The following is a 182907-nucleotide window of genomic DNA, read 5'->3' as shown; positions in this document are numbered from 1 at the left end:
GGTGATAAAATGAGATTTCCAGATGGGAAACTGCTAGATATAGACTTGACTAATGGAGAAATAAAGAAAAAAGTTATACCAGGAGAAGTATATAGATTATACCCTGGAGGTTCAGCATTAGGATTATATATTTTACTCAATGATATGGACCCAAAGGTAGACCCTTTATCTCCTGATAATATTTTAGTCCTTTCCGTGTCCCCTTTGGTAGGCTTTCCTATTAGCGGAGCCAATAGGATGACAGCTACTACTAAGAGCCCTCTAACCAATACCATAGGAGATAGCCAAGCAGGAGGCTTTTTTCCAGCTTATCTAAAAGGAAATGGTTGGGACGGAATAATAATTAGAGGCAAAGCTCAAAAACCAGTATATGTATATATAGATGGAGAAGATGTGTCAATAAAAGATGGTAGCAATGTATGGGGCAAAGTGACAGGAGAAGCAGAAGAAACAATAAGACAGGAATTAGGAATAGATAATATCGATATAGCTCAAATAGGTCCAGCAGGGGAAAATCTAGTTAAATATGCCTGCATAATAAATATGTGTAACAGAGCCAATGGTAGAAACGGAACAGGAGCGGTAATGGGTTCAAAGAATTTAAAGGCAATAGCAGTCAAGAAGATAACGAGGAGAGAGCCAGTAGATAAGGAAGGGTTTAAAGATTTAGCAAAAAGCGTTATAGAAAAACTTGAAAACAATCCAGGCGTACAAGGAATGGGAGAGCACGGAACAGATATAGACCTTGAAGGATTCAGCGAAGAAGGATTTCTACCAACTAAAAATTGGACAACAGGATGGTTTCCAGAGGGAGCCAATAATATAACGGGAATTACAATGACTAATACCATATTGAAGAAAAGGGATACTTGTTATGCTTGCGCTGTAAGATGTAAAAGGGTAGTTGAAGTACCAGGAAAGGTAGATCCTCTATATGGAGGGCCAGAATACGAAACTTGTGCTGCCCTTGGTTCCTATTGTGGCATAACGAATTTAGAAACTGTAGCATTAGGCAATCAACTATGCAATATGTATGGATTAGACACTATTTCTACAGGAGCAACCATAGCCTTTGCAATGGAGTGTTATGAAAAAGGCTTAATAAACAAATCTCATACAGATGGATTAGAATTAACCTTTGGAAATGACGAAGCGATACCAATCCTAATTGAGAAAATAGCAAGAAGAGAAGGAATTGGAGACTTGCTTGCAGAAGGAAGCTATAGAGCAGCTAAAAAAATAGGTGGACAAGCTCATAAATACAGCATCTCAGTAAAGGGACAAGAACTTCCTGCACATATGCCTGAGATGAAACCTACCCTTGGTGTTATCTATGCTGTAAATCCCTTTGGAGCAGATCACCAATCCCATGAACACGACCCAGTATTAGCACTACCAGAGGATAGCAAAGAAAGAATTAATTTAAGTCACCTAGGTGTTTGGAAAGGCTATGAAAATATAAGGGAGTTAGATGATGAAAAAGTAAGATTTGCATTTAACACCCAATGCTTCTATTCATTGATGGATATACTTTGTTTATGCCAATTTGTATGGGGGCCTTCTTGGGAACTATATGGGCCTAAAGATGTAGTTGAATTAGCAAAAGTAGCCATAGGTTGGGATACATCAATACATGAACTAATGTTAATTGGAGAAAGAAGAATAAACATGATGAGGTACTTCAATTTTAAAGCTGGTTTTGACAAAGAAGACGATTATCTACCAGAAAGGATATTTGAACCATTTAAAGATGGACCATCAAAAGGAGTAGCATTAGATAAGGAAAAATTTGAGAAAGCATTAACCACATATTACAAAATAGCTGGATGGGATTTAGAAACAGGAAACCCAACAGAGGGGACATTAAAAAAACTATCTCTAGGGTGGTTGTTAGAAAAATGATAGTAAACGGGAAGAAAAGGGATTTTCCTTCAGGAATCACTGTTTATGAATTAGTCGAAAGAATGGGGTTTTCTATAAATATTGTAATGGTAAAAGTTGATGGCAAGAAAATAGCCATGAAAGACTATGATAAAACAAAACTTAGTGAAAACAGCAATGTAGAGATATTTAGTCTTCTTGGTGGAGGCTAAAAATCTAAATATATAAACCTCCATTATGCAAATATTAATTTGTATAATGGAGGTTTTATTATTAAAGGAGGTTTTGCCATAGAATATGGCATCATAAGGTTCTAGGATGGGTCTTTGTTAGATTGTGGCACTATATCTTCAATTCCATTTACTATTCTCTTGAACCTACTTAAAGGCGTATGAGGAGATATATTGAATCTTGGTAATTCGTATTTATCCGATTCTTTAGTTATATATCCTGGTTTGATTGTAAAGGCCATTTCGTATCCAGTTTCCTTTAAATATTCTATGGTATTTTCATCATACTTACCAAAGGGATAGGCAAAATATTTAGCATTTAATAATTCCTTGCTCTTTTTTAAGTCTTCAAGGATTAGGTTTTTATCTGATGATATGAGCAATTTGCCTCCATTTTCATCTTCATCATGAAGGGCGTAGGTATGGCTCTCGTAATCGAATACATCCTCATATTTATAGGCTTCGTATATGCTGATAGATTGGGTAGTACTGGGGTCAAAAGGAGCTTGAACATCATTGACCCTATATCCTAACATAAAGATGGTTCCTCTGAAATTATAATTTTTTAGAATTGGATAAGCGTACAAAGCATTGCTTAAATAACCATCATCGAAGGTAATAACTACAGTTTTTTCTGGCAGAGTAATTTCTCCATCTAAAAAGGACCTAAGTTCATCTAAGGTTGCAGTATAAAAATCATTTTCGTACAGATAATCCATTTGTTCTTGAAAGGCTTCTACTGATATTATATTAGTATTATTAGACCAATTGTATTTTTCTATATCCTCTTGTTTCAATAGATGGTGATACATGAGGACTGGTATTTTTATCGCTTTTCTTTTACTTAATTGGTTCCTTAACCTGAGTATTTCCTTTCTTAATCTTAAATTTTCTTCCTTAAGTAATAGATACTTTTCTTCTTCTATGGATAGCTCTACCTCTTCTCCGTAGGCTATAGGGGTAATATTTCCTATTAGTATAATTGCTATTAATAGTGAAAACATAAATCTTTTCATGTATATGCTCCTTCCTACTTCGATAATACATATATTATATATTTTAAAGAATTACTTGTAAACTTAAAGAATATAATATTATATTAAGAAAATTTTACATTAAAAAACCTCCATTATACAAATTGATTTGCATAATGGAGGTTCAATTAATAATCAACTAAAATAACTTGTATGCCCATTTTTTCTAACTTTTCTACAAAGGCTCTATCTGCGTCTCTGTCGGTTATTAACATGGATATAGTTGAAATTTCTCCAGATACAAAAGTTTCGTTACGGCCCAGTTTGCTGCTGTCTGTTACTACTATGGCACCTTCCGACACTCTAGTAAGCATGAGCTGGTTTACAGCTACTTCATCCAAATAGAAGGAAGTTAACCCCATTTCAAAACTTAAACCACTTACACCAATTATGGATCTAGTTGCTGTAACCTTGGATAAGTTGCTTATGGCAAATTCTCCTGATAATGCTGCTTTAGGGAATTTAATATCTCCACCGGTTAATACCAAAGATATTTTACTGTCTATATCTAAACCTAAAGCTTTACCATTATTGGTAATAACGGTAACCCTTTTATCTTTTAAATGTTGTAAAGTTAAAAGGGCTGTTGAGGAAGAATTTATAAATATAGTTTCATTATCGTTGATAAACTCTGCGGCTTTTTTAGCAATGGCATTTTTCTTTTGGCTTAAAATCATATTTTCCTTATCGATGGGTTCTTCTACTAGATTTGCTCCTCCATGAAATCTTTCAATTAGGCCAAGTTTTGCCAAGTATTCTAAATCCCTTCTTATAGTCAAAGGAGATACTTCAAGAATTTCCGATAGATCTGCAACTTTAATGGATCTCTCTGTTTTAAGAATGTTCATTATCTTCTCGCGTCTGGAATTGACAATATTCATATTGTTTTTCATAGAATTCTCCTAACTTTATTGGTTAATAATTGTAACCGGTATAAAAATCAATAGTCGCGGCTGGCATTAAATCATATAATGTGAATTTAAATATTTTAGAAGTCAAACCATTTTGTCTCAACATATTTATATATAATTATATCAAGTTTTTCTAAACAATCAAGATTTTAATAAAAGATTCGTTGAATTACCTTAAAAGTTCATTAAAAGAACGAAAATATCTACAAAAAACATAAAACGTTCAAAAAGCTCATAAAATATCTATCAAAAAATCCATAAACTTATTGAAAAGTGTAGGAAAAAGTAATATACTTTAATTAAAAGAAGCAGTGCATAATAAATTATGAAAACAGGCATGACTAATGAATTGGAGGGATATTATGAAGATGATAGATGAGATCACAAGGGAAAGTTGGATACTCGGAGCATTTCCTGAGTGGGGCACGTGGTTAAATGAAGAAATTGATGAGGAAATTGTAGAGCCTGGTACTTTTGCAATGTGGTGGATTGGCTGTACTGGTATCTGGATAAAGACTGAAAACAATACGAATATTGCTATTGACCTTTGGTTTGGAAATGGTAAGAGAACTAAAAAGGTTAAGGAAATGGCTCCTTTCCATCAAATGAGAAATATGACTGGTGGTAGGATGACTCAACCAAACTTAAGAGCTGCACCTATAGTACTTGACCCTTTTGCAGTTACCAAAGTTGATGCTGTATTATCAACCCATTATCACAATGATCATATTGATCCATTCTTTGCAGCAGCAGTTATTAAAAACTGTGATGAAAACGTTCCGTTTATTGGACCAAAGGAATCAGTTAAAAAATGGATAAGCTATGGAGTTCCGGAAGAAAGATGTAAGGTTGTAGTCCCAGGAGATGTGGTAAAGATAAATGATGTAGAAATTATAGTCTTAGATAGTTTTGATAGAACGTGTCTTGTAACTACTGATGAAGACATTAGGGGAGTTTGCCCAACGGATATGGATGAAAAGGCGGTTAACTTTTTAATTAAAACTCCTGCTGGAAGTGTATATCATAGTGGGGATTCACATTATTCAATTTACTATGCTAAGCATGGAAAAGATTATAACATTGATATTGCATTGGGATCTTATGGTGAGAATCCAGTAGGTTGTCAAGATAAGATGACATCAATAGACATATTAAGAATGGCGGAAGCTCTCCGCTGTAAGGTAGTTATTCCAATCCATTATGATGTATGGACGAATTTCAAGGCAGATCCGCTGGAAATACTGCTACTTTACAACTATAAGAAAGATGTGCTGCAATATAAATTTCATCCATTTATTTGGGATGTAGGCGGAAAGTATGTATGGCCTAGGGATAAAGATTTAATTCAGTATCATTATAGAAGAGGCTTCGAAGATTGCTTTACTGAAGAGCAAAATGTGCCATTTAGATCTATTTTATAGGAGGAAGTTAAATGTTAGGGCAGATTATAGAAAATAAACATTACACTTTTAAAATAGCCTTTGATTCGTGGGAGGATGCCATAAGGGCATCCTGCGAACCACTGATTAAGGATGGCTCTGTAGATCCTAGTTATGCTGATGAGATAATAGAATGTGTTAAAAAATATGGTCCATATATAGTAATAGCGCCGATGATAGCTTTGCCTCATGCTCAGGAAAATGCTCGGGGAGTCTATAAAACTGCAGTTTCTTTTATGAAGGTTGAAGAGGTAGTCAAGTTCGACGAAGAAGACAGGGAAAAGGATGCCAAATTGTTTTTTACAATTGCCTCGGAAAATCACGATAAACATCTTGAAAATCTAACAAAATTGGCGGAAATGTTATCTAACCAAGATATAGTTGATGAATTGCTAGATGCTAAGGGTTTAGAGGATTTGAAGGCAATTGTTTCAAAATACAATTTATAATATTCCAATGAGGAGGTAAGATTATGTTTATTTGGGACTTTTTTGTCAGCAATATTCTGACACAACCAGCATATTTTATTGGTTTGATGGTTTTAGTAGGGTATATATTATTGAGAAAGCCTTGGTATGAGTCTTTGGCAGGATTTATTAAAGCTACAGTAGGATACATGATTTTGCAAGTTGGTTCTGGTGGATTAGTATCTAACTTTAGACCAATACTAGTTGGACTAAAGGATAGATTTAACTTATCGGCAGTAGTAATAGATCCGTATTTTGGTCAAAATGCTGTTACAGCAGGAATGGAAAGAATGGGTAGAGCATTTACTCAAGTTATGATATTATTGCTTATCGCATTTATTTTCAATATTATACTAGTACGATTTAAGAAATATACAAAAATACGTTCATTATTTACAACAGGTCATGTGCAAATGCAGCAAGCTGCAACTGCTTTTTGGCTTATACTATTTTGCTTCCCTCAATTGGGTAATACTCAAATACTATTAATTATGTCAATAGTTCTTGGACTTTACTGGGCAGTTGGTTCCAATTTAACTGTAGAAATTAGTCAGGAATTGACTGGTGGAGCAGGTTTCTGTATAGCTCATCAACAGATGTTTGGACTTTATGTTTTCTCTAAATTAGCTGATAAGATTGGTAAAAAAGGTAGTAGTAAGAAATTAGAAGATGTAGAATTACCAGGATTTTTATCAATATTTAATGAAAATATGGTATCTACTTCAATACTAATGACCATTTTCTTTGGAGCTATTTTATTAGTATTAGGAAAACCTTACCTGGTAGAACAAGGATTTATGAATGAAGGAGCCAACTTCTTCTTCTACATTCTAACTACTTCACTTAACTTTGCTGTTTATCTGGCAATATTACAACTTGGAGTTAGAACATTCGTAGGAGAGTTAACTGAATCCTTCCAAGGTATTTCTTCAAGATTGCTACCAGGAGCTGTGCCTGGCATTGACTGTGCTGCAGCTTATGGTTTTGGGTCACAAAATGCTGTTACTATAGGATTCTTATTTGGAGCATTGGGACAATTCTTAGCCATAATAGCCTTAATAGCATTGAAGAGTCCTACAATAATAGTGGCAGGTTTCGTTCCTGTATTCTTTGATAATGCAACAATTGCAGTATTTGCTAATAACAAGGGTGGATATAAGGCAGCTATGATAGCACCATTTATAGCTGGTCTATGTCAAGTATTTGGTTCAGCATTTATTGCTGGAATGGTTGGATTATCACAATATGGTGGTTACCTTGGAATGTGGGACTGGGCAGTTGTATGGCCTACATTTACAGTAGTAATGAAAAATTTAAGCTACCTTGGTCTAGCATTGGTAGTAGCATTCCTAGTTGTTATACCACAAATTCAATATAGAAGAAATAAGGAGACATACTTCTTAGTTACTGATGACTATGAAGAATATAGCAAAATTGTAGCTAAAAATTAATATTAAGGAGGGTTAGTATGAGAATTTTAGTATCATGTGCTAATGGCGCAGGTACAAGTTTGATGATGAAGATGAAGGTTCAACAGGCCTTAAAGGAATTAGGAATAGAAATAAGGGAAATTCGTCATTGCTCAATTTCTGAAGGTAAATCAGCAGCAAAGAATTATGATGTAGTATTTTGTTCAGCAAATTTCGTAGATATGTTTAAGGACGCCGAGGCCAAAGGAGTTAAGATTATAGGCATGAAGAACATTCTATCAGTTGAAGAGGCTAAGGATAGATTAAAAGAAGCGGGATTGTGCTAGGAGGAAAAATTGACAAAGGATATTCGATTAGTTATTTGTGATTTAGATGGTACTCTTTTGAATTCTGAAAAGAAGATAACAGAAAGGTTAAAGAATAATGTAGATGAACTACATCAAAATGGAATACTTTTTAGCATATGTACTGGCAGAATTCCAGGCATGATGAGGTTGTATTCAAAGAAATTGAATATAAAAATTCCTACAATAGCCTCTAATGGAGCTTATATAACGGATATAAATTTTCAAAATACCATCTATAAAAAAGTCATGGATTTCTGCCAGGTTAAAGGAGTAATGGAATATTTAAGAAATAATAATATACAATTTGCCGTACTAACGGATTGCCAAGCTTATTTTACTGGCGAAGGAGATTTTCAGACAAACTTTATACTTTATAATAGGGATGCGGCTTCCTTTAATATGTCTATGGAAATTTTATATGTGCCTAAAGTGTTAGATGGTCTAAAGGATAAAGATATAACTAAACTATTGGTGTTTACACAGCATGATGAAGAGGCAGAAAAGGTTGAGGAATATATTAAGGTAAATACCAACTTCTACTGCACATCAAGCAGGAAAAATCTGCTGGATATTGGTCCGAATGGTGTGAATAAAGGAAAAGGCGTGGAGCTTCTAGCTAATGAGTTAGGAATAAGGCTTGAACAAGTCTGTGTTTTTGGAGATTATTATAATGATATTTCAATGTTTAATAAGGCTGGATTATCCATTGCCATGGGCAATGCAGTAGAGGAATTAAAGGGAGTTGCAGATTATATTACAGATGATAATGATAGCGAAGGCGTGTCTAAAGCTATCGAAAAAATATTATTGAAGAGGTAGATAGTAGCGATGAAAATAAGAAGGATGATACTAGATGAAATAGAAAGATGTTATAGTACAGGAGCCATATATGTAGATGGCCAGTTGAAATTAATCTTTGCAAGTGAAGCAATTGATGGTCCCTGTTATAGTTACAGTGGAGAGAATTTTGAAAAGAAAGAAGTAGTATGGGACAAGGGTGGTGGAACTATGTCTATAATTCCAATACCCGGAACCAATGGAGAATTTTTAGCCAGTCAAGGATTTTTCCCAGGTTTTAATGCAAAGGAATCTAAAATTGTTCATGGAAAATATGTAGATGGGAAATGGGAAATTAAAGATTTCATGTATTTACCTTACGTTCATAGATTTGATATATTGCAGGCTGGCGGACAAAATTATTTTGTTGGAGCAACTTTATGTACATCTAAAAAGGATAGAAATGATTGGTCTGATCCAGGAAAGATATTTGTAGGAAAGCTTCCGAAGGATTTGTCAGAAGCTGTAGAACTAGAAATCATTCAAGAAGGATTGACCAGAAATCATGGCTATTATAGAGGTAATTGGAAAGGTCTAGAATCAGGATTTATTACTGCAGATGAAGGAGTATTCGTTGTAACACCACCTCAAAAAGAAGGAGATAAGTGGGCTGTTGAAAACATTATAAAAAGGCCAATTAGCGATATAGCTCTATGCGATATAGATGGAGACGGCTTAGAAGAGTTAGCTACCATAGAGCCTTTTCATGGTACAGAATATAGAATAAATAAAGAGATTGATGGAGAATACCAGGTGGTTTATGAATACCCAAATGAAACGGAGTTTGTTCATGTCGTTTGGGGTGGTAAAATAAGGGGCAAAAGAACCTTTATAGGTGGTGCTAGAAGAAAGAATGCAGAACTATTCATGGTACAGTTTGTGGATGGGAAATATGAAATCATCACAATAGATGAAGGTAGAGGGCCAGCTAATGTCTATGTAATAAATGAAGAAGATAGGGATATTATTATGGCAGCAAACAATACTCTTCATGAGGCTTGTCTATATATAGTGGAGGATGATTAATATGCTGGAAGATTTAAAGAGGCAGGTTTATGAAGCCAATATCTTATTACCTAAATATGAACTTGTAACTTTTACTTGGGGTAATGTTTCGGCAATAGATGAAAGTCGAAGATATGTGGTAATAAAACCCTCTGGCGTAGAATATGACAAGATGACTATTGAGGATATGGTTGTATTAGACTTAGAGGGAAATGTAGTGGAAGGGAAATTAAACCCATCAAGTGATACTCCAACTCACTTAGAAGTATATAGAAATTATGATAATATCTGGGGTATTGTGCATACCCATTCAAAATGGGCTACTATAATGGCTCAAGGTAGAATGGATATTCCAGCTCTAGGAACTACTCATGGAGACTATTTCTATGGAGATATTCCATGTACAAGGCTTATGAGTAGAGAGGAAATAATGGGGAATTATGAATTAGAAACTGGGAAGTTAATAGTTGAAACTTTTAAAGAGAGAAACATTGACCCTATGGAAACACCTGCAATATTAGTAGCAGATCATGGCCCCTTTGCTTTCGGAAAATCAGCTCATGATGCTGTTTATAATGCAGTAGTGTTAGAGGAGGTCGCTTTTATGGCCTGGCATAATATAGTAATCCATAGAAGCGAAAGGATGCAGCAGGTTTTATTGGATAAACATTATTTAAGGAAACATGGGAAAAATGCATATTATGGTCAAGGAAAACGGGTGATAACTTGAGAATAAGTCTTGGGATATACGAGAAAGCTATGCCGAACTTTTTAAGCTTTAGAGAGAAGTTTAGATTAGCCAAGGAAGCTGGATTCGACTATATGGAAATTAGTATAGATGAAAGTGATGAAAAGCTACAGAGACTTGATTACACAAAAGAAGAAATTTCTGAAATCAAGAAGGCCATGGAGGAAGAGGATTTTTTCATAAGGACTATGTGTCTAAGTGGTCATAGGAAATATCCACTAGGTAGCCATGATGAAAATATAAGGAATAAAAGTTTAGAAATTATGGAAAAGGCTTTAAAACTAGCGGATGAATTAGGGATTAGAATTATACAATTGGCAGGATATGATGTATATTATGAAGAAGGAGACGAAGAAACTAGGGAGTACTTCCGAAACAATTTAAAAAAAGTAGTTAATATGGCAGCTTCCTATGGCGTAGTTCTGGGCTTTGAGACTATGGAAACTGAATTTATGGACACCATATCGAAGGCTATGGTCTATATTAATGAAATAAACTCACCTTATTTAGGGGTTTATCCTGATATAGGCAATTTAAAAAATGCTTGTGTTTTATACAAGAGGGATATAATTGAGGAAATAGACTCTGGAAAGGGACATATATTTGCTGCTCATTTAAAGGAAACCATTACAGGGGTATATAGAAATATGGATTTTGGGACAGGGCATACAGAGTATATTCCCTGCATTGCGGTCCTTTTAAAACAAGGAGTAAGAATCTTCACCGGAGAGTTTTGGTATCAAGGTGAAGAAAATTACAAGGAAAAAATAATAGGAGCTAATGGTTTCTTAAGAGAAAAAATAAAAAGGGCAATAGAGTTGGTAGAACCTAGTCAGCCTCATTAGGTTGACTAGGTTTAACTTTTTCAGAGTAAATGAGATTGACACGTCAAAATTTTTTATGTATAATGTACCTGAATATTCAATATAATCAAAATTAAGGGAATATTTCCATAAATATTTCAACAAGTAAAATTGAATTGCTTTCATCTTGTCAAATCACGTAATGAGTTTAAAGGAGCTTTTCAAGTCTATAAAAATCCAGTGAACTCCCTTTTTATTTAGTGGCGTATTTATAGTTTTAGGACCTATTAATAAAAGAATATTATAATTTTATAATGTTGCAAACTTAATTTATTTTTAAGTTTGCAGCATAAAAATTAATAAAAGGAGGTATTATATGCATAATTCCTTTGAAAGGAGAAGATTTACAGTAAGCGACTATTTAAAATTTATTGTGCCTTCAGTTATAGGTGTACTTCTTTTGATGTTCCCATTAAAAGTTGAAGGTCAAACTACTATACTAGTTGCTTTATTGGCAAGTACGCTGACGGGTTTGCTAGAACCTATTTTACCTACCATTATTTTAGTTATCATAGCTTTATCTGGAATTATGGCTGTCATTTACAGATTTTTTAAACCTGCATTTATTGAGAATAATGAGTTTTTAAAATCACTATTTAGCATATCGGACTTTTGGATTGCAGCTAGAGTAGTTGGAGTTATACTTACCTTTTTGGTGTATTTCAAGATAGGACCTGAATATATATGGTCTGAGGATACTGGAGGATTAATACTCTACGATTTGATTTTGGGGCTATTTTCCATATTTTTTTTTGCTGGATTCATATTACCCTTTTTAACAAATTTTGGACTATTGGAGTTTATTGGTGCGATGATAACTCCTGTAATGAGGCCAATATTCCAATTACCAGGACGTTCTGCTATAGACTGTATTGCTTCCTGGGTGGGGGATGGCACCATTGGTGTAGTTATAACCAATAAGCAGTATGAAGAGGGATATTATACTACTAAGGAAGCTTCCGTTATTGCTACTACCTTCTCTGCAGTATCCATTACTTTTTGTCTAGTAGTATTAAACCAGGTAGGTTTAGCCCACCTATTTGGTCCTTATTATTTGGCAGTAACCCTTGCTAGTGTAATTGCAGCCATTATCATACCAAGGGTTCCACCTTTATCTAGAAAAAAAGATGATTATTTTACGGGGCTTAAAAGGGATCTTGGAGAAGATATTCCTGATGGATTTACAACCATTTCATGGGGTACTCATTTAGCTATTAATAGGGCAGAACAAAGTATGAATGTTAAACATTTTGTTACAAATGGAATTACAACCGTTTTAGATATGTGGATGGGAGTGATGCCCGTAATAATGGCCTTTGGTACTATAGCACTTATAATTGCTGAAGCTACTCCTGTATTTGTGTGGTTGGGAAAGCCATTTATTCCATTGCTTAATCTATTAAGGGTGCCTTATGCAGTAGAGGCTTCCCAGACTATGGTAGTTGGTTTTGCAGACATGTTTCTGCCTTCAGTAATTGGAGCTACTATTCCAAATGAGATGACTCGCTTTGTTGTGGCGGCAGTATCCGTTACCCAATTAGTATATCTATCAGAGGTGGGAGCAGTAATATTAGGCTCAAAGATTCCAGTGTCTTTAGGGGAGCTATTTATAATATTTATTGAGAGGACCTTAATTACTTTGCCTATTGTAGCCATAATCGCTCATTTAATATTTTAATGATAAAAGCCATTCCCTTTTAGGAATGGCTTTATTACTTATAGTTTATTGATGACACTAGGGTTTACAATGAAGTCAGGTAATTCCCCGTTTATGATTTTTTTGACGCACTGTACCGTATTTGCAATTTGGTCTCTTGAAGCAGCAGTGGAGCTAAAGGCGGCATGGGGAGTTACGATGGCGTTAGGGTGTTCTATGATCTTTTTCTCCAACTCCATTGGAGGTTCGTTTTCGAGGACATCTAAGGCAACAAAGGATACCTTCCCATTGTGTAAGGCTTCATATAAATCTTCCAGCTTTATTATTTTTCCCCTTGAGGTATTTATAATGCATACCGAGTCTTTCATAATATTAAAGAGCTCTCTGTTAAATGTGTATTTAGTGCTCTCTAACAGGGGAGCGTGGATGGAAATATAATCCGATTCCCTTGCTAAGCTTTCTAAATCGACTATTTCAACATTTAAGCTTCTTGCCTTTTCTAAATTGGCAAAGGGGTCTGTTGCAATGACCTTGCAGCCGAAAACCTTTAAACATTCTGCCACCTTCTGCCCAATGGCTCCAAAACCATATAATCCTACTGTAGTCTCTGAAAATCTTTTTATTGGATCTCCAATACCGCTGTTCCAAATACCCCTCATGACGCTTTCATTCATCAATTTTAATTTCCTATTGCAGGCCAGTATTAGTGCTATTGTGTGGGTTGCAACTTCTTCTATACAGTAATTACCTGCATTTGTAACTATTACTTTATATTTTTCTGCCAGTTCCACATTGGCTCCATCATAACCTATGCTGGCAGCACAATAGGCTTTTAAATTCTTTAGTGAAGAATATATTTTTTCATCCATTATCTGGTCCCAGGTAATGATGATTTCCGCATCATGGCATCTTTGAATGAATTCCTCCGATGAAAGTACTTCTTCACCAAAAAAGGTGTAATTGATATTTGGAATTTCCTTTTTTAATTCCCTTTCCATATCCATTATCTGGCTTTGGCTCATTCCGGGAACGCCACCAAAATACACGTTATGTCTTTCCATTCTATTCCTCCTTATAAAATATTATCCCGTTATACCAAATAGGTTAGTTAGTAGTACGATGATTGGGAGGGAAATAATAGTTTTTTCTATGAAAATAGCTAATAGCCCTTTAAATCCTATGGGCATTTTAGAAGTCATAATGAGGGTGCCGACTTCAGTCATATAGATTATTTGAACTAATGATAGTATTCCTATTACGAATCGAGTCTTATAGGAAGCTATGTTTGCTGCTAATATGGCAGGTATGAACATATCTGCAAATCCAACGATTGTAGCAGGTGCTGCTTTAAAGGCTTCTTCCAGTCCTAATAATTTCAAGTAGTATCCAAAGGGCAAGGAAAGCCAGTCGAAAGCTGGAGTATAGGTGGCAAGGACTAGTGCTAATGTGCCAAAGGACATTACTATTGGAGTCAGGGAGAATACTATTCCTAACCAAGTCTCTACGCCGTTATAGAGTATTTGTTTTATGTTAAGGCCTTTTTCTGCCTTTTCTACAGCCAATTTTAAGCCCCATTGAGTTTTTTTAATTCCTTCTGGTTCTTCCTCCTGAATTTGTTTACCTACTAGTGGGTAATATTCATCTGGGTATCTGTTTAATGGAGGGATTCTAGTCATTATTACAACGCTTAATACTCCCGTTATGCATAAAATAGCATAGAAGGGTATAAACTTATCATCTACCCCTAACATAGCTGCAATTACAAGACAAAATGGCAATGATACAGCAGAAAAACAGGTAGCAATGGTAATGGCTTCCCTTGCCGTATAATAACCCTTTTCATACTGCTGGGATGTCAATACAACGCCTACGTTGCAGTTTCCAACCCAAGAAGCAAGCAAATCGATAGTAGCTCTGCCAGGAATTTTAAAAAGAGGTCTTGTAAAATCCCTAAGTATTGTACCAACCAATTCTAAAAGTCCATAGTCCATCAAAAATGGCATTAAAAAAGATGCTGCGAAGAACCAAGCCACTAAGGTTTCTAATAACCCCATCATGGTTCCTCCTGTATCTGGAGAAATGATTACTTCAGGACCAACTTGGAAGTAGCACATTATTGTCACTATTGAACCTAATATGCGAGTAATAATATAAGCTGGTGATGTAACAAATAGCTTTGATAGCAATTTATTATCCATAATAAATTTAGGTTTAAATAGATAGGTTATTAAACTAAAGAGTGCAGATATCGTAATTACTATCATCAATCCAAGAGAAGCCGCTGGCTTGATGAGGGCTGCAAAGAAATCAGAAATAACCCCTAAGGGAATGTTAACCGAATCTTTCCATGGAATGGGAAACAGAAAAAGGAATATTCCTATTGCTGAAGGGATTATAAATTTTAATAATTGTTTCTTTGTAGGTTTTGTATAGAGGTTTTCTTCCTTCATAAATACTACTCCTTTCATTTTACTATAGTTTATGCATGCTATGATTCCCTAAAAAAAATTATTATTCTAAGTATAATGAACTAAAATAAAAGTGTCAAGAAAAAGAGTTTGTCAATAATCAAATTATATTGTATGATAGTAAGAAAAACGGATTGCTTATTATAACCAGAGTAGGTAACATTAGTTTATATACAGAAAGGAGTAGATAAATGAAGCATAGATTTATATCTAAAAGGTATTGGAATTCAATTACCACACCAATGGGAGAAAGCGTAAGCCTTTTTGAAAAATTCGACGATATTATCAATTTTAGTTTGGGAGATCCAGATTTTAACACCCCTGAACCGATAATCGATTTAGCTATGGAAGATGCTAAAAAAGGCCATACCCATTATACTGATTCTTATGGGGACCCAGAGCTAAGGGATGAAATTACTAAATTCTATAAAGAGGAATATGGATTAGATATTAAGCGGGAAGAGATAATGGTTACTACCAGTGGATGTCATGCAATGTGGCTGGTTTTAGAAGCAATATTAGATGATGAAGATGAGGTAATAATTCCTGATCCCTATTTTACTCCCTATCCTCAGCAGATTAAATTGGCTAGAGGAAAGCCTGTATTTTTGCCAACCTATGAAGAAGAGATGTTTGAAATAAATGTGGAAAGGTTGGAACGGCTAATAACCAACAGGACTAAGGCTATAATAGTTAATACTCCTCATAATCCTACAGGTACATGCTATAATAGGAGGACTATGCAGGAAATTGCCATGATTGCAAAAAAATATGATTTGATAGTTATAGCTGATGATGTGTATACTGAATTTAGTTTTGAGGAACCTTTTATTCCAATGGTTTCCCTTGGAGGAATGAGGGAGAGGACTATTACCATTTCTTCTTTTTCAAAGAATTTTGCTATGACTGGATGGAGAATTGGGTATATATTGGCTCCTGATTTTATAGTCGATACCGTGAAGGATATTAACGAAAACAACGTCTTTACAGCTCCTTCTGTTTCTCAGAGAGCTGCTTTGCATGCCTTAAGGCTGAGAAAGAAGGTCTGTCCACCAATTATAAACGAAATCAAGAATAGGATGATGTATGCCTATGATAGGATAAAACGAATACCAAAACTCTCTACATTACCTCCTAGGGGAAGTATGTACATGTTTGTCAATATAAAGGAAACAGGATTAAACAGCACCGAGTTTTGCGATCTGCTATTGAAGGAAGCCCATATTTTGACCATACCAGGCATAGCCTTTGGGGAGTGCGGAGAAGGATTTATCAGGTTGGCATTAACTATTGGTGTTTCAGAAATGGAGGAAGCCTTTAATAGAGTTGAAAAGCTATCCATCTTAAATAGATAAAGGAATGTAGCTAAAAACTAGCTACATTCCTTTTCTTATTTAGCCTTTTCAGTTGTAGAAAATAAGAATCCAATATATCTCAAGAGTACATAGAGAACCATGACTACTGCTAAAATTTCTTCAAATTTTACTAAGTATTTTAGAATAGCTATTTCCCTTCCGGTATTTATTAAAAAGCCATTGGTCAATTTTATTGATATTCCGCTGATAACCAGTGGGAATGTAAAGGCGGAATAACTTGGATAAAAGGGGAGTTTTAATAATCTAGGAAGTTGAGTTAATACATATAATAAAGTAATTTGAGATAAAAATAATAACAACCAAACTAGGGATATATTCTTATCTTGGAATGAGTTCATATATCCTGCTAAACAAAGGCTAGCAGGTGCTGCCAAAATTACTATCGTAGGTGATGCTGGCTCTGGAATTTCCTTTACTTTAAGGACTCTATAAAAAATAATTGGTAGTAATATTAAATAGGATATAAAACCAAACCAGAATACCATTCTCCCTATATGTGCCATATCGAATGCTGGTGCAGTTACAGCTCCTACTACGATTCCAACATAGACGATGTACCAACTTGGAAATATTTTTTTAATATTGAAGTTAAGCAGAAACTTTTTGGAAAAATAAAGGATCAATATAATGTGTAAAATCAATCCTATAATCCATACAATAAAACCTAATGACGGTACTAATGGTTTAATGTAGGTGGCAATAAGCATAATACCCATGGAAAAGGCAGGAAAAACGCTAGCAATTACAGGGTTATCTAATTCTTCCCTAACCTTATTTGAATATTTTATAATCTTAATAAGTAATAAAATGAAGAAGATTCCTGCAATGATTCCAAATGTGTTCCTATAAGTATCACCATAGGATGCTACTAGGTTGCCTGTAGCTGCTAAAGCCAAGAACAAGGCCACTGCAGGCAATGGCAACTTTTTTAATATGCCTTCCATTAACATCTCTCCTTTCAAATTCCTATCCTAGTTTAGATTAGCATAGAACCAGCACCAAATCCAATAAAAATTATCAATACTAGATATTTCTTTATGAAAAAATGTTAATATGTAAAATAAAGGAACCAGCTATTAATGCTAGTTCCTTTTAAAGTATATACCATAGTAATAATCTTTAATACCAATGTGTCTCTTAATTCTAGCTGCTATAGTATCTTTATATCTTTCAAGCTCTATTACATCTTCATTTGTAGTAGGAAAATTACCATATTTATTCCTTACGAATATTCCCGTAATTTCCCTTATATCCTTTTCTGCAGTAAATAGATTGTAATTGTAGTGAAGCCTATTGGCGTATTCATAATGAGTTTCTCCGCTTTCCTGACTGCATCCCATTAAACCTGCTAGTCTAACTATTTCATCATAAAGGTAGATGACCCTCTCTTTATTCGGTAGTTTTTTTACTCTAGCATTTTTAATTTTAATCTTTAAATATCTTGTTATCAATTTCATAGTCATAGCAAATAGGATTAAACTCATTAGTATAGTTGGTAAATTCTTTATATGCTTATACCATCTATTTTTAGAAGTGTTGTTTTGGATTTTGCTTTCTTTTAAATCGCCATTTATTTCCCCTCGGGAGATTTCCAAGTTGACCCAAAGGCTTTTATCTAAAACGTCAAAGTCTTCCGGGAGTCTTTCCATTGTTTCGGTTTCTATTGCAGGACTAGTGTTAGTTCTATCTATTGGAGGATAAGCAGGTGTAGGGTCTAAGGTCATCCAGCCTATGGGTTCTATAAAGGCTTCTACCCAAGCGTGAGCATGGCTATTTTTAACTTGATAGATTCCTTTATCTATGGATTCATGGGCTAAATATCCTTCTACGTATCTAGTAGGAATTCCTTCAATTCTAAGCATTATGGCTAGGGCAGTGGCGAAATAGGTACAGTATCCTTCTTTACTTTCAAATAGGAAATGGTGTATGAATTCTTGGTTTATTGGAACTTCTTTTACTTCTAAATTGTAGTTATAATTATTCCTAAGATAGTCTTCTAAAGCTAAAGCCTTTTCTAAGTCTGTTTCCTTATCCTTTACTATTTCCTTTACCAACTCAACTGTTTCGGCTGTAATCTTGTCCTCTGGTATTTGTAGATAGAGGGATAGGTTTGGTAGGTTTTCTCTTTTTTCATCTATTCCTAAGTCGATTAAACTATTGTAATTAAGGGGCGTTAATACCTCTAATTTATAGCTTTCTTTCGAATAAACCCCTGGAGGGAAAAACAGTTCTCCATCGTAATCTACCTCTATATTATGGGCATTATCCTCAAAGTTTACAATATATCCTTTATAGGGACTGAATAGGGTCTGAGATGCAAAGGATTCATAGGTAATTTTTATAGAAGTACTGTTGAAGTATCTTTTCTTTATCTCCAGAGGAATTTTGCTGAAATCTTCACCTAATTTAAAACTTTCCTTAATATTCTGTACCTTTACCCAGGAATATCCTGTGTACATATGCTTTATATTTCCCCTTAAATAGAAGGGACCTTCCCCATAGATGGTCATTACTAAGGTGTTGTCTAAGACTACTGGACCTCCTAATCTTGAAGATTCCTTTTGGAATCCAGTTTTCGAAAAATCGAACAACCCAGCTTTGATATATTTTTTGCTTTGGGTGTTGGTTGAGCGTAAATTAATAATACCAGGGAAAAAGCTTTCTATCCTATTTTCCAACCAAGGCCAATGAATAGAATAGGAGCTCTTGGGAATTATTAGAGAAAGCATTACAATAATTATTCCATATTTTAAAGTGGTTTTAGACCAGAGGTTATAAAGTTTTTCGAAGTCTATATTATTTTTAAACTTAATTCCATTTATTTCTTTGAAGTATCTTTCCAATCCCAACAGGATTAAGAATAAAAAGAGAAACAAAGCCATCATCCAATAGGCCTGATCATAATACAAATACCAATAATATAGAAAACCGCCAATATAGAGGGGTAATAGGAAGGTTGTTTTTCTATTCTTTAGTATTATCATTCCAGTATATATTGATAGCAAAATTATGAGGATTCCCCAGAATGGGAGCCTATTTTCTGGGGCTATTACTTTTAAATCCCTTATGTGATAGTATATGTTGCTAAATAGATGGGTAGTCTTTTCTATAAAAACTTTCATACAGGAGGGAAAAAATCGACTCACTATTATTGTGGATATAAAGGTTAGGAAGATTAGAAAATAGATTGATAGTGGATTAAGTATGAAAAAGCTTACTAGGGTGCTTATTAAAGTCACCATAAGCAACTGGGAAAATATATTGAGTTTTATTCCAATAGGCATCCCAAATAGATAGGCTAAGGAGAAAACTATTAAGGAATATAGAAGGTTTTTTGCCAACTTTCGATTTAAAACGAGTTTGACCATATTATCCCTCCAGGGCTTCTTTTATATTGGTTCCATAGTCTATTATATAGACTGGAATTCCATCCTGCCTAAGACTTTTTTCTACAGAAGAATCTAAAAAACCGTTGTTATACTGTTGGTCCCAAGCCATAATAATCAGAGGTTTTAGGAATCTGCTCTTTAGGAAGATTCCAAGGCTACCAGTGGCTTTATCTAAATTTGGTGTAATTATTATAACTGTAGTTCCTTTTTTAAGGATATTGCTCCTATATTGAATAAAGGGATTAAGGTTTTTATAACCATTTCCTTTAAATTTAGCAAAGATAGTTAAAAAGGGTTTTAAATCAGTACTCTGCTGTCCTTCTATATCAACAATTTGATCTTCATATTGGGTGAGTAATTGGACGGGTATATTCCTATTTAAATAATAGTTTATTATGCTTAGACTAATATCTACCATTTTGTCTTCTAACCGTCTGTCTACATCATTTTCAAGATATTTTTTGTAATTGTTCATGAATATTACTACATTAGTATCGCCCTTGTTTTCATACTCCTTAGTAATAAGTTCACCTAATTTAGCCGATAACTTCCAGTGAATTGATTTTACCGAGTCCCCTTCCCTGTATTCCCTTACGGAAGAAATTCTGCTTTTATCCTGAAAAGCTAAGTCCTCTATCATCAGTTCTCCTAATTGTTCTACTTTAGTGCTTCTAAAGGCATCAAGGGATATTGGTTCTGGATATACTAAAAGGGATGTTTGGGAAAGAATATTTTTATTAAGGGTATAAAGGCCAAATCCATCTTTTATGAGAACTTTTATTTGTCCCAATTGATAATAGCCTCTTCTTTTCAAGGTTATAGTTTCCTTATGATAGAATTTTTCCTTTGGCTCTAAGGTGGTGATTATATTAGGAGCTTTTGAACCCGTTAGGTCTTTAAATATGGTATTTTCTATTTCTAAATATGGTACTATAAACCTGCTTTTATTATCTATCTCATAGCTTATGGTGATTTCATCTCCCACGTATATTGAATCTTTTGGGATTTTAACATAGCCTTTTAGCCTATGGAGGACCATCAGGTTGTGAATTAGGGGGACTAATAAGGTTAGTAGGAATATGTAAAACAAAAAATAAGGAATAGTTCCTCCAACTAGTAGCAAAAAAGCTATTAAGATTATGAAAATAAGCCAAACTTTTTTATTCTTAATAGTGCTTTTCATTGGCTATCACCGGTATATATATGGTATTTAATATATTTTTAAGTACTTCCTCTACGGTTTTTCTTTCTATTCTCGATTCTGGTGAAAGTATCAACCTATGGGTTAATACGGGTAATGCCATTTCCTTAACATCATCGGGTATAACGTAATCTCTACCTGATAAAAAAGCTTTACCCCTAGCTGCTCGAAGCAAATCTATGGAAGCTCTAGGGCTGGCACCTAGTTGTAATTCCTTTGAGCTTCTAGTAGCATTGGCTATATTTATTATGTACTCGAGAATATCCTCATGAACTGTTAAACCGTCCACCATATTTTGCATATCTAAAATATTCTCTTTAGTTACTACTGCTTCAATATCCTCTAATTTTTTAATGGATTGATGATTTTTAAGTATTTCTACTTCATAGTGTTTTTCTGGGTATCCTAGGGATATTCTTATTAGGAAACGATCTAGTTGGGCTTCTGGAAGGGGAAAGGTTCCTTGATATTCTAATGGATTTTGGGTGGCGATTACTATGAAAGGTTTTTCTAAAACGTAGTCCTTTTCTTCTGTAGAAACTTCTCCCTCCTCCATTGCTTGTAATAAACTTGATTGGGTTTTGGGGGAAGTTCGATTGATCTCATCAGCTAAAAATATATGGTTAAATATAGGACCCTTCTTAAAGGAAAAAGTTCCTAAGTCCTTATCGTAGATATTGATTCCTATAATATCTGAGGGCATTAAATCGGGCGTAAATTGAACCCTTTTATAGGATAGGTCCATACTTCTTGCTAAAGCCTTTGCTAAAGTGGTTTTACCTACCCCTGGAATATCCTCTATTAGAATATGGCCTCTAGCCAGTATGGCAATTAGAATCTTCTCGATTACATCATCCTTCCCTATGATAATCCTTTTAATATTCTCCAATATCTTTAAAGCTTTGCTATTATCCATGTTATCCTCCATTGTTCAGTTTTATAGTGTTTTAACTCATTTTATATTAATACCCTGTTAAACGGTTTACTAACATATAGAAACTAGATGTTCATAGAGAAATATAATATTGTGCTTTAATATATGGTTAAAATATAATAATTAATGAGGAGCAAATATATGATTTGGGGTTGATAATATGGATACAAAGGTTAAGCATTTATTAGAACAGTTTAAGGGATTTAAACTATTAGCAGGTGCTGGTGGATTGGATAGAAAGGTAAGTACTGTAACCGTAATGGATGCTCCTGATATATATAATTGGATGAAAGGAGGAGAATTCCTAATTACTACAGCCTATATAATGAAGGATAATCCGCTGGAGCTAGAGGACTTGATAATTAAACTAAACAAAAATGGCGCATCAGCTTTAGGAATTAAATTAGGTAGATTTATTGAAGATTTACCTAATGAGGTGAAGGATACTGCAGATGGGCTAAACTTTCCTATTATATATATACCAATCAATTATGCATTTAGCGATGTAATACATCCTGCCCTATCCAGAATAGTTAATGCTCAAGCAAAAAAATTGATGATGTCAGAAAGAATTCATAAGTCCTTTACCCAGATAGTTATTGAAGGTAGGGGAACTAATCATATAGTTGAAACTCTTTACGGAATATTAAATAGGAATGTTGTTTTTAAAGATTTAGTATTTAATAGAATTTATATAGTAAGTAAATCTAATAAATTTAAGGATGATATTGAAAATTTAAGCCTAGATAGTATGTTGGGTAAATATTTTAATTATCCCGTTCAAATTGGTAGTTCTATTTATGGGTATATAATAGTTGATGAAAGCAAAGATACTAACAGCTTAGAGGATTTAGATAAAATAACCATAGAACATGCCAGTACAGTTATTAAACTGAATATACAGAAAGAGATTTCCAATCGTCAAATTGAACAAAAATATAGGGATGAGTTTATTCAAGACTTATTATTGAATAATATTAGGACTATAGAGGAAGCAAACAACAGGGCAGCATTATATGGTTGGAAAATGGACAGAGGCCTTGTTTGTGTAATAGTGGATATAGATGATTATAAGAAGAGATTTTTATCCTTAGAAAAGACAAAAGGGTTAGAAGAAGAGAGGGATATTATATTTAGGCTCATTACAGCGAAGATGAAGAAGAAATTTTATAAATGTTTCTATACTACCTATAGTGATAGTATAGTATATCTAATAGAGCCAGATGTAAGTCCTATGAAGGATTTCTTTATAAAACTTGAGAGGGTTTCAGAAGAAATTAGAAAAGAAATTAGAGAAAATAGTCAATTTACAGCTACCATAGGAATAGGAAGTTATAAAGAATCGGTAATAGATATCTATATTAGTTTCATAGAGGCTCAAAAAGCGGTGAGGATAGGTAGAACCATCTATGGTGGGGATAATACTCATGTTTATGATGATTTAGGGGTCTATAGAATGCTTTTCGATATTTCCCAAGGAGAAGAAGCAAATAACTTTTGTAGCCAATACCTGGAGAAATTAATAGATTATGATAGAAAGAATAATTGTGAGTATATGGAAACTTTGAGGTGTTTAGTGGAAAACGATTGGAATCTAAAGAAAACAGCAGAGGACTTGTTTATCCACTATAATACTATGAAATATAGGTTTAATAAAATTAGTGAAATAATCAACTTGAATTTAAATAATAGAGAAGAAAAGTTTATGATAGAACTTTGTTTAAAACTACTGGATATAAGTAAACAATATTCATTGTACATGAAGACTAATATATAGTCTTCTTTTTTATATCTTAAGTACAATGACTATTATTTATAATAGTTGTAAAATGCTATTAAATAGAAAATTAACAAGGAGGTAATTGTATGTATAGTACAAAGGTAGGCATGCTTAGGGGTGTTTTGGCTTCCGTCAAAGAGGGACAATTATTAGACCCTGATAAGGCATTGGATAGGACTGGGAAAATTGTTTTAAAAAATGGACTAGTAGTAGATCCAAAAAACAAGATAGAGGAAGTACTGGATGTAGCTATATCAGGTGATGAAATAGTAGAAGTAGGAAAAGATATCTATGTAGAAAAGGGAGATATGGTAATAGATTGTGAAGGCTTGCTAGTTGTACCGGGGTTGTTAGATATGCATCTTCATCTAGGAGATTTATTTGAAGTAAGTACTGATCCAATCTATGGTGCAGCAGCTGATGGTGTAACTATGGCTCTTTCTCCTGGAGCGGGAAATACTTTTATGGCTCCATCATTACTAGGGGCAGAAGTGGATAGAGGAGTACCAATAAATTTAGGATTATACCAAGGAGCAGCTAGTGTTTTATCTACAATGTTATCTGTTGAAGAGTTAATCAAGCTATATAAAGGTGAACTTGAGGAAGAAATAGCCTCATCTAGGATGACAAGAAATGCAATCACAAATACTACAGCACCCTTAATAGTTGGTATAAAGGATCATATGGGGCATTTCTTAATGTCTAATGAAAACATAGATAAAATATTTGAAATAACTTCTAAAGCTAAATTAATCTATATGACTCATACCCAGGATCCCGAGCATGCTATAAGACTAATTGAATTGTCTAAGGGAAGACCAATTCATCTAGGCCATGCAACGGCTGCTGGGTGTGGTACCCACAAGGATGCAGTTGAGTCTATGAAGATTATAATAGATTTATGTAAAAAGGAAAATGTAACGGGAGAATTTGTAACCACTATGCTGAGAGAAGGCGGCGGAAGTAGAGAAGGACTCATAATGCCTAAGAAATCACAAGAGTTGGCCTATAGTGCATTAGAACAAGGAATAGTAGATGTGTTAATATCTGATGGGCAGAACGATGCGACTATGAAAGGTTTTGGAGATACAAGGGATAATATACCAGCCATATTAGAATTAGCAGAAATGGGTGTATTGAGCTTATCCAATTCAGTGGCTACTATGACTTCTAATCCAGCAAGACTCATAGCTGAAAGAACTGGAAATGGCTGGTGGATAGAAAAAGTTGGGCATTTAGGAAAGGGTGCATTAGCCAATGTAACTGTAATTAATAGGGAAGTAAAATCTGCTGCTTATACCATAGTAAATGGAGAGATTGTAGGTTTTGAAAGTAGGGCAGTAAGGCGAGGCAGTGGAGCAGGAGGATTTGTAAGCAAATTTGGTATGGTTAAGAGAATAGGAGTAGGGGATTTGGTAATGTTTTCATACAAAAGATAACAATAGATTTTGAAGGAGGAGTTTGAGTTGAAGGAGAGAACGGAGAATATTTTAAGAAAATTAGTCAGCATAAACACAACCAATCCACCTGGTAACGAAATGGATGCAATAAAAACTATTTTAGGCTTTTTCCCTGAAGATATAGCATATAAAATAGTAGAACATGGAGATAATAGAGGTTCTTTAATATTGGAGATTAAGGGAGAAGATGAAGAGAAAATAGGTTTCATAGGTCATTTAGATACGGTGCCAGTACCAGATGAATCTAATTGGGTTTATCCACCTTTTGATGGAGTAACTAAGGATGGATATATGTATGGAAGAGGTACTGCTGATATGAAGGGTGGAGTTACAGCAATGATATTGACAGCCCTACATTTCATAGAAAATAACATAACTCCTCCTCATACCCTTAAATTCGTTTTTACAGCTGACGAAGAATCAGGGGGTATAGGGGTACAAGCCTTAAGGGATAAAGACCTTTTAAAGGATTTATCCAAAGTATTTATTCCAGAACCAACGGATGAACAGATTGGTATATGCGAGAAAGGAGCATTATGGCTAAATATCTATGTAAAGGGTAGGGCTTCCCATGGTTCTAGGCCAGATTTGGGGATTAATGCCATAGAAAAGCTATATGAATTTGTTTGTAGGTTGAAAGGAAATATGGATTTAGAAAAAGAACATTTTTTATTGGGGAAATCTAGTTTTGCTATTACTTTGATTAGCGGAGGGGTAAAAACCAATATTATACCAGAAGAAGCAAAAGCATCTGTGGATATAAGGACAATACCTGGAATTGACCATGAAGAAATATTAAAGAAGGCCCATGAGATTTGCAAAACAATGGAGGAGGAAAAGCCTGGAATTTCCATAGAAATATTGGTAGTAAACAATAGGCCTCCATTAACCATAGATGAAGGAAATACTTTTATAAAGGAAATAATTAAAACATATGAAAAGTTGTCCTATCCAGTGAAATTTAAGGGATTAAACTTTTATACTGATGCATCCCAGCTTATACCGTTTCACCATATACCCTTTGTAATACTAGGACCTGGTGAGGAAAAAATGTGCCATCAGAGGAATGAAAGGATAAGTATAGAATCCGTTATGAGGATGGCAAAACTTTATATCTCTTATATTATTAACTCTTAGAAGGGAAGGATAGATATGGTAAATACCAAATCCAAAGTAAAAAAATATAGTAAGGGTTCAGTAACAGGGCTTATAATATCTGTCGGAATTGGTTTTATTATTTATTTTGTTTTGAATAATATTAATATTGCCAGCGGTTGGCTAGATTACAATATAATCGTAGCTAACGCAGGTAATAATCCACTGTATAAACTTATATGGTATATTATGAATTTTACAGAAGCCCAATTTTATGCAGGATTCTTTGCTTCCTTAGGAATAATAATAGGAGGATTTATAGCTTGGAGATTAGATGTTAAGAATTCTAAATTTAGAGGGTTTGATGTATCTTATGGTTCCAACTTGTGGCCTTGGGTATTGGCTTCCCAGTTACTTTCCTTATTTATTGCAGTATTCGTTTTAAACTATACTAGATTTTTTAATGTGGGGGAATATACTTGGTTGCCAACCTTCATAACAGTAGTAGGTGCTCCACCAGCAATAATGCTACTTTATGGCCCCAATATAAAAGCATTATTTACTAGCTCTATACTTGGAGGAATAATGGGATTTCCAGTAGCCATGTGGATTAGCAATTATATTATACCCGTACTAGATGTGCCAGGAGTAGTATCCAACGTATTTACAATGGCCATTACTGGACTGTTGATTTGTGCTATATGTAAAGCGTTACCATGGATGGAAAAGATGCCATCTAAACCTTATAATAGAAAGGAAAAATCTCAAGAAGAAGTTTTAAAAGAAATGGAAGGACCTCAATGGTTTGTAAGAAGGGTCTTAGCAGATTTTTCTGAAGCTCAATTTTATGGGAACGAAATAGCAGGGCTACTGGTCATAATAGGAGCTTCCTTGGATTGGATACTTAATATGAATCATGGTGCCTATGGGTCGGGAACAATACCAGCCATTATACTGTCCCAATTTATAGGATCAGCAGTAGGAGTATTTTTATACTTTGACAAATATGTGGAGAAAGGATGGTATGGTACCTATGTACCAGTGGTAAGCGTTGGGCCTGCTTGTGTTTTAATGTTTGGTTCATCAGTAGGGGTTGCTGCAATAGCAGGTATATTGGGAGGAATAATAGGGCCTCCTTTAGCAGAATATGTTTGTGATAAACTTCCAGATGGATATCATCCTACCATAGGAAATGTTACGTCCATGGGAGTTACAACCATAGTAGTATCGGTTATAATAAAGGTACTTCCTTGGTTTTAGAAAACCAGTCTTTTAGACTGGTTTTCTACTTTATATTAATGTTATGGTATAATATTTCTAAGTTTAAATAGGGAGGGATATATATATTGGGGAATAAGGGTTTTGATTTAGCGGCTATGATAAAGCCAAAGGGATTAAAGTTGGGAGCTACTCTGGGAGTGGTTGCACCTGCTAGTCCAACAACTAAAGAAAAGTTGGAATTAGCCTATAAAAAACTTAAACAATTGGGGTTTAATGTGGTTATGGGAGAAAGCTGCTACGAAAACTATGGTTATCTGGCTGGCTCTGATGAATTAAGGGCTAGGGACTTAAACAATATGTTTAAGAATGAAAAAATCCATGGCATCATATGTTTAAGAGGAGGTTATGGAACTCCTCGAATTCTAGACTTATTGGATTATGAAATGATTAGAAGAAATCCGAAAGTATTTATTGGATATAGCGATATAACTGCTTTACATATTGCTTTTAACCAATTGTCAAACTTAATAACCTTCCATGGCCCTATGGCTGCTTCTGATATGGTGGAAGGGTTTGGGGATTTTTCTAGAGAGAGCCTATTAAACTCCATATTAGATGGAGATTTTCAGCCTAATATAGTGAATCCAACGAAGGATATAAAAACTCTTAACGGAGGAGTGGCAGAAGGGAGAATAATAGGAGGCAATTTATCATTAATAGCTGCTACTATAGGAACTCCCTATGAGATAGATACTAGGGGAAAAATCCTATTGATTGAAGAAATAGGAGAAGAACCTTATTCAGTAGATAGAATGCTTACCCAGTTGATGCTTTCAAAAAAACTAGAGGAGGTTGCAGGAATTATTTTAGGAGATTTTAAAGATTGTGATACTAAAAGTTCTGAATATGACAATACCCTAAACTTAGAACAGGTAATAGATGATATAATAAAGCCCTTAAATAAACCAACCATAACCAATTTAGAAGCAGGCCATTGTGAACCTGTAATAACCATCCCCTTAGGAATAAGGGCAAGGTTGGATGCAGATAAGAAGGAATTGATATTGTTGGAACGGCCTATATTATAATTTAATGAAATATCGGATAATAGGTAAATATGACACCTGATCCGATATTTTATTTTGCTTAAAAAGGAAGGAAAAAAGAATTCTATGTCTAATATAATAGTAAAAGGAAAAGAGGTGGGGATATGCAAAGGGGAAGGTATAGAGTAAAAGTGCTAGTATTAGTAGGGTTAATACTAATGAACACCATATTCATTTCCGCTGAAAAAGCAGTGGAGGAGGATTCTATAGAGGATATTGAGGGTAAATTATTTGATATTTCCGAAGAGGAAAGGGAGATTTTAGGATTGCTATTTACCCAAGTTCAGGAAATTGAAGAATTGGAAAGGCAGAAGGAAAGCATTCAATTGGACATAGAAAATATGAAAAAAGTAATTGAAAACTTAGAGGATAGGATAGAGGAAGAAACTAAAAACTATGAAGATAAGTTGGATATTTTAAAAGAAGTGTTGAGATCCTATCAGAGGATGGGGCCTATTTCTTACATTCAAGTAATATTGGATGCAGATAATATAACCAGTTTACTTAGGAGGGTTAATATATTAAGGGATTTAACTAAGAACACTGGTGAATTATTGGATTTTATTCAACAGATTAGGGATGAGTTGACCGCAGAAAAAATGAATCTGGATGAAAAACTTAATCTTTTACAGGAGAAGGAAGGGGATTTAGCTAAAACCTTAGAGGAAAGAGAGAGCAAAATAAAAGAACTAGAAGCCCATCTGGCATCCTTAAATGAGAACAGACAGTACTATGAAGAACAGCTTGGTATTATATTGAAAATGATTGAAGACTTAACCCTGTTAATTCAAAATGCTACAAAGGAGTTTACTCATATTATAAGAGGTGGGAATTTACCAGAAGAGGAGCTAGAATTGAAACTTAACTTGGAGGGGATAAAGGCCATAATATATGAGGATACATTTAATAAAATACTCCAATCTAATGACAATTTACCCCATATAATAATCCATTTTCATCAAGATCTTATTGAGATGGAGTTTCCAGAGGAAAATTTACTCCTTAAGGGGAATTTTTTAATATTGGATGGACAAACCTTGCAGCTTCAAGTGGAGGAAGGAAATTTCTACGGGTTTTTGCTTAATAGGGGAACCATCGATAGATTCTTTGAAGAAGGATATTTTTTATTAGATATTAGCCCTATATTAGGGAAAAATGGTATAAAATCTATAAAGGTTATGGAGGGATATTTAGAATTGACTGTTGAAATAAATATGTTTTGATTTTGATAGGAGGGTTTCATATGATAGAAGCCAATAATGTGGATTTAGTTTATGGGGATGGGACTAGGGCTTTAAAAAATGTAAATTTACATATTGGAGCAGGGGAAATAGTTTATATTACCGGCCATAGCGGTTCGGGAAAGACCAGTTTATTAAAACTATTAATGGGCATGGAATATCCGACTAAAGGCCATTTAATGGTAATGGGACAAGCTATGAAAAAGGAGGAAAGGCATAATATAAGAAAGCTTAGGAGAAATATAGGACCTGTATTTCAAGAATTTAAACTAATAAGGGGAAGAACTGCCTTTGAAAATATAGTATTGGGAATGAGATTTTTAGATTTTACTCCCAAAGAGATGGAAGAAAACAGCAAGAGGGCTCTGGAAAAGGTTGGTTTAATACATAAAAGGGATTCGTTAGTGGACAACCTTTCTTGGGGAGAAGGTCAAAGGATTGCAATAGCGAGGGCCATTGCCAGAAGGCCCAAATTGATTTTGGCTGATGAACCTACAGGAAATTTAGATATTGACAATGCTTTAAATATTATGGATATTCTTACCTCCCTTAGAGATGAATCAACCACAGTAATAATTACCACCCATGCAACCCATTTAATAAAGGATAAAAAAGAAGGGATTTTTATTCAGATAGAGAGAGGAAATATTGAGTTGGAGAGACGGGAGGAACTGGGATATGAGTAAAAAAATTTATAATTTAGTGTATTTTTTGAAGGAATCCAAGACCTTATTTAAAATAGATTTCTTCTCCAACCTATTTTCTATAATAAGCATTGGATTAATATTTTTTATTCTATCATTAGTTCTTCTAGGGTGGAGGGTTAGCAATTATATTATTGAAATAGTGGAAAGTGAGGCAGAGATAAACGTCTATTTTGACCTTCAGTTAAAAGAGGATGAGATTAAATTTTTAATGGAGGATATTGAAAAAATAGATGGAGTTAGCCATGTAACATTAGTTAGCGAAAAGGAAGCCTATAATAGAATGGCAGAAATATTGGGGAAAGAAGCTCATATTTTAGAATTGTTTGATGAAAATCCTTTTACTCCTTTTATTGAGGTTAAGATCCATATTGAAGAGGTGGATTCCATTTTGGCTAAATTGGAGTTTATAAAAAATATAGATTATATCCGCGACAATAAGAATATTATAGATAGGTTACAGCGAATTTTAATTATATTGAAGGTAATTGGAGTATTGGCCATAGTTGCCATTGGAGTTTCCACTTTAATAGTAGTATCCCATATAATTAGACAAGGGATTTATAATAACAGGGACCAAATTAATACCTTAGAACTATTGGGGGCACCAGATACGTTTATTGGATTTCCCTTTTTATTGGAAGGCCTGTTTCTAACTTTGATAGGTGGGTTAATTGCTTGTCTGCTCCTTAGCTTGACGGTTAATTTGGGTTATTCAAAGCTTTCAACTACACTGACCTTTATGCCTTTACCAACTAAGGATAGACTAATCCTTCCAGTGGGAATATTTATTATAACTATAAGCGGAATTTTAGGAGTACTAGGAAGCTTATTTGGGCTAGCTAAGCATAATGAAAAAAATTAATATTTATTCCTAATAACCAACTAGAATGTAGTTGGTTATTTTTGTGGTATAATATTATAGGCAGGCTAATTTGAAAACATATTTTAAGGGGGCCAAAAAATGCGTTTAGAGATATTTGATTTTATTGATGATACCGTTACTATAGTTGATGGGATGAGAGATTTACTAGAGGATGGAAACAGGGAATTGGAGTATTTTTTTAAGGAGAAATTTTTGGACTTAGACAACATATTAAATGTTAGCTCAAGGGTCAAATCATCCATGAGCTTGAAGGAAAAGATATTTAGGAACAATTTTTATTTAAAATACCAATCGCCTGAGGAACTTGTAGAAAACTTGACGGATTTAATTGGAATTAGGATAGAGTGCAGATTTATTGAAGATGAGGAGCAAGTATATAATAAGCTGTTTAAAATATTTAATAAACTAGGGGAAGAAGGCTATTATTATAATGAGGAAAAGCCCAATATACTTCTCAGATTAGACGGAAAACAACCTAGGCTACAGAAAAACGGTTTTGGCATATATAAGATCGAGGGGAAATATATAAAGGAAAAAAGGACCATAAAATTCGAATTACAGATCAAATCTCTTGTAAACGTATTTTGGGGGGAAGTAGAGCATAAGGTATTATATAAGAACTACAAATATTTGATTACAGAGGAACTTTTTAAGGATATAATGCATTCTTTAAAGGAAAATTTAAGCATGATAGATAGACAGCTTATGATTCTGTATAATCATTTAAAGGATATAGATGAATATAATGTAGATAAAAGAAGGGAACAATTGGAATCTATCCTTTCTAAAATAATATATGAAATCTATTCAGAAAAGACCAAAGAGGAGTTTGGATTTGTTGTAGATTATAGGAAGTCCTGCGATGTAATAGTATCCTATGTTTTAAGGAAAAATGGCTTAAAGGAGGCCCCAGACAAAAGTTACGACGAAGAATTTTTAAAGGTTTTAGAAAGGCTCTATAAAATAAAGGAGAATGAAATATATATAGATAGACTCATAGAGTTTGAAAGGGATATTCAATATGAGGATAGCTTTTGCAAGAAGATTGGAGAAGCTATTTTAGAGATAATCAATAAGGATTTTAAGTGGAATTTATTTTTCAAGATAATATTCCAGCTAGGGGTAGGGAATAATGCAGAGGAGTTTGAAGGATTCCTGAAATTCTTAAGAAATCGCTTTTACAAGAATTTGGAAAATAACCAAACGTTGAACAGTAAGTTTACTAAGGAGGAAAGGGAAGAGATAATAGAATATATAATGGATTTGGTAGCAGATAGTTTCATTAAAAACAGGGAAATAGAGTTTATCAATGATGATAATATAGAATGTATGAATAGAAAGATCAATATTACATTAAATAAGATTATGAATTACGAGACATGGAAGGAAAATATCAAATATTTTACTGATGAGCTAGCTATGAAGTTTGACAATTATAAATAGGCCATGTGATACATGGCCTATTTATATTGTTTAATTAAAATATACAAATTATGGTCCTATTTTTTAAAAACAGGCAGGACTTTGTTAAAATATGTCGAAATATATTTAGGTTAGGAAAACTACTAAATATAATAGTTGACATGCAAAGGAGATGGTAAGTATGGGCAAAATATTTAAAAAAAGAACCAAGAAGATAGGTTTGCAATTTTTGAAAAAGAGGCCTAAGCAAAAACGCACTCGCAAACTTTTCAAATCTAGTAGCATAGGTAATAGGATAAGCATATCTACTATTATTGTTTTGGTATGCATAGTATTCATACAAACTAGCATATCATATATTATTTCAGAAAGGCGGTTAATAAAATCTGCAGAGAATTTACTACTCCATAAGGCTACTGATACGGCAACTATTGTAGATAATCAAATAAGAAGCTATAATAAGAACCTTGAAATTTTGGGTCATTTAAGCAGTATATCTAACCCAAATGTTCCTGTAGAAGAAAAGTTTGAAATATTAAAATCTGAGAAAGAGAGGCTTGGGTTAAGCAGTATTGGGTTGGTAGATTTAGAAGGTAACTTAGTATTAGACTCATTGGTTGAGAGTAATATTAAGGGAACTAAGTATTTTGAAAGGGCTAAACAAGGCGATACATATTTTTCTCAACCGATTAGAAATAGTTTCACTGGCAAAAATGAAGTAGTTATCTCATCGCCTTTAGTATATAATGGTGAAATTGTAGGCGTTATACTTGGTTACAAGAGTGCAGATGAGCTTTATGGCATTGTAGAAAATATAGTAATTGGTGAGACGGGCGTTGCTTATATACTAAACGAAGTAGTGGATATAATTGCTCATCCTACTATAATAGGTAGCAGCACTGAAAATGCAGACTATTACCATGCACCCATCAACTTTTCAGCTTTAGAACAACGGATAGATGAGTCTTCTAAAGTAGAAATAGATGAAATATATGGCAATATCCGTAAAGGTCAAAATGGAAGCGGAAAGTATGTTAGCGAAGGTAAATCAATTCATATAGGATATGCTCCAATTAAATCAAAAAATTGGACTTTAGTTGTTACCATTGATGAGGCTGAAGTTTTGAAGGAATTAGATTCTTTGAAAAATTTAACTGTAATTATATTGGCATTCGCTATTATATTGGGTTCTGTTTTCGCATTAATAATTAGTAAAAGTATTACGAAACCTATTAATTTGGTAACAGATTATTGTAATAAACTATCTGAGCTAGATTTAAGCTCTAATATAAGTGAAAAGGCTTTAAAACGTAAAGATGAATTAGGTAAAATGGCCTCCTCCATTCAAATTGTAGTAGATAATCTACGGAATATAGTTAAAGAGATAAGGGATTCTTCTATCCAGGTTGCATCATCTTCTGAAGAGTTGGCAGCTATATCTGAAGAATCTACTGCTGCTGCAACAAGTATTGCTGAAAATAGCAATGATATTGCTGAGAATTCTCAAAAGCAGTTAGAAGAGATATTAAACATTAGCTCCTCTATAAATGAAATATCAACGCAAATGAATTATGTATCCAATCAGATTCATGATGCAGAAAGCAATAGTAAGAATGTATTTGAAAAAACAAACTTAGGAAAAGAAAAAATAGATGATGTAATAACTCAGATGGCTAATATAGAAAATAGTACCCATAGCGTTAAAATATCATTGAACGATATTACATTGAGTTCTAGCAAGATGAACCAAATGTTAGAAATCATCGAAAGTATTGCTGAACAAACTAATTTATTAGCTCTAAATGCAGCTATAGAGGCAGCCCGTGCAGGGGAATATGGAAGAGGTTTTGCTGTAGTAGCTGATGAGATTAGAAAATTGGCGGAAGAAACTAGAAAGTCTACTGAAGAAATATATGGTATAATTGAAAGTAACAACCAATTAATAGAAGAGGCCAATAAGAAGATGGATTTAAATAGTGAAGAAGTTGAAGCTGGAGTAATAGGTGTTAATGAAGCTAAAAAAGCATTTGATGAAATAGCTAGTTCTATACTTCAAATAGCTGTTAGTATAAAAGAAGTTGCTGCAGCAGTTAGTAATGTAGAAGGGCACATGACGTCTTTGACAGAGTCTTCTGGTACTATAGAGAATATGAGTAAGAATATATCAGCTCAAATTCAAAATGCATCTGGAGCTTCTCAAGAACAGATGGCATCTATGGAAGAGATTGCATCTTCTACAGAAAACTTAGCTAGTCTAGCAGAAGGATTAGAAGCATTAGTTCAAAATATAAAATTATAGAAAGAAGAGTTCCCCTATCATTTCCAAGTATGGGGGAACTCTTTCATTTGTGCAAGTTCTACATATATTTTCTTCCAAGTCAGTATTATAATATAATAGAAAATTCTTGCTTTTCAATTTATAAGGGGTGATATAATGAGCTCAATTGCATTGAAAGGGGATATAGTTTTTACTCCAAATAAGGATGCCTTTAAAACCTATAAAGATCATTATCTTGTTGTAGAGGATGGTAAGGTAGTAGGTATATTTAAAGAATTGAAAGAAGAATATAAAAACTACCCTGTCAAAGAATATACGGATAAGTTGATTATACCGGGATTTGTGGATATACATCTTCATGCACCTCAATATCCTAATTTGGGCTTAGGCTTGGATAAGGAACTTATCCCTTGGTTAAATACCTATACATTCCCAGAAGAAGCCAAGTATAATGATTTAGAGTATGCAGAAAAAGTTTATAGAAGGCTTATTTATGATTTGTGGAGAAAGGGAACTACTAGCTCGATAGTATACAGCAGCATTCATAAGGAAGGTACTAAACTGTTAATGGACTTATTTATTGATTCAAATTTAAGGGCATATGTAGGAAAGGTCAATATGGATAGAAATACAATCCCCGAACTGTCTGAAGATACGGAAAAGTCATTGGAGGATACGGAGGAAATAATAAAGGAATATAATGATAAATCTTCCCTAGTAAAACCTATAATTACTCCCAGATTTGTGCCTAGTTGTACTGAAAAACTGATGAAAGGGTTAGGGGATTTAGCTATTAGGTACGATATTCCTGTTCAGTCCCATCTAAGCGAAAATACTGATGAGGTAGAATGGGTTAAAAGTTTACATCCAGAGTTTAAGGATTATGCTTCCGTTTACAATGCCTATAATCTATTTGGACAGACAAAGACAATAATGGCCCACTGTATATATAATACGGAGAATGAGTTGGATCTAATGGAAAAGAACCAAGTCTATGCTGCTCACTGTCCTCATTCTAACTACAATCTATCTAGTGGAATTATGCCTGTAAGAAAATTCTTGGATAAAGGGATACCTGTAGGTTTAGGTTCTGATGTTTCTGGTGGACATAGTTTAAGCATGCCAAGTGTTATGGTTGCAGCCATTCAAGCTTCTAAGATGAAATGGTTGGAAACCAATAAGGAATTAAAACCTCTTACTAGCTCTGAAGCCTTTTTCCTAGCTACTAAGGGTGGAGGTAGTTTCTTTGGTAAGGTTGGTAGTTTTGAGGAAGGTTATGCTCTGGATGCATTAGTGATTGATGATTCTGATCTTGGTCATATGGATGGACTATCTCTTGAAGATAGATTACAAAGATTCATTTATATAGGCGATGATAGAAATATTGTAGAAAGATATGTGGATGGAAAAAGGGTAGAAAAGCCTATGTAGACAGAGTATTCCTACTATGATATAATTTTTGAAAAGAATAGTAAAAGGTAGGTATACTATGTCTAGAAAAAATGGTATCAGTATAGAGGATATGCTGGGATTAGAGGTAATGAAAAATTGTAAGATGATTGCAGGGTTTAAGGGTATTAAAAATACCATAACTAGGGTTAATATTATGGCAGACCCAGATATATTCGATTGGGTACAGCCAGGTGAATTCTTATTAACTACAGCTTATTTTTTCAAAAAGGACGATATAAAAGCTCAGAAAAGATTGATTAAAGAAGCCTCCGATAAGAAATTAGCAGGTATAGGCATAAAAATTCTACCCTATCTAGATGCTCTTCCAAATGAAGTAATCAATTATGCAGAAAGACTAAACTTTCCTATAATAGATATTCACTATTCAATCCCCTTATCAGATGTAATGATGGAAATATTTAAGGAAATATTTAACAAACAAGCTTCCTTGCTGGAAAGGATAGAAAGGGTTCATGAACGATTTATGGAAGTAATGTTAGAAGGTCAGGGGATAGGTCAAGTAGTGCAAGTAGTTCATGAAAATGTTAGAAATCCGGTAGTTTTAAATTTAAAACATTCTAATGAGATTTTTACCCAATTCGATGATTTAGATGATGGGATTGTTGAAGAACTTCTAGAGGATATGAAAGGCTTTTATGGCTCCAAAGATGGTAGAAGTGAATTGAAAAAATTAGATGAGGATAGGATTTTAATAAGCGGTAAATTTGTCACTAGAATGGTGATGCCCATTGTACTTAAGAATAACGTTTATGGGCATATATTCACTTGGTCAATAAGCTCCCCTTTAGGGGGCTTTGACTTATCAATTATAGAATCTGCTTCTACCACTATAGCTTTGGCAGTATTACAGGAATTGTCCGTTAGAGAAGTGGAAATCAGATATAGGTCTGAATTTTTTGAGGATTTAATTTCTGCAGATTCTAAGAGAAAAAGGAAAGCCTTAGAGAGGGCTCACTATTTCAATTTGCTCCCTAATGATTACTATGTAACAGAGGTAATGAGCTTTAAATTACAATTTGATGATGAAGATGATGAATACTATTTTGAGTACTTAAAGGATTATGTTAATAGCGTAGTGATGATGGCAGAAGAGATAATGGATTATTTGAATTTAAAGGGAATAGTTTCTACTAAATTAAATGGAATTCAGATACTATTAGGTTTTAGCGAGTTATGCCATGTAGAGGAAAGAATTAAGAATTTTAATAAAAGACTCCATAATGCATTGAAGGAAAGATACAAGAATATGGAGATAAGAATAGGAGTAGGTAGAGCATATAAGGGCTTGGATAAGGTGAACAAAAGTTTTTCTGATGCACTGAAGGCTATAAGAACAGGGAAGGCCCTTACTAGTAAGGAGATTATTACATTTAATGAGCTGGGCATTTTCAAAATATTATGTCAGGATTTTTTAACGGATGAATTGGAGGATTTCTACAATACTACGCTGAAACCGCTTGTAGATTATGATGAAAAGAAATCTACCGAATTGGTAAAAACTCTTGAAGCCTATTTTAAGTTTAATGGTAACTTAACCCGCATGTCCGAATACCTTTACACCCATTACAATACCATATTATATAGGGTAAATAGAATAAAAGAAATTACAGGAATGGACTTAGAGGATCCAAGTGATAGGCTAAATTTGGAAATAGCCTTGAAGATTAGAGAATTACTATAGGCAATTCATAGTACACAATTCACGGTTGTTAGGGTCTAGTTATTGGGCCTTTATAGTGACCTTCGGTTGGCGAAGAGACCCAATAGCGAGACCCTTAATTAATGGTGCATTGAAAAAACTACTCTTCCACAAGTGCTACTGCTCTTATTGGCGAGCCAGAGCCGTCTCTTATTTTTAAAGGTAGTCCGAAGTATAAGAATCTTTTGTTTACAAGCTTATCTAGATTGCAAAGGTTTTCCGTATTCGTTATATTATATTCACCGCAAACTAAATGACCTGAGAATCTAATGTCGTCTGGAGTTAAATCTATGGCAGGAGCGTCTACTCCAATGTTTACTACACCTTTTTCTGCTAGCCATTTAGCTCCTTCATAGCTTAGGCCCGTATATTCCGTTTGGAATTTATCAGTTCCGAAGGTTCTGTCATGATGGCCTGTATAAAGTAGCACTATATCTCCCTTCATAATCTTTTGTCCCGACCTTCTTTCAGCTTCTTCTAAATCTTTTGGTTCTATGTAATTAGGATATCTTACGTGGCTTACATCGAGACATATAGCACTACCCCAAAAATATTCTAAGGGCATTTTGTCGATAGTAGGACCTCCAGGTTTAAATTCTGACACTCCATCGCTATGGGTTCCACAGTGTTCCGATATTAATAGGTTTCTAGCAGAAAAGCCTACTGTTGGGCTTCCAGTCATCTTCATATTTTCTTCATGGGTCATATTGGTCATTATAAAGGTTCTTTGGTGCATTGGAAATATGGACATGCCTTCATAGATTTCTTGGGATAGATCTATTAGTTTTAGACTCATATTTACTCTTTCCTCCTTCCATTCATTATAGTGTTATGTAAATTATATACTCTTATCGTAAAAAAATAATATATATAAAGTCCACAAAATTATTAAAAGTTATAACAAAATATAGGTTTGACTTATTAGTTTATAAATATTTTTTATAGGATATCTACAAGGTTTATTTTAAAATAATATGCTAACATACTTACAAAGAATTTAAAAATCATTGTAAAAAATGAATTTTGCAAATATTTACATAAGTAATAATAGTTGGTTGTATTTTATTTTATGATAAATAATGCGGACAACCTTTTAAATTTCACCTAGATTGTTTAATAATAAACAATCAAATATTTAACATTGCTATTACAGCATACCAGCAAACGTTCCCAACAATTTAGCTAAAATTGGTACAACTTCCCTTTTTATAGGTATAGACAATGCTTATAATAGGGAATCAAGCCAATTAAATATAAAAATCTATTTATCTTAGTTATTGGGCCTAATAACTAGTAAAGATTAGAGAAAGCAAGGGGTGATACTAATAGCTTGATTTATTTAACTACTGGATATGCAAGCTGGGAAATATAGATGAAAATATCATATTAGTGTTCAACCAAAAAATGAGAGGTGAAAATAATTGGAAAATAAAGTTGTTGATAAATCACAATTAGGGTTACTTTATGATGTGCATGATAAACCTGGGTTTTTTACTTCTATTATTTTAGGATTCCAAAATATTTTAACATCTTTTGGTGGTATTGTTGCAGTGCCTTTGATTATTGCAGGAATTGCAGGATGCAATGTTGTTGAGACAGCTTTTTTAATATCAGCAGGATTACTTGCATCTGGTATTACATCTATAATACAATCAGCAGGAATTGGACCAAAAAAATTCCGTATTGGTGTAGGACTTCCAACAGTTATGGGAACAGATTTTGGATTTGTGCCACCTGCTAATATAGTTATCAATACTATGGGAGGAGGATTACCAGCTTATTTTGGTGCAACAGTATTAGGAGCAATATTTGAATTTATCCTAAGCTTCTTTGTAAAACCTTTGATGAAAATATTTACACCAACAGTAACAGGTACTGTTATCTCACTTATGGGAATGTCTATGATGCCAGTAGCTTTTGACTGGGTTGCTGGTGGGGTAGGTAATCCAAACTATGGAGATGTGAAATATTTGCTAGTTGCTGTAATTGTATTTGTTCTAGTATTATTATTAAACCTTTATGGAAAAGGAATGATCAGTACAGCTGCTGTTTTAATTGGGATTGTAATAGGATATATAATTTGTATTCCGATGGGGCTTGTTGATTTCTCACAAGTAGCAGAAGCTGACTGGATTCAATTACCTAAAATACTGCCCTTTGGAATTAATTTTGAACTTAAATATGTTGTTCCATTCCTAGCAGGATATTTGGTTACAATTATAGAAACCGTAGGGGTTATGGAGACACTTGGTCAAGTTACAGGAACTAGTATGACAGATGAAGATATGGTTGCAGGTGTTAGAGCTGATGCAGTGGGTTCTTTCCTAAGTCCATTTATTGGTTCAGGTCCAGTGCAATCCTTTAGCCAAAATGTAGGGTTAATCCCACTTACTAAATGTGCATCAAAACATATAGGTATTGTTACGGGTTTATTACTAATTTTCATGAGTCTTTGCCCTAAATTTTCAACAATTATATCTATCATGCCTTCATGTGTTCTTGGTGGTGCTAGTATATTAATGTTTGGTACAATTACAGTTTCAGGTGTTAAAACTTTGTTACAAGTTGAACTTAATAATAGAAACATATTAATTATTGCAAGTGCTTTAGGAATAGGATTAGGGGTTACTTTTAGACCTGAAGTTGTTGAGCAACTTCCTGGAATTCTAGGTAGTTTATTTGGCTCAGGAATTTCAGCTGGTACAATTGTAGCTTTATTGCTTAGCTTGGTATTAAAAGAAAGTCCTCAACATACAGTAAGTGAAATTATAGATTAAGATACAAAACGGAACTTTTAGAACTTAACAAAGTGAAATGGTTTAAGAATTAGTTTATCTTGAAAGAAAATTTCTAAGTAGTTTGTGACAAGTTGAATACTTCATCTTTCTAGGGAAGCTATTTATTAGATGGATTGTGAATAAATTAATAATAGACTTAAAATAGATATCATTAAAAACTTACAAAAAATTAATTTAAATGTATAAATAGAAAATACATTTTTATCAAACATCAACAAGGTATATTTTTTTTCTCCATGATAATATATTACTGGGAAATAAAAAAATAATAGGAGGGATATATTGTGGTATATGATGTAATTATTAAAAATGCCAGGATTCCACAAGGAGATGATACCGTTATCACCAATATACTGGTAAAAGACGAAAAGATTGCTGGATTTTTAGACAATGTGGTTGGCATAGAAGCTAAAGAGGTCATAGATGCTAACGGTCACTTAACACTACCTGGTTGTATAGATTCTCATACTCATTTCATGTATCAGGGGTTCCCACATAGGGAGAATTTCCTAACTGGTTCGGCTGCAGCAGCAAGAGGCGGTATTACAACTGTTATAGATATGCCTTGTTGCTCCGTTCCATCGGCTAGAAGTGTTGAACAGTTGAAGTTGAAAATCGAATTAGTAGAACCTCAAGCCCTAGTAGATTATGCTATGTGGGGAGGAGTAACTGGAGAAGACGTAAGAGAAGGTTGGTTACACAATGTAAAAGAGCAGGCAGATTTTGGAGCCGTAGCTTTTAAAGTATATATGACACCTTCCGTTCCAACTTATCCGAGGGTTTCTGATCCGGAAATGTATGAAGCCTTTAAAGCTGTAGCAGAAACTGGGCTTCCAATAGGAATTCATGCTGAAAACTTTGCTATGTGTGACTATTTTGTAAAGAAATTCCAAAGGGAAGGTAGAATGGACGGACCTGCTTGGGCAGAAGCTAGAATGGAACTAGCGGAAAAGGTTGCCATTCAATTAGGTATTAGCTTTGCTGAGGATACAGGTGCTAGACTTCATATAGTCCACATGAGTACAGGAATTGGAGCTAAATTGGTAGGAGAAGCTAAAGCTAGAGGATTGAATGTAACTAGTGAAACTTGTCCTCATTATCTAACATTAAATTATCAAGAAGCTATGACTAAGTACGGTCCATTAGCTAAAATTGCTCCACCTTTAAGGGAAAAGAAGGATAACGAAATGCTATGGGAAGGCTTAAATAATGGAAGCGTAGATTTTATAGCTACTGACCATGCTCCTTATGAAATAGAAAGTGAAAAGCATAAGAAGGGCATGAACATCTGGACTGCTTTCCCCGGGATACCAGGAGTAGAAACTATGGTGCCAATTATAGTTAGTGAAGGATATAACAAGGGAAGAATTTCCTTGTCCAAGATGGTGGATATATTAAGTACTAATGCAGCTAAGCACTACGGATTATATCCAAAGAAGGGTGCAATGCATATTGGTTCAGATGCTGACTTTACCATCATAGATTTAGAAAAAAGATGGACTATCGACCTTAAAGACCAAGCTTCCATGTGTGGGTATACACCATTAGAAGGAATGGAGTTAAAAGGAAAGGTAGTTAAGACCATAGTTAGAGGTCATTTGGTATTTGAAGATGTGGAAGGCAGCACCTTGAAGGATTTAAGCGACGAAGAATTACAAAGAATTGTTCACAAGTATCCTGAAGGCGTAGAAGAAAGATATTCAGAAATATTTAAAGAGTTTCCAAATCTACACAGCCAAGAATATGAAAAGAGCTATAGGAAAGAACATCCTGAATTGATAGATCAACATATTAGAGGAATTAAAGGCATTAAGGTTAGACCAGGATTTGGGAAATTTGTTAAGAGACAAAGCATTCAAGTTCTACCAAGAACTATAACCTATTAATAAATAAAATTTGTAAATAATAAAGGAGGAAGAATTATGCCAAGACATGGTATACTAATAATTGATATGTTAAACGATTTTGCTCATCCAGATGGAGTATTATATTGCCCAACCAATAGGACTATAATTCCTACATTACAAAAGCTTATGAACTGGGTTAGGGAGAGAAATGCCCAAGGCAAGGATGACATACAACTAATTCACATACAAGAAGCTCATAGGGAAAATGATGCTGATTTTAAAGTTAGACCAGTTCATGCTGTAAAAGGGACTTGGGGTTCAGAATTTATAGATGAGCTTAAACCAGAAAAAGGTGAATATATAGTTCAAAAGAGAAGGCACAGCGCTTTTGCCCATACAGACTTAGACTTGTACCTAAGAGAGGAAAAGATAGATACAGTAGTAGTTACTGGAACCTGGACAAATGTATGCGTTAGAAGTTCTGCATCAGATGCTTTATACTATGCATATAAAGTTATTACTTTAAGCGATGCTTGTGCATCAAAAACTGAAGAAATGCACCAAGCTGGACTTAAAGACCTAAGCATATTCTCGAAGGTTATGACCGTAGACGAGTATATAGATGCTTGGGAAAAAGGCCTAGACCCATGGGAAGGCGGCGGCGATCCAGAGAATAAAGTAGAATAGTTTAGACAATGGATAATTGACAATTTTAGACAGTTGACAGTGTGAAACGGATAATTATTAAAGTTTAACTCTTTAGTCTAAAGAGTGATTTGAGGTTGCTGTAAAAATCCGAAAACTAGGGCTAGGTAATTGTCAACTGTCAATTGTCAATTGAAGAAAGGTTGTTTGATATGAAGAAGATAGTAGTTGGAATATCAGGTGGAAGCGGATCAATTTATGCAGTATCCCTATTAAAAGCCCTTCAACAATTGAATATAGAAACTCACTTGGTGGTAAGTACCATGGGGGAGTTCGTTACTCAGCATGAATGTGGAATAGATTTACATGAATTAAAGAAGATGGCTACCTATTTCCATGACAACAAGAATTTTGCTGCACCAATAGCTAGCGGTTCCTTTAAGGTAGATGGCATGGTAGTTGTGCCTTGTTCTATGAAAACCCTATCATCTATTGCTAATGGTTTTACAGACAGCCTCCTTACTAGAGCTTGTGATGTGATCATTAAGGAAAAAAGGAAACTGGTTTTAGTGCCAAGAGAGACCCCTTTAAGCCCTATTCATTTAGAAAACATGTTAAAGTTATCAAGAATAGGAGTTACCATATTTCCTCCTAGCCCTGGATTTTATAATCATCCGGAGACTATCGAGGATATTGTTATAAATATGACTGGAAGGATACTGGATTCATTAGGCATAGACAACAATCTGGTTAAGAGGTGGAAAGGACTGTAGAAGGGAGGGGATTTATTGGAAAGACAAATGCTCAGATATACCTTGGAAAGGCTAGATCAGATGGGAGAGATTCTAGTCTGTGAAAGGGAAGTAGACCCCATATATGAATTGGGCGGAGTTTTAAAGTATTTTAGGAATAAAAAGCCCATACTATTCCCCAAAATTAAAAATAGCACCGTCAGAGGAATAGGAGGCCTTTATGGAAATAGGGAAATAATGTATAAGCTATTACACATGGAACATGACAATAGGCTATTTAAATTCATGGAGGCCATAGCTAATCCTAAACCCTATAAGATAGTTGATAAAGGTCCTATAAAGGAGAATATAATTACAAGAAATATCGACTTATCAAGGCTGTTCCCTATACCTAAGTATCAGGAAAAAGACTCATCTAGTTTTATTACAGCGGGAGTAATGGTGGTAAAGGATCCAGAAACTAAAAAGTACTTTACTTCCATAAGGCGACTACAGGTAAATGGAGGCAATCAACTTTCTGCTTTAATAGCTTCTCCAAAGTTAACTAACGATTTCCTCCAACTGGAAAAGGAAAATAAGCCTTTGGAAGTGGCTATAGTTCTCGGATATGATGCCTTTTTCTTGATGGCTAGTCAGGTTAGTTCGGAAAGCTACGGAGTGGACAAATTTGAGATTGATAGTGCTTTAAGAGGAGAACCTTTAGAACTAGTGCATTGTGAGACAGTAGATTTATTGGTGCCAGCTCATTGTGAAATAGTACTTGAAGGGAAATTAGTACCAGGAAGAAGGGAATTGGAAGGTCCCTTTGGTGAACTAATGGGATATTATGGCGGGGTGGCTCCTCATCCAATCATTGAAATAACTGGAGTTATGTATAGAAATGATCCCATATTCCAAATTGCATTTCCATGTAGAGAGGAACACCTGTCTAATGGCCTTATAAGGGAAGTGGAATTATATAATTACTTGAAGAATCAGGTCGATGTAATAGATGTAAATGTTACAGAAGGAGGGGGCTATCGATTTAACGCTTTTGCCTCCATAAATAAGAAGAAAGATGGAGATGGGAAATCAGCAATTTTAGCAGCACTAGGCTCTAATAAAGACTTAAAACAGGTAGTAATAGTAGATGGAGATGTAGATATATTCGATTTACAAGATATAGAATGGGCTATTACTACAAGAGCACAAGCTAGTCAGGATTTTGTTATAGTGCCTGGAGCATTAGGTTCATCTTTAGAACCATCCCATGATTTAAGAGGTGTAACGGATAAAGTGGGAATTGACGCTACCAAGCCTTTAGGAGAAGTGGCTGAAAGATTTGAGAGAGCTAGAATTCCGGGTTATGAGGACATAGACATCAGAAAGTATTTTCCAAAATTGGTATAGAGAAGGTGAGTTAAAATGAAGGAAGCAATTGGAATGGTAGAAACCAGATCTTTAATTGGGGCCATCCAAGCAGCAGATGCTATGACGAAGGCTGCTAATGTAAAAATATTGGACTTCCATTTTGTAGGTTCTGGATTAGTGGCTGTTGTTGTAACAGGAGATGTAGCTGCGGTTAAGGCAGCCGTTGAAAGCGGAAAGGAAGAAGCAGCCAAAGTAGCTGAAGTGGTTTCCACAAACGTAATTCCTAGACCTCATGACGAAGTGGATAAAATATTTTAACATGGTGGTGAAATATTATGGTTAATCCATTAGCTAGGGTTGTTATGAGCAACCTTACTAAAAACAAGGAAGATTCAACACCTTATAGGGAACAGGGTAGTTTTGGGAATTTAAGTAGTAGAGAGGTTGAGTTATTGAAGGACCTTATTAAGGGAAATAAACAAGTTGAAAATTACACCGGTAAAGGAAATGTGGTTACTTTAGACCAGGCAGTAGATATGGTAAAGAAGAACCTTTAGTAAAGGGGGTTTTAAGAAATGCAAATGGCTGTAGGACTTATTGAAGCATTAGGACTTACTACTGCTGTTTCAGCCTTAGATGCGGCTAGCAAAGCTGCTGATGTAACCTTAATAGGGTTTGAGAAGGTAATCGGTGTAGGAAAAGCAGTAGGGGTAAATATACAAATTGCTGGAGAAGTAGCTGCTGTGAAAGCTGCCGTTGCTGCAGGGGTGGAAGCAGGAAACAGAGTAGGAACTGTAATTGCTAGCCATGTAATACCAAGGCCTCATGATGAGGTGGATAAGTTGCTGGAAAAGTTTTCCCGTAATTTAAAGGGAAACAATAAAGAAATAGAAAAGCAAGGAAAAGAGCAAAAAGAAAAGGACAAAAATAAAAATAAAAAATCAAATAAGGAGGAATAATTATGAGTCAAGCATTAGGTTTAATTGAAACAAAAGGTTTGGTGGGTTCCATTGAGGCAGCAGATGCAATGGTAAAGGCTGCTAATGTTACTTTAATAGCTTATGAGAAAATAGGTTTTGGACTTGTAACAGTAATGGTTAGAGGGGATGTAGGTGCTGTTAAAGCAGCAGTTGAAGCAGGAGCAGAAGCAGCTAGAGCTGTTGGAGAATTACATTCAGTTCATGTAATACCAAGACCCCATTCAGAAGTTGAAAGGGTTATATTGAAGCAATACGAATAATCCCATTGGGGTGTATTAAATGGTGAAAAACAAAATTACCTTAAATGTATTGGCGGACATTAGTAGAAGGATTGGCGGAGAAAGTTATGCTAAGAATAAGGAACAGGTATTAATAGTTTTTACTGGCTCCAATATTGATTTGGAAGGGAAAATCGAAGAATTAAAAAGGTTTAAAGAAAAAGGAATAGATTTTTCCTTGGCATTTTCCTTTATGGGTGAAAGGATTCTAGATGTGGATTATATCATAAATAATTTGAAGCCCATAAAGGTATATAGGGAAGAGGACATATTCCAATTGGAGGATATTGTAAACAGCCATTCTTCCGTAATTGGAGTCAACATTACCATGAACACCCTTTCCAAGGTAACTTTAGGCATGGTAGATAGCTTTATATCCAACGTTATATGGACTTTCCTATATAAAGAAAAGCCAGTATATTTAGATTTTACTTCCGTAAGAAGTTATCTTGGAAGCCCATCTAATAACAAGGTAATTAGGGATTTAATCGAGGAAAGAATAGATAAAATTAAAAGGATGGGAGCTGTAGAAATAAATACACAGGACCATGGGAAAAAATTACTTAATAAAAATTTATCCCAACCTGATTACAAAGTAGAAGATAAACAGTATAATAAAGTTATTACTGAAAAGGATTTGTTAAACCATAATTCCAAAGCTCCTTTAGTAATAAGAAAGGGTACCATAATAACCCCTTTAGCTAAAGATAAGGCTAAGGAATTGGGAATTAGATTAGAGATGGAAAAATAGAGGGAGGGTTATAAATGCATTTAGGAAAGGTTATAGGAACGGTGGTAGCAACAAGGAAGGATGAAAACTTAATAGGTACTAAGCTCATGATTACCCAACCTCTTAGTATGGACCTAAAACCAATAGGTGAACCCATAATTGCTGTAGATACGGTGGGGGCAGGGATAGGAGAGGTAGTTCTTTATGTAAAAGGCACTGCTTCGAGAATAGCGGCTAGAAAGATGGACTCCCCCATCGACTGTGCCATAGTAGGAATAGTAGATGATATTACAATTGACAATTGACAATGCACAGTTGACAATTATGGGCAACCTGCGGTTGCCTAAGTGGCGCAAAAGCTAAACCTAAATTATTGTCAATTGTCCATTGAAGAAAGAGGGGAGGTTTTAGATTGGATTCTAAGTATACGAAGATGGCAATGGAGTATAGGAATTTAATAGATGTACTAATGGGCGATAAAGATTATGCAGATATAGTCCTATACAATGGAAAGATAATAAATGTAATTACTAGAGAAATATACGAAGGAGACATTGCCATTAAAGGGAAATACATTCTTTTAGTAGGAGATTGTAAAAAGTTAATTGGACCTGATACTTTAGTTATAGATATGGAAGGCAAGTATTTATCACCTGGTTTCATAGATTCCCATATGCATTTTGAATCAAGCATGCTTACCATTACTGAATTTTCCAGGCTATCTATTCCATCAGGAACTACCACTTTAGTTGCAGATCCCCACGAAATAGGGAATGCCTTAGGTCCTGTAGGAATGAAGGCGATGGCCGATGAGATAGATTCGGTGCCAAATAAGGTTTATTTAGTGGTGCCAGCTTTAACTCCTGACTGTCCAGATTTAGAGACGGCAGGGTATGATACAAATTCTAAGGATATGGAAGATTTGCTTAACTATAAACACATAATTGGTATAGGAGAATTGCAAGGGTTTAGCAATGCAAAACATGTATATAGGAATACTCCAGAAATAATTACAGACCTATTGGCGTCAACCATGTATGCTAAATCTAAGAACATGGTAGTGGATGGGAATGCACCAGAATTATTTGGAGCGGAATTAGCCGCACATATAATTTCAACTGGAGGCAAGTGTTCCTGCCATGAAACAACAACAAAAGAAGAGGCGGTGGAAAAACTTCGCCAGGGAGTTTATCTATTCATGAGAGAAGGATCTACTCAGAGGAATATGGCCGAATGTATTAGAGCTGTTACGGAAGAAAATATGGATTCCAGAAGATGTATACTAGCTTCCGACGATATGGTGGCAGCAGATTTAGAAACTTCAGGTCATATGAATGATATAGTTAGAAGGACTATAAAAGAAGGAGTAAATCCAGTAGAGGCAATACAGATGGTTACCATAAATCCAGCTACTTACTTTGGATTGGAAGATATAGGTGTATTAGCCCCAGGCAAGATAGCAGACATAGCTGTTATAAGCGATTTAGAAGAAATGGTAGTAGATGCAGTATTTATAGATGGAAAGCTTGTAGCGTCAAAAGGGGAATTGCTAATAGACTTACCATCTTATACTTATCCTGATGAAGTTAAGAATTCAGTTAAAATTAAGCCTATATCTGAAAGAGATTTGGAAATAAGGGCAGAAGGTACTACTGCAAGAGTAAGGTGTATAGAGCTTATTCCAGATCAAAATTTAACTGGCAAAGCTGAAGAAACTGTAAGGGTTTACAATGGAGTGGCTCAACCAGATGTTACTACTGATACTTTAGAAATAGCTTGTATTGAGAGGTACGGTAGGACTGGCAATATTGGGAAGGCTTTTGTAAAGGGTTTTGGAATGAAGAGTGGGGCTTTTGCTGAATCTGTAGCTCATGATACCCATAATATCTTAGTAGTAGGTACAAATATTAGAGATATGACCTTAGCAGTAAACAGGGTTATAGAGCTGGGAGGAGGCATTGCTATAGCCAATAATGGAAGGATTTTGTCCGATATGAGGCTTCCAGTTGGTGGATTAATAACTGATGAATTAAGTGGTCATGAGGTGAGCCAAAAAATTGCTGAACTAGAAAGGATAGCAAGAGAGGATCTAGGATGTAAAGTCCATGCGCCATTTATGCATCTATCCTTCTTATCCCTATCCACATCACCTACATGGAAAATCACCGACAAAGGCCTTGTAGACGTAAATAACTTCAAAATCCTTTCGCCAACAATTTAGGCAATTCACAGTACACGATGCACAGTTTTAATCAATTCACAATTTGCGATGCACTTAAGTCTAGCTTTGGGGTTTCCATAGCGGTCTTTCGTAGTTTAAAAGTCCTAAGGGCTAGCCCCTAATAATCGTGAGTTGTGAGTTGAGAACTGTGCATTGTCAAACATTGTGAATTGTGCATTGGAAAAGGAAAGGAGGGTAGCGATTAGCAATTATATTATTAATAATTATATAAAGGGGGATTGTTATGTCAGACAAAACTCTAGGTAATGATGGTTTTTTAGAAAGAAAATTTAAGTTACGGGAAAACAATACTGATGCTAGAACAGAGATTTTAGCGGGTATTACCACCTTTATGACCATGGCTTATATATTAATGGTCAATCCAGGAATGTTATCAGAAACAGGAATGGATTGGGGAGGAGTATTTACAGCTACAGCTTTATCTGCAGCAATTGCAACTCTTATGATGGGACTACTTGCTAACTATCCATTTGCATTGGCTCCAGGTATGGGTCTTAACGCTTTCTTCACCTATACGGTAGTGAAGGGAATGGGTCATACTTGGCAATTTGCCTTAACAGCAGTATTTTTGGAAGGGATTATATTCATACTTTTATCATTTTTCCAAGTAAGAGAGGCCATATTTAATGCCATACCAATTAACCTGAAAAAAGGTGTATCGGTAGGTATAGGATTGTTTATTGCACTAATAGGTTTTGTTAATGCAGGTATAGTTCAAACTGGAGATGGAACTATTTTGGGATTAGGAAATCTTGTTTCAAGAGGTCCAATTTTAGCATTAATAGGCTTAATAATAATGGGAGTATTGTTAGCTAAGAATGTTAAGGGGGCATTATTGATAGGCATTATTGTTACTACCATAATAGGTATACCTCTTGGAATTACACCTATGCCTGAAGGATTTTTCACACTACCTCCTTCTGTAAGAAATGTAGCCTTCCAATTTGAATGGGCCAATATATTTTCAATGGACATGCTAGTAGTAATGTTTACCTTCCTGTTTGTAGACGTATTCGATACTGTAGGAACCTTAGTAGGAGTTGCATCCAAAGCTAATATGCTAGATGAAAAAGGGCAACTTCCAAGGGTTAGTCAAGCTTTACTTTCAGATGCTGTGGGTACAGTTGCAGGGTCTTGCTTAGGAACTAGTACAGTTACTACATATGTAGAATCAGCTTCTGGTGTTGCTGATGGAGGCAGAACCGGGTTAACTGCAGTGTCTACAGCAGTAATGTTCTTATTGGCATTATTCTTCTCACCACTTTTTGCTATAATACCAAGTCAAGCAACTGCTCCAGCATTAATTCTAGTAGGATTATTCATGATGAGCCCAATTAAGGAAATCGATTTAGATGACTTTACCGAAGCTATACCAGCCTTTTTAACTATTGTAATGATGCCTTTTGCTTACAGTATTGCTGAAGGTATCGTATTTGGTATGGTTTCCTATGTAGTATTAAAGCTTATAACCGGAAGATATAAGGATATATCTTTAATAATGTATATACTAGCAGCTTTATTCATATTGAAGTATATATTCCTATAATTAATATAAATGCTTAAAGCTGCCTCCCGCTGGAGGCGGCTTTTTTAAAAAAAGCTGGGAAGGAGGTTAAAGCATGTATGCACATAAAGGAAAATCCCTAGATGAAGTAATAAGGTTATTAGATCAGTATAAGGAAAAAGGCAAATTAATTGCAGGCGGTACCGACCTAATTATAGCTATGAGGGAAAGTAAGGTTAATGTTGATGCTTTGATAGATATATCTAGCATAGATGAGTTAAAAGGTGTTGAGGATATAGGTGAGTATATAAGGATAGGGGCAGCAACTACCTTTACTCAGCTTGTAGAAGACCCTTTATTTGAAGATAATTTATATGGATTGAAGAAAGCCTCGAGGGAAGTGGGTTCCCCTCAGATAAGAAATAAGGGGACTATAGGTGGAAATATTGCTAATGGTTCTCCTGCTGCTGATTCCGTTCCTCCCCTTCTATGTTTGGACAGCATCTTGATTTTAAGGAGCATAAGAGGAGAAAGGGAGATAAAACTTAAAGATTATTATGAGGGAAACTTTAAAATTGCAGACGATGAGCTTATAATTGCAATACAGTTTCAAAAGCCAAAATCATGCCAAGTTTTATCTTTCTCAAAACTAGGTCTTAGAAAGGCCTTAGCTATTTCCAGACTTTCTATAGCCACTTTATTGGAATTAGATGAGGATAATATGGTCAAAACCATAAGGATAGCCAGTGGTTCCTTAGGCAGATACCCTCTGAGGGAGCATAAGGTGGAAGAATTTTTAATAGGGAAGGAATTAAACGATGAGGTAATCGATGAAGCGATTTTAGTATTAAAAGAGGCCATGGATGAGAGATTAAAGGGAAGACCTACTTTGCCTTATAAGAGAAGGGCCGTAGAAAGGATATTTAAAGATGCAATAGGACAAGGAATAGCAAGGCTAAAGGGGGCAGAAACATGGTAAAAATAGATTTGGTGGTAAACGGAGTGGAACATAGCTTAGAAGTAAGGGAGGATATGAGATTAATCGATTTATTAAGGGAAGAGTTGGGATTAACAGGAGTTAAGGAAGGCTGCAGCGAAGGTGAATGTGGTGCATGTACCGTAATAATGGATGGGAAAACGGTAAATTCATGTTTGGTAATGGCTTTTCAAGCTCATGGTAGCAACATCATAACTATAGAAGGTCTGGAGGAGGAAGGAAAACTTCATCCATTACAAAAGGCCTTTATAGAGGTGGGTGCAGTCCAATGTGGATTCTGTACTCCAGGCATGATTTTATCAGCTAAAGCTCTATTAGATAAAAATCCTGACCCTACGGAGGAGGAAATTAGGGAAGGGATATCTGGAAACCTCTGTAGGTGTACCGGATATAATAAGATAGTCGAAGCCATAAATAGGGCTAAGGGGGTGTAGACATGAGCCTTAATGTTGTGGGTAAGAATATTATTCGTGTAGATGCTGAAAGCAAGGTTACTGGAAAGGCCTTATTTCCAGAGGATGTATATATGGAAAACATGGTTTATGGTAAAACATTGAGATCTAAGGTACCCCATGCTTATATAAAGGTGGATACTAGCAAAGCAGAAAGAATAGATGGAGTATTAAAAATATTTACTTACAAGGATGTGCCGAATAATGAACATGGGGTAGTATTTAAAGACCATGAGGTTTTTTGTAGTGAAAAAGTTCGACGCATTGGGGACCCAATAGCCTTTGTAGTAGCAAAAGACCAGAAGATCTGTGATTTGGCCTTAAAAAATATTATTGTAGAATATGAAGAAATAAAAGGCGTATTTGATCCGATAGAAGCAATGAAAGAGGATTGTCCCAAGGTGCATGGGGATTCCAACATATTATATCATTTCAAAATTAGAAAAGGGAATGTGGAAGAGGGTTTTAAAAATAGCCATGTGATAGTGGAAAATACCTATAAGACCCATATGGTAGACCATGCTTTTTTACAGCCAGAAGCGGGAGTATCCTTTATAGATGAGGAAGGCAGAATTACAGTGATAGTTGCTACTCAATATCCCCATTACGATAAAGAAGAAATAGCCTCTGCTCTAAAAATACCAGAGGACACTGTAAGGGTAATAAACGCCAATGTAGGAGGAGCCTTTGGTGGGAGAGAGGATATTAGCTTACAAATCCACTTGGCTCTGGCAGCTAAGGAGTTAAAAAGACCGGTAAAAACGGTATATTCCAGACCAGAATCTTTTATATCCCATTCTAAAAGGCATGCTATGGTTATGAAGTATAAAACTGGAGCAGATAAGGAAGGAAATTTGCTAGCTTTAGAGGCAGAGATAATAGGCGATTCAGGAGCCTATGCATCCTGGGCAATGAATGTTCTTAGAAAATCGGGAGTTCATGCAACAGGTCCTTATGTTATACCAAATGTGAAGGTGGACAGCATTGCAGTTTATACAAACAATCCTTTTACAGGAGCCATGAGAGGATTTGGAGCTACCCAAGTGCCTATAGCTTATGAACAGCAAATGGACATTTTAGCAGAGAAATTAGGGGTGGACCCTATAACCATTAGGCTTAAAAATATGTTTAAGAAGGGTTCCGTTACTGCCACAGGGCAAGTGTTAAAGGAAAGCGTACCTTTACAGGAGTGTTTGGAAAGGGTAATTGAAAGGATGGATTTTCCAATTAAAAGAGAGGAGGCCTATTGATGAAAAAAAGAGGAAGGGGAATAGGGCTATCCTTTTATGGCACAGGATATGGAAATGGCTTTCCTGATGTATCAAAGGCTAAAGTAAGATTGCTTGAGGATGGCAAAGTGGGCATTTATGTTGGGAGTACCGAAGTAGGTCAAGGTGCCAAAACGGTTCTCACTCAGATAGGGGCAGAAACATTGAAATTGCCTGTAGAGGAAATTGTATTTATTGCTGAGGACACCAGTTTGACTCCAGATGCAGGTACAGCCGCTGCCAGCCGTCAAACCTATAATACGGGAAATGCCATTAGGATAGCCTGTGAAAAATTTGTTGAAAGGCTAAAGGAGTTGGCCAAGGAACAGCTTAATTTAAATAGCGTATATGGATTAAAGGCGGAAGATGGGCATATATTCCTAGAAATTTTCCCACAAAAGAGGATTTCCTATAAGGAATTGTCCAAAATATATAAGGATAGTATTATAGAAGTTGAAGGCGAGTTCGTTGCTCAAACGGTGATGATGGATCCAGAAACTGGACAAGGAGCACCTTATTGGCCTTATACCTTTAATGCATGTGGGGTGGAATTAGAAGTAGATACCTTAACTGGGCAGGTAGAAATATTAAAGGCAGTATTTGCTCAAGACGTGGGAAGAGCAGTAAATCCACATTTGGTGGAAGGCCAAATGGATGGAGGATTTGCCATGGCTTTAGGTTATATATTGTTTGAGGATTTGAACATAAAAGAAGGTAAAATTTATAATGATAGATTCTCCAGATATTTAATTCCAACTGCTATGGATACATTAAAGGTTGAAAATATAATAGTGGAGGATCCAGAGTCTACTGCTCCTTATGGAGCTAAGGGAATAGGGGAACCAACTATGATTCCAGTAGGGCCTGCCATATTGAACGCTATTTATGATGCTATAGGAGTAAGGGTAACTGAATTACCAGTCACTCCAGAAAATCTAATCAAGCTAATTCAAGAGGACAATGAAAGGAAAGAGGAGATATGATGGAAAGGGTTATAAGCATATCAAAGGGCGAAGAAAAAGCTGAATTAGTATTAAAGAATGCCAACATTATAAATGTATTTACCAATGAAATCATAGAGGGAGATGTGGCTGTTTTTCAAGGGAAGATAGTGGGAATTGGAGAATACGAAGGAGAAGAAGAAATGGATTTAGAAGGGAAGTACCTGGCACCCGGTTTTGTAGATTCCCATGTTCATATTGAGTCTTCCATGGTAACGCCTGGTCAGTTTGCAAAGGCAGTAGTGCCAAGAGGGGTTACTACAGTTATAACCGATCCTCATGAAATAGCCAATGTAAAAGGGATAGATGGTATAAGGTATATGTTAGAGGAAAGCGAAGACCTTCCCTTAGATGTGTATGTAATGGCTTCTAGCTGTGTTCCTTCAACTCCTTTTGAAAATGCAGGAGCTGTTTTGGAAGCAGAGGACTTGAAAAAATTAAAGGATGATGAAAGGGTACTCGGGCTAGGGGAGATGATGAATTATCCAGGGGTCATAGGTAAGGATGAAAAGGTACTAAAGAAGCTGGAACTATTTAAGGATAAGATAATTGACGGACATGGCCCCCTTATTAGTGGAAAGGAATTAAACGCTTATGTGGCTGCAGGGGTAAAAACTGAACACGAATGCTCTACAAAGGAGGAAATGTTGGAAAGGTTAAGGCTTGGGATGTATATCCACATTAGAGAGGGTTCTGCAGCGAAGAATTTAAGAGAATTAATCCAGGTAGTAAATAAGGATAATTTGAGGCGATGCATCTTCTGTACTGATGATAAGCATCCAAGTGATTTATTAAAGGATGGAAGCATCGACCACAATATTAGATTGGCCATTAAGGAAGGGATAGACCCAATAGATTGTATAAAGATGGCTTCTCTAAATGCGGCTGAAGTCTACAGGTTAAGAGGAAAAGGGGCCATAGCTCCAGGTTATATTGCAGATATGGTGGTAATAGATAACCTTGATGATTTCAATATAGTAAAGGTATTTAAAGAAGGTAAATTGGTGGCAGAAAATAATAAGGCTCTATTCTCCGTTCCTAGCAGGGATAATGCTTCCATGAAAAATACGGTGAATATAAAGAAGGTTAAAATAGATGACTTAAAAATCTCCATTAAAGGGAATAAGCTAAATGTAATAAAATTACTTTCTCACAGCTTGATAACTGAAAGGGCAGTAAGGGATGTGAAGGATATAGTAGTGGAAGATGGATATTTTGTAAAAGGGGAAAATCTATTAAAGGTTGCAGTAATTGAACGCCATAATAAGACGGGAAATATAGGATTAGGTTTAGTAGAAGATTTTGGATTGGAAAATGGAGCTATTGCTTCTACGGTAGCTCACGATTCCCATAATCTCATAGTAATTGGTGATAATGATAAGGATATGATTCTGGCCATAGAGGAATTAGAAAGGGTTGGTGGAGGCTTGACTATTGTATCAGAAAGGAGGGTATTGGGCACTTTACCTTTGAGCATAGCTGGTCTCATGTCGGAAGAACCTTTGGAGGAAGTAGATGAAAAGCTTAATAAAATGCTTGATATGGCTTATGAGAAATTAAAGGTTAGTAGAAATATAGATCCCTTTATGACCCTATCCTTTATTGCACTGCCTGTTATACCAGAGATTAAATTGACGGATTTAGGGTTGTTCGATGTAGGAGAGTTTAAGTTTATTGAGTTAAATCAATAAGGTTCAAATATTTGATATAAGGGGTAGGTGATAACACTTGAATGTTAAGAGCAAGAATGGGATTGCCTTATTATTTATAACGATTTTCGTTACCATGGGGATTAGCTATTATTTAGCTTCTATTATAGATGAGCTTATTGGAGTTTTAGGTCTGTTTGCATTAATGGCCTTATTATCCAGTATTGTTCTGTATAAAGGCTTAACGAAAAGAGTTGTTAACCATATTAAAAGATATGTAAATATTTTTAAGAGTATGGATTTTACATCTGATGGTGTAAAATTCATACCTGAATATATGAAAAGGGAATTGGATGTATTAGCTGATAGTATCAGAAATAATCTGAAGACTCAAGTGGAGATATCCACCAGATTATTCGATATATGTGAAAAATTGAACTCGGTCTCCATGGACAGTTTAAATTCTGCAGCACTAATAGCTTCTTCTGTGGATATTGTGGATAAAAACACTCTTGAACAGTCCAATATGTTGATAGATGCCAGCAGCACTGCTACTGAAATAGTCCATTCTTTAGAGAAGATAGAAAAGGAAATAACCGATAAGAGCCAATTCATATCTGAATCCATTACCACAGCACAAGAAAGCATGAAAAATGCAAATATAATTGGAAAGAGAATAAGGCAATCAAAAGATATGACTGAAAAAACTTTGGAACAGATATTGAGATTGAACAGTTACTCAGATGAAATAGTAAACTTGATAGATTTAATCAATTCCATTTCTAAGGAAACTAGTATGCTTTCCTTAAATGCATCTATTGAAGCAGCTAGGGCTGGACAGGAGGGAAAAGGATTTGCCATAGTTGCAATGGAAATTGGAAAGCTGGCCGAGGAAACTAAAAAAGCTTCTTCTAGGATAGAAGAAGTAATTCAAAATTTAAAAGGACATATATCCTCTTCTAAGGGATTTATGGAGGATGTAATGGAGTATATGGAGGAAAATTGGGAAGTAATGTTGGATATCAGCAAGGAATTTGAATCCATTATAGAAAGGCTCAATAAAGGGAAGTATAGCTTAGAAGAGATTACTGACGTTATAGAAAGAAATAACTCGGCAATTATAAGGGTTTCGGAAAATATTGAGCAAGTATCTTCTTTTTCGCAGGAAATATCTTCTCAAATAGCGGAAACTGCCCTTGAAACCTCAGAACAGAATTCAAGAGCTGAGTTTTTGCGAAAAATGGCAGAAGACATTAAAAAACAGGTTTTCGATATGCAGCAATTTGTCGTTGGGAATGTAATGGAAGAGATAATGTTAAAACAAGCCCATTATATTAGAGAATATGCCCTTAATAAGGGTGATTTAAGTGAAAAGGACATAGAAGAATTGTTGATAAAGACCAAAATGGACGCCATATACATAACTAACTCATCGGGAACAGTAGAATTTACTAACGAGAAATCTGCTATAGGACTAAATCTCTATAAAGTGGATCAGAGCTTCCAAGCATTAAAGGAAGGAAAGGTAGAGTATGTGGTAACTCCCATTAAGATTAGGGTAGAGGATGGAAAACTATTTAAGTTCTTAACTATTGCAGATGACAAGAAAAGATTATATGAAGTGGGCTTATCCTTAGAATCCTTATTAAGTTAATAACACAGGTGATATTGATGTATTTATTTAAAAAATTAGGCTTAAAGAAAGAAGAGGTAATATCAATAGTTGGTGGTGGTGGAAAGACTACCACCCTTTTTATACTGGCTGATGAATTAAGGAATTTAAACAAAAGGGTGCTGGTTACCACTACTACTGCCATATTCAGTCCTAAGGAGGAAGAGTACGATTATTATTTTTTAGGCAAATTAGAATATTTTACACCAAAGGAAGGAAGCATCACCATATTTGGTAATAGGATAGAAGAAGGGAAGTTAAAGGGCCCTTCTTCCATTGAAATTGAAGAAATTGTTGAAAAAAATATATTCGATTTCATATTAATTGAAGCAGATGGTTCTAAAGGAAAACCCATTAAGGCTCCTAATGATTATGAACCTGTAATTCCAAAGTGCACAACTAAAACCATAGGAGTAATTGGATTAGATTCTTTTGAGAAAAGGATAGACCATATAGTCCATAGACCTGAGAAGTTTATTGAAATTACCAATTCTAATTATTCAGATACAATAGATGCTGACATTATTATAAAACTTATATTCCATCCTGAGGGTTTATTTAAGGAAGCTAGAGGGGAAAAAATCCTCCTGTTAAATAAGGCTTCTAATCAGTATTATTCCTTTAAAGGGAATGAAATCAGGAATAAGCTATTAGAAAAAGGATTTAAGGGCAGTGTACTGGTTTCAGATATTAAAACAAAAAAATTCTATTAGGAGAATGGATATGATTACCGGGATTATTATGGCTTCTGGATTTTCAAAAAGGATGGGAAAAGACAAATTATTGATGGAAATAGATGGGGTAAAAATGTTGGAAAGGGTTATTAGAAGCTGTACTCAATCCATCTTAGACAGAGTCATATTAGTGTATAGGAAAGAAGAAGTTAGAAGGATTGGAGAAAAATATGATATTCAAACCATATATAACCCTAATGCCCATCTAGGACAGTCGGAAAGCATGAAATTGGGAATTAGAGCATCTTTAGATAGCCAAGCTTATATGTTTTTAGTAGGGGATCAGCCTTTTATAAATAGTAAACTAATCAATAGATTGATTGAGGAGTATAAAAAAGGCGAATACTCCATTATTATACCCTGTTATAATGGTAGAAATGGCACTCCCACCATTTTTTCATCTCGACATAGGGATGAACTATTAAAGGTTGAAGGAGATAAGGGAGGCAGAGACATTATAAAAGCTAATATTGCTTCCGTTAAAAAGGTCTATATAGAAGATGAAAGGATAGGGTTTGATTTAGATGTATTAGAGGATTTTACAAAACAACTATTTTAAACTTTCGAACTTTTGTGAATAATAAACAATGTTTATAAACAAAGGTTGCGATATAATGATTTATAATCAGGCATGGAGGTGACAAAGTGGATATCATAATCATCAGGGGTGGTGGTGACTTAGCATCGGGTATTGCTTACAAGTTGTATAATGCGAGTTATAAGGTTGTTATATTGGAAATAGACAAGCCCTTAACTGTAAGAAGATCTGTAGCTTTTAGTGAAGCAGTTTATGAAGGGGAGACAAAAGTTGAAGGCATCAAGGGAGTTTTAGCAGGGTACCTAAAGGATATCTACAGGATATTGGAGATAGGACATATACCTGTTTGTGTCGATGCTAATGGAGAACTTATCGATAAAATTAAACCCTTAGCAGTAGTAGATGCAATAATGGCTAAGAGAAATATTGGTACTTATAGAGGAATGGCTCCCATTACTATAGGGGTAGGTCCTGGATTTGAAGCAGGAGTAGATGTTGATTGTGTAATAGAAAGTAATAGGGGGGCTAATTTAGGAAAGGTTATTTTTAAGGGTAGAGCTGAAAAGAATACAGGAATTCCTGCACCTGTAATGGGATATGCAGAGGAAAGAGTTCTTAGGGCCCCAACTTCTGGTATAGTAAAACCTTTTCACAATATAGGAGATTTGATAAGAAAAGGGGAAATTATTTGTGAAGTAGGAGATAAAGAGGTAGTAGCAAAGTTTGATGGTGTCCTTAGAGGTATGATAAAGGAAGGCATTATGGTAGAGGAAGGGCTTAAAATTGGAGATATAGACCCTAGGTGCAGAAGGGAATTGGCTTTTTCCATATCCGATAAGGCTAAGGTGATAGGAGATGGAACATTAAAGGCCTTAGAATGTATACGACTGAAAAGGGAGGCTTAGTATGATAGAGGATAGGAAGATTTTAGTAAGACTAAACAAATGCATAGAAAAAAACAGATCAGTTGCTACTGTAACCGTTGTAAAGGCTGAAGGTTCTACTCCTAGGGGAGTTGGAAGCACCATGTTGGTAGATGAGGAAGGCAATTTGATAGAAGGTACTATTGGCGGAGGTATTTTAGAGGAAAAGGCTAAAAGAGATGCTGTAGATTGCATAAGACATAAAAAATCCACTTTAATCGATTATGATTTGGACAGATCGTCTCGAAATGGAAATGTTCTACCTATGATATGTGGTGGAAAGGTGAGCCTCTTTATAAAGGTTTATATTTCTCAAGAGGAACTGATAGTAGCTGGTGCAGGGCATATAGCGGAAAAATTGTGCAAAATAGCTCATATACTAGGCTACTCTATTACCGTTTTAGATTCTAGGAAGGAAAGGCTGACTAAAGAGTTATTCCCCAATGTGGGAAATCTTATACATGGTGACATAGTGGATAATATAAATAATCTAGACATTAATAAGAATACCTATATAGTAATTGCTACTCATGGTCATAAATTTGACCAAGATGTATTGGAGGCAGTTGTAAGAAGTAATGCAAAATATATTGGGATGATAGGAAGCCTAAATAAAATTAAGACCTGTTTTAATAATTTAATGGAAAAGGGATTTACTGAGGAAGAACTATCAAAGGTCTATACTCCAATAGGTTTAGATTTAGGTGGAGAGAGTCCGGAGGAAATAGCTTTAGCTATTATGGCAGAGATTCAGGCAGTTAAATATGGCAAGGATGCTCCCTATCTTTATAAGAGTAGGTGAAAATCTTGAAATTGGAAAGCAGGTTTTGGATGACCATAGAGGGGGAAAAGGTTTTTGGTAGAGGACCTTATATGTTATTAAAAACAGTAGATAGGTTAGGAAGTTTAAATAAGGCTTGTAAGGAGTTAAACATGTCCTATAGTAAAGCTTGGGCTATTATCAATAGGGCTGAAAAACTATTGGGATATAATTTGTTGAACAGGGAAACTGGTGGAGTCGATGGAGGAGGCTCTTGTTTAACCGATAAGGCTAAGGATTTAATAAAGGCCTATGAGGATTTTACTAAAGAAGCAGAGGAAACGGTAGAAAAGATTTATGAAAAGTTCTTTAGAAACATCTAATTTTTTGTAGGCGTTATATGACTGAAAGAATAACGGGTAAGGAGAGGGCTATGAACTTTCTAAGAAAGAGAAAAAAGGAGTATTTGAGTATTTATCCGTTTGTAATGCTTTTTATAGGAATTTTTCTGCTATCCTTTGTCGTTGGCAGATATCCAGTAGATATCATAACCTTATTGAAGGTATTTTTGTCAAGGGTCTTGCCTATCGACAAAACCTGGTCTGATACTATTGAGGTTATAGTCTTTCAAGTAAGGCTACCAAGGATTATAGGGGCTATTTTGGTAGGAGCAGCTCTTTCTTTATCTGGGGCAGTTTACCAAGGAATGTTTAAAAATCCTTTAGTTTCCCCAGATATATTGGGAGTTTCAGCAGGTTCTGCTTTTGGAGCAGCTTTAGCCATATTTCTGTCCTTTAATACTACCGGTATTCAGTTATCTGCTTTTATATTTGGCATATTGGCAGTAGTTTTAGTATATCTTATTAGCCAAAGTATTAAAGCCGATCAATTAATGACCTTGGTGATTATTGGAGTATTAATAGGTTCCCTATTTAATTCACTTGTATCCTTGGTAAAGTATATGGCAGATTCGGAAGATAAATTACCTGCCATAACCTTTTGGCTTATGGGAAGCCTTTCGGGAATAATGCAAAGGGATATAAAGAATATTTCTATTCCAATACTATTAGGAATAATACCACTATATTTGTTAAGGTGGAAATTAAATATTATTTCCTTAAGTGAAGAAGAGGCTAAAAGCTTAGGATTGGATACTGGAAGGATTAGGGCTATAGTAATAATTTGCTCTACCCTAATGACTGCTTCTGCAGTTTCAGTCAGTGGCATAATTGGGTGGATAGGTCTGGTAATTCCCCATTTAGGAAGATTTTTAGTTGGACCAGATTATAGGTTATTGATTCCTACCACTATTTTATTAGGCAGTTCCTATCTGCTGTTAATAGATAATATTGCAAGAACTCTTACTACGGTAGAAATTCCCCTTGGCATACTTACATCGTTAATAGGAGCACCCTTTTTCATACTCCTATTATTAAACAGAGGAAGGAGTTAATAATATGTTGGAGGTTAGGAATCTAAGCTGTGGCTACGGGAATGAAAGGGTTTTAGAGAATGTAAATTTTATTGCCAAACCAGGAGATATAGTCTGTATAATGGGTTCCAATGGTTCAGGCAAGTCTACTTTGATAAAAACTATAATAGGATTGTTAAAACCTCATAAAGGAGATGTGCTAATAGATGGCAATTCCATTTTGGATTGGGCTTGGAGGAGGCGGGCTCAGGTAATTAGTTATATTCCCCAATCCTTTAATTCTACTTTTCAATATCGGGTTAAGGATATAATACTAATGGGAAGAACCTCCTATTTAAAATTTGCTTCATCTCCTTCTAAAGAAGATGAAAGAATTGCAGAAGAAGCTATGGAAACCCTTAAAATATCCCATTTGAGGAATAAAATATATTCCCAATTAAGTGGCGGTGAAAGGCAGTTGGTAAAAATAGCTCAAGCACTAGCCCAGCAATCGAAAATTATAGTAATGGATGAACCTACCAACAATTTAGATTTTGGGAATCAAATGGTAATGATTAAGCATTTAATTCAAAGCGCAGAGAGAGGAATTACCATTATAATGGCTACTCATTTGCCAGAACATACTTTTTTATATGGAACTAAGGCTCTATTAGTAAAGGATGGAAAAGTTGTAGTAGTCGATAAACCTGGTGTAAATTTGAAGAAGGAAGACCTGCAGAACCTATATGATGTAGAGTTAAAAGTTATCGAATTAAATTCTAGGGATAAGAATATTAAAATGTGTTTACCAGTAATATGAAAGGAGAGGTAATATGATTAAAAGATTTATTTCCTTTTCATTAATTCTAGTAATTATATTTTCCATATTGGTTGGTTGCAGTATAGGAGATACTGCTGTAGAAGATACACTAGAAGAAAATGAAGTAGAAGAAGTGAATACTGCAGAGGAAGTAGATGAAACCATAGAAGTAGTAGATATGGCTGGCAGAACTATTACATTGCCCAAACCAGCAAATAGAGTCTTTGCTACTAGGCCGACAGGAACCATTCTTTTATATACTTTAAACCCTGACAAGATGATAGGCTGGAATTATGATTTAAGAGATGGAGAAAAACAGTTTATACCAGAGAAATATCATAATCTGCCTAATTTAGGTGGTTCTGGTAAGAATGCTGTAAATATAGAAGAACTTTTGAAACTGGACCCTGATGTTTTAATAATAATGGAAGAGGTAATAGAAAAATCTTTATCGGATGCAGAGGAATTGGAGCAAAAGACAGGAAAGCCTACAATAATATTGGATTCAGATTTGCTTAAGTTAGATGAAGCTTACGAGATTTTAGGAAAGATAATAGGTGAAGAGGAAAGGGCCAAGGAGTTGGCAGATTACTGTAGAAAAGCTATTGAAGAAGTGCAGAATTTGGCTAAGGATATTTCCGATGATGAAAGAATAGGGGTGTATTATGCCCAAGGTCCTGATGGATTAGAAACAGAGCCTTCTGGTTCCTGGCATGCTGCAATAATTGACTTAGTAGGGGGAAGAAATGTAGCAGAAGTAGAAGCAAGGGCTGATACGGGAAAATCCTTAGTGTCCATAGAACAGCTATTAAACTGGAATCCAGACCTAATTATATCTTGGGATGATGAAAGGGGAGGCTATTATTCAAGAATATTTGAAGATTCTACATGGCAGAGTATAAAAGCAGTAGAAAATGAAGAAGTATACGAAATTCCAAATAGGCCCTTTAACTGGTTTGACAGACCTCCATCGGTTAACAGGATATTGGGGTTAAGGTGGTTAGGCAATTTAATATATCCAGAGGTATTCAATTATGATATATCGGAGGTAGTAACGGAATTTTATAGCAAGTTCTACCATTATGAGTTAAGTGATGATGAGTTGGTAGATTTACTCAAAAATTCAACAAGACATTAATCTATTATAGGTTCTCATTAGCATAAACTAATGGATAACCTATCTATTTATCATTTCTGTGAATTTTTATAGAAAATCTACAATGAAAAATATATTAAACTATGCTATTATGTTCGAGACTATATTAGAAAGGAGAATTCCTATGGGTGAAAAGAAATACATATTAGCAGTGCCTAACTTTAGTGAAGGAAGAAGAGAGGAAATTATTGAAGCTATTGTATCGGTATTTAAAGATAGAGAAGGCGTTACACTAGTAAGTGTTGAGCCGGAATACGATTTCAATAGAACAGTAGTAACTGCCATAGGAGAGCCTGAGCCTTTGAAGGAAGCTTTAATTGCTATGGCTGGCAAGTCTTATGAATTAATAGATATGAGGGAACAGGAAGGAACCCATCCAAGAATTGGAGCACAGGATACTATCCCCATATTTCCATTAAGGAACATTACACTAGAGGAATGTGTTCAATTAGCAGAAGAAATAGGTAAGGAATTGTTTGAGAAATATAAGGTACCTATATTCTTTTCAGGACAAAATGCAAGAACTGAAGATAAGAAGAGCATTTCCTTTATAAGAAAAGGACAATATGAAGGATTAAAGGCCTTGTTGGAGGATACTAACCATCCAGATTATGAAAAGAGAAAGCCAGATTTATCCGTTGATGGTAAATTAAGCGAAAAAGCTGGTGCAACCATAGTAAGCGCTGATATGGAAGGTCTGACTGCATATAACGTATTTTTAGCAACAGAAGATTTAAATATTGCAAAGGCGATAGCTAAAGCTGTTAGAGGACCTAGTGGTGGATTTTCTACTGTAAGAGCCGTTGGCATTAAGTTCCCTGAAAGGGATGGAGTAGTAGTTTCTATGAATATGTTCGATTGTGCCAATACTCCATTATATAGAGCCTTTGAATTGGTAAAACAAGAGGCAAAGAAATATGGGGTTGCTGTTACAGGCTCGGAAATAGTGGGTCCTGTTAAATTAGACTATCTACTAAACAATTTAGAGTATTATTTAGGTCTACAAGGGTTGAGAAAGGACCAAATATTAGAATATCATCTGATGAAGTAAGTTAGGCCGATTGTTTTAAGCAGCCATGAGTAAATCCGATTGACCTAAATTTTTATAAAGGTTGGCCTTAGGCCAACCTTTTATTATTATGGAATAAAGTTATTGATAATCATAATGAATAATGAACATAAAATGGTTATAATGTATATGTAAGTAAAATTTGTTTCAAGGTGGGTATAATAGGTTAAAGTATAATTTAACCTTAAAAATTCAAAAGGGGGTTATAAAGTGTATTCCAAAAGCAAAAGGCTGTTTAGCCTGATTCTATCATTTTTATTAGTTATAGGTATATTTAATATACCTGTAAAGGCTGAGAATGAGACGGTTCATTTAACCATCCTAGGGACTACGGATCTCCATGCCAATATCTACAATTGGTCTTATGAAGATGGGAAGGAAGTTGATGACCTAGGGATGACAAAAGTTTATTCTGTAATTAAGGCGGTCAGAGAGGAAAATCCTAATACCTTACTGTTGGACAATGGAGATACCATACAGGGAACAATCCTTTCAGATGATTTGTACAATAACAATTTAGACCTGTCTCATCCAGTAATTGATGTTATGAATTTTATGGGCTATGATGCTATGACTTTAGGCAATCATGAGTTTAACTTTGGCCTTGAATTAATCCATAAGATAGTAGACGAGGCTGAGTTTCCAATTTTAGGGGCTAATATAAGGTGGAAAGATGGTTCTAATTTTGCAGAGCCTTATATAATAAAGGAAGTTGCTGGTATTAAAATAGGTATTATAGGTTTGACCAATCCAAATATTCCAAGATGGGATGGACCAAAGGTAACAGAGCTAGAATTCGAGGCCATAAATGTAGCAACCAGAAAATATGTAGGGGAATTGAAGGATAAAGTTGATGTTTTAGTAGTACTAGCTCACTCTGGTCTAGATTCAGAATATGGAGATGCAGATTCGGTAAGGCTTGCTATTGAAGAAAATCCAGAAATAGATGTGGCTATAGTTGGTCATGCGCATATATCGGTAAGTGAAATGGTAGGTAATACTGTAGTTGGCGGAGCTAGAGATGCTGGAAAACAGGTTATAAGATTTGATTTAATATTGGAAAAAGAAGGGGATAATTGGGCAATAATCGATAAAAAGGTAGAATTAATAGATGTAGCGGCCTATGAGGCTTCAGAAGAATTAAAAGAATATGCAAAGGAGTATCATGAAGCCACTTTAGATTTCTTAGAAGAAGTAATAGGACAAGCGACAGAAGATTTTCATCCTGCTTCTGAAGTAAAGGGGATTCCTGAAGGGCAAATTAGGGATACTGCTGTAATGGACTTGATCAACGATGTGCAACTTAAGTATTCAGGGGCAGATATATCTGCAGCAGCCTTATTCCAACCTTCTTCAAATATCAGCAAAGGAGATATAACCTATAGCAGTATTTTCGATATATATAAATATCCAAATACCCTTGTAGGAGTAGAGGTTACAGGGAAGGAATTGAAAAATTATATGGAATGGTCAGCCTCCTATTATAATACCTATAAGCCTGGAGATGTGACTATAAGCTTTAACCCAAATATTAGAGGCTATAACTACGATATGTTCCAAGGGGTAGAGTATAAAATAGACATTTCAAAGCCTGCAGGAGAAAGAATTGTAGACCTAACTTTCAAAGGAAAGCCAGTTAAGGATGACGATGTTTTCAAATTGGCCATAAATAATTATAGGTTAAGCGGACTTCAAAGCATGGGAATCATCAACAATGAACCTTATTTTGATTCTGATCCTATATCTTTAAGGTCCTATATAGCCCAATATATAAGGGAATTAGGGACTATAGAGCCAAATGTAGACAATAACTGGGAAATTATAGGAGCCGATTTAGACCACCCACTGAGGGATTATATAATCGAGCAAGTTAACTTAGGGAATATAGCGATTCCTACATCGGAAGATGGAAGAACAGTTAATGTGAAATCATTGAATGTATATGAATTGATTGAAGAAGGATTAATACCGGATGAATTATTAACCGATATAGAAATAGAAGAAACGGTAACGGATTCTATAGTAGTAAAGGAGGCACCTACGGCTGAATATACATTTAGTAAATATGACGAATATGTAGTAAAACCAGGGGATGTATTATGGAAAATTGCTGAGAAGTTTAATACTACATGGCAAAGATTGGCAGAATTTAATAAGTTAAAAAATCCACATTTAATATTTCCGGGACAAAAGATAATTATTCCTCAAAATTAAGCATAATAATTTAATAGGTCTTACTATAGCCTACTGGCACTGTCAACTAATATCTATGCCAATTAGGGCTAAATAAACAGGGGCGCCAGTAGGCTATTTTAAAAATCTATTTCTGACATGAAATTAAGATGGTTTTACATATAGTCCTATTTATTTCCCGGGAAAAAATGAAAAGGTAGCAAAAAGAAGGAAATTTAATATTTCTGTAGAATATTATATGTAGCAAAAGGTAATCAGGGGGAATATTATGGGAAGAAAACCTAGAATTCAATATTATGGTGCTATTTACCACATAATCCAATCGGGGGGTAATGGAGTAGCTGTCTTTAAGGAAGATGAGGACAAGTTCCATTTACTAAAATTATTAAATGAGACAAAAGAACTTTATGATTTTAGGATATTTGCATATGTTTTAATGGATAATCACTGTCATTTTCTGATGAGAACCTTTAATATACCTATAAGTAGGATTATGCATAATATCAATACTAAATATGCCAAATACTATAATTCTAAGCGGAGTAATATAGGACCTGTGTTTTATAGAAGATATAAAAGCATATTAGTTCAAGATGAGAGCTATCTTCCCAATATTATTAAATACATACACAGTAAACCGGTAATTGCAAATATATGCAGTAATATGGAGGAATACAAATGGAGCAGCGATGTGTTTTATAGGCTAAATATAGGGAATATGGTGGATATTGACAGCTTATTAGACTCTTTTTCATTAGACAGAAAGGTTGCCATAGAAAAATATGTAGAATTGATGGATTCAAAAATTACTAATTATAAAGTATTAGAGGATTTCTATGAGAAAAAACCCATTATAGGCTCAAAGGCTTTTATAAGGAGGATGCAGGGGGCTTATGAATGGAGGAAAAAAACTTTAGATAAAATACTCAAAGACTGTTGCCCTACGGAAACTGAATATAATCTTATAAAATCTGGTTCTAGGAAGAGGTATCTTACAAAATACAAACTAAAATATATTAAGTTGGGAAAAGACCAAGGCTATACCTATAAGCAGATAGGGGAGAATATTGGTATTTCATCAACTTCTGTGAGGAAAATATTGAGGATATGACTTATGTTATTTGTTAATAATACCCAACTAAATGGGTATTTGAAAATAGAACATTAATTTAAAAGGGGGAATTTTTAGTGTTTAAATTTGGGAACAAAGGATTACTAAGCTTTTTCCTGTCCTTAGTATTGGTACTAGGTTTATTAATTGGACCAGTACATAACCTAGCCTTTGCTGAGGAAGGGGATGTAGTAAAACTTACCATCATTCATACTAATGACGTTCATAGCAGGGTTGTGGGTAGCGAGGATAGCTTGATTGGATATGCAAAATTGGCCACTCTAGTTAAGGAAATGAGAAAAGAAGGAAATGTATTATTGTTAGATGCAGGAGATACAACTCACGGACTACCTATTGCCACTATATCTAATGGCGAGTCCATAATAAAGCTTATGAACCAGATGGGCTATGATGCAATGGTACCAGGAAATCATGATTTTAATTATGGATATGATAGACTAATTGAATTAAATAGAATGGCTGACTTTCCAATACTGGCAGCAAATGTTATTAGAGAAGATGGCACTAGGGATTTAGAGGAATATACTATTATAGAAATAGATGGTATTAAAGTAGGCATATTTGGTTTGACTACCCAAGAAACCAAATTTAAATCCAATCCTAAAAATACTGAGGGAATTAATATTAACGATCCAGTAGCTGTGGCAGAGGAAATGGTTAAAAAACTAAAGGAAGAAGATGTAAAGTTAGTTATTGCATTGGCACACATAGGCATGGATGAGGAAAGTAATCCTAAAACTACAGATATAGCCAAAAAGGTCCAGGGGATAGATATTATCATAGATGGACATAGCCATACTATGTTGGAAGAAGGAGAAGTAATAGGAGATACGCTTATAGTTCAAACGGGAGAATATCTTAAAAATATAGGGGTAGTAAATGTTGAGCTTGCAGATGGCAAAATAAGCAAAAAAGAAGCTAAACTAATGACATTTGAAGATGCTTTAGCCTTAAAAGAGGATGAAGAGATATCTAATAAAATATCCGAGTTAGAAGAGGAAAATAATCAGGTACTATCAGTGACAATTGGCCAAAGCAATGTTGATTTAGTAGGAGAAAGGGAAGTAGTAAGGGCAGGAGAATCAAATCTAGGCAATTTAGCAACAGATGCTATGCTGGATATAACAGGAGCAGATGTAGCCCTTACCAATGGAGGGGGAATTAGAGCTTCCATCCCAGCTGGCCAAATATCTAAAGGAAATATACTTGAGGTATTCCCATTTGGTAACTATATAGTAGTACTAGAATTGACAGGGGAAGATATTATTAAGGCCCTAGAGCATGGTGTAGATACTTATCCTGAACCAGCAGGAAAGTTTCCTCATGTGGCAGGAATGACTTATAAGATAGATCCATCTAAAGAAGCTGGCAGTAGAATAGTGGAATTATTAATTGATGGAAAACCTGTAGAATTGAATAAAACCTATACCCTTGCGACTAATGATTTTCTAGCAGTTGGCGGAGATGGATATACGATGTTCGAAGACGCTCCGATAGTTGGAGAGTTTGAAGGTCTTGATGAGGCTTTAATTAAGTATATTGAAAAAATAGGAGTAATAGATTATCAAGCTGAAGGCAGGATTACAACTGTAGAGGAAGTAGTTGCTGAAACACCAGTTGAAAAACCAGAGGTAGTAGCTACTTATGTGGTAAAACCAGGCGATGTATTATGGAAGATAGCGAAAAAGTTTGGATTAACTTGGGAAAGACTAGCTGAATACAATAAGCTGAAAAATCCACATCTAATATTCCCAGGTCAGAAAATATTAATACCAGCCCAATAAAGCATATAAATCCTGCTAAGGACTTAAATCCTTAGCAGGATTATTTTAATCTATAAGATAAGTTTGATTATAGGCTGTTTTCCAGTCCTTTATAAAGGCTTCAACGCTAGAATCCGTTAATGGGTGATGTAATAAGTTTTCAAGTACTTCCAGCGGCAAGGTAACAGAATGTGCTCCTTCAAGACTTGACTTATGCACTTGTTCCACATTTTTGAAGCTAGCTGCTAATATTTTTGAATCTAAATTATAAGTATCAAACAATTTTTTGATTTGCCTAATTACCTTAACACCATCACCGGAGATGTTATCCAATCTATTTACATACGGTGCTACAAAATTGGCTCCAGCTAAAGCTGCCACTAGAGCTTGTTGTGGAGTGAATATAGCAGTTGCTGTAATCTTGAAATTTTCCTCTTTCAGCATTTTAATTGCTTTTATTCCTTCTCTAATAACTGGAATTTTTATATAGATATTCCCACCAATGGTATCTTTGATGAAATGGGCTTCTTTTATTATATTTTCAGCCTTAGTAGCTAAAACTTGAATATGGAACATTTTCTCCTCTCCTATGACCTTTCTAATATCTTTCAATAGATCTAGATAATCTCTATTTTCTTTTGCAATAATGGTAGGATTTGTTGTAACACCTGCTATTGGGTAATATTCTATTCCTTTTTTGATGCTATTAATATCTGCAGTATCCAAGAATATAAGCATTATGGAACCACCTTTCTAGTTATATTCTACTTAAACAGTTAAACATTTTATAGTATTTAATAAGGCATTCTTTTATAGCCGCTTCGGCGACTAGGTTAATATCTCCAAAATTATCGGCAGTTTTTAAAGATTCCTTTATGCCTTCTGTTGCTGCAACCATGAGATCTGTCCAAATATTAATTTTAATTATGCCTAACTTAATGCATTTTTTCAAGCTGTTTTTACTGGTACCTGAGCCACCATGTAAGACTGATGGGATGCTAACTTTTTTGGCTATTTTTTCAAATCTATCTATGTCCATGTTTGGTTTTCCTCCTAAAGATATACTTAGAAGGAGGTATAGCAAGGACATATATTCGTGGTCAAATATGTAAATAAAAGAATAGCTCCTTGAGATCAATATTGTGCATTAGCAGAATTTATATGCTGTACAATACTATAGATTTTTTGAATTGGAATAAAGATAGCTCTTATGTTAAAATGACTTGAGACTAAAAAAGAATTAAATAATAATTCTTAACATATTCCATTTAAAACCGATTATGCTTGTGACAGAGGGTATGCCGCATATAGTTCCCTCCCCGTTGACATATTACAGTAAAGGGGATCACAATAACTAACCTCCAATAAAAAACTATGGCGATACTCTCTGTTTATTTATTATGTATTAGCCAAAGTCATAATTGTGAGCAAGTGATAAAAACCACCCTTTATCTGGATAATCACTGGGATAGAGGGTGGTTTATTGATTTTTTATCAATTTTATTGTGAAATCTAGTCATGAGCTTATCTTTATCAATAGTCATTCTTTTACCATTCCTTTTAGAAAGCTACCATAAGACAATTTTAAAGTTATACCAAAATTTTTGTACAGTTTAAAAACTATTTCTTTGAAGCCTAATTGTTTTAAAAAATTGCTACAATAGAGGAGTTCACTTGCACAAACAACATTGTGTTGAAGGTTTAAAGGAGTCTTATTTAAATTAATAAGGTCTATATCATTAGTATTAAATATTTTATATAAAGGAACCAAAGATGTATAAAACAACTGTTCTACCGTCCTTAGATAAGTATGCTTTTAACTTCTCTTTCTTCCCTAATACTTATAAAAATATAATTCTCAACCAAAAATGTTGCAAACATTTTCAAAATATGATACAATTAATGTACAATATTCCGTACAATGAATATTATTGAAAGAGGAAGATGTAGATGCAGAGTTCTAAGAGAAAATTAATGTCCAAAAATGGTGAGGTTGCCATGCTCTTAGCAAGAGAGTTTATTAGTTATGATGTAGGGGATAGGATTAGAACTATAAGAGATTATGCAGAGATTTTTAACACTGGTAGAGGTACAGTTCAATCTGCAATAAAACTACTGGAGTCGGAGGGAGCCATAAGATTAGAGAGTAGAGGGCATCTAGGGACTTTTATATTATCCGTGGATTTCAATAGATTATGGAGTATTGCTGACTTTGGAGTAGTGATGGGGGTTATGCCCTTGCCATATTCAAAAAGGTATGAAGGATTGGCAACTGGATTATATAAAGCCTTTGAAAAGGCAAATATTCCTTTTAGTTTAGCTTTTATGAGAGGAGCAGAAAAGAGGATACAAGCATTAGATATGGGGAAATATGATTTTGCTATTACTTCAAAGTTAGCTGCTCTTCATGAAAAAGATAAATACGAATATATTGATGTAGTGCATATTTTTAATGAAGGAAGTTATGTAGGGGAACATATTATTATATTTAGGGATAATAATATTAATAGAATAGAAGATGGTATGAGGATAGGAATAGACCCAGCTTCACCTGACCAATTTTTGCTAACCCAATATGAATGTGAAGGGAAAAATGTAAAGTATATAGAAACTTCCTATAATCAAATAGTAGAAAAATTAAAGAATAAAGAAATAGATGCAGCAGTATGGAATGAAGATGAAATAAGGGAAAAGGGTTTAAAATTTAATATTAAAAAGTTAACAAATCAAAAGAGTTTAGAGGTGAATAAAAAGGACACTGCAGCAGCTATGGTAATAAACAACGAGAACTTGGAATTTAAAAAGATTATAAAAAAATATATAGATATGAATTATATAGAAGAGATTCAAGAAGAAGTATTAAAGGGGAATATAATTCCCATGTACTAATTTTTTTAAACTGAATATACAAAAAACTGTATAATCAACTCAGCTATAGGAGGGATAGTAATGGATGAGCAATTGATGATGAGATTGGATTTGTTATTAAATGCAGGAGCTATAGATGAGGAAATAATACAAATTATTAAGGAATTCATAGAGATTATAAAAAAGGAATTATCATTTACTATAACTGAAAAAAATGGGTCAATGTTAGTAAATCATATGGCAATGGCTTTAGCAAGGATTAAAAAAGGAGAAGAGATTTTACCTATGGAAGATGTTTTATTTGAAGAAGTGAAAACTTCTGCTATTTACTCAAGAGTGCCTTCAATAATTAATGAATTAGAGGAAAAGTTTAATATAGAAATACCTGAATCGGAATTTGGGTATATAGCCCTCCATTTATGTAACTTAAATAATTTACAAAATTAAGGTTTTTAATTTATTATTTATAGATTCAAAATAAATTTAGTGAAGAGGTGATCGTTTGTGGATGTATGAGTTAATGAATATATTAATAGAAAATAAAGGAGGTTGTTAGAATGGTGAATATTGTTGTTGGTGGACAAATGGATAAGCAATTAATAGGAAAGCTTATTGAAGAACATGGTAAAGGAAAAGTAAAAGCTAGTGCTAAAGGGGATATAGAAGCTGTACTTGATGTAAAAAATGGACAAGCAGATTATTACTTTGGCTCTTGTGCTACAGGGGCAGGAGGGGCTTTAGCTATGGCCATCGGATTAATCGGTGCGCAGAATTGTGTATCTGTAAGCATACCTGGAAAGATTTTAACAGAAGAAGAAATGAGAAAGGCAGTTCGAGAAGGAAAGAAAGCTTTTGGATTTGTAAACACTGACGCTGAGAAAGTTATACCTGTTTTAATTGATGAAATATTGAAAAAGGAGGAATAGGAAATGTTATTTGAAATAAATTTGCTCACCATTATTGTAATGGCAGCCTTGGGTGGTATTTGTGCCTATTTGGCAAACCAGAATATAGCTGTATTTCATGATGGCTTACGTCCCTTATATCCTCAATATTTTGATGGTATCATGGATCGAAAGACATTATTTGCTACAAGTTTTGCTTTATCATTTGGTTTAGTGATTGGCTTTGGTATACCTACATCGATTGCAGGAAAGATAATCATCGTTCATACTATTATGCTTGCTTGTGATATTATAGGGACTGCTTTTCCTGATAATGAAAAAGGCAAGTGGATATCAACATCTGTTGGAGCATTATTTGGAATTCTTTTGTTATTCGGTATGCAAGTAATCATGGATATTTTTTCGGTATTGCCTATAGATTTTACTAACGATCTTAGCACAGTAGGAAGTTTAATAATTGTATCATTCTCTGTATTTCCTGCTATTGCAGTTGGGTATCAAGCAGGAGTAATAAAAGGTGGAATTGTATTAATTTTAATTATGCTAATAAAACAAATTACGTCTTTATATGGACACTTTTCTATAAAAACAGTAGATGTAGTATTAAATGCCGATGGAATGGCATTACTATTTGGAATTGTTGCTATGGTTTTTGTTGCTGCAAGACATAATAGAAAATCAGACGGAGAGGCAGCAAGTACCTTTGCAGTATTTGGTAAAAATATTGAAAGAATTAAGAAAAACATAGTTATTTTAGCTATTAGTGGTGGAATTGTTGCATTATCAACAACCTTATTTCTTATTGCTGAAGGACCAGCTTCCTTAACTCTTACTGCAGAAGGTAGATATGCTGAAGCAGCAATGGTTGCATTAGGAAGAACTTTAGGCTTCATTCCTTTAGTGATGACTACTGCAATTATTTCAGGAGTATATTCACCTGCTGGTACTAAAGCTGTTCATGTTCCTGCAATCTTATTTATTAATATGGGAATTATGGGATTGGTCGGTTCTTTCTTCGTTGGAGCTTTAATAATGGCAATAGAAATATTATTATTGGGATTCATAGCTGCTGGAATGGATAAGTTCCCAGGGATGAAAGAATTAGGAGATAATGCGCGTACTGCAATGTCCAAAGTATTAGATACTGCATTGCTCGTTGGTGGTATGTTAGCAGCCAATGCAATTGCTCCTAATATAGGGTATATTTGGGTAATTGGTTTATTTTTCTTAAATCAAATTTCCAGCAAGCCTATTGCATCAATGGCGGTTGGGCCACTTGGTGCCATAACAATTGGTTTAATAGTAAACATTCTCCACCTACTAGGCTTATTCCCCATTGGATAAGGTAGAGCTCCTTTAAAGTTAAGGGAGAAATTTCTCCCTTAACTTTATCTAACTATTGTTTTATATAAGGCTGTTAATATTTTAATGGCATTTAAAGTATTAACAGAGTTATATAAATAATATTAAAAGATAAGGAGTAAGAAAATGATTAATACAGTTAGGGGAGAAGTGAAAAAGCTTGGCAAAACTTATATACACGAACATATTAAACTAGATTTATCAGGTCATAAGAAAGATCCTGATACAAATTATGATGATACAAATGAAGTGATGCTGGAATTAAAAGAAATTAAGGAAAAGGGGATTGATTCAATAGTTGAAGTTACGAATCGTGGTATGGGTAGAGATGTTTTGGCGATGGTAGAATTAGCAGAAAAAACAGGCTTAAACATAATAGCAAGTACTGGCTTTTATAAAGAACCTTTCTTCCCTGAATATTTTTATCAGTTAAGTGATAAAGAATTAATTCAAATGCTTATTAAAGATATTGAGGAAGGTATAGATGGGACTGGCATAAAGGCTCATGTATTAGGGGAAGTAGGAACTAGTTATAATGAGATTCATGCAGCGGAAAAAAGACTTTTTGACATTATAGGAGATGTACATTTAAATACTGGAAAGCCAATTTTTACTCATACAACTTTGGGAACAATGGCGTTAGAACAAATACAGATACTTGAAGAAAAAAAAGTTAACTTAGAAAAAGTATTAATAGGCCACATGGACTTGAATTATAATCTGGAATATCATCTAAGGGTTGCAGATAAGGGCTGTTATTTGGGATTTGATACAATAGGTAAAGTTAACTATCAACCTGATGAAAATAGAATTAACTTAATTAAGGAATTGGTTGCTAGAGGACATGAAAATCAGATTATTATATCCTTAGATTTAACCAGAAAGTCCCACTTAAAAAAATATAAGGGAATTGGATATTCTTACCTTATAGATACATTTGTACCTTTATTAATTAAATCTGGAATTAAAGAAGAGACAATTAATAAGTTTTTAGTCCAAAATCCAGAGAGATTACTTAGTATACCTTAAAGGAGGCTTATAATGAAAACTTATCCTATAGAAACCATCAATATAGAGGAAGCAAAAGGGTTTCAGTTTAAATTAGTAGATATTATCCATAGACATTTTAGAGGAGATGAATTCTTAGGTACTGGGGATTATGGAGTGGTACCAGGTATTGGTAGACCTATTTATACCAAAAAGGTAGAAGAAGTATTGGCAGAATTTTTTGATGCAGAAGCATGTATTTTAGTTAGAGGTGCTGGTACTGGTGCTATAAGGAACGTGATAAATGCTAGAGTTAAACCCGGTGATAAGATATTAATTCATGATGCTCCGACATATCCTACAACAAAGATAATTATAGAATCTATGGGATTAGAACCTGTTACAGTTGATTTTAATAGGATAGATTGTATAGGCGAGGATCTAATTAAGGATGTTGACTTTTGTCTTATCCAACATTCAAGACAAAAAATAGACGATAGATATGATTTGCAAGAAGTAATTGATAAGCTGAAGTTAATAAATAAAGAATTATACATCCTAGTAGATGATAATTATGTAGTAATGAAAGCGAGAAAAATAGGAGTACAAAGCGGAGGAGATTCCAGTGCCTTTTCATTATTTAAGCTATTGGGGCCAGAAGGTATAGGGTGTATAGCTGGTGATGAAGGAACTATTGATAGGATTAGAAAGATGAATTATTCTGGGGGAAGTCAGATACAAGGTTTTGAAGCCATGGACGCATTAAGGTCTTTGGTATATGCACCAGTAATGCTAGCCATACAAAAAGAAGTGGTAGATGAAGTTGTAAAGCAGATTAATGAAGGCAGAATAAGAGGTATTAAATCTGCATTTATCGCTAATGCTCAATCAAGAGTAATACTTGTAGAATTTGAGCAACCGATAGCAAAGAAGGTGTTGGAATATACCAATATTTTGGGAGGAGCTCCTTACCCCGTAGGAGCCGAGTCCAGATATGAAATTACAGGAATGTTTTATAGGGTGTCAGGAACCTTTTTAAAATCCAATCCTGAATTAGAAGATTACATGATTAGAATAAATCCAATGAGAGCAGGAGCAGAAACTATAATAAGAGTTTTGGACGAAGCTATAGCTAAAGTCTTGAAATGAGGTGGTTAAATGTTTTTGGATATAACTATTAGGCGAAATGTGGAATTAATAGATGCAGCAGTTTATTTTCATCAAAAAGGTGAAATTAAACCTAATACCTATGTACTGGATATTGATAATATAGTGGATAATGCAAAGAGAATAAAAGAAGAAGCTGATAGAAACAAGATAAAACTTTATATGATGACTAAACAGATAGGTAGAAATCCTGAAATTGCTAAGATGATATCTGAAATAGGTATTGATAAAGCAGTAGCGGTAGATCCTTGGGAAGCTATGACTTTAACAAGGAATGGAATCAAAATAGGGAATGTTGGGCATTTAGTCCAGATTCCATCGAATATGGTTAAATGTGTAGTAAGTTTGGATCCAGAGGTAATTACAGTATTTACTATTGAAAAAGCTAGGGAGATTTCCGAGGAGGCGGAAAGGCAGGGAAAAGTTCAAGATATACTACTAAAGGTGATAGGTAATGAGGATTTAATCTATGAAGGGCAAAATGGTGGATTTAAGATTAGTGAATTAGAAAAAACAGCTAAAGAAATAAAAAGATTAAAAGGGGTAAGAATAGTTGGGGTTACGGCTTTTCCTTGCTTTTTATATGATTCTAAGGGAAGGCAAATAATAAAAACACCTAATTCTAAGACTCTTATGGAAAGTGCAAGGATTTTAAGGGAAGAATTGAATCTAGAATTAAAGCAGATAAATGCTCCTAGCGCCAACTCTATAGCTTCCATTCCAATTCTAAAGGAGATAGGAGCGAACTACGGAGAGCCCGGTCATGCTTTTACGGGAACTATTCCAATTAATGCGGATATAGACCAACCAGAGGTTCCGGCCATAGTTTATGTCAGTGAAGTTTCCCATATATATGATGGAGTGGCTTATGCATATGGAGGTGGATTTTATAGAAGAGGCAATTTAAAAAAAGCTTTAGTAGGTAGAAATTTAGATGATAGTTTAAATAATATGTTGGATGTAATACCACTGTCTCCTACAAATATAGATTATTATGGAGGACTTAAAATAAAAGATAGAGAAGTAAGAGTTGGGGAAACGGTTATTTATGCTTTTAGAACCCAAATATTTGTAACTAGATCCGAGGTAGCCTTAGTAAAGGGAATTAAGGAAGGAAAACCGGAATTAATGGGAATATATGATAGTCTAGGGAACCGGCTCAAATAGAGGTGATGTGATGAAACGAGCTATTGTTGTAGTTGTAGATAGTTTAGGTGTAGGGCATATGGAAGATGTATATGAAACCCGACCTCAAGATGTAGGGGCGAATACCTTTATCCATTTGCTAGATAAGGCTAAAAAGATCAATATACCTAATTTTGAAAGATTGGGCATTAATAAGATACTTAAACATGAGAGATTAAATCAAGTAGACAATTTAGGAAGTTATGGAATACTAAATCTTGAGCATTATGGTGCAGATAGCTATGTAGGCCATCAGGAGATTATGGGAACTAAACCTAAGAAACCCTTATTAAAGCCTTTTAGTTATTTTAGAAACGAGGTAATAAAAAAGTTAGAAGCTGAAGGGCATAAGGTAACTTCTCCAGATAAAGATAAACCGTATATTTTAGTAGATGATTTAGTTGTTGTGGCAGACAATATAGAAACTGATTATGGGCAAATATATAACGTTACTGCACCTTTGGATTATATTACTTTTGAAGAGGTAATAGACATTGGTAGAAAGGTGAGGAACGTTGTAAAGGTAAATAGGGTAATAGCCCTTGGAGGCAAAGGGGTTACCATAGAAAAGATTTTAAATAGTATTGAAACAAGGGAAGATGGATTAACTGGAGTGAATTCACCTAAGTCGGGAGTATATAATAAAGGCTATTTAAGCCGACACTTAGGTTATGGAGTAGCCCCTGATAAACAGATAAGCAATATACTAGCTACAAAGGGTTATAAAGTAACCTTAATAGGAAAGATGCAAGATGTCATAGAATGTGAAAAAGCAAGGAGAATTCCTGTAGTAGATACGGAAAAAGTTATGCAACAAACCCTTGATTCCATGAATCATCTAAGTTCAGGAATTATTGCTGCTACTGTTCAGGAAACGGACTTAGCAGGACATGCTCAAGATGTAGAAAAGTATGCAGAGAAGTTGATGATTGTGGACAAATATATTGGCCATATTATGAATATAATGAGAGATGAAGATATATTATTTATTACTGCAGATCATGGTAATGATCCAACTATAGGTTTCAGCCAGCATACTAGAGAAAAAACATTCCTACTGGTATATGGGAAAAGAATAAAGAAAACGGATTTAGGAGAAAGAAGTACTTTATCCGATATTGCAGCAACCATATCGGACTACTTTAATGTTGATAGAACTGAAAATGGAATTAGTTTCTTGCCACTTTTAAAACTATGAGATCAGTACCCTCCTTAAAAAGGAGGGTATGTTTTTGAGATAATTCCTAATTTATAAGAGAGCTAATATATCCATGAAATTTTTAAAGAGGGATTAATTCAATGCATTTCTTTAGTATAATTATTACTGATAGACAAAAAGGAAGTTAAACTTTTTAATTAAAGTAATATTCTAAAAGGAGGTTTGGGTTATGGAAAAGAACAATAATATAAAGGAAATACCCTTTACAAATATTGATGGAATTAAAGTTGGACATGCCCAAGATATTGAAGCGGGCACAGGATGTACCGTTATTATCTGTGAAGAGGGAGCAACTGCTGGCGTTGATGTTAGGGGAGGTTCTCCTGGAACTAGGGAGACAGATTTATTAAATCCACAGAATTTAGTAGATAAAATCCATGCAGTAATGCTATCAGGGGGTTCTGCCTTTGGGCTGGATGCAGCTTCTGGAGTCATGAAGTATTTAGAGGAAAGGGGAATTGGATTTGATGTCCAGATAACTAAAGTACCTATAGTGTGCAGTGCAGTATTATTTGATTTAACAGTTGGAGACTATAGGGTAAGGCCAGATTTCAATATGGGATATGAGGCTTGCAAGAATGCAACGAATGAGGAGTGTCCTAATGGCAATGTGGGAGCTGGAACTGGTGCTACCATTGGGAAGTTTTTAGGAATGGAAAGGGCTATGAAAGGAGGATTAGGTTCATATGCTATTCAAATTGGCCATTTAAAGGTGGGTGCTATAGTAGCTGTAAATGCTTTAGGAGATATAATCGATCCAGACACTGGAAAGATATTAGCTGGTCTATTAGATGAAGAGGGCAAAAAATTAATAGGTACTGAAAATATAATGGCGGCAAAATATTCAGAAAAAAAGAATATTTTTAGTGGTAATACTACCATAGGAGTTATTGCCACCAACGGAATATTTACTAAATCGGAAGCTAATAAATTAGCCTCCATGGCACATAATGGATATGCAAGGACTATTAGGCCAGCCCATTCCATATTTGATGGGGATACTATATTTACTATTGCTACTGGTAAGGTAGAAGCAGATATTAATGTAGTAGGTTTTTTAGCTGCAAGAGCTGTGGAAAGGGCGGTAATAAATGCTATTAGATCAGCAGAATCGGCTTATGGGCTTAAGGCTTATAGGGACTTGTTTTAATAAGTTTTGCTTTTCATTGCCATACAATATACTATAACTGAGAATATATAAATTTGATAGCATTTAACCATTGTTTTTTATCCATTAATGGATTATAATGGGAATTGATCGAAAATAAAATTTATTAGGAGAGATAATATGTACATGAGAATTAAGAGAGATCTATTAAAGACCATAGTAAGTTTATCTATTATTTTTACGATTTTATTAACTTTTATTGTACCTATTTGGGCAATCGAATTTCCGACGCCTGATATAAGTCCTTGGGCTTTAATTACCCTAAATGAGGGAGAAAGGTATGGTATCTACACTACTGATTGGTATTATGACGGTTTTAGGGAGGAAATTTCGCAGGAAAGATTGGAACTATTGTTGGAAAACACAGCAAGCAAAATAGAAGCCTTAGAATTGAATAAAAATGAACATTTTACACCAATACCCTCAAAGGGTGATAGAACTCGAGAGGATGTACTAATAAGGTTGTATAATATATTAGCCCAATATGATATTCCAGTTGGTGATTCCCATATTGATTATATGCTGGAAAAAAATATATTACGGGGTACAGGGAGTGGATTAGACCTTAATAGCATATGCACTACAGAACAAGCAGTGGTTTTTGCTACTAGACTAATAGAAGATACTTACAATTTATTGGATGCAGGTGCTAAAGGGCTAGCATGGAAAGTAGAACACAACGGTAATACCGTCTATTTATTAGGTTCAATACATGCAGGCAACAGTCTTATCTATCCTATAAACGATAAATTAAAGGAAGCTTTTTATGAATCTGATGCACTACTTGTAGAAGCTAATATACTTAATATGGGGAATCAGTTAGAAGGTTTCATAGAACTAATTACATACCAGGATGGCACTACATTGAAAGACCATATTAGTGAAAAAACATACCAAAAGCTTTTACAAGTTAGTGAAATATACGGTATGCCGATAGAATTATTTGAAGAATTTAAACCCTGGAGTATAGGTATTACCTTAGAAACCCTATCTATGACCGATATAGACAATGTAGATGGAAATCTACCATCGGCTATCTTAGGAATAGATTTATATTTTATGTCCCATGCCCAAATAATTCAAATGCCTATTATTGAATTAGAAGGGTTAAGCCACCAATCCGATTTATTTGACAATTTGTCATCAGAATTTCAAGATCAATATTTAAATAAAGTTTTAGATAACATACTAAATCCATCTGATGATCATTTAGATTCAGTTGAGCTTTTAGAAGAATGGCTAAATCAGTGGAAAGATGGAGACATTGAAGGATTTACTGAAAGTTATTTAAAAAATGCTGTAGATACAGAAGATGAGATCTCCAATATGCTCTTTGGAGAAAGGGATAGGAATATGGCAGAAAAAATAATAGACTTGCTTGAATCGGAAGAAAAAGGTACTTATTTTGTTGTAGTAGGTGCAGGCCATTTTGTTGTTCCAGATACTATAATTTATCAATTAAAAGATAAAGGATATAATGTAGAGGTATTTAATTATTAGGCAATTTTAAAAAAATCAAAGGAAATTGGTTATATTCCTTAACTTTTTTAAACTTGCTCTATGGCTTTATGCCAAATTAAACCATTCCTTATTATGGGTATGACTTAGAAGGTGTGACTAGCAGATTAATTTCATCACTATATATTAAGTGAAAAACGTGTAGGTAGTATAGTAAAGTATATATTCAGTGAAGGAAGAAAGAAAAATTATATAAAATTGGTTAATATACTTTTCCTTTTTAATCTTTTTTTGGTATAATAGATTATGTATAAAACTACCCACACACTTGAGTGTTAACATTATTGTTAACCTCACCCCATAATAAAAATTAGCCCTTTTAAAAGGGCTAATTTTTTGTGTTCATTTCTAATTTTATATTATCCAGTAGCATTTGAAGTTCCTCTGCTAAAGATGCTAAACTTTCTGTGGAGGAGGATATTTCCTCCATAGAGGCCATTTGCTCTTCTGTAGCTGCAGAGGAGTTTTGGATCATTGAGGCTATGTCTTTGCTCATGTTTTCTATAGATATGGCTGCATTGGCTACAGAATCCACATTGTTATCTATGCTGTTGGTAGATTGTACTACTTTATTTATGCTTTCTGCAATATTTATAATCAAATTGGCAATTTCATTAAAACCTTCTTCAGCTTCTTTTACTCTTGTGATTCCTACTTCAACTTCCTTATTGGTGGTATCCATTTTTTCATTGACGTAATCTATTAAAGTATTGTTGTTTACTAATATAAGATAAATTTCTTCCGCCGATTTCTTAGTTTCTTCGGCTAATTTTCTTATTTCATCTGCTACTACTGCAAAGCCTCGGCCATATTCGCCAGCTCTTGCCGCTTCTATGGCAGCATTTAAGGCTAATAAATTAGTTTGCTCTGCTATTTCCTGAATTAAATCTAACATTTTATTCATTTCTTTAGAGCTAGTGTTGACGTTGTCCAAAGAGGATCTAACGGTTGAAGTACTATCCTTGATGTTTTCCATCTGTGAAATTACGTCTTCTATTTTTTCTCTTCCTATTTTAGTACTATCTATAACTCTTTTTCCTAAGGATTCAGCATTTTTTGTTTCTTTTGCCATTTGGTCTACCTGATTTGAAATTTCCTTAATAGATGAAGTAATATTTGATATTTCATTTAATTGAGCTTGAGAAGCCTCGGCAACTTCTCCTGAAATTTCTGCTATATTTGTAGCAGTAGCTGTAGATTCTTCTGAGATGGCAGCTAACTCTTCGGAAGAAGATGCTACTTGATGTGAGGATTCCAGGACTTCAGTTGCAAAGTTTCTCATATTATCCGTTATAAGCTGTAGGGATTGAGCCATTTTACCAATCTCATCTTTTCTTTTTATCAATTTAGATTCTATATCCAGGCTAAAATCTAATTGGGATAGAGCAACAGCATAATTTGTTATTTTAGCAATTGGTTTCGCAAGGCTTCTACCAAATGTTAATGAGAATATTATTCCAATAGCTAAGGCTAACCCCATGGTGGTAATTAAAGTCGTCTTTAGTGAATTAAGACCTTTTAGTATTTCCGCTTCATCTATGCTAACTATTAAAGTCCAGTTCTTAGAACTAATAGGAGAAAAACCAATGTGGGTAATTTTACCATCTTGCTCATATTTACCGATGCCTGGAATTCCATCCTTTATCATTTGCTCCATAGTAGCTACTTCTTCTACGCTACTAGAAGAAACTCTGTCCTTTAATCCACCGAAAGTGACTACCCTACTAGAGCCATTACTGACAGTTGCACTTCCTACTACAGTTGGATGAGCAATTATATCAGCAGTCTCATTTAGTATATATGCATGTCCCCCTTCTCCAAAAGTGATTTCACTGGCAACTTTATAAAGCTCTTGAGCTGATATGCTGGCTACTACTACGCCTACATGTACCTGTTCATATTTTAAAGGTGCTGCAATTATTATTTCAGCCTTATTTGTAGCAGGGTTTATCATAGGCTCGGAGAAGAAGGTTTTTCCAAGATAAGCTTTCATAAAGTATTCTTCTTCATATATATCCAGTTGCTTACCATCGGAAAGGTATAGATTGCCTTGCCTATCCGATATCCCAATAGTGGATAATTTAAGCCTTCCCTTTTCTAAATCCAAAGTTTTGAACTTTTCTTTCATTGGGATTTCAGGGTTTCCAAGGATATCTACATTTCCCAATGTTTCAATTGAATAGGTATAACTTTTAATTCGTTCATTTACTAAATTAGCAGAGTCTATGGCTTTGTTATAGAGCAACTCTTCATAGGAGGATATTAACTCCTTTTTGGATATTAAATAAGAAATTTGGCCTATTACTATAACGAATATTATTAGTGTTAAAGTGGTAAATGTAATCATTTTAGAACTTATACTATGAGTGCTTACCTTATTATTATTTTTCTTCTTAGTTTTCTTTTTTAAAAATTTTGTTTTCCCCTTTATTATCATATGATTCCAACCCCTTTGTAAAAATGATGAATATTTTCACATATGTAATTATTAGACAAAAAATTTCAAAATCCTTTATTTTTATGAAAATTTTAGTATTATTATCAATATTATAATCATTTTAAGTTAAGTAGTCTTTAAATTTACATAGGTACTTATACCTAATTATGATAATTTGTATCATGCATTTTAATGTAATTGAATTGTAATACTTTTGTAAATTGATATTTCTATATTGTAAATAGTGGAAATTTCCCTACAATTGTAACTATTATGTAACCAAATGAAATTATTATAATATTATAATAGATTTAAGGTTGGTTACATCTAGAAAGGGGGATAATGTGAAGAAAAAAGTTTTAATTTTTCTAGTTCTCATTTTAATATTTGCTTCACCTATCTATGCGGCTGCTAGCCTAGAAGAAAAATTAGGGAATCACTGGTCGAAAAATGAGATAGAAAGGGATTTTTTACTCTACTATTTCCCCTATTTGGCAAAAGATAATTTTAATAGGCTAAATTTGAAGGAAGCTTTTTATGAAGATGAATTCCTACTATCTTTTTCTTCATTATTGAAGGAGAAAGGTTATACTAGAATGGAGATAGGCTGGAAAGAGAAATTGACTAGAATCGACATGGTGAAGCTTTTAGCTGAAAAGCTATTAGAGATTGGAGCAATAGAACTTAATCAGGAGCCAGTTCCTTTTAAAGATTTAGAAGGGGTTCCTATAGAAAAGAAGGAAACTTTACAAGCACTATATCATGCTGGGCTTATCAATGGACAGTCTAATTTTAAGTTTAATCCATATGCACATGCTACCCAAGGAGAAGTAATAATATTATTGCAGAGGGTAGATAAACTTTTAGATGAAGTCAATAAAACAGAAAATGCTGAGGAAGATGAGATTATAAATATTCCCTTTACTCTGTCTGGAATAGTCCAATCCTATTCCGGAGTAGAGGGAATTAATTCAAAGATAGGAGAAGATAAAGTATATGTAACCATTACCAAAGAATTTCCCACTACAGGTTATTCTATGGGAGTAGATAAGATCTTAAAAGAAAAGGATGAATATAAAATATATTTAAATATTACTCCCCCAAGTAAGGATAGCGAACAGCTAATGGTTATTACATTTAAAACTATTACCATCGAAATTAATAAGCAGGATTTAGGCCTTCCCCCATACAAATTTGTATGGGTTTTTTTGTGTAAATTTTGTGGATAAATTGTAGTATAATATATACATATCTATGGAGTAATGCATGGAAGGAGAATATATATGTCGAATACTGGGAAGGTAGCAAAACATGCAGCTATGATTGGAATTTTTACTTTAATAAGTAAGGTTTTAGGGTTTTTAAGGGAAGTTTTAATTGCATCTAAATATGGTTCTGGATACGAGACGGATACCTATTTTGTTGCCATGACGGCTACTACTATTTTAATGACTACAATTGGTGCTTCATTGAATACAACCCTTATACCCATTTTCACAGAAATAGGGGAGAGAAGCGGGAGAAGGGGAAAACTAAGGTATTTGAATAATATACTAAATGTAATACTACTTATTACCATATTATTAGCTTTATTTGGATTTTTTCTTTCTCCCATAATAATTAAAATATTGGCCAAGGGATTTGAAGGAGAACAGTTTCAGCTAGCGGTGAAATTGAATAGGGTAGGCCTTCCTATTGTAATTTTTTTAGGTTTTACCTATGTTTTTTCAGGATACCTACATAGTAGCGAAATATTTGGTCCTCCTGCAATTATGGGACTTCCTTATAATTTTGTATTTCTGTTTTTCCTAATCTTTTTTGCAGACAAGGGAAATATTGAGGGGCTAATGTTAACCAGCGTTGTAGCAGCATCCACCCAATTTTTAATCCAGATACCAGCTATTAGGTACCAGGGTTATAGATATAAACTGGATGTCAATTTAAGTGACCCCTATTTAAAAAGGGCCTTAGTATTAGTATTGCCAGTAATGATGGGGTCGGCTGTACAACAGTTTAATACGGTGATTGATAGGACTTTAGCCTCTAGCTTAGTAGAAGGAAGTATTTCAGCTCTTACCTATGCTTCTAGGTTGAAGGACTTAATAATCTCTGTTTTTGTAGCTGCGGTTACAACAGTAGTATTTCCAATGCTGTCTAAAGCTTTTTCGCAGGAAGATATTAGGCAGGTTAAAAAGATATTAAACCAAGGAATCAATATTATACTGATTATTACGGTACCTGCTACCATGGGGATAATAGTATTATCAGAACCTATAGTAAGAATATTTTTCCAAAGAGGTGCCTTCGATTCTAATGCAACCATTATGACCTCCCAAGCCTTCATATTCTATTCTTTAGGATTGGTAGGTGCTTCATTAAGGTTAATGTTAAATAGGGTATTTTATGCTTTTCACGATACCAAAACACCCATGTTAAATGGGGCGTTTGCAGTAGGTTTAAATATCATATTAAATTTAATATTAATAAGATTTATGGCGCATAGCGGCCTAGCATTGGCTACTAGTATATCTGCTACTTTTACTACTTTACTCTTATTTTTAAGTTTGAGAAGAAAAATAGGTCCTATAGGGTTAAGAAACTATTTGAAATGCTTTTTAAAGGTATTATTTGCATCGATAGTTATGGGGATATTAGTATATTTTATTTATTTTGGATTAACGGCTAATCTTATTAGTTCTACAATAGGAGAATTTGTTATACTAATTATGTCCATAGGCATAGGGGCAAGCATATATTTTATTTTATGTTCTATATTGAGGGTGAAAGAGGTTAGATTATTGTTTAAGGGATTAATAAGAAAATAAGATAGAAGTTTCATGAAGCCTCTGGCTTATGTATGTTCATAACCATAATATTCCTAACATAATGCTTTATCAATAATAAATCAGGGATTTCTCCCTGATTTATTATTGATAAAATACATGTCCACCAATCCTAGTTACATAAGTTTTGTTACGTACAATCCAAGAACCTGCTGATTTACTAGGGTTAAAGAAATATGTTGCATTTCCAACTGGCCTAAATCCATTTATGGCATCTTTTGCTGCATTTATACTATCCTGGGATGGAGTGTTGTAAATCGTACCATCAGCAACAGGACTGAATTGAGGTATATTATCATAATATTCAAATATTACATTGTAGATGGTATTTGGAAAATCCCAAGAATTTACCCTATTTAAAACTACATTACCAACGGCCACCTTACCCAAATAAGGTTCTCCGCCAGCTTCTGCTTCTATGATACGGGCTAACCAATAGATATCATCGGAGGTGAATCTACCTAGGGCTTGTCCCCTTGAAGCTATAGGATAGCTATATAAAGCCCTTTGAGTTTCTGGTCCAGCAATACCATCGATTCTTAAACGATGGTCTATTTGAAAATTGATAACTGCCCTTTCAGTTATCAATCCATATATTCCATCAATATAGAAATTGTAATAACCTCTAGAATTTAATTCTCTTTGCAGCCTTAAAACATCATTACCACGATGGCCATAATATAAGGTTCTGGAATAGCCACTAGCCGATGCTGGAAGGGCTAGTAGGATTAACATTACCATAACTAATAATATTGTTTTTTTCTTCATTTTCAATGCACTCCTTCCTAAATCTAGTCCGAAGTTAGCATTCGGATGGGGATAAACCCCTTTGTTGGTTCCCTCGTACCTCAAATTTAGGATCAGTCATTGCTTGATTTACAACAAAGGTTATTATATAAGAAGAAAAAGATTATGTAAACACCATAGGAGTAGATACCAGATATTACATTTACTGAAAATAGCTATTATTGCTAAAGTTTGACAAAAGGCTAGAAATTGGGATATAGGTAGTCTTGAGGGCTAAATTGCAGAATAACATAAAACAATGTCGAAGTTGACTATTATATTGATACGCTATATAATAAATAAAAAATATTCATACAATTTGTTGCTTCCTAGAGATAAATTGAGAAAGGGGATTTGGGGTAAAAAATTAATTTCATAAGGAGGCATTTAATTGACTAGAAAAGAAAAGGTTTTCAATTGTTTACAAGCTCTTTGCGACCAGGTGACTTTAGACGATTTAGAAGGTGGTTTTTCCGGTTTTCAGGCATCGGAAGTTGGACAAAAGGCCGATATAAGTAGAAATAATGCTAGTGCAGAGCTTAATGCACTGACGGCAGAAAAGAGAATAGTTAAGATTAAAGGTAGGCCAGTCTACTTTTTTACTAGGGAGAGATTGGAGGAACTTCTTTCCATAAAACTGGAAGATAAGGTATTTGAAGTAGATTCAATCAATTATTTTATTGAAAGGAAGAACGATTCTAAGAATGCAATTAAAGTAGAGGAAAAATCCTTTGAAAAGTTAATAGGGGCTAATGGAAGCTTAGATCTTCCAATTAAACAGGCCAAGGCAGCAATATTATATCCACCTAGGGGACTTCATACCTTGTTAGTAGGCTCTACTGGAGTGGGAAAAACCACATTTGCAGAGATGATGTATAATTTTGCAGTGGAATCTGGTACCATAGACTCAGATGCGGAATTTGTAATTTTTAACTGTTCAGAATATGCCAACAATCCCCAATTATTATTATCCCAATTATTTGGTTATAAAAAGGGTGCCTTTACAGGAGCAGATACTGATAAAGCAGGTCTTGTGGAAAAGAGCAATGGAGGAGTACTATTATTAGATGAGATACACCGGCTTCCACCTGAAGGTCAGGAAATGCTTTTCTTGTTAATGGACAAGAATATCTATAGGCGTCTTGGAGAGACGGGAAATACTAGAAAGGCCAATGTGTTATTAATAGGAGCTACTACTGAAGATGTTAACTCCAGCCTATTGCAAACCTTTTTAAGAAGGATTCCAATGGTAATAAAATTACCGGATCTATCTGAAAAGCCTTTAATAGAAAGGCTTCAACTTATTAAACAGTTTTTCCTTGATGAGGCAAAATGTGTACAAGTACCCATTAGAGTCAGCAAAGACGTAATAAAAGCCTTCCTTCTATATGATTGTAATGGGAATATTGGGCAGTTAAAAAGCGATATACAATTGACCTGTGCTAGAGGTTTTTTGGATTATAGAACCTATGATAAGGATAGGATAGAAATACACACATCTTTATTACACGACTACATATATAAGGGACTATTAAAACGAGGATATAATAATCAGGAGATAATGGATCTTATTGGTAGAGATAATAGTAACTATTATGAATTTACGCCCTTTGATGAAGGGTTTACAATGTTAGGCGAATATGATATTTCTGAGGACTTATATAAAATTATCAAAGAAAAACATATAGAGTATTCCAAGCAAGGTTATTCCAAACAAAAAATTAATCAAATGCTAAACGTATATATAGAAGAGTATATTAAAAGACTTATAAAGAGATTCGATATTGTAAGGGGGATTCCAAAGGATGAAGAGTTGTTTAAGATAGTCAGTCCAAAAGTCTATTATGCTATGGAATTGGCTTTAAATCTTGTAGAGCAAAAATTCAAGAAAAGATATAACAAGAAGGTCCTTATTGGGCTCTGTATGCATATTTGCGCTTTGATGGAAAGGAGTTATGAGGGAAAGACTTTGGATTATCCTCAATTAAATGATATAGTGCTCAATAATCCCGTTGAATTAAATGCAGCAAGGTTAATTAAGGAGATACTTGAAGAGGAATTAGGTATAAGTATTCCTAAGGAAGAAATAGGAATTATAGCCATGTTCTTAAGTTCAGTTAATGCAGACTTAGGGGAGTCAGAAGGAGCAATAGGGGTAATTGTTTTAGCCCATGGTAAATCTACTGCTTCTAGTATAGCAGATACAGTAAATAGTTTACTAGGAACCAAACATTGTAAAGCTATAGATATGCCCTTAGACTGTAAAGTGGAGGAAGTCCTTGATAAAACAATAAATATGGTAAAATCTATCGTTCAAGGCAAAGGAGTACTTCTTATGGTGGATATGGGTTCATTAGTTGCTTTTGCAGAAATAGTAACAAAAAAGACTGGTATAGAAACTAAATCTGTGGAAATGGTTTCAACGCCTATGGTGTTAGAAGCGGTAAGAAAGGCTATGCTTCCAGAAATGACCCTTAACCAGCTTTGTGAAGATATTCAAAATGTAGGTCCTTATATTGGTAGAGTACTTACTAAGGATATAAAAAATAAAGTGCTAATTGATGAACCTAAGACAATTATTACCACCTGTTTAACAGGACAGGGAAGTGCCATAAAACTTGTTCAGTTTATAAATAATGCGCTACCTATAATCAAAGATTATAACGTTAATTTGGTGCCATTAAATTATGACCAGGATACTAAATTGAATGGGATAGAAACAAAAAACCTGATTGCAGTAGTGGGAACGGTAGATTTAAAGATTCCCGATGTGCCATATATTCCAATTGATGAAGTTATTATTGGAGATGGATTAAAGACACTTGAGAAATTGATAACAGGACAAGAATTAGGCAATTATAATAAGCCTTCAGAATATAGCATTATTGGTGTACTAGAAGAAACATTGGCATTTCTAAATCCAATCAAAGCTTATGAAATTATTAGAAATGTATTTATTAAGATAATTAATGAACTGGGATTGGTAAACAATGATCGTATGAGAATAGGGTTTTTGTTTCACACCTGTACCATGGTAGAGAGGGTATTAACAGGTGAAAGTTTAACGTATAATAATATTCAGAGGTTGATTCAAGCAAAACCTCAGTTATATAAGGTAATAAAAAATAATTTACAAGAAATTGAGGAGAAATTTGGCATTGAGATTCCTGATACAGAAATAGGATATATAATGGATTTTTTTGATGCACAATAAAGCAAATCAAATAATAGTGAAGCACATGATAATTTTGATCATGTGCTTTTTTATTTACATTTTATTAAAGTTTGATAATTTAAGGCTTTTCAAAGTTTTTCTGCGAAGTGAGACGTAAATTGGCACAATAGTTGCTCTAATAAGTGGCAGCAAAAATATTACTAATAAGTATTCAACTATCATTAAGCAAAAAGATACAAGAATAAGAAAGATTTCAATGGAAGCATAAAAAATTTAGAAAGGGAGCTGAAAATGATTGGAATATTAATTGTCACACATGGAAAATTTGGACATGAACTATTAAAAAGTGCTGAGCTCATAATAGGACAGCAAAAAAATGTTTTAACGTTAGGCCTTGAACATGGGGATAGTATTGAAGAATTACACCATCAAATTAAAACTTCAATAGAAAAATTGGATGAAGGAGATGGAGTCTTAGTCTTAACTGATTTATTTGGAGGAAGTCCTTCAAATGCAGCGGCAGCAAATATGGAGCATTTAAATTTTCATAGTCTTACGGGAGTGAATTTACCAATGCTTATAGAAGTTCTTAGCATGAGAGAATGTGTAGATATAGGAGAGTTGGTTGACTCTGCATTTAAAGCCGGATATGAAGGTATTAAAAACATTGGAGCAATATTAAATAATAATATATAAAATTGGAGGGGAAAAGATGGTAAACATTGTTTTAACTAGGATTGATGACAGATTAATTCATGGTCAGGTTATGACAGCCTGGGTAAAATCAACAGAAGGCAATAGGATAATCATTGTAGACGACGCAGTAGCACAGGACCAATTCCTTCAGAGAGTATTAAAAATGGCAGCACCTCCTGGCATAAAAGTTGAAGTATATGATGTAGGAGAAGGAGCTGAAGCATTAAAAGCAGAGGCCAAAGAAGGTGAAAGGGTAATTATTTTAGTTAAATATCCTCATACTATCGAAAAACTAGTGGATAAAGGGGTTAAAATTGAAAAATTAATAGTTGGAGGCATGGGAGCAGGCCCTGGAAGGAAGAAATTCTACAGAAATATTTCAGTATCAGAGGAGGAAAAGGCTATCTTTTCTCGATTATTAGATAAGGGGGTGGAAATCGATATCAGAATAGTACCTGATGACAAGCCTATTGAAATATCTACACTGTTATAACAAATGGTAGAAAAGGTTTTATAAAATTTAAAAGGTTTCTCGAAAAATGAAGGGAGGAAATGGAATTGGAAATTACCGCTTTTAAGGCATTTTTAATAGCTTTGGTATATTATCTGGGCAATTCCAGTTGGCTTTTTGGAGTTGGATATTACACATTATATAGACCTTTGGTTGCAGGACTTATAGTTGGAATTATACTTGGAGATCCAGTTCAAGGAACTATTATAGGTGCGACTATTAACCTTATGTATGTAGGATTTATATCTGCTGGAGGAGCATTACCTGGTGATCCAGCTTTGGCGGGAACTTTAGGTACAGCATTAGCCATAAGTTCAGGGCTAGAACCAGAAGCAGCTTTAGCATTGGCAGTACCATTGGGTTTGTTGGGAACTTTAATATGGTTTGGCAGGATGACATTGAATTCCTTTTTTGTTCACTGGGTTGATAAACGGGCAGAAGAAGGAGATGCTAGAGGAGTTTCATTATTAAACATGATACCAGCACAAGTTTTCCTATTTATAATAAGTTTTATACCAGTATTTTTAGCAGTATTATATGGTCCACAAGCAGTAGAATCTGCAATAGCTTTCCTTGGAGAAAACGTATTAAGTGCATTAATGGTAGTAGGAGGCATGATGCCTGCTCTAGGTATTGCAATGAACTTAAGAGCAATATTTAAAGGTGATAATCGTGCATACTTTTTCTTAGGGTTCTTTTTAAGCATTTATCTAAAATTAGATGTAATAGGAATAGCAATATTTGGAGCAATAGCGGCATTTATCCATATGACTTTCAAAAAGGATATTTTGGAATCGGAAAGCAATGTTTAATATCGATTAAAGAGAGGAGTTGGCTGGTTTGAGCGATAAGGTTAATAATAAAAAGTTGTCTAAAAAGGAATTAGTAAAATCGTGGTTTTTATGGCTTACTTTTTGTCAATCTACCTATAGTTATGAAAGGATGCAAGCTCCAGGTTTTGCACACTCTATGGCTCCAATAATTAATAAATTATACGACAAGAAAGAAGATAGAGCATCAGCATTACAAAGACATTTGGTGTTTTTCAATACCCAACCAACTATCGGATCAATCATACCTGGAATTACAGCAGCTATGGAAGAGGAAAAGGCTAATGGAGCACCTGTAAGCGATGAAGCCATAAATGCAATTAAAACAGGGTTAATGGGTCCTTTGGCAGGAATCGGAGATACTTTAATTCAAGGGGCTGTAGTTCCAATATTATTGGCTATTTGTATAGGTATATCTAGAGAGGGTAATGTATTAGGACCTGTATTATACTCCATTTTAGTTTCTGCTGTAGTAATGGGTGTTAGCTATATACTCTACATGCAAGGTTATAGGTTTGGTAGTAATGCTGTTGAAAATTTACTCCAAAGTGGAACTTTTAATAAGGTAATTATGGCAGCTGGAGTATTAGGATGTACAGTAATAGGAGCCCTAACTGCTCAATATGTAAGTTTATCCACACCTATTACAATGACTTTTGGTGAATCGAAAATAGCCTTACAGGCAGATATAATTGATAAAGTTTTCCCTGGTCTACTTCCTTTGCTATTGACCTTTGGTGTATATAAGTTGCTACAAAAAGGAGTAAGCCCAGCAAGGATAATGCTAATTATAATTGTAGCCGGAGTTGTAGGAAGTTTAATAGGAATATTCTAGTTTAGATTTCAAGCCAGAGATAAACCATTTAATCTCTGGCTAAGAAATCTATGTAAATTGCTTAGATTTGAAATTGATTTGGACAAAATGGGGGGTCTTAATATGAAGAGAAGATTAAATAATATTTTTAGAAAAGATGGAAAGTCAGTAGTATTAGCAATGGACCATGGTAATGGTTTAAATGTTTTACCAGAATTAAATGATACAGGCGAAATATTAAAAAAGTGTGTTGAAGGCGGTATTGATGCCATACTCACTACCTATGGAATAGCTACAACATTTCAAGAAGAATTAGGGAATATCGGATTAATACTAAGAATTGATGGAGGTACATCATATCTTGCCAAAACTTACGATAAAAGTATGGAAGTAATATATAGCATTGAAGATGCCATAAGAGTTGGTGCTGATGCAGTGCTCTGTATGGGATTTCCAGGTGCAAGTAATGAAGATGTAACCCTTAAAGGATTAGCTAGATTAGTAAGTGAAGCAACCCGATGGAATTTTGTAGTTGGTGCCGAAATGCTTCCAAGGGGATTTGAGGGAGATGATGATGCAAGAACTCCAGAAAATATAGCATCTGCATGCAGGATAGGTGTAGAATTAGGAGCAGATTTTATTAAGACAGATTATACAGGAGATATTGAAAGCTTTAAAAAGGTAGTTGAAGGCTGTTATAAACCTGTTTTAGTACTTGGCGGAGGAGCAACTAAGTCTGAAAAGGATTTGCTTCAGATGATAAAGGAAGCTATGACAGCAGGAGCAAAAGGTGTAATTATAGGTAGGAATATTTGGAGACATGAAACACCAGATAAATTAGTTAAAGCTATAGTGGCAATAGTCCATGAAGATGCAGATGTGGAAGAAGCATTAAAATTATTATAAAGCTTTTAAATAAAAATTAGAAGTTCAACCAAAGAAAAGTGTAATCCATAGTTTTTTAGTTATAGGAGGATAATTCTTTGAAAGATAAAAAATACCCTTCAATAGGCAGGGGAGAAGCTTGGGCCTTATTGGCTGCTTTTAGCTATGCATTAACAAATGTAGTTTTAAAATGGGCTCTTGCTGATGCTCCCCCTCTTTTTGGGGCAGCAATTAAAACCATGCCTATGTGGTTAATTTCAATTATAGTCTTTCTTGGTAAGGAATATTTGAAGAAGTTAAATCCTAGGTCTGAGGATTTTATTGGTATGGATAGTATTCTCATATTAGCTTTATTAGGATTTATAGTTTATGTTTTAGGGAATTGGGCCTTTTTTGAGGCCTTAAAAGTAGGTGCAGTTATATTGACTACACCTATTATGGGAACCCAGGCTATGTGGGCTACTTTGATTTCCTATATTTTTTTAAAGGAAAAGATGAATTTCCCCATGATCCTAGGAATGCTTATAAGTTTTTTAGGTGTCATACTATTAACAATAGGAAATTTGGGAGGAAATATAATGTTAGAAGGATGGCAAAAAGCTGTTCCTTTGACGCTTTTAGCCGCTTTATGTTATTCCTCCTCTGGAGTTATAAAACGGTATTTATTCACCAAGAAATCCTTAGATAGATGGACTGTAAGCTTTTTAGAAGTGACTACGGGAGAGATTTTACTTCATATAATTTTTTTGATCCAAGGTAACAATTACTATTCAATAATTCCATGTATTACTATTAGTAAGTTTATCTTTGCAGGCTTATTTGGTGCTCTTGCTATTATTTCTATTACAACGGCTACTTCATTAACCCAAGTTGCTAGCGCCACAACCATTAATTCTACCCAAACTGCAATAGCACCAATCTTAGCCATGATTTTATTAGGTGAAAAAGTAAATCTGGAAGTAGGATTAGGAATAATTTTGATTATGGCTGGAGTAATGATAGTCCAGTTGAAGAAACCAGTTACCGATTAGTGAGAGAAGAAATTAATTTAAATAGATAAAACTAAAAGGAGGAAATAAAAATGAGTGAAAAGATGAAGGCAGCAGTTATAACGGATGAAAGGAAGGTAGAGATATTAGAAATAGAAAAGCCAGTTCCAAGAGAAGGGGAAATACTGGTAAAGATTAAAGCATGTGCACTTTGTACATGGGAACAAAGAACTTTTCTAAAAATAACAAAGATGCCTCTACCATTTTTAGGAGGGCATGAAATGGCAGGGGTTATTGAGTCTGTTGGGGAAGGGGTGGATGAGGAAGAGTTCCCAATAGGTCAAAGGGTTGCAGTACGATCCTTTAATTCCTGTGGTAGATGTTATTACTGTAGACAGGGAAAAGAAAATCTATGTATTAATGCTCATAAACCTCAACCTGGTCCACGTAGGGAAATAGGTGGACCGGGGGGGTTGGGACAATATCTTGTTGTAAAACCACAAGACATATTTAAACTTCCTAACGACCTACCCTTTGAATACGGTGCATTTACTGAACCATTAGCCTGTGTAGTAAATAGTATGGAACAGGCTCAAGTGAAATTAGGAAATGATGTAGTAATAATCGGTGCAGGAATAATGGGATTATTACATGTAATGGTTAGTAAATTGAGAGGGGCAAGGGTTATAGTCAGTGAACCAGATCCAGTTAGGAGAGAAAAAGCTAAAGAAGCTGGTGCAGATATAACAATTAATCCATTAGAAGAAAATTTTGTAGAAAAAATTAAAAGTCTTACTGAAGGAAGGGGCGCAGATGTAATCTTTAACACTACTGCTATAGCAAAGATAGCTGAGGAAGCAGTTCAAGGCTTAGGGAAAACTGGTAGAGTTATAATGTATAGCTCCATCCATCCAGATGAACCCATTTCAGTAAGCCCCAACTGGATTCATAATACTCAAGTAGTAATTACAGGTGCAGTAAGTCCACCTGTAGAAGCATTCCATACATCATCCATATTGCTTTCTAAAGGATTAGTCGTACCTGATAAATTGATATCTGCTAAATTCCCGTTAGAAGAAGCCCAGAAAGCTTTCGAAGAAGCAATTAAGCCAGATACCTACAGAATAGTAGTTATGAATGAATAGTTGGTTTTTTTAACTAAAAATTAGATGGATAGTACTATCCATCTAATTTTTAGGATTATTTGTATTCATTTAAATAGACTATTAGGTTGAGGAGGCGAATTATGGCTAAGCTAAAAGCTGTTTATTATGTTAATCAATTCTATGCAGGTATAGGTGGAGAAGAAAAGGCTGATATGGGTCTAAAAGTATTGGATGATATAAAGGGGCCAGCTATTGCTATAGGAAGTTTTTGGGGAAACGAGATGGAAGTTGTAAAAGTAATTTCCTGTGGAGATAATTTTATCAATAATGATGAAAAGTATGAGAGCATATTGCCAGAAATAGATAGGATTATGGAAAAAATAAATCCAGATGTGTTTATTGCAGGTCCTGCATTTAATGCTGGTAGATATGGTGTTGCATGTGCTAAATTATGCGATTATGTAAAGAAGACTCACAATATACCAAGTGTTACAGCTATGTATTATGAGAATCCAGCAGTTCAGATGTATGTAAAGGATAACTATATTATAGAAAGTTCAGAAACATCGGCTGGTATGAAAGAAGTGCTTCCGATTCTAGGCAAATTTTCATTGAAATTAGCTAAGGGAGAAAAAATTGGTCCAGCTAGAATAGAAGGCTATTTACCTACAGGCCATAGATATAATGAATATCATGAAAAGACTGGTGCACAAAGGGTGGTGGAAATATTATTAAAGAAATTAAAAGGGGAGAAACATAAAACGGAAATCCCGCTAAGAGGTTTTGAAAAGGTTAGTCCTGCAGATCCAATTAAGGATTTAAAAGAAGCTCATGTAGCCTTAATTACGACAGGCGGATTGGTGCCTAAAGGTAATCCGGACAAATTGAAACAGGCTTTTTCTGTAACCTACGGTAAATACAATATTGCTGGATTAGATCTAATTCCTAAAGGGGATTTTATTTCAATTCATGGTGGATATGACACTACAATAGTGGATGAGGATCCAAATAGATTAGTTCCATTAGATGAGTTACGCATATTAGAAAGAGAAGGAAAAATAAATAAAGTTTACGACGAATTTTTTACTACATGTGGCATCGGAACCAATGTGGAAAGCAGTAAAAAAATAGGCAGAGGAATTGCTGGCGACTTGAAGACTAATAAAGTAAATGTGGCATTATTAACTTCTACCTGAGGGACATGTACTCGTTGCGTTGCAACTATTTCAAAGGAATTGGATAAAGAAGGCGTTCCAAATGCTGTTATTACAGCTTTCACATCTATAGCTTATAATGTCGGTGCTAATAGGATCGTCTTTGGCGGAGACTTTACTAATCCTGTAGGGAATCCTGAATTGCCATTGGAAAGAGAAAGGTTCTATAGGCGGAATATTCTTATGAAGGCATTAGAAGCTGTAAGTACTCCGGTATCCGAACCTACTATTTTTTATGTTGACGAAAGTAAGGAGGGGTAATGTGAAACTTAAAAGGCAGTATTTTGATGTGAAAGATGTGATTTTTTCCGATAAAACTCAATATAAGGATGGAGTATTATCTATTAATGAGGAAGAATTATTAGAAAAAATTAGGCCATTAATGAAAAGTGTTACTGATGTAGATTTTGAGCTTGTTAAACCTGGGGAAAGTGCAAGGATAGTCCATGTGTTAGACACAATACAGCCAATGTACAAAGTAGAAGGTATTGGGAAGCAATATTCTGGTTTTTTTGGCCATCCAAATGTAGTAGGTGAAGGGATAACAAATTTATTAAGAGGTTTCACTGTAATGGAAAGTGCCCCTCTACCATGGGATGAAAGCAGTGCTAGCAGTGGTCTATTATATCCAAGGGACGCAATTATAGATATGATTGGTCCAATTGCTGGATTTACTCCTTTTTCACAAACTATCAATCTAGTTATAACTTATAAGCTTTTAGAAGGAAAATCATCAGCAGAATATGATAATGATATTAGACTTTGTGGACTAAAGGTTTCGGAAATTTTGGCTGAGTTAACTGTAGGACAAGTCCCAAATGAAGTAGAAGAATTTTCCATATCCAATATAAACCCTGAACTACCCAATGTAGTATTGGTATGGCAATGTCAAAATCAAGGAGTTTATTCAAATACCTATTTATACGGTCATGATATATCTAATTTAGTGCCAACCTTATTGCACCCAAATGAGATGTTAGATGGTTGTATTGTAAGTGGGAATTATGTATGGCCAGCATTCAAAGTGCCAACCTATTTGCATGTAAATCATCCCATATTGTTAGAACTATATAGACTTCACAATAAGGAACTGAACTTTAGAGGTGTAATATTGAGCAGAAGTCATAATCCTACCAATTGGCATAAGGAACGTTCTGCTAATTTCTGTGTTAAGTTGGCTAAGTATTTAGGAGCGGATGGACTTATAATGGCTTGGGAAGGTGGAGGAAATGCAGCTGTAGATGGGATGTTAACAATCCAAGCCGCAGAAAAGAATGGAATAAAAGCTTCAACCATTACATTTGAATTTGGGGGAGTAGATGGAACGGAAGGAATACTTTTAGTAGATGATGTTCCAGAAGCGGATGCCATAATTAGTGGTGGCTCAATAGAAAAGCCTTACACACTGCCGAAGGTTGAAAGGGTAGTTGGTGGTGAAGTATTGAGACTTAATAAGGAATCAGGTGGATACTTCCCCCCAGCAAATAAGAGTATAACCTTTGATACGACTACTCATTTCTATTGTTCAGGAAATCAATCGGGGCATGGCAAACTATTTGCTGAAGCCTATTAGATTTACTTATAAGGGGGTAGTGACTTTGATGGATCCTTATAAATATGTTAAAGATGAACCCTATAAGCTTTATATAAATGGTGAGTTCCTTGAATCAGAATCAGGAGAAACTATGGATGTAATAAATCCTGTAAATAATCAGTCTTTTGCAAAAGTATATAAAGGTGGAGAAAATGATGTAAAAAAAGCAATAAAAGCTGCCAAAGATGCATTTGATAAGGGACCCTGGGGTAAGATGACTAATTTGGAAAGGAGTAAACTACTTTTAAAATTCAAAGATACATTGGCTAAAAAGCAGGAGGAATTTGCTTGTTTGGAAACACTGGATTGTGGGAAACTCTATCCCAGCGTACTATATTATGAATTGCCTCAAAGCTTAGATGCTTTTGAATACTACGCAGGGAAGGCTAGGTGCATAGAAGGGAAGGTAGTCCCTGTAGATGGTGGTGGAAACTATTTAAATTATGTAAATTGGGAACCCTATGGAGTTGTAGCTGAAATATTGCCTTGGAATGGCCCATTGATGATGGGTTGCCAGAAAATTGCTGCTATTTTGGCTGCAGGAAATACTGTAATTGTAAAACCTTCTTCTTGGGCATCTTTAAGTTGGTTGGCTTTAGCCTCTGTGTTTGAAGAGGCGGGATTCCCTAAAGGGGTAGTGAATATTGTAACAGGTCCAGGATCTTTGGTAGGAGAAGTTCTTGTCAAAGACAAGGATGTGGACATGATATCTATGACAGGAGGAACAGAAACGGGCAGAAAGGTATTTAATGCAGCTAGTTCTACTATAAAGGATTTAGCGTTAGAATTAGGAGGGAAAAGCCCTAATATCATTTTTGAAGATGTAGATATAGAAAATGCAGCCAAATGGGCATTACATGGATTTACATTAAATTCTGGACAAGTGTGTGTATCCGGTACCAGAATAATAGTTCAGGAGTCTATTTATGATAAATTTGTAGAAGCCTTATGCAGGTATAGTAATGAATTTAAACCAGGTGATGGATTTAATTATGAAAAAGGTGTGAATTTTGGTCCCCTAATTTCAAAAGAGCATTACAATAATGTGTGCAACTATATAGAGAAAGGGATTAAAGAAGGGGCAACTTTAATTAAAGATGGTAGATGTGTTGCAGAAGAATTGAAGGATGGTAATTTCATATTACCTACTATTTTTACTGATATAACTCCTGAAATGACAATTTTTCAGGAAGAAATATTTGGACCTGTAGTATGTGTAAGTAAATTTAAAACGGAGGAAGAAGCTATAAACTTAGCAAATTTAGTGGATTATGGATTAGCAGGAGCTGTATTTACAAAGGATGTGGCAAGAGCCCATAGGGTAGCAGCTAAGATTAAAGGTGGACAAATTTATATTAATACCTATTTCAGCAAAGGAATGGTAGAATCTCCCGGAGCAGGTTGGAAACAAAGTGGAATAGGAGTGGCAGGAATTCATAAATATATGCGTTCTAAAACAATCTTTGTAGAATTAGGAGATAATGTGAATCCTCCATTTTAAAAAGGTAGTAAATTCCATAATAAAGAAAGGGGAAGGCTATGATTGATAAAAGCCTTATAGTGAATTTTTTGGATGAAACTAAGAATACGTCAGAAAGGTGTAAATCAGTTCTAGTTGAAGATATAGTAAAACTAGCAGATTTGTTTGAAAAAACTTTTGAGAATGGGAATAAGATAATAGCATTTGGTAATGGAGGTTGCGCTGGAGTAGCCAACATAATGGCAGCATCATTTATAGGTAGGTTTAAATCTGGCAAAGAAGGTAGACCAGTATTGTCCTTATCTTCAAATGTAGACATAATAACTACCCTATCTAACGACTATGGATTTGAAAACATCTATAAAAAACAAGTAGAGGTATATGCTTCGCAAAACGACTTAGTTATCGGATTAAGCACCAGTGGAAATTCGTTAAATGTAATAAATGGAATAGAAAAGGCAAAAGTTAAAGGAGCCTATACAGTTGCCATAACTGGTGAAAGTGGGGGCAAATTAAAAGAAATTGTAGATTTCATCATAAAAATACCAAGTAGACAACCAACTCAGATAGAGAATGTAATGGCTGAAATTAATTCTATTCTCTGTAAAGTATTGAAATAAATTTTTATATAAAATAATAATTTAAGGAGGAGTTTAAATGCCATTAGTTACTACTAAAGAGATTTTAGTAAAGGCCAGAAAGGAAGGTTATGCTGTACCAGCTTTCAACGTAACCGACATGCAAAGTATTCAGACGGTGGTGAAGGTATGTGAGGAAGAAAATGCACCTTGTCTATTAGAGGCTACAGAAACCACTATAGATACTTATGGTGCAGAATATATAGCTGCGATAGTTAAGGTTGCTGCTAGTGAGGCAAAAGTACCTGTAGCTTTTCACTTGGACCATTCCTATAGGTATGCGACCTTCGTAAAGGCCATAAAAGCGGGATTTAGTTCCGTCATGATTGATGCATCCCAAAAGCCTTTTGATGAGAATGTAAGAATAACAAAGGAAATTGTAAAATTGGCTCATTCTGTTGGAGTAGCTGTAGAAGCTGAATTAGGTCATGTAGGACAAGGCTCTAGTGATGAAGAAGAGAATAAGAAGATGTATACAGATCCAGACGAAGCAGCTAAGTTTGTTGAATTAACCAATGTAGATTTTCTAGCTGTTGCAATTGGTACAGCTCATGGATTGTATAAGTATGAACCAAAGCTTGATTTAGATATACTTAAAAAGATAAGTGAAAAGGTGTCCATACCATTAGTATTACATGGAGGTTCTGGGACTCCAGGTATGGAAAAAACTCCACCATTAGGAATTTCAAAGGTTAATGTATTCACAGATTTGCAAATACCAATAAGGGAAAAAGCTAAGGAGATATTAACTACACAACCATTGGAGAAATTATATACTCCTACAATATGGAAACCAGCTAATGAAGCGGCTGTTCCAGTAATCAGGGAATACCTAGTTAAATTAGGTGCAAAAGGCAAAGCATAATACTGGAGGGATTTTATATGCTAAATTTCAATTATTCAATACCAACTAAAATATTCTTTGGTAAAGGTCAAGTGGATGTTTTAGAAGAACAGATAAAAGACTATGGAACAAAAGTACTTTTAACCTATGGGGGAGGAAGTATTAAGAAGAATGGTATATATGATAGGGTAACTGATATATTAAACCAAAATAATATAGAGTTTTATGAGTTATCAGGCATAGAACCTAATCCTGATATCAAAAGTGTAAGAGAAGGTGTGAAAATCTGCAAGGATAATAATGTAGATCTTATTTTAGCAATTGGAGGAGGCAGCACCATAGATTGTTCAAAGGCAATAGCTGCGGGATACTATTATGATGGAGACCCTTGGGATCTTGTATCCAAGAAGGCACCAGTAACTAATGCACTACCCCTTGGAGTTGTTCTTACAATGTCAGCAACTGGTTCAGAAATGAATTCAGGTGCAGTCATATCTAATAGGGAGACAAAACAAAAGCTGCATATAATGCATTCAAATTTAATGCCTAAATTCTCTATATTAGATCCAACTTATACTTTTACTCTTCCAAAGGAGCAAACAGCAGCAGGTATAGCTGATATAATGAGTCATACTTTTGAAAGTTATTTTACCTTAAATGATGGAGCTTACCTACAGGATAGGTTTGCAGAAGCAATACTAAAAACCTGTATAAAGTATGGTAAGATAGCCTATGATGAAGCGGAAAACTATGAAGCAAAAGCCAACATAATGTGGGCTGCTCCCAATGCAATAAATGGACTTGTTTTATGCGGTAAAAATGCCATCTGGAGTGTTCATGGTATAGCTCAAGAGTTGACAGCTTATTACGGGTTAACTCATGGTGTAGCCTTGGCAATCTTAACTCCAGTATGGATGGAGTACGTACTAGATGACGAAAGGGTAGACAAGTTCGCAGAATATGGAGTAAATGTATGGGGAATAGATCCCAATAAGGATAAGTATGAAATAGCTAAGGAGGCAATAGAAAAGACTAGCGAATTCTTTACTTCAATAGGATTGCCTAAATCATTAAGGGAAGTCGGAATAGGGGAAGAAAATCTAGAAAAAATGGCACAGGCCGCAATCGATGACAAAGGCGGGGTAATAGGCAATTTCAAACCATTATATTATGATGATGTTTTGGAAATATTAAGACGAGCCTTATAAGGGAAAAGGAGCAATAGAGTAAAGTAAACTCTATTGCTCCACTATTATTTTATAAGCTATATCGAACAAATTCTTTAGATTTTTCTTATTTGTAGTATAATAATATCTATTTTTTATACTAGGCTCAAAATTAAGTATTCCGAGATTTAAGAGAAGGTTTAAATGGTAGGATAGAGTTGCTGTTGATAGATTAAAATAATTGGCTAGTTCTCTGTTATACCAAGGACGCTTACTGGTCATTCTTATAATTTCTAATCTTGTTTCATCGGAAAGAGCTTTGAAGAGGTTCTTACATTGTTCATGATTTAATTTATGATTAAATTTGTGTTCTATTGAATGTCCAAATAATATTATAAAAGTATCATCAACGTAATAATGGAAAAGACCTAAATCTATGTAAAAGCTTTCAATCATTTTTAACTTTTTTTCATTAGTTATAAATTCAGTGTAATCTGCTAATCCTATGGTATTTAAAAATTCAATAGGATCCTTTTGAAATAATTCGTTATGTTTATCACGTTTTTCTTCCATAAATTCGTACACTTTTTCTTCAAAGGGTTGATAATATAAGCGATAAAAGGTTTCGTATACTTCTATAACCTTTTTTTTATATTCCTCAGGATGATTCTTTATTTGCATAAAAATCAAGGCTTTCTCTTCATCGTATGTATCCATTAAAGCATTTTTAATTAATACATCATCACTGTCAAAAGGTAGCTCTATATCGAATCTATTATACATGAGTCTAACCAATTCATTGGCTTCTATAGATTTAATATATTCTATGAGCATTAAGGGCTCCTTGAAATCCTTTTCAAGTATGATCTCAATGGAAGCATCCACCATATCTATGGTAGTGTTAGCAACAAATATTAAGTCATTCCTAAATATGGGAGATATATTGTCATCCACGTATTTTAACCAGTCTTTTACTTTTTTGCTTGGGGCGAAATCTAAAATATCATTTGTAAGATTTTCTTGAACGATATTCCTACCCCAATTAATTCTATGGTATCTATTAATGGTGTATTTAAACATGGATTCCACAAATTCTATGGCCTTATTATATTCAATCTTATACTCCATTTGTCCACCTCCTTTCGATATACTAAATAATACCACAAAGTATTTGATAAATAAAGAATAAAATATAAATAGAAAATTTTCTAACTATATAAGAAAATCATTGAATATTAAATATTTTTAATATATACTATATTAAAATCAAATTTATATTAGGCTTGGTCCTATATTTAATATTTATTGTTATAAAAGAAGGGGGATATTATGGAAAAAAGGAGATTTATAATTATCTATGTTATTTTAATCACAATTATGTTCGGGTTGATAGGCTGCTCTAATGACGATATTGCTATTACTGCAGAGGATGCTGAAGCCTATGGAATAATTGAAACTAATATGTCTACAGATGAAAAATTGGAAGATTTTGAGTATATGTATACACTTTTGAAAGAAAACTATCCTTTTTTCAAAGTAAATAAAAGATTACATAATGTAGATTGGCTAAAGAATAAAAGCAAATATGAAAAGATGATTAAAAATACAAAAAATGATGCTGAATTTTTCGTAGCCTTAGACAATATTTTGAGCGATTTAAATAATCCTCATACCCATATATTTAGTGGCGATGTATATAAGAGATATTATAAACATTTTTATCCATATGAACATCCGATATTGAATTATGAAAAATCCATGGAACGCTATGGTTTTGACGGAAATGTTGAGAATATAGACCTAGATCCAAATTCCGATTTTTTAATTATTGACGATGAAGTATTAAAAACTGACATATTGATTGAGGATGAGGTAGCTTATATGAAAATAGATTCTATGTCTTACAACCATATAAAGGAAGATTATGTAAAAGTGGAAGCATTTTTAAAGGAAGTAGAAGATTATGACAAATTAATTATTGATATTAGGGGTAATACAGGAGGTTTTGACGACTATTGGAAGAATATTGTAGGCTTCTTAATAGATGAGACATTAAAAGTTGAATATTATTCCTTTTACAGAGGTGACTACAGGGATAAGTATGATTTATATAAGGTTCCCTTTAGCAAACCCATAGAAGACTTAGATGAGGGAATACTGAATGAGTTTCCACCTGAAGTAAGGGAGGATTACGATTATTATTCTAAAAATGTAGTTATGGTTCAGCCTTGGAACGTATTGGATTTTAAGGGGAAGGTTTACTTGTTAGTTGATAGATATGTATTTTCATCTGCAGAGAAGTTTGCTTCCTTTGCAAAGGATTCTGGCTTTGCTACCTTGATAGGAGAACCTACTGGTGGGGATAGAGTTTTTCCAGAAATACCATTTGCGTATTTGCCAAATAGCGGATTTGTAATTCGATTCAGTGCTGAGTTAGGTATAAATAGTGATGGCACTATCAATATGGAAACTAAAACTATACCCCATATTCAAGTAGATGCTACTCCTAATGATGATTTTACTAAAGATATGTGTATCCAAGCAGCAATAGAAGATTAAAAGGCATGTTAGAAATTATTGACACGTGTTAGAAAATATTCTATACTTAAGGTAATAGTTAAACTATTAACTATATCTATATTGTAGTTAATAGTATTAGATTAGTTAATAATTAAATTAACAAAAATGGGAGGGATTTTAATGAAAATCAAGAAGTATTTGTCCTTGTTTCTTATACTAACTCTAATTTTGACAGGGTTAGTTGGATGTGGTGGAGATAGCAAGGAAACAGGACAAGCTGCACAAGAAGGAGAACAAGTTGAAAACAGTGAAATTGGTATTGATAGTGAACAGTATCTTAATGGATATCTTGTAGCAGAACCTAGTACTTTAGACCCATCAAAAGGTTCAGATTCTTATTCCAATACAGTATTAAACAATGTATTAGAACCTTTAACTAGATTGGAAGAAGACGAGAACTTAAATAATATATTGGCTCCGGCTGGTGCTGAAAGATGGGATGTTAATGAAGATGGCACAGTATGGACTTTCTATTTAAGGGATAACAAATGGTCTGATGGAGAGCCAGTAACAGCTCATGATTATGAATATGGTATTAAACGATCTTTAGACCCAAATACTGGTTCACCTTATGCTTATCTATTAACTCCAATAAAGAATGCAGCAGCAGTAAATAGTGGAGAGCTTCCAGTAGATGAGCTTGGCGTTAAAGCACTTGATGATAAGACCTTAGAAATAACATTAGAATATTCAACTCCATATTTTGTGCAGTTAACATATCAAAGAGTAATGTTACCGCAGAGAAAAGATATAGTAGAGAAATATGGTGATACTTATGGTACAGAGCCAGATACCATAGTATATAATGGACCATTTATTTTAACTGAATGGATACATAATAGTGAACTTAAATTTACTAAGAATTCAAACTACTGGGATGCGGAAAATGTTAAGTTTGAAAATGTAAGCATGAAGATAATATCTGATGAAAATGCTATATATAATTCATTGTCCAATAAATCCATCGATACAGCAAGCGTTGGGAGTCCAGAATGGATAGAGAAATTTAGTTCAGAAGATAGTTTACGACATATTGAGATTATTAATCCATCAACTTTCTATCTATTCTTCAATACTAAGGATGACGTATTTGAAAATGCCAATATAAGGAAAGCATTTTCACTTGCTATTGATAGACAAGAATTGTCAAATGTTATATTCCACGGAATACATGAGCCTGCCTATGGCTGGGTGCCACCAAGCATTTCATTAGGAGATCAGGAATACAGATCTGTAGTCGAAGGGCCACTAAAAAAACTTGCTGAAGAAAACCCAGATCCAAAAGCATTGCTTATTAAAGGATTGGAAGAATTGGGAATGGATACTAATCCAGAGAACTTAACTGTGAAAATTTCATTAGGTGGAACAGATCAGTGGTTTAGAACCTATGGAGAATATTTGCAACAGATGTATAATAGAAATCTTGGGGTTAACATAGAAATTGAGCAGTTAGAGTGGCCAATATTCAACTCAAATATTATGAAAGGCGAATTCCAGATAGGTTATATGGGATGGGGAGCAGAATATAATGACCCAGCATCAATGCTAAGCTTATTGAAATCCGACTCTACTGCCATAGCAACTGGTTGGACAAATGAAAGATATGATGAGTTGATTGACTTAGCAGCTGCAGAAATGGATGATCAAAAACGTTTAGAGTATTATAGGGAAGCTGAAAATATTCTATTATACGAAGAATCAGTAGTAGCTCCATCAGTTTATCCAAAATCAAATATATTTAGATATAAATATGTTCATGGATTAAGTGCTACACCATTTGGTACAGCTGGATGGAAATATGGTTATACTCAAGGAAGGTAATAGATAAAATTTGGATAGCAGTTTGTTGATTAACAAACTGCTATCTTAAAGTCTAAGGAAGGAGAATCACTAAATGGGCAGATACATAATAAAAAGAATAGGTTATATGTTTTTAACCCTCTTTATTATAACTACCATTACTTTTTTTCTGATGCACAGTATACCCGGTGATCCATTAGCCCATATGGCTAAAAATTTACCTGATCAGATAAAGGAGAATTATTATAGGAAATATGGGTTAGATCAGCCAGTAATAGTTCAGTATGGTAAGTTCATGAAGAACTTAATAACTGAAGGGGATCTAGGCCAATCATTAAGGTATCCTGGTAGATCAGTTACAGATACTATCTTAACACATTCAAAAGTATCGGGAAGACTAGGAATACAAGCAATTGCCATCGGGATAACCATTGGGATTGTATTAGGTATTATTGCAGCTTTATTTAGAAATAAATGGCCTGATTATCTGGTCATGTTTGTAGCTATTTTGGGTGTTACAGTTCCCATTTTTATAATAGCATCAATACTTCAGTATACTTTTTCTGTCAAATATCAGATACTTCCTACTACTGGTTGGGGAGAATTTAAACATACAATTATTCCTACTATTGCTTTGGCTTTTGGTTCAATAGCAACCTACGCTAGATATATGAGGTCAAATGTATTGGAGGTAATTAATCAGGATTATATTCTAACAGCTCAAGCAAAAGGAGTTGGCACTTTTAATATAATAGTAAATCATGTTTTAAGAAATGCCATTTTGCCTGCTATTACTATTATTGGCCCTCAGATAGCCGGAATATTTACAGGTTCCTTTGTAATAGAGCGTATTTTTGGAATTCCAGGCCTTGGTTCTTATTATGTAACTTCCATTAATGATAGGGACTATACTATGATCATTGGTACTACCGTTTTTTATGCGGCATTATTTGTAATAGCTCAGCTAGTTACAGATATATTATATGGAATAGTAGACCCAAGAATAAGGGTATCAGGTAAGGATAAATAGATAGGGGGTTTAATTATGGAAGCGATTCCAAAAGATAAATTTAAGAGGGTTCAAATAGATTCTAAGGAATCGGAAAAGATAGCTAGGCCACAGATAGGATACTGGCAAGATGCATGGAGAAGATTAAAGACCAATAAAGTTGCTACAATATCTTTAATTATATTAATTACTATTGCAATTATGACTATAATAGGTCCCGCATTAAGTGGATATGATTTTAAAGAGGTTGATTCTACTAAAATAAATCAAAGACCCAGTAAAGAGCATTGGTTTGGAACGGATGAATTGGGACGAGATATATTTGCACGAGTTTGGATAGCAGGTAGAGTATCTATAGTAATAGGTATTACAGGAGCACTTATTTCTGCAGTAGTTGGTACTATTTATGGAGGAATTTCAGCATATTTTGGTGGCAAGGTAGATACGATAATGATGAGAATAGTAGAAATACTTTTAAGTGTCCCATATTTATTAGTAGTAATACTTATTTCTATATTAACTGACTCAAGAAGCTTAGGAACAATGTTAATATCTTTGACCTTAACTGGCTGGTGTGGTACAGCTCGTATGGTTAGGGGCCAAATGCTACAGGTAAAATCCCAGGAGTATATATTAGCAGCTGAGGCATTAGGTGTAAGGCCATCGAAGATAATTGTAAGACATTTTATACCCAATGTGCTAAATGTATTGATAGTGTCTATTACATTTAACATTCCAGGTTATATATTCTCAGAATCTTTTCTGTCTTACATAGGACTTGGAATTCAGCCTCCCAACACTTCTTGGGGTGCATTAGCATCTGCTGCTCAACGTAATTTTATATTCTATCCCTATCAATTATTTTTTCCAGGCTTGATGATTGCTTTGACCATGTTGTCTTTTACCCTTTTAGGGGATGGTCTTAGAGATGCACTTGACCCAAGACTAAGAGAGTAAGGGAGGAAGAAAAATGGAGAAAATACTTGAAGTAAGGAATTTAAATGTTTCATTCCATACTTACGCTGGGGAAGTAAAAGCGGTAAGAGGTGTAAGTTTCGATTTAAATAGGGGTGAATCATTAGCAATTGTAGGAGAATCTGGCTGTGGTAAGACTGTTACAGCTAAATCTATCATGAGATTATTGAAAGAGCCTCCAACCGAGATAAAGGAAGGTTCCCAGATAATATTCAATGGAACAGAAGATGTAACAAGGATGAGCAAAAAGAGGCTAAAGTCCTTCAGAGGGGCAGATGTGAGTATGATATTCCAAGACCCAATGACATCCTTGAACCCTACAATGACAATTGGAAAACAGATTATGGAAGCACTGATAATCCATAAGGGAATGAAAAAAGATGAAGCTAAAAAGGAAGCAATAGAACTATTAAGAACTGTTAATATACCTAATCCAGAGGAAAGAATAAATAATTATCCCCATCAACTTTCTGGAGGAATGCGGCAAAGGGTTATGATAGCCATGGCTATTTCCTGTAATCCAAAGATTTTAATAGCGGATGAGCCTACAACTGCATTAGATGTGACAATACAAGCTCAAATAATGGACTTGTTAAACGAGTTAAAACATACATTCAATACAGCAATAATACTTATAACCCATGACTTGGGAGTTGTAGCTAATTTTGCTGATAAAGTACAGGTTATGTATGCAGGAGAAATAGTTGAAAGGGGTACAAGAGAAGAAATATTTTATAAGAGTATGCACCCCTATACTTGGGCGCTGTTAAATTCTGTGCCTCGCTTAGATACGGAAAGTAAGGAACAGCTATATGCTTTAGGTGGGACTCCGCCAGATTTAATTCTACCTTTACAAGGATGTGCTTTTAGTTCTAGGTGCGAATATGCAATGGAAATATGCTTGGAAAGAAAACCTATTGAAACTCAACTATCTACCACCCATAGTCTATCTTGTTGGCTACAACATCCTAATGCACCTAAAGTTAATCGATCAGAAGTAGTGCGAGGTGAAGTAAATGAGTAAGAAGAATCTAATAGAAGTAGTTAATTTGAAGAAGTACTTTAACGTTGGGAAAGACATGGTATTAAAGGCGGTAGATGATGTAAGCTTTAACATTAAAGAAGGAGAAACTTTAGGGTTGGTAGGAGAATCTGGTTGTGGTAAGACTACATGTGGAAGGACTATATTGGGTATTTATAATGCTACTGAAGGGCATGTGTATTTTGATGGACAAGATGTACATGCTATGAACCGAAGTGAAAAGCTTAAATTCAAAAAAAACGCCCAAATTATTTTTCAAGACCCTTATGCATCTCTAGATCCAAGGATGACCATAAGCGAGATAATTGCGGAGGGTATGGATGTACATTTTAAATTAACTCATAAGGAAAGGGAGAAGAGGATTAATGAATTACTAGAGATAGTTGGATTGAATCAGGAACATGCTTCCAGATTTCCTCATGAGCTTTCAGGTGGACAAAGGCAAAGGGTTGGAATAGCCAGGGCCTTGGCTGTAGAGCCTAAGTTTATAGTATGCGATGAACCTATATCAGCTCTAGATGTATCAATTCAAGCCCAGATAGTTAATCTTTTGGTAAAGCTACAAAAAGAAATGGGGCTTACTTATCTATTCATATCCCATGACCTATCTATGGTAAAGCATATATCAGATAGAGTAGGGGTTATGTATTTAGGTTCAATAGTAGAATTGGCACCAAGTTTTAACTTGTATGAGAAACCATTACATCCTTATACAAAGGCTCTGATATCTGCAATACCAATTCCGGATCCTAAGATAGAGGATGAAAGAAATAGGATTAAGCTGGAGGGAGAAGTACCAAGCCCTATAAATCCACCAGAAGGTTGTAAGTTTTACAAAAGGTGTGCTCGTGCAATGGATAAATGTAGAAACAGTCGTCCAGAATTAAAAGAAATTGAAAAAGACCATTTTGTAGCTTGTCATTTATATTAAAAGTTTGATAAAGTGGTTGACTTTTAAGGAGGAATTTAATGCTAGACAAGAATGTTATAGAAGATATTTTTAATGTAGCTATTTCTAACGGAGGAGATTTTGCAGAAATATTTTTAGAAGAAAATTATACTACGGAAATATCTACAATTGGTGGATATATTGAAAAGGGAATGAGTGGTAAAGATTTTGGCATAGGTATCAGGATATTTTGTGGTCTTAATAGCATTTACGTATATACTAATGATTTGTCTAAGGACAATTTGATAAATATGACTAAAAAAGCAGCTAAAATGTTTGGAGAAAGTGAAAGGGATATGGTTTTAAATTTTGATAAACCTTTAAGACCATATATTCATCAATTCGACATACTTCCTAGAAATGTCGAATTATCACGAAAAGTAGACTTGATGAAGAGGGCTACCCATGCAGCAAAAAATTATGGAGAGGAAATAACTCAAGTTACAATTAACTATATAGATCAGGAACAAAATGTATTAATTGCAAATACAGAAGGTATTTTTGTTGAAGATAAAAGGGTTAGGACCAGAATGTTAATAATGGCAGTGGCGGAACATGGAGGACAATTAGAAACAGGTTATGTTGGACCTGGTGCTCTAATGGGATTAGAATTTTACAATACCATAGATGTAGAGGAATATGCCAAAGAAGCAGCTAGAATGGCTAAGACTATGGTCTATGCTGACTATTCGCCAGTTGGAGTAATGCCAGTAGTAATAGATAATGGATTTGGTGGATTGATGTTTCATGAAGCGTGTGGTCATAGCCTAGAAGCATCCTCTGTTGCAAAAGGAGTATCTGTTTTTTCCAATAAATTAGGTCAGAAGATTGCATCGGATGTGGTAACTTTAATAGATGATGGTTCCATTCCAAATTACTGGGGTTCCTTAGGTGTTGATGATGAAGGTAAGAGGACCCAGAAAAATATTCTTATAGAAAAAGGAATCTTAAAATCCTACATGGTAGACAAATTGAATGGAAGAAGGATGGGATTGGAATCAACTGCTTCAGGTAGAAGACAATCCTATAGATTTGCTCCTACTTCAAGAATGACTAATACCTATATAGATAATGGGGATAGCACTAAGGAGGAAATAATATCAAACACTGAGAGAGGATTATTTGCTAAACAGATAAATGCTGGATCTGTAAACCCTGCAACTGGAGATTTTAACTTTTCCCTTTCCGAAGCCTATTTAATTGAGAATGGAAAAATTACTAAACCAGTAAGGGGAGCTACCCTTATTGGAAATGGCAGTAGGATATTGATGGATGTGGATATGGTAGCTAATAATTTGGAAATAGGCCAGGGCTACTGTTTTGCAAGTAGTGGTGCTATTTTCATAGGGGCTGGGCAGCCAACCATTAGAGTCAAATCTATGACAGTAGGGGGAAGGGAGGATTAACGATGGATATAGATAGATTGTTTAACAGGGGCAAAGAATTGGGGATAGAAGATATGGAAGTATATGTGGTAGAAAAGTCTTCTACTAAATTTAAAATATACAAGGGAGAGCTTGAAAATCAAAATATTTCCAAAGAAAAGGCCTTGTCCTTAAGAGGGGTTTACAATGGGAAGATGGGGTATTCATATACTGAAAAATTAACGGAGGATTCCATAGACGAATTAATATCTAATCTCATACAGTACGCCCAATGCAATGAAAGGGAATATGTGGAAAGATTATCAGGTCATGTTAAAATAGAAAGAAAGGATAGGGCCAATAGATTGAATCAATATGATGATGAAAAAAAGATATCCTTTTTAAAGTCTATAGAAAAAATGGCCTATTCTATGGATGAAAGGGTTTATCTGGTGCAAACTTGCAATTATGAGGAATATGAAAATACCGTTTATATAAAAAACACAAAGGGACTGGAATTAAAGGATAGCTATGGTGCAGCAATTATCAGTCTATTTGTAGTTGCTAAAGATAATGATGATACACAAACGGGTTATTCCCATAGAGTTATAGATGATTTATTAGAAGAAGATAAAACCGCTTTGGTAGATGAAGCCGTTAAAGATGCAGTAAATATGCTTGGTGCTAGTTCTATCCCTTCGGGAAATTATAAAGTAATTCTTAGAAATAATGTGGCAGCAGATCTATTTGGTACAATGGTTCCAGTGTTTTTAGCAAATATGGTTCAGGAGAATATGTCTTTGATGAAAGGGAAGATAGGAGAACAAGTAGGTTCTGATTTATTAAATATAGTCGAGGATCCATTCCTTAAGAGAGGAATAATAAATAGGATGTTTGATGATGAAGGGACTCCTACCTTTACTAAGCATATTATCAAAAATGGAATTTTAAAAACCATTCTTCATAATAATAAAACAGCAGAAAAAGATGGGATAAAGTCTACTGGTAATGGTTTTAGAACTTCTCATAAGTCTACTATAGGAGTAATGCCCACTAATATGTATATAGAAATGGGTAATAATACGTTAGAGGAGATGATTAGGTCTATAGATACAGGGGTGTTGATTACCGATATTCAAGGTTTACACGCAGGTATCAATACCGTTTCTGGAGAGATTTCCTTATCATCCAATGGATATTATATAGAAGATGGAAAGATAGTGAAACCCGTAAATCAGATTACTATCGCAGGTAATTTTTATGATATGATAAAAGGAATTGAAGCTTTAGGAGATGATATTGGTTTTTCTATATCAGGTAATTATTATTTTGTCTCCCCCTCAATGATTATAGATAGATTAACAGTATCAGGTAACTAAGCTAGTTTTAAACTAGCTTAGTTTTATTTTATAAAGAATTTTAAGATGCTTCTATTTGCATTTTAATTTTCACACATTAAAGTTAGAAGGACTTATATTTAATTAGACATTAATGTATTGTATAATGATGTTAAATAGGAAATAGGAGGAATTCGATGACTAAATATGGTGGGTACATGGGAAAGGTTTTGATAATAGATGTAAAAAATAGAACTACCAGCCTCTATCCTTGGTCGGATGGTGAAAGGGAAGATTATCTAGGTGGAAAGATAATGGCAGCTAAGATAATCAAAGATAATGTAGGGTCTAATGTCCAAGCCTTTGATGAAGAAAATATTTTGGTAATAAGTACAGGTCCATTGACTGGTACAAATGCTCCTGCTTCCAGTAGGTTTAATATATCCACTATTTCTCCTTTAACGGGATTACTTACTTCTTCAAATTGCGGTGGTAATTTTGGAATACATTTAAAAAGAGCAGGATATGATGCTTTGATAATAAAGAATAAATCTGAATCGCCTATATGGATAGAGATTACCGAGGATGAGGTTTTATTCCATGATGCAAAGGATTTATGGGGGAAGATGGTAGGGCAAACACAAGAAGCCTTAGATCCAAAGGCTGGAAAAGTAGTTATTGGCCCTGCAGGAGAGAATTTAATAAAGTATGCTAGCATATTCAGCGGGGAAAGGACTGCTGGTAGAGGCGGAATAGGAGCAGTTATGGGGGATAAGAATATCAAGGCCATAACTGCTAAGGGTAATTTAAAACCTAAGATTAATAACGTAGAAGGAACTAAAGAATTCTATAGGAAATGGATAGAACTATTAAAAAACCATCCCTTAACAGGAGAGCAATTACCCACCTTTGGTACAGCTGGATTAATTAGTTTGATGCAGCATAGAAATGTACTGACCACTAAGAACTTTAAATATGGGAACTACCATGACTTTGACAAAATATCTGGAGAAAGGCTGAGGAAGGATTTCTTAGTAAGAAACAGAGGTTGTATAACATGCCCAATACAATGCGGTCGTCAAGTAGAAGTTGACGGTAGGATAGTAAAAGGACCGGAACTGGAAACTCTAGCCCTTTTGGGTTCTAATCTATTGAATAATGATTTACAACTCATATTGAGGTGGAATTTAGAACTAGATGAGCTTGGAATGGATACCATAAGTACAGGAGGAACTATTGCTTTCGCTATGGAATTAAATGAAAAGGGACTATGGGAAAATGGTTTGGAGTTTGGGAAAACGGGGAATTTATCCGATATATTCAAAGATATAGCTTATAGAAGGGGAATAGGAAATGAATTAGCAGAAGGGACTAGGTATCTTTCCAATAAATATGGTGGTGCTGAATTTGCCATGCATTCTAAGGGAATGGAGCTTTCAGCTTATGAGCCTAGGTCTGCTGTAGGTCAAGGATTAGGGTATGCTGTATCCAATAGGGGAGGCTGTCATTTGAATGCTGGATATCTAGTCCTTTTTGAAGGATTAGGCCTTTCTATAGACCCCTATACCACTAAATCAAAAGCGGAGCTTACCGTTTTGACCCAGAATTTAATGGAGGCTATTTCTTCAGCAGGAAACTGTCTATTTACGCTTTATTCAATGTTGCCAAAATACCTAGTTAAAAATCCCAATAGCAGGATTACCAGATTAACAAATAGATTTTTGACTACCAGTTTAAGTGCAAATATAATAAAATTTGTTAATAAAGCGGATAAAAGGCTATTGCCTATTAAATATTCTCCTATACCTCAAATAAAGGCCATTGAGTTGGTAACGGGAATGAAGATGAGTCTTGGGAAATTACTAGATATAGGCGATAGAGGGTATAATTTGGAACGGATATATAATGTAGAGAGGGGAATAAGGTCAAAGGACGATTCATTGCCAGATAGGCTTACAAAAGTTAAACAGAAAGAAGATGAGACCAATAGTTATGTCCCATTAGATGAGTTAAAGGAAAGGTATTATAGGCTAAGGGGATGGGACCAAGATGGAATTCCTACACAATCTAAATTGGAAAAATTAAAGCTGATAGAATAAAGGATGATTTTAATGGCTAAAATTAAGTTGTTTGGTATCCTCAGTACTAAAGTAGCATTGGATGAATTGATAATAGAAGCGGATAATATCGAGGAATTATTGATTAAACTATCTGTAATGGAATCTAATTTAAATATGGAGGAATTGAAAAGGAGCCTGATTTTTGTAAACAATAAAAATATTATAGAGTTGAATATGTTTAAAACTAAGATAGGTCCTAACGATAACGTTAGCATTTTGTCGCCTATTGCTGGAGGATAAGCTCTATCTGGGGATACTTTAAGAAGATTACTCTTGGGTTGCTTACGCAGTTAATATTATGGTTACCAAAGAGTGGCCTTATTTGATTAGATTATATTATTTAGTGGTAAGTATATAATAAAGGTATGAATGTAGATTTAAGGAGTTGAAAATAATGTCAAATAAACTTACTGGGATACACCATATTACAGCTATAGTGGGATATCCTCAGGAAAATATAGACTTTTATACTGAAGTATTAGGCTTGAGGTTAATCAAAAAGACGGTAAACTTCGATGACCCATATACTTACCATTTTTATTATGGAGATAAGGAAGGAAAACCAGGAACAGCTATTACCTTTTTTCCCCATACCAATGGCAGGAAGGGTATATTAGGCGGTGGGCAGGTATCTACTACCTCTTATGCAGTTCCAACAGGTTCTATAGATTTCTGGGAAGAGAGACTTAAGAAATTTAACATAATCTATGTAAAGGGAGAGAAATTTGGTGAAGAATATGTTCAATTTGAAGACCCTCATGGCCTACAATTAGAGCTTGTTTTTACCGACAGTGGAGAAGAAAGCAAATGGGAATTTAACGGTATAGCCTCCCATTCGGCCATTAAGGGATTTGCTGGAGCAACTCTTCGGTCCTTATTTCCAGAAAAAACGAAGGATATAATGGAGAATGTTCTAAAATTTGAAAAGGTAGATGAGAGATTGGATGTAATCAGGTATAAATCTACAGCTTCTATTGGGAATATAATAGATTTAAAAACCACTCCCATGGGTTTGGGGAAAATGGGTATTGGAACGGTACACCATATTGCCCTAAGGGTTAAAGATGAGAATGAGCTGATAGAGTGGAGTAATATGTTGAAGGAAAGAGGATTTATAGTCAGCCCTGTTAGGGATAGGAAATATTTTAAATCCATATATTTTAGGGAGAAAGGCGGAAATCTATTTGAAATAGCTACTGATGGGCCAGGATTTACAGTAGATGAGCCAGTAGGGGAATTGGGGAAAAATTTAAAGCTGCCAAGCCAATACGAATCCATTAGGGATGAAATAGAGAAGAAGTTACCCCCTATTAATGTAAAGGAATTCTAAAAGAGTTCCTTCTCTTTTGCTTAAAAATCGTCCTTTATCAACTTTTCTAGGGTGTTTACATTATTGCCTGCCCTTAATGGTTTAACTGCAGGACCTTCAATTATTTCTCCTTCATAGGTAAATCTTGAACCGTGGCAGGGACAATCCCAAGATTTTTCTGCAGAGTTCCAGTTTAGTTCACAGCCCATGTGTGGACAGGTAGTATTTACTAAGTGAAGGGTTCCCTCTTCAGTTTTATAAGCTCCAATCCTTTCACCCTCTAATTTTAAAACCTTGCCTTCCCCGGGTTTAATATCTATATCATCAGTTAAAGGGGATAGTTTCCCACTTAATAAATAGGCTGCTACATTTAAGTTTTCTACCAGAAAGTTTTTGGCTGATGCAATAATATTTTTCCGAGATGGATTATAAACTTCTTGCCATTTGCTTTTTCCTTCTACTATTAAATCTCTAATAATCATTGCAGAAGCCACGCTATTGGTCATACCCCATTGTTGAAATCCGGTAGCAACATACATATTAGGGGTATCTGCTGTAAAATGTCCAATATAAGGCATTCCATCTAAAGTTATATAGTCTTGAGTAGACCATTTGTAAGGAATATCCTCTACTGTGAACGTATTATTGGCAAAATCTATTAATTCATCATAGTGCTTATCCGTATTTTCTTCTTGACCTGTAGTATGATTAGATCCAACTACTAAAATTAGTTCACCATCTTTCGTATTCTGACAGCGAAGGGAACGGGTGGGAGTCTCTGCATTGATATACATTCCCCAAGGATACTCTTCCTTAGCTTTAATTCCTACTATATAGGATCTAATGGGAAAAAGCCTAGCAAAGTACATACCTCGCTTATTATAAAAGGGATATTGGGATGCAATTATAACCCTTTTTGCCTTTACTCTATTTCCTTTTTCAGTAGTAATTATATATTTATCATTTTCTTCTATATTAACTGCTCTAGTTTTTTCATAAATGCTGACTCCTTTATTGTGAAGAATTTCAGTTAAGGCTAATACATATTTCCTTGGATGGAATTGAGCTTGGTCATCAAAGCGTATAGCAGCTTTAATGGGTATGGGAAAGGGTATTTTATCGATGAAAGAAGCTTTAATACCCAATTCCGATACAGTTTTTACCTCATCTTCAATCTTCTTTACATATTTTTCATCCTGCGTGAAAACAAAAGCAGGTTGGGATATAAAATCGCACTGAATATTGTTTTCTTCAATAATGCCTTTAATTTTATTTATTGCTCTTTCGTTGATTTCAGCATATTGGCGAGCTAATTCTATACCCATTTTGGTTTTGATTTTATTGTATATTAGTCCATGTTGGGATGTGATCTTAGCTGTAGTATGGGCTGTAGTCCCTTGGCAAATCCTATCGGATTCTAAAATTGCAATTTTAAACTTTTCCTTTTCCAAAAGATAGGCACAGGATATACCTGCTAATCCACCGCCTATAATGGCTATATCTACCTCTATATCCTCTTGCAAAGGAGGATATTCAGTGGTAGGGGTAGAGGCAAGCCAATAGGATTTTGGCAAGTCTTGAATGTTGTTTTGATTATTAATATCCATGAAAATCCCTCCAACAAATCAATATAAGTCTATTTTTACCATTATAGCTTAAAATATTCCAAGTATAGAGCTTTATAATTTTTTTTAAATATATTTAGAAAGTATAAACATAAATATCTGTAAAAGTGAGAATATAATATAAAATGTTTTTTAGGAGGGTGTTAAATGAATTTTGACAATATTATAGAAAGAAGGATGGTGGATGACGGAAAACATAATCTAGTTTTAGAAATTTCTGCAGATGAATATAAAAAGGATTATGATGAGTACAACAAAGATTACGCCTTGAATATTTTAGAAAGGCATTTAGAATATAGGGGAGATGATGGAAAACCTGTAGATGTAGACATTAGCTATGATGGAGAAAGTAATATTGTACGGATTTATGCAAAGGTTGAATATTTAGGAAATGACCATACCACCTATAGATTTCGTTGATTAAAGACATTCCTTGAGAGTGTCTTTTTTTAATGAAATTTTTTGATATGATATAATAGAGGATATATTGGGAAGAAAATATATAGGACTTTATAATAAAATTATTACAAAGGAAGGGATGAATATGGATTATAAGAGATTTGGAAGTAAATATGTACTTAGATTGGATAAAGGAGAAGAGATAGTAGAATCTATCAAGACTTTATGTAGCAAAGAGGGAATTAAACTTGCTTCTGTTACTGGTATTGGAGCTACAAATAGGGCAGTAGTAGGCTTGTTTGAAACTAGTACCAAGAAATATCACTCCAAGGAATTAACAGGAGACATGGAAATCACAAGCCTAACAGGTAATGTTAGCCAAATGGGAGGAGAGGTTTATCTGCATCTTCATGTTACCCTAGCTGATCCTAGTTATAATGCATATGGAGGCCACTTAACTTCAGCAGTAATTAGTGCTACAGGCGAAATAATAATAGATACAATAGACGGAGAAGTAGACAGGGAATTTAATGAAGAAGTGGGGTTAAATCTTTTTAAGTTTTAGTTTAATGATTAAATTAATAACTTGTAATTGATTACAGTATTTTAGCTGTAATCGATTACAAGTTTATATTTTTCAGCCCTTTTCGAGGGGTAGAAAATGGATAAACTTATATTATAATGTTTGTTAAGGGTATTATAATTTATAGAGGAGGTAGAATATGACAAAGAAAAATATTATCATAGATTGCGACCCAGGTCATGATGATGTGATGGCTATATTACTTGCTTTAGCAAATCAGGACAAGTTTAATATTTTGGGAGTTACCACTGTGGCTGGAAACCAAACCTTGGAAAGGGTAACTTTAAACCTTCGTAAGCTTTATACTTATTTGGGAATATCTACACCAGCAGCAAGTGGAGCAGCAAAACCTATTATTAGGGAATTAACAACAGGAAAAGAAGTTCATGGAGAAACTGGATTAGATGGTTGGGATTTTCCAGAACCTACCTTCCAACTAGACTCTACCAATGCAATGACCTTTATGTACGAAAAGATAATGAATTTGGAGGATAAGGTAATTTTAGTTCCAACAGGGCCTCTTACAAATATTGGCTTATTATTCTCTGCTTTTCCAGAGATAAAGGAAAAGGTGGAAGCAATATCCTTAATGGGGGGCTCTATATATTCTGGGAATTATACTCCTAATGCTGAATTTAACATATATGTAGACCCGGAAGCAGCTAAGATAGTATTCAATTCAGGCATTCCAATCATAATGAGTGGATTAGAAGTGACCCATAAAGCTGCTATTACCGATGAAGAAATTGAAAAATTGAGGGCTATGGATGGAAGGATATCTAAAATGTGCGGAGAACTTTTACATTTTTATACTAGATACCATCGTAGGGAAGGTTATTCTTCCTATCCATTACATGATGTTTGCAGCATAATGTATTTATTACATCCTGAAATATTTGAATACAAGGATTTACAAGTTTATATAGATACTTCAGACGGGCCTAGTAGGGGTAAGACTTTCGCTGATCTTAGGGAATGGGTAAAATACGAAAGGCCTAATGCAAGAGTTTTACTCAATATTGATAGAGAGAGATTTATTGATATACTTTTCGAGGGGTTTAAAAAGCTAGATGAAATATGTAAATAGCAGAAACAAGGGCTAAGTAAAATTATATTGAGGATTAGTATAGAAAGCCTAAAAAATATTTAGTACTTAAATGAAAGGAAAATGCCTATGTTTGATATTTTAGTTATAGGGAGTATAAATGCTGATTTGGTTTTTATATCTGATATAAGGCCAAAAGCAGGTGAAACTGTAATGGGTAAAGACTTTAAGGTTCTTCCAGGGGGCAAAGGAGCAAACCAAGCCATAGCTGCAGCAAGGCTAGGTAAAAAGGTGGGTTTTATTGGCTGTGTTGGAAATGATGATAATGGGAAGAAGTTGATAGAAAACTTGAGGGGGAATAACGTTGAAACCCAATATATTCAAATAGTAGATGATGTTCCTACCGGAGTGGCAAATATAGTGGTTGCTGAAGAAGATAATAGTATAATTGTAATACCTGGTGCAAATTATTCTATTTCAAAAGATATGATAGATAAAAATATGGATATATTATTAAATTCTAAACTTATACTGCTTCAAAATGAGATTCCCATGGAAGTTATTGAACACATTATAGATTTATGCTTTGGGAAAGATATTAAGGTCATTTTAAATCCAGCTCCTGCAGTTAAGCTTAAGGAAAGCATTGTGAACAAGATAGATTATTTAACGCCTAATGAACATGAATGTAAGATAGCCTTTGGTAACCCCAATACAGATGGGTTACTAACTAAGTATCCGAACAAATTGATTGTTACAGTGGGAGATAAAGGCGTTTTATACCACGATGGAAATAAAAAAGTTAATATACCAGCCTTTAAGGTAGATGTGGTAGATACAACTGGTGCAGGAGATTCTTTTAATGGTGCTTTTGCTGTAGCAATTGTAGAAGGTAATAGTTTATATGAAAGCTTGTTATTTGCAAATAAGGCAGCTGCCATATCGGTAACTAAAATTGGTGCACAAGAGGGAATGCCCTATTTAGAGGATTTGAAGGGACTGTAGTAAATATTTACATAAGGGAATTAATTAAAAGGAGAAGAACATGTTAGATTTAGCTTTATTGGGGACGGGAGGAAGTATGCCCATACCGGAAAGGTTTTTGTCCTCCTTATTAATAAAATATAAAGGGAGTAAGATTTTAGTTGATTGTGGAGAAGGGACGCAGGTCTCTCTCAGACTTTTAAAATGGGGTTTTAAATCTATTGATATGATATTGATAACCCATTGGCATGGAGACCATATATTAGGATTGCCAGGCCTTCTTACGACTATTGGGAATTCTGGAAGAAGGGCACCTATGATGATAATAGGACCACAGGGCATAAAGAAGATAATAGAAGGATTATTGGCTTCCCTTTCCTACCTTCCCTATTCCATCCATCTAGTAGAGGTTTCAGAGATTTCCATTGTGGTAAGTTTTAACAAGCATGGTTTGGAGATAAAAGAGGCAGATGAGTCTAGCCAATCCTATGGAGATCTAATAATTTCCACTTTAGAATTAGACCATTCATCACCCTGCATAGGCTACAGTTTCTATGTACCTAGGAGGCCTAAATTTAACCCTGAAAAAGCCATATCCAATGGGGTGCCTAAGAATCTGTGGAAAAGACTTCAGCAAGGGGAAACAGTGATATATGAAGGAATGACTATAAAGCCTTCCATGGTATTGGATGATAATAGAGAGGGAATTAAGTTGAGCTTTATTACGGATACAAGGCCCATAGATACAATACCAGATTTCATAGAGGGCAGCCAATTATTTATTTGCGAAGGGACCTATGGTGATGAACAAGATAGGGAACGGGCTATTAAAAATAAGCATATGCTGTTTTCTGAGGCAGCTAGACTAGCTTATGAGGGGAAAGTTAAGGAGCTTTTGTTAACCCATTTTAGTCCAGTTATGGAAGAGCCTGAAAAGCATATTGAAAATGCAAGGAGAGTTTTCCCCCAGACCACGATTGGTTACGATAGACTTACCATACAATTGAATTATCCCTAATGTATGGCAAGGGGTCAGACCCCTTGCCACTTTATAATTGAAAATATATCATTCACAATTTGCTGCATTTATGCTGCATAATTCTTTCTTCATATTATATAGAATATCTAAGGTTTCCTGAGCTAGTTCATCCCTCTTACCCTTGAGGGACTCTAGGAATTTTATTCGATAGTCTATACTGTTATTTAGCTTTTCTATATAATTTTCATCTTCCATATTTACTGGGAAACCTTCTATTTCAAGGTATTCTATATTTGAAAAGCTTCCCCATTGCTTGAATTCAGCTTTTCCTTCCACTATGAGCTCCAAAGCTTTTAATGTAACCTCTTTTGGTACCTTCTTGTCTAGGAAATGGCCTGTATTGAATATAAAGCAGTCTACATTTCTCTTTTCAAATAGCTCTTTAAACTTAGTATAATCATCCTTTAGCGGATAAGTGCGGAAGGGATTGGCATAGCATTCGATTACTAGGGCATCTTTATCCACATCACTAGTCAGCCTTTCTGCAGAGGTTCTTTTAGTTGCTAATGTAGCCCCCATTACAGCCGCTAAAGTCGGATTATTTATTTTTACTACAGGTGGCAGTGAAGGGTCTTTCATTAACCATACAATAGCATCTACTGGTTCTTCTATCTTGTCCACCCTATTATCAGCCCATAATTTTGATTTTATTGCACGACCATTGCCATTTCTAATATCTTCAGTTACTATTACACATTTACCATCTTCATCTAAAGTAGCCCCACAGTTTTGAACGGTGATGAGATACTTATTTGCTGAAGAATCCAAAGGATAATCCTGCGTCTTATCGAAATAGGAAGGTTCTAATGCAACGGAAGAACCGTTTTCTGTGGATATTATATAGGCGTCATCGTGTAATATGGTTATATCATATTTGCCATCATGTTTTTCATGGGTTATGGTAGACTTGCCAGAACCAGATAGGCCAAAGACTCCTACTGTATATTTATTCTTTCCATCTATATCGTACCTTTTTAATCCACCATGGCATGAGGCATAGCCATTTCTGTTGGCAATTCCCCAAGCTAAAGTGAGAGTTCCTTTTTTATGCTCACCGAAGTACTTCATACCTAATATACAAGCACAATTATGTTCAGGATCGAATATGGCTAGACCTAGCGGATGATTTACATCTTCCCAATCTGGTACAGATAATATGTAAATATCCCCTTCATCATTAAATTTAATGGATTCTTGATACATTTTGGCATATTTTTCATTTATATATTGAAAATTAAGCAGCCAGTTGTATAATGTATTTTCAAAGCCTTCAGGAATTAATAGATGGGATTTGACCATAAAATCCTTATCTAAACCTATTAAAGCTTCTGCATGGTACATCTTTCGAAATCTAGTGTTATAAACAGCCTCCCTAATTATTTCTGCATATTTAGAAGCATCGATATTAGGGTCTCCAATAATTCTTCTTGCTGCTGCAGTCCTACCAGTAACTCCACCATCATTGAATAGTAGAATTTTAGCATCTGCATCTAAACCTATTTCTTCAGGCCTATATACGGGCATATCGGTGACAATAGTGCCGGCAGAATCTTTAGCTAATTTATAGGCTTCTTTTAGGGTATTAATTTTTATCACATTATTTCCATAAAAAACAGTTTCCACAGTAGTTCTAATTGGAGAAAAGATGGGGTTATTTTTATTAATTTCTTTTCTTTTAAATTTTGAAATAGTTGCCATAGGAATACCTCCGTTATATAAAATTTATAATATTACACTTAAATATTCTAGCATAAATAATATTAAATACAAAGTATTAAATCAAATATACTTATATATTACATACAATATATTCTTTTCCTGCAGGGTTTTCATATTATGAATATTTTCATTCATTGAAAGTATAATTTCCATATGATATAATGGCAAAAATAAAAAAGTTTTTAAATTTTAATCGAATTTTAATCTTTTTTAAATTGTATTCAAAGCTTCTGTTGTTATAATGGAACCACATTAAATAACAGGAGGTTGTGTTTATGATTACTTTAGATCAAGTTGAAAAATTGAGAAAAAGAGCTAACGTTTCATATGATGAAGCAAAAAAGGCCTTGGAAGAAGCCAATGGAGACATACTTGAAGCACTAATTAATCTTGAAAAGCAAAACCGGGTGAAACCCCCTGAAGGTGGAGGTTATTACAGCTCAAAGGGCTCACAGGAGGACGGGAGTAAAGAGTATCAAACTAAAGGTGCTAAATCCAAAAATGAATATGGAGTTTCTTTTGGAGATTTAATAGGCAAATTTTTTAGATGGTGTGGTAATATAATAAATAGAGGGAATAGGAATCATTTTGAAGTAATCAAAGATGGCGAAAAGATTATGACCATACCTGTAACCGTGTTAGTAATCCTTGTAATGTTTACCTTCTGGATTACTATTCCAATCATCATACTAGGCCTATTCTTCGGGTATAGATATGTATTTACTGGTCCAGATTTAGGGAAAGAGAGTGTAAACCGTGCCATGAATTCAGTGGCTAATGCTGCTGAGAACCTTAAAAAGGAAGTAAAAGGTGAGGAATATAATGAGGAGAATTCTGATAATTGAGGATGAGGAGAAAATAGCACGTTTTATTGAATTAGAGCTTAAATACGAAGGCTATGAAGTGGAGAAGGCCTTCAATGGGAGAGATGGGCTGGAGATTGCAAAAAACCAGCCCTTTGATTTAATTCTATTAGATATAATGCTGCCGGGTATTAATGGAATTGAAGTTCTGAGGAGGATAAGGCAATTTTCCGATATACCAATAATACTACTTACAGCAAGAGATGCTGTTGTAGATAAAGTTACGGGATTAGACGGTGGTGCAGATGACTATATTACTAAGCCTTTTGCAATAGAGGAATTGTTGGCCAGAATTAGAGTTGCCCTTAGGAAAAGGAATCAAGTAAATCAATCCACCAATTCTACTCAACTGACAGTAGGGGATTTGCAACTGGATCCAATGAAAAGGGAGGTTTGGGTAAAAGGCAACTTAATACATTTAACTAAACGAGAATTTGACCTGTTGCATTATCTATTGAAAAATAAGAATATAGTATTGAGCAGAGAAAACATTCTGGAAGAGATATGGGGCTATGACTTTGCAGGAGATACCAATGCAGTGGATGTATATATAAGATATATTCGTGCCAAGATTGAAGAACCTTTTAGACTAAAGATAATACATACTGTACGGGGAGTGGGGTACGTAATTAAAGATGAGTAAAAGTAAATCTTCGACCAATTTAACTAATAAAATACGTTCATCGTTAGTTATTAAGCTAAATTTAGGAATGCTGGGAAGACTTTTTTCCGGATTTCTTGCAATTAATATACTGATTTTATTAATGGGTTTTATCATTACCTTATGGAAGGTAGAAGAGGGTGCTCAAGATATAATATATATTATTGAAGGGACTTCTGGTAATATAAAACAAATAAATCCTAGTAGTAACTATCAGGTAATATCAGGTGAAGAATTAAAAACAGGGATAAAGATTCCTGCCAGCCTGCAAAAACGATTACCTGGAGTAATAAAGGATGCAAAGCGAAGTATCCATATACCTGAAGCAAGTCAAGGACTGAATTTCCTTGAAAGAATGAGCTTAGTAAAATATATTATTGGATTGACCATAGATGGAGAACCTTATCAAATAGTTTATTCTTTAGGTCCTAGTTTAAAACTGTTCTTAATCCTATTCTCAGCGATACTGTCATTAGAGTTATTGATATTGATTGGAAATGTAGGAAAAGGCTTCAGGATGATAAGGAGGACTTTGAAGCCGTTAGAAGAGTTATCAGAAACGGCTAAGAGCCTTAATAAAGAAGTATCTTCCATGGGGAATGGAGCATATATTAAGGATTTGGCAGGGGTTATTAGTGAAATCGATGCAAATAAGTTGGATAGCCGTATATCTGTTGATAGTTCACAATCGGAGTTAAAGGATTTAGCTGCTGCAATAAACCAAATGTTAAATAGGATTCATGCTGCATATCAGTCACAAGTTAGGTTTGTTTCCGATGCTTCTCATGAATTAAGAACTCCTATATCCGTCATACAGGGGTATGCTAATCTTTTGGATAGATGGGGTAAAAAGGATGAAAAGACTTTGCAAGAGTCCATAGATGCAATTAAGACGGAAGCAGAAAATATGAAGGAATTAGTAGAAAAGCTGCTATTCCTTGCGAGAGGCGATAATGAAACTATCCAACTACACAAAGAAGTAATAGATGCCTCCGAACTAGTGGATGAAATAGTTAGAGAAGCCCAACTAATCGACAAAAGCCATGATTTTAAAATGGAACTAACTAGTCCTGCCTATATTAATGGGGATAGGCAGCTTCTAAAGCAAGCAATAAGAATATTGGTTGACAATAGCATGAAATATACTCCCAATGGAGAAAAAATAATGTTAAGGGTCTGTCCTAAGGATGGAAATATTCATATTACAGTACAGGATAATGGGATTGGAATTAATCCTGAAAACCTACCTCATATTTTTGACCGTTTTTATCGTTCTGACCAATCGAGGGCTAGGGAAACAGGTGGTTCTGGTTTAGGCCTGTCCATTGCTAAATGGATAGTAGAACGCCATGGTGCATATTTTGAAGTATTAAGTAGGGTTAACATAGGGACTAGAATAACCATCGTATTTCCGGCTGTTGAAGATGCTTCTAATAGTAGAAGCACTCACGAGCAAAACTAACCTCCTTTTAAGTTCCCTCTAAAACATATAGGCTAATGGGAGAGAATCAAAATTAATGACAAAAAATAAAGGAATTTTCATGTAATTGTCGAATTAGACATGGAACTAAATATTACTGGAGGGATAGAATGGATAAACTGTCTTTAGAAGCTAGAATTAATGCAGAGGTCTTTAATTTTAGCGGGAAACTTGGTTTTTATGCTAGTGATTTTAAGGGGAATATTATAGGGGTCAATTCTCAGGAAAAATTTGAGTCAGCCAGTTGCATCAAGGTATTTGTCCTAACAGAACTATATAGGCAAATACATGAAGGAAAGGTTAGCCGTAATGACCTATTAGAATATACTGAAGAGCATTTTGTAGTAGGAAGCGGAGTTTTAAGGGATTTAAGCTATGGTATTAAGTTGGATGCAAAGTCTATTGCTACCCTTATGATCATCGTCAGCGATAATGTGGCTACAAATATATTAATAGACCTGCTGGGAATTGATAATATAAATAATACCTGTCAGAATTTAGGATTTAAGGATACGGTTCTTCACAATAGAATCGACTTTAATAAGTACGATAAATTAGGAACTACCACTCCCAAAGATTATGGTTTATTCTTTGAAAAGCTGTATAAAAGGGAATTATGGAGCCAAGAGATTTCTCAGGAAATGATAGATATATTCAAAAGGCAGCATTACAATACCATCTTAACTAGAGAACTGCCTCAGTATTATTTGGATTCTGAAAACACTGGTGATGAAGAGCTTATCTCCATTGCTTCTAAGAGTGGAAGTATGGATGCTTGCAGAAATGACGGGGGCATAGTTTTTACTCCTTATGGTGGTTATGTAATATGTATATTTACAAAGGAGTTTAATGATAACCTTTATTACCAAGATCACGAATCCTATAGATTTGGGGCAAAAATAAGTAGACTGGTATTCGACCAGTATATTGGATTAAAGGGAAGATTTAGATAAAGACAAGGCAAGGGATTAACCCCTTGCCTTTCATATTATATTTGAATCTTATAGGAATGTTTGAATTTCATATTCTTCTAATTTTTCTTGCAACCAAGTATCATAAGTTTCTTGGAATCTTTCTTGGAATAATAGATCCTTTATTTCATCCTTGCTATTTTCAAAATCTGGTTCCTTTTCTTCCTTCCTATCTTCTACTTTAATGATATGGTAACCAAACTCAGTTTTTACAGGTTCACTGATTTCACCAATTCCCAAAGAAAAGGCTACTTCCTCAAATTCTTCTACCATCCTTCCTCTTCCGAAGAAGCCTAAGTCTCCACCTTGTTGACTATTGCTAAGATCTATTGAATAATCCTTTGCCAAGTCTTCAAACTTCTCTCCTTCATCTAGTTTTTTCTTTACTTCTAAAGCGGTTTCTTCACTATCTACTAATATATGGCGAGCCTTTACTTGTTCTTCCTGTCTAAAGGAATTCTTATTTTTTTCAAAGTATTGCTTCATTTCCTCTTCGGTTATAGGGATTCTGGACTCCAATAGCTTTTTAAGGTATAGATTCATCTCTATATCGTGTTCAAGTTCTTCTTCAGATATTCCATAGAGCTGAAGAGCTGATTTATAAGCTTCTTGCCCTCCCATGTTTTCAATCATCTTATTTTTTTGCTCATCGATTTCTTCCTTAGAAACTTTAATGTCTTCTTTTTCAGATTCTAAAAGGATGATTTTATTAATAATTAAAGCATCTAAGGCATTCTGACCATTAGCTTTTACTAAAAAATCGTATAATTCATCTTTAGTAATTTTTTCATCCCCGACTAGGGCAACCACATCATTATTATTAAAACTAAGTTTCAGAGTTACCAATACTCCTACCACCATTGCTAATGCTAAGAGTAATGCAATAATCTTTTTACTATTCATTTGTCCTTCCAATAGTCCTCCACCTTTCTAATTTCATCTCCTTAGATTATACCATATAGTTTTAATAAATAAATGATTTATTATCATTTTTTACATTTTCCCATGAACTGGATCAAAACTATTGACAGAAGATTCAAAAAGTGTTAGTATTAAATTAACATGTCTGATGACAGACAAGTTAAAGGAGTGAAAAGATTAATGCCTATTAAAGAGAGGTCCGTTTCCTTAAGCCAAAAAATCAAAAAAAAAATAATTGAATATATTTTGAAGGAAAATCTTCAACCTGATGATATTCTTCCTTCAGAAGCTGTATTAGTAGATATGTTTGGTGTCAGTAGGTACACAGTAAGGGAAGCATTAGCTCTCTTAGAACAGGATAAAATACTATATAAAATACATGGGAAAGGTACTTTTGTAAACAAGGTGCCCATTCAAGTTGAAAGTGGCTTGGAAAAGTTGGAGAGCATTACGGATATAATAGAAAGTTTTGGCTATAAGCCAGGCACCAAATGGGTCGATATAAAAGAGTCACTCCCCACTAGGGATATGATTCAAAAGATGAAGCTCAAACCTAAAGAAAAGGTTATAACATTTACCAGAATTAGAACTGCCGATGGAAAGATTGCGGCATATTGTGTAGACACAATTAAGAGGAGTAATATAGTTGGAGATATACCCAAAAATATTGATAAAGAGTCCATGTTTGAATATCTTGAGGAAAATTTTGGTATAATACCAGAATATGCTACTGCTGATATTATCCCTGTCCTTCCAACGGAGGAAATGAAAAAGCATATGGATATTAAAGAAAATCAATTGTTCCTATTATTGTACCAGGTTCACTATGATAAAGAAGGGCATCCTCAAATATATTCAATGGATTACTTTAATCCGGATATTTTTAAATTTAAGGTCAATAGATTAAGGCATTATTAAAGCTTAAAGGGGGTAGGTGGATGCGAGGATTGTATTTTGATGGAAAACTTCAATATAGAGAGGACATCCCCATGCCTAAAATGGAGAAGGATGAATCCTTAATTAAAATTTTATATGCTGGAATATGTAATACTGATAAGGAGATATTAAAGGGCTATAAGAAATTTACTGGGATATTAGGTCATGAATTTGTGGGAATAGTTGAGGATTCTACCGATAAAAACTTAATAGGAAAGAGGATAGTAGGGGAGATTAATATTGGCTGTTACCAATGTGAGTTTTGCAAAGAAGGTCTATATAATCACTGTTATGATAGAAAGGTTCTTGGGATGATTGGAAAAGATGGGGTCTTTGCTGACTACATCACTCTTCCTAATAATAATATTCATATAGTTCCCGAGGGGGTTTCCAACTTAGAAGCTGTGTTTGCTGAACCCTTGTCTGCAGCACTAGAGATAACGGAAATGTTTCATATCAAGCCTAAACATAGGGTAGCTATCATTGGAGATGGGAAATTGGGGCAGCTAATAGCTCAGGTTCTAAGTTTAACGGCTTGTGATCTTACCATAATAGGCAAACATTTGCAAAAATTGAATTTAGTTAAGGATAAAGGTAAAGTTGCCTTAATAGATGAGCTTAAAATTAATAAGTATTTTGATGTAGTGGTGGATTGTACTGGGAATGAACAGGGTTTAATTGTTGCAGGGGAAATAGTAAAGCCAAAAGGGACTATAATATTAAAGAGTACCTATAATTCCAATACAGTATTGAATCCTACAAATTGGGTGGTTAATGAAGTAAATATATTAGGGTCTAGATGTGGACCTATGGATGCTGCATTGAGGATTATGGAAAGAAAATTGTTTTCAGCAGATGGATTAATTGATGAAATTTGTTCCTTAAAGGATTATGAAAAAGCTTTTGATAGAAAGGCAGGTAAAGTAATATTCGACTTAAAAATGGACTAATTAGAAGGAGAGGGAAATTATGAAGGAAATAAAGACTATAGAATTCAAAGAAGATGCTCTGTACCTAATAGACCAGAGGAAATTGCCCGTTTCCTATGAAATATTTGAATGTAGAACCTATAAGGACGTATATTATGCTATTAAGGAAATGGTTGTCAGAGGAGCACCAGCTATAGGCGCTACAGCAGCCTATGGAGTAGTTTTAGCAGCCAAGGAATTTATTGATGGCGAAAAGAAAGAATTTTTGTCCAATATGAAAAAGGCCCTAAGTTTTCTTAATGAGTCTCGTCCCACAGCAGTAAATCTAATGTGGGCTATTGAAAGAATGAATAATCTCATTGAAAGAAATAGGGATTTATCAGTAGAGGATATTTATATGAAGTTAAAGGAGGAAGCAGATAGGATATTAAAGGAAGATATTGAAACCAACAAGAGAATAGGGGAAATTGGTAACCAGATCGTTGGACAAAAAGCAACAATTTTAACCCATTGTAATACGGGAGCTTTAGCTACAGCAGGCTTTGGCACAGCCTTAGGAGTGATCAGGGAAGCTTTCTACAGCGGAAAGGACATATTCGTCTATGCTGATGAAACTAGACCAAGATTACAAGGAGGAAGGCTTACAGCTTGGGAATTAGTACAAGAAGGCATACCAGCTAAGCTTATTGCAGATAGCGTAGCTGCCACATTAATAAGGGATAAAAAAGTCGATCTCATTTTGGTAGGGGCTGATAGAATTGCTTTAAATGGAGATACTGCCAATAAGATAGGTACTTTTATGTTATCCGTACTAGCTAAGGAGTATAATGTACCCTTCTATATAGTAGCACCAACTTCTACTATAGATTTCAGCATAGAAACTGGCGATGAAATAGTGATAGAGGAAAGAGATAGCAAAGAAGTAACCCATATTGAAAATATAAGAATAGCTCCTGAAGGGATAGATGTATATAATCCAGCATTTGATGTAACGCCCAATGAAAATATAACGGGTATTATTACAGAGAAGGGAATTATTAAACCTCCATTTAGGGATAACATAATAAAACTAAAATAAGGGGGAGCAATAATGGGAAAAGCTGTATCCATTGAAAACTTAACTTTTAGATATAAGGACCAAAAAAATGGCAATGCCATAGAGAATATAAATTTAGATATTGATGAAGGTCAGTTTGTGGTAATAATGGGTCCTAGTGGGGCAGGCAAATCTACCTTGGCAAATTGCTTAAATGGTTTGATACCGCATTTTATTAGGGGTGAGTACAGTGGACAAGTACTCATCAATGGAATGAATACTAAAGAATATCCTGTAAGTAAAATGGCAAAGGAAATAGGCTTGGTATTTCAGGATTTTGAATCCCAGCTATTTTCTACTAATACTAAATTGGAAATAGCCTTTGGCCCAGAAAATTTTAAGGTTGAGAGAGCAGAAATAGAGAAGAGAATTAAAGAAGTTTTAAAAACTGTCCAATTGGAGGGTTTTGAAGATAGACAACCTCCTACCTTGTCGGGAGGTCAGAAACAAAGGCTTGCTATTGGTTCAGTTTTAGCTTCCAAGCCAAAGATTATCTGCATGGATGAACCTACTACAGATTTAGATCCCATAGGCAAAATGGGTATTTTTACCATTGCTAAAGAATTACATCAAGAGGGCAGTCTTACATTAATAATAATAGAACATGAGACAGAAGAAGCCTTATATGCTGATAGGTTGATAATAATGGAAGAAGGGCATATATTGAGAGATGGGGATCCTGAGGAAATATTAAGAGATGTGGAATTGATGGATAGAATAGGAATAATGCCTTTACAAATACCTAAGTATTTTTCAAAAGTTTCATCTTTAGAAAGTCATGAGTTACCTTTAACTCCAGAGGAAGGATTAGAAAAGTTTAATAGCTTAAAACTTGAAATTGATGATAAGGAATATATCAATATAATCAATGAGGATTTGGAAAGAGAAAAAAACTATGGAGATGTATTAATCGAAGTAAAGGGTTTAGAACATACCTATCCCAATGGAAAAACTGCATTAAAGGGCGTGAATTTGACCATAAGAGAAGGAGAATTTCTTGCTATTTTAGGTCATAACGGCAGTGGAAAAACCACTTTGGTAAAACATTTCAATGGTCTATTATTGCCTACTAAGGGACAGGTTATTGTAGGTGGAAAGGATACTAAGGAATCAAGTATATTTGAAATTGGAAAGCTTGTAGGCTATGCCTTCCAAAATCCGGACCATCAGATATTTGCAGATACGGTATATGAAGAAGTGGCTTTTAGTCCTAAAATTAGAGGTTATTCGGAAACTGAGATTGAAGAAAGAGTAAGAGAGGCTTTGAAAGCAGTAGATATGGAAGGCTTTGAAAAAGAAGACCCCTTTTCATTAACTAAAGGTCAGAGGCAGAGGATAGCAGTGGCATCAATTCTGTCTGCTAGGCCAAAGGTAATCATTCTAGACGAACCAACAACAGGATTAGATTTTAAAGAACAAAGGCAAATGATGGAATTGATAAGGCAGTTAAATGAAAAGGGACATACTATAGTTATGATTACCCATACCATGTGGGTAGTGTCAGAATATGCCCATAAGGTAGCGGTAGTAAATGATGGGAAGGTAGTATTATATGGCAGTACTAGAGATGTGTTTAAAAAAGAGGAGGAGTTATTAAAAACTTATTTAAAAACACCTCATATAGTAAGCTTTAGTAATAAGCTAGGGAAAACCTTATTATCCGTAGATGAAATGATTAGATGTACTAAGGGGGTGTAGACGTATGGATATGTTCCTATATATTGATAAGGACACTTTTTTACATAGGCTGGATCCAAGAACTAAATTGGCAGTAATGTTTGGAAGTTTTGTAATTGCATTGTTGTTCGAATCCCTTCCAATATTATTAGCATTAGCAGTAATTATACTTCTATATGGCCATTCGGGGAAAGTGTTATCCAATTTAAAACGAATAAGGGTAATTCTATTCATGATTGGTCTTATGTCCATAGTCATATGGTCTATTACAAGGGGAGGCGAAACAAAATTATTAGGTCCCATTACCTTGGAAGGCATCATTTATGGCATAACGGTAGGTATTAAATTTAATGTAATGATAATTTCAGGAATGATATTTTTAAGCTCTACCACAATAGAGGGAATATCATTGGGTTTGGTAAAATTGAAAGTACCTTATAGAGGAGCCTTTGCATTTTCAACAGCTATAAGATTAGTTCCCATGATAGTTGCAACAAGCTATACCATTACTCAAGCTCAGAGGTCGAGGGGCTTAGACTTGGATTCAGGGTCTTTTATCCAAAGGATAAAAAAATATGTGCCACTAATAATACCAACCTTCGTTTCAGTAATAAGGAGTACCAATGTATTTTCCATGGCCTTAGAATCCAAAGGATTTGGCTACGATAAGGAAAGAACTTATTATATGGAATTAAGTTTTAGAAGTGTAGATTATGTGATACTCATAATTACACTGTTGTTAATATTAGTTTCCATATATGCAAAAATAACATTTAAATTATAGGAGGATAATGTCATGAGGAAAGCCATTATTGGAGGTACAGGAGTATATGATATAGGTGATGGTAGTTATTCAAAAACTATAGAAACCTCTTATGGGAAGGCAGAGGTAAACATAGTAAGGGTCCAAGGGGAAGAAATAGTGTTTTTAGCAAGACATGGAGTAAACCATTCAGTACCACCCCACCTAATAAATTATATGGCAAATATGATGGCTTTAAAGGAATTGGGAGTCAAATATGTCTATGCAACAGCAGCAGTAGGGTCTTGTAATGAGAATTATGCTCCTGGGGATATTGTGGTTATTAAGGATTTCATTGATTTTACTAAACAAAGGCCTTTAACCTTCTTTGAAGGTGGCAATGAACCAGTTAAGCATGTGGATATGAGTGACCCTTATTGTAAAAATCTTAGACAAAGATTTTATGAAGCTGCAAGAACTGAATCAATACATATTAAAGGGGATGCAGTATATGTTTGCACCGAAGGACCTAGGTTTGAAACTGCTAGTGAAATCAAAATGTATAAAAGATTTGGTGGCGATGTAGTAGGAATGACTAGCGTTCCTGAAGTGGTTTTGGCAAAGGAATTGGGAATTTGCTATGCAACGGTAGGAATAGTAACCAACTGGTGTACAGGGATGGAAGAAACCATGACCATAGATAATATGCACGAGTTATTATCACAGAATAAGGAAAAGATTACTAAAGTATTTTTAAAGGTTTTTATCGAGGGTTTGAATCAGGACAATTGCAATTGCAGTAATGCAATTGTTAAACTCTAATAAAAAAGGGGGATTTCATATGAAAGAAGTCATTAAAATGTGGAAATCCACAAAAATGGTGGTCTTAGTGGCCCTATGTGCAGGACTTTATGCAGCTTTATTAATTCCTTTTAAATCTTTAGTATTAATTCCTGGAATTACAGAAATTAGACCTGCTAGTGCATTACCAGTAGTATTTGGATTACTATTTGGACCAGCAGGCGCTTGGGGTTCTGCCATAGGAAATCTAATAGGGGATTTCTTTGGGTCATTAGGAATTGGTAGTGCTTTTGGTTTTGTTGGTAACTTTATGTTTGCCTATGTTCCATATAAAATATGGAATAATCTAGGAATAGTAGATTCCAATGACAGGGAACCCAACTTAAAATCCGGTAGGAAAATAGGGGCCTTTATCGTTGCAGCTATTGGAGGAGCTTTATCCTGTGCTCTCATTATAGGATGGGGATTGGAATTGCTTGGCATGGTTCCATTTGCCGCCTTAGGTGCTATAATATCCTTAAACAATTCAATACCATCACTTGTTTTAGGAATTCCTCTGCTAATGATATTATATCCTAGGATTAAGAAATGGGATTTGTTGTGGGAAGATATAATGCCAGAAGAAGATCTACCTAAAACAGGGCCTAGACAAAGATCAGGAGCTATAATTATGTTTATAGGAATATTAGTAGGTCTTATAGGTGGTTTAGCAGTAGCAGTAGGAGGAGGCCAAGAACTGTTCAATTTTGCTCAAGCTGGTGAAGGCGTAAGTATAGTATTGATAGCAGGACTTGGGGTATTAGCCACATTTGTTGGAAGCCTTATGCAATGATAGATCGGAGGATTATCCTCCGATTTATTAAATAAGAAAGGAGAAGAATATAAATGAAGAATGAAAAATGCAAATTCGAAACTATGGCAATCCATGCTGGAATGAAGGGAAAACATGCTAATAATGCCTTAAATCCTCCCATATACCAAACGTCTACTTTTGTATTCAATGATATTGAGCATGTAGAAAAGGTTATGTCTTTTGAAAGCGATGATTATGTCTATACAAGGGGCAACAATCCTACCTTGCGCCTTTTTGAAAATAGGATGGCAGCATTGGAGGAAGGAGAAGGGGCTGTAGCCTTTTCTTCAGGGATGGCTGCCATTAGCTCAGTACTATTTTCCTTATTAAAGCCAGGAAATAATTTAATAGTCCATAAAACCTTATATGGTTCAAGTTTCAACGTGGTAACCAACCTGTTACCCCAGTATAATGTAGAGTGTAAGATAGCTGATTTAAGGGATTTAGACGAGCTTAATAACTTAATGGACGATAATACTAAGGTAATCTATTTTGAAACCCCATCAAATCCTAATCTAACAATATTAGATATTAAAGGCATTTCTAAAATTGCAAGGGAAAGGGATGTAAAGGTGGTAATTGATAATACCTTTGCTACCCCTTATTTCCAAAGGCCTTTGACCTTAGGGGCAGATGTGGTGGTACACAGTGCTACTAAGTATATATGTGGGCATGGAGATGTAATAGGGGGAGTTGCTATCGCAAAGGATTTAGATTATGTCCATTATCTTAAATTCGATTATATGTGTGAATTTGGCGGAGTGATGAGTCCATTTAATGCTTGGCTTTTATTAAGAGGTTTAAAGACCCTAGGTATTAGGATGAGAGAGCATGAGAAAAATGCAAAAAAGGTGGCTGAATTTCTAAAAAATCATCCCAAGGTGAGGGAAGTTTACTATCCTGGATTAGAGGATTTTAAAGGACACGAATTGGCTAAGGACCAGATGAGTGGTTTTGGAGCCATGATAAGCTTTGAAATAGATGGCAGTTTAGATGATGCAAAAAAGGTAGTCAATTCCGTTAAATTAGCCCAATTGGCAGTGTCCTTAGGTGACTGTGAAACATTAATTGAACTACCAGCAGCTATGACCCACAGAGGTTATCCTGCAGAAGAGTTATCCAGATTTGGTTTAACGGAAACCATGATAAGAATATCAGTAGGTTTGGAACATCATGAAGATATAATTGAGGATTTGCATCAAGCTTTATCCCAGATAAAATAGGAGGGATAGGATGGAGCGACTTGATAAGGATTTGGCTTTCATGCTTAGGTATGAAAATATAGCCTGGTATGAGGATGGAAAGGTTAAAATATTGGACAGGCGAGTTTATCCTATTAAGGTAGAGTTTGTAATATGCGAAAATCATAAGGAAGTGGCAAAGGCTATTAAGGATATGGTTACCCAAAGTGGAGGTCCTTATATGGCAGCAGGAATGGGTATGGCCTTAGCTGCCTATGAAGTTAAAGATAGACCTAAAGTTGAAATAATGAATTATTTAAAGGAAGCAGCTTATACCCTATCCCATGCCAGGCCTACTACAGCAAAGAGAATGGAATTAATAGTAAATGAATGTTTAAAAGTAGCAGAAAAAGCAATAGAGTCTGGAGGGAAAATTGATGAGGCTATATTTAATCATACTTTACAAACGGTAAATGAAAGATATAAAAGAACGGATAAGATTGCTAAATCTCTTGTAGAACAGTTTCCAGATGAGGGTTGTATTATGACCCAATGCTTTGCAGAATCCGTTGTAGGTCTAATGCTTAGACAAGCTAAAATAAAGGGAAAAAATATAAAACTAATATGCCCGGAAACTAGACCCTATTTTCAAGGGGCTAGGCTTACTGCAAGTGTAGCCTATGAACAAGGTTTTGATGTTACCATAATAACAGATAATATGCCTGCATATGTGATGAAGAAAAAGGGAGTATCCCTCTTTACATCTGCTGCAGATGTTATTTCTTTAGATGGATATGTGGTAAATAAGATTGGAACCTTCCAAATAGCCATGGCTGCTCATTATTACGGTATTCCTTATTTTGTTACTGGAACTCCAGATAAGGGAGTAGAAAAGGTTTCGTCAGTGGAAATTGAGGAAAGGGATGGCAACTATGTGCTGGAGGTTCTAGGTAGAAGGATAGCAATGGATGGAGTTAAGGGATATTACCCTCTATTCGATATTACTCCTCCTGAGTTTGTAAGTGGAGTAGTAACGGATAAAGGTATTTACTCACCTTATGACCTAAAAAATTACTATAGAGAGGACTGATAATATGCTTATGGAAGAGGAAAGAAAATTGATCGTAGAATATGGGAAAAAGCTAATAACCTCTGGCTTGACTAAAGGAACTGGGGGGAATCTTAGTATCTATAATAGGGAAAAGGGTTTAATGGCCATAAGCCCTTCAGGAATTGATTATTTTGAAATCAAGCCCGAAAATGTAGCCATATTGAACATTAGAGGAGAACAGATTGATGGGGATAAAAAGCCATCTAGTGAAGTGGAACTCCACAGGATATTCTATGAAAGAAGGACTGATATTGATGCTATAATCCATACCCATACAATTTATGCCACAACTATAGCATGTTTAAATTGGAATCTGCCTCCTGTTCACTATATGGTGGCCTTAGCAGGGCTAGATGTAAGATGTGCAAAATATGCCACCTTTGGAACTAAGGAATTGGCGGAGAATGCTTTTGAAGCTATGAAGGACAGAAAGGCTGTATTATTAGCAAACCACGGAATGTTAGCAGGAGGAAAGGATTTAGGAGAAGCTTTTAATACAACTGAAGAAATAGAATATTGTGCAGAGCTATATTATAGGACTAAATCCATTGGAGAGCCAGTAATTCTTTCTGAAGAAGAGATGAGATTGATGCTTGAAAAATTCAAAACCTATGGACAATAACAATATTTTCCCAAATCGTAAATGGTTTGTAACTTTTATTGCCCCCATTTAAACTATAATATAGTTAAGAAAATTAACCTATTGGGTTAAGGAGAAGGGGGAATTTTAATGAGGAGAAAAATAGCTTTATTTTTGACTTTTGTATTAGCTTTAGGCGTTATTCCATTTAGCTCTTATGCAGAAGAAGCATATGATAAACAACTGGAAGAGGCCATTTTAAGGAGTAGAAAACTGTTTAACATTAGCAGTGAATACGATCAATTTGACTATAGTGTGGGTTCATGGAGTGGAACTACAGTATTCTATTTAAGCTGGTCTGATAGCAAGGGGAAGTTAGACAATGTACACGTTTCAATAGCGGTAGATGGAACCGTTTTAAGTTTTGGTAAGTGGAAACCAATTTATGAAGATCAAAGGCCTAAACTGCCAAAGATAAGCAAGGAAGAAGGTTTAAACATAGCAATGGATTTCATTAAAAAGGTTTCACCTAAGTTAGGAAATAGCATAAAACATATAGAAATTTCCCAACCCTTAAACATCAATTCCAATAGCTATGGATACTATTTTGTAAGGATAGAAAATGGAATTCCTTATTATAATAATAGAATTGATATTTCCGTCGATAGTTCCACTGGTGAAGTAACGGATTATTATGTAAATTGGGATAGGGATTTAAAATTTGCAGATGTAAAGAATCTAATTACTTTAGAAAAAGCTAAAGAATTATATAAGGAAAAGGTAGGCTTAAACTTAATTTATAAAACAAGTTATAAGGATGGCAAACCAAATGTATTTTTAACCTATAGCCCATTAAATACCAACTTAGCCATTAATGCAAAGGATGGAGAGGTAACTTCCATATACGATTTTTATCCTCTCTATGATAAGACTGCAGATATGGGAGCAGGAGGATATACTTCTAATGAAGAACTAAGTCCAGATGAGAAGGCAGCTGTGGAGGGTATTGCAGGGCTTATTTCCCAAGGAGAAGCTGAAAAGATTAGTAGGGAAATACTTGAACTAGATTCAGAATATAAATTAAATTATGTAAACCTTTATAAAAATTGGAGAGCAGAGGATAGCTATAATTGGCAATTGGATTTTACTAAAGGTTCAGATTCAAATGCTTACTATGTTAGTGTAAGCATCGATGCAAAGACTAGGGAATTGGTATCCTTCTATAGGTTTGGTCCTGAAGATTCAAATAAAAAGGTACAATATAACGAAGAAAAATCTTTAGAAATTGCTAAGGAATATATTAAGAAGATGAATCCAGATAAAATAGAATCAATTGAACTTAGAAAAAATTATGAAGGCTATAGACCCTTAGAAGAACAAAGACAGTACAGTTTCCAATTCATAAGAAAAATTGATGATGCCTATGTAGAACAAGATGGAATATGGGTTACAGTAGATGCGGTCAGCGGAAATATAAGGGAATACAGGATTGATTGGATTACAACGAAATTTCCACCACAGGAAAATGTAATATCTTTAGATAAAGCCTATGATATCCTATTTGGTGATATAGGTTTAGAACTGAAGTATTTTAGCCCTAACGCACATGGAGAAGATATAAAGGATAATAAAGAAGCCATATTAGTCTATGGTTTAAAGAGCGATAAGCCATCCATTATAGATGCCAGCACTGGAGCCTTATTAAACTATCTGGGAGAGCCATTTAAGGAACCGGAAATAATTAAATATAAAGATATAGAGAATAGTTATGCCAAGGATAAGATTAACATATTAGCTCAATATGGCATAGCATTATCCGGAGATAAGTTTAAGCCTAAGGAGAAGATGAAACAGGCAGATTTTCTATACTTATTAGCAAAGGCGCACAGCCCCTATGTGGAAATAGATCAATCAAGAGATAAATTATATACCTCTTTAGTAGGATTAGGGATTGTAAAAGAAGATGAGAAAGCACCAGAAAGGATAGTAACAAAGGAAGAAGCTGTAAAATATATTATAAGGGCCTTGAAATACGATAAAATTGCAGATTTAACTGAAATATATAAAGATATATTCAAGGATACAGGAGATATTTCACCAGGATTAAAAGGATATATTTCTATAGCCTATGGTCTAAAAATAGTTGAAGGATCCAATGGATATTTGAATCCTAAACAGGAGTTAAATAGAGAAGATGGAGCAAATCTAATATACAATTATTTATTCAATGAAATATAAAAAATAAGGTTTGTTATCAAAACTTAATTTCAAAAAACATCCAAAAACAGAAGAAAGAACATACTATATATAGTATGTTCTTTTTTTTCATATATCTTAAAATTTATTAGTAGACTTGATTGTAAACTTATTTTCTTCCATTTTACCAGTTTTCTATAACCTATTTTTTCATATAAATAGCAAAGGCCTTCTTCTTGAAGTATAGTGTCTAACTCCCATTTTTTAAAATTACTGCAATAATCCTTCAATAATTTAACAGTTTTTGAGCTATTCCTTTACCTTGTTCTGATGGAAGTATAAAAATAGGACTAATTCTATAACAACCATTTCCTTTACTAATGAGCCTTACTCTACCTACGATTTTGCCTCGGCTTTTAATTAGCCAATATGTAGTAAAATCCTGATTATATCTCCTTATTATTTGGTCTAATTTTTATTACCGGGATTAGTGGCCTAAAAGACTCTATTTGAATCTTATCAAGCAATGATAAATCATTTTAAGTGTGCTTTTATAATTTCTACATCCATAGTTAAAGCTCCTATTGATAATCACGTATGACTTTCCAAGTATCCGGTATCATATTATTATTATGTTATACCAACATTTTCCTTGAAGTGAAAATGGATTTTAAAAGTAAAAAATTAATGGTATAATTTTTAAAATGAGGAGCGAGATTTTATTAAGGAGGGATAGATTGTGATATTAGGAATATTAGGAGGTATGGGGCCTATGGCTACCTGCCAATTTTTTAAATATATTATAGAATTAACAAAAGCAGAGAAGGACCAAGAGCATTTGCATATTATAATCGACAACAACACAAATATTCCCGATAGGACAGCATATATACTGGGAAGGGGAGAGGACCCTAGATTAGAAATGATAAGGTCTGTAGTAAAGCTTGAATCCATGGGGGTAGATTATATAGCCATACCCTGTAATACAGCCCATTTTTTTTATGAGGATTTAATAAAATATACTAAGGTTCAAATTTTAAACATGATAGAGGAAACTGCTAGACACGTTGTAATAGATAAGGAGGAAAATGGAGATTGTTTTCTTTTATCTACGGAAGGAACCTATGAGTCCAAGATTTACCAAAGCACATTCAAATCTTTTGGTTTAAATATAATAGAGCCTAGCCAAAAGGATAAAAAGGTTATCATGCAATGGATATATAGAATAAAGTCTTCAGATTTTGATATAAGCCTAGAAGAGTTTGAAACCTTTGTTAATAGATATATTAAGGATGAGAATATTCCCATTATAGCTGGATGTACTGAACTGTCCCTTTTAGTTGATAGGTTAAAGCCAAAAAGAAAATACTACGATCCAATGGTCATATTGGCTAAGAGATGTGTTGAATTAAAGGAACAAGTCAAATAAAATAGAGACTGGACAAAAACCCAGTCTCTATTTTATCTAGTATAGTATTCATATCTATCGTATTCAACTATGTTGCCACTAGTATCCATTATATATTTTGGTTCCTTTGCCAATCTTATAATATATCCATCAGAGTTGAATTTTCCGTTTATTTTAATCCTTATGGTTTTTCCGTCAGAGTCTAATGAAGTTTCATACTCGGATTGATCAAGTATTCCTTCGCCTATGGACTCTATTATCAAATCGTTTCTAAATAGTTTTTCTATTTCCTTATCTAATTTTTCTGTAAAGGGCAAGTAGATTGTATTGCCGCTAGTGTCGAGCCAATCCCTTCTTGAATTAATAAGGGGCTTTACCTTATCCTTGACTTCTATGGAAGTGGCTTTGGCATTGGTTCCTAAAATGGTTTCTATTGAATTTCTATCCCTAATAGATAGTTTTCCATCAATAGTAGTTTGAGATCTATCCAGTAAGATTATAGAAACCTCTTTAGTGCCATCACATATAACTTCATAAATACTGTGTCCAGAAATTGAAAAATCCCTTTCAGATGCATAAAAGATTGGTTGATCAAATATTACTAGTATTTTATCTGGTTCAATAAGCTTAGCTTCTTGAACGATAGCTTGGCCTTGATTTTGTCCGTCGAATTTGAGCCTTGTTGGTTCCATTAATATTCCACTGCTAGATTTTAAACTTCTAATTTCCAATTCGGTGATATTTTTGTCTCTGCCTATGTTTATCCTTTTACCATCAATTCTTTCGGGTAATATGATTTTATATACTCTACCATCATTTATAGACATAAATTCAGTTTCTTCAGGAAGATAAGCATATTCATTATCAAATCGGATTAAATAATTTTCTCTATTTTCTACAGTGGATAAATCCATATCCTTGTTGAATATGATTATTATCTCATTTCCCTTTGCTGAATAGCTTTCAATTTTAGGGGCTTCCACATCTTCTATATATATAGTTTCTTCAAAAGGCACTATGGGATTTCTTAAAGGAGTGGTATCCCTTATTCCATCCATAGAAATGGTACTATACCCTATGGGCAAGTGATTAGTCAAATGTATCTTATATTCTCTACCAGATCCCTCTACGCTGCTAACAAATACTCTATTGCCTTTTTCATCTTTGATATTATAATAGTTTCTATTTCCTCCATCTACGTTTTTGCTAAAATATACAGTAATTGTCTTTCCATCCTGAGATATGGTTAATTTAACCACTTCAGGTTGACTATCATCTACCTCAGGTTTAACATTTATTTTCCAATTTCTCAACTTATTATCGGAGTAATCCGCCACATTATCTAAATACAACGTAATTTCGTAACTAGGTAGATTGTCTTTTGAATAATCTAAAATGACTTGATCTCCTGAAACTTTTACGCTGCTGGGATATTTTTTTCGTGAACCTGATTCCCAATAAAAGCTGTTCCTTGAGATGGAATCGGGGTCTATATCTTCATCGAATTGGATCACTACTTCATCCATTGTGGCATAAGCATTAATTACTTTAGGTGGATTTTCATCCTCTATAATATCAAAGGGAAAATTTTGGTCTAATCCCTCAAATCCTGCATAATCAATTAATCCCGATATGCTTAAAATATGTCTTCCTTCTTCTAAAGCATAGCGAGAGGAGTAAAATCTTAATATGATTATATCGTTTTCTGTTTCTACCTGAGCAGAAACAGCTTTGCCATCTATTTTAAAATTGGATGATTTGGGATTTTTAATTGGCTCTGACATATGGATTTTTATGCCCTTATTACCCAGTTGACTTACATCTAATATTTTCGGCATATCTTTATCAATTACAGTAAATTCCCTATCCTTTATACTTAATTCTTCGCCTTTTGCTGATTTAATCTTATTTATGGAGATTCTATATGTACTTTGATTTTTCATAGTTTCATTAAGAGTAAGTATTACAGTTGTATCGTTTTCGGCTAGCCTAACGGATTTTATAGTTCCTGCATTAGTAATGTATTTACTTGCAAATAGGCTGGAAGCCTTATCTACTGGTGCGGTAAAATTGATTTTTATCTCTTTTAAATTATCTGATTTTATATTATTTAGCTCAAAAGGGAGTTCTTCAATTGTAAAAGTTTGGACTTTAGTGTTTAATTCATTACTCAAAAATTTATATTCATATTTCCCAGGTTGTAAATTTTCTACTATATAAGAAAACCGCCCATCCTCTTCTAAAGGGATATTATAATATTCCTCGCCAGAAGTAATGCTTGAAGAAAGGGGCTTTAAATGGAGCTTTAAAACATTAGTCCCTTTTGCAACCCCCTCAAATTTTATATTGTTCTTGTCGAGCGTATGAATAGACGTTACCTCGAATACATCTGGTATGTTTAAGTTTAGCTCCTGGGCTAATGTATTAGAAGAACCTTTTGGATATTGCCTTAATGCATTGAGGGTCATAGCTGCCATTACCCCTCTTTTTAGATTAGCAGTAGGTTCAACTGAAATTCCTTCCATCAACTTCAACTCTTTGGCTATTTCTGGAACTTGAGTATAGTCTTTTGCCTCATCTGCACGACGAAGTACCCTTAAAAGTAATGTTTGAAATTGCTGGACTTTTATCGGTTGATTAAATCCAAATTTATTCTCTCCAATTCCTATGATTAGGCCCTTGTCCACTGCCCATGAGATAAAGGGTTTATAATAAGAACTTTTAACATCGGAAAAAGTATTCTTTACTGGATATTTTTTTGCAATATCTTCTTCATTATATAATCTGCTTATGAGGACTACCATATCCTCTCTTTTAAGATTTTGATCTAGCATTAGATCGCCTGTTTCCGAACCTTTCAACACTCCTATGCTTTTCAATATTTGTCCTGCTTGATTATAAAAAACCTCTTCATCATTTGTACTGTATATGAAAGAAACATTTGAAAATATCATAATTAATGCTAGAACTAGTGAGTATATTCTCTTCATCATTAACTCTCCCTTCATAGTTATTCTACTATACATTATACACCATTTAGATGGCTATAAATATTACATTATAATTACAATAGATTGGTGTATAATAGAAAATAGATTAATCAAGTAATTGACAGATTAGGTATGATGGTATAAAATACTATAGTTATAAAATTTGGGGAGGTTTTTGAAATGCCTACTAAGTATATATTCATTACGGGAGGAGTAGTGTCTTCCTTAGGTAAAGGAATTACTGCTGCTAGTTTAGGGCAATTGTTAAAAAGTAGAGGTCTTAAAGTAACCATTCAAAAATTTGATCCTTATATTAATGTAGACCCAGGTGAAATGAGTCCTTATCAACATGGTGAGGTATTTGTAACTGATGATGGAGCAGAAACGGATTTGGATTTAGGCCACTATGAAAGGTTCATCGACATCAACCTGAATAAATATAGCAATGTAACTACAGGAAAGATCTATTGGGCTGTTTTAAATAAGGAGAGAAAGGGAGAATACGACGGAAAAACTGTACAGGTCATCCCCCATATTACCAACGAAATCAAGGATAGGATAAAAAGGGTTACTAGAGATAGGGAAGTAGATGTGGTAATAACTGAAATAGGAGGTACTGTAGGAGATATTGAGTCTTTACCATTTTTAGAAGCCATTAGGCAGATAAAATATGATGTAGGAAAGGATAATGTAATGTATATTCATGTAACCTTAGTTCCTTACCTTTCTTCAGCAGGGGAGTTAAAGACCAAACCAACCCAACATAGCGTTAAGGAATTAAGGAGTATAGGTATACAGCCAGATGTTTTGATTTGTAGAACGGAACAACCTTTATCCCAAGATTTAAAGAGAAAAATTGCCCTCTTCTGCGATTTAGACCCCTCAGAAGTTATTGAAAATTTAGATGCGGAAACCCTATACGAGATACCATTAATGTTAGAAAAACAAGGACTTTCTCAATTGGTAATTGACCATCTTAATTTAAAATGTGGTGAGTTGGATTTAACCGAGTGGAATGATATAGTGAATAGGATCAAATCCTTAAAGGAAAAAGTAACCATAGCTTTGGTTGGTAAATATGTGGAGCTGAAGGACGCATATTTATCGGTAGCAGAATCCTTAAAACATGCGGGCATATTTAATGATGTAGATGTAGACATTAAATGGATACAGGCAGAAGATGTAAATGATAGCAATGTAAGGGAACTACTTGAAGGTGTTCATGGTATAATAGTTCCTGGAGGATTTGGTGATAGGGGAATAGATGGAAAGATTTCTACTGTTAAATATGCTAGGGAGAATAATATACCCTTCTTTGGATTAAGTTTGGGAATGCAATTGGCAGTAATTGAATTTGCTAGGAATGTAATTGGACTTAAAGATGCCCATTCGACTGAAATAGATCCAAATACCCCTTATCCAGTTATAGACCTAATGCCTGAGCAAAAAGATATAGAACTTACTAATGGCAGCATGAGATTGGGGTTATACCCATGTAAACTAGTTGAAGGTTCAAAAGTTAAGGAAATCTATCAAGAGGAAATAATATATGAGAGACATAGGCATAAATATGAATTTAATAACCTTTTTAGAGACAGATTAGAAGAAAAAGGACTAATAATAAGTGGAATTTCACCTGATGGAAGATTGGTTGAAATAGTGGAGTTAAAGGACCATCCTTGGTTTGTAGGAGTACAATTCCATCCAGAGTTTAAATCTAGGCCCACTCGATCCCATCCTCTATTCAAAGATTTTATAAGAGCTGCTAAAGAAAAGAAAAATAAATAAAGGAGATTAACAAAGTTTGTAGAATATTATAACTGGATGGCATTTTATATTGACAAAGGGGGAGGTATTTTGACAAGTCAAAAGTACCGAAGAATAACCATTTTGTTTGTTGTAATATTATTCAGTTTAAGTGTTTTTTCAGCTTATGGAGCTAGCATGTTTACTGATATGGTTGAAACCCATTGGGCTTATGAATATGTGGAAAAGTTGGTTGATATAGGTCTCATGGATGGCTATGAAGATGCTACCTTTAGGCCTAATCAGATAGTTAATACTGCCGATGCGCTGGTATATATAACAAGACTTTTTAATTTTACTGAAGAAGAAATTGAAAAGAAGCGGAATGAATATGCTCACGTATTGAATAGATTTGATCTATCCGAGGAAAGGGAAAATGCAATAGCCATTGCTTTATCTGAAGATTTGATAACGGAAGCCTATGTTAATAATAATCTATTTAGTAAAGGAGAATTAAGGGAAGCTACAAAGGCTGAGATATCTAAATACTTTGCCATAGCATTGGGAATGGAGGAAAGGGAAGAGGGGGTATATGCACTTTTATACAATGATACAGACCTTATCCCGGAAAGGACTAGGCCCTATATCAAGTTCTTAATTGATAAGGGCATATTAGATGCTAAAGGGGATGAAACTGGTAATTTTAATCCCAATCAGCCTGTTACTAGAGCTGTATTAGCTAAAATGCTATATTTATCTTATACTCAATTACATGAGAATTCTATAACTCCCCCAAAGGCTAATGAAAAGGAACCTGAGAGGGTAAATGCAGGGGAAATTATAGATGATAAAAAAGGATTAACTGGAATTATTACTGGAAAGATTGACAAATTTCTTATTATAGACCATGGACATAGAGTGGATTCTTACCAATTAGCTAAGGATGCTAAAATAATCATAGGCGGTAACGAAAGAAGTATTTATGATATAGAAGAGGGAATGACCGTTAGGGTTACAGTAGACGAGGGAAATATTATAAAATCCTTAACTGTAGATAAGGATTTAGACATTTTCACTGGAACTATAAGTAAAATAAACTTTGGAAGTTTTACCTCTTCCATTTTTGTGACCTCTGCGGAAGGCGTTACTAAGGCTTTTAATATCCTAGACAACACCCATATAAGATTAAATGGGAGGACAGCTTATTTATTTAGCATTAAAGAAGGCGATTGGGTAAAAGTTGAAGTTTTTGATAACATAGCTCTAACCGTCATTGGTGAAAGCAGAGATGGGAAAGTAGAAGGTATAATCAAAGACATTAATCTTGATGAGAATATAATATCGGTGGAAAGAGAAGATGGATCTGTCCATGAGTATTTGGCAGGAAAAGGTCTAATTATTAACAGGAATTTTAATGGAGTTTCTTTAGAGGATTTGAGAAGGGGAGATAGGGTGGTATTATCCATAGCTAATGAAGAATTAGAATCCATAGAAGCTGAATCCGTTCCGGGAACAGACGAAGGGTATATTAAGGAAGTATTTATTTCTCGAACCCCTAAATTAACCATATTGAACCATAAGGAAGAGATTAAAGATTATCATGTTTCTTCTAAGGTCCTAATAAAAAAGGACGGGGAAATAAGAACAATATACGATTTGAGATTAGAGGACTACGTGAAATTGAATTTAGAAAGCGATGAGATAATGATCATTGAAGTAGAAAACAAAAAATAAGACGGAATTCCGTCTTATTTTTTGTTTTTTTATTCTGTTCTTATAGCTTCCAAGGCTGAGAGGTTCATAGCCCGTCTAGCGGGATAATAGCCGGATATCAAACCGATTAAAGTGGAGAAGCCTAAGGCAGCAAATATTAACCATATGGGTATGATGCTTATATTGGTTTCTTCCATTAGCCCTAGGAAATTGCTAAATTGCATACTAAATCTGTTGACTATAAAGGATAGTAGAAAGCTAAATATTATTCCCATAGCTCCTCCCAATAAGCCTATAATGGCAGACTCAAATAGGAATAGCTTTTTAATATCCTTTAAGGAAGCTCCTATTACCTTCATTATTCCAATCTCCTTAGTCCTTTCATAGATGGACATGACCATGGTGTTTGTAATTCCTATGGCTGCAACAAGTAAAGATACTGCTCCAATACCTCCTAGAACTGCCTGAATTATTCCAGTAATTTTATTTAGTTCTTCTAGCATATCATTTAAGCTGTAGGCCTCATAACCTTCATTTTTTATTTTTCCCTGTATTTCTTCAACATATTTTATATCATCAACTCTAATCATGATCCTTTCATATTCCTGTTTTGCTTTTTTACCTTGTTTAGCATTGTTTTCAACCTTTTCTTTTTCTTTAACTAGCTTTTTAACCGTTTCGATTGGGAGGTAAATCCCCCAATCCGTTTCAAAATTTCCTTCCTCTAAAACTCCAACTGCCTTTATGTTATACTCCTTATTCTTAGTACGGTTACTGTTTCCATCAGGGAATGAAATATAGCCAGAGTCCGTATCGAAAGTCAGTACCATCCTATCATTCATAAGATCAATCTCTGGTTGTTTATATCTTCCTCTACTCATAGCTTTTTCATCATAAAAATTATATTTCATTCCTCCACCAAATACCACATGAAGATTGTCTCCTGGCTGCAAAAGTCGACCTTCTGCAGTTTTAAAATCGAAATATGCCATAGCTTCTGGGTCTATACCCTTAATGGAGGTATAGGCAGTGTATTTGCCACATTTTAATGTTCCATAGGTTTCTATTATAGGAGTTACTGCAGTTACATGGGGTATATTTTTGAAATTGGCAATGGCCTTATCGTCTAACTTACCTTCTTTTTTGTTTCTGTTAGAATCTGTTCCTCTAAAGTCAAAAGAATCCCTTTTATAAACGTTTATGGTATTTAAACTACCCATCCTAGCCAATTGCCCCTTAAAGGCTTCTTGCATACCAAATCCCAAAGACAGCATTACTACTATGGAGCTGGTACCGATGATAACTCCTAATATGGTGAGGAAGGTTCTTAGTTTTCTTCTCCAAAGGTTTTTAATTCCCATTCGGATTAAGTCTAAACTACTCATCTAAAGCCATACCTTTCTCTTTCTTTTTTTTGTAGAATATGAATCCACCAATGCTGGCTGCAATCAATATTAAAGCTATCCATATTCCCTTAAATCCTTTTGATTCTTCTTCAGGGGCCATATCTTCTAGGGATTCATCCATAGGCATAGCCTCCATTACGTTTAATGTAAACTCTTCTCTAATTTCAACAACTTCCCCGGAGCTGTCCTCATAAGTAAATACTAAATATCCGGTTAGTTCGCCTGTTTCTTCTGGAATTATGGTGCCTTCAAAATAATCAGAAGTACCCATTTCAAAATTACCTATATAATATCTGCTATCTTCTGTTTGAAAATTTCCTTCCAATTTTACCATCATATTATATAGAGTAACTTTTCCAGTATTGTAAAATTCAACGGAAATAGGAATTGCCTCTCCCACAAAAGCTTCAGATGGCAGAGATATCTCTCCAATTTCCAACTTGGATTGTTGGACTACAGGTACTCCAATTAGTTCAGTAGCTGTATATTGAGTACCATCACTATCTTCATACTCAAAATTAGCAGTAACGGTATGGGTTTTAGCCTTGGCATCCGGTACTGTAAACATGGTAATAACTTTTTCTACTCGTCCCTTAGGAGGGATGCTATCTATATAAAAGGTATTGCTGCTGCCGACAGGTGTAAATACATTTCCTCCACTACTTTGGCTATTTGGGTCTGTTTTTTCTTCGGCTGTTAAGAATATCTTTATATTGCGTACAGCTTTTTGACTATTGGTGTTGAAAAAGGATAAACTCATGGTAAAATTTTCTCCAGCTCTTACAAGATTAGGTTCAAAGCTATATTTATCTATTATAAGTTTTGGTGTGGTCTTTATATCATCCCCAGGTTTTACTATGTAAACTCCAACGTACTGGGTTAAGGTGTGTTTTTCTTGTCCTTCTGTTAAATCATCTTCATATTCTACTGTAATATTGATTGGATAATTTCTTGTTTCCCCATCCTTAGTAGTTAAGAATATAAAGCTTAATCTTTCAGATTGATTAGGGGCTAGAGATTCGATTTTCTTAATGCTTACAGTTTTTGGAACGATAGCAGCTTGATCAGAACTTTCTACTGAAACTTTAATATTTTTTGCATCCATTTTACCCACATTTTTTAGAGTAAATCCTATATTAACATCTTTATTATGCCCGACTGCTCCATCAGGATATATGAGATTTTCTATGATCAAGTTAGAGCCCCTTCCCTTATTAGAAGCTACATTGACGAAAAACTTACTAGAATCTTCATAACTCTGTCCAGTACCATCTTTATAGTTTAGAACTAAATCTAATCCGTGACTACCTCCTGGCAATTTAATTGAAGGGATTATTTCAAATTCAACATAGGCTGTTTTTCCACCGGATATTCTATCTATATACCTGCTATTTAAACCAGAAGCTATGGTAAAAGTATCGTTTCCTATGCCGCCTAAGGATATTTTAATATCCCTTGCTTCTAATGTACCGTTATTAATTAATTGAAATCCTACTTTGGTAGGTTTATCAGCTTCGGATACCTCTGGTTTTATATCTATTTTGTTAATGGATATTAAAGGCTTTTTATTCTTATTTTCGACTTTAATATAAACGGTATCTGAGCCAGTATAGGACTTTCCATCAGAGTTATAAAATTGAAAGTTGATTTTAATTGGGTAGGTTTTACTTTCTGCATATTCATCTATGTCTACCCTGAATTGAATATCTTCAGTTTTTCCTCCCCTTAAATAGTATATATCCTCGTGCCCTGATCCTCTAAGAGCTATAGGGGAGCCTCCTTCTATTTCAGCAGTTACAGTTATATTTCGAGCCCAGCTATCACTGGAGTTTTTAATCGTTATTGGCACATATAGGGATTCACCAGCTTGGCCGCTTATGGTTTTAGAGCTTACAATAGTTATATTAGGATCTCCTTCTGTTTTTTTATCCTCTTCCTTAGAAGGACTTATATTGGTAATGCTTATATAATCGGAAATAGACCTTGTTTTTCCGTTGAGATCATAAGATATGGTTATAGGTATGGTAGTATTATCACCACCGTTGTAGTAGATTTTATCGAAGGTTACGGTGTATATACTTTTATCAGGAACAGCTTTTTTTCTGGACCCTGTTCCTACTGGAGAAAAGGAATCGGACTTTTCTAGCTGAACGTATATAGGAATTTTTTCTGTTGTTTCTGGATAAACTTTTAAGGCGATTTTTAGCGTGAAAGTATTATTTGGACGAATTGTAGTTTCACCTGAGTCAACATCTGTTATTATTATACTTACATTACTGTCTTCTGGATTCTCTTCACTAGTAGTAATATCTTCTTCGTTGTTATCCTTGTTGTCATTGTTTCCATTGTTGTTGCCATTTTGATCATTAATATGAGTTTCAGTTGATATTTTGGTTGTTTGCTCCTTGCTTGAATTTCCTTCTGCTATTCCCCAAATAGGTGTTTGTATGAGCATCAATAAAATTAAAACTATACTAATTAATTTTCGCATTTGACTTGATCCCCCTTTAGTTGATTTTCAATTATTTTTTCAATTCTGCCATCCCTTAAATGGATTACTCGATGACCATATGGTGCAATTTCTACATCATGGGTAACTATTATTAAGGTTTGCTTATTTTCCTTTGCCATATTAGTCATTAAATCCATTACCTCTATGGTGGTTTTAGTATCTAAGTTGCCTGTAGGTTCATCGGCAAATACAATCTTAGGTTTTCCTACAAAGGCCCTAGCAATACTAACCCTTTGCTGTTGGCCTCCACTCATCTCTGACGGTTTGTGATTTAATCTATTACCTAATCCTACAGCCTCAAGCATATCCTTTGCCATCTTATCCCTAAGTTTTTTTGGAACTCCTCTGAAAGTAAGGCCTAGGCTTACATTTTCTAAAGCTGATAGAGTAGGAATTAAATTATAGGACTGGAATACGAAGCCAATATTTAATTGCCTAAACTTAGCTAATTCCTTCTCATTCATCTTTTCGATATGGTGCTTTCCTATTATTATCTCTCCTTTAGTAGGCTTTTCCAATCCTGCCATCATATTTAATAGGGTGCTTTTACCGGAGCCAGAAGTTCCCAATAAACATACAAACTCTTCCTTTTTTATTGTCAAATCTATACCCCTTAAAGCATAAATTTTTTCTTCACCCATTTTGTAGATTTTTATAAGGTTTTTTAGTACAATTAAATCCTCCAACTATTGATACACCCCCCTGAGCCAAGTTTAACAATATAATTCTACCATATATTTCTTTTATTAGGTAGTTACAATATAGTTAATTTTTAAATGGTTCTATGTAACTATAGTTATTTTTTGTAAATTGTAGAGATTAAGTATAAAATAAGGGGATAGCAGAACAAGTTATCAGAATATTAACAATCTATTGACAAATGAAAAAAATTGTGATATTACTATACAAACCCTTTTTATAAAGGATTATTAAATGGTGATAATGTTAACAAGTATTAGAAAGGAGGGAGAATATAACTATAGTAAGAGGCATAGGGGCAATAGTATGATGAGCATCAAATAATATGATTGTTAAAGGAGGGAAATTATGCAAGAACCTAAAGCTTCACACAGGGATCAATTTGTTTCAAAGATTGGCTTTATACTAGCTGCTACTGGATCTGCTGTAGGTTTGGGTAATATCTGGAGATTTCCATTTTTAGCAGGTAAAAATGGTGGAGGAGTCTTCGTGCTATTCTATTTAGTTTGTGTAGTAGTGTTAGGTTTTGGACTTATGCTTGCTGAGTTTATAATTGGTAGACATACTCAATTATCATCAGTAGACGCCTTCAAAGAATTGGATAAAAGATTTACCTTCGTTGGAGTAATGGGAGTACTAGCTGCTTTTATAATCATGGGATATTATCCTGTGGTAGGTGGATGGTCGGTAGCTTATGTGTTTAAAATAATATTAGGCGAGTTTTCCACCGATGCAGTAATAATGGGAGAGATATTCGATTCATTAACAAAGGGTGTTGGTTCTCCAATATTCTGGACTGCGGTTTATATGATTGTCAACATCGTGATTGTTGCAAAGGGAATAAGTACAGGTATTGAAAATGCTTCAAAAGTTATGTTGCCTATGCTTTTCGGACTATTAATTATACTGGTTATTCGTTCCTTAACATTACCTAATGCCATGGAAGGCTTAAAATATCTGTTTGTCCCTGATTTTTCTAAGATATCGGGAGAGGTAATGATGGCAGCATTAGGGCAAGCCTTTTTCTCCTTAAGCTTAGGTATGGGCTGTATGATTACGTACGCCAGCTATTTGGGTAAGAATGAAAATTTAGTTGAAAATGCAACTGTAGTGCCTATATTAGATACTTTGGTAGCATTATTAGCTGGAGTTGTTATAATCCCTGCTACCGTATCCTTCGGATTTGATTTAGGCTCAGGACCTGGGCTTGTGTTTGTAACCGTTCCTGCAATTTTTGCTACTATGGGGCCTGTAATTGGAAGGATATTTGGAATTATATTCTTTTCAATGGTTACACTGGCTGCTTTAACTTCTTCTATTTCTTTATTGGAAGTTGTGGTGTCTTATCTAATAGATAATAGGAACTGGGACAGGAAAAGAGCTGTTGTAATTACCAGCATAATATTGTTTGCAATTTGTATTGCATCTTCCCTATCCATGGGAATATGGTCAAAATATACCGTTAAAGGCATGAACATATTCAGTTTATTAGATTGGATTGCCAATAATGTATTGTTGCCGCTAGGTGGTATATTCATCACCTTATTTGTAGGTTGGTTCTGGGATAGGGATAAGGTGAAAACAGAGGTTACCAATAATGGTACAGTTAAATTTTCACTATTCAATGCGTGGATATTCTTGTGTAGATTTGTAATTCCTATAATCATAGCCTTAGTATTGCTTTCGGGAATTGGAATAATATAGGATATAGAGATGCTTTAAGATAAAAATTCTTGATAATAAACTACAAAAAAGTGCTTAGGATAAACTGTTTAATGGTAAATTCCTAGGCGCTTTTTGAATTACATATTACATTGAGTCATTAACAAGTACTATATTATATTTTATAATCATTCCTAACGACAGACTGGTCAGTCGAAAACATTCTTTAGAAAGAGGGGTTAATATACTGGCTAGGTTTAGAGTAAAAAGGCCATATACCATAAAGGACTAAAATAAAATTTATAGGGCTGCCTTCCCTAGTCAATAGGGAGGGCAGCATTTTTAACAAGAAGTTTAAATATTAAAATTTAATATGTTAAGACGAAAAGCCTTTTATGTTATAATTATAATTAGATAAAACTCAATAAGGAGAGATGACCTATGCACGATTTTGACCGAATAGTTGAGAGAAGAAATACCAATTCCGTTAAATGGGATGGTTTAGACCAGCTTTATGGAAGGGAAGATCTACTTCCACTTTGGGTGGCAGATATGGATTTTCCAGTAGCACCAGCTATTACAGAGGCTTTAAAAAAACGGTTAGAACATGGGGTTTATGGCTATAGCCTAATCTCTAACAGGTATTATGAAGCTGTAATTAAATGGATGGAAAAAAGACATAATTGGTCTATACAGAAGGAATGGATAGTCTTTACTCCAGGTGTGGTTCCTGCTTTGAGTTATGCGGTTAAGGCCTTTACAAAACCTGGAGATAAAGTAATATTACAAAGCCCTGTTTATCATCCCTTCTATAGCTCTATTACAGATAATGGACGTCATGTAGTTACCAATCCTTTAATCTATAGGGATGGAAAATACTATATGGATTATGAAGATTTGGAGAAGAAAATAGATTCTAAAACTAGACTATTATTCCTATGTAGCCCCCATAATCCAGTAGGTAGGGTTTGGAAAGAAGAAGAGCTGAGAAAGCTTGGGGAAATCTGTATAAAAAATGATATTATTGTAGTTTCCGATGAGATCCATTTTGACATAGTATTTAAAGGCCATAAGCATACGGTATTTGCCAATGTTTCCGAGGAAATAAAGGAGAACTCCATCATATGTACTGCTCCAAGCAAAACCTTTAATATAGCTGGTTTACAGGTATCGAATATAATTATTCCAAATAGAAGATTAAGGGAAAGATTTATAATTGAATTGGAAAAGGACCATATATTAAGTCCTAATATATTTGGGCAAGAAGCTTTAATTGCAGCTTATGAACAATCGGAAGATTGGTTGGAGCAATTGATCGACTACATAGAGGGAAACAAGGATTATTTTATGGATTTTGTAAAAGAGAACCTTCCCCAGTTAGATGTAATAGACTCAGAAGGCACATTTTTGCTTTGGGTTGACTGTTCACGCCTTAATATGGACTCTGAGGAATTAAAGGATTTCTTCATAAATAAATGCAGATTGGCTTTAAACCAAGGAGACATGTTTGGGGAAGAAGGCAAGCTATTTTATAGGTTTAATATAGGTTGTCCTAGAAAAATAATGGAAGAAGCTCTTATGAGAATAAAAGAGGGTGTTGAGTCCTTATAGAAATATCATAAAATTATTAAATAGGTCCTCATCTGAATATTTTATATCAGGTTGTGGACTTATTTTACGATATGGTATATATGGTATATGATAGAGTCTTATGTTATAATGGATTTGATTACATAAAAATGGAGGGTGGAATATGGAGAAGGCTATGATTAGGGTTAGAATGAGTGCAGGGGATGCCCATTATGGAGGAAATTTAGTAGATGGAGCTAAAATGCTCCAATTATTTGGCGATGTAGCTACAGAATTGCTTATCAGGCATGACGGAGATGAAGGCTTATTCGTAGCCTATGAGAGTGTGGAATTCTTAGCTCCCGTTTATGCTGGAGATTTCATAGAAGCTGAAGGGGAGATTATAAAAGTAGGCAATACTTCAAGGAAGATGAAATTTGAAGCAAGAAAGGTAATAATCCCAAGACCAGATATAAATGAATCTGCTTGTGATGTTTTAGATGAGCCTATAGTCGTATGTAGAGCAGTGGGAACTTGTGTAGTTCCAAAGGAAAAGATGAGGAAATAACTCACCAATGGATAATTTTGGCAGTACACAATTTTGGGGATATGGGGTCACGAGTCTTATCTTTATAAATATGCTTTTTAGCAATTTAAATATGGGACACTGAACCAGATTCTCTGTTCCAACTATGTGATAGGCAAAGAAATTTACAATTTACAATTTCTTATAAGGGGGTAATTGAATGGAAAAATTGATTATTACTGCTGCTATCTGTGGAGCGGAAGTTACAAAGAAGCATAATCCAAATGTACCTTATACAGTAGAAGAAATAGGAAGAGAGGCAGAAGCAGCTTATAACGCTGGAGCTAGTATTATTCATCTGCATGTAAGGTATGATGATGGTACTCCTACTCAAGACAAGGAAAGATTTAGGGTGTGCATAGAAGAAATAAAGAGAAGATGTCCCGATGTTATTATCCAGCCTTCAACAGGGGGAGCAGTAGGTATGTCCAATGATGAGAGGCTACAACCAATAGAACTCCTCCCAGAGATGGCTACTTTAGATTGTGGAACTCTAAACTTTGGAGGCGATGAAATATTTGTTAATACGGAAAATACTATAAAGTACTTCGGTGAAAAAATGATAGAAAAAGGGATTAAACCTGAGATAGAGGTATTCGATAAAGGAATGGTAGATTATGCAATTAGATTTGCTAGAGAAGGGTACATTTTAGAGCCCATGCATTTTGATTTTGTACTAGGAGTACAGATGGCTGCAACAGCTAGGGATTTAGCTTTTTTAGTGGATAGCATACCACCAGGATCGACTTGGACTGTAGCTGGAATAGGAAGATATGAAATGCCAATGGCTGCAATGGGTATTGCAATGGGAGGACATGTTAGAGTGGGCTTTGAAGATAATGTTTATCTGGAAAAGGGAGTTTTGGCTAAATCTAATGGTGAATTGGTAGAAAAGGTTGTAAGAATTGCTAGGGAGTTGGGAAGGGAGATAGCCACTCCTGATGAAGCTAGAAGAATATTAGGGATAAAGAAGAGATAATTTTGTTATAGTTCCTTTTGCATATTTTTGCAAAAGGAACTTTTTTATTTTCGACAATTAGGAGGATTTTATCGATTTATATAGAATTAGTAGTTAGGAGGTGAGTCCTATGGTAATAAATGGATGCAAGAGCCTAATTATTAGATGCCATTTCTGTACTAGATTGAAGGAATATAGTTTTAATTTATTCAATATGAAGACAGGAGAAAAGATTAAATATAGATGCGACTGCGGTGAGGAAAATATTATTATTTCGAGGGATAACAAGAGGCTAAAAATTTATATTAATTGTTTTATTTGTGGAAGTAAGCACTATTATAATCTACATATACATAATATTTTATTAAATGATAATTTAATAAATTGCGCTTATGGGCATGAGGTCCTGTTTTTAGGTGATAAACAAAGGGCTAATAATATGTTGTTGGAAAGGTCTTTGAATGTAGGTTCTAGCATTGGAGAAAACATTTCAAAAGAATGTTTTAGCAATTTTGAGATATTGGCTAAGGTGCTCACCATCATATATGATTTGAAGAGGAGGAGCAAAATAAAATGTAGTTGCGGTTTTTCTCAAATAAATATAGAATTGTTTTCAGATAGGGTAGAATTAAAATGTTTAAATTGCCATAGCGTGAAACTTATTTTTGCTGAAACGGAAGAGGACTTGAGTGTTTTAGAAAAAAAGGATAATATATTACTTGAAGAAAAAAATATATCATGTATCGATTCCATGAAGGAAAATGATAATGCAAAGAATAAGAGGAGGATTTAATATGTTAGTAACAGGTATAGAAATTCTACGACATGCACATGAAAACAACTATGCAGTAGGGGCTTTTAATGTAAACAATATGGAAATTGTTCAAGCCATAATCGAGGCAGCTGAAGAAACTAACTCTCCTGTAATCCTTCAAGCAAGTCAAGGAGGATTAAAATATGCAGGAGTTGAGTATATTGCTGCTTTAGGTAAATTGGCAGCCCATAAAGCTAAGGTTCCTGTAGCATTGCATTTAGACCATGGTACAAATTTTCAACAAATTATGTTATGTATAAGACATGGCTTTTCTTCTGTTATGATAGATGGTTCTAAGTATGGATTGGAAGAGAATATAGCCATTACTAAAAAGGTAATTGAGGTTGCTCATGCAGTAGGAGTTTCTGTGGAAGCAGAATTGGGTAAAATTGGTGGAACAGAAGACGATATAGTGGTAGACGAAAGGGAAGCAACTTTCACAGATCCAAAGGAAGCAAAAATATTTGTAGATGAAACAAATGTGGATTATTTAGCCGTAGCTGTTGGAACTGCTCATGGAGTATATAAAGGTGAACCAGAATTGGATTTTGATAGGATTAAGACTATAAAGGAAATGGTAAATATTCCTCTAGTATTGCATGGTTCTAGTGGCGTACCTGATGAATCAATAAAAAGAGCTGTATCTCTTGGAATAAATAAGATAAATATTGATACGGATTTAAGAATAGCCTTTGCAACAGCTATTAAGGATTTCTTAGCAGATAATCCTGATAACATCGACCCAAGGAAGATATTGGGACCAGCTAAAAAGGCTATGAAAGAAGTTATAAAGAAGAAGATGGAGCTATTCGGATCTGTTGGAAGGGCTTAAACTAATAGACTGGTAGCCTTTAGTATGAAGGGGGGATTACTTTGAAATTATTTATTGACACTGCTAATATAGATGAAATTAAAGAAGTCAATGAGTGGGGAGTTATATCAGGAGTTACTACTAACCCATCTCTAATTGCAAAAGAAGGTAGGGATTTTAAACAGGTTATAGAGGAAATTGCTAATATATTAGATGGTCCTATTAGCGCAGAAGTCATTTCCTTGGAAAAGGAAGGGATGTTAGAAGAAGCAAGGGAACTGGCAAAAATTCATCCGAATATCGTTATTAAAATCCCTATGACTAAAGAAGGACTAAAGGCAGTAAAGATTTTAACACAAGAAGGTATAAAGACCAATGTAACCTTGGTGTTTTCTGCTAATCAAGCTTTGTTAGCTGCAAAAGCAGGAGCTACTTTTGTAAGTCCTTTTTTGGGCAGATTAGACGATATAGGCAATAATGGGATGAATATAATAGAAGATATAGTTCAAATATTCGATATCCATGGCATAGATACTGAGGTTATTGCGGCCAGCATTAGAAATCCTATACATGTAATAGAAGCAGCAAAAGCTGGTGCCCATATAGCAACCATACCCTATAAGGTATTTATGCAGATGGTAAGTCATCCATTAACGGATATTGGAATTGAAAAGTTTTTAAAGGACTGGGAGCAGGTAAGCAATTGACAATTTTAGATAATGTGCAAAGGTAAAATTACAATTTTTGAGGCGGTTTTGACCGCCTTTTTTGTTTATAGTAAATTTTATTTTTATTATTTAATACCTTGGTTTATAATAAATATGATGCATATAGATTAAAGGAGTGATTGAGATGGACAGGGATTTGGCTTTATCTTTAGTGAGAGTAACTGAAATTGCAGCATTAGTTTCTGCTAGGTACATGGGTAGGGGCGATAAAACAAGTGCTGATCAGGCCGCAGTGGATGGTATGAGAGCTGCCTTCAATCTTGTAAATACAAAGGGGCAGGTAGTAATAGGTGAAGGTGAATTAGACGAGGCGCCTATGCTATATATTGGTGAAATAATAGGTAAGGGTATGGATGTAGAAGCGGATATTGCAGTAGACCCATTAGATGGTACTAGTCTTGTGGCAAAGGGTTTACCCAATGCTATTTCAGTAATAGCCATGGCTCCAAAAGGTTGCTTACTTAATGCACCAGATACATATATGAAAAAGATAGCGGTGGGACCGAAGGCTCGAGGGAAAATAAACATCGATGCGACCATTGAAGAGAACTTAAGCAATGTGGCTAAGGCTTTAAATAAGGATATTTCAGATTTAACCGTAATTATTCAGGATAGGGAAAGGCATAATGGGATTATAGAAGAAGTGAGAAGAGTGGGAGCTAGAATAAAGCTATTTGGAGAAGGGGATGTGGCCGCAGCAATTGCTACAGCTTTTGAAGATACTGGGGTAGATATAATGATTAGCATCGGTGGAGCACCAGAGGGAGTAATTACTGCTTGTGCATTGAAATGCATGGGAGGAGATTTTCAAGGGAAACTATATCCCATGAGCCAAGCTGAAAGGGATAGGTGTGAAGAATTTGGCTGGACAGAGGATAAGTTGGAGCAGGTTCTAACAATAGACGACTTAGCTAAAGGAGAAGATATATTTTTTGCAGCTACAGGCATTACCGATGGAGACCTTTTAAAAGGTGTAGTATACTATGGAGATAAATTAGCTAAAACCCATTCTATAGTCATGAGGTCTAGAAGTGGGACTATAAGGTTTATAGAAGCTCGCCATAGACTGGATAAGAACGAGATATTGAAAAATCTATTAAAAAAGCATCATTAAAAAATATATATATGGCATACTAATTGACATAAAAAGCCTAAATAAAATATACTATATAGTAAATAACAATTAATGGAGGCTTTTTTATGGATAGAAATTTAACCTTAAATTTAGTTAGGGTAACGGAAGCTGCAGCCCTACAATCCGCTCGTTATCTGGGAAGAGGGGATAAGATAAAGGCTGATGAAGCAGCGGTACGGGGCATGAGGAGAATGTTTGATACATTGACCATCGATGGAGTAGTAGTTATTGGTGAGGGAGAAATGGATGAAGCTCCTATGCTATATATAGGGGAGCAGATTGGAAAGGCAACGAAAGACTCAATAAAAGTCGATATAGCTGTAGATCCCTTAGATGGAACTACTGCTGTTGCAAAGGGATTATCCAATGCCATATCCGCAGTAGCAATTGCACCAAGAGGTTGTTTATTACATGCCCCCGATATGTATATGGAAAAAATAGCTGTAGGTCCAAAAGCGGCAGGAAAGGTAAGTTTAGATGAACCTGTGGAAACCAATTTAAAGAATCTTTCCAAAGCTTTAAATAAGGACATTTCCGATATAACTGTTACCATACTTGATAGACCTAGACATAAGGAGCTAATTGAAAGGGTTAGAAAGACAGGAGCAAGAATTAAACTATTCCAAGATGGAGATGTGGCTGCAGCAATTGCTACCTGCTTTGAGGATTTAGGAGTAGATATATTAATGGGAATTGGAGGAGCTCCAGAAGGGGTGCTTGCAGCCTGTGCTCTAAAATGTTTAGGAGGAGAGATTCAAGGCAGGCTTTATCCTATAAAGGATGAAGAAAAAGAAAGATGCAAAAAAATGGGATTAGGTAATGTAGACACCCTGTTAACTATGGACCATTTGGTAAGGGGAAATGAAATCATTTTTGCAGCTACAGGCGTGTCCAATGGAAAATTGTTAAAAGGGGTTGTTTATTACGAGCACAATAGGGCTAAAACCTATTCTGTAGTTATGAGAGGGGAAACAGGTACTATAAGATTCATCGAAGCTATACATAGGTTGGATAAAAAACCTGAATATGCAAAATAATTTAAATTGACTTATAAAAATTATAATGATATTATTATGCTAGAAATACTCATCTTATAGTCATTTCTTAAAGCATTCCATATTCAATTGATAACAAATTATAAGAATATAAAAAGCCGTCTAGGAATCTTGATTTTGGATTCCTAGCGGTAGTTTTTTTAATACTTTGGAGGTGTAGTGTTGGATTCTAGTATATTGCAGGAAAAAAGATTAGAGGATCTCCGGGTTATTGCAAAAACCCTAGGGATTAAAAGCGTTACTAAATACAGAAAAAATGAGCTAATAGACCTAATTTTAGAAAACACAGCTAATGCAAATCAGGATGAAATGGAAAAAGAGGAAAAAGAAAAAGAAGAAAAGGAAGAAATTCCTCAGGAAAAGACCTTTGAGGAAATAGATATTAATGACATCGACATGGAAGAGTTGCCTGAAAAGGTAACGGAAGAACTCGAACATATGGATATTATTGATGGAGCTGAAGGCATATTAGAAATCCATCAAGATGGATATGGATTCTTAAGATCTGATAACTATTTATCGGGAGATAATGATATATATGTATCTCCTTCCCAAATCAGGAGATTCAAACTTAAAACGGGAGATAAGGTTTTTGGTATAACTAGACCTGCAAAATCAGGAGAAAAGTATAAAGCTCTCCTATACGTAAAGAGTGTAAACGGTATGGAACCGGAAACTTGTCTTACTAGACCAGAATTTGATAGTTTAACTCCGATTTATCCAAGGGAAAGGATTACTCTGGAAACAAGTCCAACTAATCTTTCAACAAGAATTATCGATCTAATTGCCCCCATTGGAAAAGGGCAAAGAGGGATGATAGTTTCTCCACCAAAAGCCGGTAAAACCACCCTTTTAAAGGCTATAGCCAATGCTATTTCTCAAAATCACCCAGAAATTGAAATTATCGTTCTTTTAATAGATGAAAGACCTGAAGAGGTCACTGATATGAAAAGATCTGTGAAAGGTGATGTAGTATATTTTACTTTTGACGAACTTCCCAGCCATCATACTAAGGTGGCAGAAATAGTCCTTGAAAGGGCTAAGAGGTTAGTTGAGCATGGGAAGGATGTAGTGATTTTATTGGATAGTATAACTAGGTTAGCAAGAGCCTATAATCTTACTATACCGCCTACTGGTAGGACTTTGTCTGGTGGACTAGACCCTGGAGCTTTACATAAACCTAAAAGATTTTTTGGTGCTGCAAGAAATTTAGAAGAGGGTGGTAGTTTAACTATTTTAGCAACTGCTTTGGTGGAAACGGGAAGCAGAATGGATGATGTCATATTTGAGGAGTTTAAAGGTACAGGTAATATGGAGATTCATCTAGATAGGAAACTTTCTGAAAAGAGGATATTCCCTGCTTTGGATATTAATAAATCTGGAACTAGAAGGGAAGATTTGCTGTTAACCCAAAAGGAATTGGAAACTATTTGGACTATTAGGAAAGCTTTAGGAAATGCACCTACGCAAGAGATAACGGAAACACTGATAGATAACTTGATAAATACCAAAACTAATGAAGAGTTTATAGAAGAGATGAGAAATAAAATCTGGTTTTAGTTGAAATATTCTTAGGATTATGCTATAATTAACAGGTCAAATTATGAGAAAATGTATTTTATATACTGGCAATAAAGAGAGGTGAAAGCAATGAAAAAGGGAATACACCCAGAATATTATGAAGCTACAGTAAGATGTGCATGTGGAAATACATTTAAAACTGGATCAACAAAAGAGGAACTAAGAGTAGAAATCTGTTCAGAATGTCATCCATTCTTTACAGGACGTCAAAAATTCACAGAACGTGGTGGTCGTGTAGAAAAATTCAAGAAAAAATATGGTATTGATTAATTATTAAATTAAAACCAAATAGGTTAGTTGCCTAGCATCTAACCTTTATTTTTATTTAGATTAAAATTTAAAATATTGTTAATTTGGTATTAGCACTTTTTTACGTTGACATATTTGGGAAGATAAGCCTTGACTTATGAGAAAATTTACTATTTCACGAATCTTGAATGAGAGGGGTGTTCTTCCCAAGTATGTGAAACTATTAACTGTTAATTGTTAATTGAAAAAAGGGTGTTTTTATTATGAAAATAAAAGATATAAATAGATCCCCTAAGCACATAACCACCATTGGTGGGCAGGCTCTTATTGAGGGCATACTAATGCGAGGGCCAAAGGAACTGGCTATTGCTATAAGAAAGCCAGATGGAGAAATAATATTAAAGGAAGAAAAATTAAATACCTTGGGAATGCGATATAAATTTTTTAGACTCCCCATCATCAGAGGTGTAGTGGGATTAGTTGAATCGATGACCTTTGGTATAAGGGCTTTGATGTATTCTGCTGAATTTTTTGAAGAGGATGTAGATGAGGAAAAGAATAAGGAAAGCTTTTTCGATAGAATATTTAAGGACAAGAAAGAGGATGTTGAAATAGCTTTTACTATGTTGATTTCCTTTGCTTTTGCCATTTTACTTTTCCTACTGATTCCAAGCCTTATTACTAATTCTTTTAATAGGATGATAACTAAACCCTTTATATTAAACTTAATTGAGGGATTTATCCGCATTATAGCCTTTCTCACTTATGTAGTATTGGTATCCAAGATGGAAGATGTAGGGAGAGTGTTTGAGTACCACGGTGCAGAACATAAGGCTATCCATTGTTATGAAAATGGCGAGGAATTAAATGTGGAAAATATAAAAAAATATCCAATACTGCACTCAAGGTGCGGAACCAGCTTTCTCTTCATGGTAATGATCGTGAGTATTTTGGTATTATCAGCCTTTGGATGGCCTAATCCCTTACAGAGGCTTTTAATTAGAATAATTATGCTACCTATAATAGCTGGCATATCCTATGAGATCAATAGGATTATTGGCAAGAGTAATTCGAGATTAGCTTATATTATATCCTATCCTGGCCTATTTATTCAGAAGATAGCAACGGTTAAAGAGCCAGATGAAGGGCAAATAGAGGTTGCCATAGAAGCCTTAAAAGCGGTTCTAACAGATAAAAAGGAAGAGGATTTATGGAGATAAATCGATTGCTGCAAAAAGGAATAGATCTTATAAAGGATAGACCTTACACAAATCCCTCCCTAGAGGCAACATTACTCTTAAGCAGATTATTAAAAGTGGATAAAATCTATATATACACCCATGGTAAGGAAAAGGTATCGGAGCCAGTTGTAGAGAAATTCTTAGAGCTAATAGAGAAGAGAGCAAAAGGCTATCCAATCCAATATATTATAAATGAAAAAGAATTTATGGGGCTAGACTTCTATGTAGAAGAAGGAGTCTTAATCCCTAGATCTGATACGGAAATACTTGTGGACTATGTATTAGGCTATATTGATAATAAGTATAAGAATAAGTCTATAAACCTCTTAGACTTAGGTTTTGGAAGCGGAGCTATAGCTTTAAGCGTGGCTTATTATAGAAGTAGTGTTACCGTCTATGGGGTCGATATGTATGATGCTCCCATAAGGGTGGCAGAAATTAATAAGGAAAGGTTTAAGCTAACTAATGTCCATCTTTTTAAAGGGGATTTATTCCAAGGGATAAAGGATGTAAAGGAAAAATTCCATATAATAGCATCCAATCCTCCTTATATTCCCAGTGATGATATAGATAAACTTCAAGATGAGATAAAATATTATGAACCTAGGGAAGCTTTAGATGGAGGGTCGGATGGACTAAATTTTTATAGAAGGATAATCCCAGAAAGCAAGAAGTATTTAACTGATGAAGGCTTGTTAATATTTGAAATAGGGTATGATCAAGGCCAGTCAGTAAAAAATATGTTATTAGTTGAGGGCTTTGTTAATGTCAATATATTAAAGGATCTGCAGGGACTAGATAGGGTAGTTTTGGGAGTATTTAAGAAGGAGCTGAACATATGAACCTTTTAATTAAATTATTCATTTCTTTTTTTAAGATAGGATTGTTTAGCTTTGGTGGAGGCTATGCCATGTTACCCCTGATAAAGGAAGAGGTCATTGAAACTCGTGGTTGGCTGACTAATGCAGAATTTATTGATATAGTTGCTATATCTGAGATGACTCCTGGTCCTATTGCCATAAATTCAGCCACCTTTTTAGGTTATAGGGTATCTGGTTTCTTAGGTTCTGTTGTAGCTACTTTGGCAGTAGTTTTGCCTTCATTTATAATAATGAGCCTTATATTCCATTTTGTAAGCAGATTTAAGGACTCTCCCTATTCCGACTGGTTTTTTACAGGAATTAGGCCAATAGTGTTAGGGCTTATTGCTTCTGCAGCCGTTTCAGTAGCATTGGATGCTTTCATAGATATAAAATCCATATTCATAGCCTTGGGAATTTTTTATCTGGTAGCCTTTAAAAAGCTCAATCCAATAATTACCATTGTATTGGCAGGTATTGCTGGAGCAATTTTCTATTAAGGCAGGTGGAATAAATGCTTTTTAATATGTTTAGTACCTTTTTTAAGGTTGGAGCCTTTACCATTGGGGGAGGCTATGCAATGATTCCCATAATTCAAAGGGAAATAGTTGATAAGAAAAAATGGATAGAAGAGGAAGAATTTTTGGATGCCATTGCTATATCCCAAGGTTCTCCTGGACCCGTTGCTGTTAATTTAAGTATATTAGTTGGGTATAAGCTTAAAGGGTTAAAGGGGGCTTTAACCTGCTGCTTAGGAACTATTTTGCCATCATTTTTAATAATTCTTCTAATTGCAACGGTTTTTTCTCAGTTCAGGAATAATCCTATTATAGAAAAGGTATTTTTAGGTATAAGGCCAGCAGTAGTAGCTTTAATAGCATCTGCTGTATATCAGTTGACCAAAAGATCAAAACTTGGCTATAATAAATTACTCATATCCCTAGTTTCGATGGCAGCTATAGTTTTTTTTGGCATCAGTCCTATCTATTTAATATTGATAGGGGGCATTGGTTCCATATTATACTTTAAAGGAAAAAGGGATAGGGAAGTATAAAAATTGCAAAACGACTATATTAGATTATCAATAGATTGGATTTTTTAATATAGGTCATGGTATAATATATATGATTATAACTAGATTGGAATTCATTCAAATAATAGATTATTTAACAGCATTGAGAAAACTTATTCATGACTTATATGACAGGATATTTGGAAGGGAGGTATAATATGTTAGAGAAATTATCCTTTTTAGAGAATAAATACGAAGAGTTGAGCAAGAAGATAATAGATCCTGAGGTTATGAGCAATATTGAAGAATGGCAGAAGTTAGTGAAGGAACATGCTGAAATAGAGCCTATTGTAAATAAATATAGGGAATATAATAAGGTCAAAAGGACTTTGGAAGAAGATAAGGAGATGCTTAAAGAAAAAATAGATGATGAGATGAAGGAATTCTTGAAAGATGAAATATCTGAATATGAAGAAAAGATTGAGCAATTAGAAGAAGAATTAAAGATTCTCCTACTACCAAAGGATCCTAATGACCATAAGAATGTAATTGTTGAAATAAGAGCTGGCGCTGGTGGAGATGAAGCTGGATTATTTGCTGGAGACTTGTTTAGAATGTATAGCATGTATGCAGAAAGAAAAGGATGGAAGACTGAACTTATGAGTACCAATGAACAAGGAGTTGGAGGATTTAAGGAAGTAATATTCATGATTAAGGGTCAAGGAGCTTATAGCAGGTTAAAATATGAATCGGGAGTTCATAGGGTTCAAAGGGTGCCTACCACTGAATCTAGTGGCAGAATTCATACATCTACAGCTACCGTTGCCGTATTGCCAGAAGCGGAGGATATTGATATAGAAATCAATCCTAATGATATTAGAATAGACGTATTCCGTTCCTCTGGAAATGGTGGTCAAAGTGTTAATACTACCGATTCAGCTGTCAGAATTACCCATATTCCAACGGGCATGGTAGTATCCTGTCAGGATGAAAAGTCCCAGCATAAAAACAGAGAAAAAGCTATGAAAATTTTGAAATCCAGATTATACGATAAAATGATGAGGGAGCAGCATGCTGAAATAGCCGAGGAAAGGCGTTCCCAGGTAGGTACTGGAGATAGGTCAGAAAGAATTAGGACCTATAACTTTCCTCAAGGAAGGATTACGGACCACAGAATCAATATGACTATCTATAAGTTACAAGACTTCTTAGATGGAGATATTGATGAAATGATAGATAGCTTAATAACATCAGACCAAGCAGAAAAGTTAAAACAAGTCGGTTAATAAACTCGGATAGAATCTTCTATCCGAGTTTTCTATGTTATAATATATTAGAAGGAAATAGGACTAAAGGAGGAAGCAATATATGAAATTTGAATTTGACCCGCTAATCTACCACTATCCTTCTAGACGAAATGTAATATATGGTAAAAAGGGTATGGTGGTCACAGGAAATCCATTGGCAGCCAATGCTGGATTGGAGATTTTAAAAAAGGGTGGTAATGCCATTGATGCGGCCATAGCAACAGCAGCAGCCTTAACGGTAGTAGAGCCAACTGCCAATGGGATTGGTGGAGATGCTTTTGCAATAGTTTGGGCTAATGGGAAACTACATGGACTAAATGCCAGTGGACCTTCCCCTAAGAAGATAAGTATTAATGTTTTAAAGGAAAGAGGATTAAATGAAGTACCAACAACGGGAGTAGTACCAGTAAATGTTCCAGGAGCTCCTGCTGCTTGGGCTGAATTGTGGAAGAAATTCGGTTCTTCTTTGAAATTTAAGGAATTATTAGAGCCAGCCATCTCCTATGCAAAAGAAGGCTTTATAATCCAACCCGGTGTAGGCAGCGTTTGGGGAAGTGCTTACCGCAAATATTCTGAAGCTTTAAAGAAGGATAAGTCCATCCAAGGCTGGTTTGACACCTTTGCACCAGAGGGAAGATGTTTAAAAGCAGGCGATTTACTTCGTTTAGAGGATCATGGGAATACATTGGAAGAAATAGGGGATACTCTATCAGAAAGTTTTTATAGAGGAGATTTAGCAGAAAAGATTGCTAACTTCTTTAAGGTTCACGATGGGTTTTTAGAGTTATCAGATTTAGAGGAATACCATCCAGAATGGGTAGAGCCAATATCCACCAGCTATAAAGGTTATGATATCTATGAAATACCTCCAAACGGTCATGGAATTACTGTACTTATGGCATTAAATATTTTGAAAGAATTAGAATTAGGAGATATGAACTCTTTCCATAGCACCCACTATCAGATAGAAGCACTTAAATTGGCCTTTACAGATGTGAAAAAATATGTAGCTGACCCTAGAACAATGGAGATTACTATAGAAGAACTTTTATCTATGGATTATGCTAAGAACAGGGCTAAACTGATTAAGGATATGGCCATAGTGCCTGAAGCAGGAAAACCATCCCAAAGTGGTACAGTTTATTTAGCTACAGCTGACCAATATGGCAATATGGTTTCATATATACAGAGCAATTATATGGGGTTTGGCTCAGGAATAGTCATCCCGGGAACAGGTATTGCAATGCATAATAGGGGATGTAATTTTAGTTTAGACCCAGAATCAGCCAATTGCTTAGAAGGAGGCAAAAAATCCTACCACACTATAATTCCAGGATTTTTAATGAAGGATGGTAAGCCTGTAGGCCCCTTTGGAGTAATGGGAGGATTCATGCAGCCACAAGGGCACTTACAGGTCTTGATAAATACCATAGAGTATAGACTGAACCCACAAGATGCCTTAGACAGACCTAGATGGCAGTGGATTGGAGATAAGACCATAGAAATAGAGCAGTCCTTTGACAACAATCTGGCATTACAACTGAAAAGGGCTGGACATGATATTGTGGTTAAAGCAGATAGCACCGATTTTGGTAGAGGAGAGATCATCTGGAGAGATGATAATGGGATTCTATGTGGTGCCTGTGAGCCTCGGACTGATGGATATGTGGCAGTCTGGTAAACTAATAGTATAACAGTATCCCAATTATAAATCCTAGTACCATACCGATTGATGAAGCCCTCCCTGTGTGGAGGGTTTTAGCATTGGGGATTATTTCATCGGTGATTATATATAACATGGTTCCTCCTGCAAAAGCTAAACATAAGGAGATAAACATATTCGAAATCATGCCTATATAAGCTCCTAAAAAGGCTCCAATACCTGTAGGAATTCCTATTAAGAGGGTGTAGAGTACTATCCTTAATGGAGATTTTTTACCAACTTTTAGGGGTAATGCCATAGCCAAACCTTCTGGGATATTATGTAGTAACATGGCTAAGGAAAGAAGAGGTCCCAAATCTGATTGGACTAAAAAGCTTGAGCCTAAGGCTAAACCTTCTGGAAAATTATGTACCGCTATGCTAATTCCTAGTAATAAGCTACTTTTAAAAAAGGGGTTATCTGATTTAAGACTAATATTGCTTTCTACATATATGACTAGCAGTATTCCACATACAATGCCTATAATGGAAGGATAATAACCTCCAAGAATAAAGGATTCAGGTAGTAGATGGAAAGTAACTATAAAAAGCATAAATCCGCCAGTTAGGCCTAAAAGGAAAGATAATACCCTATCAGTATTCCAAATAAACAAGGAAGCTAAGCCACCAAGTCCAGTTCCAATTACTCCAACAAAAAAACCATATGCGGTTATGATCCATAAATCCAACATATTCTCACCCTTTCTATATATCATATTCAAAGGGTGAGATAATAGAACAGGATTTTGTATAAGAACAGATGTATTGATTATTTTCATGAAATATGTTAAGCTGTATTGTGATAATTACATATTCAAGTACAAGGGAGGATATGTTAATGAGTGTTAGTCAAGATGAATTGATGACAATACAAGAAGCTAGCCAATGGGCCAGCTCTTATTTAAATAGGGAAGTTACAGCCTCCAATATATCCTATTTGATACAATATGGAAGGATAAGAAAGATAGATGATAATGGCAATACTCGCGTTTTAAAGGGCGATTTAATTAAATACTATGATTCCTACTTAGGAAAAAGGGAAATAAACTGGAAAAAACAATTGGGATATGACTTGAATTGGGAGCTATCCTTTGATAATTTGAAGGAATCAGATACAACCAAACATGTCCACAGATTACATCCCTATAAGGGGAAATTTATACCCCAATTAGTGGAGTATTTCTTAGATGACCATATAGATGATTATAAGAAGGAGGTTTACTTTAGAAAAGGGGATATTGTACTTGACCCGTTTTGCGGCAGTGGAACTACATTAGTTCAGGCCAATGAGTTGGGGATTCATGCCATAGGAGTAGATGTATCAGAATTTAATGCCTTTATAAGCAATGCTAAAATAGGAAAGTATGATTTGCAAAGGATAAAAAGAGAGTCAGACAGGATATTAAAAATGTTGTCTCAAAGGGCTACTGCGTTAAAAATACTGGAGTTCGAAGAAGAACTATCCACAAGGTTATCGGAGTTTAATAGTGAATATTTCCCATCTCCTGAATTCAAGCGTAAAGTCAGAAATAAGGAAATAGATGCAAAAAAATATGGAAGGGAAAAAGAAGAAGTGTTTTTATCTGTTTATGAGGATTTAATTCATAAATATGATATTGAACTAAAACAGGACAAAGCTCAAACTTTTTTGGATAAATGGTATATCAAAAATATAAGGGAAGAAATAGATTTAGCCTTTAGTTTGATTAATGAAATTGAAGATTTAGGAACTAGAAGGATATTAGGGCTTATTCTTAGTAGGACTATGCGCTCCTGTAGAGCAACTACTCATTCTGATTTGGCAACATTGAAGGAACCCGTATTAACCCCCTACTATTGCCACAAGCACGGGAAAATCTGTAAACCCTTATTTACTCTAACTAACTGGTTTTGTAGGTATAGTGAGGATGCAGTTAACAGATTAGAGGAATTCCACAACATAAGAACCAATTCCTATCAAATATGTTTAACTGGTGATTCTAGGAGTATAGATATTTTTGCTGAAATAGAGAAAGAGAATAAAGAGTTTTATGAGCTACTGGTAAAAAACAAAATAAATGGCATTTTTACCAGTCCCCCTTATGTAGGATTAATTGATTATCATGAACAACACGCTTATGCCTATGAACTATTTGGTTTTAATAGAAGAGATGATTTGGAAATAGGTCCTCTTTATAAGGGGTAGGGATTGGAAGCTAGGAAAGAATATGTAAGGGAAATTTCAAAAGTTCTAATTAACTGTAAGAAGTATTTAGTAGATGATTTTGACATATTTTTAGTAGCTAATGATAGGTATAATCTATATCCTGAAATAGCCAAGAGATCAGGATTGAAAATAGTAAATCAATTTAAAAGGCCGGTACTGAATCGTACGGAAAGAGATAAAAGGGCCTATTCAGAGATCATATTCCATATGAAAAGGGGTAGCACATATGGAGATTTCAAAGGATAAATTAGAAAAACTATCTCATTTAGTGATAAATGTACTATTTAAACGATTTGAAAATTTCCCCGGTGATTCAATGAATAATAGAAACGCACCCTTTCATGAGGCTTTTTTGCAAGCTTTTTCTGATAAGTTTCAAGGCAAGGTAGTAGATATACCATTTTTCATAAGTCTTAGCAGTTGGCTACACGGACTAAATACCACATTAGGACAAACCTTTTTTGAAGGGGCTGCCCATATACTAGCAGACGGGGAAAAAGGGAATATACATCTAAGAAGTTAGGCAATTTGCAAATTTCAAAAGTCCAAAAGGCTAATATTAATAACATTATGACTGAGTTAAGCAATTCCACTAGAACGCCCAATGTAAAAGAGGAGAATAAAATTCTAATGGTTAGGGATTCATCAGAAAGGGAAAATGCCATAGACTTTTCTTGTGATGTTTTTATTGAAGATGAGGATAGCATAGTTGCCATAGAATTGAAATCTGTAAAGCCTAACTCTGGACAAATGTCAGAAGAAAAGAGAAAAATACTAGAAGGAAAGACTGCCTTATTCGAAAGTTTCCCCGGTAAAAGGATTAGCTTCTACATGGGTTTTCCCTTTGATCCAACAGCTGAAGAGCCTTTTGAAAAAGATAAGGATAGATTCATGGATTCGATTATCAACTGTAGGAAATATTTTGATGAAAAAGAAATTTTACTTGGAGATGAATTGTGGAATCTGTTATCTGGAATCAGTAATACAATGGAGAAAGTAATAGATATAATAAATAGGATTGCAACTCCTGATTTTTTAGATATTTATAATTTTATTAACGATAAATCAAAGAGACATTTAGCTAAGTATAGGCAGTATCTAGAAAGATGGAATTTATTCCGAGAGTTAGAATTATTGAATAAGGACCAAATGATTAAGGAAGAGATAAAAGGCAACAGTAGTCTAATCAGAATTTATAATCAGCAGGTATTTAAAAAGGAAAAATATAACTGGGAAAGATATTACGCTTTAAAGGAAGTAGTAAAATAAAAATTAAGCAGGAATTTGTTTCCCGCTTAATTTTTAATATTTACTATACTTTGTTTGTTCCTATTAAAACCCTATAATCGCAGCTCCTATGGCCCCTAAAAATTGGGATTCTTCCGTAGATATTATCTCTACTCCTAATTTTTCTTCCAATAGCTCCTTTAATTTATTGCTCTTAGAAACTCCACCAGAGAAAAATACCTTTTCCTCAATATCCATTTTGCTAACTAAGGAGTAGGTTTTATTGCAAACCGATTGAAGAAGGCCTGCTGCAATCTTTTCCTTAGGGGTTCCCTCTGCAATAAGGCTTACTACTTCTGATTCTGCAAAAACGGTACACATGGAGCTAATATTGACTGGTTCTGCCTTTGATGCTAGTGTGGATAATTCACTAATGTCAATTTGTAAGGCGTTAGCCATTACCTGAAGAAATCGTCCCGTACCTGCAGCACATTTGTCATTCATCAAAAAATCTACAACCATACCCGTATCGTCCAGTTTAATTACCTTGCTATCCTGTCCTCCAATATCTATTACAGTTCTAATTCTTGGGTTTATAAAATAAGCTCCTTTTCCATGACAGGTAATCTCCGTTACCTTCTTATCTACAAAGGGTAAAGAAACCCTTCCATAGCCTGTACCTACTATGGATTTAACTTGGCTCCTGGGGATGTTAATCTTTTTTAAAATATCCTTTAGAAGCTGTTCTCCTACTCCTTTTGGACTCCAGCCAGTAGGTAAGATTCCTGTAGCTATTATCTTTTCTCCATCGAAGGCAGCTATCTTTGCTGCAACAGAACCTACATCTATACCAATACTAATCAAGATATCACATCCTTGCAAATCTTTAAGCGTTGGCTTTAGTGTTTATAGTTTCTAAAAATGCTTCTACTCTAACCTTAATTTGGCCGATATCGGAATCGGAATAATCGGTTTCTACTTGTAAGAATGGTAGATTTAATTCGTCTTTAACGAAATTCTTTACGAAATAGGATTCAATATTGTAAGTATGGCAAGCTTGCCATGTTAAATCTACTACTCCATCAACGGAGTATTCTTCTACTAATCGTTTAATTAGGTCTAATCTTCTATTATTAGGAGTCATACAGGAACATGGAGTTGAAAGATATTTTTCTGCTAATGCAGTAATTGGATCCTTTTCTTCGTCTACCATTACATCAAGGCCTTTATAACCAGTACAATTTTCTAATGCTACTACAGAAGCTCCTGATTCCTCTAAAATCCTTATTATTTTTTCTGAACCGCTGCCTACTGGGCAACCAGTTAATAGGATTCTAGGAGCATTTTCATCGAAGGCAAATTTTCCTTCCTTAATTCTTTCTTCTACTTCTTCGATTAACCTTTCAATTAACTCTATACCTGCCTCCTTGTCCACATTAAACCCTTTCAACCATTGAGCTAACATCATGTCCATTCCAGATAATGGTGCAGGTTTATGTGCATTTAGCTTATGAAGCCTTTTCATAGCGTCCCTTTCTCTGTTCATTAGCTTAATAGCACTTTTAAGCTTTTCTTCTGTAATCTCTACATCAAATTGTTTTTCTAAAAAGTTTTTGAATTTGATAATTTCATTTTTCCAAAGCTCTAATGTTTCTTCCCCTTCAGCAGTTTGAGGGAGGTTCATCACATGCATAGGCTTTATTTTACTCATCAATTCATACATTTTTTTCTTGCCATCGCAAGTGGTTTCTGCTAACAACACATCGGAAAAATAGAAATAAGGACATTTATCGGTGATTGCGAATCCATAACTGGATTTAATGAGGGGACATAGGTTTCGTGGAAGGTGTTTTTCTGCTTCTTCAATTGGATCCTGAGTAGTTCCGCATAAAGTAACTGAAATGGCATCAGCCGCTAAAGCTATTTCCTGAGGTGAGAACACACAGTACATTCCCACTACTTTTTTTCCAGCTTCATGGGCTTCCTTGATCTTAACCGAATTTACACCTCTTAGGGCTTCTACTTCTTCCATTATTTTAGGTCTCATATTTATCTCTCCTTCGCTATATTAAATTCCCATATAAGTGTAACATTAAAAATAAAAGGCTTCCAATTAGGAATCTTTATTGATAACAGGTTTCAATAAATTCAGCTTATATTTGAAGCTTACAAGAAGAAATTAGATGAGGATTATAGGAATATTGCCAATATGAAATTAAAGAAAATTATTCAAATATGGACATAATAATGTATAATAGAATTTGAGAAAAGAAGAAAAGAAGGGACATTATGGGGAAAATTAACACAAGAATAGTAAAGATAAATGGAATAAATCCAGAAAAGGAGTTAATAGAGGAAGGGGCTAAATTCATAAGAGCAGGGAAATTGGTGGCTTTTCCAACTGAAACCGTTTATGGACTAGGGGCAAATGGTCTTGATGAAGCAGCGGTGGAGGAAATATTTATTGCCAAGGGAAGGCCACAGGATAATCCATTAATTCTCCACGTTTCTTCTTTAGAAGAAGTAAAACCTTTGGTAAAGGAAATATCTAAAGAAGCAGAAATCTTGATGAAGGAGTTTTGGCCAGGGCCTTTAACTTTACTGTTTAAAAAGAGTACTTTGGTTCCAATGATAATAACTGCTGGTCTTGATACGGTGGCAATTAGGATGCCCAATCATCCCATAGCTATTGAGCTAATAAAATCAAGTGGCGTGCCAATTGCTGCACCTTCTGCCAACACTTCAGGTAAACCCAGCCCTACTAGTGCAGAACATGTTATTGAGGACTTGTATGGGAAAATCCACATGATAATGGATGGAGGTACTACTGGGGTAGGTCTTGAGTCTACTGTATTGGATTTAACGGTTGAAACGCCTATAATACTTAGGCCTGGTGGAATAACTTTGGAGGATTTGAAGGAAATACTGCCAGATGTAGAACTGGATGCAGCTATGATTAAAGATGATAATAAATTAGTACCTAAATCCCCAGGACAAAAATATAGACATTATGCACCTAAAGCCGATATGTTCGTCTTTGTAGGCCAAGTGGAGGATATAGTGAAAGCTATTAAGGAGAGGGCAGGTCAACTTATTGAAGAAGGTAAAACTGTAGGAATTATGGCAACTGATGAAACTGAACATGAATATGAAAGAGGAGTCATCATGTCTGTAGGTAGCAGAAAGAATTTGGGGACTATTGGCCAAAATTTATTTAATGTTATTAGACGTTTTGATGAGAGAAAGGTAGATATAATTTTAGCAGAAGGTGTTGAATCATTTCACATTGGAACAGCCATTATGAATAGATTAAAAAAGGCTTCGGGAGGTAAAATAATAAAGGTATAAGGAGAGAGGAATGTGAAAATACTTTTCGTTTGTACGGGCAATACTTGTAGAAGTCCTATGGCTCAAGTTCTTCTTGAGAAAATTGCTAAGGATAAGGGTTTAAACATAGAGGTAAAATCTGCAGGAATATTTGCTCTAGATGGCCAGAAGGCTTCAGCAAATGCCATTGAAGTTATGAAACAGGAAGGAATAGATTTAGAAAACCACAGAGCAAGAATCATTCACAGGGATTTGCTTGAGGAGGCAGATCTAATCCTTACCATGTCTAAATCCCATAAGGAGGCTTTATTGTCAAAGTTTGATTTTGTAAAAGGAAAGGTCTATACTTTAAAGGAATATGCATATGGAAAGGAAGAAGACATAGAAGACCCCTTTGGAGGAGACATAAGGGATTATAGAAGAGCTAAAGAAGAGATAAAAGAAGCACTTAAGCAATTGACAACTTTAATTAATGGACAATTGACAGGTGATAATTGATAATTTTAAACAATGCACAATGTACAATTCACAATTGCTAGGGTCATTTTATGGCTAGGCTTAGGACTTAAAAGAAACCATCCTAACAAGAAGACCCAAGCACTAAACTAAAATAATCGTGGATTGTGAATTGGGAATTGTGAATCGAAAAAAGGAGTGATAAAATTGAAAGTTGGTATAGGCAGTGATCATGGCGGGTTTGAATTAAAGGAATATATTAAAGAATACCTTGAAAAGGAAAATATAGAATATGTAGATTATGGTACTTATTCACAGGATTCAGTTGATTACCCAGATTATGGAGAAAAATTATCAAAAGCCGTTGTCTCTGGAGAAGTGGACAAGGGGATTGCTATATGTGGAACTGGAATAGGCATATCTATAGCTTGCAATAAGGTAAAGGGAATTAGATGTGCTCTTTGTAGTGATACCTATTCAGCTAGAATGAGTGTGGAGCATAATAATGCCAATATACTAGCATTAGGAGGCAGGGTATTAGGAAAAGATTTAGCGTTAGAAATAGTGTCTGTTTGGCTAAAGGCAGAATTTCAAGGTGGCAGGCATGGAAGGAGGGTCAATAAAATATCTAGATTAGAGTCCAATTTATGATATAATTATATGGGCTTTCATACTATAGGAAAGGAGTTTTTTTATGGGAAAGGTTATCGTATTAGATCATCCTTTGATCAAACATAAACTTACATTCGTTAGGGATAAGAATACAGGACCTAAGGAATTTAGGGAATTGGTTAAGGAAATTTCAACTTTGATGGCTTATGAAGTTACCCGCGACTTACCTTTAGAAGAAGTTGAAATAGAAACACCTTTGGCTAAAACTAAGTCACAGGTTATCTCAGGGAAGAAATTGGGTTTAGTGCCTATTTTAAGGGCAGGACTGGGCATGGTTGAAGGAATGTTAGACCTGCTTCCAGCAGCAAAGGTAGGCCATATAGGTCTATATAGAGATCCACAGACTTTAAAACCTGTGGAATATTATTGTAAATTGCCAGAAGATGTCGGAGAAAGGGAATTAATAGTATTAGACCCTATGTTGGCGACAGGCGGTTCAGCAGATGCTGCAATAAACTTTCTTAAGAAAAAAGGAGCTCATTCCATAAAATTAGCTTGCCTGTTGGCAGCACCTCGGGGATTGGAATTAATACAAAGTAATCATCCAGATGTAGATGTGTACTTAGCAGCTATTGATGAGGGGTTAAACGATCATGCTTATATAGTTCCAGGAATTGGAGATGCTGGAGATAGATTGTTCGGAACAAAATAGTAAAAGCGAGCTAATTTTAGCTCGTTTTTTACTATATATTCGTAATAGGGATAAATGTGGAATGTTACAGCAATAACTGGTCAGGCAGTTCTACAAAACAAAAAGAAATCAAGT

Annotated in this window: 164 protein-coding genes and 1 pseudogene; 140 read left to right on the top strand and 25 right to left on the bottom strand. The window is 34.7% G+C overall.

Annotated features, from left to right (window positions below; translation table 11 throughout):
- On the top strand, positions 1 to 1902 hold a 1902-nt coding region (locus BLV68_RS02120), incomplete at its 5' end, for an aldehyde ferredoxin oxidoreductase family protein (RefSeq protein WP_234949805.1).
- Positions 1899 to 2093, top strand: coding sequence for a sulfur carrier protein ThiS (thiS, locus tag BLV68_RS02115; RefSeq protein ID WP_159428583.1), 195 nt, complete (start codon positions 1899 to 1901; stop codon positions 2091 to 2093). The genes BLV68_RS02120 and thiS, both read left to right, overlap by 4 nt.
- 101 nt (positions 2094 to 2194) lie before the next feature.
- On the opposite strand, the gene BLV68_RS02110 is transcribed toward thiS, so the two are convergent.
- Both BLV68_RS02110 and BLV68_RS02105 read right to left on the bottom strand, forming a co-directional pair.
- Entirely contained in the window at positions 2195 to 3127 is a 933-nt protein-coding gene (locus BLV68_RS02110) for a polysaccharide deacetylase family protein (protein ID WP_093750369.1), read from the bottom strand.
- A 146-nt stretch (positions 3128 to 3273) separates the two neighbouring features.
- Positions 3274 to 4038 (bottom strand): DeoR/GlpR family DNA-binding transcription regulator, encoded by a 765-nt coding sequence (locus BLV68_RS02105; RefSeq protein WP_093750367.1) that lies wholly within the window; start codon positions 4036 to 4038, stop codon positions 3274 to 3276.
- 380 nt (positions 4039 to 4418) lie between these two features.
- On the opposite strand from BLV68_RS02105, the gene ulaG reads away from it, so the two are divergent.
- The 9 genes from ulaG (at position 4419) to BLV68_RS02060 (ending at position 12870) form a co-directional block, all read left to right on the top strand.
- Positions 4419 to 5477: an L-ascorbate 6-phosphate lactonase gene (gene ulaG / locus BLV68_RS02100; RefSeq protein ID WP_093750365.1), complete on the top strand. Its 1059-nt coding sequence runs from the start codon at positions 4419 to 4421 to the stop codon at positions 5475 to 5477.
- Between the two features lie 11 nt (positions 5478 to 5488).
- The gene (locus BLV68_RS02095; RefSeq protein WP_093750363.1) at positions 5489 to 5944 is read left to right on the top strand and encodes a PTS sugar transporter subunit IIA; all 456 of its coding nucleotides are present in this window, start codon (positions 5489 to 5491) and stop codon (positions 5942 to 5944) included.
- Between the two features lie 23 nt (positions 5945 to 5967).
- On the top strand, positions 5968 to 7413 hold the full coding sequence (locus BLV68_RS02090) for a PTS ascorbate transporter subunit IIC (protein ID WP_093750361.1): 1446 nt from the start codon (positions 5968 to 5970) through the stop codon (positions 7411 to 7413).
- A 17-nt stretch (positions 7414 to 7430) separates the two neighbouring features.
- Positions 7431 to 7718 (top strand): PTS sugar transporter subunit IIB, encoded by a 288-nt coding sequence (locus BLV68_RS02085; protein WP_093750359.1) that lies wholly within the window; start codon positions 7431 to 7433, stop codon positions 7716 to 7718.
- 9 nt (positions 7719 to 7727) lie between these two features.
- Complete coding sequence (locus tag BLV68_RS02080; RefSeq protein ID WP_093750357.1) at positions 7728 to 8558, top strand: Cof-type HAD-IIB family hydrolase; 831 nt, start codon at positions 7728 to 7730, stop codon at positions 8556 to 8558.
- Between the two features lie 9 nt (positions 8559 to 8567).
- A complete protein-coding gene (locus tag BLV68_RS02075) occupies positions 8568 to 9602 on the top strand; it encodes a hypothetical protein (protein ID WP_093750355.1) in 1035 nt (344 codons plus the stop codon).
- A 1-nt stretch (position 9603) separates the two neighbouring features.
- Positions 9604 to 10311, top strand: a complete 708-nt coding sequence (locus BLV68_RS02070; protein WP_093750353.1) for an L-ribulose-5-phosphate 4-epimerase — start codon at positions 9604 to 9606, stop codon at positions 10309 to 10311.
- Complete coding sequence (locus BLV68_RS02065) at positions 10308 to 11174, top strand: L-ribulose-5-phosphate 3-epimerase (protein ID WP_234949804.1); 867 nt, start codon at positions 10308 to 10310, stop codon at positions 11172 to 11174. The genes BLV68_RS02070 and BLV68_RS02065 overlap by 4 nt, the downstream gene beginning before the upstream one ends.
- A gap of 334 nt (positions 11175 to 11508) precedes the next feature.
- Positions 11509 to 12870, top strand: a complete 1362-nt coding sequence (locus tag BLV68_RS02060) for a YjiH family protein (protein WP_093750351.1) — start codon at positions 11509 to 11511, stop codon at positions 12868 to 12870.
- 38 nt (positions 12871 to 12908) lie between these two features.
- Here the strand turns inward: BLV68_RS02060 and BLV68_RS02055 are convergent, their stop codons facing one another.
- Positions 12909 to 13910 (bottom strand): C-terminal binding protein, encoded by a 1002-nt coding sequence (locus BLV68_RS02055; protein WP_093750349.1) that lies wholly within the window; start codon positions 13908 to 13910, stop codon positions 12909 to 12911.
- A 21-nt stretch (positions 13911 to 13931) separates the two neighbouring features.
- Positions 13932 to 15299 carry a YjiH family protein gene (locus BLV68_RS02050; RefSeq protein ID WP_200773603.1) on the bottom strand — a complete coding sequence of 456 codons (1368 nt, stop codon included), beginning with the start codon at positions 15297 to 15299 and terminating at the stop codon, positions 13932 to 13934.
- A gap of 209 nt (positions 15300 to 15508) precedes the next feature.
- Here BLV68_RS02050 and BLV68_RS02045 point away from each other — a divergent pair, with 209 nt between their 5' ends.
- Positions 15509 to 16672 (top strand): pyridoxal phosphate-dependent aminotransferase, encoded by a 1164-nt coding sequence (locus tag BLV68_RS02045; protein ID WP_093750345.1) that lies wholly within the window; start codon positions 15509 to 15511, stop codon positions 16670 to 16672.
- 35 nt (positions 16673 to 16707) lie between these two features.
- Here the strand turns inward: BLV68_RS02045 and BLV68_RS02040 are convergent, their stop codons facing one another.
- From BLV68_RS02040 to BLV68_RS02025, 4 genes are all read right to left on the bottom strand, one after another.
- Positions 16708 to 17637, bottom strand: coding sequence for a TDT family transporter (locus tag BLV68_RS02040; RefSeq protein WP_093750343.1), 930 nt, complete (start codon positions 17635 to 17637; stop codon positions 16708 to 16710).
- Between the two features lie 138 nt (positions 17638 to 17775).
- Entirely contained in the window at positions 17776 to 20061 is a 2286-nt protein-coding gene (locus tag BLV68_RS02035) for a DUF4129 domain-containing transglutaminase family protein (protein WP_093750341.1), read from the bottom strand.
- 1 nt (position 20062) lies between these two features.
- Positions 20063 to 21265 (bottom strand): DUF58 domain-containing protein, encoded by a 1203-nt coding sequence (locus tag BLV68_RS02030; RefSeq protein ID WP_093750339.1) that lies wholly within the window; start codon positions 21263 to 21265, stop codon positions 20063 to 20065.
- Entirely contained in the window at positions 21249 to 22199 is a 951-nt protein-coding gene (locus BLV68_RS02025; RefSeq protein WP_200773602.1) for an AAA family ATPase, read from the bottom strand. The genes BLV68_RS02030 and BLV68_RS02025 overlap by 17 nt, the downstream gene beginning before the upstream one ends.
- Positions 22200 to 22377: 178 nt before the next feature.
- On the opposite strand from BLV68_RS02025, the gene BLV68_RS02020 reads away from it, so the two are divergent.
- From BLV68_RS02020 to BLV68_RS01965, 12 genes are all read left to right on the top strand, one after another.
- The gene (locus BLV68_RS02020; RefSeq protein WP_093750335.1) at positions 22378 to 23994 is read left to right on the top strand and encodes a PucR family transcriptional regulator; all 1617 of its coding nucleotides are present in this window, start codon (positions 22378 to 22380) and stop codon (positions 23992 to 23994) included.
- Between the two features lie 89 nt (positions 23995 to 24083).
- A complete protein-coding gene (locus tag BLV68_RS02015) occupies positions 24084 to 25436 on the top strand; it encodes an amidohydrolase family protein (protein WP_093750333.1) in 1353 nt (450 codons plus the stop codon).
- A 27-nt stretch (positions 25437 to 25463) separates the two neighbouring features.
- Positions 25464 to 26594, top strand: a complete 1131-nt coding sequence (locus BLV68_RS02010; protein ID WP_159428582.1) for a M20 family metallopeptidase — start codon at positions 25464 to 25466, stop codon at positions 26592 to 26594.
- Positions 26595 to 26609: 15 nt separating this feature from the next.
- A complete protein-coding gene (locus tag BLV68_RS02005) occupies positions 26610 to 27812 on the top strand; it encodes a hypothetical protein (protein WP_093750329.1) in 1203 nt (400 codons plus the stop codon).
- 86 nt (positions 27813 to 27898) lie between these two features.
- Positions 27899 to 28861, top strand: coding sequence for a S66 peptidase family protein (locus BLV68_RS02000; RefSeq protein ID WP_234949803.1), 963 nt, complete (start codon positions 27899 to 27901; stop codon positions 28859 to 28861).
- A 122-nt stretch (positions 28862 to 28983) separates the two neighbouring features.
- Positions 28984 to 30102 (top strand): coiled-coil domain-containing protein, encoded by a 1119-nt coding sequence (locus BLV68_RS01995; protein ID WP_093750327.1) that lies wholly within the window; start codon positions 28984 to 28986, stop codon positions 30100 to 30102.
- Between the two features lie 20 nt (positions 30103 to 30122).
- The gene (locus BLV68_RS01990; protein ID WP_093750325.1) at positions 30123 to 30806 is read left to right on the top strand and encodes a cell division ATP-binding protein FtsE; all 684 of its coding nucleotides are present in this window, start codon (positions 30123 to 30125) and stop codon (positions 30804 to 30806) included.
- Positions 30799 to 31689, top strand: a complete 891-nt coding sequence (locus tag BLV68_RS01985) for a cell division protein FtsX (RefSeq protein WP_093750323.1) — start codon at positions 30799 to 30801, stop codon at positions 31687 to 31689. Before BLV68_RS01990 ends, BLV68_RS01985 begins: the two co-directional genes overlap by 8 nt.
- A 99-nt stretch (positions 31690 to 31788) precedes the next feature.
- Complete coding sequence (locus BLV68_RS01980) at positions 31789 to 33153, top strand: GTP pyrophosphokinase (RefSeq protein ID WP_093750321.1); 1365 nt, start codon at positions 31789 to 31791, stop codon at positions 33151 to 33153.
- A 160-nt stretch (positions 33154 to 33313) separates the two neighbouring features.
- Positions 33314 to 35431 carry a methyl-accepting chemotaxis protein gene (locus BLV68_RS01975; protein ID WP_159428581.1) on the top strand — a complete coding sequence of 706 codons (2118 nt, stop codon included), beginning with the start codon at positions 33314 to 33316 and terminating at the stop codon, positions 35429 to 35431.
- 135 nt (positions 35432 to 35566) lie between these two features.
- Complete coding sequence (guaD, locus tag BLV68_RS01970; RefSeq protein WP_093750317.1) at positions 35567 to 36841, top strand: guanine deaminase; 1275 nt, start codon at positions 35567 to 35569, stop codon at positions 36839 to 36841.
- Positions 36842 to 36899: 58 nt separating this feature from the next.
- Positions 36900 to 38564 (top strand): PucR family transcriptional regulator, encoded by a 1665-nt coding sequence (locus tag BLV68_RS01965; protein ID WP_093750315.1) that lies wholly within the window; start codon positions 36900 to 36902, stop codon positions 38562 to 38564.
- A 118-nt stretch (positions 38565 to 38682) separates the two neighbouring features.
- Here the strand turns inward: BLV68_RS01965 and BLV68_RS01960 are convergent, their stop codons facing one another.
- Positions 38683 to 39378, bottom strand: coding sequence for a cyclase family protein (locus BLV68_RS01960; RefSeq protein WP_093750313.1), 696 nt, complete (start codon positions 39376 to 39378; stop codon positions 38683 to 38685).
- A gap of 625 nt (positions 39379 to 40003) precedes the next feature.
- Between BLV68_RS01960 and BLV68_RS01955 the strand changes: the two genes are divergently transcribed.
- The 31 genes from BLV68_RS01955 (at position 40004) to BLV68_RS01805 (ending at position 71267) form a co-directional block, all read left to right on the top strand.
- Positions 40004 to 41359 (top strand): uracil-xanthine permease family protein, encoded by a 1356-nt coding sequence (locus BLV68_RS01955; RefSeq protein ID WP_093750311.1) that lies wholly within the window; start codon positions 40004 to 40006, stop codon positions 41357 to 41359.
- 305 nt (positions 41360 to 41664) lie between these two features.
- Entirely contained in the window at positions 41665 to 43266 is a 1602-nt protein-coding gene (locus BLV68_RS01950) for a dihydroorotase (RefSeq protein ID WP_093750309.1), read from the top strand.
- Positions 43267 to 43302: 36 nt separating this feature from the next.
- Positions 43303 to 43914 (top strand): cysteine hydrolase family protein, encoded by a 612-nt coding sequence (locus tag BLV68_RS01945; RefSeq protein WP_093750307.1) that lies wholly within the window; start codon positions 43303 to 43305, stop codon positions 43912 to 43914.
- Between the two features lie 170 nt (positions 43915 to 44084).
- Complete coding sequence (locus BLV68_RS01940) at positions 44085 to 44645, top strand: UbiX family flavin prenyltransferase (protein ID WP_093750305.1); 561 nt, start codon at positions 44085 to 44087, stop codon at positions 44643 to 44645.
- Between the two features lie 15 nt (positions 44646 to 44660).
- On the top strand, positions 44661 to 46013 hold the full coding sequence (locus tag BLV68_RS01935; RefSeq protein ID WP_234949802.1) for a UbiD family decarboxylase: 1353 nt from the start codon (positions 44661 to 44663) through the stop codon (positions 46011 to 46013).
- A 15-nt stretch (positions 46014 to 46028) separates the two neighbouring features.
- A complete protein-coding gene (locus BLV68_RS01930) occupies positions 46029 to 46292 on the top strand; it encodes a BMC domain-containing protein (protein WP_093750303.1) in 264 nt (87 codons plus the stop codon).
- Between the two features lie 17 nt (positions 46293 to 46309).
- Positions 46310 to 46531 (top strand): hypothetical protein, encoded by a 222-nt coding sequence (locus BLV68_RS01925; protein WP_093750301.1) that lies wholly within the window; start codon positions 46310 to 46312, stop codon positions 46529 to 46531.
- Positions 46532 to 46549: 18 nt separating this feature from the next.
- A complete protein-coding gene (locus BLV68_RS01920; protein ID WP_093750299.1) occupies positions 46550 to 46933 on the top strand; it encodes a BMC domain-containing protein in 384 nt (127 codons plus the stop codon).
- 2 nt (positions 46934 to 46935) lie between these two features.
- Positions 46936 to 47214 (top strand): BMC domain-containing protein, encoded by a 279-nt coding sequence (locus BLV68_RS01915; protein ID WP_093750297.1) that lies wholly within the window; start codon positions 46936 to 46938, stop codon positions 47212 to 47214.
- Positions 47215 to 47233: 19 nt separating this feature from the next.
- Positions 47234 to 47983 carry a hypothetical protein gene (locus BLV68_RS01910; protein WP_093750295.1) on the top strand — a complete coding sequence of 250 codons (750 nt, stop codon included), beginning with the start codon at positions 47234 to 47236 and terminating at the stop codon, positions 47981 to 47983.
- Between the two features lie 14 nt (positions 47984 to 47997).
- Positions 47998 to 48267, top strand: a complete 270-nt coding sequence (locus BLV68_RS01905; protein ID WP_093750293.1) for a EutN/CcmL family microcompartment protein — start codon at positions 47998 to 48000, stop codon at positions 48265 to 48267.
- Positions 48268 to 48374: 107 nt separating this feature from the next.
- Positions 48375 to 50183, top strand: a complete 1809-nt coding sequence (gene ade, locus BLV68_RS01900; RefSeq protein WP_093750291.1) for an adenine deaminase — start codon at positions 48375 to 48377, stop codon at positions 50181 to 50183.
- Positions 50184 to 50427: 244 nt separating this feature from the next.
- Entirely contained in the window at positions 50428 to 51750 is a 1323-nt protein-coding gene (locus tag BLV68_RS01895; RefSeq protein WP_093750289.1) for an NCS2 family permease, read from the top strand.
- A gap of 73 nt (positions 51751 to 51823) precedes the next feature.
- Positions 51824 to 52687, top strand: a complete 864-nt coding sequence (locus BLV68_RS01890) for an FAD binding domain-containing protein (RefSeq protein WP_093750287.1) — start codon at positions 51824 to 51826, stop codon at positions 52685 to 52687.
- The gene (locus BLV68_RS01885) at positions 52681 to 53139 is read left to right on the top strand and encodes a (2Fe-2S)-binding protein (protein ID WP_093750285.1); all 459 of its coding nucleotides are present in this window, start codon (positions 52681 to 52683) and stop codon (positions 53137 to 53139) included. The genes BLV68_RS01890 and BLV68_RS01885 overlap by 7 nt, the downstream gene beginning before the upstream one ends.
- A 2-nt stretch (positions 53140 to 53141) precedes the next feature.
- Positions 53142 to 54407: a xanthine dehydrogenase family protein molybdopterin-binding subunit gene (locus BLV68_RS16075; protein ID WP_093750283.1), complete on the top strand. Its 1266-nt coding sequence runs from the start codon at positions 53142 to 53144 to the stop codon at positions 54405 to 54407.
- Positions 54407 to 55408: a xanthine dehydrogenase family protein molybdopterin-binding subunit gene (locus tag BLV68_RS16070; RefSeq protein WP_268807602.1), complete on the top strand. Its 1002-nt coding sequence runs from the start codon at positions 54407 to 54409 to the stop codon at positions 55406 to 55408. Before BLV68_RS16075 ends, BLV68_RS16070 begins: the two co-directional genes overlap by 1 nt.
- Complete coding sequence (gene ade, locus BLV68_RS01870; protein WP_093750279.1) at positions 55408 to 57117, top strand: adenine deaminase; 1710 nt, start codon at positions 55408 to 55410, stop codon at positions 57115 to 57117. Before BLV68_RS16070 ends, ade (BLV68_RS01870) begins: the two co-directional genes overlap by 1 nt.
- 37 nt (positions 57118 to 57154) lie before the next feature.
- On the top strand, positions 57155 to 58729 hold the full coding sequence (locus BLV68_RS01865) for a methyl-accepting chemotaxis protein (protein WP_093750277.1): 1575 nt from the start codon (positions 57155 to 57157) through the stop codon (positions 58727 to 58729).
- A 17-nt stretch (positions 58730 to 58746) separates the two neighbouring features.
- Positions 58747 to 59460, top strand: a complete 714-nt coding sequence (gene yqeC, locus BLV68_RS01860; RefSeq protein WP_093750275.1) for a selenium cofactor biosynthesis protein YqeC — start codon at positions 58747 to 58749, stop codon at positions 59458 to 59460.
- 10 nt (positions 59461 to 59470) lie between these two features.
- The gene (locus BLV68_RS01855) at positions 59471 to 60040 is read left to right on the top strand and encodes a nucleotidyltransferase family protein (RefSeq protein WP_159428580.1); all 570 of its coding nucleotides are present in this window, start codon (positions 59471 to 59473) and stop codon (positions 60038 to 60040) included.
- A gap of 86 nt (positions 60041 to 60126) precedes the next feature.
- Positions 60127 to 60924 carry a selenium-dependent molybdenum cofactor biosynthesis protein YqeB gene (gene yqeB / locus BLV68_RS01850; RefSeq protein ID WP_093750271.1) on the top strand — a complete coding sequence of 266 codons (798 nt, stop codon included), beginning with the start codon at positions 60127 to 60129 and terminating at the stop codon, positions 60922 to 60924.
- Between the two features lies 1 nt (position 60925).
- Positions 60926 to 61744 (top strand): XdhC family protein, encoded by an 819-nt coding sequence (locus tag BLV68_RS01845; RefSeq protein WP_093750269.1) that lies wholly within the window; start codon positions 60926 to 60928, stop codon positions 61742 to 61744.
- Positions 61745 to 61773: 29 nt separating this feature from the next.
- Positions 61774 to 62085, top strand: a complete 312-nt coding sequence (locus BLV68_RS01840; RefSeq protein WP_234949801.1) for a winged helix-turn-helix domain-containing protein — start codon at positions 61774 to 61776, stop codon at positions 62083 to 62085.
- 17 nt (positions 62086 to 62102) lie between these two features.
- Positions 62103 to 63155, top strand: coding sequence for a FecCD family ABC transporter permease (locus BLV68_RS01835; protein WP_234949800.1), 1053 nt, complete (start codon positions 62103 to 62105; stop codon positions 63153 to 63155).
- A gap of 4 nt (positions 63156 to 63159) precedes the next feature.
- Complete coding sequence (locus BLV68_RS01830) at positions 63160 to 63933, top strand: ABC transporter ATP-binding protein (RefSeq protein WP_093750265.1); 774 nt, start codon at positions 63160 to 63162, stop codon at positions 63931 to 63933.
- Positions 63934 to 63946: 13 nt separating this feature from the next.
- Positions 63947 to 65071 carry an ABC transporter substrate-binding protein gene (locus BLV68_RS01825; protein ID WP_093750263.1) on the top strand — a complete coding sequence of 375 codons (1125 nt, stop codon included), beginning with the start codon at positions 63947 to 63949 and terminating at the stop codon, positions 65069 to 65071.
- 142 nt (positions 65072 to 65213) lie between these two features.
- Positions 65214 to 66140 (top strand): glutamate formimidoyltransferase, encoded by a 927-nt coding sequence (gene ftcD, locus BLV68_RS01820; RefSeq protein ID WP_093750261.1) that lies wholly within the window; start codon positions 65214 to 65216, stop codon positions 66138 to 66140.
- Positions 66141 to 66368: 228 nt separating this feature from the next.
- Complete coding sequence (locus BLV68_RS01815; RefSeq protein ID WP_093750259.1) at positions 66369 to 68372, top strand: 5'-nucleotidase C-terminal domain-containing protein; 2004 nt, start codon at positions 66369 to 66371, stop codon at positions 68370 to 68372.
- A 247-nt stretch (positions 68373 to 68619) separates the two neighbouring features.
- Complete coding sequence (locus BLV68_RS01810) at positions 68620 to 69462, top strand: transposase (protein WP_093750257.1); 843 nt, start codon at positions 68620 to 68622, stop codon at positions 69460 to 69462.
- A 77-nt stretch (positions 69463 to 69539) separates the two neighbouring features.
- Positions 69540 to 71267, top strand: a complete 1728-nt coding sequence (locus tag BLV68_RS01805) for a 5'-nucleotidase C-terminal domain-containing protein (protein WP_093750255.1) — start codon at positions 69540 to 69542, stop codon at positions 71265 to 71267.
- Positions 71268 to 71312: 45 nt separating this feature from the next.
- On the opposite strand, the gene fsa (BLV68_RS01800) is transcribed toward BLV68_RS01805, so the two are convergent.
- Entirely contained in the window at positions 71313 to 71984 is a 672-nt protein-coding gene (gene fsa / locus BLV68_RS01800) for a fructose-6-phosphate aldolase (RefSeq protein WP_093750253.1), read from the bottom strand.
- Positions 71985 to 72003: 19 nt separating this feature from the next.
- Entirely contained in the window at positions 72004 to 72285 is a 282-nt protein-coding gene (locus BLV68_RS01795) for a class II fructose-bisphosphate aldolase (protein ID WP_159428579.1), read from the bottom strand.
- Between the two features lie 911 nt (positions 72286 to 73196).
- Between BLV68_RS01795 and yhfZ the strand changes: the two genes are divergently transcribed.
- The 10 genes from yhfZ (at position 73197) to BLV68_RS01740 (ending at position 83607) form a co-directional block, all read left to right on the top strand.
- A complete protein-coding gene (yhfZ, locus tag BLV68_RS01785; protein WP_093750249.1) occupies positions 73197 to 74135 on the top strand; it encodes a GntR family transcriptional regulator YhfZ in 939 nt (312 codons plus the stop codon).
- A 60-nt stretch (positions 74136 to 74195) separates the two neighbouring features.
- Positions 74196 to 74561: a PRD domain-containing protein gene (locus BLV68_RS01780; RefSeq protein WP_093750247.1), complete on the top strand. Its 366-nt coding sequence runs from the start codon at positions 74196 to 74198 to the stop codon at positions 74559 to 74561.
- 110 nt (positions 74562 to 74671) lie between these two features.
- Positions 74672 to 75040, top strand: coding sequence for a DUF2620 domain-containing protein (locus tag BLV68_RS01775; protein WP_093750245.1), 369 nt, complete (start codon positions 74672 to 74674; stop codon positions 75038 to 75040).
- Positions 75041 to 75043: 3 nt separating this feature from the next.
- Positions 75044 to 76363: a YhfT family protein gene (locus BLV68_RS01770; protein ID WP_093750243.1), complete on the top strand. Its 1320-nt coding sequence runs from the start codon at positions 75044 to 75046 to the stop codon at positions 76361 to 76363.
- Between the two features lie 144 nt (positions 76364 to 76507).
- On the top strand, positions 76508 to 77410 hold the full coding sequence (locus tag BLV68_RS01765; protein ID WP_093750241.1) for a phosphotriesterase family protein: 903 nt from the start codon (positions 76508 to 76510) through the stop codon (positions 77408 to 77410).
- Between the two features lie 12 nt (positions 77411 to 77422).
- Positions 77423 to 78517, top strand: coding sequence for an aminotransferase class V-fold PLP-dependent enzyme (locus BLV68_RS01760; RefSeq protein ID WP_093750239.1), 1095 nt, complete (start codon positions 77423 to 77425; stop codon positions 78515 to 78517).
- A gap of 15 nt (positions 78518 to 78532) precedes the next feature.
- Positions 78533 to 79702: a YhfX family PLP-dependent enzyme gene (locus tag BLV68_RS01755; RefSeq protein WP_200773600.1), complete on the top strand. Its 1170-nt coding sequence runs from the start codon at positions 78533 to 78535 to the stop codon at positions 79700 to 79702.
- Positions 79703 to 79712: 10 nt separating this feature from the next.
- Positions 79713 to 80918, top strand: a complete 1206-nt coding sequence (locus BLV68_RS01750; protein WP_093750235.1) for a phosphopentomutase — start codon at positions 79713 to 79715, stop codon at positions 80916 to 80918.
- 190 nt (positions 80919 to 81108) lie between these two features.
- The gene (locus BLV68_RS01745; RefSeq protein ID WP_200773599.1) at positions 81109 to 82089 is read left to right on the top strand and encodes a P1 family peptidase; all 981 of its coding nucleotides are present in this window, start codon (positions 81109 to 81111) and stop codon (positions 82087 to 82089) included.
- Between the two features lie 138 nt (positions 82090 to 82227).
- Positions 82228 to 83607, top strand: a complete 1380-nt coding sequence (locus BLV68_RS01740) for a TraB/GumN family protein (protein ID WP_093750233.1) — start codon at positions 82228 to 82230, stop codon at positions 83605 to 83607.
- A gap of 346 nt (positions 83608 to 83953) precedes the next feature.
- On the opposite strand, the gene BLV68_RS01735 is transcribed toward BLV68_RS01740, so the two are convergent.
- Positions 83954 to 86062 carry a methyl-accepting chemotaxis protein gene (locus BLV68_RS01735; RefSeq protein ID WP_093750231.1) on the bottom strand — a complete coding sequence of 703 codons (2109 nt, stop codon included), beginning with the start codon at positions 86060 to 86062 and terminating at the stop codon, positions 83954 to 83956.
- A 344-nt stretch (positions 86063 to 86406) separates the two neighbouring features.
- On the opposite strand from BLV68_RS01735, the gene BLV68_RS01730 reads away from it, so the two are divergent.
- Both BLV68_RS01730 and murJ read left to right on the top strand, forming a co-directional pair.
- Positions 86407 to 87291 (top strand): S-layer homology domain-containing protein, encoded by an 885-nt coding sequence (locus BLV68_RS01730; protein ID WP_093750229.1) that lies wholly within the window; start codon positions 86407 to 86409, stop codon positions 87289 to 87291.
- Between the two features lie 54 nt (positions 87292 to 87345).
- Positions 87346 to 88887, top strand: a complete 1542-nt coding sequence (murJ, locus tag BLV68_RS01725) for a murein biosynthesis integral membrane protein MurJ (protein ID WP_093750227.1) — start codon at positions 87346 to 87348, stop codon at positions 88885 to 88887.
- 102 nt (positions 88888 to 88989) lie between these two features.
- On the opposite strand, the gene BLV68_RS01720 is transcribed toward murJ, so the two are convergent.
- A complete protein-coding gene (locus tag BLV68_RS01720; protein WP_093750225.1) occupies positions 88990 to 89673 on the bottom strand; it encodes a cell wall hydrolase in 684 nt (227 codons plus the stop codon).
- A gap of 409 nt (positions 89674 to 90082) precedes the next feature.
- Here BLV68_RS01720 and BLV68_RS01715 point away from each other — a divergent pair, with 409 nt between their 5' ends.
- The 15 genes from BLV68_RS01715 (at position 90083) to BLV68_RS01650 (ending at position 105675) form a co-directional block, all read left to right on the top strand.
- Positions 90083 to 92905, top strand: a complete 2823-nt coding sequence (locus tag BLV68_RS01715) for a sigma 54-interacting transcriptional regulator (protein ID WP_093750223.1) — start codon at positions 90083 to 90085, stop codon at positions 92903 to 92905.
- Between the two features lie 252 nt (positions 92906 to 93157).
- Entirely contained in the window at positions 93158 to 93562 is a 405-nt protein-coding gene (locus tag BLV68_RS01710; RefSeq protein WP_093750221.1) for a PTS sugar transporter subunit IIA, read from the top strand.
- 16 nt (positions 93563 to 93578) lie between these two features.
- The gene (locus BLV68_RS01705; protein ID WP_093750219.1) at positions 93579 to 94055 is read left to right on the top strand and encodes a PTS system mannose/fructose/N-acetylgalactosamine-transporter subunit IIB; all 477 of its coding nucleotides are present in this window, start codon (positions 93579 to 93581) and stop codon (positions 94053 to 94055) included.
- Positions 94056 to 94120: 65 nt separating this feature from the next.
- Positions 94121 to 94885 carry a PTS mannose/fructose/sorbose/N-acetylgalactosamine transporter subunit IIC gene (locus BLV68_RS01700; protein ID WP_093750217.1) on the top strand — a complete coding sequence of 255 codons (765 nt, stop codon included), beginning with the start codon at positions 94121 to 94123 and terminating at the stop codon, positions 94883 to 94885.
- A 28-nt stretch (positions 94886 to 94913) separates the two neighbouring features.
- Complete coding sequence (locus BLV68_RS01695; protein ID WP_200773598.1) at positions 94914 to 95738, top strand: PTS system mannose/fructose/sorbose family transporter subunit IID; 825 nt, start codon at positions 94914 to 94916, stop codon at positions 95736 to 95738.
- 102 nt (positions 95739 to 95840) lie between these two features.
- On the top strand, positions 95841 to 96623 hold the full coding sequence (locus tag BLV68_RS01690; RefSeq protein ID WP_200773597.1) for a class I fructose-bisphosphate aldolase: 783 nt from the start codon (positions 95841 to 95843) through the stop codon (positions 96621 to 96623).
- A 77-nt stretch (positions 96624 to 96700) separates the two neighbouring features.
- Positions 96701 to 97633: a DMT family transporter gene (locus BLV68_RS01685; protein WP_093750213.1), complete on the top strand. Its 933-nt coding sequence runs from the start codon at positions 96701 to 96703 to the stop codon at positions 97631 to 97633.
- 50 nt (positions 97634 to 97683) lie between these two features.
- Positions 97684 to 98736, top strand: coding sequence for a zinc-dependent alcohol dehydrogenase (locus BLV68_RS01680; RefSeq protein ID WP_093750211.1), 1053 nt, complete (start codon positions 97684 to 97686; stop codon positions 98734 to 98736).
- A 101-nt stretch (positions 98737 to 98837) separates the two neighbouring features.
- Positions 98838 to 99893: a glycine/betaine/sarcosine/D-proline family reductase selenoprotein B gene (locus BLV68_RS01675; RefSeq protein WP_200773596.1), complete on the top strand. Its 1056-nt coding sequence runs from the start codon at positions 98838 to 98840 to the stop codon at positions 99891 to 99893.
- A gap of 39 nt (positions 99894 to 99932) precedes the next feature.
- Complete coding sequence (locus BLV68_RS15625; RefSeq protein ID WP_200773595.1) at positions 99933 to 100172, top strand: hypothetical protein; 240 nt, start codon at positions 99933 to 99935, stop codon at positions 100170 to 100172.
- A gap of 1 nt (position 100173) precedes the next feature.
- The gene (locus tag BLV68_RS01670) at positions 100174 to 101484 is read left to right on the top strand and encodes a glycine/sarcosine/betaine reductase component B subunit (RefSeq protein ID WP_200773594.1); all 1311 of its coding nucleotides are present in this window, start codon (positions 100174 to 100176) and stop codon (positions 101482 to 101484) included.
- 28 nt (positions 101485 to 101512) lie between these two features.
- Positions 101513 to 103006, top strand: a complete 1494-nt coding sequence (locus tag BLV68_RS01665; RefSeq protein ID WP_093750413.1) for an aldehyde dehydrogenase family protein — start codon at positions 101513 to 101515, stop codon at positions 103004 to 103006.
- Between the two features lie 38 nt (positions 103007 to 103044).
- Entirely contained in the window at positions 103045 to 103605 is a 561-nt protein-coding gene (locus BLV68_RS01660; RefSeq protein ID WP_093750205.1) for a D-sedoheptulose-7-phosphate isomerase, read from the top strand.
- Positions 103606 to 103642: 37 nt separating this feature from the next.
- Positions 103643 to 104488, top strand: coding sequence for a class II fructose-bisphosphate aldolase (locus tag BLV68_RS01655; protein WP_093750203.1), 846 nt, complete (start codon positions 103643 to 103645; stop codon positions 104486 to 104488).
- 17 nt (positions 104489 to 104505) lie between these two features.
- On the top strand, positions 104506 to 105675 hold the full coding sequence (locus tag BLV68_RS01650) for an iron-containing alcohol dehydrogenase (protein ID WP_093750201.1): 1170 nt from the start codon (positions 104506 to 104508) through the stop codon (positions 105673 to 105675).
- Between the two features lie 30 nt (positions 105676 to 105705).
- Here BLV68_RS01650 and BLV68_RS01645 read toward each other — a convergent pair whose 3' ends face one another.
- Complete coding sequence (locus tag BLV68_RS01645; RefSeq protein WP_093750199.1) at positions 105706 to 106761, bottom strand: ArsR/SmtB family transcription factor; 1056 nt, start codon at positions 106759 to 106761, stop codon at positions 105706 to 105708.
- 201 nt (positions 106762 to 106962) lie between these two features.
- Here BLV68_RS01645 and BLV68_RS01640 point away from each other — a divergent pair, with 201 nt between their 5' ends.
- The 11 genes from BLV68_RS01640 (at position 106963) to BLV68_RS01590 (ending at position 120139) form a co-directional block, all read left to right on the top strand.
- Positions 106963 to 108192: a S41 family peptidase gene (locus BLV68_RS01640; protein ID WP_093750197.1), complete on the top strand. Its 1230-nt coding sequence runs from the start codon at positions 106963 to 106965 to the stop codon at positions 108190 to 108192.
- 141 nt (positions 108193 to 108333) lie between these two features.
- Positions 108334 to 110034 (top strand): peptide ABC transporter substrate-binding protein, encoded by a 1701-nt coding sequence (locus BLV68_RS01635; RefSeq protein WP_159428578.1) that lies wholly within the window; start codon positions 108334 to 108336, stop codon positions 110032 to 110034.
- Between the two features lie 73 nt (positions 110035 to 110107).
- Positions 110108 to 111043, top strand: a complete 936-nt coding sequence (locus BLV68_RS01630; protein WP_093750193.1) for an ABC transporter permease — start codon at positions 110108 to 110110, stop codon at positions 111041 to 111043.
- A gap of 15 nt (positions 111044 to 111058) precedes the next feature.
- Positions 111059 to 111979, top strand: coding sequence for an ABC transporter permease (locus tag BLV68_RS01625; RefSeq protein ID WP_093750191.1), 921 nt, complete (start codon positions 111059 to 111061; stop codon positions 111977 to 111979).
- 13 nt (positions 111980 to 111992) lie between these two features.
- Entirely contained in the window at positions 111993 to 113021 is a 1029-nt protein-coding gene (locus BLV68_RS01620) for an ABC transporter ATP-binding protein (RefSeq protein WP_093750189.1), read from the top strand.
- Positions 113014 to 113970 carry an ABC transporter ATP-binding protein gene (locus BLV68_RS01615; protein ID WP_093750187.1) on the top strand — a complete coding sequence of 319 codons (957 nt, stop codon included), beginning with the start codon at positions 113014 to 113016 and terminating at the stop codon, positions 113968 to 113970. The genes BLV68_RS01620 and BLV68_RS01615 overlap by 8 nt, the downstream gene beginning before the upstream one ends.
- A 38-nt stretch (positions 113971 to 114008) precedes the next feature.
- Positions 114009 to 115394 (top strand): TldD/PmbA family protein, encoded by a 1386-nt coding sequence (locus BLV68_RS01610; protein ID WP_093750185.1) that lies wholly within the window; start codon positions 114009 to 114011, stop codon positions 115392 to 115394.
- A 2-nt stretch (positions 115395 to 115396) separates the two neighbouring features.
- Positions 115397 to 116731 carry a TldD/PmbA family protein gene (locus BLV68_RS01605; RefSeq protein WP_093750183.1) on the top strand — a complete coding sequence of 445 codons (1335 nt, stop codon included), beginning with the start codon at positions 115397 to 115399 and terminating at the stop codon, positions 116729 to 116731.
- 155 nt (positions 116732 to 116886) lie between these two features.
- Positions 116887 to 118788: an aldehyde ferredoxin oxidoreductase family protein gene (locus BLV68_RS01600; RefSeq protein ID WP_093750181.1), complete on the top strand. Its 1902-nt coding sequence runs from the start codon at positions 116887 to 116889 to the stop codon at positions 118786 to 118788.
- Between the two features lie 12 nt (positions 118789 to 118800).
- Positions 118801 to 119049 (top strand): MoaD/ThiS family protein, encoded by a 249-nt coding sequence (locus BLV68_RS01595; RefSeq protein ID WP_159428577.1) that lies wholly within the window; start codon positions 118801 to 118803, stop codon positions 119047 to 119049.
- Between the two features lie 154 nt (positions 119050 to 119203).
- On the top strand, positions 119204 to 120139 hold the full coding sequence (locus BLV68_RS01590) for a ring-cleaving dioxygenase (RefSeq protein ID WP_093750177.1): 936 nt from the start codon (positions 119204 to 119206) through the stop codon (positions 120137 to 120139).
- Between the two features lie 20 nt (positions 120140 to 120159).
- Here BLV68_RS01590 and BLV68_RS01585 read toward each other — a convergent pair whose 3' ends face one another.
- Positions 120160 to 121725 carry an FAD-dependent oxidoreductase gene (locus BLV68_RS01585; protein WP_093750175.1) on the bottom strand — a complete coding sequence of 522 codons (1566 nt, stop codon included), beginning with the start codon at positions 121723 to 121725 and terminating at the stop codon, positions 120160 to 120162.
- A gap of 165 nt (positions 121726 to 121890) precedes the next feature.
- On the opposite strand from BLV68_RS01585, the gene BLV68_RS01580 reads away from it, so the two are divergent.
- The 5 genes from BLV68_RS01580 to BLV68_RS01560 all read left to right on the top strand — a co-directional run bounded on the left by BLV68_RS01580 (position 121891) and on the right by BLV68_RS01560 (position 125772).
- Positions 121891 to 122163 (top strand): hypothetical protein, encoded by a 273-nt coding sequence (locus tag BLV68_RS01580; RefSeq protein WP_093750173.1) that lies wholly within the window; start codon positions 121891 to 121893, stop codon positions 122161 to 122163.
- A gap of 124 nt (positions 122164 to 122287) precedes the next feature.
- Positions 122288 to 122707, top strand: coding sequence for a PPC domain-containing DNA-binding protein (locus tag BLV68_RS01575; RefSeq protein ID WP_093750411.1), 420 nt, complete (start codon positions 122288 to 122290; stop codon positions 122705 to 122707).
- A gap of 157 nt (positions 122708 to 122864) precedes the next feature.
- The gene (locus BLV68_RS01570) at positions 122865 to 123812 is read left to right on the top strand and encodes a nucleoside hydrolase (protein WP_093750171.1); all 948 of its coding nucleotides are present in this window, start codon (positions 122865 to 122867) and stop codon (positions 123810 to 123812) included.
- An 87-nt stretch (positions 123813 to 123899) separates the two neighbouring features.
- Entirely contained in the window at positions 123900 to 124775 is an 876-nt protein-coding gene (gene rbsK / locus BLV68_RS01565) for a ribokinase (RefSeq protein ID WP_093750169.1), read from the top strand.
- 40 nt (positions 124776 to 124815) lie between these two features.
- Positions 124816 to 125772 (top strand): ribonuclease Z, encoded by a 957-nt coding sequence (locus tag BLV68_RS01560; protein WP_093750167.1) that lies wholly within the window; start codon positions 124816 to 124818, stop codon positions 125770 to 125772.
- A 48-nt stretch (positions 125773 to 125820) separates the two neighbouring features.
- On the opposite strand, the gene BLV68_RS01555 is transcribed toward BLV68_RS01560, so the two are convergent.
- The gene (locus BLV68_RS01555; protein ID WP_093750165.1) at positions 125821 to 127491 is read right to left on the bottom strand and encodes a phosphoenolpyruvate carboxykinase (ATP); all 1671 of its coding nucleotides are present in this window, start codon (positions 127489 to 127491) and stop codon (positions 125821 to 125823) included.
- A gap of 296 nt (positions 127492 to 127787) precedes the next feature.
- Between BLV68_RS01555 and BLV68_RS01550 the strand changes: the two genes are divergently transcribed.
- The 4 genes from BLV68_RS01550 (at position 127788) to BLV68_RS01535 (ending at position 131469) form a co-directional block, all read left to right on the top strand.
- The gene (locus tag BLV68_RS01550; protein ID WP_093750163.1) at positions 127788 to 128357 is read left to right on the top strand and encodes a DUF4342 domain-containing protein; all 570 of its coding nucleotides are present in this window, start codon (positions 127788 to 127790) and stop codon (positions 128355 to 128357) included.
- A complete protein-coding gene (locus BLV68_RS01545; protein ID WP_200773592.1) occupies positions 128335 to 129018 on the top strand; it encodes a response regulator transcription factor in 684 nt (227 codons plus the stop codon). Before BLV68_RS01550 ends, BLV68_RS01545 begins: the two co-directional genes overlap by 23 nt.
- On the top strand, positions 129011 to 130498 hold the full coding sequence (locus tag BLV68_RS01540; protein WP_093750161.1) for a sensor histidine kinase: 1488 nt from the start codon (positions 129011 to 129013) through the stop codon (positions 130496 to 130498). The genes BLV68_RS01545 and BLV68_RS01540 overlap by 8 nt, the downstream gene beginning before the upstream one ends.
- 128 nt (positions 130499 to 130626) lie before the next feature.
- Entirely contained in the window at positions 130627 to 131469 is an 843-nt protein-coding gene (locus tag BLV68_RS01535; RefSeq protein ID WP_093750159.1) for a serine hydrolase, read from the top strand.
- 48 nt (positions 131470 to 131517) lie between these two features.
- Here the strand turns inward: BLV68_RS01535 and BLV68_RS01530 are convergent, their stop codons facing one another.
- Entirely contained in the window at positions 131518 to 132402 is an 885-nt protein-coding gene (locus BLV68_RS01530; protein WP_200773591.1) for a foldase protein PrsA, read from the bottom strand.
- 186 nt (positions 132403 to 132588) lie between these two features.
- Here BLV68_RS01530 and BLV68_RS01525 point away from each other — a divergent pair, with 186 nt between their 5' ends.
- From BLV68_RS01525 to BLV68_RS01475, 11 genes are all read left to right on the top strand, one after another.
- Positions 132589 to 133326, top strand: coding sequence for a GntR family transcriptional regulator (locus BLV68_RS01525; RefSeq protein ID WP_093750157.1), 738 nt, complete (start codon positions 132589 to 132591; stop codon positions 133324 to 133326).
- Between the two features lie 20 nt (positions 133327 to 133346).
- Positions 133347 to 134294 carry an MDR/zinc-dependent alcohol dehydrogenase-like family protein gene (locus tag BLV68_RS01520; protein WP_093750155.1) on the top strand — a complete coding sequence of 316 codons (948 nt, stop codon included), beginning with the start codon at positions 133347 to 133349 and terminating at the stop codon, positions 134292 to 134294.
- A 19-nt stretch (positions 134295 to 134313) separates the two neighbouring features.
- Positions 134314 to 135351 (top strand): S-methyl-5-thioribose-1-phosphate isomerase, encoded by a 1038-nt coding sequence (mtnA, locus tag BLV68_RS01515; RefSeq protein WP_093750153.1) that lies wholly within the window; start codon positions 134314 to 134316, stop codon positions 135349 to 135351.
- A gap of 12 nt (positions 135352 to 135363) precedes the next feature.
- Positions 135364 to 137067 (top strand): ABC transporter ATP-binding protein, encoded by a 1704-nt coding sequence (locus BLV68_RS01510; RefSeq protein ID WP_093750151.1) that lies wholly within the window; start codon positions 135364 to 135366, stop codon positions 137065 to 137067.
- A 4-nt stretch (positions 137068 to 137071) separates the two neighbouring features.
- The gene (locus tag BLV68_RS01505) at positions 137072 to 137830 is read left to right on the top strand and encodes an energy-coupling factor transporter transmembrane component T family protein (protein ID WP_093750149.1); all 759 of its coding nucleotides are present in this window, start codon (positions 137072 to 137074) and stop codon (positions 137828 to 137830) included.
- Positions 137831 to 137842: 12 nt separating this feature from the next.
- Positions 137843 to 138610 carry an S-methyl-5'-thioinosine phosphorylase gene (locus BLV68_RS01500; protein WP_093750147.1) on the top strand — a complete coding sequence of 256 codons (768 nt, stop codon included), beginning with the start codon at positions 137843 to 137845 and terminating at the stop codon, positions 138608 to 138610.
- A 19-nt stretch (positions 138611 to 138629) separates the two neighbouring features.
- Positions 138630 to 139421 carry a QueT transporter family protein gene (locus BLV68_RS01495; RefSeq protein ID WP_093750145.1) on the top strand — a complete coding sequence of 264 codons (792 nt, stop codon included), beginning with the start codon at positions 138630 to 138632 and terminating at the stop codon, positions 139419 to 139421.
- Positions 139422 to 139474: 53 nt separating this feature from the next.
- The gene (locus tag BLV68_RS01490) at positions 139475 to 140665 is read left to right on the top strand and encodes a trans-sulfuration enzyme family protein (protein WP_093750143.1); all 1191 of its coding nucleotides are present in this window, start codon (positions 139475 to 139477) and stop codon (positions 140663 to 140665) included.
- Between the two features lie 10 nt (positions 140666 to 140675).
- Positions 140676 to 141713, top strand: a complete 1038-nt coding sequence (locus tag BLV68_RS01485) for an S-methyl-5-thioribose-1-phosphate isomerase (protein WP_093750141.1) — start codon at positions 140676 to 140678, stop codon at positions 141711 to 141713.
- A gap of 4 nt (positions 141714 to 141717) precedes the next feature.
- Complete coding sequence (locus BLV68_RS01480) at positions 141718 to 142356, top strand: L-fuculose-phosphate aldolase (RefSeq protein ID WP_093750139.1); 639 nt, start codon at positions 141718 to 141720, stop codon at positions 142354 to 142356.
- Between the two features lie 108 nt (positions 142357 to 142464).
- Positions 142465 to 144552, top strand: coding sequence for a YcdB/YcdC domain-containing protein (locus BLV68_RS01475; RefSeq protein ID WP_093750137.1), 2088 nt, complete (start codon positions 142465 to 142467; stop codon positions 144550 to 144552).
- A gap of 244 nt (positions 144553 to 144796) precedes the next feature.
- Here BLV68_RS01475 and BLV68_RS16210 read toward each other — a convergent pair whose 3' ends face one another.
- Entirely contained in the window at positions 144797 to 144970 is a 174-nt protein-coding gene (locus BLV68_RS16210) for a GNAT family N-acetyltransferase (RefSeq protein ID WP_407702333.1), read from the bottom strand.
- 279 nt (positions 144971 to 145249) lie between these two features.
- Here BLV68_RS16210 and cuyB point away from each other — a divergent pair, with 279 nt between their 5' ends.
- Complete coding sequence (gene cuyB / locus BLV68_RS01465; protein ID WP_093750135.1) at positions 145250 to 145939, top strand: cysteate racemase; 690 nt, start codon at positions 145250 to 145252, stop codon at positions 145937 to 145939.
- Positions 145940 to 145971: 32 nt separating this feature from the next.
- Here the strand turns inward: cuyB and BLV68_RS01460 are convergent, their stop codons facing one another.
- On the bottom strand, positions 145972 to 148908 hold the full coding sequence (locus BLV68_RS01460) for an S-layer homology domain-containing protein (protein WP_159428576.1): 2937 nt from the start codon (positions 148906 to 148908) through the stop codon (positions 145972 to 145974).
- Between the two features lie 180 nt (positions 148909 to 149088).
- Between BLV68_RS01460 and BLV68_RS01455 the strand changes: the two genes are divergently transcribed.
- Together BLV68_RS01455 and BLV68_RS01450 are read left to right on the top strand one after the other, a co-directional pair.
- Positions 149089 to 150696, top strand: a complete 1608-nt coding sequence (locus tag BLV68_RS01455) for a CTP synthase (protein ID WP_093750131.1) — start codon at positions 149089 to 149091, stop codon at positions 150694 to 150696.
- Positions 150697 to 150765: 69 nt separating this feature from the next.
- Positions 150766 to 152388 carry an S-layer homology domain-containing protein gene (locus BLV68_RS01450; RefSeq protein WP_159428575.1) on the top strand — a complete coding sequence of 541 codons (1623 nt, stop codon included), beginning with the start codon at positions 150766 to 150768 and terminating at the stop codon, positions 152386 to 152388.
- A 29-nt stretch (positions 152389 to 152417) separates the two neighbouring features.
- Here BLV68_RS01450 and BLV68_RS01445 read toward each other — a convergent pair whose 3' ends face one another.
- The 3 genes from BLV68_RS01445 to BLV68_RS01435 are packed head-to-tail and all read right to left on the bottom strand — an operon-like array spanning position 152418 to position 156971.
- On the bottom strand, positions 152418 to 153752 hold the full coding sequence (locus BLV68_RS01445) for an ABC transporter permease (RefSeq protein ID WP_093750127.1): 1335 nt from the start codon (positions 153750 to 153752) through the stop codon (positions 152418 to 152420).
- On the bottom strand, positions 153745 to 156264 hold the full coding sequence (locus BLV68_RS01440) for a COG1361 S-layer family protein (RefSeq protein ID WP_093750125.1): 2520 nt from the start codon (positions 156262 to 156264) through the stop codon (positions 153745 to 153747). The genes BLV68_RS01445 and BLV68_RS01440 overlap by 8 nt, the downstream gene beginning before the upstream one ends.
- Positions 156252 to 156971, bottom strand: coding sequence for an ABC transporter ATP-binding protein (locus BLV68_RS01435; RefSeq protein ID WP_093750123.1), 720 nt, complete (start codon positions 156969 to 156971; stop codon positions 156252 to 156254). The genes BLV68_RS01440 and BLV68_RS01435 overlap by 13 nt, the downstream gene beginning before the upstream one ends.
- A 361-nt stretch (positions 156972 to 157332) precedes the next feature.
- On the opposite strand from BLV68_RS01435, the gene BLV68_RS01430 reads away from it, so the two are divergent.
- From BLV68_RS01430 to BLV68_RS01350, 17 genes are all read left to right on the top strand, one after another.
- Complete coding sequence (locus tag BLV68_RS01430; RefSeq protein ID WP_234949799.1) at positions 157333 to 158688, top strand: sodium-dependent transporter; 1356 nt, start codon at positions 157333 to 157335, stop codon at positions 158686 to 158688.
- A 399-nt stretch (positions 158689 to 159087) separates the two neighbouring features.
- The gene (locus BLV68_RS01425) at positions 159088 to 160257 is read left to right on the top strand and encodes a MalY/PatB family protein (protein WP_093750119.1); all 1170 of its coding nucleotides are present in this window, start codon (positions 159088 to 159090) and stop codon (positions 160255 to 160257) included.
- 142 nt (positions 160258 to 160399) lie between these two features.
- Positions 160400 to 160783 (top strand): 3-aminobutyryl-CoA ammonia lyase, encoded by a 384-nt coding sequence (kal, locus tag BLV68_RS01420; protein WP_093750117.1) that lies wholly within the window; start codon positions 160400 to 160402, stop codon positions 160781 to 160783.
- A gap of 178 nt (positions 160784 to 160961) precedes the next feature.
- Positions 160962 to 161780 (top strand): 3-keto-5-aminohexanoate cleavage enzyme, encoded by an 819-nt coding sequence (gene kce / locus BLV68_RS01415; protein WP_093750115.1) that lies wholly within the window; start codon positions 160962 to 160964, stop codon positions 161778 to 161780.
- Positions 161781 to 161889: 109 nt separating this feature from the next.
- Positions 161890 to 162552, top strand: a complete 663-nt coding sequence (locus BLV68_RS01410; RefSeq protein ID WP_093750113.1) for a hypothetical protein — start codon at positions 161890 to 161892, stop codon at positions 162550 to 162552.
- A 1-nt stretch (position 162553) separates the two neighbouring features.
- Entirely contained in the window at positions 162554 to 163405 is an 852-nt protein-coding gene (locus tag BLV68_RS01405; RefSeq protein WP_093750111.1) for a class II fructose-1,6-bisphosphate aldolase, read from the top strand.
- Positions 163406 to 163446: 41 nt separating this feature from the next.
- Positions 163447 to 164091 (top strand): fructose-6-phosphate aldolase, encoded by a 645-nt coding sequence (fsa, locus tag BLV68_RS01400; RefSeq protein WP_093750109.1) that lies wholly within the window; start codon positions 163447 to 163449, stop codon positions 164089 to 164091.
- A 145-nt stretch (positions 164092 to 164236) separates the two neighbouring features.
- Complete coding sequence (gene glpX / locus BLV68_RS01395) at positions 164237 to 165226, top strand: class II fructose-bisphosphatase (RefSeq protein ID WP_093750107.1); 990 nt, start codon at positions 164237 to 164239, stop codon at positions 165224 to 165226.
- 86 nt (positions 165227 to 165312) lie between these two features.
- Positions 165313 to 166284, top strand: coding sequence for a class II fructose-bisphosphatase (gene glpX / locus BLV68_RS01390; protein WP_093750105.1), 972 nt, complete (start codon positions 165313 to 165315; stop codon positions 166282 to 166284).
- A 180-nt stretch (positions 166285 to 166464) separates the two neighbouring features.
- Positions 166465 to 167862, top strand: coding sequence for a transcription termination factor Rho (rho, locus tag BLV68_RS01385; protein ID WP_093750103.1), 1398 nt, complete (start codon positions 166465 to 166467; stop codon positions 167860 to 167862).
- 90 nt (positions 167863 to 167952) lie between these two features.
- Positions 167953 to 168153 (top strand): 50S ribosomal protein L31, encoded by a 201-nt coding sequence (gene rpmE / locus BLV68_RS01380; protein WP_093750101.1) that lies wholly within the window; start codon positions 167953 to 167955, stop codon positions 168151 to 168153.
- A 242-nt stretch (positions 168154 to 168395) separates the two neighbouring features.
- Complete coding sequence (locus tag BLV68_RS01375) at positions 168396 to 169352, top strand: DUF1385 domain-containing protein (protein ID WP_093750099.1); 957 nt, start codon at positions 168396 to 168398, stop codon at positions 169350 to 169352.
- On the top strand, positions 169343 to 170215 hold the full coding sequence (prmC, locus tag BLV68_RS01370; RefSeq protein WP_093750097.1) for a peptide chain release factor N(5)-glutamine methyltransferase: 873 nt from the start codon (positions 169343 to 169345) through the stop codon (positions 170213 to 170215). The genes BLV68_RS01375 and prmC overlap by 10 nt, the downstream gene beginning before the upstream one ends.
- A complete protein-coding gene (locus BLV68_RS01365) occupies positions 170212 to 170733 on the top strand; it encodes a chromate transporter (protein WP_093750095.1) in 522 nt (173 codons plus the stop codon). Before prmC ends, BLV68_RS01365 begins: the two co-directional genes overlap by 4 nt.
- A 14-nt stretch (positions 170734 to 170747) precedes the next feature.
- Positions 170748 to 171287, top strand: a complete 540-nt coding sequence (locus BLV68_RS01360) for a chromate transporter (RefSeq protein ID WP_093750093.1) — start codon at positions 170748 to 170750, stop codon at positions 171285 to 171287.
- A gap of 176 nt (positions 171288 to 171463) precedes the next feature.
- The gene (gene prfA / locus BLV68_RS01355) at positions 171464 to 172531 is read left to right on the top strand and encodes a peptide chain release factor 1 (RefSeq protein WP_093750091.1); all 1068 of its coding nucleotides are present in this window, start codon (positions 171464 to 171466) and stop codon (positions 172529 to 172531) included.
- Between the two features lie 82 nt (positions 172532 to 172613).
- Complete coding sequence (locus BLV68_RS01350; protein ID WP_093750089.1) at positions 172614 to 174233, top strand: gamma-glutamyltransferase family protein; 1620 nt, start codon at positions 172614 to 172616, stop codon at positions 174231 to 174233.
- Between the two features lies 1 nt (position 174234).
- Here BLV68_RS01350 and BLV68_RS01345 read toward each other — a convergent pair whose 3' ends face one another.
- Complete coding sequence (locus tag BLV68_RS01345; protein WP_093750087.1) at positions 174235 to 174945, bottom strand: ZIP family metal transporter; 711 nt, start codon at positions 174943 to 174945, stop codon at positions 174235 to 174237.
- 146 nt (positions 174946 to 175091) lie between these two features.
- Between BLV68_RS01345 and BLV68_RS01340 the strand changes: the two genes are divergently transcribed.
- The 3 genes and pseudogenes from BLV68_RS01340 to BLV68_RS01335 all read left to right on the top strand — a co-directional run bounded on the left by BLV68_RS01340 (position 175092) and on the right by BLV68_RS01335 (position 177728).
- Positions 175092 to 176438 (top strand): DNA methyltransferase, encoded by a 1347-nt coding sequence (locus BLV68_RS01340; RefSeq protein WP_200773590.1) that lies wholly within the window; start codon positions 175092 to 175094, stop codon positions 176436 to 176438.
- Between the two features lie 3 nt (positions 176439 to 176441).
- Positions 176442 to 176705 carry a hypothetical protein gene (locus BLV68_RS15620; protein ID WP_200773589.1) on the top strand — a complete coding sequence of 88 codons (264 nt, stop codon included), beginning with the start codon at positions 176442 to 176444 and terminating at the stop codon, positions 176703 to 176705.
- Positions 176686 to 177728, top strand: a pseudogene (locus BLV68_RS01335) (TdeIII family type II restriction endonuclease). The gene BLV68_RS15620 and the pseudogene BLV68_RS01335 overlap by 20 nt, the downstream one beginning before the upstream one ends.
- 63 nt (positions 177729 to 177791) lie before the next feature.
- Here BLV68_RS01335 and BLV68_RS01330 read toward each other — a convergent pair.
- Together BLV68_RS01330 and BLV68_RS01325 are read right to left on the bottom strand one after the other, a co-directional pair.
- Positions 177792 to 178550, bottom strand: coding sequence for an acyl-CoA dehydratase activase (locus BLV68_RS01330; protein ID WP_093750085.1), 759 nt, complete (start codon positions 178548 to 178550; stop codon positions 177792 to 177794).
- Between the two features lie 22 nt (positions 178551 to 178572).
- Entirely contained in the window at positions 178573 to 179733 is a 1161-nt protein-coding gene (locus tag BLV68_RS01325) for a double-cubane-cluster-containing anaerobic reductase (protein WP_093750083.1), read from the bottom strand.
- Between the two features lie 242 nt (positions 179734 to 179975).
- On the opposite strand from BLV68_RS01325, the gene BLV68_RS01320 reads away from it, so the two are divergent.
- The 4 genes from BLV68_RS01320 to upp all read left to right on the top strand — a co-directional run bounded on the left by BLV68_RS01320 (position 179976) and on the right by upp (position 182793).
- Positions 179976 to 181034 carry an L-threonylcarbamoyladenylate synthase gene (locus BLV68_RS01320; RefSeq protein WP_093750081.1) on the top strand — a complete coding sequence of 353 codons (1059 nt, stop codon included), beginning with the start codon at positions 179976 to 179978 and terminating at the stop codon, positions 181032 to 181034.
- A 12-nt stretch (positions 181035 to 181046) separates the two neighbouring features.
- Positions 181047 to 181511 carry a low molecular weight protein arginine phosphatase gene (locus tag BLV68_RS01315; RefSeq protein ID WP_093750079.1) on the top strand — a complete coding sequence of 155 codons (465 nt, stop codon included), beginning with the start codon at positions 181047 to 181049 and terminating at the stop codon, positions 181509 to 181511.
- A gap of 165 nt (positions 181512 to 181676) precedes the next feature.
- Positions 181677 to 182120, top strand: a complete 444-nt coding sequence (gene rpiB, locus BLV68_RS01310) for a ribose 5-phosphate isomerase B (protein WP_093750077.1) — start codon at positions 181677 to 181679, stop codon at positions 182118 to 182120.
- 43 nt (positions 182121 to 182163) lie between these two features.
- On the top strand, positions 182164 to 182793 hold the full coding sequence (gene upp, locus BLV68_RS01305; protein ID WP_093750075.1) for a uracil phosphoribosyltransferase: 630 nt from the start codon (positions 182164 to 182166) through the stop codon (positions 182791 to 182793).
- Positions 182794 to 182907: the final 114 nt, after the last annotated feature.

The sequence above is a fragment of the Tepidimicrobium xylanilyticum genome, from assembly GCF_900106765.1.
Lineage (GTDB): Bacteria > Bacillota > Clostridia > Tissierellales > Tepidimicrobiaceae > Tepidimicrobium > Tepidimicrobium xylanilyticum.
This window is presented reverse-complemented; position numbering and strand designations above follow the sequence as displayed.

Coding starts and splice junctions, on each gene's coding strand:
- BLV68_RS01605 (WP_093750183.1), top strand. CDS start 115,397: ATGGATATAGATAGATTGTTTAACAGGGGCAAAGAATTGGGGATAGAA.
- BLV68_RS01545 (WP_200773592.1), top strand. CDS start 128,335: ATGAGGAGAATTCTGATAATTGAGGATGAGGAGAAAATAGCACGTTTT.
- BLV68_RS01455 (WP_093750131.1), top strand. CDS start 149,089: ATGCCTACTAAGTATATATTCATTACGGGAGGAGTAGTGTCTTCCTTA.
- BLV68_RS01780 (WP_093750247.1), top strand. CDS start 74,196: ATGGATGAGCAATTGATGATGAGATTGGATTTGTTATTAAATGCAGGA.
- ulaG (WP_093750365.1), top strand. CDS start 4,419: ATGAAGATGATAGATGAGATCACAAGGGAAAGTTGGATACTCGGAGCA.
- yhfZ (WP_093750249.1), top strand. CDS start 73,197: ATGCAGAGTTCTAAGAGAAAATTAATGTCCAAAAATGGTGAGGTTGCC.
- BLV68_RS01690 (WP_200773597.1), top strand. CDS start 95,841: ATGAAGAGAAGATTAAATAATATTTTTAGAAAAGATGGAAAGTCAGTA.
- BLV68_RS02070 (WP_093750353.1), top strand. CDS start 9,604: ATGCTGGAAGATTTAAAGAGGCAGGTTTATGAAGCCAATATCTTATTA.
- BLV68_RS01760 (WP_093750239.1), top strand. CDS start 77,423: ATGAAAACTTATCCTATAGAAACCATCAATATAGAGGAAGCAAAAGGG.
- BLV68_RS01525 (WP_093750157.1), top strand. CDS start 132,589: ATGCCTATTAAAGAGAGGTCCGTTTCCTTAAGCCAAAAAATCAAAAAA.
- thiS (WP_159428583.1), top strand. CDS start 1,899: ATGATAGTAAACGGGAAGAAAAGGGATTTTCCTTCAGGAATCACTGTT.
- BLV68_RS01770 (WP_093750243.1), top strand. CDS start 75,044: ATGTTATTTGAAATAAATTTGCTCACCATTATTGTAATGGCAGCCTTG.
- BLV68_RS01625 (WP_093750191.1), top strand. CDS start 111,059: ATGGAAGCGATTCCAAAAGATAAATTTAAGAGGGTTCAAATAGATTCT.
- BLV68_RS01365 (WP_093750095.1), top strand. CDS start 170,212: ATGAACCTTTTAATTAAATTATTCATTTCTTTTTTTAAGATAGGATTG.
- BLV68_RS01775 (WP_093750245.1), top strand. CDS start 74,672: ATGGTGAATATTGTTGTTGGTGGACAAATGGATAAGCAATTAATAGGA.
- BLV68_RS01325 (WP_093750083.1), bottom strand. CDS start 179,733: ATGAGACCTAAAATAATGGAAGAAGTAGAAGCCCTAAGAGGTGTAAAT.
- BLV68_RS01745 (WP_200773599.1), top strand. CDS start 81,109: ATGGAAAAGAACAATAATATAAAGGAAATACCCTTTACAAATATTGAT.
- BLV68_RS02085 (WP_093750359.1), top strand. CDS start 7,431: ATGAGAATTTTAGTATCATGTGCTAATGGCGCAGGTACAAGTTTGATG.
- BLV68_RS01980 (WP_093750321.1), top strand. CDS start 31,789: ATGCGTTTAGAGATATTTGATTTTATTGATGATACCGTTACTATAGTT.
- BLV68_RS01610 (WP_093750185.1), top strand. CDS start 114,009: ATGCTAGACAAGAATGTTATAGAAGATATTTTTAATGTAGCTATTTCT.
- kce (WP_093750115.1), top strand. CDS start 160,962: ATGGAAAAATTGATTATTACTGCTGCTATCTGTGGAGCGGAAGTTACA.
- BLV68_RS01630 (WP_093750193.1), top strand. CDS start 110,108: ATGGGCAGATACATAATAAAAAGAATAGGTTATATGTTTTTAACCCTC.
- BLV68_RS01505 (WP_093750149.1), top strand. CDS start 137,072: ATGGATATGTTCCTATATATTGATAAGGACACTTTTTTACATAGGCTG.
- BLV68_RS01620 (WP_093750189.1), top strand. CDS start 111,993: ATGGAGAAAATACTTGAAGTAAGGAATTTAAATGTTTCATTCCATACT.
- glpX (WP_093750105.1), top strand. CDS start 165,313: ATGGATAGAAATTTAACCTTAAATTTAGTTAGGGTAACGGAAGCTGCA.
- BLV68_RS01930 (WP_093750303.1), top strand. CDS start 46,029: ATGAAGGAAGCAATTGGAATGGTAGAAACCAGATCTTTAATTGGGGCC.
- BLV68_RS01945 (WP_093750307.1), top strand. CDS start 43,303: ATGCCAAGACATGGTATACTAATAATTGATATGTTAAACGATTTTGCT.
- prmC (WP_093750097.1), top strand. CDS start 169,343: ATGGAGATAAATCGATTGCTGCAAAAAGGAATAGATCTTATAAAGGAT.
- ade (WP_093750279.1), top strand. CDS start 55,408: ATGGAAAGGGTTATAAGCATATCAAAGGGCGAAGAAAAAGCTGAATTA.
- BLV68_RS02045 (WP_093750345.1), top strand. CDS start 15,509: ATGAAGCATAGATTTATATCTAAAAGGTATTGGAATTCAATTACCACA.
- BLV68_RS16070 (WP_268807602.1), top strand. CDS start 54,407: ATGAAAAAAAGAGGAAGGGGAATAGGGCTATCCTTTTATGGCACAGGA.
- kal (WP_093750117.1), top strand. CDS start 160,400: ATGGAGAAGGCTATGATTAGGGTTAGAATGAGTGCAGGGGATGCCCAT.
- BLV68_RS01490 (WP_093750143.1), top strand. CDS start 139,475: ATGAAGAATGAAAAATGCAAATTCGAAACTATGGCAATCCATGCTGGA.
- BLV68_RS01830 (WP_093750265.1), top strand. CDS start 63,160: ATGTTGGAGGTTAGGAATCTAAGCTGTGGCTACGGGAATGAAAGGGTT.
- BLV68_RS01940 (WP_093750305.1), top strand. CDS start 44,085: ATGAAGAAGATAGTAGTTGGAATATCAGGTGGAAGCGGATCAATTTAT.
- BLV68_RS01925 (WP_093750301.1), top strand. CDS start 46,310: ATGGTTAATCCATTAGCTAGGGTTGTTATGAGCAACCTTACTAAAAAC.
- BLV68_RS01595 (WP_159428577.1), top strand. CDS start 118,801: ATGGCTAAAATTAAGTTGTTTGGTATCCTCAGTACTAAAGTAGCATTG.
- BLV68_RS01550 (WP_093750163.1), top strand. CDS start 127,788: ATGATTACTTTAGATCAAGTTGAAAAATTGAGAAAAAGAGCTAACGTT.
- BLV68_RS01405 (WP_093750111.1), top strand. CDS start 162,554: ATGTTAGTAACAGGTATAGAAATTCTACGACATGCACATGAAAACAAC.
- BLV68_RS01540 (WP_093750161.1), top strand. CDS start 129,011: ATGAGTAAAAGTAAATCTTCGACCAATTTAACTAATAAAATACGTTCA.
- BLV68_RS01765 (WP_093750241.1), top strand. CDS start 76,508: ATGATTAATACAGTTAGGGGAGAAGTGAAAAAGCTTGGCAAAACTTAT.
- BLV68_RS01575 (WP_093750411.1), top strand. CDS start 122,288: ATGGATTATAAGAGATTTGGAAGTAAATATGTACTTAGATTGGATAAA.
- BLV68_RS02055 (WP_093750349.1), bottom strand. CDS start 13,910: ATGGAAAGACATAACGTGTATTTTGGTGGCGTTCCCGGAATGAGCCAA.
- BLV68_RS01975 (WP_159428581.1), top strand. CDS start 33,314: ATGGGCAAAATATTTAAAAAAAGAACCAAGAAGATAGGTTTGCAATTT.
- BLV68_RS01535 (WP_093750159.1), top strand. CDS start 130,627: ATGGATAAACTGTCTTTAGAAGCTAGAATTAATGCAGAGGTCTTTAAT.
- BLV68_RS01615 (WP_093750187.1), top strand. CDS start 113,014: ATGAGTAAGAAGAATCTAATAGAAGTAGTTAATTTGAAGAAGTACTTT.
- BLV68_RS01990 (WP_093750325.1), top strand. CDS start 30,123: ATGATAGAAGCCAATAATGTGGATTTAGTTTATGGGGATGGGACTAGG.
- BLV68_RS01600 (WP_093750181.1), top strand. CDS start 116,887: ATGACTAAATATGGTGGGTACATGGGAAAGGTTTTGATAATAGATGTA.
- BLV68_RS01520 (WP_093750155.1), top strand. CDS start 133,347: ATGCGAGGATTGTATTTTGATGGAAAACTTCAATATAGAGAGGACATC.
- BLV68_RS02035 (WP_093750341.1), bottom strand. CDS start 20,061: ATGGTCAAACTCGTTTTAAATCGAAAGTTGGCAAAAAACCTTCTATAT.
- BLV68_RS01835 (WP_234949800.1), top strand. CDS start 62,103: ATGACTGAAAGAATAACGGGTAAGGAGAGGGCTATGAACTTTCTAAGA.
- BLV68_RS01475 (WP_093750137.1), top strand. CDS start 142,465: ATGAGGAGAAAAATAGCTTTATTTTTGACTTTTGTATTAGCTTTAGGC.
- BLV68_RS01920 (WP_093750299.1), top strand. CDS start 46,550: ATGCAAATGGCTGTAGGACTTATTGAAGCATTAGGACTTACTACTGCT.
- yqeC (WP_093750275.1), top strand. CDS start 58,747: ATGTATTTATTTAAAAAATTAGGCTTAAAGAAAGAAGAGGTAATATCA.
- rpmE (WP_093750101.1), top strand. CDS start 167,953: ATGAAAAAGGGAATACACCCAGAATATTATGAAGCTACAGTAAGATGT.
- BLV68_RS01675 (WP_200773596.1), top strand. CDS start 98,838: ATGGCTAAGCTAAAAGCTGTTTATTATGTTAATCAATTCTATGCAGGT.
- BLV68_RS01585 (WP_093750175.1), bottom strand. CDS start 121,725: ATGGATATTAATAATCAAAACAACATTCAAGACTTGCCAAAATCCTAT.
- BLV68_RS01480 (WP_093750139.1), top strand. CDS start 141,718: ATGCTTATGGAAGAGGAAAGAAAATTGATCGTAGAATATGGGAAAAAG.
- BLV68_RS01915 (WP_093750297.1), top strand. CDS start 46,936: ATGAGTCAAGCATTAGGTTTAATTGAAACAAAAGGTTTGGTGGGTTCC.
- BLV68_RS01750 (WP_093750235.1), top strand. CDS start 79,713: ATGAAACGAGCTATTGTTGTAGTTGTAGATAGTTTAGGTGTAGGGCAT.
- BLV68_RS02105 (WP_093750367.1), bottom strand. CDS start 4,038: ATGAAAAACAATATGAATATTGTCAATTCCAGACGCGAGAAGATAATG.
- BLV68_RS02050 (WP_200773603.1), bottom strand. CDS start 15,299: ATGAAGGAAGAAAACCTCTATACAAAACCTACAAAGAAACAATTATTA.
- fsa (WP_093750253.1), bottom strand. CDS start 71,984: ATGCTTATATTCTTGGATACTGCAGATATTAATAGCATCAAAAAAGGA.
- BLV68_RS01570 (WP_093750171.1), top strand. CDS start 122,865: ATGACAAAGAAAAATATTATCATAGATTGCGACCCAGGTCATGATGAT.
- BLV68_RS02005 (WP_093750329.1), top strand. CDS start 26,610: ATGGTAAATACCAAATCCAAAGTAAAAAAATATAGTAAGGGTTCAGTA.
- BLV68_RS01885 (WP_093750285.1), top strand. CDS start 52,681: ATGGTAAAAATAGATTTGGTGGTAAACGGAGTGGAACATAGCTTAGAA.
- BLV68_RS01375 (WP_093750099.1), top strand. CDS start 168,396: ATGAAAATAAAAGATATAAATAGATCCCCTAAGCACATAACCACCATT.
- BLV68_RS01855 (WP_159428580.1), top strand. CDS start 59,471: ATGATTACCGGGATTATTATGGCTTCTGGATTTTCAAAAAGGATGGGA.
- BLV68_RS01410 (WP_093750113.1), top strand. CDS start 161,890: ATGGTAATAAATGGATGCAAGAGCCTAATTATTAGATGCCATTTCTGT.
- BLV68_RS02020 (WP_093750335.1), top strand. CDS start 22,378: ATGGATACAAAGGTTAAGCATTTATTAGAACAGTTTAAGGGATTTAAA.
- BLV68_RS01460 (WP_159428576.1), bottom strand. CDS start 148,908: ATGAAGAGAATATACTCACTAGTTCTAGCATTAATTATGATATTTTCA.
- BLV68_RS02060 (WP_093750351.1), top strand. CDS start 11,509: ATGCATAATTCCTTTGAAAGGAGAAGATTTACAGTAAGCGACTATTTA.
- BLV68_RS01910 (WP_093750295.1), top strand. CDS start 47,234: ATGGTGAAAAACAAAATTACCTTAAATGTATTGGCGGACATTAGTAGA.
- BLV68_RS01845 (WP_093750269.1), top strand. CDS start 60,926: ATGATAGAGGATAGGAAGATTTTAGTAAGACTAAACAAATGCATAGAA.
- guaD (WP_093750317.1), top strand. CDS start 35,567: ATGAGCTCAATTGCATTGAAAGGGGATATAGTTTTTACTCCAAATAAG.
- BLV68_RS01810 (WP_093750257.1), top strand. CDS start 68,620: ATGGGAAGAAAACCTAGAATTCAATATTATGGTGCTATTTACCACATA.
- BLV68_RS01485 (WP_093750141.1), top strand. CDS start 140,676: ATGGAGCGACTTGATAAGGATTTGGCTTTCATGCTTAGGTATGAAAAT.
- BLV68_RS01555 (WP_093750165.1), bottom strand. CDS start 127,491: ATGGCAACTATTTCAAAATTTAAAAGAAAAGAAATTAATAAAAATAAC.
- BLV68_RS02015 (WP_093750333.1), top strand. CDS start 24,084: ATGTATAGTACAAAGGTAGGCATGCTTAGGGGTGTTTTGGCTTCCGTC.
- BLV68_RS02095 (WP_093750363.1), top strand. CDS start 5,489: ATGTTAGGGCAGATTATAGAAAATAAACATTACACTTTTAAAATAGCC.
- BLV68_RS02110 (WP_093750369.1), bottom strand. CDS start 3,127: ATGAAAAGATTTATGTTTTCACTATTAATAGCAATTATACTAATAGGA.
- BLV68_RS01665 (WP_093750413.1), top strand. CDS start 101,513: ATGGATCCTTATAAATATGTTAAAGATGAACCCTATAAGCTTTATATA.
- BLV68_RS02040 (WP_093750343.1), bottom strand. CDS start 17,637: ATGGAAGGCATATTAAAAAAGTTGCCATTGCCTGCAGTGGCCTTGTTC.
- BLV68_RS01680 (WP_093750211.1), top strand. CDS start 97,684: ATGAGTGAAAAGATGAAGGCAGCAGTTATAACGGATGAAAGGAAGGTA.
- upp (WP_093750075.1), top strand. CDS start 182,164: ATGGGAAAGGTTATCGTATTAGATCATCCTTTGATCAAACATAAACTT.
- BLV68_RS01985 (WP_093750323.1), top strand. CDS start 30,799: ATGAGTAAAAAAATTTATAATTTAGTGTATTTTTTGAAGGAATCCAAG.
- BLV68_RS01500 (WP_093750147.1), top strand. CDS start 137,843: ATGAGGAAAGCCATTATTGGAGGTACAGGAGTATATGATATAGGTGAT.
- BLV68_RS01350 (WP_093750089.1), top strand. CDS start 172,614: ATGAAATTTGAATTTGACCCGCTAATCTACCACTATCCTTCTAGACGA.
- BLV68_RS01710 (WP_093750221.1), top strand. CDS start 93,158: ATGATTGGAATATTAATTGTCACACATGGAAAATTTGGACATGAACTA.
- BLV68_RS01645 (WP_093750199.1), bottom strand. CDS start 106,761: ATGGAGTATAAGATTGAATATAATAAGGCCATAGAATTTGTGGAATCC.
- mtnA (WP_093750153.1), top strand. CDS start 134,314: ATGAAGGAAATAAAGACTATAGAATTCAAAGAAGATGCTCTGTACCTA.
- BLV68_RS01995 (WP_093750327.1), top strand. CDS start 28,984: ATGCAAAGGGGAAGGTATAGAGTAAAAGTGCTAGTATTAGTAGGGTTA.
- BLV68_RS16075 (WP_093750283.1), top strand. CDS start 53,142: ATGAGCCTTAATGTTGTGGGTAAGAATATTATTCGTGTAGATGCTGAA.
- prfA (WP_093750091.1), top strand. CDS start 171,464: ATGTTAGAGAAATTATCCTTTTTAGAGAATAAATACGAAGAGTTGAGC.
- BLV68_RS01905 (WP_093750293.1), top strand. CDS start 47,998: ATGCATTTAGGAAAGGTTATAGGAACGGTGGTAGCAACAAGGAAGGAT.
- BLV68_RS01895 (WP_093750289.1), top strand. CDS start 50,428: ATGTCAGACAAAACTCTAGGTAATGATGGTTTTTTAGAAAGAAAATTT.
- BLV68_RS01430 (WP_234949799.1), top strand. CDS start 157,333: ATGCAAGAACCTAAAGCTTCACACAGGGATCAATTTGTTTCAAAGATT.
- BLV68_RS01720 (WP_093750225.1), bottom strand. CDS start 89,673: ATGAAGAAAAAAACAATATTATTAGTTATGGTAATGTTAATCCTACTA.
- BLV68_RS02090 (WP_093750361.1), top strand. CDS start 5,968: ATGTTTATTTGGGACTTTTTTGTCAGCAATATTCTGACACAACCAGCA.
- glpX (WP_093750107.1), top strand. CDS start 164,237: ATGGACAGGGATTTGGCTTTATCTTTAGTGAGAGTAACTGAAATTGCA.
- BLV68_RS01660 (WP_093750205.1), top strand. CDS start 103,045: ATGATTGATAAAAGCCTTATAGTGAATTTTTTGGATGAAACTAAGAAT.
- ftcD (WP_093750261.1), top strand. CDS start 65,214: ATGGGTGAAAAGAAATACATATTAGCAGTGCCTAACTTTAGTGAAGGA.
- BLV68_RS01840 (WP_234949801.1), top strand. CDS start 61,774: ATGACCATAGAGGGGGAAAAGGTTTTTGGTAGAGGACCTTATATGTTA.
- BLV68_RS01635 (WP_159428578.1), top strand. CDS start 108,334: ATGAAAATCAAGAAGTATTTGTCCTTGTTTCTTATACTAACTCTAATT.
- BLV68_RS01340 (WP_200773590.1), top strand. CDS start 175,092: ATGAGTGTTAGTCAAGATGAATTGATGACAATACAAGAAGCTAGCCAA.
- BLV68_RS01360 (WP_093750093.1), top strand. CDS start 170,748: ATGCTTTTTAATATGTTTAGTACCTTTTTTAAGGTTGGAGCCTTTACC.
- BLV68_RS01580 (WP_093750173.1), top strand. CDS start 121,891: ATGAATTTTGACAATATTATAGAAAGAAGGATGGTGGATGACGGAAAA.
- BLV68_RS02075 (WP_093750355.1), top strand. CDS start 8,568: ATGAAAATAAGAAGGATGATACTAGATGAAATAGAAAGATGTTATAGT.
- BLV68_RS01965 (WP_093750315.1), top strand. CDS start 36,900: ATGTCTAGAAAAAATGGTATCAGTATAGAGGATATGCTGGGATTAGAG.
- BLV68_RS01705 (WP_093750219.1), top strand. CDS start 93,579: ATGGTAAACATTGTTTTAACTAGGATTGATGACAGATTAATTCATGGT.
- BLV68_RS01655 (WP_093750203.1), top strand. CDS start 103,643: ATGCCATTAGTTACTACTAAAGAGATTTTAGTAAAGGCCAGAAAGGAA.
- BLV68_RS01890 (WP_093750287.1), top strand. CDS start 51,824: ATGTATGCACATAAAGGAAAATCCCTAGATGAAGTAATAAGGTTATTA.
- BLV68_RS01960 (WP_093750313.1), bottom strand. CDS start 39,378: ATGAGTCTAAAACTAATAGATCTATCCCAAGAAATCTATGAAGGCATG.
- BLV68_RS01825 (WP_093750263.1), top strand. CDS start 63,947: ATGATTAAAAGATTTATTTCCTTTTCATTAATTCTAGTAATTATATTT.
- BLV68_RS01320 (WP_093750081.1), top strand. CDS start 179,976: ATGGGGAAAATTAACACAAGAATAGTAAAGATAAATGGAATAAATCCA.
- BLV68_RS01650 (WP_093750201.1), top strand. CDS start 104,506: ATGCTAAATTTCAATTATTCAATACCAACTAAAATATTCTTTGGTAAA.
- BLV68_RS01735 (WP_093750231.1), bottom strand. CDS start 86,062: ATGATAATAAAGGGGAAAACAAAATTTTTAAAAAAGAAAACTAAGAAG.
- BLV68_RS01510 (WP_093750151.1), top strand. CDS start 135,364: ATGGGAAAAGCTGTATCCATTGAAAACTTAACTTTTAGATATAAGGAC.
- BLV68_RS01640 (WP_093750197.1), top strand. CDS start 106,963: ATGGAAAAAAGGAGATTTATAATTATCTATGTTATTTTAATCACAATT.
- rbsK (WP_093750169.1), top strand. CDS start 123,900: ATGTTTGATATTTTAGTTATAGGGAGTATAAATGCTGATTTGGTTTTT.
- BLV68_RS01445 (WP_093750127.1), bottom strand. CDS start 153,752: ATGAGTAGTTTAGACTTAATCCGAATGGGAATTAAAAACCTTTGGAGA.
- BLV68_RS01440 (WP_093750125.1), bottom strand. CDS start 156,264: ATGCGAAAATTAATTAGTATAGTTTTAATTTTATTGATGCTCATACAA.
- BLV68_RS01795 (WP_159428579.1), bottom strand. CDS start 72,285: ATGGACATAGATAGATTTGAAAAAATAGCCAAAAAAGTTAGCATCCCA.
- BLV68_RS01590 (WP_093750177.1), top strand. CDS start 119,204: ATGTCAAATAAACTTACTGGGATACACCATATTACAGCTATAGTGGGA.
- murJ (WP_093750227.1), top strand. CDS start 87,346: ATGTCGAATACTGGGAAGGTAGCAAAACATGCAGCTATGATTGGAATT.
- BLV68_RS02030 (WP_093750339.1), bottom strand. CDS start 21,265: ATGAAAAGCACTATTAAGAATAAAAAAGTTTGGCTTATTTTCATAATC.
- BLV68_RS01740 (WP_093750233.1), top strand. CDS start 82,228: ATGTACATGAGAATTAAGAGAGATCTATTAAAGACCATAGTAAGTTTA.
- BLV68_RS02025 (WP_200773602.1), bottom strand. CDS start 22,199: ATGGATAATAGCAAAGCTTTAAAGATATTGGAGAATATTAAAAGGATT.
- BLV68_RS01560 (WP_093750167.1), top strand. CDS start 124,816: ATGTTAGATTTAGCTTTATTGGGGACGGGAGGAAGTATGCCCATACCG.
- BLV68_RS01425 (WP_093750119.1), top strand. CDS start 159,088: ATGCACGATTTTGACCGAATAGTTGAGAGAAGAAATACCAATTCCGTT.
- BLV68_RS01495 (WP_093750145.1), top strand. CDS start 138,630: ATGAAAGAAGTCATTAAAATGTGGAAATCCACAAAAATGGTGGTCTTA.
- BLV68_RS01345 (WP_093750087.1), bottom strand. CDS start 174,945: ATGTTGGATTTATGGATCATAACCGCATATGGTTTTTTTGTTGGAGTA.